The following is a 219,114-nucleotide window of genomic DNA, read 5'->3' as shown; positions in this document are numbered from 1 at the left end:
CCGCGGGCGCGCCGGCCGGGGGGGGGGGGGGGGGGGGGGGGGGGGGGGGGGGGGGGGGGGGGGGGGGGGGGGGGGGGGGGGGGGCCGGCCCCCCCCCCCCCCCGACGCGTATGCGGTGTGACCGCTGGACATGTGCGCCCCCGGCAGGACGCGAACCTGCGGCCAAGTGCTTAGAAGGCACTTATTCCAACGTTATCTCTACCGTTCTGACCTGGCATTTCATAACCCAGTGATGCATCGTCAGCCGTTTTGGGGGACGCATGTGGGGCGATCTTGCTCCCCGACTGGTGGTGGGATCGTGGAGGGAGAGTCCGTAGCGATTCGGGGACCCGTTTCCTTGACTGGATCCGCGGCGGGCCGCGCAGCGGGCAAAGACTGCAAGCATTCTTCGCCACGTTGTACTTCACGGGCTGCGCCCGGAAGAAGCGGTCGCGCTGCGTGTCTCGGACCTCGTTCTGCCTGCCTCGGAGGAAGGGCAGTGGGCCGACATCGTGGTCCACACTGCTGAGCCCGAGATCGGGCGCACGTGGACCGACAGGGGAACCCGGCACGATCAGCGACGTCTGAAAGCCGGAGCAGAGGGTGAAGCGCGCATAGCGCCGTGCTCTCCGAGCCTGTCCACCCTCTTGCGGGCGCGTATCCAGGAGGCGAGCCTGCTCCCCGACAATCGACTCGTTCCCGGGGAACGCGGCGGAGTTCTCGCGGTTCCGTCTACCGCCGTACGTGGGACCACGCCCGCAGGGCAACCCTGCCACCCCACGTGTACGCGTCACCGACAGGACAACGCGTGTACGACCTTCGGCACACCAGGCTGACGATGTGGCTGAACAACGGCATCCCGCCTGCTCAGGTGGCCGAGTGGGCCGGTACCAGCGTCGCCGTGCTGTTCGCCACGTACGCGCAGTGCATCAGTGGTCAAGAGCAGGATCTGCGGCAGCGACTCGACGAGATGCCGGATGCCTCGGCCACCCTGATCGCGTGATCGCCGGTGAGGATCACCGCTCCCGCCGGTAGGGGGCCGTGTACGGCTCCATGGACTGGCGGACCTCGTCCCGGACCGGGCCCATGAGGGGCCCGGGGGCGTAGTAACGGGCGCGGGCCTTGCCGTGGGGGACGAGCCAGCCGCGGGCCACGAGCTCCCGGATGTCGCGGATGGCCTGCTGGTCGCTGAGATCGGCGTCCTGCTGGTAAACGGTGCGGCGAACCTTTGCGTCCGAGAAGGCGGGCAGCAGGGCATAGACCACCCGCTCGTCCAAGCCGGCGGCCTCGACGCCTTCGACCAGACGGGTCCAGGCTCGCGACATGACGTCGAAGCGGCGCTGGGCCTGCTGGGCCTGGCGGTGGTGGGCTGTCAGGCAGAACCGGATCCAGGGGCGGGTATCCCGTTCGGGGCTCCAGTGCGGGCCGCCCACGTCCTCCAGGATCTGGTAGTAGGCGTAGGTGTTCTGCCCCCGGCCGAGCCATTCCTCGATGGAGGAGAACTCGGGGGGCATCAGAGCCTCGCGGGAGAACACCAGAGTGGACAGGGCGCGGGACATGCGTCCGTTGCCGTCCTTCCACGGGTGGATCTTGACGAGGTTGAGGTGCGCCATGGAAGCGCGGATATGGACGGGCGCGTCGAGATCGCCCTCGTTGAGCCAGTCGATGAACTCCGCCATCAGGGCGGGGACGTCTGCCTGGTCGGGTGCGGTGTAGGCGGGGACCAAGGGGTCGTCGGGGCTGGTGACGTAGACGGGTCCGTCGCGCCAGCGGCCGGGGCGTTTGTCGAGGTGGTGGCCCTGCAGCATGAAGTGCAGGCCGTTGAGCAGGCCGGCGTCGTAGCGGAAGTCGTCTCCGGCGTCGGCGAGGGCCTGGATGTAGGTCATGCCGCGCTGGTAGCCCTCCAGCTCGGCACGAGTCTTCTCCCCGGTCTCCAGAGGTTCCTCACCCGACATGAGGGCTTCCACGTCGTCGACCGTCGCCGCGTACCCCTCGATGGTGTTCGATCCGGCGATCGCGCGGGCGGTGAGGTTGCGGCGCAGCTGGCGGGTCCAGCGCGGGGTGGCCCGGAGCATGTGGCGCAGGGAGCGGCGCATGGTTTCGATCTCGTCGAGGGCGCGGCGGTCGTCGGCGTCCAGAGCGGGCGGTACGTACAGCATGACTCCATGACATGATAATTGTGTCACGGAGTCAACCTGGCGCTGATGTGAGTCTTTGCCCTGATCCGCAGCTCCGTCGCTGCTGTGGGCTTCTGGCTGTGGCGTGCAGCCTCCCCTTCTCTCGCGGCGCAGGTGGTGGATGCCTGGATGACGAAACATCCAGCGTCCAGGTGTCGGAATCTCGGGGGTCGCTCCAGACCTCCGGCACACCTGCCTGACGAACTGGCTCAACGCCGGCGTTCCGCCCGCGACCGTGGCCGAGTGGGCGGGCAACAGCGTCCCCGTCCTCCTCGCCACCTACGCCCGGTGCGTCGACGGACAGCTCGACGACCTGAAGCAGCGGATCGAGGGAGCGGGGGAACTTCCCGACCCGGCGGCGGGGGTCTGAAACTCCACCGCGTATTCACCGAGGCCACCCGCAGAAACGCGGGATGAGCCGGAACCAGCCGGATACGTCCGCTGCCCGCCAGTGGGCGTATCCGGCTCCGCCCCGTTCTCTGGAAACCTGCTCTGACCAGCAAAAAGGACCCTCCCGAAGGGGGGTCCCGATCTTGCGCCCCCGGCAGGACTCGAACCTGCGGCCAAGTGCTTAGAAGGCACCTGCTCTATCCACTGAGCTACGGGGGCCGGGTGGTGGCTGCGGCGGTCGGGAGCCTCGGGGCCCGGGCGGTCCGTGACCTTGCCGGGACAAGGATAGGGCTCCGATCGGCTCGACCTCGTTGCTTCACCTGCGTGGCACGATGTGGAGGTTCGGTGAAGCGAGACGATAATCGCAGGTGGGTGCGATTCGCGCACCGTTTTTGACGCTTCACGCCTCGGGTGTTGTGCACTCGTTATGCCTGCGCCCCACTCGTCCCCTCTGTCCGGACGAAGGAACCGGCGCGCAGAAGTGGCTATACGCTTCAAAAGGGCTCCAAAATTGGGCATTCTTCGCATGTGGTGACCTTGGACGTACGGCCTCAGCTCATCGACGCACTCTCCGCCCTGCGCGACCGTGTCGCTGCCGTGCGTCTCCCACTTCCGCTCCCAGGGGCCCCCCGCGCCAGGCAGACCCGGCTCGAGCTGCTCGCCCAGCTCGACGACTACCTGCTGCCCCGGCTGAAGGACCCCGAGGCGCCCCTGCTCGCCGTCATCGGCGGATCGACCGGCGCCGGCAAGTCGACGCTCGTCAACTCGCTGGTGGGCCGCAGGGTCAGCGAGGCCGGGGTGCTGCGCCCCACCACCCGTACGCCCGTCCTCGTCTGCCACCCGGACGACCAGCACTGGTTCGCGGGCGTACGGGTGCTGCCGCAGCTCACCCGGGTCTGGCTGTCACCCGAGGAGTACGCCGACCCCGGCCAGTGCGACGATCTCGACGGCCCCGACGGGAACGCCGCCGAGCAGGGCACCGCGCTGCGCATCGAGACCGCCACCGGCCTGCCGCGCGGGCTCGCCCTGCTGGACGCCCCCGACATCGACTCCCTCGTCGTGCGCAACCGCGTCCTGGCCGCCGAACTCATCTGCGCCGCCGACATCTGGGTCATGGTCACCACGGCTTTGCGGTACGCCGACGCCGTGCCCTGGCACCTGCTGCGCACCGCCAAGGAGTACAACGCCTCGCTCGTCACCGTCCTCGACCGCGTCCCGCACCAGGTGATCGCCGAGGTCTCCCGGCAGTACGGCGCCCTGCTCACCAAGGCCGGCCTCGGCGAGGTGCCCCGGTTCACCATCCCCGAACTCCCCGAATCGGCCGGCGGCGGCAGCGGACTGCTGCCCACCACCGCGGTCGCCCCGCTGCGCGCCTGGCTCACCCATCGCGCCCAGGACCCGGCGGCCCGTCAGCAGGCGGTCGGCCGGACCGCCGCGGGAGTCATCGATTCCCTGAACGTCCGGATGCCCGCGCTCGCCGGGGCCGTCGCCGCGCAGTACGCCGCCGCCGTACGGCTGACGGGTGTCGTCGAGGGCGCGTACCGGAAAGAGGGCGCCCGGGTCCGCCGCAGGCTGAAGAACGGCGCCGCGCTCGCCGGCGACGCCCGGACCCGCTGGCGCGGCTACCCCACGTACAGCACCTCCGAGGAAGTCCTCGACGCCCTCCTCGAGAGCCTGGCCGCGCTCCTGGAGTGCGCCGTCGCCGCCGCCGACGAGCAGATCCGCACCGTCTGGCGCCGCGACCCCGCCGCCGGGGCCTTCGCCTTCGAGGCGGCGGGCCGCGAGCAGGGCGGCTGGGGACCGGCCGAGGACATCCGGGGCCGGATCGCCATGACCGTACGCAGATGGCGCCGGATCCTGGAGGAACTGGCCGAGGAGGAGCTGCGCCTGATGGAGCGCAACACCGCCCCGGCCCCCGAGACCGTCGCGGCCCTGCTGGCCGCCGCCCTGCTCGGCGGCCGCCGGGCCCGTACCGCGGGCGAACAGCTCGCCGAACGCATCGGGGCGCAGGGTGCGCTGCGGCTGCGCGACAAGGGCGGCGCCCTGCTCACCACCCATCTCGACCATGTGCTGAACGGAGAGCGCGACCGGCGGCTCGCACCCCTGGACGCCCTCGACCTGGCCCCCGAACCGCAGGCCGAACTGATTGCCGCGCTGTCCCTACTGCAGAAGGAGAGGTGGCAGCGATGACTGCCGTCACTGACGAGAATCCGGGACAGGGCCGGGGCGGGGCCCGGGGGGCGTCCGGAGCCGATGCGGCCACAAGCCCCCCGGAGGCGTCCGGGTCCGGCGTCGGCTGGGACGACGGGCTGATCGCCCGTCGCGCGCAGGACGCCCGGAAGGAGGCCGAGCAGACCCCGGACGAGGTCCCTCCGGAGGACGACGGCCGGCCTCAGGTCGAGACGTACGTGGACTCCGACAACCCGCTCCGGCCGCGCCTGGACGCCCTGCGCGAGCTCGTCGGACTGTCCAGGGCCCGCCTGGAGCGGTCCGCCCTCGCCGAGGCGGGCCGGGTGCTGGACGAGGCGGCGGCCCGCCAGCGGCTCTCCTCCCGGCACACCGTCGTCGCCATCGCCGGCGCCAGCGGCAGCGGAAAGTCGACCCTCTTCAACGCGCTCGCCGGCGCCCAGCTCTCCGAGACCGGGCTGCGCAGGCCCACCACCTCGTCCGCCCTCGCCTGCTCCTGGACCGACGGCGCCGCCGGACTGCTCGACCGGCTGGCCGTGCCCGGCAGGCTCCGGCGCAGGCCGCAGCCGGGCGGCGAGGCGGCCGACGAGGCGCTCCAGGGCCTGGTCCTCGTCGACCTGCCGGACCACGACTCGGCGGCGAGGGGGCACCGCGACCAGGTGGACCGGGTACTGGCGCTGGTCGACGCGGTGATCTGGGTGGTGGACCCGGAGAAGTACGCGGACGCGGCCCTGCACGAGCGCTACCTGCGGCCCCTCGCCGGCCACGCCGAGATCACCTTCGTCGTGCTCAACCAGATCGACCGGCTGCCGGGCGAGGCCGCCGACCAGGTCCTCGACGACCTGCGCCGGCTGCTCGACGAGGACGGCATGGCCCTCGGCGAGCACGGCGAGCCCGGCGCCACCGTCCTGTCCCTGTCCGCCCTCACCGGCGAGGGCGTCGACGAGCTGCGCGAGCTGCTCGGCCGGTTCGTCCAGGACCGCACGGCGGCCACCCGGCGGCTGGCCGCCGACGTTGACGCGGCGGCGGCCGGACTGCGCCCGGTGTACGTCGCGGAGGGGCGGCCGGGGCTGGGAGAGCGGGCGCGCGAGGAGTTCGCCGACCGGCTCGCGGAGGCCGTGGGCGCGGCGGCCGCGGGGCAGGCGGCCGAGCGCGAGTGGCGCCGCAACGCCGGACGGGCGTGCGGCACGCCGTGGCTGCGGCTGTGGCGCTGGTACGAGTCCACCCGGCAGCCCGGCAGCCGGGACCGCTCCCCGCTCGCCGCCCCGCCCGAGGAACAGCTCACCTCACGTCAGCGCGTCGAGCAGGCCGTGCGCACGGTGGCGGACGACGCCGCCGCCGGGCTGCCCGGGCCCTGGGCGCAGGCGGTGCGCGAGGCGGCGGTGCACGGGGCGCAGGGCCTGCCCGACGCACTGGACGAACTGGCCGGGCGGGTGGCCGGTGGGCCGGACGGGGCGGTCCAGGACGCGAGCGGTGGGGTGACGGGTGCGCCGGATTCCGGCGGAGCGGCCGGTTCCCTGCCGGGCGGCCCGGGGAACCCGGCGGCCGGTGGCGCGGGTGAGGGCCGGGGCGGGCGGCCGGCCGGGAAGCCGCCGCGCCCCGCCTGGTGGCCGGCGGCCGTGCTGGGGCAGGTGGCGATGACGCTGCTGCAGATCTTCGGCGGCCTGTGGCTGGTCGGCCAGATCATCGGGGTGCTGGAGCCGGGGCTGCTGGCGCCCGCCCTGGTGATGGCGGCGGGCATCGTCGGCGGCCCGCTCGTGGAGTGGTCGTGCGCGGCGGCGGCCCGGGGGCCCGCGCGGCGGTACGGCCAGGAGGCCGAACGGCGGTTGCGCGAGGCGGCGGCGGCGTGCGGAAGGGCCAGGGTGCTCGACCCGGTCTCGGCCGAGCTGGCGCGCTACCGCGAAGTGCGCGAACGGTACGTGGCGGTGACGGAGTTCTCCACAACGGGCCGTTAGTCCACAGCCTCCAGCGGGATTTCCGCCTCCCCTCCAGCATGGGATCAGTGACCGCGCGCACGGTGCGGTCGCGGAGACCGGGCGAAGGGGAGGCGGAGTCATGAACGAGACCTTGGTGACGCTGGTGGGCAACGCGGCGACGGCGGTGGAGTTCCGGGAGACGGCGAGCGGGGGGATGGCCCGGTTCAGGTTCGCGGTGACGCCCCGGCGGTGGGACCGGGCGAAGGAGGCCTGGGCCGACGGACACACGAGCTTCTACACCGTGTGGGCCTGGCGCACGCTGGCCACGAATCTGACGGGGTCGGTCGCGGTGGGGGAGCCGCTGGTGGTGCACGGCAGGCTGAAGGTGCGCGAGGAGGAGCTGGCGGGTCAGCGGCGGACGTTCGTGGACATCGAGGCGGTGGCGGTGGGCCACGATCTGACGCGGGGTACGGCGGCGTTCCGCCGGGTGGTCAGGGGCGAGCCGGGCCTGACGTCCCGGTACGGTCCGGCGCCGCTCGCCGCGGGGGAGGATCCGTGGGCGGTGCGGGAGACGCCGGAGGGGCGGGGCGGGGACGAGGAGCCGGTGGGCGCCGGCGAACCGGCGGGCGGAGCGGGGCCCTCGGCGGACCGGCCGGTGGAGCGCCCGGCCGCACGGCGCCGGACGGTGCGTCAGAAGGGCGGCGCCGCGCCCCGGAAGACCGACTCCGGTCTGGTGACCGCGTGAGGACCGGCCGCGCCGGCGGCGGTGCCCGCTTCTGGAGGGCGAGTTGCCCGGGATAACAATTGCGATTCGGAATGGTTGTCGGACGGTATGACGGGGGACTGTGCATGGCTCCCTCCATAGGATTTCCCCGTACTCACAGGGCACTTGAGTAATCAGGCGGGACAATCCCCACACGCGTACCGGGCGCGAGGGTCTCGCCCGGAGGGGAAATCAGTGTTTTCTGCTTCTTCAGCGACCGTTTCGTCATCCACGGCGAGGGACCGCACCGGACGGCGCCGGCGCATGGCCCGGCTCACCGCCTCGGTGGTGGCGTCCGGCCTGGCCGTGGCCGGGGCCCTCGTCGGCGCGGGCGGTGCGGCGGCCGACGAGGCGCCCCCGCACCAGGGCGGTGCGACCGCCGTGCTGGACGGACTGAAGACCTATGACACCGCGCTCCTGGACGAGGGCGGCAAGAAGCGCGAGGTGCCCGCCGGCCTGTTCGAGATGAACGTCGACGGCGGCGGCACGCTCAAGACGTACTGCATCGACATCCACAACCCCACCCAGGACCGGGCGAAGTACCTGGAGACCCCCTGGAACCAGACCTCGCTCGGCGGCAACAAGGACGCCGGCAAGATCCTCTGGATCCTGCAGCACTCCTATCCGCAGGTCGACGGCCTGGCGCAGCTCGCGAAGGCGGCCGGTACCGGACCGCTCACCGAGAAGACGGCTGCGGCGGGCACCCAGGTCGCGATCTGGCGCTTCTCCGACCACGCCGCCGTGACCGCCGAGGACGAGCAGGCGGAGAAGCTCGCGGACTGGCTGGAGAAGTCCGCCGCCGTCGCCGCCGAGCCGAAGGCGTCCCTCGCGCTCGACCCGGTCGCGGTGTCCGGCCGCCCCGGCGAGCGTGTCGGCCCGGTCACCGTCCGCACCAACGCCGGCCAGGTCTCGGTGACCCCGCCGGCGGACCTGGCCAGCGGAGTGAGGATCACCGACAAGAAGGGCGCGCCCGTCACCACCGCGTCCGACGGCGACCAGCTCTACTTCGACGTGCCCGCCGACTCCGAGGAGGGCGCCGCCGCGCTGGCCGTCCAGGCCGCCACCTCCGTCCCGGTCGGCCGCGCCTTCGCCGGGGTCACCAAGAGCCAGACCCAGATCCTGGCCGGCTCCAGCGAGTCGACGGTCTCCGCGACCGCCACCGCGTCCTGGGCGAAGGAGGGCCCGATCCCGGCGGCCACCGCCGAGAAGAACTGCGACAAGGGCGGCGTCGACATCACCGTCGGCAACAAGGGCGACGAGGCGTTCACCTTCGAACTCGACGGCAAGGAGCACTCCGTCGGGGCCGGCAAGTCCGTGACCGTCACCGTGCCCGTCGCCGAGGACCAGGCGTACGACGTCACGGTCACCGGTCCCAACGGCTTCTCCAAGACGTTCAAGGGCGTTCTCGACTGCAAGACCACCGGCAGCGCCACCGGCGGTACGGAGACCCAGACCGGCGACGAGCCCACCACGACGACCGCCACGGCCGGCGGCAGCACGTCGGGCGGCGACAGCAACCTCGCCGAGACCGGCAGCTCCAGCGCCACCCCGGTGATCGCGGGCATCGCCATCGCCCTGGTCGTCGTCGGCGGCGGTGCCGTCGTCCTCCTGCGCCGCCGCAAGGGAGAGAGCACCGGCGCGTGACGAACGACGGGCGGCACGGCCACTGAGCACGGAACACGGCCCCGGTACGGCTTCGGCCGGCCGGGGCCGTGGCGTGTCCGCGGCGCCATCGGGTGACAGGGCTCGGCCAGGCGGGTGACAGCGGCCACCGCGGGCCGCTGCCGGGCGGGCCGGTGTTCCAGGATCGGTGCCGCCGCCGGATCAGGCGGAATGTGCGTCGCCCCGGCCCGCGCCGTGTGAACCGCGCGGCCGAGGCTGTCCGAGGAGTCCGATCCCATGCGTTCACGCGTCATCACCGCCATGGCCACCGCGGTCGCCGCCACCGCGGTACTCGCGCAACCCGCCCACGCCGCCCCGCTCGTCGACGGGGTCTACCGGTTCGCGGCCCTTCAGGACGGCAAGTGCCTGATCTATCCCAAGCCGGGCGGGAAGAGGGGCAACGTGTCGCTGGGCGACTGCACGGACAACGCGAACACCTCGGCGAACTGGCAGGTGCGTCAACGTCCCAACGGAACGATGGAGGTCTCCACCCAGGGTTCGGACCCCCGCACCTGCCTGAGCCTGACCACCGATTACCGGGTGGTGGCCAACGACTGCGGCGGCAGGTACGCCGAGTGGACCGTCTCCATCGGCTCCGCCGGACCCGGCAGCGTGGTGTGGGCCGACATCGAGCACACCCCCGGCGACGGCTCCGGCTCCTGGGGGAAGCTGGTGGACGAGCCCGGTGTCACCGGCCGGATCGTGGTGCGGCGGGCCCCCATCGAGCCGCACTACTGGACCCCGCAGCAAGTCGGCTAGGGCGGGCGGCGCACGGCCCGGCAACCGTTCCCGGGCCGTGCGTGGACGGCCCGGCAGCGGCCGGGTGCGACAGCCGGTGACAGGCCGGCCACCCGGCACGCGCGAGCCCAGGTCAGGGCCACCGACCGATACGGGTTTCCGTCAAGAGGTAGCCGTCAGGCAAGATGGGGTGTATCTGCCCACACATCGATTGCCGGACGGTTTCTCTTGGCTGAGTTCATCTACACCATGCGCAAGACGCGCAAGGCGCACGGCGACAAGGTGATCCTCGATGACGTCACCCTGAACTTCCTGCCCGGCGCGAAGATCGGTGTCGTGGGGCCCAACGGCGCCGGTAAGTCCACGGTGCTGAAGATCATGGCGGGCCTGGAGCAGCCGTCGAACGGTGACGCGTTCCTGTCGCCCGGGTTCAGCGTCGGCATCCTCATGCAGGAGCCGGAGCTCGACGAGAACAAGACGGTCCTGGAGAACGTCCAGGACGGCGCCGCCGAGATCATGGGCAAGCTCAAGCGCTTCAACGAGGTCGCCGAGCTGATGGCGACCGACTACTCGGACGCGCTCATGGACGAGATGGGCAAGCTCCAGGAGGACCTGGACCACGCCAACGCGTGGGACCTGGACGCCCAGCTGGAGCAGGCCATGGACGCCCTGGGCTGCCCGCCCGGCGACTGGCCCGTCGTCAACCTCTCCGGTGGCGAGAAGCGCCGCGTCGCGCTCTGCAAGCTCCTCATCGAGGCGCCCGACCTGCTGCTGCTCGACGAGCCCACCAACCACCTCGACGCCGAGTCGGTGAACTGGCTGGAGCAGCACCTCTCCAAGTACGCGGGCGCCGTGGTGGCCGTCACCCACGACCGCTACTTCCTGAACAACGTCGCCGAGTGGATCCTCGAACTGGACCGCGGCCGCGCGCTCCCGTACGAGGGCAACTACTCCACGTACCTCGACAAGAAGGCCGCCCGCCTCAAGGTCGAGGGCCGCAAGGACGAGAAGCGTCAGAAGCGGCTCAAGGAAGAGCTGGAGTGGGTCCGCTCCAACGCCAAGGGCCGGCAGACCAAGTCCAAGGCGCGTCTCGCCCGTTACGAGGAGATGGCGGCCGAGGCGGACAAGATGCGGAAGCTGGACTTCGAGGAGATCCAGATCCCGCCGGGGCCGCGGCTCGGTTCCATCGTCGTCGAGGTCGAGAACCTCTCGAAGGCCTTCGGCGACAAGGTCCTCATCGACGACCTGTCGTTCACGCTGCCCCGCAACGGCATCGTCGGCGTCATCGGTCCGAACGGCGCGGGCAAGACCACGCTGTTCAAGATGATCCAGGGCCTGGAGACGCCCGACAGCGGCTCCGTCAAGGTCGGCGACACGGTCAAGATCAGTTACGTCGACCAGTCCCGCGCCAACATCGACCCGAAGAAGACCCTCTGGGCCGTCGTCTCCGACGAGCTGGACTACATCAACGTCGGCCAGGTCGAGATGCCCTCGCGGGCGTACGTCTCCGCGTTCGGCTTCAAGGGCCCGGACCAGCAGAAGCCGGCCGGGGTCCTCTCCGGTGGTGAGCGCAACCGCCTCAACCTGGCGCTGACGCTCAAGGAGGGCGGCAACCTGCTGCTCCTCGACGAGCCCACCAACGACCTCGACGTCGAGACCCTGTCCTCGCTGGAGAACGCCCTCCTGGAGTTCCCGGGCGCGGCCGTGGTCATCTCCCACGACCGCTGGTTCCTGGACCGCGTCGCCACGCACATCCTGGCGTACGAGGGCAACTCCAAGTGGTACTGGTTCGAGGGCAACTTCGAGTCGTACGAGAAGAACAAGATCGACCGCCTCGGCCCGGACGCGGCCCGTCCGCACCGTGCCACGTACAAGAAGCTCACGCGAGGCTGATCGTCTTGGCTCGTCACATCTACAGCTGCCCGCTGCGCTGGTCGGACATGGACGCCTTCGGCCACGTCAACAACGTGGTGTTCCTCCGCTACCTGGAGGAGGCGCGCATCGACTTCATGTTCCGGCTGGCGCCGGGGGACGGCTCGCCGTCCTTCGCGGGCGGCTCCGTCGTGGCGCGGCACGAGATCGACTACGTGCGGCCCCTGGTCCACCGGCACCGGCCGGTGACCGTCGAGTCCTGGGTCACGAAGATAGGCGCCGCGTCGCTGACGATCGCCTACGAGATCAAGGACCCGGACCAGGTCTACGTACGCGCCTCGACCGTCGTCGTGCCGTACGACCTGGCGGAGGGACGCCCCCGGCGGATCTCCCCGGAGGAGAAGCTCTTCCTCCAGGAGTACCTCGCCGAGGAGCCCGCCGCGGTATGACCGTGTCCGTGCAGTCGCTGCGGTTCGCCGACGCGAGGGAGGCCGCCGATCTCGGGGCCTTCCTCGGGCGGCTGCTCCACTACGACCGTGCCGCCGCCGTACGCCTCCAGGCGGGCGGCGGCGCGCTCGCCGTGTTCGGCAGGCCGCCGTCCTTCGACGTGCTGGCGATCCGTACGGCGCGGCTGGCCGAGGCGCACGACTTCGATGTCACGGTGTCGGCCGGCGACCTCCTGGAGAGGCTGCCGGCCGAGGGCGTCGGCGCCGGTGCTCTGCCCGCGCCGGTGACCGGACCGCCCTGGGCCGGTGTCCTCCCGCCCCGCGGCGGCTGGCGCGAGCGGCCCGGGCTTCCCGGACCCGTCGCCCTGCGCGCCGCGCTGACCGCGGCCGTCACGGAGTTCCGGGCCCGCGACGAGGCCCTCCCCGAGGACCGGCGCACCCGCGCCGAGCGGGACCGTATCGGCCACGAGATCTGGTCGCGCACCGTCGAGGACACCGGGCTCCCCCTGCGCGCGGTGCACGCCGCGCAGTCCCTCGGCTTCCTGCGCGTCGACCCGGGCTTCCCGGTGGCCCTCCTGACGGCGGGCAGCTGGCTGCGCCTGCGCACCCCGTACGGCTCCATCGCCCTGCGCCGGGCGGGCGCGGCGGGCGGCCTGGGGAACCTCGCGGTCTCCGTCAACGGCTGAGGCCGCCCGGCCCCTCACCACCGCATCCGCACGTCCTTTGCCCAGCCCAGCAGGCGGTCCACCGCGATCTCCGTCAGGAATCCCCCCTGCTTCAGCCGGGGGAGGATTCACACACCAGTACTCCCACCGCTGCCCGGCCCCAGCCGCGCAGACGGGCGCGGTGCAGCGGCGTCCGCGACCAGCCGACCGCCGCCGGGTCGAGGCGGCCGTCGGGCAGGCACAGGTCGACCGGCTCGGTGATCTCGCGTGCGAACGTCGTCATGGCCGGATCCTCACGACCGGTCATGAGGATCCGGGGCGGCGGTCAGCCCTCCTTCGGACCGTCCGGCCAGACCCCGATGTGGTCCTGCTCCAGCTCCAGCATCACGCGGTGCTCCATGCCCAGCGCCTCCGTGTAGTCCGCGGGCAGTTGCAGCCGGCCCGCGCGGTCCAGCATCGCGTACTCGCGGGCCACCTGGGACTCCTGACCGGTCGCGGCGTCGACCTCCGTGCGGCGCAGCACCTCGAAGGACGTGCGGCCGTCACGGATCGCGACCGTACGGCTCACCTCGTCGGCGACCGCCTGGTCGTGGGTGACGATCACGATCGTCGTGCCCAGCTCCTCGTTGGCGCGGCGGAACGCGGCGAAGACCTGCTCGCCGGTGGCCGAGTCGAGTTCGCCGGTCGGTTCGTCGGCGAGCAGCACCGAGGGGGAGTTGGCGAGCGAGACCGCGATCGCCACCCGCTGCTGCTGGCCGCCCGACATCTGCTGCGGACGCCGGTCGCGGCAGTCCTCGACCTCCAGCATCTTCAGCAACGCCTCGGCGCGCGCCGCCCGTTCGCGGTTGCGGCCGCGGCCGCGCAGTTGCATCGGCAGGGTGATGTTCTGGATCGCCGTCAGGTACGGCAGGAGGTTGCGGGCGGTCTGCTGCCAGACGAAGCCGACGACGTCCCGGCGATAGCGGAGCCGTTCCTTCTGCCCCATGGACAGCAGGTCGCAGCCCGCCACCTTCGCCGCCCCGGCCGTGGGCTCGTCCAGGCCCGCCAGGATGTTCATCAGCGTCGACTTGCCGCTGCCGGACGCGCCGACCAGTGCCAGCAACTCGCCCTCGTTCACCAGCAGATCGAGGCCCTGGAGGGCCTGCACCTCCACGCCGTCCGTGGTGAAGACGCGCACCAGGCGGTCGCAGGCGATGAGCGCGTCGTGCCCGTAGGAGGGCCGGTCGCGCCGGGCGGTGGCCCGCTGTTCGAGCTCCGCCAGCGTGGAATCGGTCGACGGCGTCGTCATCGGGGGTCTCCTGCCCTGAGTTCGGTGATCGATCCGCGACGGCCGGTCCACCAGGCCTGCGCCCCGGCCACCGCGGTGGCGAGGACGAGCACGCCCAGCGCCGGCAGGACCAGGGACCACGGGTCGGTCCGCAGCGGGACGGTGTCCAGCGGGCCGGAGCCGGGACCGGTCGAGAGCGCGAGGCGCACCAGGTCGATGCCGGGTGCGAGCAGTGCGATGGTGGCCCGGCCGACGAGCAGCCCGCCCACGGCGGCGAGCAGCGCCTGCGGCATGGCCTCGAAGCCGAGGAGCCGCCCGCCCTGCCGGGAGGTGAGGCCCATGGTGCGCAGCCGGGCCAGCAGCGTCGTGCGCTCCGGCGCGGTCCGGAGCAGCGAGAGGAGGACGGCGAGCAGGGCGTACCCGGCGGCGGCCGCGATCGCCGCCAGGTAGATCCGCTCGGCGCCGTTCTGCAGGGGGGTGTCGACGTACGCGGCGCGCGCCTCGGAGCGCAGCTGTACGGAGAAGTGGTCGCCGGCCTTCGTGGCGGCCGCCCGCAGTGCCTCGGCGTCCAGGTGGTCGCCGGTGAGCAGCAGCGTGGTGGTCTGCGGGCGGGTGAGGGCGGAGGCGTCGACGATCATGAAGGCGGAGTCGGTGACGGCGGGGGTGCGGGTCACCGTGCCGGCCAGCCGCACCTTGAAGTTGCCGGCCGGCGACCGCAGACCGTGCGGCCGGTCACCGAGCCGCTGGGCGACCGACGGCGAGGCGAGCACGGGCAGCACCCGGTCCTCCGAGGCCGGCTCGCCCTGCGCGGGCCGGGCGCCGGGGGCCTTCAGCCGGTCGGCCGGAAAGGCGCCGAGGCCGACGGTACGGGCCAGTTCGGCGTACGCCTCCGGGTCGACGCCGATCAGCGTGGCGTTCTTGGCGTCCTCGACGCCGTCCGCCGCGGGCGGCAGCGCGATCCCGTACTCGATCCGGGCCCGCACCACCTCGCGTACGCCGTCCGCCTTTCCGGCCGCGCGGATCAGGCCGGCGGGCAGCGGTACGGTGCCGCCCCGGCCGCTGATCCGGGCGTCGGCGCCGGTGGCGAGCAGGGCCGCGTCGTCCCGGGCGTCCGCGACCCCGGCGAGCACCGAGCCGCCGAACGCCGCCGTCGTCAGCGCGACCAGCAGGGCGAGCAGCGGCAGGGTGCCGGCGGCGGACGAGCGGCCGGCCCGGGCCAGTGCCAGGAAGCCGACCGCGCCGCGCAGCCGGGACACGGAGCGCAGCGCGAGCCGCAGCGGCAGCGGGTAGAGCCGGATCAGGAGCACGGCGGCGATCAGGGCGACCAGTACGGGTGCGGCGCTGACCAGCAGGTCGGTGCCGCCCGCGCTGTCCGTCCCGCGTCGGCGCAGCGCGACGACGGAGCCCGCCGCGAGGACGAGCAGGGTCAGTTCGGCGACGGTGCGCCGCCGGGACGGGCGGGCGGTCGCGAGGTCGTCGCGGGCCCCGTGCGCCCGGTGTCCGCGGTGCGACAGGGCGGTGTGCAGCGGGAGCGCCGCGCAGACCAGCGCGACGACCGCCCCGGCGCCCGCCGCGGCCGGCCACAGCCGGGCCTCGCCCACCGTCAGGACCGCGAGCAGCAGCCCCAGCGCGCCGGCGGGCACGGCCGTCACCGCCGTCTCGGCGAGCAGTCGGCTGCCGATGCCGGCCAGGGAAGCGCCCCGGGCCCGCAGCAGCGCCAGTTCGGCGTGCCGGCGGCCCGCGATCAGACCGCCCGTCATCAGCAGGACGAGGGCGGCCACGGCCCCGATGCCGACGGCGGCGACGGTGACGACCGGTTCGATCGCCGTGCGCATCTCGTCGTACCCGGCCAGGATCTCGTCCAGGTCGGTGGTGACGGTGACCGTGTTTCCGGCCAGCTCGCGCATGGACAGCAGCCCGGGTCCGCCCTCCAGGGAGGCGATCGCCGTCCGCAGCCCGGGGACGTCACGGGCGCTCAGGCCCGAACTGTCCGGCGCCAGACGCCAGTAGACCTCGGGCTGCCCGGTGGTGGAGAGCAGGGCCGGGGCGGCGTCCGGCGGCAGCAGCAGCGCGGCCGTCCAGTAGTAGCGCGGGGTCTCCTTGTTGGGGATCGGCACCAGGGACGGGGTGCGCAGCAGCTGCTCGGCCGACCAGTAGGACGCCTCGGGCCGCTTCGGGGCGACGATGCCGGTGACGCGTACGGTCAGCGTGCCGCCGCCCTGGGTCGGGACGGCGACGGTCGCACCGGCCTCGATGCGCAGGGCCTTCGCGGTGGCCTCGGTGACGGCCGCCTCGACCTCGCGGGTCCGCATGGTCGCCTTGCCGCGGACCTTCGGCCAGGAGCCCGTGAGCAGGGTGGCGTGGTCGGGCAGCCCGGCCTGGGTGACGTAACTGAGCGAGGGGTCGAGACCGTACGGGCGGGGGAACCACCTCTCCGTCGCCGCGATCCCCTTCGAGGTCCGCACCCCGTACGCGGACTGGGCGGCGTCGGCCCGCACCGGGGCGGGCAGCGCGCCCAGGATATGGCGCTGGACGGAGCCCATCGCGGCCCCGCGCACCGCCTTCTCGCGGGCGGCGGCGGGGAGTTGGAGACCCGGCTGCGGGCCGCTCACCTCCAGGACGCCGCGCCTCGGTTCGACGACGTCGAGGTCGTGGCGCAGCCCCTGGCCCTCGTAGCGGTCGACGGACCGGGGGAAGGCGGCGGCCAGGAACGCCGTGGCCAGCACCAGCAGGGCGAACGCGAGGGACGCGCCGGGCGCGGTCCGCAGCCGGGTGCGCACCCAGGGGGCGCAGGCGGCCGCCGCGCGGGGGGTTCTCGAACGCGGGCTCATGTCAGTGGTCCCCCTGGTGGCGCAGCGATATCGCGGGGTCGGCGCGGCGCAGGGCCGGTCGTGTCGGGTGTCTCCCCTCGTCCGCGCGGAGCGCGGGCGAGGCGGTGGCCGGTGCGTGCGATCGGTGTGCGGGGGCCCGGGTCATGTGGCGGAGCCGCCTGTCCGGGTCCCAGGTGCGCCGAGCGTGCGTGCCGGTGGCCGGTGCGCGGAGGGGAGGCTTCCGACACGGCCGAGGGCCGCGACGATGAGCAGCGGCAGCGCGGCGACCCCGGCCAGCAGCAGGGCGACCTGGCCGGCCGGCAGCTGGACGAGGACCGGGGGCACCGGCTGGGCCGCCTGCCCGGTCAGCACGATCAGCGGCACGACGGCCCGGGTGAGCAGCGCCCCGAGCAGCCCGCCGACCAGCAGTGCGACGGCGATCAGGACGCCCTGCTCGGCAGCGGTCGTCCGGGCCAGCCGGCGGCGCGGCATGCCGAGCGCCCGCAGCAGGGCGAACTCGGCGGAACGTTCCCGCTGCGAGCCGACCGCCGCCACCGCGAAGCCGACCGCCGCCAGGGCCGCGGCGATCACCGCGACCGCGAGCAGCGCGGACTGCGGCCCGGCCCCCAGCGGGTCGCCGACCAGTTCGTCGGCGACCTCGTCGCGCACCAGCACCTGGGTCGGGTCGGCGTCCGGCAGGGCCCGCAGCGCGGCGGCGACCTCGGCGGTGCGGCCGGGCGCGGTACTCAGCCACCACTCGGTCACCGGGAGTCGGGCGCCCGGGCGTCCGGCGAAGACCTGGCCCAGGGATCTGAGGTCGAGCAGCAGCGCCCCGCCGTCCCCGGCCCGCCGGTACTCCGTGGTGGCCCCGGCGGAGCCGCCGGGTCCGGTCGTCGGCAGCCGGTGCACGGTCCGGGCGATCTTCACCCGGACCCGTTCCCCGGCCAGCGTGACGTCGAGGGACTGCCCGGTCCTCGCCCCGGTCGCCTTGAGATAGGCGTCCGTGGCGACCGCCCGGATGACGGCGGGGGCCTCGGGGCGCTCGGCGGTGATCCGCACGTTGAGGCTCGGTACGGAGTACGCCGCGTCCTCGGAGGTGACCGAGCCGGTGACGTAGTCGATGCCCAGCGGGGTGGCGGCCGACGCGGTCGGGAAGGCGGCGGCGCCCGGCCGGACCTCGCCGAGCGAGTCGGTGGAGACGGCGGCGCGCCAGTGGAAGCCGTCGGGCACCGGGACCGGCTGCTCGGCGCCGCTCCCGGTCACCGTGCGCAGCCGGGTCACGGCGAGGCGGTGCGATTCGCCGTGGCCGACGGGCTGCTCGTCGTCCAGTTCGAAGCCGGTCACGGCCAGCCCGCCGGCGGCGGCCACCTCGATCTCGAACGGTCGCGTCCTCCCGTCGGCCGGTACGGCACCGGCGGCCACCTGGTACGGGAGGCCGTAACGGTCCTCCAGCAGGACGGTGAGCCGCGGGCCCATGCCCGAGGGCGAGGTCCTGTGCGCGGCACCGGGCGCGGAGAGGGTCAGGTCGAACCGGAGCCGGGTGCTCTTCGCCGGCAGCGCGAGCCCGGGGCGCGCCGCCTTCTTCGGGGCGAGCGAGTCGAACAGCCGGGAGGCGGAACCGGCGCCGAGGTCGTCGCGCATCAGCATCCGCTCGTCGGCGTGCGCGGTGTCCAGCGCGAGGACGTCGGCGGTGCGCTCGCCGGAGAGGCCCACCGTCGTACGGAAGGCGGGCGCCGCCTCGCGTACGCCCGGCAGCCGCGCGTACGCACCCGCCTTCGCCGGGTCCGCGTCGACGCCGCCGGTCACGCGCAGCGAGGCACCGGACCGGAAATCGGCCTGGTCGCTCTGCGAGCGGTTCCACGACGCGCTCTGCCCGATCGCCAGCATGCCCATCGCCACCGAGAGGACCAGCAGCAGCACGGGCCCGGCACCTCGCAGCGGCCGGCGGCTGAACTGCCAGCCGGCCAGGGCGATGGCGAGCCCCCGCCCGCCCGCCGCCCGGCGCTCCGCGAGCCGGGCGGCCGGCGGCAGCAGGCGCAGCGTCAGCACGGTGCCGGCGAGCAGGCCCAGCGCGGGCGCGGCCACCAGGAGCGGGTCGATCCCGAGCCCGCCCGAGCGGTCGCCGCTGAGCGCGCCGCTCCCCGAGCCCGTCGTCTGCCGGTCCAGCTGCCAGTACGCCACCGCCGCGACCAGCAGCAGCGCGAGGTCGGCGCCCGCCCGCACCGGGCCGGGCAGCGCGGCCGGGCGGGTGGCGCGCCGGCCCCCGGCACTGGCGGCCAGGGCGGGCGCCACGACGGCGAGCGCGCAGGCCAGCGCGGTGACGGCGGCGATCAGCCACACCTGGCCGGTGACGCCGGTGTCCAGGCGGAGCCCGATCCGGGAGAGCTCGCTGCGGTCCGCCAGGAGCCGGGTCAGCGGACCGGAGAGCAGCGGCGCGACGACGGCGGCCGGCAGTGCGAGCAGCAGCGCCTCGACGGCCGCGAGCCAGGTGATCCGGGCCCGCGAACCGCCGCGGGCCCGCAGCAGTTCGGTCTCGCCCGCGCGTTCGCTGCTGAGCAGCCGGGCCACGAGGAGCAGGACGTATCCGGCGAGCAGGACCAGCTGCACGGCCACGATCGTCAGCGTCGAGCGGGAGACCAGCAGGGCGCGGTCGATCTGTTCGAGCACGACGGGCAGCGACGTCCGCGCGGTGGCCCCCTCCTCGAACCCGGGAGCGGCCAGCAGCTGCTTCGGTCCGTTCGCCGCCGCCTGGCGCAGGTCCGCCATCCGGTCCGTGGTGAGCGAGCGGAAGTCGGCGGACGCCAGCCAGGACACCTCGCCCGAGCTGGTCCGCCCGGAGCCGAGCACGGCGGGGTCGGCGAGCAGCGGACCGTACGTCGTGAAGACGACCTTGCGGACGCCGCGCCCGCCGAGCGCGTCCAGCTGCCAGTACGGGTCGGCCTGGTCGGCGGCCTTGTAGAGCCCGGTGACCACGACGTCGACCGGCTTGCCGCCCAGCCGGTCGGTGAGCTTCAGCCGGGCACCGGGCTCCAGCGACAGCGCCCCGGCGGCGGACACGGGCAGGGCCACCTCGACGGGGCCGTCGCCCCTTCCCGCCCCGGCGGCGGGCATACGGCCGGCGGTGAGGCGGACGCGGCTGCGGTCCAGGGAGGCGAAGTGCGTGAGGTCGGGGTCACCGCGCCGGGCGGCCGGGTCCTGGAGGCCGCGCGGCAGCGCGTACGGACCGGACGCCTCCAGCTTCCGCACGGTCACCGGCAGGCCGTCGAACGTGGCCCGGGCGGCCTTGCGCGCCTCCGCGTCGGCCGGCTCCCGCTCGTCCGGCTCCAGTTGCGCGGAGACCACCAGCGAGGCGGGGACGGCGGAGCGGTGGGTGAGCGTGTGGCGCAGCGCGGCGTCGCCGATGGAACCGGAGAAGGCGGTGAGCGCGGCCAGGACCGAGGTGGTCAGGAGCACGGCCAGTACGGCCGCGGCGAGGAGGAGCCGGTGCGCCCTCACCCGCAGAAAGACGAACCCCGTCACCTGGCCCCCTCGCCACCGTTCCCCGCACGCCCGCCCCCGGCGTTGCCTGGATGCTGTCAGACGGCCGGTCCTCGCGGAAACCGCGTCCGGGTACAACTTGATGCATTTGTGACCGGTATCCGGCCGTGAAGCACCGCATTCCGCCCGCTTGTCGACGGTCCGTGACCGATGGTCAGCCTTCGGTGTTCACCATCGAGGCGGCGGCGTAGGTGAGGTAGTCCCACAGTTGCCGCTCGTGCTCCGGGGCGAGGCCCAGCTCGTCCAGCGCCACGCGCATGTGGTGCAGCCAGGCGTCGTGCGCGGCGCGGTCCACCCGGAACGGCGCGTGCCGCATCCGCAGCCGCGGGTGCCCGCGCCGGTCGCTGTAGGTGCGCGGACCGCCCCAGTACTGCATGAGGAACAGCGCGAACCGTTCCTCGGCCGGCCCGAGGTCCTCCTCCGGGTACATCGGCCGCAGCAGCGGGTCGTCGGCGACGCCCTGGTAGAAGCGGTGGACCAGGCGCCGGAAGGTCTCCTCGCCGCCTACCTGCTCGTAGAAGGTCAGCTCCTGCACCGTGTCGCGCGGGTTCTCAGTCACCCGTCCATGGTCGCAGACGCGCCGGGCGCCGGGCCGGGCCCGGGGGGCTCGTTCCGGTGTCCCGCGTCGGCCGCTTCGCCGTTCACCGCACGGCGAAGCGGCCGGTGAAAGGCGCGAGGCCCTTCACCGGCCGCTCTGCCGTACGCGGTCATCAGTCCCGGCGGATCGTGATCGTCGTCCACGCCCCGACGTGCACCTGGTCGCCGTCCTGGAGCGGGACGGGGACGTAGGGCTGGATCGGCTCCTCGGAGCCGTTGACCGTGGTCCCGTTGGTGGAGTTCTGGTCGACCACGGCCCAGCTGCTGTCGGGCTGCTGCACCAGCACGGCGTGCTGGTGGGAGACGCCCGGGTCCTCCGGCGGCACCGACAGGTCGATGTCCGGGGACTCGCCCGTGCTGTGCCGGCGGCGGCCGATCGTGATCTGGGTGCCGGTGAGCGCGAGCTGCTGCTCCGGCGAGTACGCGGGCAGGTTGAGCCCGGTCGCCTCGGGGCCGCTGCGCTGCATCATCGCCAGGAAGTACTCACGGTCGGGCGCGATGAACGCCGTCCAGTTGTCGGACAGCGGAGGCCGGCCCGGTCCGGGGCCGTGCTGCTGGCCGGGGTCGTGCGCACCGGGCCCGTGCGGGCCGGGGTTGCCGTGCTGAGGGCCGGGGCCGCCCTGCGGTCCTGGTCCGTGCTGGCCCGGGAAGGGCGGCTGCTGCATCGGGGACTGCGGGCCCTGGGCCGGCGGCGGCGCGGGCTGCGAGGGCGGGGACAGCAGCCAGTCGTCGTCGTCGGAACGCGGCGGGGCCTGCGGGGGAGCCGTCTGCTGCTGGAAGGCGGGCGGCGCGCCCTGCTGCTGGAAGGGCGGGGGCGAGCCCTGCGGGCCGCCCTGCGGTCCCTGCTGGTACGGAGGCGGAGGCGGCGGCCCCTGCCGGCCCTGCGGCTCGGGCCGGCCCTGCTGGAACGGCGGCGGCGTGCTCTGCGGGCCCTGACCGAACGGCGGCTGCCCTTGGCCCTGCGGACCGGACTGGCCCTGGCCTTGACCGAACGGCGGCTGCGCCTGGCCCTGCGGACCGGACTGCCCCCGGTCCTGGCCGAACGGCGGCTGTCCCTGGCCCTGACCGAACGGCGGCTGCCCCTGGCCCTGACCGAACGGCGGCTGCCCCTGGCCCTGCGGACCGGACTGGCCCGGGCCCGCGGACAGGGGCTCGGCGGATCGGTTCACCTGCGAGGGGCGGGAGCCCTGGTAGTCGAAGGAGTCGCGCGACTGCGGCGGGGGCGGCTGCTGGGCCGGGAAGCCCGGCGGCCGGTTGCCGGCGGGGCCGGGGTCGCCGGGGAGACTGTGCCGCGGAGCCAGCGGGGTGTACGACGTCGCCGTGTTCGTGAGGAAGTTCCAGCGGCACTCCTCGCAGAACGGAGCCATCGCCTCACGCGGCGTACGGCACTGCGGGCACAGCTCGGCCTGGGCCGTCGCGTCCGGGTCGTGCGGCTGGGGGTATCCGTAACCGCGCGCGGGCGGCGGAGGAGGCGGCGGGGGAACCGCACCCGCAGGCGCGCCCGCCCCGGCCATGCGGTGGCCGCAGACCTCGCACCAGTCCTCGGAACCCGACTGGTGTCCGTTCGGGCAGGTCGGCATGTCGGCGCTTCCCCCTCTCCTTCTCCGGCCCGCAGGCCGCTGCTTGTCCTGCTCCGCCGCCCGGTGGACCTGAACCAGCGGGTGGCGGATCGTTACGATTGTCCGATTATTTCTTGACGCGAACCGTCTTCGTGGAGCGCGTTTCGAGAGTCATCTCGTCCGCTTCCGCGACCTTCGCCTTCAGTCGCACAGTACCCGTCGCCGCGTCGACGACGTCTACCACCTTCGAAAGCAGTTTCGCAGTGTCCTCGTTCCCGGACGCCGACGCCAACTGCACCGCACGGCCGAGTTTGGCCGTGGCGCCGTCGAAGTCTCCCGATTTGCGGGCATCCAGACCCTGCTGGATGACTTGTGCCAGTTCGGCCTGCCCCGTGTAGTGCGCGACCTGCGGATTGATCGAGGTCGACGCCACCATGTCGTCCGTCCACACCGCCCGCACCAGGCCCTGCGAGAGGGTCTGCGGCGCCCCGCCCGCCGGGTCGGGCAGGACCAGCGAGACCCGGGCCGCGAGCATCTCCTGCCCGATGCCGGCCTCCGGCACCCGGACGCAGACGTGGTAGTCGCGGGACTCGTCGCCCCAGGAACCGGTGGGGTAGTCCCCGGCGCGGGGGCCCGCCTCGGTGCGGCGGCCGGTCAGGTCGGCGACCGTAGGCGCGACCTGCTTCACGAACTTGATCTCCACGCCCACCGGGGTCCACAGCCGCAGCGCCACGTCCGCGACCTCCTTGCCCATGGCGTTCTCCATCATGTGCGTGAAGTCCGCGGCGAGCCCGGCCGGGTCGGCGACGATGTCGGCGGTACCGAGGAGTGCCGAGGCGATGGCTGTGACTTCTTTCACCTCCCAGTCGGTGCCGACCCCGCGGGCGTCACAGGTGAACCGGCCCGCACAGGCTTCCAGCGCGGCGCGCAGGTCCTCGGGCGACTCGTGCTCGTTGCGCCCGTCGGTGAGCAGGATGCCGTGCCGGATGTCCACGTCGGCGGCGCCGAGCAGCCGGTCCGCCAGCCGCAGCCAGGTCCCGATCGCCGTACCGCCGCCCGCGCTCAGCCTGCGCAGGGCCCCCTTGGCCTCGGCCCGGGTCCGCGCATCGGCGACCGCGAGCCGGCCGTTGCCCGGGTAGACCTCCCTGGCCACGTGCGTCCCGGCCACCACGGCGAACGAGGTGCCGTCGCGCAGGGTGTCCACGGCCGCCGCCGTCGCGTCGCGGGCGTTGCGCATCTTCGTCGGCGGGTAGTCCATCGAACCCGAGCAGTCCACCATGACCACCACGGCGGCGCCGGCGGCCCGCCCGGGCAGCGGTATGCCCCCGGTGGTGCCGCCCCCGGTCGAGGTCACCGTGATGATGCCGTTGACCTCGCGGCCGCCCTCGGGCAGGAATTCGTTCTGGTACACCTCGACGGAGAACTGCGGCACGTTCGACTTGGAGAAGTTGGCCATCTGATCGGCTCCTTGAGGCTCCATGGGTCAGATGAAGACAGAGGTACGGACAAGGCATCGAGGACGGGCAGGGGTGAACCGCCCGTTTCAGGCGGATCCTGCCCCTTGGGCCGGCACGGCGAACGGCAGCAGGGCCACTGTTACGTTGTCGTGGCCGCCGCCGTCGAGGGCGTGCCCGACGAGCACCTGCGCTCCGTGCAGCGGACGTGCGTACGCGTCCTCGGGCACCGCCGCGGCCATCTCCGCCGCGGACTCCGCGTAGTTCCACAGGCCGTCCGTGCAGACCACCACCAGGCCCGGCCGGTCCGGCTTGAACGAGGCGGTGTGCGGCTCCAGTTCGTAGGCGTCGGCGCCGAGCCAGCCCGTGATGGCGTGGGCCCGCTCGTCCGCGTACGCCTCCGCCTCGTTCATCAGGCCCGTCGCGACCATCTGCGCGGCCCACGAGTCGTCCTCGGTGAGCCGGGCCGGCGCGGTGGAGCGGTCCTCGGGCACCCAGTACACGCGGCTGTCGCCGACCCAGCCGACGACCAGTAGGCCGCTCGCCATGACCGCGCCGACCAGGGTGCACGCCGGGGCGTTCTGGCGGCGGCGCGACTCGCGCTCCTGGTCCTGACCGGTCTGCTGCGCCAACCGGTTGACCGACTCCGAGGCCGCCACGATCGCCTCGTGCATCGCCTGCTGCGGATGCGTGCCACGCTGCAGCGACTCCAGCAGGGACTCGTTGGCCGTGCTCGCCGCCGCCGCGGACGCCTCGTCCGGCCTGCTGGCCGACGACACCCCGTCGCAGACGATCGCGACGACGGCGGCCGAGCCGTCCGGCAGGGCGGTCGTCGACACCGCGAAGGAGTCCTCGTTGCGGTGGTGACGCAGACCCCGGTCGCTGACCGCGGCGACCGAACCGAGCTCCTGCTCCATGTGGTCGCGTTCGCGCGGCTGGGCGTGGCCGCAGTTCTCGCAGTAGCCGTCGCCGTCCACCCGGCCGGCCCGGCAGGCCACACAGACCTTGCCACCGGCCGCCGGGGCCGGAGCCGGGGCGGGCGCCGGCGACATACGCGGATCGGGCGCCGCCCCCGGGGAGGCGAGCTCGAAGTCCCCGGAGGCGCCCGGCCCGTCGTGGCGGACCCCGGGCGGGGGGTCCGCGACCGGTGCGGTGGCGGGCGGCGCGGTGCCCGGCGCCGCTCCCGGGGTGGTGATGGCGACCGTCGGGCGGTCGAGAGGCGGCTCGGGCACGGCCGACAGGTCGTACCCGCAGGCGCCGCAGAACAGGTCGCCCTGCTCCAGCGGCTCCTCGCAGCCGGGGCACCTCGGCAAGGCCGTCTCCTGGTGGTTCTGCGACATGTTCACACCCACGTTCTGGGGCGGAAGCGGTTGGCCCGCTCCACCAGTTCGATCCTCTCGGCCCCGGGCTCAGCGAGCCGGGCGAGCATCCGGTACGCACGCTCCAGGCCGAAACGCAGTCCGCGCTCGTCCAGCTCGCTGCCGAGCAGCGTCCCCGGGCCGCGCGCGCCGGCGTGCACGGCCGGCTCCCCGCCCGAGGGGCTACCGGAGAGTACCCAGTCGAGTGCCGTGCCCAGTACCTCGGCCGAAAGACGCTCCCGCCGGACCGCGTCGAGTCCGAGCCCCGCGAGCCCCGACACCTGGGCCGACGCGGCCGTCAGGTCCGCCAGCAGCGGTTCGTCCGGGGCGCGTTCACGCAGCCGGGCCCGGACGGCCGCGATCCGGGCGGCCGTGTAGTGGATCGACGCCTCCGGCACCGACTCCAGTGTCCGGACCGCCGCGTTCCGGTCACCGGCCGCGATCTGCACACGGGCCAGGCCGAACGCCGCGCTCACGAAGCTCGGATCGGTCATCCACACCAGCCGGTAGTACTCGGCGGCGTTGTCCAGCTGCCCCAGTACCTCCGCGCAGATGCCGAGGGCCAGCTTGGGCGCGGGCTCCCCGGGAAACGCGTCGTACACCGCGTCGAACGACAGCGCCGCGTTCTCCTTGTCACCGGTCACCAGGGCGGTGAGGCCCCGGTACCAGACGACGCGCCAGTCGTCCGCGTGCCGCCCCTCCAGCGCGGCCAGGGTCTTCGTGGCGGCGGTGAGGTCGCCCATCTCCAGGCAGGCGCGCAGCTCGCGCAGCCGGGTCTCCAGCGAGGCGGCCGGAACCGCCTGCAACGCGGCGATCAGCTCGGCGGGCGCCGACGCCATCACCCCGGCCAGGAAACCGGCGTTGGGGTCGCTCGCGTCGACCCGGGGCACGGGCAGCGCGAGCGCGGCCCCCCGCACGTCGAGCACGGCCGGCCGGGGTACCCGGGCGCCCGCGGGCACCTGCGGGGCGCCGGGGGAGGGGAGCGGGCTGCGGGGCGCCGGGACGCTCGCGGCGGGCGCGTACGGCAGGGGGCCCGGGCCGGTGCCCGCGCCGCCGGGCGTACGGACATGGGTGGCCGCGGCGGGCACCGGGGCGGCGCCCGTGGGCGAGGCGGGAGGCGGCCCGGCGGGCAGCGCCCCCGGCAGGCCCCCGGGCGGGGTCACGGCGGCGGGCGCGGACGGCGTCCGGGGGCCCGTCCCGCCCCGTCGGCGGCCGAAGCGCCCGCCGGACCCGGCGGCCCGGGCGCCCAGCCGCGACACCTCGCCCGCCCCGTCCGCGAACAGCTCCGTGTCGATGACCCGCAGCTCCGCGCCGAACAGCGTCGACAGGGCCGGGCGCGGGCGCCCCGTCTGCAGCGACACCACCTCCCGCAACACGCCCGTCAGCTGCTCGGCCATCTCGGCGGCCGAGGCGAACCGGCGAGCCGGGTCGGGGTCGGTGGCGCGCACCAGGAGCCGGTAGAACGACTCGTAGGTCCGGAACACCTCGATGTTGTCCGGGTCCGGCAGCGAGTCCACGAAGACGTTCGTGTACCCCTGGAAGTCGAAGGTGAGCACCGCGAGCGTGCGGGCCACCGTGTACAGGTCGGAGGCGACCGACGGGCCCAGATCCGCGACCTCGGGCGCCTGGTAGCCGACCGTGCCGTAGATCGCCGACTCCTCGTCGTCCATCCGGCGGACCGCGCCCATGTCGATCAGCTTCAGCTGGTCCTCGGTCTGGATCGCGTTGTCGACCTTGAAGTCGCAGTACAGCAGGTTGCGGCTGTGCAGATGGCCCAGCGCCTCCAGGGCCTCGATGCCGAAGGCGCACGCCTGCTCGACCGGCAGCGGGTCACGCTTCCCGGCCGCGGTACGGCGCTCGTTGGCGATCTCCTTGAGCGACTTGCCGCCCACGTACTCCATGACGATGTAGCCGTCGAGCGAACCGGTCCGCTGGTCCAGGTGCTCCACGAAGTTGTAGATGCGGACGATGTTGGAGTGCTCGATCTCGGCGAGGAACCGCCGTTCCGAGATCGCCGCCGCCATCGCGTCCTGGTCCCCCGTGTCGAGCAGGCCCTTGAGCACCACCCACCGGTCCGAGACCGCCTTGTCCACCGCGAGGTAGACCCAGCCGAGCCCGCCGTGCGCCAGACAGCCCGCGACCTCGTACTGCCCGTGGACGACGTCGCCCGCCCGGAGCTTGGGCACGAAGGAGTACGGGTGGCCGCACTTGGTGCAGAACCCCTCGGTGCGGCCCGGCCGGCCGCCCCGGGACCGGCCCACCGGTGCCCCGCAGTCCGACCGCGAGCAGAACCGCTTGCGCTCGGGCACCTCCGGGTTCTCCATCACGGCCGTACGCGGATCGGGCCGCGGCACGTCCGGCACCTGCACCAGGCCCGCGCCCAGCCGGTTGCGGCCCGACGCGTTGGACGACCTGGCGGAGGAGCGCACCGAGACCGAGTGCGCGCCGGTCCGGCCGGACAGCGACAGCGACCGCGAGAGCCGCCCCGACACCGAACGCCGCGAGGTCGACGAACGCGAGGACACCCGGGACGAGGACTGCGAGCCGCTGCGGGCCGAGGAACTGCTGGAGCCCCGCCCGCCGCCCGCGATGCCCGTGGGCGGCGAACTCACCAGGCCGTTCGGCGACACCACGGGCGCCAGACCGCAGGTGTCGCAGTACAGCTCACCGCCACCCATGTCCTCGTAACCGCCCTCGCACGCGGGGCGCTGGCACTGCGTACTCATGTCCGTTCCCCCTCTTCGCCCCGCCGCCTCGACGGCCCGTCACATCTGTTCATGATCCCGGCCCGTCCCACCCGTGCCCCCGCCGGTCCTGCGGGCCGGGTGCCCCGCCGCCGCCCAGCAGTTCCAGCGCCGCGTCCTGGTAGCGCTGCACCGCCTGCGCCGCCACCCGCAGATCGCACGGGGCGCTCCACAGCATCCGCCGCGCCGCGTCGTACCGCTCGATCAGGACCGGGTCCTCCGCCAGCCCGTGACGGGCCACCTTCGCCCTGTACGCGTCGAGCCGGCCGCGCAGCTCCGCCCGGACGGCCAGCGGGGCGGTGACCGCCGTCAGCTGCTCCCGGGCCCGCAGCAGCTCCTCCTCGGCCTCCCGCTCCAGGGTCTCCAGGAGCGGCGAGAGGCGGTGCCAGCGGGCGTGCCTGCGGTACTCGGACGCGGCGGCCAGCCGTTCCTGGAGCGCGGTCGGCGGGCCGTTGACCACGGGCACCTCCGACGCGGCGATCTTGGCCAGCACCTCACCGCGCGCCAGCCGGGCCTCGGCCAGGGTGCGGTCGGCCCGGGAGAGCACGTCGCGCAGGTGCACGAGCCGCTGCTCCGCGTCCTGCCGTACGGCGAGCACCGCCTCGACCTCGCGCCGCACCTCGTCCAGCGCCCGGGCCGCCCGGTCGTAGCGGGTCGTGTCGGGGCGCCCGCCGCCGGGCGCGGCACTGCCCGGCCCCGGCAGCCAGAACGCCAGCGGGTCCGAGATCACCTGCGCCCGCAGCGTGGCCAGCTCCTCGGTGATCGCCTCCAGGTCGTCGCCCGAGGGATGCTCACCGGGCCGGACGCCCACCGAGTGCGCCAGCGAGTGCGTGCGGCGCAGTTCGGCGGCGAGGAGGTCTATGCGGGCGGGCATCGCCGACCACACGGTGTCCGACGCGACGACCATGTCCAGGGCGCTCGCGTACAGCCCGTTCATCCGGGAGACCAGCTCCTCCAGCGTGAACCGCTCGGAGAGCCGGGCCGGGCCGGTGACCGACGGGTCGTGCCCGGCGGCGCCGTGCGCCACGGTGACCCCCTGGCCGCGCAGCAGCTCGGTCAGCGTCGCCAGGTCCTCGCGGTTGGGGTGGCGGCGCCGGGCCCGCACCCTGCGCGCTTCGTCCAGCACACCCGCGTACGCCTCGAAGTAGCTCCACAGCAGCGTGATGGACCGCTCGGTGACGGTCCACCGCTCCTTGGTGACGCCGGACAGCTCCGCGCCCTCCAGGAGCCGGCGGCCCGCGTGGTCCTGGAGGGCGAGGAGCGAGGTCTCGATCGCCTCGTGCTCCGCGCCGAGCCGGGCCAGCGCACGGTCGGCCTCGTCCCGGTCCATGACCGGACCGGGCGGCCGGGCCGCGTAGCTGGGGAAGGGGCCAGCGACGCCCATCGATCACCTCTCCGCTCTCCCTGCCGGGCCGGGGCCCCGCAGGATCAGTGCCGCCCGCAGGCCGGGCCGGCCCCGGGGGTCTAGTCCCTGTACTTCGGCGCCGGCGGCGCCTTGATCCCCGGCAGGCCGTCCTCCAGCCATGCGCGGTACGACCTCATCCAGAGGCTGTCCGCGCCGCCGGCCCGGTAGCCGACCAGCACCTTGTTGACCCGGGCCACAAGGTCGTCCGCGCCCTTCTTCGTGGCCACGCCGTAGTACTCGGTGGTGAACGGGGCGCCCTTGAGCTCCACGGCCGGGTCCTGCGCGGCCTGGCCGGCGGCCAGCGCGTTGTCCGTGACGACCGCGTCGACCTCGCCCAGCTGCAGCCGTACCAGGCAGTCCAGCTGGTTGGGGACGGTGAGCCGGTCCTCGTCGGCCGCCGTGCCGTCGTGCTCGTCCTCGAAGACCGAGCCGAACGACTCCTTCTCCAGAGCCTCGTAGGCCGTGGAGCCCTCGGCGGTGCAGATCCGCTTGCCGGCCAGCGTGGAGTTGAAACCGGTGATCGAGTGGTCCTCCTTCGCGGCGAGGACCTGCTGACCGGCCTGGAAGTAGGCCGTGGAGAACGAGACCTGCTTCAGGCGGGCGCAGTTGATCGTCATCGTCCGCACGACGACGTCGACCTTGTCGTTCTCCAGCGCGGCGATGCGCTGGTTGGTCGGGACGGCCCGGAAGACCACCTTGTCGCCGTCACCGAGTATGTCCTCGGCGATGGCCCGCACGAGGTCGATGTCGAAGCCTTCGAGGTCCCCGGACTCCGGGTTGCGGAAGCCCCACTGGAAGCTGTTCTGGTCCACGCCGGCGATGAGCTTGCCGCGCTCCTTGATCTTCCTGACCGCGTCGCCGTCCACCTCGCCCGGTCGCAGGCTGGCCTCCGGGTCCGTGCAGGCATCGGCCCGCGCCTGCACCGCGTGCGCCGCGCCCGGCCCCGTCCCCCGGGGGCCGAAGACGTCGTCGCCCCGGTGGGACAGCGGCAGCAGGGTCAGCGAGGCCGTCACCGCGCAGGCCGCGGCCATCGCCGTGACCCCGCCCCAGCCGCGCAGCCGGCGCGTCCGGCCGCGTCCCGTCCTCGGGTCCTTCGCTGTCATCGCTCCCCCTGTCACCGGAACTCCGAGAGCCTGCGGTTGACCCCGATGATCGCCGCGACCGCGCCGAGCGCGGCCAGCACCGCCGCGCCGACGGGCAGGCCGTCCAGGGCGTCGCGGCCGTCCCGCGCGGCCCGGGTGAAGTCGCTCTGCTCGTGCGCGAGGGCCTCGCGCAGCGCGTCGTCCACCTTCTTGAAGGACTCGCCCGTGGAGTTCTCCTGACCGATGATCTGCTCCAGGGCGGATTCGTAGTCACCGGCGTCGTCGGTCTTCCGGGCGGTCCTGTGACGGCCCTGCCACTCCGCGACCGCCTCGGAGGCCGCGGCGACCGGCTTGCCGCCCTCGGTGTCCCCGGTCTCGTCGGCGAGCTTCGCCGCCGCGGCCAGCTCCTCGCCGAGCGCCTTCATGCCCGCGGTGTAGTCCGTCTCGTACTTGTCGTCCTTGCCGTCCGCGGTGAGCACCGCGCCCCGGGCGACCACCGTGAGGTTCTCGTCGGCGCGCGCCTTCAGCGAGTCGATGCGCGCCCGGTGGAGCACGTCCATGGACCGCTGCCCGTGCGAATCGGCCGCCGCCAGGTCGGCCCTGGCCACCGTGTGTCCCACCGCCAGCCACAGCAGCAGCACCGTCGTCGCGGCCGTCGCGGCCACCAGGCCCTGGTTGAACACCCGGTTCGTCCGGCGGTAGTTGCGCCGCTGCGCCCACACGAGCACCACCAGCGCGACGACTCCGACGCCCAGCGAGAACAACGGCCGGGCCCGTGCGGAGCCGTGGTCCCGGCCGAGCCGGCCGGTCTCCGCCGTGTACAGCCGCTCGGCGGCGGGCAGCAGCTCGCCGGACATCTGCTGGTTCGCGTACCGGAGGTAGGCGCCGCCGAGCGGGAGTCCCTGCCGGTTGGCGGCGCGGGCCCGCTCGATCAGGCCCGCGTAGCGCGGAAGGCCCTTGTTGAGCGTGGTGATCTCACGGCCGGACGCCGTGGCCGCTTCCGTGTTCGCCGCGGCCGTCACCAGCAGCCGGGCCGCCTCCTCGATGTCCTTCACATACTGCTCGTGCACCGCGCGCGGCTCCTGCGGCCCGGCCAGGAAGCCGCTCGCCGCCGCCGCGTCCGCGTCGGCCAGTGAGCGGTAGATGCCCGCCGCGTCCACGCTGAGCGGCTGGCTGCGCTCCACCACGTCGTCGGCCGAGGCCGCCCGCCCGCTGATCTCGGCCGCCGTCACCGCCCCGAACGCGAGGACCAGCAGGGCCAGGACGGCCCCGATGATCTGGAGGCGGCCCGGTTCGGTGGTCGCCGCGGCACGCAGCCGCCCGGCCACGGCGGCGCGGGCGCTCGGCTGCGGCGGCACGGGTACGGCCGCCGGCGCAGGCGGCTGCTCCGGTGCGCGGTACGGCGCCGGGCGCACACTCGGCGGGTGTGTCACTTGACCTCCCCCTCGGTCACTGACGGCGGCCCGCCCCCCGGCCGATCGGGGGACTGGTACCCGGCCAGAAGTATGGCCGCAGGGACCGGCACACACATCCAGAACGTCTGGATCGGGCACCGGACCACGCGGTGGCCGACCGCGACCGGCCGCGGTCAACGGCATTCGATCAAGAACAGGCACCGTTGATCAAGGGCGAACGGCACGATCCCCCACCGGACCGTCCCCCCACCATCAACACGTCCGGGGCGCCCGATCGGTTCCCGTACGCGAAAGGCGCCCCGCGACCCGCAGGTCGCGGGACGCCCCTGACGCCCCGGCGGCAGGCCGGGTCCGCGGGGTCCTGCCGGCCCGTCAGGCCCGGCCCGGACACCGCCTCAGGCGTACTGCGCCCGCAGCCTGGCGTGCACGGCCGGCGCCGCGCCCGTGTGGTCCAGGCCCAGGAGCCCGGCGCCCAGCACCGGGGACTCCCGCACCACCCGCACCACGGCCTTCGGGGCCCGCGCCGCGAGGAGTCCGGCGATCCGCTCGTCCAACCGCGGGTGGCGCGCCGCCAGTACGCTGCCGCCCAGCAGCACCGGCGTCTCCTCGCCGAGCAGTCCGAGCCGGGCCAGCGCGACCGAGGCCAGCGCCACGACCTCCTCGGCCAGCCGGTCCACCAGGGCCCGCGCCACCGGGTCGCCCGCCGCGCTCGTCGCGAAGAGCACCGGGGCCAGCTCGTGCCGGCGCCCCGGCGCGATGCGGCCCAGGTGCAGCGCCTCGATCAGCGCGTACATCGAGTCGAGCCCGAAGTGCGCGGGGAGCGCCCGGGCCAGCTCGGTCGGCTCGCCCCGCCCGTCCTCGGCGCGCGCGGCGAACCACATCGCCTCCTCGGACAGGCCCGAACCGCCGCCCCAGTCACCGGATATCCGGCCGATCGCGGGGAAGCGCGCGGTGCGCCCGTCCGGGACCATGCCGACGCAGTTGATCCCCGCCCCGCACACCACGGCCACGCCGCGCGGCTCGTCGATCCCGGCCCGCAGGATCGCGAAGGTGTCGTTGCGGACCTCGACCGTACGGCCCCAGCCACGCGCGGCCAGCGCCGCGGTCAGCTGCTCCTCCTCGACCGGCAGATCCGCGTTGGCGAGGCAGGCGGACACATGGGCGACCTGCCCGGCGTCCGCACCGGCCTCGGCGAACGCCCGCTCCACCGCCGCGCCGAGCACGTCGACGGCCGGCTCCACACCGACCCGCGGCGGCTGGAACCCGCCGCCCCTGGCCGTGGCCAGCACCGTGCCGTCCGCACCGACGAGTGCCACATCGGTCTTGCTGTTCCCCGCGTCGATCGCGAGGACCGAACCGTTCACGCCCACGCGAGGTGCTCCCGGTTGTGCGCGATCAGCTTGTCGGTGAGCGCCTCGGCGTACTCGAACTGGCCGATCAGGGGGTGGGCGAGCAGCGCCTTGAACACCCGGTCCCGGCCGCCGCGCAGGGCGGCCTCCAGCGCCAGGTCCTCGTATGCCGTGACGTTGGCGATCAGCCCCGCGTACAGCGGGTCCAGGGCCGGCACCGCGAGCGGCGTCGCGCCCGAGCCGTCGACCTTCGCCTGCACCTCGATGACCGCGTCGTCCGGCAGGAACGGCAGCGTGCCGTTGTTGTACGTGTTGACCACCTGGTGCGCCGAACCGCCGCCGCCCAGCAGCGCCGCCGCCAGGTCCACGGCCGCCTCCGAGTAGAAGGCGCCGCCGCGCTTGGCGAGCAGCGCGGGCTTCTCGTCCAGCGCCGGATCGCCGTACATCGCCAGGAGCTCCTTCTCCATGGCGGCGACCTGGGCCGCCCGGGAGGGCTTGGTGCCGAGCTCGCGTACGACCTCGTCGTGCGCGTAGAAGTACCGCAGGTAGTACGAGGGGACGACGCCGAGCCGGTCCACGATCGCGCGCGGCATGTGCAGGTCGGCCGCGATGGCGTCGCCGTGCTCGGCGATCAGCCGCGGCAGCACGTCCTCCCCCCGGGGGCCGCCGAGGCGCACCCCGAGCTCCCAGCTCAGGTGGTTCAGCCCGACGTGGTCCAGGTGCACCTCGCCGGGGGCCACGTCGAGCAGCGCCGCGAACTTGCGCTGGAAGCCGATCGCCACGTTGCACAGGCCGACGGCCTTGTGGCCGGCCCGGAGGAGCGCCCGGGTGACGATGCCGACCGGGTTGGTGAAGTCGATGATCCAGGCGTCCGGGTTGGTGCGCCGGACCCGCTCGGCGATGTCCAGGACGACCGGGACGGTGCGCAGGGCCTTGGCGAGGCCGCCGGCCCCGGTGGTCTCCTGGCCGACGCAGCCGCACTCCAGCGGCCAGGTCTCGTCCTGGTCGCGGGCCGCCTGGCCGCCGACGCGCAGCTGGAGCAGGACGGCGTCGGCTCCGGCGACGCCCGCGTCGACGTCCGAGGTGGTGACGATGCGCCCCGGGTGGCCCTGCTTGGCGAAGATCCGCCGGGCGAGGCCGCCCACGAGGTCGAGCCGGTCGGCGGCCGGGTCGACGAGGACCAGCTCCTCGACCGGCAGCGTGTCACGCAGCCGGGCGAATCCGTCGATCAGTTCGGGGGTGTAGGTGGACCCGCCACCCACTACAGCGAGCTTCATGGTTCAGCCCTTTACTCCGGTCAGTGTGACGCCCTCGACAAAGGCCTTCTGTGCGAAGAAGAAGACGACGATCACAGGGGCCATGACCAGAACGGTCGCGGCCATGGTCAGGTTCCAGTCGGTGTGGTGCGCGCCCTTGAAGGACTCCAGTCCGTAACTCAGTGTCCACGCACCCGGGTTCTCGGAGGCGTAGATCTGCGGGCCGAAGTAGTCGTTCCAGGCGTAGAAGAACTGGAAGAGGGCGACGGCGGCGATCCCCGGCCTGGCCATCGGCACCACCACGCGCAGCAGGGCGCGCAGTTCGCCGCAGCCGTCGACCTTCGCCGCGTCGAGGTACTCGTCGGGGATGGTCAGCAGGAACTGCCGCAGCAGGAAGATGGAGAACGCGTCACCGAAGGCCATCGGGACGATCAGCGGCCACAGCGTCCCGGACAGGTCCAGCTGCTTGGCCCAGAACAGGTACATCGGGATGACCACGACCTGCGGCGGCAGCATCATCATCGAGATGACGAGCATCAGCGACAGACGCCGGCCGCGGAAGCGGAACTTGGCGAGCGCGTACGCCACGGGCAGCGAGGACACCACGGTGAGGACGGTGCCCAGACCCGCGTACAGCAGGGTGTTCTTCCACCAGGTCAGGAAGCCCGGGGTGGCGAACACCCTCTGGTAGTTGGCCCACTCGAAGGGGTGCGGCCACAGGTCCCGGGTGAGGGCCTGCTGGTCGCTCATCAGCGAGGTGAGCACGAGGAAGACGAACGGCAGCACGAAGAAGAGGGCGGCCGCCACGCCGAGCGCGTGGACGGCGATCCAGTGCAGCAGCGCCTTGCGGCGTGCGACGCGCCGGGCGGGGGAGACGGGCTCGCCCGCCGGGACCGCCGTCGCCGGGGTGTCGAGGACCTGCGCCATGTCACTCACCTGCCTGGATCAGTCCGCTGCGGCGCCGCATCAGCAGGGCGGTGAACGCCATGGCGAGGACGAAGAGTACGAGCGCGACCACACAGGCGGAGCCGTAGTCGAAGCGCTGGAAACCGAGGTTGTAGACCAGCTGCGGAAGCGTCAGTGTCGACTTGTCGGGATAGCCCGGTTCGAACTGCTGGCCCGAGCCGCCCATGACCCCGGAGGCGACCTTCCCCGCCACCAGGGGCTGGGTGTAGTACTGCATCGTCTGGATGATGCCGGTGACCACGGCGAACATGATGATCGGCGAGATGTTCGGCAGCGTGACGTAGCGGAACCGGTGGTACGCGCTCGCCCCGTCCAGCTCCGCCGCCTCGTACTGCTCCTTCGGTACGTCGAGCAGCGCGGCCATGAAGATCACCATCAGGTCGCCCACCCCCCACACCGCGAGCGCGGTCAGCGCGGGCTTGGACCAGGTGGCGTCGGTGAACCAGCCGGGCGTGCCCATGCCGAGGTCGCCGAGGACCGAGTCGACCGGCCCGGTCCCGGGGTTGAGCAGGAAGACGAAGCCCAGCGTGGCCGCGACCGGCGGGGCCAGGTAGGGCAGGTAGAACAGCGTCCGGAAGACCCCGGTCCCCGTCCTGATCCTGGTGATCAGCAGCCCGACACCGAGTCCGAACACCACCCGGCAGGCCACCATCACCACGACCAGCCACAGCGTGTTGCGCAGCGCCGGCCAGAACAGCGGGTAGTCGTGGAAGACGTACGACCAGTTCTTCAGCCCGCTGAACTCGGGGGCGGCGAAACCGTCGTAGCTGGTGAAGGAGAAGTAGAGCGTGGAGATCAGCGGGTAGGCGAAGAAGACGCAGAACCCGATCAGCCACGGCGACATGAAGGCCGCTGTCCGAAGCGCCGACCTGCGGCGCTTCGAACGGAGTGTGTACGTGCTCATCGCGCCGGCTCTACTTCGCCTGGGCGATCGCCGCGTCGATCTCCTCGGCGGTCTTCTCCAGGCCCGCCTCGATGTCCTTCTGCCCGCCCTTCTCGACGTCGTAGCCGAGGTTCTGCAGGGACACCAGGTACGCGCCGCCGTTCACCGAGGGCGGGGTGGTGGTGGACTTCGGGTTCGCCGCGATGTCCAGGAAGGTCTTGAAGCGCGGGTCGTACGTCAGCTTCGGCGACTTCAGTGCGGCCAGCGTGGAGGGCACGTTGTGGATGGCGTTGGCGAAGTTCACGACCGCGTCGGTGTCGGTCGTCATGAACTTGACCAGCTCCCAGGCGGCGTTCTGCTTGCCGGAGGTCGAGGCGATGCCCGCGATGGTCCCGGTCAGATAGCCCTTGCCGTAGGTGTCGGCCTCGTCGTCCGCGACGGGCATCGGGGCCACGCCGATCTCGAACCCCGGCTTGCTGTCCTCGGCCATGCCGAGCCGCCACTCGCCGTCCAGCTGCATGGCCACCTGGCCGGTGTGGAACGGGTGCTCGGCGCCCCACTCGTCACCGAAGCCGGTACGGAACCTCTCCAGCTTCGCGTAGCCGCCGAGCGAGTCGACCAGCTTCTTCTGGCGGGTGAGCATCGCGGCGAACGCCGGGTCCTTCGCGATGTTCGACCTGCCGTCCGCGTCGAAGTAGGTGGGGTTCCAGCCACCGAGGTAGTGCTCGGTCGTCGACTCGTAGCCGTGGTAGTTCGGCATGAAGCCCAGCTGCTCGTACGAGTCGCCCTTGGTCTTCGTCAGCTTCTTCGCGTCGGCCGCGAACTCCGACCACGTCTTCGGGGGGTTCGCGATCCCGGCCTTCTCGAAGGCGTCCTTGTTGTAGTACAGCCCGTACGCGTCGCCCAGCAGCGGGACCGTGCAGCGCACCCCGTCGAACTGGGTGTACTCGTTCATCGCCTTCGGGAAGGTGGCCTCCGGGTCGATGCCGTCCTTCTTCAGGAACGGGTTGAGATCGACGAACGCCTTCGAGGAGCAGAACTTGCCCACGTTGTTCGTGGTGAAGGAGGAGACCACGTCCGGGGCCTTGGACCCGCCGGCCCGCAGCGCCTGGTTGATCTTGTCGTCGGTCATGTTGCCGACGGCCTTCACATGGATGTTGGGGTGCGCCTTCTCGAACGCGGCGATCGTGGCCTCGATCGCCTTCACCTCGCCCGGCGCGCTCCAGCCGTGCCAGAAGGTGATGGCCGTCTCCTTGGACGCGTCATCGTGGGCCCCCGAGCCGCTCTGCCCGGTACAGGCGGAGGCGAACAGGGCTATCGCGGCGGTCGCGGCGAGTGCGACGGCCGGCTTCCGGCGGTTTTTGGACATGGTGAGGTCTCCCGGTGAAGGGGCGGGCGGGGAAGGACGGGACGTGTACGGGAAAGCGGTGGGGCGAGGATCAGCGCGAGGTGTCGAACACTTCGTCGCGGGTGGTGGCGAGCGCGCTCTCCAGCGCGCCGCGCAGAACGGGCCGGTGGGTGACGTCCCCGGCGAGCAGCCGGGGCCTGGCCGCGGCGAGCTCGGCCAGCTCGGCGGCGACCCGGCCGCGCAGCTGCTCCCCGCCGCGCGAGAACAGCTCGCCGGAGAGCACGACGAGCTCCGGGTCCAGGACCGCGACCAGGGAGGCGAGGCCGGTCGCGAGGCCGGTGGCGAACCGGTCGAGCAGCCGGCCGTACGGCCCGGCCCCGCCCTCCTCCTCCACCGCTTCGGCGGCCCGGCCGACCAGGGCGGCGGCGGTCTCGTGGTGGGGGCCGGAGCCGGGCGCCACCTCGTCGGCGATGCCGAGTTCCCGGGCCAGTCGCGCGAGCACCTGGGCGCCCGCCAGCTCCTGGAAACCGCCCGCGTTCGCCTTGGCGACCTGGCGGACCAGCGGCGCCCCCGGCACCGGCAGGAAGCCGACCTCGCCGGCGCCCCCGGTGAAGCCCCGGTGCAGCCTGCCGTTGATGACGAGTGCGGCGCCCAGGCCCTCCTCGTTCCACAGCAGGACGAAGTCGTCGTGGCCGCGGGCCGCGCCGCGCCGCTGCTCGGCCACGGCGACGAGGTTCACGTCGTTCTCGTACTCGACGGGCATCGGCAGCACGGCCGCCAGCTCGTCCAGCAGGGTGGGGGAGTGCCAGCCGGGCAGGTGCGAGGCGTAGCGCAGCCGGCCCGTGTTCGGGTCGAAGGCGCCCGGCGTGCCGATGACCACCCGGTGCACGTCGGCCCTGGCCAGCCCGGCGTCCGCGACCGCCCCGTCGAGCGCCCCGGTCACCTGCCGCACCACGCTGTCGGCGCGCCGGCCGGGCGTCCGCAGCTCGAACTCCCCGACCGTCTCGCCGGTCACATCGGCGACGGCCGCGACGATCCGGTGGGCGTTCACGTCGAGCCCGGCGACATGGGCGGCCGAGGCGTTGACGGCGTACAGCTGGGCGTTCGGCCCGGGGCGGCCGGCCGCGGTCCCGGTGGCCACGACGAGCCCGGCCGCTTCGAGGCGGGCCAGCAGCTGGGAGGCGGTGGGCTTGGACAGGCCGGTCAGCTTCCCGATCCGGGTCCGCGAGAGGGGGCCGTGCTCCAGGAGCAGATCGAGGGCGGCGCGGTCGTTCATGGCGCGCAGAACGCTGGGGGTGCCCGGCGTGGTTCCGGCCATGAGCACTGCACCCGCCTCTCTGTTAGGAAAGTTTCCTATCTGATGAGAGGAAGGTAGGGCCCGCACCGTCCGGACGTCAATGACCTGGCCGCCGGTGGCGGCCAAAGCGTTACCCGGCCGGAAACGACACCGGCCGGGGACCGCGCGGGTCCCCGGCCGGGAGGGCTACTTCGTGGTGCTCGGCGGCGGGATCGGGGTCGTCGCCAGGGACTGCGGGGAGGTCGCCGAGGCGTACGCCGAGGGGGCGGCCATACCGGCCGTGGGGTCGGCGGCCTCCGGGGCCTCCTCCGGCGCGCCCGCCACCATGCTGATGCCGGCCGCGTCCAGGGCCACCTTGATGCGCCAGCGCAGCTCGCGCTCCACGCCGAGCGCCTGGCCCGGCATGGTCTTCGCGCTCACCCGTACCGTCATCGAGTCCAGCAGCACCGTGTCCAGGCCCAGGACCTCCACCGGGCCCCACAGGCGCTCGGTCCAGGGGTCGTCCTTGGCCATCTCCTGGGCGGCCTCGGTGATCACCGCGCGGATCTTCTCCAGGTCCTCCGTGGGCCGCACCTGCACATCGACGCCGGCCGTGGACCAGCCCTGGCTGAGGTTGCCGATCCGCTTGACCTCGCCGTTGCGGACGTACCAGATCGCGCCGTTCTCACCGCGCAGCTTGGTGACGCGCAGACCGACCTCGATGACCTCGCCGGAGGCGACGCCCGCGTCGATCTGGTCGCCCACGCCGTACTGGTCCTCCAGGATCATGAAGACCCCGGACAGGAAGTCGGTGACCAGGTTGCGGGCGCCGAAGCCGAGCGCGACCCCGGCGACCCCGGCGGAGGCGAGCAGCGGGGCCAGATTGATCTGGAACGCGCCCAGGATCATCAGCGCCGCGGTGCCCAGGATCAGGAACGAGGCCACCGAGCGGAGCACCGAGCCGATCGCCTCCGAGCGCTGGCGGCGGCGCTCCGCGTTGACCAGGAGGCCGCCGAGAGCGGTCCCCTCGACCGCCTGGGCGCTGCGGTTCATCCGTTCTATGAGCTTGGTCAGGGCGCGGCGGACCGCGATGCGCAGGACCACCGCGATCGCGGCGATGAGGATGATCCGCAGACCGGTGTTCAGCCAGGTGGACCAGTTCTCCTCCACCCAGCCCGCGGCGTCGCCGGCCTGCTTCGCGGCTTCGTCCAGCGAGCCGCCGGGCTCCGGTGACGGGGCTGCGGCCAACAGGGCGGACAGGAGCACGGCTAAACCTCCAGGGGGCGAGCGCTGAGCGGAAGAGCGCTGAACAACCACACTAACGGGGCATCGCCCGTGCTCCGTTGCCGTGAACGGGGGGAGAGACACGGCTCACCCGGGGATACGGAACGGATAAGGACCCGGCACGCCCCGGACAGCCCCGGTCCCGGCCCGGCACCGGAAAAATTCCTTCCGGCCCGTTACCCGCACGTGGTGGCGCTACGACCAGGCGTGAGGGGAGACTGAGAGCGGAGATCGTCCCGGCGCGAGCCACGCGCCGCCGGCGTACAAGGAGGCATCCGTGCCGCATGTCCTGGTTCTCAACGCGTCGTACGAGCCGCTCGGCGTCGTACCGCTCCGCCGCGCGCTCGTCCTCGTCCTCGAGAACAAGGCCATATGCCTCGAGGAGTCCGGCGCCTTCATGCACAGTGCCACCCGGGCCGTCCCGGCCCCCAGTGTCGTCCGTCTCAAGCGCTTCGTGCGGGTTCCCTACCGGGGCCCCGTGCCGCTGACCCGGCGGGCCCTGTTCGCCAGGGACGGCGGGCGCTGCATGTACTGCGGGGCCGCCGCGACCAGCGTCGACCACGTCATCCCGCGCAGCCGGGGCGGGCAGCACGCCTGGGACAACGTGGTGGCGGCCTGCCGCCGCTGCAACCACGTCAAGGCCGACCGCCATCTGCCCGAACTCGGCTGGCGGCTGCACCAGCAGCCCGCCCCGCCGACCGGGCTCGCCTGGCGGATCATCGGCACGGGCCACCGCGACCCGCGCTGGCTGCCCTATCTGCAACCGTTCGGCGCGGACGACGCGATGGCCCGGATCGACGGCATCTCAGCCTGAGACCGGGCCCGCGTCGTCTCCGGGGCCGGTGCGCCGCGCCCCGGCTGCGGCCGGCCGCGCCCCGGCACGGGCCGGTCAGCCGTCCCCGGCCACCGCGTACGCCTTGACCGACCAGAGCGAGATGCCGTACTCGGTGGCCCGCTCGTCGCCCCGGACGCGGATGAACCGGGTGTCCTTCGCGTCCATCCGCACCGACTCGTGGCCGCCCGCGCCCTCGCGGACGGTCGCGGCGGTGCGCCAGGTGCGGCCGTCGGCGGACACCTGGACGCGGTAGCGGGAGGCGTACGCGTCCTGCCAGTCCAGCACCACCTTGCCCAGCCGGACCGGGGCGGGCAGTTCGGCCTGCCACCACGCCCCGTCCTCGGCCGGTGAGGACCAGCGGGTCCCCGGGTCGCCGTCGGACGCGGCGGACGCCGGGAAACCGTCGGTCTCGTCGCCCGACGAGGAGGCGGTGGCCCCGCGCAGCAGGTCGGGCCCGGCGGTGCGCGGGTAGGCCCGGACGGTCAGGGTGGTCTCCTCGTCACCGAAGGCGAACGGCACCTCGTACTCCCCGGCCGGGGTGTCCGCCGGCACGGTGATCTCCACCGGCACCTCGGTCCGCGTCCCGCGCGGCACGGTCGTACGCTTCGGCACCCGCACCTCGATGCCCTCGGGCGCCTTCGCGGTCAGCCTGCCGTGCACCTGGGCCGGGCGGCGTCCGGACAGCCGGGCCCGGACCTCCTGCGGCCCGCCGCCGATCACGGCGTCCGTCTCCCCGCGTGCCAGGTCCAGCCGGGCGGCGGGCTCGTCCCCGAACCACGGCACCAGGGAGCGCACGTCGGGGGCGGCCCCCGCCGCGACGGGCGCGCCGGCCAGCGGCGGGATGACCAAGGACGGTGCTCCGGCCACCACCGGGGTCGCGGCCGGCCAGCTGATCCGGACCGCGTCCGCTCGCACCCCCCGGCCCGCCGCCTGGGTCCAGCCGCTCGCCGACAACGGGCCGAGCGCGCGCCAGCCCTCGCCCGGCACATGGGCCTGGACCGTCGCGCCCGCCGCCGCCCCGGCGTCCGGCAGGGTCGTCGCGGTGACGGCCTCCAGCGGGCGGGCCCGGTCCAGCCGCACCGTATAGCTGCCCGGGGCCTCGGCCGCCTTGCCGCCCTGCCGGTCCGTGCCGGTCCAGGAGCGGGCCTCCTTGCGGGTCCGGTCGAGGAACGGGCCGAGCACGCCCTCGCCGACCGTCGCCCCGCCCGCCGCGATCTCCTCGCGGACCGGCTCCAGCGCCAGCGAGGCCCGCCACGCGGCGGCCCCGTCGCCGCGGGCCTGGGCACGCAGCAGATCGACGGCCAGCTCGCCCGCCCGGCCGTAGCGGGACAGCTGCGCGGTCCACGGCCGGACCTCGTCGCCGAGCCGGCCCCCGGCCACGCCCGCGAGCCGTGCCGGGGCCTCGCGCATGTCGCCGAACGCGGCCCGCAGCCGGTCCGCCGCCGTGTCGAGTGCCTCGGCGTCGGCGCCCGCGTACGCCTTCCAGAACGCGGCGATCAGCGGCCGCAGATACGCGGACTCGGTGCCCCCCAGCACGGAGCCCGCGCTGTTGCCCGCCAGCGCCCGCAGCGCGCCGCCGCTGCCACTGCCGCCGGAGCCCGCGAGGTCGTCGATGGCGGCCTCCCAGGACGCGCCGGGGTCGTAGCCCTTCGGGTTCCACGCGAAGTCGGCTGCCGTGAACAGCGGGATGCGGGAGGCGGCGGGCTGCTCCATCGCATTGGCCAGCAGCGCCGCCGAGTCGGCCGCGACCGCCGGGTCCCGGCCGGTGTACGGGCCGAGGAAGATCCGGTCCTGGGCGTAGTCGTTGACCGGGTAGTTGTCCATGGTCACCAGCGGATGCCCGAACGCGGCACGCGCCTGCGCCAGTTCGGCGCCGGTGATGGTCTTCGGCACGACCCCGACGCCCGTCCAGGCGACCTCGACGCCGTCCGTCAGCTCCCCGGCGAGCGCCGTGCGGTACTCCGTGGCGCCGTCCTGGTAGAACTCCGTCGGCATCACCGACAGCGGCCGCGCGCCCGGGTGGCGCTCCGCCAGGTGCCGGGCCACGCCGTTCACGAGGCGCGCCTGGGCGCGGGCGGCCGCCTCGGCGCCGCTGCCGAAGGTGTCCGCGTCGGCCGCGCAGTGCCACTCGCTGTAGCTCACGTCCTGGAACTGCAGCTGGAAGGCCCGCACCCCCAGCTCCCACATCTCGTCGATCTTCCGGTTCAGCGCCTTCGGATCGCGGTTCGACGACAGACACATGGACTGGCCCGGGGCCACCGCCCAGCCGAGCGTCACATGCGCGGCCGCGGCCCGCTCGGCCAGCGCGCGGAACTCGGCGCGCCGCCCCGCCGGGTACGGATCGCGCCAACGGGCCTGCCGGTACGGGTCGTCCCCCGCCGCGTAGAGATAGCGGTTCTGCTTGGTGCGCCCCAGGAAGTCGATCTGCGCGAGCCGGTCCTCCTGGCTCCACGGCTGCCCGTAGAAACCCTCGGTCAGCCCGCGCACCCCGGTGGACGGCCAGTCCCGGACCGTGACCCCGGCGACCTTCCCGCCCCGGACCAGCTGGCGCAGTGTCTGCACCGCGTGGAACAGCCCGTCCTCGCCGACGCCCTCCAGGGCCACGGCGTCCCGCTGCGCGACCCGGCCGGCCGCGAGCCGGTAGCCGCCCGCGGGGAGGTCCGCCCGGTCCGCCGCGCCCAGGGCGCGCAGCGCGTCCGCCGCCCCGTCGCCGCCCAGCCGGATCACGGGCCCGGCGCCCGGCAACGCCTCGTGGACCGTCCGCACCCCGGCGTCCCGCAGGACCGTGCGCAGCGCGTCCACGGCGTACGGATCGGCCTCCGCGTCCGCGACCAGGGTCACCTCGTCGCCCAGGGCGACCGCCGGGCCGGCCGCCTTCATGCTCTGCGGGCGCGGCCACACGGCGGGGGGAGCGCCGGCCGCCGGGCGGCCGGGCTCCGCTGCGGACGCGGCCGTGGGGTCCGGGGGAGCGGCGAGTGCGGGCGGGGCCCCGGCGGAGAGCAGCCCGCCGAGCACGGCCACGGCCACGGCCGTCGCCCGCGTCCTGCCACTGAGCCGCATCCCTGTATCTCCCCTCGATCCCACCGGTGGGCTCCGAGCCCACCACCTCGCGCGCGAGGGTGTCAATGTGTGAGGCGATCGGTACGGAAATGCCTGGTGTGACCGGTGTGATGAGCGGGATGCGTGGGGTGGGGCGATACGCGAAAGACAGCGCCGAATGGCCGAAAAAGGCGAACGTCTTGCGGGCAACCGGCCCTTCGGGAACGGAATGTGACCCCGAGCACGTTCAACTCGTTGTCAGCACGCCTACGTCTGCGGCAGTCTCCGCTGGGTAGGCCGTCTCTGTCCTGTTCTCCACGGCCAGGAGGCCCCCATGCCCGCCACCGCGCAGCTTCCGCTCTCCGCCCTCTCCAAACAGGCATCCGGTCCCGCCCCGCTGATCAGCGCGTCCCCCACCACCGTGCCCGGCCCGCTCACGAGCGAACCGCCGCTCGCCGACGCCATACCCCTGACCAGCGAGCCCCCGCTCGCCGAGGCCACCCCCCTGACCAGCGAGCCCCCGCTCGCCGTCCTCGCCCCGCTGACCAGCGAACCGGCCGCGTCCGGCAGCGCGTGGGGCCCGGAGTCCCCAGGAGTCTGAATGGGCTTGTCCCGGCTCGCCGCACTGCACGGCGTCGCCACCTCCTTCTCCCCGTCCACCGGCGTCACCGAGCCCGTCCCCGAGACCACGGTCGTCGCCGTGCTCGGCGCGCTCGGCGTCGACGCCACCACGCCCGAAGCGGTACGGGGCGCGCTCGCCGCCGCCGAGTCGGCGGCCCGCGCACGGCTGCTCCCGACCACCCTGGTGGTGTGGTCCGGCGAACCACTGCCGCCCGCGCTCACCGGGCTGCCGCCCGGCACGGAACTGACCATCCGGCTGGAGGAGGCCGACGAGACACCCCCGCTCCTGATGCGGGTGCCCTCCGCGGAGCCAGGCCCGGCGGGTCCGGGGGGCGCCGTGCCTCCGGCGGGCGCCGTGTCCCCGGCCGCCGCCGCGGCGGGCCCCGCCGCTCCCGCGCCCCGCCCGGACGGGGATGCGAATCCGGCCGACCCCGGCGCCCCGGCACCACCCGCCGCCTCCGACGGGGAGGCAACCGCCCTCGCCGCCTCCGGCACCCCGGACGCCCCCCTCTGGTGGGCCGAGCCGCCGCTCGGGGTGCACCGGCTGGCCGTCCGCGCGCCGGGAGGCGAGGAGCAGTCCTGCACACTCGTCGTCGCCCCGGACCGCGTCCCGCAGCCGCCCGGCCGCAGCCACGGCTTCCTCGTCCAGCTCTACTCCCTGCTCTCCGCCCGCTCCTGGGGCATGGGCGACCTCGGTGACCTCGCCGACCTCGCCTCCTGGTCCGGCCGCCGGCTGGGCACCGGCTTCGTCCAGATCAACCCGCTGCACGCGGCGGTGCCCGGCGACCCCACCGACCCCTCGCCCTACCGCCCGTCCTCCCGCCGCTTCCCCGACCCGGTGCACCTGCGCATCGAGTCCGTCCCGGAGTACGGCCACGTCCCCGACCCGGCCGCCCTGGACGCGCTGCGCCGCAAGGGCGCCGAGCTGAGCGGAGCCGTCCTGGACAAGGGCGCGCTCATCGACCGGGACGCCGTCTGGGCGCTCAAGCGGCAGGCCCTCGACCTGCTCATCGACGTCCCCCTCACCCCCGGCCGGCACGCCGCCTACTGCGACTTCCTCGCCGCCCAGGGCCGGGCCCTGGAGGACCACGCCCTGTGGTGCGCGCTGGCCGAGGTGCACGGCCCCGACTGGCACAGCTGGCCCGACGGACTGCGCGACCCCCGCTCCGACGCCACCGCCCGCGCCCGCGCCGAACTGCTGGACCGGGTCGACCACCACTGCCGGCTCGCCTGGCTGACCGACACCCAGCTCGCCGACGCCCAGCGCGCCGCCCTGGACGCCGGGATGGCCGTCGGCATCGTCCACGACCTCGCGGTCGGCGTGCACCCCGGCGGCGCCGACACCTGGGCCCAGCAGGACGCCTTCGCCCACGGCATGTCCGTCGGCGCGCCCCCGGACGCCTTCAACGCGCGCGGCCAGGACTGGGGCCTGCCGCCCTGGCGCCCCGACGCCCTCGCCGCCTCCGGCTACGCCCCCTACCGCGGACTTCTGCGCGGCCTCCTCGCCCACGCGGGCGCCCTGCGCATCGACCACGTGATGGGCCTGTTCCGGCTCTGGTGGGTGCCCGAGGGCCGCCCGCCCACCGAGGGCACCTACGTCGCACACGACGCGGAGGCGATGCTCGCCGTCCTGGTCCTGGAGGCGCACCGGGCCGGCACCGTCGTCATAGGGGAGGACCTGGGCACGGTCGAGCCCGGCGTCCGCGAGGCGCTGGCCCGGCGCGGCGTCCTCGGCACCTCGGTGCTCTGGTTCGAGCGGGACTGGGCGGGCACCGGCCGCCCCCTCGCCCCCGAGCAGTGGCGCGAGGACTGCCTGGCCACCGCCACCACCCACGACCTGCCCTCCACCGCGGCCCGGCTGACCGGCGACCACGTGACGCTGCGCCACCGGCTCGGCCTGCTCACCCGCCCGCTGGACGAGGAGCTCCGGGAGGACAGCGCCGACACGGCCGAGTGGCTGGCCCTGCTCACCCGGCTCGGGATGCTCCCCGAGGGCGGCGACGAGGAGGCGGCCGTCCAGGCCGTCCACCGCTTCCTGCTGCGCACCCCCGCCCGCATGGCAGGGGTGTGGCTGCCCGACACCATCGGCGACCGCCGCCCGCAGAACCTGCCGGGCACCTGGGACCAGTACCCCAACTGGCGGCTGCCCATCGCCGACGCGGAGGGCCGCCCCGTCACCCTGGAACAACTGGCCGCCTCGCCCCGGCTGCACCGCCTGATGGACGTCCTGCGCGCCGCCCGGGAGCATCCGGAGGCCACTACGGCATAGTCCGGCCCCGTACGGCACCCCCGGGCGCGCGGCCCGCGTAGGCGTTCGCTACGTTTGCACCGTGGACAAGAAGAACGCTATGCGCGCCGGCGCCGTCGCCGCCGGAACGACGCTGATGATGCTGCTCATGTCGTCCCCCGCGCTCGCGCTCACCCGCGACGACGGCGACGACCCGGGTTCCGGCCTGAGCGTGATCGACACGATCGGCCTGTTCGTCGTGGCGCCCATCGTCCTGTTCGCGGTCATCGCGGGCCTGGTCATGGTCCTCGACAAGTCCAAGAAGCAGGCCTGACCCACCTGCCGGGCGACCGGGGCCCCGCCCCGGTCCCGCCCCGCACAGCACGGGTGCGCCGCACGGTAGCCACTACCGCGCGGCGCACACGCATGTCCGGATCCGCGCCCGGAGGCAGCCCGCGGCCGACGGACAGGCAGCGGCCATGACCGAGTGGGACGTCAAGAAGCTCCGCGTCCTGCGCACCCTGCGCGACCGGGGCACGGTCACCGCGACCGCCGACGCCCTGCTGATGACCCCGTCCGCCGTCTCCCAGCAGCTGTCCAACCTGGCGAAACAGCTCGGCGTGCCCCTCCTGGAGGCCCAGGGCCGGCGGGTCCGCCTGACCGATGCCGCCCATCTCGTCCTGCGGCACGCCGAGGCGGTCTTCGCCCGACTGGAGCGCGCCGACGCCGAACTGACCGGCTATCTGCGCGGCGAGGCGGGCGAGGTCCGCGTCGCCGCGTTCGCCACCGCCGTGCCCGCCCTCGTCGTCCCCGCCGTGCAACGGCTGCGCTCCGCCGGCCGCCCCGGCCCCGACGTCCGGGTGCGGGAGGCGGAGGCCGCCCAGGCGTACGAACTGCTCGCCGCCGCCGAGGTGGACCTCGCCCTGTCGCTGGCCGCCCACGCCCCGACGGCCCGCGACCCCCGGTTCTCCGTGCTGCCGCTGCTCGCCGACCCGCTCGACGTGGCCCTGCCGGCCGGCCACCGGCTCGCACACGCGCCCGGGCTGCGGCTGGCCGACCTGTCCGCCGAGCCCTGGATCTTCGGCGGCTCGGAGCCCTGGTCCGAGATCACCGTCTCCGCCTGCCGGGCCGCGGGCTTCGTCCCCGAGCAGGCGCACAGCGCGTCCGGCTGGACCGCGATCCTCGCCCTGGTCGCCGCGGACCTGGGCATCGCCCTGGTCCCGCGCATGGCGTCGGCGGAACGGCACGGCCCGGGCGGCGTGGTGATGCGGGTCCTGGACGCGGACCGGCCCCGGCGCCATGTGGTCGCCGCCGTCCGGCGCGGGGCCGAGGACGCCCCGGCGGTGGCCCGGGTCCTCACGGCCCTGCGCGAGGCGGCGGGGCCGTACGGGGAGCCGCACGGGGAGAGCGCGACCGTTCAGTCCGGCTGAACGATTCGTGCGGAAACTTTCGATGGACCTGCCGGCTTCCGCCGTACGACAGTGCACGCATGACCACCGAACAGGACGAGAACCGGCACGACGACCCCCACGCCAACGACGCGGCCCCGTACGGCGGCGGCGACCCCTACGCCGACTACCGCACCGCCGACCTCCCCTTCACCGAGCTCGTCGACCTCGCCGACCGCCGCCTCGGCGCGGGCGTGATCGCCGCCAACGACGAGTTCTTCGCCCAGCGCGAGAACCTGCTCGTCCGGGAGCGCGCGGTCTTCGACCCCGAGCACTTCGGCCACAAGGGCAAGATCATGGACGGCTGGGAGACCCGCCGCCGGCGCGGCACGGACGCCGAGCACCCCTTCCCGGCCCCCGACGAGCACGACTGGGCGCTCATCCGCCTCGGCGCCCCCGGCGTCATCCGCGGCATCGTCGTCGACACCGCCCACTTCCGCGGCAACTACCCGCAGCGCGTCTCGGTCCAGGCCACCTGCGTCGAGGGCGCGCCCGGCCCGGAGGAACTGCTCGCCGACGACGTGAAGTGGGAGGAGATCGTCCCCCCGGCCCCCGTACGCGGCCACGCCGCCAACGGCTTCGAGATCACCGGAGGACGCCGCTACACGCACATCCGCCTCTGCCAGCACCCCGACGGCGGCATCGCCCGCCTCCGCGTGCACGGCGAGGTGATACCCGACCCGTGCTGGCTGGCGACGCTCTCCACGTTCGACCTGATCTCGGTCCTGAACGGCGGCAGCTACGAGGACGCCTCGGACCGCTTCTACTCCTCGCCGACCCAGATCATCCTGCCGGGCACCTCCCGCAAGATGGACGACGGCTGGGAGAACCGCCGCCGCCGGGTCCGCGACACCCACGACTGGGTCCGCTTCCGGCTGCCCGCCCAGGGCGCCGTCCGCGCGGTCGAGATCGACACCGCCTGCCTGAAGGGCAACGCGGCCGGCTGGATCGCCCTGCACGGCCGGGACGGCGAGAGCGGCGAGTGGTTCGAGATCATCCCGCGCACCCGGCTCCAGCCCGACACGCCGCACCGCTTCCCGCTGCCGGCCGAGGCCGTGGTCACCCACGTACGGCTGGACGCCTTCCCCGACGGCGGGGTCGCCCGGATGCGCCTGCACGGCTCCCTGACCGAGTCCGGCGCGGCCGACCTCGCGGCCCGCCACGAGGCGTCGGCTTCGTAAGTCCCGGCCGGCCTCGTACCTCCCCCGCTCCGCCCGGCGGACGGCTGCGCGTCAGCGCCTGTCCGCCGGGCGGTTTCCAGCGGGGCTACGCGGTCGCGGCCGCCGCGTCCGCCGTCCGGGCCCGCAGCGCGCGCTCCACGCCCGAGCGGGACTCCGAGATCAGCCGGCGCAGACCCGCGTTCGGTTCCGCCGAGGCCAGCCAGGCGTCCGTGGCGTCCAGGGTCTCCTGCGAGACCTGGAGCGCCGGGTACAGGCCGACGGCGACCTGCTGGGCCATCTCGTGGCTCCGCGAGTCCCAGACGTCCTTCACCGAGGCGAAGAACTTCTCCGTGTACGGGGCCAGCAGCTCACGCTGGTCCGTCTGCACGAAGCCGGCGATGACCGCCTCCTGGAGGGAGTTTGGCAGCTTGTCGGACTCGACGACCGACGCCCACGCCTCGGCCTTCGCCTCCTCGGTGGGCCGCGCCGCACGGGCGCAGGCCGCGTGGCGCTCGCCCGCCGCGGTGCGGTCCCGCGCGTACTCGGCGTCGATCTCCTCCTCGTCGACCATCCCGGTGGCCGCGAGCCGCTGGACGAGCGCCCAGCGCAGCTCGGTGTCGACGGTCAGGCCCTCGACCGCCTCGGTGCCGTCGAGCAGCGAGCGGAGCAGGTCCAGCTGCTGGGGGGTGCGGGCGGTGGCCGCGAAGGCGCGCGCCCAGGCCAGCTGGTGGTCGCTGCCCGGCTCCGCCGCGCGCAGGTGCGCGAGCGTCGCGTCGGTCCACTGCGTCAGACCCGCCTCGCGCCACTCCGGCGTCGCGTACAGGTCGATCGCCGTCTTGACCTGGCGGTGCAGCGACTGCACGACGCCGATGTCCGACTCCTTGCCGATCCCCGAGAGGACCAGCGCGAGGTAGTCACGGGTGGCGAGCTCACCGTCCCGGGTCATGTCCCAGGCCGACGCCCAGCACAGGGCGCGCGGCAGCGACTCGGTGAAGTCACCCAGGTGCTCGGTGACGACCCGCAGCGACTCCTCGTCGAGGCGGACCTTCGCGTACGACAGGTCGTCGTCGTTGAGCAGGATGACGGCGGGGCGCGCCTGGCCGGCGGGGAACGGCACGGTGGTGCGCTCGCCGTCGACGTCCAGCTCGATCCGGTCCGTACGCACCAGCTTCCCGGCCCCGTCGAGGTCGTAGCAGCCGATGGCGATGCGGTGCGGGCGCAGCGTCGGCTCGCCCTTGGCGCCGGCGGGCAGCGCGGGCGCTTCCTGGAGCACGGTGAACGACGTGACGTGGCCGTTCTCGTCGGTCTCGATCTCCGGGCGCAGGATGTTGATGCCGGCCGTCTCCAGCCACGCCTTCGACCAGGTCTTCAGGTCGCGGCCGGAGGTCTCCTCCAGCGCGCCCAGCAGGTCGGTCAGCCGCGTGTTGCCGAAGGCGTGCGCCTTGAAGTACGCCTGGACGCCCTTGAAGAACTCGTCCATGCCGACGTACGCCACCAACTGCTTCAGGACCGAGGCGCCCTTGGCGTACGTGATGCCGTCGAAGTTGACCAGGACGTCGTCCAGGTCGCGGATGTCGGCCATGATCGGGTGGGTCGAGGGCAGCTGGTCCTGCCGGTAGGCCCACGTCTTCATGGAGTTGGCGAACGTGGTCCACGAGTGCGGCCACCCCGAGCCCTCGGCGTACGCCAGGCAGGCGATCGAGGTGTACGTGGCGAACGACTCGTTCAGCCAGAGGTCGTTCCACCACTCCATCGTGACGAGGTCGCCGAACCACATGTGGGCCAGCTCGTGCAGGATGGTCTCGGCCCGCGTCTCGTACGCCGCGTCCGTCACCTTGGACCGGAAGACGTACTGGTCGCGGATGGTCACCGCGCCCGCGTTCTCCATCGCGCCCGCGTTGAACTCCGGGACGAAGAGCTGGTCGTACTTGGCGAACGGGTACGCGTAGTCGAACTTCTCCTGGAACCAGTCGAAGCCCAGCCGGGTCACGTCGAAGATCGCGTCCGCGTCCAGGTACTCGGCGAGCGAGGGCCGGCAGTAGATGCCCAGCGGGACGGTCCGGCCGTCCTTCTCGTAGCTGCTGTGCACCGAGTGGTACGGGCCGACGATCAGGGCGGTGATGTACGAGGAGATGCGCGGCGTCGGCTCGAACGACCAGACGTCGTCCTGGGGCTCCGGTGTCGGCGAGTTGGAGATCACGGTCCAGCCGGAGGGGGCCTTCACGGTGAACCGGAAGGTCGCCTTCAGGTCGGGCTGCTCGAAGCTCGCGAAGACGCGGCGCGCGTCCGGGACCTCGAACTGGGTGTACAGGTACGCCTGCTCGTCGACCGGGTCGACGAAGCGGTGCAGTCCCTCGCCGGTGTTGGTGTACGCGCAGTCGGCGACGACCTTCAGCTCGTTGGCGCCGGCCTGCAGGTGCGGCAGGGTGATGCGCGAGTCGCGGAACACCGCCGCGACGTCCAGCGGCCTGCCGTTCAGCTCGACCTCGTGCACCGCGGGGGCGACCAGGTCGATGAAGGTCTCCGCACCGGCTTCGGCGGAGTCGAAGCGCACGGTGGTGACGGACCGGTAGGTCCCGCCCTCCTGCGCCCCGGAGAGGTCGAGATCGATCTCGTACGCGTCCACGGTCAGCAGGCGCGCCCGCTCCTGTGCCTCTTCGCGGGTCAGATTCGTGCCAGGCACGCGGTCATCTCCTTGCTCTGTGATGTTTCCCGCCATCCTTCCACGGGACGGCCACACAGAGCGATGCCCGTTTTCGGCCCTGGGCGAAGGCGCTCCTCCAGCCCTTCCGGCGTTCGCCTCCTCCAGCCCCTTCCGGCGTTCGTCTCCTCCAGCCCCTTCCGGCGTTCGCCTCCTGCAGCCCCTCCGGCGTTTGAGGAGCGGGGTCCGGGGCAGAGCCCCGGTTTCGGGAAGGGGCGGGGAGGGGACGGCCCCGCGCAGCGGCACCGCCCCCCGGCGTCCTCCGGCCTCCGGCGCCCCCGGCGCCCCCGCGTCAGCCGGCGAGCTCCGCCGCCACCAGCTCCGCGATCTGGACCGCGTTCAGCGCCGCGCCCTTGCGCAGGTTGTCGTTGGAGACGAAGAGCGCGAGCCCGTGCTCCACGGTCTCGTCGTTGCGGATGCGCCCCACGAAGGACGCGTCCTTCCCCGCGGCCTGGAGCGGCGTGGGGATCTCGGACAGCTCGACGCCCGGCGCGTCCTTCAGCAGTTCGTACGCGCGCTCCACCCCGATCGGGCGGGCGAAGCGGGCGTTGACCTGGAGGGAGTGGCCGGAGAAGACCGGGACCCGGACGCAGGTGCCGGAGACCTTCAGCTCCGGGATCTCCAGGATCTTGCGGGACTCGTTGCGGAGCTTCTGCTCCTCGTCCGTCTCGAAGGACCCGTCGTCGACGACGGAGCCGGCCAGCGGCAGCACGTTGAAGGCGATGGGGCGCTTGTAGACACCGGGCTCCGGGAAGTCCACGGCCGAGCCGTCGTGTGTGAGCTTGTCCGCGTCGGCGACGACCTTGGACGCCTGGCCGTGCAGCTCGGCGACGCCGGCCAGGCCGGAGCCGGAGACCGCCTGGTACGTGGCGACGGTCAGCGCTTCGAGCCCCGCCTCCTCGTGCAGCGGGCGCAGCACGGGCATGGCGGCCATCGTGGTGCAGTTCGGGTTGGCGATGATGCCCTTGGGGCGGTTTGCGATCGCGTGCGGGTTGACCTCGGAGACGACCAGCGGAACCTGGGGGTCCTTGCGCCAGGCGGAGGAGTTGTCGATCACGACGGCGCCCTGCGAGGCGACCTTCTCGGCGAGCGCCTTCGACGTCGCGCCACCGGCCGAGAAGAGCACGATGTCCAGGCCCGTGTAGTCGGCCGTCGAGGCGTCCTCGACGGTGATCTCCCGGCCCTGCCACTCGATCGTGGAGCCCGCCGAGCGCGCGGAGGCGAACAGCCGCAGCTCGTCGGCCGGGAACTTCCGCTCGGCCAGGATGCTGCGCATGACTGTGCCGACCTGACCGGTGGCGCCGACGATTCCGACCTTCACGGGAACTCCCTCAGACGTACGAACGGGCACGGTTGCCGCTCCATGATGCGTATGTCCACGGCTTCCTTGTCCAATCCATTGTCCGGCCCGCGGGACGGCCCGCGAGCGGGGGCGCAGCGCAGCGGGGGCGGGCGCTCCGTGAGCGCCCGCCCCCTGTCGTACGGATCACACGTTCAGCGTGGTGTGACTACGGCGTGACCTTCTCGATCACGACGCTGCCGGTGCCCGCGGCGGTGCCGCGGGAGTTCACCAGCTGGACCTCGCCGAAGAACTGCCGGCCTGCGGGGGCGGCCCCGGCGACCGCGACCTCGGCACCGACCTTGGCCGACGCGCCGTTGGCCAGGTTCACGGCCTTCGACTCGTCGACGTTGATCGTGCCGAGCGACGGCGAGTAGTACACGTCGCGGTAGTCGTACTCGGTGGTGCCGGCGGGGACGTCGTAGCCCTCGATCTCGACCCTGTACGTGCCCGCGGACGGCTTCACCAGGCTGACGGCCTCCTCGGAGCCCGCCGTGGTGGAGGAGCCCACCTCGGCCGCGCCCTTGTAGACGTACAGGTCCAGGTCGGCGTTGGCGTCCGAGGTGCCGCCGATGGCGAAGTCCAGCTTCTCGACGCCCTCACCGATGGTGACCTCCTTGACGTACTTGCCGCCCGTAGAGATCGACGGACGCTCGACGGCGGCCGAGCCCAGCGAGCCGCCCTTGAGCCTGCCCGTCAGGTCACCCGCGTTGTTGGTGACCGTCCAGTCCACCGCGGCCGGGGTGCCGATCTTCGCCTCGGCGAGGGTCCGCACCGCCGGGTCGAAGGTGGCGCCGAGCAGCGAGACATCCAGCTTGTACGGGTTGTCGAGCAGCGGCGACGTACGCCGGGCCTCGACCTCGATCTCCCAGACACCGGCCTGCGGGTCGGCGTACGAGCGCACGTCGGGGCGGCAGGTGTTGGCCGGGTTCTCGTAGTTCGGGTAGCAGAACGGCGTCCCGCTGTCCTCCACCGCGACCCCGTACGGGTGGATGGAGATGAAGCGGGTCTGGCTGCCCGAGCGCAGGGCGCTCATGGCGACCTCGAGGGTCTTGGCGCCCTCCGGCACGGTCACGAAGTACGACGTGGTGCCGTTGCGCTGCACCGAGCCGGACGTCGTGTACGCGTACGCCGGCTTCACCAGGTCCTTGGCGACGACGACCGTCGTCAGGATCTGCTGGTCCACCCCGGAGGTCTTCGCGTCGTCGAGCTGCAGGATCGCGCTGTGCACGCCCGCGCTGCCCGGCTTCGCCTGGACCTTGACCGTCACCGGCTTGCCGAGCGGCAGCGAGACGGTGCTCGGGCCGGTCAGCCCGAAGGTGCCGTCGTTGTACTTCCAGGACAGCTTGTGCGCGACGTCCTTGTCCGCGCCCGTGGTGCGGGTGACCGTGACGTCGTAGGTCTTCTTCTGGCCGGTCTTGAGGCCGCCCTCGCGGTCGTACAGGCCGGTGCCGAAGCCCGGGGTCTTGAGCGCGAAGTCGATCGCGGTGTCGACCGGGGCCTTGACCGTGTACTCGTGCGCCGGGGCGCCCTGCTTCTCGATCTGCTTCCAGGCGCCGACGATGTTGATCAGACCGGCACCCTGGGCGTGCGCGGGCACGTCCTTGATCCGGGTGGCGGTGCTGGTCAGCGCGGTGCGCAGGTCGGCCGGGGGCAGCTCGATGTGCTTCTGCTTCGCGGCGGACAGCAGCAGCGCGGTCGCGCCGGCGGCCTGCGGGGAGGCCATCGACGTGCCCTGGAGCATGGAGTAGCCGGCCGGGAGGGAGTAGCCCGCCTCCTTGACCGGACTGCCGGGCAGCCAGGTCTGCGTCGAGTTGATCGCCGCGCCGGGAGCCGTCAGGGTCGGCGTGAAGCCGCCGTCCTCACGCGGGCCGCGCGAGGAGAACGGCATCATGTCGTACTTCTTGGTGACGGCCGAGCCGTAGTTCGCGGCCCAGGTCTCCTTGGAGATGGACGCGCCGACCGAGATGACGTGGTCGGCGAGGCCGGGGTCACCGATGGTGTTGACGCCGGGGCCGCTGTTGCCGGCCGAGATGACCAGCTGGACGCCGTAGACGTCGATGAGGCGCTTGTAGAGCTCGGCGCGGGCGTTGTTGCCGTCGTTGAGCGGCGGCAGGCCGCCGATCGACATGTTGACGACGTCGACGCCGCGGTTCACGACGAGGTCGATCATGCCCTCGGTGAGCGCGATGTTGGTGCAGCCGCCGGACCAGGTGCAGGCGCGCGAGGAGACGATCTTCGCGCCGGGCGCGGCACCGTTCATCCTGCCGCCGAACAGACCGTTCGCGGCGGTGATGCCCGCGACGTGGGTGCCGTGCTCGGACTCGATCACGCCGATGTTGACGTAGTCGGACGTGGCGCCCGCCGCGTTGTACACGACGTTCTTGCGGGTCTCCACGACGAACGGGATGCGCTCGACGACCTCGGTCCGCGGGTCGTCCGTGCCGAAGTAGGAGACCTGGTGGTTCTCCTTGTACGGCTTGAGGACCTCGTCGTCGGAGAAGTTCGCGTTGTTGTTCAGGTCCACCCGGGTGGTGCCGGCGACCGGGTCGTACAGGACGGCCCAGGAGTCGGTGGTGTCGCCGTCCCGGTTGAGGTCGCCCGCCATGTCGCCGCCCCTGGTGACGGCCTCCTTGAAGACGCTGATCCGGTACGACCCGGCCGGGGCCGCGTAGGAGCGGCCGCCGTAGGTGAACGCCGGTCCGGACACCGCGTCCGTCATCCGCAGCCAGGTGCCGTCGCCGTCGCTGACCGGGTCGGTGGCGGTCACCCAGTCGGTGATCTTGCGCTCGCCGGTGGTGGTCTTCTGCAGCGCCGGGTGACCGAGGTCGACCCCGGAGTCGAGGACGCCGATGGTCACGCCGCGGCCGTCGGCCTTGGGGTGCTGCTGGACGAAGTCGACCGCGCCCGTCTCGAAGGAGGGGTTGTACGGGTTCGTCGCCGGGGTGTTCTTCCCGGGCGCCGGGTAGGTCCCCGTCGACTTCACCGAGGTCCGGCCACCGGTCGCCCGGTCGGCCGACGGCGTCGGGTCGTCCAGCACGATCTCCTGCTTGAGATCGATGCCGTGGACGGACGACAGCTTCGAGGCCGCCTTGATGGTGGCCTCGGCGGCCGCGGTGGGCACGGTGGCCCGCACATAGCCGAGCTTGTCGTAGGCCTGCCCGAGCACGGAGCCCTTGACGGCGTCCAGTTGCTCGGTGACCTGCTCGGTCGCACCGGGAGCGGTGGCGACCATCATCGTGATGTTCTTCTCGCCCTTGGCCTTCGCCTTGGTGAGAACCTCGGCGTCGGCCGTGCCGAGCTTGTCCGCCGCGCCGCCGCCGGCGGCGGTCTTGACGGGGGCGGGGGCGGGGGCCGGGGCGTCGGTCGCGAAGACCGGAGCGGCGCCGGTGGCGGCCAGGGCGGCCACCAGTCCGGCGGCGGCCGCGACGCGGGCCACGCGTCTCGCGCCGGGTATGGGGCTGGGGGATTCGGAGGTCATCAGCATCCCTGTATGTGAAAGAGAGAGTCCGGAAATCGGTACCGGATGACCGCTCACCCTTTCGTAAATGACAGGGGTTTGTGGAGAGTTGTGAGGGGCTTGTTGAGGTCATGGCGTAATCCCGCCACCGGGGCCGATATGCCGGAGGGGGGCGAACAGCCCGATTCAGGTGCGAATCGGGCCGCGCCCGGGGAGCCGCCGGTGGGACGGCGGCGCCTCAGCGAGGCAGGATCATCACGTACGCCGCCGGCTCCCGGTCCGCCGCGGCCATCAGCGCCGTCCGGACCACCGTCGCCTGCTGCTCGCGCGCGTCGCGCAGCTTCTCCGGGGCGAGGTGGACGACGGTGACCCCGAGCCGTTCCAGATGCTCGCGCCGCGCGGCGTACGCGGACCACTCGGCCTCGTGCTCCTCTTGCCGCCGGCCCTCGGCGAGGGGGCTGTGCCGCGGGGCCCCGATGTCCAGCACCGCGGCGACCGCCTCGTCGGGCCAGTAGGCGTCCACGCCGCCCAGGTGCGGGCCGCCGGGCAGCCGCAGATCCACGTTCCACATCGGCTCCTCGAGCCCGTGAGCGCGCACCATGTCGTACAGCCGCTCCTCCGCCATGGCCCGGCCCTCGGACAGCAGGGTGTCGAGCGCGTGCGCCACCTGCGGCCGGCCGAGCGCCTTGACGCGGTTCAGCTCACCGACCACCACGGCCGGTTCGCAGTGGCCGCCGCGCACCGCCTCGGTGAGCAGTCGGCGCACGGTGAGCGCGTCACCGGGCCCGGCCACCGCGTCCGCCAGTGCCCGCGCCACCGGGGCCACCGGCAGTCCGTCCACCCGCTCCGGCCGCGGCGGTTCGGCGGTCCGCAGCAGCCGGGCGTACCCGGCCGACCGCAGCCGTCGCGCCCGGGGCACCAGCACGTCGATCCGCTCCACCGCGGTGGCGGGCGGCGCAGCGGCGAAGCCGTACAGCGAGAGCGCGGCGAGCCCGGTGAGCATCGCCTCGCCGTACGCCGGGTCGGCGGCCCGGGAGGGGACGGGCCCCCGGCCGGAGGCCGGCGGCCGGCCCGCGTACAACAGGGCGGACCGCAGCCGCTCCCGGCCGCTGAGCGCCCCCGGGTGCAGGACGAAGACGCCGGGCAGCGGCTGCTGCCACGGGCCCCCGGCCCCGCACCGCGCGGCGGCCTGCCCGGCGGACACGCCCATCGCCTTCAACTGGGCGGAGGAAAGCACGCGTTGACGCGCAGGGGTGGTGACGGAGGGAAAGGGCGGGAGCGGGGTGTTCTGAGCCATGCTCCGGTGTATCCCGCCGGCGGGCGGAATCCTGACCCTTGTTACAGGCCCGTCGACATATCCGGACAACGCCGTCCTGAAGTACGGGCGTTCGACATCCGAAAAGGCCGGGTCCGCCCCACCGCCCGTCCGTCAGGCGTTCGAGGACGGAACCCTTGCCCGGCAACGGAGTCACCGGGCAAGGGCCCCGACCAGGAGGCCCCGTTCACGCCACCGAATCCACCGCCTGCGCCCGAAGTCCCCGCGCCAGGTCGTCGCGGGCCTCCAGCACCAGCCTCCGCAGCGCCGGCGCCGCGTCCGCGTGGGACTCCAGCCACGCGTCGGCCGCCTCCAGGGTCGCCGGGTCGTCCTGGAGGGCCGGGAACAGCCCCCTGACCACGGCCATCCCGATCTGGATCGACCGCTCGGCCCAGACCCGCTCGATCGCCTCGAAGTACCGCTCGGCGTACGGCGCCAGCAGCTCCCGCTGCGAGGACTGCGCGAAGCCCGCGATCGTCGCCTCCACCAGGGCGTTGGACAGCGTGTCCGACTCCACGACGTCCGCCCACGCCCGGGCCTTGACCTCGGCGGACGGCCGGGAGGCCAGGCACCGTACGTGGTGCCGCTTGCCGGAGGCCGTGTCGTCCCGGGCCAGCTCGGCGTCCACCGCCGCCTCGTCGGCGGCGCTGTGCGCGACCAGCGGCGACAGGAACGCCCAGCGCAGCTCCTGGTCGACGTCGAGCCCGTCGATCCTGGCCGTGCCGTCGAGCAGCCCGGACAGCAGCTGGAAGTCGCTGTCCGACGCGGCGACCGACGCGAAGAACCGGGCCCAGGCGAGCTGGTGCTCACTGCCCGGCTCGGCGAGCCGCAGTTCGCCGAGGGCGCCCTCGGCCAGTGCGCGGCCGCCCTCCTCGCGCCACTCGGGGGCGGCGTAGTGCACCAGCGCGCCGCGCGTCCAGGTGTGCAGCATCTGGAGCACACCGATGTCCGTCTCGCGCCCGGCGAAGGCCAGGACCAGCGAGACGAAGTCGCGGGCGGGCATCAGCCCGTCCCGGGTGAGGTTCCACAGCGCCGACCAGCACAGGGCGCGGGCCAGCGGGTCCGTGATGTCGCCCAGGTGCGCCCGCAGGGTGGTGAGGGAGACCTCGTCGAAGCGGACCTTGCAGTACGTCAGGTCGTCGTCGTTGACGAGGATCAGCTCGGGCCGCTCGGCCCCGGCCAGCTCCCCGATCACCGTGCGCGGACCCGACACGTCCGCCTCGGCGCGCGCGTAACGCACCAGTTCCCCCTCGGGGGTGCGGCGGTACAGGCCGACGGCGATCCGGTGGGGCCGCAGCTCCGGGTGGGACTCGGCGGCCTCCTGGAGGACGGCCAGCTCGGTGATCCGGCCGGCCGCGTCGTACGTCGCCACCGGGGTCAGCGAGTTGACGCCCGCGGTCTGCAGCCAGGAGCGCGACCAGGCGGTCATGTCCCGGCCGGACGTCTCGGACAGCACCGACAGCAGGTCCCCGAGCCGGGTGTTGCCGTAGGCGTGCTTCTTGAAGTAGCGCCGGGCCCCCTCCAGGAACGCATCCCGTCCCACGTACGCCACCAGCTGCTTCAGCACGGAGGCGCCCTTGGCGTACGTGATGCCGTCGAAGTTCAGCTTGGCGTCCTCCAGGTCACGGATGTCGGCCGTGACCGGGTGGGTGGAGGGCAGCTGGTCGGCGCGGTACGCCCAGGACTTGCGGTTGTTGGCGAAGGTGATCCAGCCGTCCTCGAAGCGGGTCGCGCCCACCATCGCGAAGACGCCCATGAAGTCCGCGAAGGACTCCTTCAGCCACAGGTCGTCCCACCACTGCATGGTGACGAGGTCCCCGAACCACATGTGCGCCATCTCGTGCAGGATGACGTTGGCCCGGCTCTCGTACGCCGCCTGCGTCACCTTGCCGCGGAAGATGTACTCCTCGCGGAACGTGACGCAGCCCGGGTTCTCCATCGCGCCGAGGTTGTACTCCGGCACGAACGCCTGGTCGTACTTCCCGAACGGGTACGGGTAGTCGAAGTTGTCGTGGAAGAAGTCCAGGCCCTGCTTGGTGATGAGGAAGACGTCGTCGGCGTCGAAGTGCTTGGCGAGCCCCTTGCGGCACATGGCGCCGAGCGGGATCTCCAGCGTCGTGCCGTCCTCGAAGGTCCGGCTGTAGGAGTCGGTGACGTAGTGGTACGGGCCGGCGACGACCGCCGTGATGTACGTGGAGATCGGCTGGGTCTCCGCGAACCGCCACACCCCGCCCTCGCGGGACTCCTCCGCGCCGTTGCTCCAGACCGTCCACTCCGCGGGCGCCGTGACCCGGAAGCGGTAGGGGGCCTTGAGGTCGGGCTGCTCGAAGTTGGCGAAGACGCGGCGCGCGTCCGCCGGCTCGTACTGGGTGTAGAGGTAGACCTCGCCGTCCTCCGGGTCGACGAACCGGTGCATGCCCTCGCCGGTCCGGCTGTACGCGCACCGCGCGTCGACCACCAGGACGTGTTCGCCCTCCGGCAGGTCCGTCAGCGCGATCCGCGCCCCGTCGAATACGACGGCCGGGTCCAGCTCGGTGCCGTCCAGCGTCACCGCGTCGACGGACGGGGCGATGAGGTCCGCGAAGGTCGACGCGCCGCCGCGCGCCGTGCGGAAGCGGATCGTCGTCAGCGAGCGGAAGGTCAGCGGACCGTCCGTCAGGTCGTCCCGGCCGGGCTCGCCGATCGCGGAACGCACGTCGAGTTCGACGTCGTAACCGTCGACGGTCAGCAGCTCGGCCCGCTCGCGGGCCTCGTCTCGGGACAGGTTCTGGCCGGGCACGGCACACTCCTTTGTGTCACGTTCGAATAGTTTGATCCTCCCATGCCGTCTTCCTGACCCGCGTGCGGGAATGGCCGGAGCGTCGTCCGGTGTTCTCGCGCACAGACTTACCCACCGACGCGATCCGTCCGTTCGAGGAGAGACATGTCTGACAACAGCACGGCGACCGGCAGGACCCCCGTCGACTTCTGGTTCGACCCGGTCTGCCCCTGGGCCTGGATGACCTCCCGCTGGATGCTGGAGGTGGAGAAGGTCCGCGACGTCGAGGTCCGCTGGCACGTGATGAGCCTGGCCGTGCTCAACGAGGACCGGCTCGACGACCTGCCCGACGAGTACCGCGACCTGCTGGAGAACAAGGCGTGGGGCCCGGTGCGGGTGGTCGTCGCCGCCCAGCAGCTCCACGGCGACGAGGTCGTCGGCCCCCTCTACACCGCGCTCGGCACCCGCTTCCACAACCGGGGCGAGGGCGTCACCCGCGAGGCGGTCGAGGCCGCGCTGAAGGACGTCGGCCTGCCCGTCGAACTCGCCGATCACGCCGGCTCCGACGCCTACGACACCGAGCTGCGCGCCTCCCACAAGGAGGGCATCGACAAGGTGGGCCAGGAGGTCGGCACCCCGGTCATCGCCGTCCCCGGCGCCGACGGCGAGCAGATCGCCTTCTTCGGACCGGTCGTCACCCCCGCCCCCAAGGGCGAGGAGGCCGCGAAGCTCTGGGACGGCACCCTGATGGTCGCCTCGATCCCCGGCTTCTACGAGATCAAGCGCACCCGCACCCAGGGACCGATCTTCGACTGAGCGGATGTTCCGGGCCCGGGGGCCGGCCGGGCCGGACCCCGCCGCGGGCTGTGACGCCGCTGTGACGTGATATGTGATCCGGAGCACAGCCCGGCCCGGGTGGTCTTTGATCTTCTGGGCGGATGCGCCCCGTCACCGCCCTCGCCCTGTGTGCCGCCCTCGCGAGCACCGCGCTGCTCACCGGATGCGGGGAGGAGACGGCCGGCGCCCCGGCCTCGCCCGGGGCCACCTGCGCCTCCGCCGCACCGCTCACCGACCCCGCCGGGCGGACCTGGGACGACGTCCGGGTGATCAGCGGCAAGTGCGGGCCCTCCGGCGCCCCGTCCACCGGGTTCGAGGTCACCAACACCGAGAAGGAAGCGCTCACCTTCACCGTCACCTTCAGCCTGGTGAACGGCTTCGGTGAGGCCATGGACAGCATCACGCGCACCGTCGAGGCGGTGAAGCCCGGCCAGACCGTGCGGCGCCCCCTCGACGCGGCGGACGGGCCGGGCTCGGCCCGCTCGTACCGGGCCCGGATCACCAAGGTGCGGGCCGTCCCGGCGGACGGGGCGCCCGCCGAGGACGGTGCCTGCCCGTCCTCCGGGGTGCGCATCACCAACGACCGGGGCGACGCGGCGATGGGGCTGCGGGTCGTGGGCATCCACCTGGTCAACTGCTCCGCCGCCGACTACCGCCTCGACGGTTACCCCGCGCTCCGGCTCCTCGACGAGGACCGGGACCCGGTGAGCGGGGTGAAGATCCTGCACGGCACCACCGCGATCTCCACCGGGATCGGCGGCGACGCGGCACCTCGCCCCGTCACGCTGCGCCCGGGCGAGAGCGCGTACGCCAACCTCGCCTGGCGCAACACCACCACCGAGGGCGACCCGGTGAACGCCCCGTACGTCGAGGTCACCGCGAAGCCCGGGGCCGGGCCCGTGACGGTCACCCCGGAACTCGACCTCGGCACCACGGGCCGGCTCGGCGTCGGCCCGTGGACGAAGACCCCGGCGGGGCAGGGTGCGGCCCCGGAGTAGAGCTCGCTCGGCCGGCACCCGGCACCGCGGCCCGTGTCCAGGCGGGGCTACGGGTGTTCAGCCGCCCACCGGGCTGTGGACGGCGACCGGGTCGCCGACCCGCACCCCGCCCTCGCGGACCACCGCGTTCTTCGCGCCGAAGCTCAGCTTGCCGCCGAACTCCGGCTCCCTGCGGTACGTGGCCAGCGTGCGTACCGGCTCCGGGCCGGCGCGGCGGCCGGTGCGCTGGTCGACGAGCGGCACGTCGCACCGCAAAGCCCGTACCGAGTAGGCGAGTTCGGCGGTTCCCAGGGTCATCCGGGCCACCCGGTCCTCGAAGTGCGGCTCGTCGTCACCGGTCAGCACGATGTTGGGCCGGAAGCGGTCCATGGGCACGGGCGCGGCGTCGCCCCGGGCCGCGATGCGGGTGTTGAGACCGGCCAGCGAGGCCGTCGAGGCGACCAGGACCGCGTGCGCGTCCGCGAAGTTGAGCTTGCCGGGGGTCTCGCCCCAGCCGTCGCGGTCGAAGCCCGGGACCACCCGGACCAGCCGGGACGGGGCGCCCAGCGCATCGGAGAACCACTCCGCGGCCTCGTCCCCCTGGTCGACGGCCGGCCCGAGGCCCCGGCCGAACATGCTGACCTCGCGGCGCGGCCCGTCCAGGGTCACCTCCAGGCGCAGCGGTCCGGCGCCCTCGGCGGACAGGGCGAGGACCGCCCCGGAGTCCAGGACCCGGGCCCCGACCGCCGCCATCGCGGGGTGGGTGCGCTGGCTGCGGAACGCGCCGTCGGACGCGTCGACCACCATGAACGTCCGGTCGTGTTCGAGGCCGGTGGTGGTGACCCGCGCGGAGTCCACCGCGGCCCCGGCGCAGCCCTTGACCGGGTAGTACACCAGCTCGTGGACGGTGATCGTCATGAAGTGCTCCTCATGACGGACATCATGGCAGCGGGGGAGACGTCAGGGAGGCCCCCGCCCGTCACGTCCGGGCGGGGGCCTCCCCCTCATCCGCCTGCCTGGTGAAGGGTGAGAAGACGATCACGAGGCAGGACGTTCGGGGCGCCCGGTCCGGGCGCCCGCTCAGGGGGCGAGCAGCAGGACGTCCGCGCGCTCCTTGGCGGCGGCGTAGCGCCTGGCCACGTCCTGCCAGTTGACGACGGCCCACATGGCGTCGATGAAGTCCACCTTCTGGTTCTTGTACTGGAGGTAGAAGGCGTGCTCCCAGGCGTCGAAGACCAGGATCGGGGTCGAGCCCTGGCCCACGTTGCCCTGGTGGTCGTAGACCTGCTCGACGATCAGCCCGCCGCTGAGCGGCTCGTACGCGAGGACGCCCCAGCCGGAACCCTGCGTGGTGGCCGCGGCCTTCGTCAGCTGGGACTTGAAACCGGCGAAGGAGCCGAAGGACTCGGTGATCGCGTCCGCGAGCTCCCCCACCCCGTCCGCCGCGAGGGGCTCGCCGCCGCCGTCGCCGGTCATGTTGTGCCAGTAGATCGAGTGCAGGATGTGGCCGGAGAGGTGGAAGGCCAGGTTCTTCTGGAGGCCGTTGACCGCTCCCCAGGCCTCCTTGTCGCGGGCCTCCTCCAGCTGCTCCAGGGTGTCGTTCGCGCCCTTCACGTAAGCGGCGTGGTGCTTGTCGTGGTGGAGCTCGATGATCTGCGGATTGATGACCGGTTCGAGCGCGGCGTAGTCGTACGGGAGTTCCGGGAGCGTGTACGTGGCCATTGGTTTCGAACCCTCCAACTGCTGGCAAGTTGTTATTGCAACCTCTATGCAAGAGCAGGCTAACAGCAGGAACGCCGAACACCGGGTCCGTCCTTCGACGTAGGACCCGGTGTTTCGTACGGCTTCGGTGGGTTCCGGCTCAGGCCAGCCGGTTCGGGGCCCCGCTCAGGCCCGTCGGCTCAGGCCCGTCGGCTCAGGCCCCCGGCGATCCGGTCCCGGCGCGCCGCCGCTGGCGTACCGCGCCGACGGCGGCCAGGACCACCGTCAGCGCGCCCGACGCCAGGAGCTGGTCGCGGGTGCCGGGCTGGCGGAGCATCAGGACGAAGATGCCGGCCATGGCGAGCAGCGCCACCACCGTCAGGCCCGGGAACAGCCACATCCGCACCACCAGCCGCTCGGGCGCCTCGCGTTCGAGGCGGGCGCGCAGGATGAGCTGGGAGACGGCGATGAAGATCCAGACGACCAGGATCACCGCACCGGTCATGTTGAGCAGCCAGGGGAAGACGTCGTCGGGGCGCCAGTAGCTCAGCAGCACGCACAGGAAACCGAAGCCGGACGAGACCAGGACCGCGGTGCGCGGCACTCCGGCGGAGACCCGGCCCAGCCGCCGCGGGCCCTGGCCGCGCGCCACCAGCGAGCAGGCCATGCGCGACGCGCCGTAGATGTTGGCGTTCATCGCGGAGAGGAGGGCGACCAGGATGACCACGTTCATGATCTGCGCCGCCCCGCCGATGCCGAGGTGGTCCAGCGCCGCGTAGAACGGCCCCACCTCGACGACCTCCGGGTCGCTCCACGGAACCAGCGTGACGACGACCGCCATCGAGCCCACGTAGAACAGCGCGATCCGCCACATCGCCGTCCGCACGGCCCGCGCGACGCCCCGCACCGGGTCCTCGGACTCCGCGGCGGCGATGGTGACGGTCTCCAGACCGCCGTACGCGAAGACGGAGGCGAGCAGCCCGATGACCAGACCGTCCGAGCCGTTCGGCAGGAAACCGCCCGCACCGCTGAGGTTGGCGGTGCCCGGCGCGTCCGTGCCCGGCAGCACCCCGAGGACCGCCAGGACGCCCAACACCAGGAACAGCGTGATCGCGGTGACCTTGAGCGCGGCGAACCAGAACTCGAACTCGCCGAACTTCGTCACCGACGCCAGGTTCGTCCCCAGGAAGACCACCATGAACAGCGCCACCCAGGCCCATTCCGGGGTGCCCGGCAGCCAGCCCGTGACGATCTGGGCCGCGCCGATCCCCTCCAGGCCCACGGCCACGCAGAGCAGCACCCAGAACGCCCAGCCCGCCGTGAACCCGGCCCACGGGCCGATCGCCCGCTCGGCGTGCACGGAGAACGATCCGGACGCCGGGTTGGCCGCCGACATCTCGCCGAGCATCCGCATCACGAGCATGACCAGCAGCCCCGAGACCGCGTACGCGATGACGATCGAGGGGCCCGCTGCGGCGATGCCGGCGCCGGAGCCGACGAAGAGCCCGGCGCCGATGACCCCGCCCAGCGCGATCATCGAGAGATGGCGCTGCTTGAGCCCGTGCGTCAGGGGCGGTTCGGGGCCGGTGTCCGGCGCGGTGGCCGGGGAGCCGGTGGGGGAGGGCGCGGAGGTCCGGGACATGGACGAGCTCTGTTCGGTAGGCGAGACGGGCGGTTCCTCCCAGTCTGACCATGTGCCCCGGCCGCCGGGAACCACCGTCCGCCACACGGTCACCGGGCCCACACCGGACGCCCACGCGGCGGCGTGCGGTGGGCCGTCGTCACGTACCGCGCTTTTAGAGGGAGTTCACAGTCCCGCTCCCGCGCCCCTTCCCCGCAGGCCCCGAATGAATCCCTTTCTTCCTCCGTGACAAGCATCACGCCCCACGACGATTGCGCGGCCTTCCTTGTGCGAATCCCACCAACGCCCCAACCGCCGCTTTGTGGGCCGCTGATGGTGATCGAGCGCGGCCCGGTCGGCTAACGTCACGATCAGTCCGTCCCGTCTGCCCCCACCCTCACCCCCGCGGAGTCCCCGATGAGCACTGCTGCCGCCCCCGCCCGCACCGGAGCGGTCCTCGCCGACCTGCTGCCCGCCGCCCGGCACCGCTACGCCGTGGACACCGCCCTGGTGCTCGGCGGCGCCGCGCTCACCGGCATAGCCGCCCAGATCGCCGTGCCGGTCCCCGGCTCCCCGGTCCCCGTCACCGGCCAGACCTTCGCCGCCCTCCTCGTGGGCACCGCGCTCGGAGCCCGCCGCGGCTTCCTCGCCCTGGCCGTGTACGCCCTCGTCGGCATGGCGGGCATGCCGTGGTTCTCGGCCGGCACCTCCGGCGCGGGCGGCGCCTCCTTCGGCTACGTCCTCGGCATGCTGCTGGCCGCCACCGTCGTCGGCGGCCTGGCCCGGCGCGGCGGCGACCGCTCGGTGCTGCGCACCGCCGGGACGATGGTCCTCGGCTCGGCGATCATCTACGCGGTCGGCGTGCCGTACCTGGCGCTGTCCACCGGCATGTCGGCGAGCGCCGCGATCGCCGCGGGCCTGACGCCGTTCCTGCTCGGCGACGCGCTCAAGGCGGCGCTGGCCATGGGCGCGCTGCCCGCCTCCTGGAAGCTCGCCGGCCGCCGGGGCTGACACCGCAAGGACCTCCGCAGAGGCTCGCCGGGCCGCAGCACGCGGACCGGCGGGCCTCTCGGCCGTCCGGGGCCGTACCGCCCCACGCGCCTTCGCCCCCCGGCGCGGCTCGTGCCACACTCCTCCCATGCGCGTGTACCTCGGATCCGACCATGCCGGTTACGAACTCAAGAACCACCTCGTCGAGTGGCTCAAGGCACAGGGCCACGAAGTCGTCGACTGCGGCCCCCACATCTACGACGCCCAGGACGACTACCCGCCGTTCTGCCTCCGGGCCGCCGAGAAGACGGCAGCCGACCCGGACAGCCTCGGCATCGTGATCGGCGGCTCCGGCAACGGCGAGCAGATCGCCGCCAACAAGGTCAAGGGCGTCCGCGCCGCACTCGCCTGGAGCGAGCAGACCGCCGCGCTCGGCCGCGAGCACAACAACGCCAACGTGATCTCCATCGGCGGCCGGATGCACACGGTCGAGGAGTCCACCAAGTTCGTCGAGATCTTCCTCGCCACCCCGTACTCCGGCGAGGAGCGGCACACCCGCCGCATCGACATGCTCACGGCGTACGAGAACACCGGCGAGCTCCCCCCGGTCCCCGCCCACCACCCGCAGCAGGGCTGACCGCCCCCTGTCCTGAACCGTGCCGCCGGTGTCCCCGGCGGCACAGCCATGTCACCGAGGAGAACCGCCGCCGTGCCCGAGGGACACACCATCCACCGCCTCGCGGACGACCACCGCGAGCGCTTCGCCGGCCGGCCGGTACGGGTGAGCAGTCCGCAGGGCAGGTTCACCGAGAGCGCCGCCCTGCTCGACGGCCGGGTGCTGGACGGGGCCGACGCCCACGGCAAGCACCTCTTCCTCGGCTTCGAGGACACCGGCTGGGTCCACGTCCACCTCGGCCTGTTCGGCAGGCTCGGCTTCGGTACGGTCCCGGCCCCGCCGCCCACCGACACCGTCCGGCTGCGCCTGCTGAACGACGCCCACCACGCGGACCTGCGCGGCCCCACCACCTGCGCCCTGATCACCGACGCCGAGAAACGCGCGATACACGACCGGCTCGGCCCCGACCCGCTGCGCGACGGCGAGGACGGCGAACGGGCCTGGCAGCGGATCTCCCGCAGCCGGATCACCGTCGCCGCCCTCCTGATGGACCAGAAGGTCGTCGCGGGCGTCGGCAACGTCTACCGTGCCGAGGTGCTGTTCCGGCAGGGCATCGACCCCTACCGGGCGGGCAAGGACCTCACCCGCCGCGAGTGGGACGCGATCTGGGCGGACCTGCGCGAGCTGATGCGCGAGGGCGTACGGAACAACCGGATCGACACCGTCCGCCCCGAGCACCTGCCCGAGGCGATGGGCCGCCCGCCGCGCGTCGACGACCACGGCGGCGAGGTCTACGTCTACCGGCGGGCCCGCCGGGCCTGCCACGTCTGCGGCACCGGGATCCGCACCGCCGACCTCGCCGCCCGCAACCTCTTCTGGTGCCCCGGCTGCCAGTCCGCCTAGCCGGCCCTCCCCGTCAGTACGGCACCGGGCGGGCCGATTTCGAACGCATGGTCATGGGGTCCCCCTGCGCCGGAGGCCGCCGGGTGGATAAGGTCCCCGCAATGGCCCGACGCGCAGGAGCAGAGACGTACCCGGCCCGATTGCGGAAATCGGCGCACCGGGTCCGCAGCACGCTGCGCCGGTCCGGGGTCGACTACTTCCGCGGCGACGGCTCCGACTGGATCGCCCTGGCCGGCCTGATGCTCCTCGTCCCGGCCATCACCTGCGGCACCTTGATCGACCCGGTCTGGTGCGCCCCCACCATGCTCGTCCTGCCGATCGTCGCGGGCGGCCTGCTGCTGCGCCCCGCCAGCCTCCTCGGCCTCTACGCGGCGGCCGCCGCCGCCCTCATCGTCGAGTCCGTCTGGCTCGGCCCCTACGAGGACGGCCCGGCCAGGGTCACCCCCGGCACCGTGCTCACCGTCGCCGCCTGCGGGTTCTTCGGGCTGATCCTCGCCCAGTTCCGCGCCCGGGTCGGGGTGCCCTGGCGGCGCGGCGGCACCATGCTCTTCGACCTGCGCGAACGCATCCGGGTCCAGAGCGCGCTGCCCCGCCTCCCGCAGGGCTGGCACCGGGAGATGGCGCTGCGCCCGGCCGGCGGGCAGTCCTTCTCCGGGGACTTCGTCGTCGCGGCCCGCACCCACGGGGGCCGCACGCTGGAGGCCGTCCTGACCGACGTCTCCGGCAAGGGCATGGACGCCGGCTCCCGCGCCCTGCTGCTCTCCGGCGCCTTCGGCGGGCTCCTCGGCTCGCTGCCGCCGCACGGCTTCCTGCCCGCCGCCAACGGCTATCTGCTGCGCCAGGACTGGGACGAGGGCTTCGCGACCTCGATCCACCTGGTCCTCGACCTCGAAACGGGCGACTACGAAATCCTGTCGGCGGGCCATCCGCCCGCCCTCCAGCTCCACGCCGGCAGCGGCCAGTGGGAGGAGAAGGCGGCGGAGGGTCCGCTGCTCGGGGTGTACGACGGCGCCGAGTTCGACGCGGTGAAGGGCCATCTCGCCCCCGGCGACGTGCTGATGCTGTTCACCGACGGGCTGGTGGAGGCGTCGGACCGGGACATCGCGGAGGGCATCGACCGGCTGACCGGCGAGGCCGACCGCTATGTCAGCACCGGCTTCGAGGGCGCGGCCTGGCACCTGATCGAAGCCTGCGCCAAGGACGTCAACGACGACCGGGCCCTCCTGCTCCTGTCACGGAAGTCCTGACCGGCCCCGGCCGGATCGCGGACCGCCGGCACCGGAGAGGGCACCAGTGCCGCGGCACTAGAGTCCTTGCCGTGACCGCATCACGTGCCCAGCTGACCCTGCCCGAGGTCGAGGCCCTCGCCCGCGAGGCCCACGCCGCCCAGCGGGACAAGGCCGGCCGCCCCTACACGGAACACCTCGCGGCCGTCGCCGAGGGCGTACGGAGCAGAGGCGGCAGCGACGAGCAGATCGCCGCGGCCTGGCTGCACGACGCCGTGGAGGACGACGCGCTGTCGGCCGAGTGGCTGGCCGGGGCCGCGCTGCCGCAGGAGGTCAAGGACATGGTGCTCGCGGTCACCAAACGGGCGGGCGAGGAGCCGGAGGCGTACGCCCGGCGCATCCTGGCCACCCCCGGCGCCCTGCTGGTCAAGGAGGCGGACCTCGCGCACAACGCCGACCCGGCCCGCCTCGCGGTGCTGGAGCCGGCCACCCGTACCCGGCTGACCGCGAAGTATGCGCGAGTACGTGAGCTGTTGGGCCTCACCGCACCGGACGCGCCCTCGGAGCGTCAGGATTGAGCCAACACCGCCCCGTACGACGAAGCCCGGCCGCCGTGGGCCGGGCTTCGTCGTACGGGGCGGCCGGGGGCTTCAGGGCCTGGCGGCGTCCCGGCGGAACGCCCAGTCCATGTCCGGTTCGGTCACGCAGCGCAGCACCCGCCGCACCGGCGGCGTGCACAGCAGGGTGACGGCGGTGGAGGCGACCACGGTCACGAGTACCAGACCGGTCGGCGAGACCAGCCACGCGTGGTCGTCGAAGACGCCCGCGTAGTCGGCGCCCTTCACCAGGAAGCCGTGCAGCAGATAGCCGCAGATCGTGCCGGCGCCCAACGCCGTGAACCACATGTGGCGGCGGGGGACCAGGGCCAGGAAGCCGGCGGTCAGCAGCGTCGCGCAGCCGAACATCGCGAGGGTCATCACCGCGCCCGACCACCACGGCGCCCCCATGTCCTGGGCGCTGGAGTCCCGCAGGAACCAGCCCAGCTGCATCCGGGGCGCCGCCCAGTACGCGAAGACCAGTGCCCCGGCGAACAGCGGCAGCGCGAGCAGCCGTGCCTCGCGGCGGCGGACCAGCGCGAAGTGCTCGGGCTTCAGCTGGAGTCCGAGCACGAAGAAGGGGAGGAACTGCAGGACGCGCGGCAGGTCGAGGTCGTCGCCGATGCTGGGGGCGAGCGAGGCCAGGACGGCGATCACGAGGGAAACGGCCAGCGGATGCCGGAGGTTGCGCCACAGCGGCGTGGTGAGCCGCCAGATGAAGAGGGCGGCCAGGAACCAGGTCAGGTACCAGGGCTCCAGCAGGCTGACGGCCGCGTCCGGCTGGTGGTTCGCGTACCGCCGGAACAGCGAGTACGCCGTCTCGAACACCACGTAGGGCACGGCGACACCGGTGATCAGCCGCTTCACCTTCGCGGGGCTCAGGTCGAACGACCGGGAGAAATAACCCGAGATGAGGATGAAGGCGGGCATGTGGAACGTGTACGTCACCATGTACAGCGCGCGGGCGGCCCGGCTCCCGTCCATGACCGGGACCCACGAGTGCGCCACCGCGACGAGCACGATGGCGAGGTACTTGGCGTTGTCGAAGTAGGCGTCACGCTTCTTGGCCGAACTGCCCTGGGCAGGCTGGTTCGCCACCGGCTCGGGGGCCTCCCGGACCGCCGTCGGCGCAGGGCGTCCGGGCTCCGACTCCCCCGTCGCCGGGGGGAGCGTGACCCTCTGCATTGTGTTCGGAGCGTGGAACATCTCAGGCACCCTAGACGTCTCGATTGCCATTCGTAAAACCGTCGTCGAATAGCGCGTCTTCCCTGCATATCAAATGCCAAACCAAGAGAATGTGCCCGGTATGACTGGTTTCATGCGCACTAAATGGGGCAAACCATCAGGCAGTTGACCGAAGTGAATTACCTCGCCTTCAGCGCCCGATTCACCTGTGAATAAACTGTGTGGATGCGGAAACGATCACCGTTGCATATCGCCGCGAAGTGCGGTTTCGCGAGAACGGGCGGCCCGGGGGCGACGGCCGGGGCAGGCGTGCGTGGCCGGACCGTCCGGTTCCGTTCCTCTCCGGCGCACAGGGGGCGCAAGGGGCGCAAGATGGCGTGATATCGACAGGTCGATACGTCACCCGGCAGCGGCCCGGGGGAAGTTGGTGGCACGATGGAAGCGACGGAGGGTGCACGGCCGCACATCTCCGGGCCGGCAAGGCGGACCGACCGAAGGTGTGAGCAGTCGTGGCCATTTCGCTGTCTGTGGTGCTTCTGTTGGGGATCGTCCTGGTGGTCATGATCCGAAGCGGTTCCATCAAGACCGGACCCGCGATAGTCGCGGCGCTCTTCGGTTTCTTCCTGGCGCCGACGGGCATGGGGCCGTCGATCAACAAGTTCATGAACTCGATCATCGAGTCGGTCAGTCAGATCAGCTTCTGAGCCGCCGCACGTCCTGCGGACGGCCCGCGGGCCATCGGCCCGGACGACGCGTAAGGGCCCGGTCCAGTGGACCGGGCCCTTCGCGATGGAGCGGGCGACGGGAATCGAACCCGCGTAGCTAGTTTGGAAGACTAGGGCTCTACCATTGAGCTACGCCCGCACACAGGGCACCGCAGGCCATGAGGACCGCGGCACGACATGCATCGTAGCGGGTCACGGGCACTGCCCGCACACCCCGTCGGAGGCCGCGCGGTGTCGCGGGCGAGGGTGCGCGCGCCGCAGCGCCCCGCGGGCGCGCGCAAAGCGGCCGACGCGGGGCCTTGCTGCATGTACCCTACGTGTCGCACCGACGGGGTGTGGCGCAGCTTGGTAGCGCGTCCGCTTTGGGAGCGGAAGGTCGTCGGTTCGAATCCGGCCACCCCGACCATCGGCAAGATCGCGTTGCGGGAGTTCTCCCCCTTGCCGTTACTATGCAAAATGCGTGCCCGTGTGTCTGATGTACCGGGCTCGGTCCGCGAAGCCGCCTCCGGGCGGCCGAGCAGAACCCCAAGAAGTCAGCCACCAAGGAGACCGAACCGTGAAGAGCGCCGTGGAGACCCTGAACCCGACCCGGGTTCGGCTCAGCATCGAGGTGCCCTTCGAGGAGCTCAAGGACAGCCTCGACGCGGCGTACAAGAAGATCAACCAGCAGGTCACGGTGAAGGGGTTCCGCAAGGGCAAGATCCCCAGCCGGGTCATCGACCAGCGGTTCGGCCGTGGTGCTGTGCTGGAGGAGGCCGTCAACGACGCGCTCCCGAAGTTCTACACCGAGGCCGTCAACGAGGGTGAGCTCAACGTCCTCGGCCAGCCCGAGGTCGACATCACGGAGCTGAAGGACGGCGAGCTGCTGGCCTTCACCGCCGAGGTCGACGTGCGTCCCGAGATCGAGATCCCGGACTACTCCGGCATCGAGGTCACCGTCGACGCCATCGAGGTCACCGACGAGGACGTGGAGAAGGCCGTCGAGCAGCTGCGCGGCCGCTTCGCCTCCACCAACCCGGTCGAGCGCGCCGCCGCCGAGGGCGACGTCGTCACGATCGACCTGGAGGCCAAGGTCGACGGCGAGGTCCTGGAGGACGGCGTGGCCGAGGGTGTCTCGTACACCATCGGTTCCGGCGAGCTCCTCGAAGGCATCGACGAGGCCGTGACCGGCCTGGAGGCCGGTGGCGAGGCCACCTTCACCTCCCAGCTGAAGGGCGGCTCCGCCGAGGGCAAGGACGCCGAGGTCACCGTCAAGGTCACCGCCGTCGCCGCCCGTGAGCTCCCCGAGCTGGACGACGACTTCGCCCAGATGGCCAGCGAGTTCGACACGCTGGAGGAGCTGAAGGCCGACAGCCGCAAGCGCCTGGAGACCACCAAGCAGTACGACCAGGCCACCCAGGCCCAGGAGCGCGTCCTGGAGGAGCTGCTCAAGCTCGCCGAGGTCCCGATCCCGGAGAAGCTGCTCGCGGACGAGGTCCAGACCCGCAAGCACAACCTGGAGCACCACCAGCTCGGTCAGATGGGGCTCACCCTCGACAAGTACCTGGAGATCCAGGGCAAGACCCTCGAGGAGTTCGAGGCCGAGACCTCCGAGCAGGCCGTCAAGGGCATCAAGACCCAGTTCATCCTGGACGAGCTCGTCAACAAGGAGAAGCTCAACGTCAACCAGGAGGAGCTCACCGAGCACCTCATGCGGCGTGCGGCTTCCTCCGGCATGAGCCCGGACCAGTTCGCCCAGGCCGTCGTCGAGGGCGGCCAGGTGCCGATGCTCGTCGGCGAGGTCGCCCGCGGCAAGGCGCTCGCCGTGGTCGTCGAGGCCGCCAAGGTCGTCGACACCAACGGTGAGGTCGTCGAGCTGGAGGACGACGAGGAGGAGACCACGGAGGCCGCCGCCGAGGAGACCACCGAGGCCGCCGCCGACGCCGAGGAGAAGAACGAGGCCTGAGCCTCGCGCTGACCCCGTACGACGGGCTCCGGACGCCACCGCGTCCGGAGCCCGTCGTCGTACCGGCGGACGTTTCGCCGCAACCCGCGTGCCGGCTGCGGAGCTTGCGCTCCCAGCGAACAGTCGCGGAAGCGGGATGGCGTTGTTCCACCTGCGCGTTAGGGTCCATGAAGAGGAAGGGTCGGGTAGTCCCGGCCCACCCGGTACGAAGACGCTGAGACGGCCGGAGCCGTCAGAGACGAGCAGGTGGATACGTGACGAATCTGATGCCCTACGCCGCCGGAGAGCCGTCCCTCGGTGGAGGCCTCGGTGACCAGGTCTACAGCCGACTGCTCGGCGAGCGCATCATCTTCCTCGGTCAGCAGGTCGACGATGACATCGCCAACAAGATCACCGCGCAGCTGCTCCTCCTTGCCGCCGAGCCGGACAAGGACATCTACCTCTACATCAACAGCCCCGGCGGTTCGGTGACGGCCGGCATGGCGGTCTACGACACCATGCAGTACATCCCGAACGACGTGGTCACCATCGGTATGGGCATGGCGGCCTCGATGGGTCAGTTCCTGCTCACCGGCGGCACCGCCGGCAAGCGCTTCGCGCTCCCGAACACCGACATCCTCATGCACCAGGGCTCGGCCGGCATCGGCGGTACGGCCTCGGACATCAAGATCCAGGCCCAGTACCTGCTCCGCACCAAGCAGCGCATGGCGGAGATCACCGCCCGCCACTCCGGCCAGACCGTGGAGACGATCATCCGCGACGGCGACCGCGACCGCTGGTACACCGCGGAGGAGGCCAAGGACTACGGCCTCATCGACGAGATCATCTCGATCGCATCGGGCGTTCCGGGCGGCGGCGGCACCGGCGCCTGATCCGGCCCCCCGGACAGCGTCGCACCGCCCCGCGCATCTCTCGTACGCCGAGACACCCAGCCACAGAACGCCACCAGGATGGTGAACACCCACATGAACAACTTCCCCGGCGCCTCCGCGAGCGGCCTCTACACCGGCCCGCAGGTGGACAACCGCTACATCGTCCCGCGCTTCGTGGAGCGCACCTCGCAGGGCGTGCGCGAGTACGACCCGTACGCGAAGCTCTTCGAGGAGCGCGTGATCTTCCTCGGCGTGCAGATCGACGACGCGTCCGCCAACGACGTCATGGCGCAGCTGCTGTGCCTGGAGTCGATGGACCCGGACCGGGACATCTCCATCTACATCAACAGCCCCGGCGGCTCGTTCACCGCGCTCACCGCGATCTACGACACGATGCAGTTCGTGAAGCCGGACATCCAGACGGTCTGCATGGGCCAGGCGGCCTCCGCCGCCGCGGTGCTGCTCGCCGCGGGTACTCCCGGCAAGCGCATGGCGCTGCCGAACGCCCGCGTCCTGATCCACCAGCCGTCCTCGCAGACCGGCCGCGAGCAGCTCTCCGACCTGGAGATCGCGGCCAACGAGATCCTGCGCATGCGGACCCAGCTGGAGGAGCTGCTGGCCAAGCACTCCACCACGCCGATCGAGAAGATCCGCGACGACATCGAGCGCGACAAGATCCTGACCGCCGAGGACTCCCTCGCCTACGGTCTCGTCGACCAGATCGTGTCGACCCGCAAGAGCGCGGCCGGCGCGCTCGCCTGACCTGCGCCCGAACCCCTTGGCACGGCGGCGACACCCGGCTCCGGCCGTGTGAACCGTGCCAAGGGGGGCCCGAATGGGGGGCCGGGCAAGGTACCGTCGGATAGAGGCACAGGAGCCGCTGAACCAGGCGTCTCCCAGGCGAAGGGGAAGCACCTCGTGGCACGCATCGGTGATGGCGGCGACCTGCTCAAGTGCTCGTTCTGCGGAAAGAGCCAGAAGCAGGTGAAGAAGCTCATCGCGGGTCCCGGTGTGTACATCTGCGACGAGTGCATCGATCTCTGCAACGAGATCATCGAGGAGGAGCTCGCCGAGACGAGCGAGGTCCGCTGGGAAGAGCTTCCCAAGCCCCGCGAGATCTACGAGTTCCTCGAGGGATACGTCGTCGGGCAGGAGCCCGCGAAGAAGGCCCTCTCGGTCGCTGTGTACAACCACTACAAGCGGGTCCAGGCCGGCGAGAACGGCGGCGGGGCGGGCCGCGACGACGCGATCGAGCTCGCCAAGTCCAACATCCTGCTGCTGGGCCCCACGGGCTCCGGCAAGACGCTCCTCGCGCAGACGCTGGCCCGCATGCTCAACGTCCCGTTCGCCATCGCCGACGCGACGGCGCTGACGGAGGCCGGCTACGTCGGCGAGGACGTCGAGAACATCCTGCTGAAGCTGATCCAGGCCGCCGACTACGACGTCAAGAAGGCCGAGACCGGGATCATCTACATCGACGAGATCGACAAGGTCGCCCGCAAGAGCGAGAACCCGTCGATCACCCGTGACGTCTCCGGCGAGGGCGTCCAGCAGGCCCTGCTGAAGATCCTCGAGGGCACCACCGCCTCCGTGCCGCCGCAGGGCGGCCGCAAGCACCCGCACCAGGAGTTCATCCAGATCGACACGACGAACGTCCTGTTCATCGTGGGCGGCGCCTTCTCCGGCCTGGAGAAGATCATCGAGTCCCGGGCCGGCGCCAAGGGCATCGGCTTCGGCGCCACGATCCGCTCCAAGCGGGAGATCCAGGCCAGCGACCAGTTCCAGGAGGTCATGCCGGAGGACCTGGTGAAGTTCGGGATGATCCCCGAGTTCATCGGCCGCCTCCCCGTCCTGACCTCGGTCCACAACCTGGACCGCGAGGCCCTGCTCCAGATCCTCATCGAGCCGCGCAACGCCCTGGTCAAGCAGTACCAGCGGCTGTTCGAACTCGACGGCGTGGAGCTGGACTTCGAGCGCGAGGCGCTGGAGGCCATCGCCGACCAGGCGATCCTGCGCCAGACCGGCGCGCGCGGCCTGCGCGCGATCATGGAGGAGGTCCTCCAGTCGGTGATGTACGAGGTCCCGTCCCGCAAGGACGTCGCCCGCGTCGTGATCACCGCCGACGTGGTCCGCAACAACGTCAACCCCACGCTGGTCCCGCGCGAGCGCACGATCGGCAAGGGCGACGAGGGCCGCCACGAGAAGTCCGCGTAGCGCGCCGCGATAGCCGCACGTACGCGAAGGGGCGCCCCGCCAGTTCTTCTGGCGGGGCGCCCCTTCGCGTACGCGTGGTCAGATCTTGGTGCTGGAGCCGCAGAACTCGAGCACGACTGCGGGCGGGTTCACGCCAGCCTTGCGAAGAGAAGCAGTGTTTCGAGTCAATGAGCGCTCGGAATGTTGATCATTCGATCATGCTTTTGATTCACTCAGGGGCAATGTTCGTTACTCAGAGAGACGGAAAGTGCTGACATGAGCCTTCTTGGTGTGCGGAGAGCGGTAGTAGCGATCGCTGTGATCGCGGCAGGCGTCACCCTCCCGGTTGTGACCGCGGGAACCGCGAGTGCAAGCCCGCAGCGATGTGAGATATCCATGCACAACAACGGGTACATCGTGGGAGCGAAGGTGAAGGCGGCTTGCTCGTACGCGAGTGCCTCGTGGAGCCCGGCGGGTGTCCTTCGCCGGGCGCAGTGTCAGCAAAAGATGCTGGACATCGGAAGTGTAAAGAGTGACGACGCCTACGACGCTTGCTTCTCGTACTAGGCGCCTGCCCCGGTCCTGTGGCCGGAAGCCCTCGCGCTGGACGTACTTGGGCTTCCGGCCGGTGCGGCCCGAGTAAGGTCATCGCGTCGCGATGGAGTGAACCTTGTCTGCCGCAGCGCTAGATCTTGGTGCGGGAAGTGTTGTAGAGCTTGGCGGCGAGCGCCGCTACCTCGTCCTGCGACATGGACTTGTTGGTCATGGCCGCGCCGACATCGAAGCCGACGACCGCGCCGACCGTGCTGTAGTCGGCCCAAATGCAGACGGGCATGATCATTTCCTTGGGGCCTTTCGCCACGGTGCCGTCGGCATCGTCGTTGGCCACCTTGAAGTCCTGGCACTTCATCAACGCACCCTTGAAACCGGGCGGCGTCACGCTCTTCGGCTCGCCAACGAGAGAGGGCTTATTCTTCCCGCTCTCGCCCTCGGCCATCCCCTTCTTCGCCTGAGCGAACATGGCGTCGAGGGCCTTAGCGGGGTCGGTCACATCGCCCCAGTTGCCGTAGACCATGAGCATCTTGGTCGTCAGCGGGTTCTTCTCGAGGTCGCCGCTCGCGTACTGGGCCTCCGCCTTGTGGGCGTCCTTGATCCCTGCGGCCTCGGCCTCGGACTTTTCCTTGCTCGTCATCTCATCCGAGGACGACTTCGTGGTGTCCTTTTTGTAGTCGTCCACAGAATCGGCGAGCGTCAGCTTGTACCCCTTGGTGGAGTCCGCGACATCGCTGTTGCCGCCGCCCGAGGTCAGGAAATAGACCCCGCCGCCGATGACCGCCAAGGCCACGATGACCGCGCCCACGATCAGGCCCGTCTTCTTCTTCTGCGGGGCCGGCGGCGGGAAGCCCGGCTGCTGGCCGTAGGCCGGCTGGCCGCCGTACGGCGGGGTGGGCGGCTGCTGCCCGTACGGGCCCGGCTGCTGCGCCTGCGGGTAGCCGTAACCCGGCTGGGGCTGCTGCTGGGGCGGGACGCCCTGGGGGGCCTGCTGCGGGTAGCCGTAGCCGGGCTGGCCCTGCGGCGGCTGACCGCCGTACGGGCCCGGCTGCTGGCCGTAGGGTCCGGGCTGGCCCTGCGGCTGCTGGCCACCGTACGGACCCGGCTGGTTGTAGCTCATCTGCGGTGTCCCCTGTTCGTGATGCTTACGCGTTGCGAACATCCTGACGGAAGGCTCGCGCGCGCGGACCACCGGGAGGCACACCGTTACGGAACAAACCGGTTTCGGGGCACTCCTGTGACGGCTCTAAACTGTCCGCGTGACCGAGAACCCAGCGCAGCAGCCAGCCAGCAACCCCGAACTGCCGACCCAGTACACGCCGGCCGAGGTAGAGGGGAAGCTGTACGAGCGCTGGGTAGAACGCGGGTACTTCGAGGCGGACGCCAAGAGCGACAAGCCGCCGTTCACCATCGTCATCCCGCCGCCCAACGTCACCGGAGCCCTTCACCTGGGGCATGCCTTCCAGGTCACGCTCATGGACGCCCTCACGCGCCGCAAGCGCATGCAGGGCTACGAGACGCTGTGGCTCCCCGGCATGGACCACGCCGGCATCGCCACCCAGAACAAGGTCGAGCAGCAGCTCGCCGAAGAGGGCAAGTCCCGGCACGACATCGGCCGTGAGGCCTTCGTGGCCAAGACCTGGCAGTGGAAGGAGGAGTACGGCGGCCGGATCCTCGGCCAGCTGCGACGCCTCGGAGCCGGTCTGGACTGGTCGCGCGAGCGCTTCACCATGGACGAGGGCCTGTCCGAGGCCGTCCAGACGATCTTCAAGAACCTCTACGACGACGGACTGATCTACCGCGCCGAGCGCATCATCAACTGGTGCCCGCGCTGTCTGACCGCGATCTCCGACATCGAGGTCGACTACCAGGACGACGACGGCGAGCTGGTCTCGCTGAAGTACGGCGAGGGCGACGAGACCCTCGTCGTCGCCACCACCCGCGTCGAGACGATGCTGGGTGACACCGCTGTCGCCGTCCACCCCGACGACGAGCGCTACGCCCACCTCATCGGCAAGCGGATCAAGCTGCCGCTGACCGACCGGACCATCCCGGTCGTCGCCGACGCCCACGTCGACCCGGAGTTCGGCACCGGCGCGGTCAAGGTGACGCCGGCCCACGACCCGAACGACTTCGCCATCGGGCAGCGTCACGGGCTCGAGATGCTCACGATCATGGACGAGCGGGCCATCATCACCGTGCCCGGCCCGTTCCAGGGACTCGACCGCTTCGAGGCCCGGTCCGCCATCGTCGAGGCCCTGCGCGACCAGGGACGCGTCGTCGCCGAGAAGCGCCCGTACACGCACGCCGTCGGCCACTGCTCGCGCTGCAAGACGACCGTCGAGCCGCGGCTCTCCCTGCAGTGGTGGGTCAAGGTCGAGACGCTCGCCGAGGCCGCCGGCGACGCGGTCCGCGACGGCCGGGTCGTGCTCCACCCCAAGGAGATGGAGAAGCGGTACTTCGACTGGGTCGACAACCTCAACGACTGGTGTATCTCGCGCCAGTTGTGGTGGGGCCACCGCATTCCGGTCTGGTACGGCCCCGAGGGCCAGGTCGTCTGCGTCGGCCCCGGTGAGGAGCCCCCGACCGGTGAGGGCTGGACCCAGGACGAGGACGTCCTCGACACCTGGTTCTCCTCCGGCCTGTGGCCCTTCTCCACGCTGGGCTGGCCCGAGGAGACCCCGGACCTGGCGAAGTTCTACTCGACCGACGTCCTGCTCACCGGCCACGACATCATCTTCTTCTGGGTCGTCCGGATGATGATGTTCGGCCTGTACGCCATGGACGGGGAGGTCCCGTTCAAGACGGTCGCGCTGACCGGCCTCGTGCGCGACGAGTTCGGCAAGAAGATGTCGAAGTCCAACCCCAACGCCGTCGACCCGATCGACTGGATGGACGCGTACGGCTCCGACGCCGTCCGCTTCACGCTGGCCAACGGCGCCAACCCGGGCGCGGACGTCCCGATCGGCGAGGACTGGGTCAAGGCGTCCCGCAACTTCGCCAACAAGATCTGGAACGCGACCCGCTTCGCGCTCATGAACGGCGCCACCGTCCAGGGCGAACTGCCGTCCGCCGAGGAGATGTCGGCGGCCGACCGGTGGATCCTCTCGCGGCTCAACAAGGTCGTCGCCCAGGCCGACGCGTACTACGACGACTACCAGTTCGCCAAGCTGGCCGACGTCCTCTACCACTTTGCGTGGGACGAGGTCTTCGACTGGTACGTCGAACTGTCGAAGACGACGTTCTTCGCGGGCGGCGACGGGGCCAGGGTCTCCGCGCGGGTCCTCGGCGAGGTCCTCGACAAGCTGCTGCGCCTCCTGCACCCGGTCGTCCCCTTCGTCACCGAGACCCTGTGGACCGCGCTCACCGGCCGCGAGTCGATCGTCATCGCCGACTGGCCGAAGGACTCGGGCTTCCGCGACGACGACGCCGAGCGGGAGATCGAGCTCGTCCAGCAGGTCGTCACCGAGGTCCGCCGCTTCCGTTCCGACCAGGGCCTCCAGCCCGGCCAGAAGGTCCCGGCCGAGCTGACCCTGACCGGCACCCCGCTCGCCCCGCACGAGTCGGCCATGCGGCAGCTGCTGAGGCTCCAGCCGGCCGGCGACGGCTTCCACGCCACCGCCTCGCTGCCCGTCGCCGGGGCGACCGTCGCGCTGGACCTCTCCGGCACGATCGACGTGGCGGCCGAGCGCAAGCGCCTCACGAAGGACCTGGAGGCGGCCCGCAAGGAGAAGGGCCAGGCCGAGGGCAAGCTCGGCAACGAGGCGTTCCTCGCCAAGGCCCCGGACAACGTGGTCGACAAGATCCGCGGCCGGCTCGCGAAGGCCGAGGCCGACATCGAGCGCATCACCGGCCAGCTGGCGAACCTGCCGCAGGCCTGAGCCGCCCCGGAGCCCCCGCACCCCTCACCCGGGGAGCGCGGGGGCTCCGGCGTGTCCGCGCCACGGGCGGCTGCGCGCGATGCCCGCGGCCATCCGTAGACTGGGGCCCGTGAGTGAGCCCCGCCCCGACCGGCCCGACGCGTCCGACCCCGACGACACCTTCGCGGAGATCGTCGACGAAGCGACCCAGCGCGACCCCGACCTGGCGGTGATCGAGGCCGGCAGCCGCACGCTGCGCGCCGCCTCGGGGCCGCCCCGCGCCGAAGAGGTCCCCGCCCGCCCCGCCGACCCCGAGGTGGACAAGGCGCTGCGCGCGGTGGAGCAGGAGCTCGCCGGCCGCTGGGGCGAGACCAAGCTGGAGCCGTCCGTCACGCGCATCGCCGCCCTGATGGACGTGCTCGGTGAGCCGCAGCGCGCGTACCCCTCGATCCACATCACCGGCACCAACGGCAAGACGAGCACCGCCCGCATGATCGAGGCCCTGCTCGGCGCCTTCGACCTGCGCACCGGCCGCTACACCTCGCCGCACGTCCAGTCGATCACCGAGCGGATCAGCCTGGACGGCGCCCCGGTCGACGCGGAGCGGTTCATCTCCACGTACGAGGACGTCAAGCCGTACGTCGAGATGGTCGACGCCCAGCAGCCCTACCGGCTGTCCTTCTTCGAGGTGCTCACGGGCATGGCGTACGCGGCCTTCGCCGACGCGCCGGTCGACGTCGCCGTCGTCGAGGTCGGCATGGGCGGCACCTGGGACGCGACCAACGTCATCGACGCGTCGGTCGCCGTCGTCACCCCGATCTCGCTGGACCACACCGACCGCCTGGGCTCCACGCCGGGCGAGATCGCGACGGAGAAGTCCGGGATCATCAAGCGGGGCGCCACGGTCATCCTCGCCCAGCAGCCCGTCGACGCCGCCCAGGTCATGCTGAAGAAGGCCGTCGAGGCCGACGCCACCGTGGCCCGCGAGGGCATGGAGTTCGGCGTGGTCTCCCGGGAGATCGCCGTCGGCGGCCAGCTGCTGACCCTGCGCGGCCTCGGCGGCGAGTACGACAACATCTTCCTCCCGCTGTACGGCGCCCACCAGGCGCACAACGCGGTGGTGGCGCTCTGCGCGGTCGAGGCGTTCTTCGGCGTCGGCGCCGAGCAGCCCGGCGCACTGGACGCGGACATCGTGCGCACGGCGTTCGCCTCGGTGATCTCGCCGGGCCGCCTCGAAGTCGTCCGCTCCAGCCCGACCGTCGTCCTGGACGCCGCGCACAACCCGGCCGGCGCCCGCGCCACCGCCGAGGGCCTGTCCGAGGCGTTCGGCTTCTCCCGGCTGATCGGAGTGGTCGGCACCAGCGGTGACAAGGACGTGCGCGGGCTCCTGGAAGCCTTCGAGCCGATCTTCGCCGAGGTCGTCGTCACGCAGAACTCCACCGAGCGCGCGATGGACGCCGACGCCCTCGCGGCCGTCGCCGTCGAGGTCTTCGGCCACGACCGGGTGCAGGTCGAACCCCGGCTCGACGACGCGCTGGAGGCGGCGATCACGCTCGCCGAGGAAGAGGACGAGTACGCGGGCGCCGGAGTCCTGGTGACCGGTTCCGTGATCACGGTCGGCGAGGCCCGGCTGCTTCTGGGAAGGCGCTGACCATGCGCATGCTCTGTGCGTCCACGCTGATCGGCGAGTTCTTCGTGATCGGGTTCGCCGGACTCGTCGCGATGAAGTCGGACGACCTGACGACCGCCGCGGTCTGGACGGTGTGCGGCATCGGGATGCTCCTCTCCGTGCTGCTCTGCGGCATGATCACCCGGCCCGGCGGCGTCCAGCTCGGCTGGGCGCTCCAGGTCGCACTGGTCGCGAGCGGCTTCGTGATCCCGGTGATGTTCGTCCTGGGCGTGGCCTTCGGCGCGCTGTGGTGGGCCTCGGTGCACTACGGCCGCCGGATCGACGAGGTGAAGGCCCGCTGGGCGGCCCAGGCCGAGGCGGAATCGCCCGCCGGCGGCTGACCCGCCCACCACGGCAAGCCCGGCAGCGGGCCCGTCACCGGCCCCCTGTAATCTCGCCTCACCGCACCCGTATGCCTGCAAGGAGCCGCACATGACCCAGCGCACCCTCGTTCTTCTCAAGCCCGACGCCGTCCGTCGCGGTCTGGTCGGCGAGATCGTCGGCCGCATCGAGCGCAAGGCCGGCTGGAAGATCACGGCGCTGGAACTGCGTACCCTGGACCGCGCCACGCTGGAGCAGCACTACGCCGAGCACGTCGGCCGCCCCTTCTACGAGCCGCTGGTCGAGTTCATGCAGTCGGGCCCGGTCGTCGCCCTGGTGGCCGAGGGCGAGCGGATCATCGAGGGCGTCCGCGCCCTGGCCGGCCCCACCGACCCGATCGCCGCCGCGCCCGGCTCGATCCGCGGTGACTTCGGCACGATCACCCGGGAGAACCTCATCCACGCCTCGGACTCCGAGGAGTCCGCGGAGCGGGAAATGAAGCTGTTCTTCCCCGGACTTTCCTGAACGGCACTCAGCCGAACAGCGCTCATGACCTGGGGCGACCGAATTAATTCGGTCGCCCTTCGGCATAGGGTGTCCGATCGCGGGAACGCATCCCCCCGACGTAACGTCACCATGAGTGGAACGGCCACCCGTTCTGCCCAGCGAGGCGGCGTACCCTCGCGCTGTGTCGGTACATCCGGCACTACGATGGAACCTTCCACGCCCGCAGCGCCCATCTCGCCTACCAAAACAAGCCATCATCGCTTTCACTTTGGAAGGCCCGACGCATCCTCATGGGGAACAAGGGGAACTCAATGTCGTTCATCGGCCGTGACATGGCTATCGACCTCGGGACTGCCAACACGCTGGTGTACGTCAGGGGGCGCGGCATCGTTCTGAACGAGCCGTCCGTCGTGGCCATCAACACCAACACCGGCGGAATTCTGGCGGTCGGCGCCGAGGCCAAGAAGATGATCGGCCGTACGCCCGGCAACATCGTCGCCGTACGGCCCCTGAAGGACGGCGTGATCGCCGACTTCGAGATCACGGAGCGGATGCTCCGCTACTTCATCCTGAAGATCCACAAGCGCCGCTACCTGGCCCGCCCCCGGGTCGTGGTCTGCGTGCCCTCCGGCATCACCGGGGTCGAGCGACGCGCCGTGATCGAGGCGTCGACGCAGGCCGGCGCCCGCCAGGTGCACATCATCGAGGAGCCCATGGCGGCGGCCATCGGCTCCGGCCTCCCGGTCCACGAGGCCACCGGCAACATGGTCGTCGACATCGGCGGCGGCACCACCGAGGTCGCCGTGATCTCGCTCGGCGGCATCGTCACCGCCCAGTCCATCCGGGTGGCCGGCGACGAGCTGGACAACGCGATCATCCAGCACGTCAAGAAGGAGTACTCGCTCCTCCTCGGGGAACGCACCGCCGAACAGATCAAGATCACCATCGGCTCGGCGTACGCCCTGGAGAAGGACGAGCACACCGAGATCCGCGGCCGCGACCTCGTCTCGGGCCTGCCCAAGACCGTGGTCATCTCGGCCGGCGAGGTCCGCAAGGCCATCGAGGAGCCGGTCAACGCGATCGTCGACGCGGTCAAGACGACGCTCGACAAGTGCCCGCCGGAGCTGTCCGGCGACGTGATGGACCGCGGCATCGTCCTCACCGGCGGCGGCGCGCTGCTGCGCGGCCTGGACGAGCGGCTCCGCAACGAGACGGGCATGCCGATCCACATCGCCGAGGACCCGCTGGACTCGGTGGCGCTCGGCTCCGGCAAGTGCGTCGAGGAGTTCGAGGCGCTCCAGCAGGTTCTGGACGCCCAGCCCCGGCGGTAGTAACCCCCACGGCCCTCCGCGCGGACGCTGCCGCTCCGCGCGGAGGACCGCTGACATACAGGCACGATCATTCCTACGAGGAAGGCACGGCCGCCGCACTGTGAGGGACACACGAGAGAGCCGGCTGCTCCTGGTGCTGCTGATCGCCATCGCTTTCGCACTGATCACGGTGGACATCCGCGGCGGTGAGGCATCACCGGTGGACGGCGCCCGGCAGGCCGCCGCCACGGTCTTCGGACCCGTGGAGAACGGCGTGGCGTCGGCGGTCGACCCGGTGGGCAACGCCATAGGGGCGGTACGCGCCTCCGGCACCCGCCACGACAAGATCGCCGCGCTGGAGAAGCAGAACGCCGAGCTGAAGGCGAAGCTCGGCAGCGACGACCGCAACCGCAGCCGCGTCCGCCAGCTGGACGAGATGCTGAAGAAGTCGGCCACCGGCCAGTACGGCATCAAGGCCGCGGAGGTCATCGCCATAGGAGCGGCCCAGGGCTTCTCCTGGACGGTCACCATCGACGCGGGCACCAAGGACGGCGTCAAGCGCGACATGACCGTCCTCAACGGGGACGGGCTCGTCGGCCGCGTCACCACCGTCGGCCCGGAGACCGCCACGGTGCTCCTCGCCAACGACCCCGACTTCACCGTCGGCACCCGGATGGAGTCCACCGACGAACTCGGCTTCGCGACCGGACAGGGCTCCCGGCCGCTGGCGGTGCAGTTCCTGAACGGCAAGGCCAAGGTCAGGAAGGGCGACCGGCTCGTCACGTTCGGCTCCAGCAAGGACAAGCCGTTCGTGCCCGGCGTCCCGGTCGGCGAGGTCGTCCGCGTCGACCCGTCGGGCGGCGACCTCACCCGTACCGTCTACGTCCGCCCGTACGTCGGCTTCACCAAGCTCGACATCGTCGGCATCGTCGTCCAGGCCCCGCGCGAGGACCCCCGCGACATGGTCCTGCCGAAGAAGCCGAAGGCGCCCGCCAAGCCGAAGCCCACCCCGACCGTCACCGTCACCATCTCGCCCAACGGCGACATCGTCGACACCGAGGGCAACGTGGTCGGCAACATCCACGAGAGCCCCAGCCCCAGCCCCAGCGGGAACGCCACTCCGAACGCCGACAACGCGGTCAACGAACAGAGGTAGAGCTGATCCCCATGCACGTCAACCGGACCCTGCTCTCCATCGTTCTGGTCGTCTTCGCCCTCGTCGTCCAGGTCTCCGTCCTGGCCCGGCTCCAGCTCCCCGGCGCCGTGCCCGACCTGCTGCTCATGGTCGTCCTCGGCCTGGCCTTCGTGTACGGCCACGTCGCCGGCGCCCTCATCGGCTTCGGCGCGGGCCTCCTCGCCGACCTGGCGCCCCCGGCCGACCACGCCGCCGGGCGCTACGCCCTGGTCCTGTGCGTCATCGGCTACCTCGCGGGCCTCGCGCGGCCGGAGAACGGCCAGCTCAAGTCCGCCTTCCTGCCGATGGCCGTGGTCGTCGCGGCGGCGATCGGGTCGACCCTGCTGTACGCGGGCGTCGGCGCGCTCGTCGGCGACACGGCGGCCCGTCACGTGGGCCTCGGCAGCCTGCTGTTCACCGCCGCCGTCTACGACCTGCTCCTGGCGCCGTTCACCGTGCCGCTGATCATGGCCCTCGCCAGACGCACCGTGAACGACCCCGTCGCCGAGTCCTCGTCGGGCCGCGGCGACGTGGCGACCGGCTGGCTGGCGGCGGGCACCGGGCTGCGGATCGGCAGCCAGCGCGGCGGACTGCGCATGAAGGCGGCCCGCAACCGGGCGGCACGCGCCGGACGGATCAAGGGAGTCAAGCGACTGTGAGGCTGCATTCCGCCGGGCCCCGCCCCCGGACCACGACCGGGGGCGCCCCGTGAGCAACATCCCCGAGACGGGCCGGACCCAGCGCGTCCAGATCCGGCTCATCGTCATCCAGGTCCTCGTCTTCTCCCTGCTGCTCACTCTCGGCGGCCGCCTCTGGTACCTCCAGATCCGCAACGGCCAGGAGTACTCCGACGAGGCGAAGAACAACCACGTCCAGCAGGTCGTCCAGCCCGCCGCCCGCGGCTCCATCCTCGACGCGCGCGGCGTGCCCCTCGCCGACAACGAGACCCGCCTCGTCGTCTCCGCCAGCCGCACCGAGCTGATGAAGATGGACGACGACGGCAAGGCCGTGCTGACCCGGCTCGCCGACGTACTCGACATGAAGCCGAAGGACGTTTTCGACAAGGTCCGGCTCTGCGACGCCAAGACCCCGCAGCCCTGCTGGAACGGCTCGCCCTACCAGCCCATCCCGGTCACCGACGAGGCCACCACCCAGCAGGCCCTGACGATCCGCGAGCGCGCCGAGGACTTCCCGGGCGTCACCGCGGAGCCCACCGCAGTCCGCCGCTACCCGGCGCCCGGCAAGGCCAACACCGCCCAGGTCCTCGGCTACCTCTCGCCCGTCACCGACGAGGAGATCACCAAGGCCCAGGACACCGACTCGCCCTACCTGCGCTCCGACATGGTCGGCCGCTCCGGCCTGGAGCGCACGTACGACAAGGAACTGCGCGGCAAGGCGGGCGTCACCCGCTACGAGGTCGACAACCTCGGCCGGGTCATCGGCCAGGCCAAGAACGACGAGGCGGAGGCCGGCTCCAGCGTCGTCACCTCCATCGACGCCCGGGTCCAGGCCGTCGCCGAGTACGAACTCAACGACGCCATGAAGAAGGCCCGCCTGGAGTTCGACCACAACACCGGGGAGAACTACAAGGCCGACTCCGGCGCGGTCGTCGTCATGGAGGCCAAGACCGGCCGGGTCGTCGCCATGGCCTCCCTGCCCAACTACGACCCCAACGCCTGGGTCGGCGGCATCTCCGCCAAGGACTACGCCAAGCTCACCGGAAAGAAGTCCAACTTCCCGCTGCTGAACCGGGCCATCCAGGGCCAGGCCGCCCCCGGCTCCATCTTCAAGGTCATCTCCTCGACCGCCGCGGTCAACGCCGGATACCCCTTCGACGGCCACTACCCCTGCCCCAGCTCGTACTCCATCGGCGGGCAGACCTTCAAGAACTTCGAGTCCCAGGGCTACGGCGACATCACCATCGGCCGCGCCCTGGAGGTCTCCTGCGACACCGTGTACTACGGCATCGCGCACAAGGAGTGGGCGAAGGACGGCGGCAACAACCCGAAGAAGCACCCCAAGGACTGGTTCTACAAGACCGCCCACCAGTTCGGCCTCGGCAAGGAGACCGGCATCGACCTCCCCAACGAGGTCAGCGGCCGCGTCCCGGACCGCCAGTGGAAGAAGGACTTCGCCGAGGCCAACCACGACGCCTGGTGCAAGCAGGGCAAGAAGGGCGGCACGTACGTCGAGCAGATCGCCTACGAGAACTGCCTCGAAGGCGACAAGATGCGCGCCGGTGACTCCGTCAACTACTCCATCGGCCAGGGCGACACGCTCGTCACCCCGATCCAGATGGCCACCATCTACGCGGCCATCTCCAACGGCGGCACCCTCTACGACCCCACCGTCGGCAAGGCGATCGTCAGCGGCGACGGCAAGACCGTCCAGGAGATCGAGCCCAGCTCGCACGGCAAGCTGCCCTTCGACAAGAAGACGCGCAGCCAGATAGACGAAGCCCTCGCGGGTGTCGCGACCCGCGGTTCGGCCGCCTGGCGATTCGGCGGCTGGCCGCAGGACAAGATCCCGATGCACGCCAAGACGGGTACCGCCGAGGTCTACGGCAAGCAGACGACCTCCTGGTTTGCCACGTACACCAAGGACTACTCGATCGTCATGACGATCTCCCAGGGCGGTACGGGTTCCGGCGCCTCCGGGCCCGCCGTCCGCAACATCTACAACGCGCTGTACGGGCTCGACGCCACCGGTAAGCAGGACCTCAAGAAGGCCCTCCTGCCCACGCCCCAGAAGGGCCTGCCGAAGGTCCAGACGGACGGCACCATCGACGCCCCGAAGATCAAGCCCTACGACCCCGCCTCGCAGAAGCCGCCCACCGAGCAGACGCTCGCCGCGGTACTGGGGAGGCGCGACTGATGGCCGGATTCTCCGTCCAGCGCTACGCCCCCGACCGGTCCGTCTGGGGCCGGCTCACAGCACGCGACTCCGTGGTCCGCCGGCTCGACTGGCCGCTCCTCGGGTCGGCGCTCGCGCTCTCCTTCATCGGCTCGCTGCTGGTCTGGTCGGCGACCCGGGGACGCGACTCGCTGACCCACGGCGACCCGTACTACTTCCTCATCCGGCACGCCCTCAACACCGGCATCGGCATGGCGCTGATGATCGGCACGATCTGGCTCGGCCACCGCACGCTGCGCGGCGCGGTACCGGTCCTGTACGCCCTGTCCGTGGTCCTGGTGCTGGTGGTCCTCACCCCGCTGGGCGCCACCGTCAACGGCGCCCACGCCTGGATCCTGCTGCCCGGCGGGTTCTCCCTCCAGCCCTCCGAGTTCACCAAGATCACCATCATCCTGGGCATGGCGATGCTCCTCGCCGCCCGCGTCGACGCGGGCGACCAGGTCCACCCCGACCACCGCACCGTGGCCAAGGCCCTCGCCCTGGCGGCGCTCCCCATGGTGATCGTCATGGGGATGCCGGACCTCGGCTCCGTGATGGTCATGGTCGTCATCGTGCTCGGTGTGCTGCTCGCCTCCGGCGCGTCCAACCGCTGGGTCTTCGGACTCCTCGGCACGGGCGTGGCCGGGGCGCTCGCCATCTGGCAGCTCGGCCTGCTCGACGACTACCAGATCGCCCGCTTCGCCGCCTTCGCCAACCCGGCGCTCGACCCGGCCGGCGTCGGCTACAACACCAACCAGGCGCGCATCGCGATCGGCTCCGGCGGCCTGCACGGCACCGGCCTCTTCCAGGGCACCCAGACCACCGGCCAGTTCGTCCCCGAGCAGCAGACCGACTTCGTCTTCACGGTCGCCGGCGAGGAACTGGGCTTCCTCGGCGCCGGTCTCATCCTCGTCCTGCTCGGCGTCGTCCTGTGGCGCGCCTGCCGCATCGCCCGGGAGACCACCGAGCTGTACGGCACGGTCGTCGCCGCCGGGATCATCGCCTGGTTCGCCTTCCAGTCCTTCGAGAACATCGGCATGACGCTCGGCATCATGCCCGTCGCCGGACTCCCGCTGCCGTTCGTCTCCTACGGCGGCTCCTCGATGTTCGCCGTCTGGGTGGCCATCGGGCTGCTCCAGTCGATCCGGGTGCAACGACCGATAACGGCCTGAGCGGTCCACCGGCGGCGCGTTAGATTCGTTACATGGCGGACTCCAAGCGCGAGATCGAGCGGAAGTACGAAGCCACCGGCACCACCCGGCTGCCCGACCTGGGCCGGGTGGCCGGGGTCGCGGCCGTCGAGCACGAGGGCCTCATGGAACTCGACGCCGTCTACTACGACACCGAGGACCTGCGGCTCGCCGCCGGCGACGTCACCCTCCGCCGCCGCACCGGCGGCTCGGACGCCGGCTGGCACCTGAAACTCCCCGTCGCCCCGGGCGTCCGCGACGAGATCCGCGCCCCGCTCTCCGACACCGTGCCGGCCCGCCTCACCGCCCTGATCCGCTCCCGCGCCCTGGACGCCCCCGTCGTCCCCGTGGTCCGGCTGCGCTCCGCCCGCGACGTCCATGTGCTCACCGCCGCCGACGGCACCCCCCTGGCCGAACTCAGCGTCGACGAGGTCCGCGCACAGCGGCTGCACGGCGGCGACCGCACCGCGGCCTGGACCGAGATCGAGGTCGAGCTCGCCGACGACGGCGACCCCGCCTTCCTCGACACCGTCGACCACGCGCTGGACGAGGCCGGCATCCGGCCCTCCACCGCCCACTCCAAGCTGGCCCGCGCCCTGGAGGAGACGGCGGACGCCTCGGACACGCCCGACGAGGCGCCGCCCGCGGGGACCGCGCCCGCCGGCACCGCGCCCGCCGGCACCGCGCGACGCGACGCCGAGACCGCCCCGCGCACCGCGGGCGACCACGTCCTCGACTACGTACGCCGCCAGGCCGAGGCGATCACCGCACTCGACCCCGCCGTGCGCCGGGGGCTGCCCGACTCCGTGCACCAGACGCGCGTCGCCACCCGCCGGCTGCGCAGCGCCCTGCGCACGTACCGCCGCGTCCTGGACCCCGACGCCACCCGCCCGCTCCGCGCCGAGCTGAAGTGGCTCGCCGGGGAGCTGGGCGTCGACCGCGACCAGGAGGTCCTGGACGCCCGGCTGCGCGCCCGGCTCGACGAGCTGCCCCGCCCCCTGGTCATCGGCCCGGTCCGGGCGAGGCTACGGCTCTGGTCGGCCGCGGGCCGCGGCGGCTCGCGCCGGCGCACGACCGCCGTCCTGGACTCCGCGCGCTATCTCGGCGTGCTGCGGGCCCTGGACGCGCTGCTCGCCGCTCCGCCGCTGCTGCCCGGGGCCGCAGCCCCGCCCGGCGAGGAGTTGGCCCGTGCGGTCCGCAAGGACCACAAGCGCCTCGCCGGACGGATCGCGCACGCCCTGGACCTGCCGCCAGGCCCGGACCGCGACGCCGCCCTGCACGACGCCCGCAAGGCCGCCAAGCGGGCCAGGTACGCCGCGGAGGCAGCCCGCCCCGCCCTCGGGAAGCCCGCCAGGAAGGCGGCCAAGCGGCTCAAGGCCGTACAGAGCCTCCTCGGCGACCACCAGGACGGCGTGGTCGCCCGCCAGACCCTGCGCGCGCTCGCCGTACAGGCGCACGCGGCGGGGGAGCCGTCGTTCACCTGGGGACTGGTGTTCGGGCGGGAGGAGGCGGCCGCCGCCGCGACCCGGCGCGAGCTGCCCCGGGTGTGGCACCGGGCGCACCGGGCCCGCATCCGGCGGTCGTCCGGGAGCTGAGCGGGCGCACCGCGGCGGGCGCCGGGAAGCTGAGCAGCGAGGTACGCTGGATGGTCACCCCTGCCGGCTCTCGAAAGTTCGCGATGTCTGTCGATTCGGTCTTCCCACAGCTCGAAGCTCTGCTCCCGCATGTGCAGAAGCCCATCCAGTACGTCGGCGGTGAGCTGAACTCCACCGTCAAGCCGTGGGACGAGTGCGACGTCCGCTGGGCGCTGATGTACCCGGACGCGTACGAGGTCGGGCTGCCCAACCAGGGCGTCATGATCCTGTACGAGGTGCTCAACGAGCGCCAGGGCGTCCTCGCCGAGCGCACCTACAGCGTCTGGCCGGACCTCGAAGCGCTGATGCGCGAGCACGAGGTGCCGCAGTTCACCGTGGACAGCCACCGCCCGGTCAAGGCGTTCGACGTCTTCGGGCTCAGCTTCTCCACCGAGCTGGGCTACACCAACATGCTCACCGCCCTGGACCTGGCCGGCATCCCGCTGGCCGCGAAGGACCGGGACATCGACGACCCGATCGTGCTCGCGGGCGGCCACGCCGCGTTCAACCCGGAGCCGATCGCGGAGTTCATCGACTGCGCGGTCATCGGCGACGGCGAGCAGGCGGTCCTGGAGATCACCGAGATCATCCGCGCCTGGAAGGCCGAGGGCCGCCCCGGCGGCCGCGAGGAGGTGCTGTTCCGCCTCGCGAGGACGGGCGGCGTCTACGTCCCCGGCTTCTACGACGTGGAGTACCTCCCGGACGGCCGCATCGGCCGTGTCGTACCGAACAGGTCCGGCGTGCCGTGGCGGGTGTCCAAGCACACCGTCATGGACCTGGACGAGTGGCCCTACCCCAAGCAGCCCCTCGTTCCGCTCGCCGAGACCGTCCACGAGCGGATGTCCGTGGAGATCTTCCGCGGCTGCACCCGCGGCTGCCGTTTCTGCCAGGCCGGCATGATCACGCGCCCCGTGCGGGAGCGAAGCATCACCGGCATCGGCGAGATGGTGGAGAAGGGCCTCAAGGCGACCGGCTTCGAGGAGGTCGGCCTGCTCTCGCTGTCCTCCGCCGACCACACCGAGATCGGTGAGATCGCCAAGGGCCTCGCGGACCGCTACACCGACGACAAGATCGGCCTCTCGCTCCCGTCCACCCGCGTCGACGCGTTCAACGTGGACCTGGCCAACGAGCTGACCCGCAACGGGCGCCGCTCCGGCCTCACCTTCGCCCCCGAGGGCGGCTCCGAGCGCATGCGCAAGGTCATCAACAAGATGGTCTCGGAGGAGGACCTGATCCGCACGGTCGCCACCGCGTACGGCAACGGCTGGCGTCAGGTGAAGCTGTACTTCATGTGCGGACTGCCCACCGAGACCGACGAGGACGTCCTCCAGATCGGCGACATGGCGGTCAACGTGATCGCCAAGGGCCGCGAGGTCTCCGGGCAGAACGACATCCGCTGCACGGTCTCCATCGGCGGCTTCGTGCCCAAGCCGCACACGCCGTTCCAGTGGGCGCCGCAGCTCAGCGCCGAGGAGACGGACGCCCGTCTCGCCAAGCTCCGGGACAAGATCCGCGGCGACAAGAAGTACGGCCGCTCGATCGGCTTCCGCTACCACGACGGCAAGCCCGGCATCGTCGAGGGCCTGCTCTCGCGCGGCGACCGCCGGGTCGGCTCCGTCATCCGCGCGGTGTACGAGGCCGGCGGCCGGTTCGACGGCTGGCGCGAGTACTTCAGCTACGACCTGTGGATGAAGAGCGCCGAGGCGACCCTGCCGGAGTTCGGTGTGGACGTCGACTGGTACACCACCCGCGAGCGGACCTACGAGGAGGTCCTGCCCTGGGACCACCTGGACTCCGGCCTCGACAAGGACTGGCTCTGGGAGGACTGGCAGGACTCGCTCGACGAGACCGAGGTCGAGGACTGCCGCTGGACGCCGTGCTTCGATTGCGGGGTGTGCCCGCAGATGGACACCAGTATCCAGATCGGCCCGACCGGCAAGAAGCTGCTGCCGCTGACGGTCAAGAAGTAGCCGCGTACGGCCGCGGCGCGGCAGTCACCGGTCCGCCGGAGGCGCGGGGCCGGGGGTGTCGTCCTGCAGGCGAGTGAAGGTGATCGATGAGAGGCGTCGGGCCCACGTGGCCCGGCGCCTCTCACTCGTTGTGCGCGGCGGTTCCCGCCCGGGTGCCTGGCCTTTCCCGGCCGGTACCCACTTTTTTGTGGGTACTTGTCGGCGCCTCGGCGTGCGGCGAAGCTGATGGCGTGCGGTCGGCGCGGCGCCGGAGCGGGCGGAGTCCGGAAGGAGGGCGGTTCAGAGAGCCCGTTGGTCCTGTGCCGCGGCGAGTCTGTCGAGCCGGCTGTGGCCCCAGTTCTCCAGCGGAGCCAGAGCCTCGGACAGTTCGCGGCCGAACCGGGTCAGCGAGTAGACGGTCTTCAGGGGCAGCACGTCGTGCACCTCGCGGTGCACCAGCCCGTCGGTCTCCATCTCACGGAGGGCGTGGGTCAGCACCTTCTCGCTGAGGCCGGGAAGGCGCCGGCGTAGTTCGCCCGGGCGGTGCGGACCGGATTCCAGAGCCCAGAGCAGGGCGGTCTTCCACTTGCCATCGATCACCGCGATCGCGGCGGTCACTCCACACACGTTCACGTCCGTGGCACGGCTGCGCGTCATCGACGCCCCTTTCATTCGTATATGGCACAGAAAGAGAGCTGAGGCATGTCCTCGTACACCCAAGAGTCTGCCGTGACCGTGCTGGGGCTGGGCCCCATGGGCCGGGCGCTGGCGGGAGCCTTCCTGGACGCGGGGCTCCGGACGACCGTCTGGAACCGTACGCCGGGCAGGGACCGCGCCCTGGTGGAGCGCGGGGCGGTGGGAGCGGCGTCCGTCGCCGAGGCCGTCTCGGCGAGCGAGCTGACCGTGGTGTGCGTCGTGGACTACGACGCGTCGGACGCCGTCCTGCGCCACCCCGACGCGACCGCTGCCCTGAAGGGGCGGACCGTGCTGAACCTGACGGCGGACGTCCCCGACCGGGCACGGGACAGCGCGGCGTGGGCGGGCGAACACGGCATCACCTACCTGGACGGCGCGATCATGACCCCCACCGTCACCATCGGAACACCCGCCGCGGTGTTCCTGTACAGCGGCCCCGAGGAGGCGTACCGGAAGCACCGGTCCTCGCTGGCGGCCCTCGGTGGTACACAGACCCACCTGGGGGAGGAGATCGGCCGGGCGGCCGCCCACGACGTCGCCCTGCTCGACATCTTCTGGACGGCGATGGCGGGCTACGCCCACGCCCTGGCCGTGGCGCGGGCCGAGGGGGTCACCGCGCGGGAGCTGGCACCGTTCGCCAAGGGGATCGCCGAGATCCTTCCGCAGATCTTCGAAGCGGGCGCGGAGGACATGGCCACCGGGACCTTCTCCGGGGAGGGCAACGCGATCACGTCGGCGGTGTCCTCCATGGCCCACATCGTGCACGCCTCGGAGCGGCACGGCATCGACGCCGGCGTGATGCGTGCCGCGGAGGGGCAGGCCCGCCGCGTCATCGGACTCGGCCATGGTGCCGACGGGTTCATGAGGGTCGCCGACATGCTGGCACGCCAGGCACGTCCGGGCGGCGCCGGACAGAGCGCGGAGTAGGCCGGGCCGGCGCGCCGCTCCTTCCCGGGGCGCCGCGGTGGGCGCACCCCCGGCGTGTGACAGCTCGGTGACGAACGCCCGGCCGGGAAACCTCCCGGCCGGGCGTTGGCGTCATCGGGTGCATGGAACAGGGAAAGCACCGGGCGCCGGCGGAGTACGGCGCCCACCAGGCGCCCGCGCACTACCAGGGCGGTGACGGCTGCCTCACCACACTCGTCCGGATCCCCGTCCGGATCGTGGTGCTCCTCGTCGTCCTGCCGGTACGGATGGCGTGGGACGCCCTCGTCGTCACCGTCCGGGCCGCCGAACGGGTGCTGTTCCGGCCGCTCGGACGCGCCCTGGCCCGGCTGTTCGACGTGCTGGTGGTGATCCCGGCGCGGTGGCTGTGGCGGTACGTCTGCGTCCCGCTCGGGCAGGCGCTGGTGTGGCTGGCCCGGGCGGTGTTCGTCCGGCCGTGGGTGGCGCTGTGGCGCCACGTCGTGGTGCCCGTGGTGCGGTACGGGATCGTGGCGCCGCTCCAATGGGTGTACGCGCGTCTGCTCACCCCGTTCGGACACGCGCTGCGGTGGTTGTACCGGAAGGCGCTGGTCCCGGCCGCGCGGTGGCTGGGCGCCGCCCTGAAGTGGCTGCTCGGCGTGGTGTTCGTGCTGCCGGTCGTGTTCCTGTGGCGGTACGTCCTGGTGCCCGTCGGGCTCGCCGTGGCGTGGCTGGTCCGGTACCTCGTCGTGATCCCGCTCGTCTGGACGTACCGGCGGGTACTCACCCCGCTGGGCCACGGCATCGCCTGGGTGCTCGACCAGCTGATCCGGGGCGTCGAGGCCGTCTTCCGGGGGATCGGCGTCGCGCTGCGGTGGCTGGTCGTCGTGCTTCTGGTCACGCCCGTCGTCTGGGTGTACCGGCGTGTCCTGGCCCCGGTGGGCCGGGAGATCGCCGCCGCGCTCGGCGTCGCCTGGCGGGTCGCCGGGTATCTCTCCCGGGCGGCCGGCCGGGCCCTCGCCCGGCTCGCCCGCACCCTGATCGCCTCGCCCGCGCGGTGGGCGTACCGCACGGTGTGCGTCCCGGTCGGGCACGTCCTGCGCGATGCCCTCCTGGCCCCGGTCGGGCGGGCCCTGCGAGCGGTGGGCCGTACGACCCGGCAGACGCTGCGTTCGGCCCGTGAAACGGTCCGCCGTGCCAGGCGCGACGCCTGGCGCGCGCTGGCCGGCGGGCCCCCCGAACCCGAGCCCGGGGAACTCGGAAGCCCCCTTGCGCGTACTCTGGGTAGTGCAACGACTGTGCCCAGCGCGGCGCCCGGACCAGAGATCTCCCCGCTCCCGGAGAAATCCGCACAGCAGGGGTGAGCCGGTCCGGGTCCCCGGGCAACCCGCATTTCGAGGGCGGCGCGCCACCGCGCCCGCCCCGCACCGAGGAGAAGAACCACTGGGCAAGCGACAGCCCGAAGGCCCGCCGCCCGCACCGGCGGTGCAGCGCATCCGACTGCGCTACACCAAGCGCGGCCGCCTCCGGTTCACCAGCCACCGCGACTTCCAGCGTGCCTTCGAGCGGGCGCTGCGCCGTTCCCAGGTCCCCATGGCCTACTCGGCGGGCTTCACCCCCCACCCCAAGGTGTCGTACGCCAACGCAGCCCCCACCGGTACGGGCAGCGAGGCCGAGTTCCTGGAGATCGCCCTCACCGAAGCCCGTGACCCGGGCGTCCTGCGTGAGCTGCTCAACGACTCGATGCCGGACGGCCTGGACATCACGGACGCCGTCGAGGCCCGCACCCCGGGTCTCGCCGACCGGCTGACCGCCTCCGTCTGGGAGATCCGCCTGGACGGGGTGGCCCCGGAGGACGCGGAGAAGGCCGTGTCCGCCTTCAACGCGGCCGAGACCGTCGAGGTCGAGCGCCGTACGAAGAACGGCATGCGGGCCTTCGACGCCCGTTCCGCCGTGGTCGACCTCCGGACCGTCGATCTTCCGCCCGATAGGTCCGCCGACAGGGCCTGTGCGATACTGCGGCTGGTTGTTCGGCACGTGACACCTGCCGTACGGCCTGACGACGTCCTGTCCGGTCTCCGCGTTGTGGCCGACCTGGCGCCGCCGGTCCCCGCAGCGGTGACCAGGCTGGCGCAGGGGCTCTTCGACGAGGAGTCCGGCACGGTGACCGACCCGCTCGCGCCCGACCGCGAGGCAGCCCCGGCCGCATCAACCAAGGCCACCGGGACCGCCGTCGCGACGGCGCCGGAAGGTCCGGGTTCCGCGTAAGGCGGTCGTTGTAGCGCAGCCCTCGCGCTCGGGAGCCACCTGGGCCGGGCCGCGCGCTGACCCATAAGACTTTCGCCAGGCCGTCCGCACACCGCGGACGGAACCGGCGAGCCAGACATTCAGCTCCCGTGCGGCGCCCGCGCCCCGGACGGCGGTGCCGCGACCACCATGCGGACCGAGCCGGACCGGAACCAGGTGCGGCGCCCGGGAGCGCGACGGGAGAAACGCCCGCATGCCCCAGCCGAACGAATCCGGCACCGCCGGGAACGCAGAAGACAACAACACCCCCGGGGACAAGCTGCCGCCGCGCCGCAGGCGCCGCGCCGCCTCCCGCCCCGCCGGCCCGCCGTCGACAGGCGCTCAGGCCGCTGCCGACGCGCCGGCCATACCGGCTGTCGACGCCGGAGAGCCCGGTGCGAGCGCCGAGCAGGCCGCCGACACCGCGGCCCCGGCCCGCCCCCGCCGCCGCGCGGTCCGTAAGGCCACGGCCCCGGCAGGCGCCCCGCAGGCCGTCGAACCGGTCGAGATCGTGGAGCCCGCCCCGGCCGCCGAGCCGGTCACCGAGGAGCCCGTGGCCGAGGCGCCGCGGGCCCGCCGCCGTGCGGTCCGCAAGGCCACGTCCCCGGCCGGTGCGCCGAAGGCCGCCGAGGCGGCCGGGACCGAGGAGGAGGCCCCCGTGACGGAGAGCCCCGAGCCCGTCGCCGAGGCGCCGCGCGCCCGCCGCCGTGCGGTCCGCAAGGCCACGTCCCCCGCCGGTGCGCCCAAGGCCGCCGAGCCGGTCGAGATCGTCGAGGAGGCCCCCGTGGTGGAGAGCGCCGAGCAGGCCGCCGAGTCCGCGGCCCCGGCCCGCCCCCGTCGTCGCGCGGTCCGCAAGGCCACGGCCCCGGCCGGTGCGCCGAAGGCCGCCGAGCCGGTGGAGATCGCGGCGGAGGCCGCGCAGACCCCCGAGCCCGCCGTTGCCGAGGCCGTCGAGGCCCCGCGCGGCCGCACCCGTCGCAGGGCCTCCGCCCCGGCCGGTGCCCCGCAGGCCGCCTCCGTGGAGCCCGTCGACGAGATCGCCGACGAAGCGGAAGAGGCCGAGGAGACCGACGAGGTCACCGTGACGACGGAGGCCGCCGAACCGGCCGAGGTCGTCGAGGCGCCGCGTGGCCGCCGTCGCGCGACCCGCAGGGCGTCGTCTCCGGCCGGTGCGCCGAAGGCCGCCGAGGAGCAGCCCGCCGAGGTCCAGACCGGCGAGAGCCTGCCCGAGGCCGCCGTGGAGGAGCTGGCCGCCGAGCCCGTCGAGGTCGAGGAGGCCGCCCCGCGCGGCCGTCAGCGCCGCCGGGTCACCGCCGCCGCGGGCCGCCCCGAGTTCACCGCCAAGACTGAGGAGCCCGCGCGCCGCAGCCGCAGGGCCACCCGCCCGGCAGTCGCCGTCTTCCAGGCGCCGGTCTTCGCCGAGCCGATGTTCCAGACCCCGGAGACCGCGGCGGCCGCCGCCGCGGCCGCCTCGCACGAGGAGGAGCCCGAGGAGGAGATCGCCGCGGTCCAGGAGCCGGCCGCGCCCGCCGAGACCGCGTCGCAGGGCGGTTCGCGCCGCCGTCGCCGCCGTCGCGGTGAGGCCGCCGAGGCCGACACCACCGAGACCGTGACCGCCGCCCCGGCGCAGGAGCAGACCGAGGACGAGCAGGAGCCGGAGGACGCGGCCGACGCCGAGCAGGACGGCGAGGACACCGACGAGTACGGCGACCGTCCGTCGCGTCGCCGTCGCCGGGGCGGCCGTCGCCGTCGCCGGGGCGAGGCCGCCGATGACGAGGCCGCCGAGCCGCAGCACGCGGACGAGGCCGCCGAGGACGAGCGCGAGGCCGTGCAGGAGCCCGAGGACGAGGGCGACGAGGAGCACGACGAGCACGACGCCGCCTCCGGCACGAGCAGCAGCCGCCGTCGCCGTCGCCGCCGTCGTCGCAGCGGTGACTCCGTGCCCGAGGCCGAGAGCGGCTCGGACGACCCGGAGCGTACGGTCGTCAAGGTCCGCGAGCCCCGCAAGAAGGAGGAGCGGGAGCCCGGCACCGGTTTCGACGAGGTCCAGTCCATCAAGGGCTCGACCCGCATGGAGGCCAAGAAGCAGCGCCGCCGCGAGGGACGCGAGCAGGGCCGCCGCCGGGTGCCGATCATCACCGAGGCGGAGTTCCTGGCGCGCCGCGAGGCCGTCGAGCGCGTCATGGTCGTCCGCCAGAGCGGTGAGCGCACCCAGATCGGCGTCCTCGAGGACAACGTGCTCGTCGAGCACTACGTCAACAAGGAGCAGGCCACCAGCTACGTCGGCAACGTCTACCTGGGCAAGGTCCAGAACGTGCTGCCGTCCATGGAGGCCGCGTTCGTCGACATCGGCAAGGGCCGCAACGCCGTCCTGTACGCCGGTGAGGTCAACTTCGAGGCGCTCGGCATGGCCCACGGGCCGCGCCGTATCGAGACCGCGCTGAAGTCCGGCCAGTCCGTCCTGGTCCAGGTCACCAAGGACCCGATCGGCCACAAGGGCGCCCGCCTGACCAGCCAGGTCTCGCTGCCCGGCCGCTACCTGGTCTACGTGCCCGAGGGCTCGATGACGGGGATCAGCCGCAAGCTGCCCGACACCGAGCGCGCCCGGCTCAAGGCCATCCTCAGGAAGATCGTCCCCGAGGACGCGGGCGTCATCGTGCGTACCGCCGCCGAGGGTGCGAGCGAGGACGAGCTGCGCCGTGACGTCGAGCGGCTGCAGCAGCAGTGGGAGGACATCCAGAAGAAGTCGAAGAGCACCGGCAGCTCCAGCGCGCCGACGCTCCTGTACGGCGAGCCGGACATGACCGTCCGGGTCGTCCGCGACATCTTCAACGAGGACTTCTCCAAGGTCATCGTCAGCGGCGACGAGGCGTGGGAGACCATTCACGGATACGTCTCGCACGTGGCGCCGGACCTGACGGACCGGCTGTCGCGGTGGACCTCCGAGGTCGACATCTTCGCGACGTACCGGATCGACGAGCAGCTCATGAAGGCGCTGGACCGCAAGGTCTACCTGCCGAGCGGCGGCTCGCTGGTGATCGACAAGACCGAGGCGATGGTCGTCGTCGACGTCAACACCGGCAAGTTCACCGGCCAGGGCGGCAACCTGGAAGAGACCGTCACCAAGAACAACCTGGAGGCGGCCGAGGAGATCGTGCGCCAGCTGCGGCTGCGCGACCTCGGCGGCATCGTGGTCGTCGACTTCATCGACATGGTGCTGGAGTCCAACCGGGACCTGGTGCTGCGGCGTCTGCTGGAGTGCCTGGGCCGTGACCGTACGAAGCACCAGGTTGCCGAGGTCACTTCGCTGGGCCTGGTCCAGATGACCCGTAAGCGGGTGGGCCAGGGGCTGCTGGAGTCCTTCTCCGAGACCTGCGTCCATTGCAACGGCCGCGGTGTGATCGTCCACATGGAGCAGCCCACCTCGGTGGGCGGCGGTGGCGGTGGCAAGCGCTCCAAGAAGCGCCGCGGCGGTGCCGGCCAGGACCACGACCACGGCCACGAGCACGTCGCCGAGGTGGAGCCGGAGACCGAGACCGAGGCCGAGGTGGCCGCGGAGGTCGCCGCGCCGGTGGCCCTGCCCGAGCCGGAGTTCGTCCCGGACGAGGAGCTGTACAGCAGCGCGGCCGAGGCCGAGGCGGCCGCCGCGCGCGGCCGTGGCCGCCGCCGGGCCACCCGTAAGGCGTCGGCCCCGGCCGGCGCGCCGAAGTCCGCCCCCGCCCCGGTGGAGGAGGCCGTGGCCGAGCCGGTCGCGGAGCCGGAGCCCGTGGTGGCCCCGGAGCCGGCGGCCGAGGCGCCTCAGGGCCGCACGCGCCGCCGGGCGACCCGCAAGGCGACCGCCCCGGCGGGGTCGCCGGCCCCGGCCGACGCGGTCGTGTCCACGCCGGCCGCGGCGGAGCCGGCCGAGCTCGCGCCGGCCGTGGTCGAGGAGCCGGTCCCCGGCCCCGACCCGGTCGCCGCCGAGGACCCGGTCGTCGAGGCGTCGCACGCCGAGGCCCCGGCCGAGGAGCCGGCCGCGCCGCCGCGTGTCCGGCGCCGTGCCACCCGCAAGGCCAGCGCGCCCGCCGGTTCGCCCGCGGGGGCCGAGGAGGCCGCGGTGGTCGTGGTGGAGGCTCCGGTGGCGGAGGCCGAGCCCGAGGCGGCTCCGGCCAAGAAGGCGGCCCGCAAGACCGCCAAGAAGGCCACGGCCAAGAAGGCGGCCGTCAAGAAGACCGCGGCCAAGAAGACGGCCGCGAAGAAGACGACGGCCAAGAAGGCGGCGGCGAAGAAGACGGTGGCGGCGGAGCAGACCGCCTCGCCCGTCGCGGCCACGGCCGACGAGGCCTGACCCGCCTCGCGCCGTGACGACGCGGTCCGGCCGGCCCCGCCCCGGGGCCGGCGGGCCGCGTCGCGGCGCCGGGCCGCTCCCGCCCCCGACACGAAAGCCCCCCATGCGCAAGATCCAGAAGGCCGTCATACCGGCCGCCGGGCTCGGTACCCGGTTCCTGCCGGCGACGAAGGCGACTCCCAAGGAGATGCTGCCGGTCGTCGACAAGCCGGCGATCCAGTACGTCGTGGAGGAGGCCGCCGCCGCGGGGCTGAGCGATGTGCTGATGATCACGGGGCGCAACAAGCGGGCGCTGGAGGACCACTTCGACCGGAACTACGAGCTGGAGTCGGCGCTGACCCGTAAGGGCGACGCGGAGCGGCTGGTCCGGGTCCAGGAGTCGAGCGACCTCGCGACCATGCACTACGTCCGCCAGGGCGATCCGCGCGGCCTCGGCCACGCCGTCCTGTGCGCGGAGCCCCATGTGGGGGACGAGCCGTTCGCGGTGCTGCTCGGCGACGACCTGATCGACCCGCGCGACCCGCTGCTGACCCGGATGACCGGGATCCGGGAGCGCGAGGGCGGCAGCGTCGTCGCGCTGATGGAGGTGGCGCCCGAACAGAGCCACCTCTACGGGTGCGCGGCGGTGGAGCCCACCGCGGACGGCGACGTCGTCCGGGTGACCGGCCTGGTCGAGAAGCCGGAGCCGGGCGACGCCCCCAGCAATCTGGCGGTCATCGGCCGATACGTCCTCGACCCCGCCGTCTTCGACGTGCTGCGCGAGACCGAGCCGGGCCGGGGCGGTGAGATCCAGCTGACCGACGCGCTGCAGCAGCTGGCCGCCGACGAGAAGCTCGGCGGTCCGGTGCACGGCGTGGTCTTCCGGGGCCGCCGTTACGACACCGGTGACCGCGGCGACTATCTGCGGGCCATCGTCCGTCTCGCCTGCGAGCGGGAGGACCTGGGCCCGGACTTCCGCACCTGGCTGCGCGGCTACGTAGCGGCCGAACTCTGACCCCGCCGCGGGCCGCCCGCCATCCCGGACACCCGCACCACCACTCCGTACCAAGGACCAAGGAGAACCCCATGATCGGCATGATTCTGGCGGCCGGCGCCGGCCGCCGTCTGCGCCCCTACACCGACACGCTTCCCAAGGCCCTGGTGCCCGTCGGCCCCGAGGGCGACGAGGAGAGCCTGACCGTCGTCGACCTGACGCTCGGCAACTTCGCCGAGGTCGGCCTGACCGAGGTCGCGATCATCGTGGGCTACCGCAAGGAGGCCCTGTACGAGCGCAAGGCGGCGCTGGAGGCCAAGTACGGCGTCAGCATCACGCTGATCGACAACGACAAGGCCGAGGAGTGGAACAACGCCTACTCCCTGTGGTGCGGCCGGGACGCCCTCAAGGACGGGGTCATCCTCGCCAACGGCGACACCGTGCACCCGGTCTCCGTCGAGAAGACGCTGCTGGCCGCGCGCGGCGACGGCAAGAAGATCATCCTCGCCCTCGACACGGTGAAGAAGCTCGCCGACGAGGAGATGAAGGTCGTCGTCGACCCGGCCGAGGGCGTCCGGCGGATCACCAAGCTGATGGACCCGGCCGAGGCCACCGGCGAGTACATCGGCGTCACGCTCATCGAGGGCGAGGCGGCCGGCGAGCTGGCCGACGCGCTCAAGGCGACGTTCGAGCGCGACCCGGACCTCTACTACGAGGACGGCTACCAGGAGCTCGTCAACCGCGGCTTCAAGGTCGACGTGGAGCCGATCGGCGACGTCAAGTGGGTCGAGATCGACAACCACGAGGACCTGGCCAAGGGCAGGAAGATCGCGTGCCAGTACTGACCCGGCTGATACCCGCGCCGGTCGTCGTCGACATCCGGGCCGGGGCTCTCGCGGATCTGGCGGGTGTCCTCGCCGATCAGCGGATCTCCGGCTCGGGCAAGCTGGCGGTCGCGATCAGCGGGGGTTCCGGCCGGGCGCTGCGGGAACGGCTCTCGGACAGCCTGCCGGGCGCCTCCTGGTTCGAGGTGGGCGGCGGCACGCTGAACGACGCGGTCAAGCTCGCCGAGGCCATGAAGTCGGAGCGGTACGACGCCGTGGTGGGCCTCGGCGGCGGCAAGATCATCGACTGCGCCAAGTTCGCCGCGGCGCGCGTCGGGCTGCCCCTGGTCGCCGTGGCGACGAACCTGTCCCACGACGGGCTGTGCTCCCCGGTGGCGACGCTGGACAACGACGCGGGCCGCGGCTCGTACGGCGTGCCGAACCCGATCGCCGTGGTCATCGACCTCGACGTCATCCGCGAGGCCCCCGCCCGCTTCGTGCGGTCCGGCATCGGGGACGCGCTCTCCAACATCTCCGCCGTCGCGGACTGGGAGCTGGCCCACCGGGTCAACGGCGAGGACATCGACGGTCTGGCCGCCGCGATGGCCCGGCAGGCCGGTGAGGCCGTGCTGCGCCACCCCGGCGGCCTGGACGACGACGCGTTCCTCCAGGTGCTGGCCGAGGGCCTGGTGCTCACCGGGATCTCGATGTCGGTGGCCGGCGACAGCCGCCCGGCCTCCGGCGCCTGCCACGAGATCAACCACGCGTTCGACCTGCTCTTCCCGCAGCGGGCCGCCAGCCACGGCGAGCAGTGCGGGCTGGGCGCGGCGTTCGCCATGCATCTGCGCGGCGCCGTCCAGGAGTCCGTCCGGATGACCGAGGTGCTGCGGCGCCACGGGCTGCCGGTGACCGCCGAGGACATGGGCTTCGACGTGGACGAGTTCGTACGGGTGGTCGCGTTCGCGCCGGGGACCCGGCCGGGCCGGTACACGATCCTGGAGCACCTGAACCTGTCCGAGGACGGGATCAGGGACGCGTACGCCGAGTACGTCAGGAGCGCCGCGGCCTGAGGGGAACCGGGCCCGGTTTGACCGGCTGTGCGGGGCCCCGTAGCCTTGACCGTCGGCGTTTGTTCGCCACACCTCTGAGCACCGACCTCCCGCTCGCACGGGAGAGGCCGCTCGTCCACTCCGGATCGTCATGGGTCTCCGGGCCCGTGTGAGCGGCTGGCATCAGAGGTTTCCGCTTCGAGTGAGAGTGAGATCCGCGTGTACGCCATCGTGCGCAGCGGTGGTCGCCAGCACAAGGTTGCTGTCGGCGACATCGTTGAGGTTGACAAGATTTCCACCGCCAAGGTTGGCGACACGGTAGAGCTCTCTACCCTGCTCGTTGTCGACGGCGACGCCGTGACCAGCGACCCGTGGGTGCTGGACGGCATCAAGGTCCAGGCCGAGGTCGTGGACCACCACAAGGGCGCGAAGATCGACATCCTTCGCTACAAGAACAAGACCGGCTACCGCCGTCGCCAGGGTCACCGTCAGCAGTACACGGCGATCAAGGTCACCGGTATTCCCGCGGCTGCGAAGTAAGGGACTGAGAACACATGGCACACAAGAAGGGCGCATCGTCCACCCGGAACGGGCGCGATTCCAATGCTCAGCGGCTCGGCGTGAAGCGCTTCGGCGGTCAGGCCGTCAACGCCGGTGAGATCCTGGTCCGCCAGCGCGGCACCCACTTCCACCCGGGCACGGGCGTCGGCCGTGGCGGCGACGACACGCTGTTCGCCCTCGCCGCCGGTGCGGTCGAGTTCGGCACGCACCGTGGCCGCAAGGTCGTGAACATCGTTCCGATCGCCGGCTGAATTCCCGGCGCTCGTCGAGCGGTATGACGTGGAGGCGGACCTCACTTCCTGTTAGGGAAGTGGGTCCGCCTTTCGCGTGTTGTCCCCAGAGGGGCTGCCCGGTGTGATCCGCCGGACGGCTCCACGGGGACGAGCGAGATTTTTCCGCAGGTATGCAACTGGAGGTTCCACCCATGACCACCTTCGTGGACCGCGTCGAACTGCATGTCGCCGCGGGTAACGGAGGCCACGGCTGTGCCTCCGTTCACCGTGAGAAGTTCAAGCCGCTCGGCGGCCCGGACGGCGGCAACGGCGGCCGCGGCGGCGATGTGACCCTGGTCGTCGACCAGTCCGTCACCACGCTCCTCGACTACCACCACCACCCCCACCGCAAGGCCACCAACGGCCAGCCCGGCGCCGGCGACAACCGCACCGGCAAGGAGGGCCAGGACCTGGTCCTGCCCGTCCCGGACGGCACCGTCGTCCTCGACCGCCAGGGCAACGTGCTCGCCGACCTCGTCGGCCAGGGCACCGCCTTCGTCGCCGGTCAGGGCGGCCGCGGCGGCCTCGGCAACGCGGCGCTGGCCTCCGCCCGCCGCAAGGCCCCCGGCTTCGCGCTGCTGGGCGAGCCCGGCGAGGCGCGGGACATCGTCCTGGAGCTGAAGACCGTCGCGGACGTGGCCCTGGTGGGCTACCCGAGCGCCGGCAAGTCCTCGCTGATCTCGGTCCTGTCGGCCGCCAAGCCGAAGATCGCGGACTACCCGTTCACCACCCTCGTCCCGAACCTGGGCGTGGTCACCGCGGGCAGCACCGTCTACACCATCGCCGACGTGCCCGGCCTGATCCCGGGCGCCAGCCAGGGCAAGGGTCTCGGCCTGGAGTTCCTGCGCCACGTCGAGCGCTGCTCGGTGCTCGTCCACGTACTGGACACGGCGACGCTGGAGTCCGACCGCGACCCGGTCTCCGACCTCGACATGATCGAGGAGGAGCTGAAGCTGTACGGGGGGCTCGAGGACCGGCCCCGCATCGTCGTCCTCAACAAGATCGACGTTCCGGACGGCCGGGACCTCGCGGAGATGATCCGCCCCGATCTGGAGGCGCGCGGCTACCGCGTCTTCGAGGCGTCCGCCGTCGCCAGGACCGGGCTCAAGGAGCTGTCGTTCGCCCTGGCCGGCATCATCGCCGAGGCGCGCGCCGCCAAGCCGGTGGAGGAGGCCACCCGCATCGTCATCCGGCCCAAGGCCGTGGACGACACCGGGTTCACCGTCACCCTGGAGGAGGACGGCATCTACCGGGTGCGCGGCGAGAAGCCGGAGCGCTGGGTGCGCCAGACCGACTTCAACAACGACGAGGCCGTCGGCTACCTCGCGGACCGGCTGAACCGGCTGGGCGTCGAGGACGAGCTGCGCAAGGCCGGGGCCCGGGCGGGTGACGGCGTGGCGATCGGCGCCGAGGACAACGCGGTCGTCTTCGACTGGGAGCCGACCGTGTCGGCCGGTGCGGAGATGCTCGGCCGCCGCGGCGAGGACCACCGCCTGGAGGCGCCGCGTCCGGCCACCCAGCGCCGCCGCGACCGCGAGGCCGAGCGCGACGAGGCCGTCAAGGAGTACCAGGAGTTCGACCCGTTCGCGTAGGCGGGTGATGCTTCCGAAACGACCGCGGTCCCGGCCCCCTTTCCGTGAGGGGGCCGGGACCGCGGTCGTTTCCGGGGCCCGTCAGGCCCGGGCCGTCGCCTCGGCCGGGGAGGGGACCCGGGGGCGCTCGGCGAGCGGGACGACCGGCAGCAGGGACTCCTCGCCCAGGAAAACCTTGCGCACCACGCGCTCGGCGGCCCGTCCGTCGTCGTAGTCGCAGTACCGCTCCCGGAACGCCGTGCGCAGGGCCGCCGCCCTGTCGTCGCGCCACTCGTCCGAGCCCAGGATCGCGGTCAGCCGCTCCTGGGTCGTCGCGACGGCGCCCGGCGGCTCGGCCATGAGATCGAAGTAGGTGCCGCGCACCACCCGGTAGGTGTCCCAGTCGTCCGCGTGGATGACGATCGGCCGGTCCAGGTTGGCGTAGTCGAACATCGCCGAGGAGTAGTCGGTGATCAGGGCGTCGGCCGCGAGATAGAGCTGCTCGACGTTCCCGTGACCGGAGACGTCGATGATCCGGCCGCCGGCCTGGAGCTCGGCGAGCCGGCCGGTGGGCTTGTAGAAGTAGTGCCCGCGCACGAGCAGGGTCACGTCCGGGCCCAGGTCCTCGGCCAGCTTCGGCAGGTCGAGCCGGGGCGTGAAGGACTTCTCGTACTCGCGGTGGGTCGGCATGTAGAGGAAGGCGGTCGTGCCGTCGGCCAGGCCCAGGTCGTGCCGTGCCTTCACGACGTCCGCCGCGGTGGCGCCGACCAGCACGTCGTTGCGCGGGTAGCCGGTCTCCAGCGTGGTGTACCGGCAGGGATAGACCCGCTCCCAGACGGTGGTGGAGAACCGGTTGGCGGACAGGCTGTAGTCCCAGCGGTCGCACCGGCGCAGTAGCTTCTCCATGTCCATGCTGGTGGACGCGGGGTACTGCGCCTGGTCGAGCCCCATCGTCTTCAGCGGGGTGCCGTGGTGGGTCTGGAGGTGGATCTGCCCCTCGCGCTTGACGATGGTGTCGCCGAAGTTCACGTTGTTGGTGAGGTACTTGGCGCGGGCCATGACCGCCCAGTACTCGCGGGAGCCGACGATCACCTTCTCGACGCCCGCGGGTACCCGGTCGCGGTGCTCGGCGCGTACGGCCCAGACCCGGCGCACCTGCGGCGCGAGGCGGCCCAGCTCGGCCTCGATCGCCGCCGGGTTGCAGGAGTAGCCCCGCCCCCAGTAGGCGGAGAACACCGCGAGGTTCTCGTCCAGCGGCATCCGCAGCTGGGACCGGTAGAACATGCCCAGGGCGGCCCGCTTGGCCCGGCCGATGCGGGCCTGCCCGCCCAGCCGGGCGCGGTGGCGGACGTTGTTGGCGCGGGTCAGGCCGAAGAACGCGGAGTACGAGTCGACCCCGAGCAGCGCGTACTTGTAACCCCGGCCGCCCGGCGGCCGCTCGAAGCCCTCCGGAAGGCGCGCGCGGTAGTCCTTGGCCGCCCGGTGGAAGAACTCGGCGCGCGCGTTGCGCGGCAGCCGGCCCGGCTTCTCCAGCACGGTCAGGAAGTGGTCGACCATTTTCCGGAAGAGCGCCGGACGCCACGAATCCAGCTCGGGCCGCTCGTCCAGGAAGGCGAACACCCGATCGTACTGGTCGAAGACGTCGAAATGCTTCCGGCTGACCGTCCGGAGGATGTTGCCGCCCTCACGCCGCTGCCGGTACAGCACACAGGAACGGTCGAGCACCGCGATGCGCTCCGCTGCGATGAGCGAGCTGTACGTCCACGGCGCGTCCTCGTAGTAGCCGGGCGGGAACCGGAAACCGTGCCGGGTGACAAAGTCGCGCCGGTACGCCTTGTTCCACACGATCTGCAGCAGGTCCAGCAGCTGCGGCCGCTCCGCGAGCGAGAAGACGGCCGGGCCGTCCTCGGTCATCAGGTCGGAGCGCTTGTTGCGCAGCAGCCGCCCGTCCCAGTACGTCCGGGTGTAGTCGTAGATCAGGACGTCGGGGTCGTCCGTCGCGTCCAGCCGCGCCGCGATGGCCGCCAGCGAGCCCGGTGCCAGGGTGTCGTCGCTGTCCAGGAAGAGGACGTAGTCACCGGTCGCCAGGTCCAGACCGGCGTTGCGCGCGCGGCCCAGGCCCACGTTCTCCGTGAGGTGCAGCACACGCAGCCGGTCGTCGCGTGCCGCGTACGCGTCGAGGACCGCGCCGGAGCCGTCCGGGGAACAGTCGTCGACGCCGATGATTTCGAAGTCGGTGAAGTCCTGCCCGAGTACGGAGTCCAGACACTCCCCGATGTACCCCTGCACGTTGTACGCAGGCACGATGAGTGTCAGTCGAGGCATCGTCCACCAGTTCCAGAGGGCTGTTACGAGGGGCGCGGTCGGACCGTGCAACAGTGGTCGGCGTCCGGCACCCGGACAGCGTAATTGATCGCCCCGGGCGCGACCGGAGGGTGCCTCGGGGCGTCCACGTAGGGTGGAGCGCTGACGGGTACAGCATCTGACAGGAGACGCACGACATGACCTGGATGGTTACGGGCGGGGCGGGATACATCGGTGCGCACGTGGTGCGCGCCATGCTCGCGGGCGGTCAGCAGGTGGTCGTGTTCGACGACCTGTCGACCGGCAGCGCCGACAAGGTCCCGGCGGGGGTTCCGCTGGTGACCGGCAGCGTTCTCGACCGCCAGGCCCTCGACGCCGCGATCCGCGAGCACGGGGTGACCGGTGTGGTGCACATCGCAGGCAAGAAGCAGGTCGGCGAGTCCGTCGACCGCCCCCTGTACTACTACAAGGAGAACGTCACCGGCCTGGAGGTCCTGCTGGAGAGCATGGTCGCGGCGGACGTCGACCGGCTGGTGTTCTCCTCCTCCGCCGCGGTCTACGGCATGCCCGACGTCGACCTCGTCACCGAGGCGACGCCGTGCGCGCCGATGAGCCCGTACGGGGAGACCAAGCTCGTCGGCGAGTGGCTGATCCACGCCGCGGCCAGGGCCCACGGACTGCGCTGCGCGTCGCTGCGGTACTTCAACGTGGCGGGCGCGGCAGCGCCGGAGCTGGCCGACTCCGGTGTGTTCAACCTGATCCCGATGGTCTTCGAGCGCTTGGAGGCGGGCGAGTCCCCGCGCATCTTCGGCGACGACTACGCGACGCCGGACGGCACCTGCATCCGCGACTACATCCACGTCGAGGACATCGCCTCCGCCCACCTCGCGGCCGCCCGCCGGCTGGAGGGGGCCGAGGCCGGCACGGACCTCACGCTGAACATCGGCCGCGGCGAGGGCAGCTCGGTGCGCGAGATGGTCGAGCGCATCCTCAAGGTCACGGGCAACGAGGACACCGCCGCCGAGGTCACCGCCCGCCGCCCCGGCGACCCGGCCCGCGTGGTCGCCGCCGCCGACCGCATCCGCGAGGAGCTGGACTGGTCGGCGCGGTACGGCGTGGACGAGATGATCGAGTCCGCCTGGCAGGGCTGGCGCCTGCGCCACCCGTAGGGCGGAGCCCGTACGGAAGCCCCGTAAGGCGGAGCCCGTAAAGAAGCGGAGCCCGTAAAGAAGGGGCCCGGCACCGTTCCCGTCGAGCGGTGCCGGGCCCCTTCGCGCGTCCTCGGGCCTCCAGGCCCCTGGTCTCGGGGACGGCGCTGCGCCGGGCCGGCATTCGTTCGGCGTCGTCCGCGCCGGGGCGGGGGCGGCCGGCTCCGCGGCGAGCCGGGCGGGGGCGGGGTGGCGCGGGGGTCCCCGCCACCGTGGGGAATGCGGCGGGTCCGGCGATGAGAGGGGAGTACAAGCTTCGTGAGAAACGAGCGCCCGCCTGTACCCCTTTGCCATGTCCATGAATTCACCCGCTCGGCGTAAGGAAATGTGCGAGAGCGCCCCGGATGTGCGGGCAAGGGGTGGGGCGTGCCGTTTCACCACGGAAGTGAGGGCGATTCTCAGTAAGGTCGGCCGGAGGTCACAGCTACGTCAGGACCGCCATCTCATCGGCCATTTCGCATCGTGGGGGCAGAAACTGTGAAGGCTCTCGTACTTTCCGGTGGGGCGGGCACCCGGCTTCGTCCCATTACCCATACCTCGGCCAAACAGCTGGTGCCGGTGGCGAACAAACCGGTGCTGTTCTACGGCCTGGAGGCCATCGCGGAAGCCGGTATCACCGAGGTCGGCATCATCGTGGGCGACACCGAGGAGGAGATCCGCGCGGCGGTCGGCGACGGTTCGCGCTTCGGCATCGACGTCACCTACATCCCGCAGTCCGAACCCCTCGGCCTCGCCCACGCGGTCCTGATCGCCCAGCGTTTCCTGGGGAACGACGACTTCGTGATGTACCTGGGCGACAACTTCATCGTCGGCGGGATCGCGGGCCTGGTCGAGGAGTTCCGCGCTGACCGGCCCGACGCGCAGATCCTGCTGACCCGGGTGCCCGACCCGACCTCGTTCGGCGTCGCGGAGCTGGACGGGGACGGCAGGGTGGTGGCCCTGGAGGAGAAACCGGAGCACCCCAAGAGCGATCTCGCCCTGGTCGGCGTCTACCTCTTCACCCCGGCCGTCCACGAGGCCGTCCGCTCGATCCGGCCCTCCTGGCGCGGCGAGCTGGAGATCACCCACGCCATCCAATGGCTGATCGACCAGGAACGCGACGTGCGCTCCACCATCATCCGGGGCTACTGGAAGGACACCGGCAACGTCACGGACATGCTGGAGGTCAACCGGACCGTGCTGGAGGGCGTCGAGCCGTGCACCGAGGGCGCCTACGTGGACGGCGAGAGCGAGATCATCGGCCGGGTCCTGATCGAACCGGGTGCCCGGGTCACCCGCAGCCGGATCGTCGGGCCCGTCATCATCGGGACCGGTTCGGTGATCAGCGACGCCTATGTCGGCCCGTTCACCTCGGTCTCCCAGAACTGCCGCATCGAGGACAGCGAGATCGAGTACTCCATCGTGCTGCGGGGCGCGTCCATCGACGGGGTGCGGCGCGTGGAGGCGTCGCTGATCGGCCATGACGTCGAGGTGACGCCCGCGCCCCGCAGCCCCTCCGCCCACCGTCTCGTCCTCGGCGACCACAGCAAGGTGCAGATCTCCTCATGACCGCTACGCGCATCCTCGTCACCGGCGGCGCCGGCTTCATCGGCTCCCACTACGTCCGTACGCTGCTCGGCCCGGACGGCCCGGGGAACGTCGCCGTCACCGTGCTCGACGCCCTGACCTACGCGGGCAACCCGGCCAACCTGGACGAGGTCCGGGGCCGGCCCGGCTTCTCCTTCGTGCACGGCGACATCTGTGACACGGACCTGGTGGGGCGGCTCATGGCCGGGCACGACCAGGTGGTGCACTTCGCCGCCGAGTCCCACGTCGACCGCTCCATCGACGGCGGCGCCGCCTTCGTGCGCACGAACGTCGTGGGCACCCACACCCTGGTCCACGCCGCGCACGAGGCGGGCGTCCGCACCTTCGTCCACGTCTCCACCGACGAGGTCTACGGCTCCATCGACGAGGGCTCCTGGACCGAGCACGAACCCCTCGCACCCACCTCCCCGTACTCGGCCTCCAAGGCGTCGAGCGACCTCATCGCACTGGCGTACCACCGCACCCACGGCCTCGACGTGCGCGTCACCCGCTGTTCGAACAACTACGGCCACCACCACTTCCCCGAGAAGGTCATCCCGCTCTTCGTCACCAACCTCCTGGAGGGCCGGCCGGTCCCGCTCTACGGCGACGGCGCCCACGTACGCGACTGGCTGCACATCGACGACCACGTCCAGGGCATCGAACTCGTCCGCACCAAGGGCCGCCCCGGTGAGGTCTACAACATCGGCGGCGGCACCGAACTCTCCAACAAGGAGCTGACCCGGCTGCTCCTGGAGGCGTGCGACGCCGACTGGGACACCGATGTGGTCCACGTGGAGGACCGCAAGGGCCACGACCGGCGCTACTCCGTCGACTGCACCAAGATCCGCCGGGAGCTGGGCTACGCGCCCCGCAAGGACTTCCGGACCGGCCTCGCCGAGACCGTGCGCTGGTACCGGGAGAACCGGTCCTGGTGGGAGCCGCTCAAGGAGAGGGCCACCCTGTGAACCGGCGCTGGCTGGTCACCGGGGCCGGCGGCATGCTCGGCCGGGACCTGACGACCGCCCTCGCCCGCGAGGGCGTCACCGTCGTCGCGGCGGACCGCGCGGCCCTGGACATCGCCGACCCGGCCCGCGTCCGCGCCGCCTTCGCCGCCTACCGGCCCGCCGTCGTCGTCAACTGCGCCGCCTGGACCGCCGTCGACGACGCGGAGAGCCAGGAGGAGGCCGCGCTCCGGGTCAACGGCACCGGCCCCGCCGTCCTCGCCGACGCCTGCCGCGCGCACGGCGGCGTCCTGCTGCACGTCTCCACCGACTACGTGTTCGCGGGCGACGCGGACCGGCCGTACCCGGAGGACGCCCCGACCGCCCCGCGCAGCGCCTACGGACGTACCAAGCTGGCCGGCGAGCGCGCGGTTCTGGAGACCCTGCCCGAGACGGGCCATGTCGTCCGCACCGCCTGGCTCTACGGCGCGGGCGGCGCCAACTTCGTCCGTACGATGATCAAACTGGAAGCCGTCAAGGACACCCTCGACGTGGTGGACGACCAGCGCGGACAGCCCACCTGGACCGCCGACCTGGCCGGCCTGCTGGTCCGCCTCGGCCGCGCCGCGCTCGACGGCACCGCACCGGCGGGCGTCTACCACGGCACCAGCGGCGGCGAGACGAGCTGGTACGGCCTGGCCCGGGAGGTCTTCCGGCTGCTGGGCGCCGACCCGGACCGCGTGCATCCGACCACCAGCGCCGCCTTCGCCCGCCCCGCCCCCCGGCCCGCCTACAGCGTTCTCGCGCACGACCGCTTCACGGCCGCCGGGATCGCCCCCGTCCGCGACTGGCGTCCGGCGCTGCACGCGGCCTTCCCCGGCCTGCTCGCCGCCGAACGCCCGCTCAGCGGCCGGCCGGACTGAACGACGGCTCGCCGGCCCTGACCCCCGGCACCGCCGGGCCGCCCGCGCGCAGTCGCGCGTAGTACGCCTCGCACGCGGCGTACGAGGGCAGCAGTCCCTGTTCCTCGGCCTCGGTGAGCGTCGGGGCCGAGGCATCCTTCGGGGACAGCAGCGGGGCGATGTCCGCGGGCCACTCGATGCCCAGCGCGGGGTCGAGCGGGTCGACGCCGTGCTCGCGCTTCGGCGCGTAGCCCTCGGAGCAGAGGTACAGGACGCACGCGTCGTCCGTCAGCGCCATGAAGGCGTGGCCGAGGCCCTCCGCGAGGTAGACCGCCCGGTGGCCGGCGTCGTCGAGCCGGACCGCCTCCCACCGCTTGTAGGTGGGCGAGCCGGTCCGTACGTCCACGATCACGTCGAGCACCGCGCCCCGCACGCACTTCACGTACTTGGCCTGGCCCGGCGGCACGTCCGCGAAGTGGATCCCACGCAGCGTGCCCCGGCGGGAACTGGAGAAGTTGGCCTGCGCGACCCCCAGCGCGTGCCCGGCCGCCGCTTCCAGGTCCGCGGCCCGGAACCACTCGTGGAAGCTGCCGCGGCCGTCCGGGACGACCTCGGGCTCGTGCACCCAGGCCCCGGGAACGGAGAGCCGGCGCATGCGATCACATCCTCTTCGCGGTTCGCGGGGGCCTCCTGCCGGCCCCGCCACCTCTGCCCAACGAGTACGGGGACCGAACAGACACGGAACGGGACAGACATGAGCGAAAAGGGTTCCGCGGTGCGGAACGCGAAGGCGCCGGATTCCGCTCTCGCGTAGATTGCGGGGTCCAGCGAGCGAACTTGGGGGACCGGGTGTCAGGGGCAAGGCAGGGCGTCACGGAAGCCCGCAGGATCGTGGTCAAGGTCGGTTCCTCCTCCCTCACCACCGCGGCCGGCGGTCTCGACGCCGACCGGGTCGACGCGCTCGTCGACGTACTCGCCAAGGTCCGCGACGGCGGCGAACGCGAGGTCGTCCTCGTCTCCAGCGGCGCCATCGCGGCCGGGCTCGCCCCGCTCGGACTGCACCGCAGGCCCAGGGACCTGGCCCGGCAGCAGGCCGCCGCCAGCGTCGGCCAGGGACTGCTCGTCGCCCGCTACACCGCATCCTTCGCCCGCTACGGCGTCCGCGTCGGCCAGGTCCTGCTCACCAGCAACGACACCAGCCGCCGCGCCCACTACCGCAACGCCTACCGCACCCTGGACCAGCTCCTGGACATGGGCGCGCTGCCGGTCGTCAACGAGAACGACACCGTCGCCACCGACGAGATCCGGTTCGGCGACAACGACCGGCTCGCCGCCCTCGTCGCCCACCTGGTCCGCGCCGACCTGCTGGTTCTCCTGTCGGACGTGGACGGGCTCTACGACGGCGACCCGAGCATCCCCGGTACCACCCGCATCGCCGAGGTCACCGGACCCGCAGACCTCGCCGGGGTCAGCATCGGCAGCGCCGGCAAGGCGGGCGTCGGCACCGGCGGCATGGTCACCAAGGTCGAGGCCGCCCGGATCGCCACCGCCGCCGGCATCCCCGTCGTCCTGACCTCCGCGAGCCACGCCGCCGACGCCCTCGCGGGCCGCGACACCGGCACCTACTTCCACCGCACCGGCCGCCGCTCCGCCGACCGGCTGCTCTGGCTCGCCCACGCCTCGACCCCGCGCGGCTCGCTGACCCTGGACGACGGCGCGGTCCAGGCGGTCGTGGAGCGCCACAGCTCCCTGCTGCCCGCCGGGATCGCTGCGGTCGAGGGCGAGTTCAGCGCGGGGGACCCGGTGGAGCTGCGCGATCTGAAGGGCCGGCCGGTGGCCCGCGGGCTCGTCAACTTCGACGCCAAGGAGATGCCGCAGCTCCTGGGCCGCTCCACCCGGGACCTCGCCCGGGATCTCGGCCCCGCCTACGAGCGCGAGGTCGTACACAGGGACGATCTCGTCGTCCTGCACGGCTGACCCACCCCTGAAACGGCTGAAAGTCCAGCCATCGGACAGAGACCTTCACGAAAACCGCCCCACACCGGGCCGCGGACTGGTCCACTTTGTAGCAGGGAAACTGCGGGGTACAGCAAAGCAACACATCACAGGGAGGCCGCCGGTGAGACGAGCGCGCCCGGGGGCGCCGCCCCGAGGAACGGGTGGCCGCACCCTTACCAGTGTCGGAGCGGGGACCGGTTTCGACGGGAGCGGGCCCGTGGACCGGAGGGACGAGCGCACCCCCCGGCCGGAGCCGAGACCGGCCGGCCAGGAGCACGCCCCGTCGAAGCTGTGGCACATCACCCTCTGCGTCTCCGGGACCGAGTTCCCCCTGAAGGAGGTCAGACGCGGGCTCGAACAGCTCGCGCACGACCACCCGTTCCTGCTGACCAGCCGTTACGCCAACGACCACGCGGAGATCCGCTACTGGGAGGAGGCCCGCGACCTGCACGACGCGGCGGCGGTGGCCCTGCGGCTGTGGGGCGAGCACCGCTCCAGCGCCGGCCTGCCGCCCTGGTCGATCGTCGGCCTCGAAGTCATCGACCGCGAGACCTACCACCAGCGGGTCGCCGAGGGATACGGCCCGCCCCCGGCCGCCCCCGTCGGCGTCCACCCGTACTGACCCGGCCGCCGCCGGTGAAACGGCTGTCTCGCATCACGGGATGCGTGCGGAATGCCCGCAGTGTGCGCACTACTCTGCGGGCATGACCACGCTCTCGCCGTACGACAACATGTCTCCCGTGGCCCAGGCCGCCTACCGGGCCCGCTCCGCGGCCGCCGACATCGCGCCACTTCCGCGCGCGGCGAAGGACGACGCGCTCCTGGCGATCGCCGACGCGCTGGAAGTGCGGACGAGCGACATCCTCGCGGCCAACGCCGAGGACGTGGTGCGCGCCCGCGAGGCGGGGACCAGCGAATCCGTCGTCGACCGGCTGACCCTCACCCCCGAGCGCATCCGTGCCATCGCCGCCGACGTACGGGACGTCGCCGCCCTCCCCGACCCGGTCGGCGAGGTCGTGCGCGGTTCGACCCTCCCCAACGGGATCGACCTGCGCCAGGTCCGGGTGCCGCTCGGAGTGGTCGGGATCATCTACGAGGCCCGGCCCAACGTGACGGTGGACGCCGCGGCCCTCTGCCTGAAGTCGGGCAACGCCGTCCTGCTGCGCGGCTCGTCCTCCGCCTTCGCCTCGAACACCGCCCTGGTGCGGGTGCTGCGCGACGCGGTGGGCGGCTCCGGGCTGCCGGCCGACGCGGTGCAACTGGTGCCGGGCGAGAGCCGCGACTCGGTGCGGGATCTCATGCGCGCCCGGGGCCTCGTCGACGTGCTCATCCCGCGCGGAGGCGCCTCGCTGATCCGCACGGTGGTCGAGGAGTCCACGGTCCCGGTGATCGAGACCGGCACCGGCAACTGCCATGTGTACGTCGACGCGCAGACCGACCTGGACATGGCCGTGGAGATCCTGGTCAACTCCAAGGCCCAGCGCCCCAGCGTCTGCAACGCCGCCGAGACCCTCCTCGTCCACCAGGACATCGCCGACGCCTTCCTGCCGCGCGCCCTGGACGCCCTGGCCGAGGCCGGCGTGACCGTGCACGGCGACGAACGGGTGCTGGAGTACGCCGAGGGCTCCAAGGCCACGGTGGTGGCGGCGACGACCGAGGACTGGGAGACCGAATACCTCTCGTACGACATCGCGGTGGCCGTCGTGGAGTCGCTGGACGCGGCCGTGGCGCACATCCGGCTCTGGTCCTCCGGCCACACCGAGGCGATCGTGACCACCTCGCAGGCCGCGGCCCGCCGCTTCACCCAGTTGGTGGATTCCACGACGGTGGCCGTCAACGCCTCGACCCGGTTCACCGACGGAGGCCAGTTCGGTTTCGGCGCCGAGATCGGCATCTCCACGCAGAAGCTGCACGCCAGGGGCCCCATGGGTCTGCCGGAACTCACGTCGACCAAGTACATCGTCACCGGCGACGGCCATGTGCGGTGACTTTCGTGAGGGGCGAATCCGCCGTCTCCCTGCCCAAAGCGGTCCGCCGGGGCTAGTCTGAAACCGTGCCGGACGACGTGGGGGGCAGGCCGTATCCGAACGGCTGGGAGCCCGACGACGACCGCGGGGGCGCGGACGAGGACTTCGCCTCCGTGGTATTCGACGAGGACTTCGTACAGGCCGCCGCGTTCCACGAACCGACCGCCGTCGAGCGGCTGCTGGCGGCGGCCGAGGCACGTGCCGAGGCCGACGGCCGGCACGCCGGAGCCCGTGGCGGCCTCTTCGACGACGAGGGCTACGGACCGGGCGGCTACGGCGGACCGGACGGCTACGACGACCCGCTGGACGCGGACGACGACTTCTACGACTACGGCCCGTACGGGCGCCACGGCGGCTCCCTGCGCCCGTACCGGGGGGCGGCCCGCTGGCACCGGCCGGTCGCCTGGCTGCTGGCCGTCCTGATGGGGGTCGGCATGGTCGCCCTGGCCTTCAGCGCCGTCTACCGCAACAGCTCGGGCGACCGGCAGGACCAGGTCCCGCCGCCGGCCACCAGTGGCGTGGACAGCGCGCCGGGCCCCGGTCCCGGCTCCGCCCCGCCCGACGCGGACGACCATTCCCGCCCGATGGTCTCCGCCGTCCCACGCACCCCCTGACCCCTGGCGCCGGCATGTCGGCGGGCCCCGCCGCCGTCCGGGTGCCCGGCGCAACTCCCCGGTGGTTTCCCGGCGTCACCGCGTTTACCGTCATCGTGATCGACCCACCCTGAATGTATGACCCCTCCTCCGCTCGAAGAGGGGACTTCTCACGGAGTCGGGAGAAGTCATGGCACACCGCGGAGACCCACCCGATGGCCCGGCGGAGAACGGTGCGAGCGGCCAGGACGACGAGTACGGCTCACTCGTCTTCGACGAGTCCTTCGTGCGGGCCGCCCGGCTGCAGGAATTCTCCGCCCAGGAACGCATGGGGGACCACGCCCGTGCCGTCCGCAGCCTGCCCGGACGGGCCGTCCGCAGTGGCTCCCGGATCGCCCTCGCTCTGATGATCCTGATAGCCCTGGCCTTCGGCACGGCCGTCTTCATGGGTCTGAGCCACCCCTACGAGACCCCGGCCGCGGCCCGGAAGCCCGAACCGCTGCGGATGACCCTCGTCCCCCTCGCCCCGCGCGGCACGGTGCCCGCGGGCACGCCCGCCACCCTCTTCGCGAGCAGCCCCGCCGCCCACCACCCGAAGGGCAAGGAGGGCATCAGCCCCCCGGCCGCCCGGCACACCGCCGACTTCTCGGAGAGCCAGGTGAGCGCCGCCCTGGCCACCGTCAAGGACTACCTGGCGGCCTCCTCGCTCGACCCCGACGTGCTCAGCGGGAACGCCGTGCGCCCCGTGGAGTCGCTGCTCGACCCGGACCAGATGCAGCAGTTCGACCGCAGCGTCAACGAGCCCTACGACGACGGGCAGCATGCCGCGACCGGCTGGCTCGTCCGCTTCGACCCGGCCCGGGTCACCCCGGACCCCGAGATCCGGGTCCGGGGCACCCTGCGCTACGCCCAGACCGGCACCGACGCCCTGGAGGTCGTGTCGGACCACACCTTCACGTACGCGCTGCGCCCCGCAGTCTCCGGTCCCCAGCCCAAGGGCGGCGCCTCGCTGTTCACCGTGCGGCGGGAGATGCGCTTCCGGTTCGACCGGGAGGACCTGCGGCTGCACCGCCTGGAGGTGCAGACCAGCTACCTGCAGGCGGGACCGCAGTCCTGCCCGGCCGACACCTCGGGTGCCCTGCGGCCGCTGCTCGCCGGCGAGCGGGCGGTCCCGCGCGGACCGGCGGGCACCGACCCGTACGCCACGGGCCGGCCCGGCGCCGCGCTCTGCGGGACGCTGGAGGTCAGCTCCCTTCCGTCCCGGACTCCCGCGAGTCCTCAGGGCCCTCCGTCCCCGACGGCCGCGCGGAGCCGCCCGTAGCACCGCCCTTGGCGCCGCCGCTCCCGCCGGTGAACTTGTCCCGCAGCTTCCCGCCCAGGTCACCGGCGCCACCTGCTATGTCACCGACCAGCTTCATCAGCGGGTCCTTGCTGTTGCGCACCGAATCGGCGTAATGCGAGGCGGACTCCTTGAACGAGTCCGTCACCGAGGTGTCCTTGTCCTCGTCACGCCGCGGGTAGTGGCCGTCCATGATCCGCTGGTAGTCACGGGTCTCCGACCACTTCTTCAGTTCGGCCGCGCGGACCGTGGTGAAGGGGTGCGAGCGGGGGAGTACGTTGAGGATCTTGAGCACCGAGTCGCGCAGGTCCCCGGCCTTCTCGTACTCGTCGGCCTGGGCGAGGAAGGCGTCCACGTTCATCTCGTGGAGGTGGTTGCCGCCGGCGATCTTCATCAGGCCGCGCATCGACGCCTGTATGTCCTGGCCGACCAGCAGCCCGGCCCGGTCCGCCGACAGTTCCGACTTGCGGAACCACTCGCGCAGCGCCGTCACGATCGCCATGATCGCGACGTTGCCCAGCGGGATCCAGGCGACCTTGAGCGCCAGGTTGGTGAGGAAGAGCAGGATCGTGCGGTACACCGCGTGACCGGACAGGGCGTGTCCGGCCTCGTGGCCGATGACCGCCCGCATCTCCTCCTCGTCGAGCAGCTCCACCAGACCCGTGGTCACCACGATGATCGGCTCGTCGAGCCCGATGCACATGGCGTTGGGCCGGGGGTCCTGGTTGACGTACATCGGCGGGACCTTCTCCAGGTCCAGGACGTAACAGGCGTCGCGCAGCATGTCGTTGAGGTGTGCGAACTGGGCGTCGCTCACCCGGACGGAGTCCGACAGGAAGAGCAGTCGCAGGCTGCGCTCGGGCAGCAGCCCGCTCAGCGCCTTGAAGACGGTGTCGAAGCCGCTCAGCTTGCGCAGCGCGACCAGTGCGGAGCGGTCGGCGGGGTGTTCGTAGGCCCGGGAGGAGATCCCAGGGAAACGCTTGCGCTGCCTGCTCGGCACACCGCCGCGGCTCTCGTGGCTGTCGGTCATGAATGGGCCCCCTGTGTTCGTACGAGACGTCGCTCGCCCCCTGACACCACCCAGCCTAGGGGCTGGGGCTACGGTGTGCGGGGGGCTGTGGATAACTGAGGAGACGCCCGCCATGCCGCACACCGTTGCTCTGTTCGCCGCCGCATCCGGGGACCAGGGACCGGGCAGCACGATCCGCATCGTGCTGGTCGCCTCCCTTCTGGGAGCCGCTCTGCTGGCCTGGTTCCTGCTGCGCGGGTACCGCAACGACGACGACAACGACTGAGTCGGCGTGAGCGTGCCCGGGACGCCCGCATACGATGTCCGCGACGTCTTCCCCCGACTCCCGATCGATAGGTCCTGCCGAAGATGAGCCTCACGAGCACCGCACACCAGCTGGTCACCGTCGCCGCCGAGGGCGAGCACGGCGGTAATCACGAAAGCCTGAGCCCCTACCTCACCGGTGGCGGTGCCTTTGTCGTGCTTCTCCTCCTTGTGTGGATCACCACGCGCTTCAACCGCGACCGCTGAGGCCGAGGCGTACAGCTGTGCCAGTAGGCTCTGCACGCATGGGAGAGCAGGAAGTGCCTACCGGCCGCGGAAAACGCCGACTCGGCGTGATGGGCGGGACGTTTGACCCGATCCATCATGGACACCTGGTGGCGGCCAGTGAAGTGGCCGCCCAGTTCCACCTCGACGAGGTGATCTTCGTACCGACCGGGCAGCCGTGGCAGAAGAGCCACAAGCACGTCTCCCCGGCGGAGGACCGTTATCTGATGACGGTCATCGCGACAGCGTCCAACCCTCAGTTCTCGGTCAGCCGCAGCGACATCGACCGCAAGGGTCCCACGTACACGATCGACACCCTGCGGGACCTGCGCGAGCTCCACGGCGACGCGGACCTGTTCTTCATCACCGGCGCCGACGCCCTCGCCCAGATCCTCACCTGGCGCGACGCCGAGGAACTGTTCTCGCTGTCCCACTTCATCGGTGTGACCCGGCCCGGCCATCTGCTCACGGACGACGGGCTGCCGAAGGGGGGCGTCTCCCTGGTGGAGGTCCCCGCTCTCGCGATCTCCTCGACGGACTGCCGTGCGCGGGTGGCCCAGGGGGAGCCGGTCTGGTACCTCGTGCCGGACGGTGTGGTCCGCTACATCGACAAGCGCCAGCTGTACCGCGGCGAGTGAGCCACGGAAAGGGGCACCGGTGAACGACCGACAGAACCCGTACGACCCGTACTACCAGCAGCCGCAGATCATCGGCTACGACGAGTACGGGCAGCCGGTGTACCAGCAGCCGGGGCCGCAGCAGTACGACCCGTACGCGCAGCAGCAGCAACAGCAGCCGTACGGGGGCCTGCAGGAGCCGCAGGACGGTGGACAGGGGTACGGCTACGACCCGTACGCCCAGCAGCATCCCCCCGCGCCGCCGCAGGGTTACGACCCCTACGCGGACCGGTCCCACCAGGCCCCGCAGCAGGACTACGGCTACGACCCGTACGGCTACGGGACCGGGCAGCAGTCCGCCGCGGTCGACACGGCCCAGCAGTGGGGCATCCCGCAGCAGGCTCCGGCGCCCGCCCCGCCCCCGGCGCCCGCCCCGCCCCCGGCGCCCGCCCCGCCCCCGGCGCCTCCGCGGGAGCCCGAGCCGCAGCCGGTGCCGGAGCCCGCCGTGCCCGGGCAGCGCCGCGGCGGCGAGGACTACCGCACCGAGCAGTTCGCCTTCATCGAGGAGCCCGACGAGGACTCCGAGGACGTCATCGACTGGCTCAAGTTCACCGAGAGCCGCAGTGAGCGCCGTGAGGAGGCGCGCCGCCGGGGCCGCAACCGGATCGTCGCGCTGATCGTCGTCGCGGCCCTGGCCGTGCTCGGCGGCGTCGGCTACCTGTGGTCGGCGGGCAAGATCCCCGGCCTGTCCGGCGGGGAGAAGGAGAACACCGCGACGACCGGTCCGCAGCGCCGGGACGTCATCGTGGTGCACCTCCACAACACCAAGGGCGGCGGCACGTCCACAGCCCTGCTCGTCGACAACGTCACCACCAAGCAGGGGACCACGGTCCTGCTCCCCAACTCCCTCGCCGTCTCCGACGAGGACGGGACCACCACGACCCTCGGCAAGTCGGTCGACGACGACGGCACGTCCGGGACCCGGGACTCCCTGGACACCCTGCTCGGCACCGACATCAGCGGGACCTGGCGGCTCGACACCCCGTATCTGGAGAACCTCGTCGACCTCGTCGGCAACATCGAGGTCGACACCGACACCGCGGTGCCGGGCGCCAAGAAGGGCTCCGGCGAGCTGGTGAAGAAGGGCGAGGCGCAGACGCTCAGCGGCCAGATGGCCGTGGCGTACGCCACGTACCGCGGGCCCGGCGAGGCCGAGGCCAAGCAGTTGATGCGGTTCGGACAGGTCATGCGCGGGGTGCTGCGGAAGATCTCCGACGACCCGAAGGCCGCCACGGTCACCGTCCAGACGCTGGCCCAGATCCTCGACCCGTCGCTGCCGGAGAAGGACCTCGGGGCCTCGCTCGCCAAGCTCGCCGAGCACGCCAAGATCGGCGACTACAGGACGGCGCTGCTGCCGGTCCAGGACGACGGCACCCTCACCGACGCGGCCACCGAGAGCGTGGTCGAGGACATCCTCGGCGGCACGGTCAAGGCGCCGTCCGCGGACGGGGTGATCCGGGTCGGGATCAAGAACGCCACCGGCGACACCGGCGGCACCGAGTCCGCCCGGGGCAAGCTGGTCAACGGCGGTTTCGCCTTCGTCAACAGCGGGAAGGCCGACGCGGCCGCCTCCTCGCAGGTGGTCTACGCCGAGGCGGCCGACAAGGAGAAGGCGACCCAGGTCGCCAAGACCCTCGGACTGCCGACGAGCACGGTGAAGAAGGGCAGGCCCGCCGGGAACGCGGACGTGTCCGTCCTCCTCGGCCAGGACTACAGGACCGAGTAGCCCCCGGCCGGCGGTCGCGGGAGGTCCGGGGCGGTGCGGCCCGGACCTCCGGAGCGCGGTCTCCCGGCCGGGTCGCGGGTGTTCGGCCGGCGGCACCGGCCCGTGTCTCCGAAGCCAGGCTCCGGTCGGTCCGCGGCAGTCGGCGGGCGGCCCCGGCCCGGGCTTCCGGCCGGCCGTCGGCGGTCCCCGGAATATGACTGCGTGGGCCGACGGTTCCCCGTGAGACCCTAGGGGTCTATCCGACCGACGACGAAAGCCTGCTTGTGACCGCCACTGACCGCTCCATCGAGCTCATCAACGCCGCCGCCCAGGCGGCTGCCGACCGGCTCGCGCACGACATCATCGCCTACGACGTCAGCGACGTGCTGTCGATCACCGACGCCTTCCTGCTGGCCTCGGCCCCCAACGACCGCCAGGTCAAGTCGATCGTCGACGAGATCGAGGAGCGGCTCCAGAAGGACCTCGGCGCCAAGCCGGTCCGCCGCGAGGGCGACCGCGACGCCCGCTGGATCCTCCTCGACTACGTCGACATCGTCATCCACGTCCAGCACAGCGAGGAGCGCGTCTTCTACGCGCTGGAGCGCCTGTGGAAGGACTGCCCCGAGATCGCCCTGCCCGAGGACGCCGTGAAGACCCGCGGCAAGGCCGCCGAGCACGCGCAGCTCAACGGCGGCACGGAAGGTGAGCAGAACTGAACGGCAGCAGGAGCGGCAGGGGCCGCAGGATCGTCCTCTGGCGGCACGGCCAGACGGCCTGGAATCTGGAGCGGCGCTTCCAGGGTTCCACGGACATCGAGCTGACCGGGGCCGGCGTCGCGCAGGCCCGCCGGGCCGCCCGGCTGCTCGCCTCGCTGAAGCCGGACGCCATCGTCGCCTCCGACCTGCGGCGGGCCGCGGCCACGGCCGCCGAGCTCGCCGCGGTCACCGGCCTCGACGTGGTGCATGACGCGGGCCTGCGCGAGACCTACGCGGGTGCCTGGCAGGGCCTGACCCACGAGGAGATCGTGGAGCGGTACGGCGAGCAGTACGCCGCCTGGAAGCGCGGCGAGCCCGTGCGGCGCGGTGGCGGCGAGCTGGAGACCGAGGTCGCCGACCGGGCCGCGCCGGTGGTTCTCGGGCACGCCGGGAAGCTGCCCGACGACGGCACGCTGGTCGTCGTCAGTCACGGTGGCACCATCCGGACCACCATCGGCCGACTGCTGGGCCTGGAGGCGCACCACTGGGAAGGGCTCGGCGGGCTGACCAACTGCTGCTGGTCCGTGCTGGGCGAGGGCGCCCGTGGCTGGCGCCTGCTGGAACACAACGCCGGCACCCTGCCGGAACCGGTGCTCGGCGACGACGCCTGACCCGGTCACCGCAGGCCGCCTCCGGGCGGCAGGGGCCGGATTTCACTTTCCGGCTGGTCACAGGCTAAAGTTCTTCTTGTTCGCAGCGCGGAAGCGCAGGGAAACACAGCGGACAGCGGGGCTATAGCTCAGTTGGTAGAGCGCTTGCATGGCATGCAAGAGGTCAGGAGTTCAATTCTCCTTAGCTCCACAATCGGAAATCCCGTCCCCGGCAGGGGGCGGGATTTCCGCATGCACGGTCAAGGACAGGCATCAGGGCCCCGGCGATGCGTCCGCAGGATCGCGAGCAGCTGCCTGCTCTCCTCGTCGGCCGGCGTGTACGTGACGATCCGGCACTCCGGCAGTCCGTTGACGGTCAGTGACACCGAGGTCATCCGTATCTCGCCGGAGACCGCCCGGTGCCGGAAGGCCTTCACGCGCGGTCCCGGAGGAAGGACGTCCCCGCTGCGCCACAGCTGCGCGAAGTAGGGGCTGGCCTCCGACAGCGCCGCGATGAACGTCTCCCATATCGGCTCTCCCACATGGCGTCCGTAGCCGCTGCGCAGGGTCGCCGCCATCAGGGGCAGCTCCTGGGTGCGGTGGACGACCGGGCAGTCCTCCTCCGAGGCCGTGAACAGCGACCACAGGGCATTGCGGACCCGGGTCCCCTTCATGACGGGGACGCGGAAGAGGTCGAGGTAGGCGGGATTGGTCGCCAGCACGTCGTAACGCGCGTTGTAGACGACCGCGGGGAGGGGGTCGAGCGCGTCGATGATGCCCTGGATCTCCTCGCCGACCTCGAAGATGTCGGACTCCCGGTCCGGCAGGAAGGCGACCCCGGCCAGCTCGTAGAGGTGCTCTCGCTCGGGCGGGTCCAGCCGAAGCGTCCGCGCCACGGCGTCCAGGACCTGCGAGGAGGCGTTGATCGGACGGCCCTGCTCCAGCCAGGTGTACCAGGTGACACCGACACCGGAGAGCTGGGCGACCTCCTCGCGGCGCAGCCCCGGGGTGCGGCGTCGTAAGCCCGGGGCCATGCCCACGTCGGCCGGGGTCACCCGGGCCCGGCGGCTGCGCAGGAATGCGGCGAGCTCGGACCTCCTGCCGGGCGCGGGTCCGTTCCGCCGTGTGTGCTGTTGTGCCGTCACCGTCGTCACGCCCCCATCGTCGGTGCTGCGCCCGGGTGTTGCCAGGTGCTGCCAGTACCAGCATCAGCGGGCTCTCGTTACCCGTATGCGTCCGGCACCAGCCTGGAGCCCATGACAGCCGCATCCGATACGGCAGCCTCACGCTCCGTAACCAGTAAAGCTCCCGCCACTGACAAGGCATCCGCACGGCTGCTCGCCGTGGTGCTCACGGCCCAGTTCATGGCCATGCTCGACCTCTTCATCGTGAACGTCGCAGCCCCGACGATCCGTACCGAACTCGACGTGTCCGGTGCCGGATTGCAGCTGGTGGTGGCCGGATACACCATCTCGTACGCCGTCCTCCTCGTCGCCGGCGCCCGGCTCGGAGGAGTGTTCGGGCACGGCCGCGCGCATCTGGCCGGACTCGCGGTCTTCACCGCGGCCTCGCTGGCCTGCGGACTGGCGGCGGACTCGGGGCAGCTGATCGCGTTCCGGGTGGTCCAGGGGGCGGGCGCGGCGGTGATGATCCCGCAGGTGCTCAGCCTGATCCAGCAGCACTTCACCGGGGCGGCGCGGGTCCGCGCGATCGGTGCCTACAGCGCCGTGCTGGCCACGGGGGCCGCCGCGGGACAGGTCGTGGGCGGGGTGCTGGTGAGCGTCGACCTGTTCGGGGCGGGCTGGCGGCCGGTCTTCCTGGTCAACGTGCCGATCGGGCTCGTTCTGCTGGTGCTCGGCGCCCGCGTGCTGCCGGGCGAACCTCGCACCGGGCAGACCCGGTGCGAGGCGCGGGCGCGCGGGTTCGACCCGGTGGGCCTGGTCCTGCTCGCCGCGGGCGTCACCCTGCTGACCGTTCCGCTGGTGCTCGGCCAGGAGCTGGGCTGGCCGGACTGGACGTGGATCTGCCTGCTCGCCTGCGTCGTGGTGCTCACCGGCTTCGTGGCGTACGAGACGAGGCTCGCCGCGCGCGGGGGTGCGCCGCTGATCGCGCCCCGCGTGCTCCGGTCGCCCGGGATGGCCGTGGCGTCGGTGCGCATCCTGCTGGTGATGGCGACCAACGCGGGCTTCCTCTTCACGCTGACCCTGCACCTTCAGGGCGGTCTCGGGTACTCGGCGCTGCGCGCGGGGCTGATGTGCGCGCCGACCGCGGTGGCCTTCGGTGCGGCCGGGCTGACGTGGCGCCGCTGGCCCGCCCGGCTGCAGCGGAGTCTGGTCCCCGGCGGCTTCGTGGCGATGGCCGTCGGCGAGGTCGTGGTCGGGCTGGTGCTGCGGGGCGGCGAGGGCGGGGGGCTCGTGCTGTACGCGGGTTTCGTGCTCATGGGCGCGGGTATGGCTCTCGCTTTCAGCCCCAACCTCGCGGGGGCCCTGGCGAACGTACGGCCCGGGGACGCCGCCGACGCCAGTGGTGTCCTGGTGACCGTGACCCAGCTCGGCCAGGTCATCGGCGTCGCGACCATCGGCACCCTCTACCTCAACCGCCTCGGTGCGCCGGGGCCGCAGGGGTCGGGTCACGCGCTGTTGGTCTGCGAGCTGGTCCTGGCCGCGGCAGCGTGCGCGGGGGCCGCGGCGGGGCTCGTACGACGTCGGCGGCAGGCGGGAACTCCGGCGGGCTGACCCCCTTGCGGGGCCATGGCAGAATCGGACCGCCGGAGGGGGCGACGGACCGAACGGGAGGGTGTGCGCGATGCCTGGGAGCCGCCACGAGGTCCCGAAGCCGCCTCTCGTCCGCCGGAGCCGGAGCTGATCCATGGGTGCACACAGGCGGAAATGCGACTGGTGCGGCAGCGGTACGCCCATCGTCAGGGACATGGACCCGGTCAACGCGGACTACCAGTACTGGTGCGAGGAATGCGCGCGGGCGCTGATCATAAAAGGCGACCCCATCGAGACCTACCGGGAGCTGGAGGGGGAGCCGATCTACGGCCGGCTCCTGGAGGAGCACTGCACGCTCAAGCGCTTCTACTCCTTCGCGACGGCCTGACCGCTTCCCCTCCCGAGGCGGGCGAAAACCGGGCGGACCGGAATCGATTTGGTGGACGGGCGGGGTGACCGGTACTGTTCTCGATGTCGCCAGGGAAACCGGGCGGCGCGACGAGGGGCTATAGCTCAGTTGGTAGAGCGCTTGCATGGCATGCAAGAGGTCAGGAGTTCAATTCTCCTTAGCTCCACAGTGAAGAAGGAACGGCGGGCCATCCGGATCGGATGGCCCGCCGTTCTGTGTGTGCGGGCCGCTCCCGGGCCACTGCCCGGAGGCGGACCGGCCCTGTGCGGTACCCTGACGCCATGCGTGCCGTAGGCCTTCTGCTTAGCGAGCCGCGCTGATCAGTCCCGACCGGTGAGAATGCCTGGTCGGCATCAGCGCGGCGTCCCCTCCTGTGCGAGGGGATTTTTCGTTTCCGTGGACGTGTGTCCGTACGACGTGGGCGCCGGCAGATGACGATCGATGGAGCTTTGAGGATCATGAGCGAGACGAATTCCGCAGCCGACGTTGCTGCGCCGCACCGCTATACGGCAGCGATGGCCGCCGACATCGAGGCACGCTGGCAGGACTTCTGGGATGCCGAGGGCACCTACGAGGCGCCCAACCCGGCCGGTGACCTGGCGGGCGACCCGGAGCTGGCCGCCAAGCCCAAGAAGTTCATCATGGACATGTTCCCCTACCCCTCGGGTGCGGGACTGCACGTCGGCCACCCGCTGGGCTACATCGCCACCGACGTCTTCGCCCGCCACCAGCGGATGACCGGGCACAACGTCCTGCACACCCTGGGCTTCGACGCCTTCGGCCTGCCTGCGGAGCAGTACGCCGTACAGACCGGCACCCACCCGCGGATCTCCACCGAGGCCAACATCCAGAACATGACGGCGCAGCTGCGCCGGCTGGGCCTGGGCCACGACAAGCGCCGCTCGTTCGCCACGATCGAGTCCGAGTACTACAAGTGGACCCAGTGGATCTTCCTGCAGATCTTCAACTCCTGGTACGACACCGAGGCGGACCGGGCCCGGCCGATCGACGAGCTGGTCGCCCAGTTCGAGAGCGGTGAGCGCGCCACGCCCGACGGCCGTGACTGGAGCGCGCTGAGCGCCGCCGAGCGCGCCGACGTCCTGGGCGAGTACCGGCTGGCCTACGCGTCCGACGCGCCGGTCAACTGGTCGCCCGGTCTGGGCACGGTCCTGGCCAACGAGGAGGTCACCGCCGACGGCCGCTCCGAGCGCGGCAACTTCCCCGTCTTCAAGGCCAAGCTGCGCCAGTGGAACATGCGCATCACGGCCTACGCCGACCGGCTGCTGAACGACCTGGACGGGCTGGACTGGCCCGAGGCCATCAAGCTGCAGCAGCGCAACTGGATCGGCCGCTCCGAGGGCGCGCGTGTCGACTTCCCGGTCGACGGCGCGGGCAGCGTCACCGTCTTCACCACCCGGCAGGACACCCTGTTCGGCGCCACCTACATGGTGCTGGCGCCGGAGCACGAGCTGGTCGAGCGGATCATCCCCGCCGCCTGGCCCGAGGGCACCCACCCGGTCTGGACGGGCGGCCACGCCTCCCCGGCCGAGGCGGTCACCGCGTACCGCAAGCAGGCCGCCTCCAAGTCCGACGTCGAGCGGCAGGCCGAGGCCAAGGACAAGACGGGCGTCTTCACCGGCGCGTACGCCACCAACCCCGTCAGCGGCGAGAAGATCCCCGTCTTCATCGCCGACTACGTCCTGATGGGCTACGGCACCGGCGCGATCATGGCCGTACCGGCCCACGACGCCCGCGACTTCGCCTTCGCGCGCGCCTTCGAGCTGCCGGTGCGCTGTGTCGTCGAGCCGTCGGACGACCGCGGCACGGATGCCTCGACGTGGGAGGACGCCTTCGCCTCGTACGACGCGAAGCTGGTCAACTCCGCCAATGACGAGATCTCGCTGAACGGTCTGGGTGTCGCCGACGCCAAGGCCCGCATCACCGAGTGGCTGAAGGAGCACGGCGTCGGCGAGGGCACCGTCAACTTCCGGCTGCGCGACTGGCTGTTCAGCCGCCAGCGCTACTGGGGCGAGCCCTTCCCGATCGTGTACGACGAGGAGGGCATCGCCCACCCGCTGCCCGAGTCGATGCTGCCGCTGGAGCTGCCCGAGGTCGACGACTACTCGCCGCGCACCTTCGACCCGGACGACGCCGACACCCAGCCCGAGACCCCGCTGTCGCGCAACGCCGAGTGGGTCAACGTCACGCTGGACCTGGGCGACGGGCCGAAGAAGTACCGCCGCGAGACCAACACCATGCCCAACTGGGCCGGCTCCTGCTGGTACGAGCTGCGCTACCTGGACCCGAACAACTCCGAGAAGCTGGTCGACCCGGCGATCGAGGAGTACTGGATGGGCCCGCGCGAGGGGCAGCCGACCGGGGGTGTCGACCTGTACGTGGGCGGCGCCGAGCACGCCGTCCTGCACCTGCTGTACGCCCGCTTCTGGTCCAAGGTGCTGCACGACCTGGGCCACGTCTCCTCCGCGGAGCCGTTCCACAAGCTGTACAACCAGGGCATGATCCAGGCGTTCGTCTACCGGGACAGCCGCGGCATCGCGGTCCCGGCCACCGAGGTCGAGGAGCGCGACGGGGCGTACTACTACCAGGGCGAGAAGGTCTCCCGCGTCCTGGGCAAGATGGGTAAATCCCTGAAGAACGCCGTCACGCCCGACGAGATCTGCACCGAGTTCGGCGCGGACACGCTGCGCCTGTACGAGATGGCGATGGGTCCCCTGGACGTGTCGCGGCCCTGGGACACGCGCGCGGTCGTCGGCCAGTACCGGCTGCTGCAGCGGCTGTGGCGCAACATCGTCGACGAGGAGACCGGCGAGGTCACCGTCGTCGACTCCGAGCCCGGCGAGGACACGCTGCGCGCGCTGCACAAGGCGATCGACGGTGTCGGCGGCGACATGGCCGGCATGCGGTTCAACACGGCGATCGCCAAGGTCACCGAACTGAACAACCACCTGACCAAGGCGGGCGGCCCGCTGCCCCGCCCGGTCGCCGAGGCCCTGGTGCTGCTGATCGCGCCGCTGGCCCCGCACATCGCCGAGGAGCTGTGGCACCGACTGGGCCACACGGAGTCGGTCGTGCACCAGGACTTCCCGGTGGCCGACCCGGCGTACGTCGTGGACGAGACCGTGACCTGCGTGGTGCAGGTCAAGGGCAAGGTCAAGGCGCGCCTGGAGATCTCCCCGTCGATCACGGACGCGGAGCTGGAGGCCCTGGCCCTGGCCGACCCGGCCGTCGTCGCCGCGCTGGACGGGGCGGGCATCCGCAAGGTGATCGTCCGCGCACCGAAGCTGGTGAACATCGTTCCCGCGTAGCCGTGGCTGCGCCGGGGAAGGCCCGTGAGGGCTTTCCCCTTATGTGAGGGCTTTCCCTTACGGGCAGGTTAGGGGTTCCGCCGGAACCCCTAACCTGCCTCTTCCGTTTACGGTGGAGAAGACCGGTGAACGGGTGCCGGAGACCGTCACACCATCCGAGGGGCGCTCATGGAAGCCGTGATCCTGATCCTGGGGCTGCTCGTCGTCGCCCTCATGGCCCTGGGCGTCTACGCCACCGTCAAGGTCGTCGGAGCGGCCAGGCGCGGCGTGGACCGCACGATCACGCAGGCGCGCCGCACCGTCGAGGACACCACCCTGCGGGCGAAGAGCTACGGGCAGCTGGGCGTCGGTGCAGAGCTGGCCCAGCTGCGCCTCTCGCTGCGTACATCGATGCGGGCCACACAGGACGCGCTGCGGGCTGGCGCGGCCGAGGACGCGTCGCTCTCCGAGTCCCTGGGCCTGTTCGACCGGCTGAGCGCGCACGGACATGAGCTGGACGCGGAGCTGAAAGCGCTGGAGCGCGAGCCCGACAAGGCGACGGTGACCGCGCGGCTTCCCGGCCTGAAGGAGCGCACCGCGCAGATCACCCGGTCTGCCGATTCGCTGCGCTGGGCCGCCCGGGACCGGGCCCGCAAGTTCGCCGACGACGAGTTGTCGGCGCTGAACGCGCAGATCGACGTGGAGTCCGGGGCACTGCGGCACTGGACCACGGTCGAGGAGGAGCCGACGACGGGGCAGGACCAGGACCAGGGGCGGGGGCAGGGCCCGGAGCCGGCGGGGGAATGGGGCGGGGCATCGGACGCGCCGGAAGCCATCACCGCCCGGGACCCCCGGCAGGGCACCACCTACCCGTGGCAGAAGACGGCCCGGCCCGAGACCGAGACCTCCAACTGAGCGGCGTCACCGGGTGCGTCGGCTGCGACGCGGCCGGCGGCCGGCCGGGACGCGCCGGGGAACGCTGCGACCACCGGTGACCGAGGGCGGCAGGATGCGAGGTGAAGCGATCGCGACTGATCACTCGGGCGGGGTCGGACTGCCGACTCCCCGGCCCTGCGGGTAACCTCCCGCTCATGTCCCGCCATGTCGCGATCGTCACCGATTCAACGGCCTACCTGCCGCCCGACACGATGCGGCGGCACGGCATCACCGCGGTGCCGCTGACCGTGGTCCTGGGGGACCAGGCCCTGGAGGAGGGCACCGAGATCTCGGCCCGTTCCCTGGCCCTGGCCCTCCAGAAACGCCGTTCCGTGACGACATCCCGGCCCAGCCCCGAGGTCTTCGCCGCCGCTTACCGGGCCGTCGCGGAGACCGGCGCGAGCGGCATCGTCTCCCTTCACCTGTCCGCGGAGTTCTCCGGTACCTACGACGCGGCGGTGCTCGCGGCGAAGGACGCTCCGGTGCCGGTGCGGGTGGTGGACACGGGGATGGTCGCGATGGCCCTCGGTTTCTGCGCCCTGTCGGCCGCGGAGGCCGCCGAGGCGGGCGGCGGCCTGGACGAGGCGGTGGCGGCGGCCGAGAAGCGTGCGGCGGGCACCTCCGCGTACTTCTACGTCGACACCCTGGACTACCTGCGCCGAGGCGGCCGGATCGGCGCCGCGCAGGCCCTGCTCGGTTCGGCCCTCGCGGTCAAACCCCTGCTCCAGCTGGACGGCGGCCGGATCGAGCTGTTGGAGAAGGTCCGGACGGCCTCGAAGGCCATCGCCCGGCTGGAGGAGATCGTCGTCGAGCGCGCGGGCAGCGGGGGTGTGGACATCGCGGTGCACCACTTGGCGGCCCCCGAGCGGGCGGACCGGCTGGCCGAGCGGTTGCGGGAGCGCGTGCCCGGTCTGGTGGACCTGCACGTCAGTGAGGTGGGCGCGGTGATCGGCGCGCACACCGGCCCGGGGCTGCTGGGCGCGGTGGTCTCGCCGCGCTGAGGTGGCTCGGTCACTCCTCGGAGTGGGGGAGTTATCCACATCAGGTTGCTTATCCACTGAAATCGCGTGCGCTCAGCGGGTTTTGGCATGAGTGTCTAGCGTCCTGAGGCATGGCTTCCCGATCACATCGTGCAACCAGCGGGCCCGGACGTGCCCCGGCTTCCGACGGCCGCCTCCGGCGTGCGGCGGGCTCCGGACCGGGCCGCCGCCGACGGGAGACGGGCCGCGCCGAGGCGGCCGCGGCGGCGCGCAGCAGGGCCGACGCGCTCATGGCGGGCGGGCACGGGGGGCGCGTCGCACGGTGGGGGACGGGTATGGCCTCGGCCCCACCTTCGGACTCGATGGTTCCGCCTTCCGCTTCGGTTCCTGTCCCGGCTTCTGGAGTATCGCGAGCCGCGGGCAGCGATGCGGAGGTGCCCGAGGCCGCGGATACGGCGATGGCCGGAGCTGCTCCGGCGTCGGCTGCGGCTTCCGTGGGGCGGTGGACGGCGGCCGTGTTCGCGGTGCGGGAGCGGCTGCCGATGTGGGTGCAGCTCAGATGCGGCCTGGAGCCGAAGACCCTTGCCGCGCTCGCCGTGGTCCTGGTCGCCGCCGCCGTGTTCGCCGGGATGCATTTCTGGTCCGCCCGGCCCCAGGCCGTACGGGCTCCGGACATGGTCGGTGAGGCGGTACACGCTCCTGGGCCGGAAGCGGACCCGGACGCGGAGGACGCCGGCAGGCCCGAACCGTCTCCCGGCCCTGTGCCCGGCACCGGGCCCGGTGGACAGATCGTGGTGGACGTCAGCGGGAAGGTGCGGAGCCCGGGGCTGCGCCGGCTGCCCTCAGGATCACGGGTGGACGACGCGTTGACAGCGGCGGGCGGGGCGCGGCCCGGGACGGACCTGGCGGGTCTCAACCGGGCCCGGGTGCTCATGGACGGCGAGCAGATCGTGGTGGGCGGCCCGTCGGCCCCGGACCCGGCCGCGGGCGGCCCCGCGGCTGCCGGGGGCGGCGGACCGGTGAGCCTGAACACCGCGACGGCGGACCAGTTGGAGGGGCTGCCGGGCGTCGGCCCCGTCCTCGCCCAGCACATCGTCGAGTACCGCACCCAGCACGGCGGATTCCGGTCCGTCGACGAACTCCGCGAGGTCAACGGGATCGGTGACCGCCGGTTCGCCGATCTGCGCCCCTTGGTGCAGCCGTGAGCGCGCCGGACATCCACGCGGCGTCGGGCAGGCGGCTGGGCCTCTCCGACCCCCGCCAGGAGGGCCCGGCCGATCTTCGACTGCTCGCCCCGGCGGTGGCGGCCTGGGCCGGCGCGGGGCTCGCTGTCGGCACTCCCGGTCAGTGGGTGGTGATGGGGGTGGTGTTCTGCCTGGGGACGGGGATGATCCTCCTGGCGGTGCCGGGCCTGCGGCGGCCCCGCACGGCGGACCGTGGCCGGATCGGGCCCCGTGCGAAGGGAGTCGGGCGGCCTGGGCCCGGTTCCGCGGACCGTGGCCGGATCGGCTCCTGTACGGCAGTCGGGCGGGGCGTCGTCGGGGGAGGGGTAGGCGAGGGGAACACGGCCGGGGCGGCCGGCGAGACCAGCGAGGGGGATGCGGCCGACGTGGTCTGTGCGAGCGGGGCGGGCGGTGCCGCCAGGCCGGCCCGTGTCCGGCGGAGGCTGCACGCCACGGCTGCCGCGACGGTGCTGCTCTGCGCGGCGGCCGGGGCGGCGTCCGCCGGGCTGCACAGCGCTGATGTGCGCCGGGGCCCGGTCCCCGGGCTGGCCCGGCAGTTCGCGCGCGTCGAGGCGGAGATCACCCTCACCTCCGATGCCCGGCGTACGTTCCCCCGAGTGCGCGGCGACCACAGCACGCCCGCCTCCCTCCTGCTGGACGCGGAGGTCACACTCCTGACGCGGCCCGGCGGTACGGCGGTGCGGCTGCGGACGCCGGTGCTGGTCATCGTCCGGCCGAGCGGCGCGACGGCTGCCTGGCAGCGGCTGCTGCCCTCCACCCGCCTGCGGATCGGCGGTCGGCTGGCGCCCCCGTTGCACAAGGGCGAGCGGGTCGCCGCAGTGCTGCGGCCCGAGGGCAAGGCCCCGCCCCGTGTGACCGGCCCGCCCAGCCTCCTCCAGCGCACGGCGGGGAGGCTGCGCGCCGGACTGCGCGAGGCCACCGACGGACTGGGCCCCGACGCGCGGGCGTTGCTGCCCGGCCTGGTCGTCGGCGACACCGCACGGGTCACCCCGGAACTGCACGAGGCCTTCCGGACGACCGACCTCACGCATCTGACGGCGGTGTCGGGTGCCAACCTCGCGATTCTGCTCGTCCTGCTCATCGGACCTCCCGGCAGAGCACTGCGCGCGGAACGTGGAGGACTGGCGCCCAGGCTCGGGATCTCGCTGCGGATGACCGCACTGCTCGGCGGCGGGCTCACGCTCGCCTTCGTCCTGGTCTGCCGACCCGAACCGAGTGTGCTGCGGGCCGCCGCGTGCGGGCTGATCACGCTGCTCGCCATCGGCACCGGGCGGCGCCGGACGCTGATCCCCGCGCTGTGCGCCGCCGTGCTGCTGCTGGTGCTGTACGACCCGTGGCTGGCACGCAGTTACGGCTTCGTCCTGTCGGTGCTGGCCACTGGCGCCCTGCTGACCCTCGCCCCGCGCTGGAGCGAGGCGCTGCGCCGGCGCCGGGTGCCGCCGCGCCTGGCAGAAGCGCTGGCCGCCGCGGCCGCCGCACAGGCGGTGTGCTCGCCCGTCGTGGTGCTGCTCGCCTCCCGGGTGAGTCTGGTGGCGATCCCGTGCAACCTGCTGGCCGAATTCGCCGTGGCGCCGGCCACGGTTCTCGGGTTCGCGGCGCTGGCCCTGGCGCCGGCGGCGATGCCGGTGGCCGTCCTGCTGGCCCGGGTCGCGGGGTGGCCGGCCGGGTGGATCGCCTCGGTGGCCAGGACCGGGGCGGCGTTACCCGGAGCGGAGGTCGACTGGCCCGACGGTCTGTCAGGGGCGGCGCTGCTGGCCCTCCTGCCCCTGGTCCTGGTGCCGGTCGCCCGGTGGACGGGGCGCCGCCCCTGGGTCTGCTCGGCCGCCGCGCTGCTGCTGGTGCTCGCCGTGTTACGGCCGGCGCCGCTGACGCGGGTACTGACCGGCTGGCCGCCGCCCGGCTGGGCGTTCGCGATGTGTGACGTCGGACAGGGCGATGCCCTGGTGCTCGCGGCGGGGCGGGGCTCGGCTGTGGTCGTCGACGCCGGCCCCGACCCCCGGCTCGCCGACCGGTGCCTGCGTGAACTGGGCGTCAGCCGCATCCCGTTGCTGCTGCTCACCCATTTCCACGCCGACCACGTGCGGGGCCTGCCCGGGATGCTGCGCGGGAGAACGGTGGGCGCGATCCAGACGACGAGCCTGGACGAACCGCCGGAGCAGGCCGCGTTCGTACGGAGGACGGCGGCCCGGGCCCGGATCCCCGTGATGCGGGCGGCCCCCGGTGAACGGCGCCGGATCGGCACGCTCGACTGGCAGGTGCTGTGGCCGCCGGGCGCGGCGGGCACGGGTGCGGCGGCCGGTCCCGTCCCGCAGGACCCGAACGATGCCAGCGTCACCCTGTTCGTGCGGGCCGGCGGGCTGACCCTGCTGCTGCCGGGTGATCTGGAACCGCCCGCCCAGCAGGCGTTGTTGCGCAGTCATCCGGAGCTGCCCCGGGTGGACGTGCTCAAGGTCGCCCACCACGGCTCCGCGCACCAGGACAGCGCCCTGCTGCGGGCCGTCCGGCCCAGGTTCGCGCTCGTGAGCGTGGGGAGGGACAACCCGTACGGGCATCCGGCGCCCCGGACAGTCGAGGCGCTCACGAGGGAGGGGACGGTGGTCCTGCGCACGGACAGGGACGGGGCGATCGCGGTGAGGGGCACGGGGAGCGGGCTGCGGGCGGTGGGGCGGTCATGAGGGGGTACGCGGCCGGGCGGCCGGGCCCGTCGGCCGGGCACCGTCGGGCGGGCCCGTCGGCCGGGCACCGTCGGGCGGGCCCGTCGGCCGGGCCCCGGTGAGCGGAGCCGCAAGCCGGACCCCGGTGGGCGGAGCCGTCGCCCGCGCGCCGGACTCCGGCGGCCCGGGACTCAGGCCGGCCAGTGGCTGTCGGCCATCAGGTCGCGGCCGGACTGCTCGTTGAACTCCCGCCAGGCCCTGATCGCGTACGGCGTGAAGCGGAGGTACACCCAGGCGGAGCGCCCCCGCGGATCCCAGGAGAACTTTGCGGCGAAGGCGTTGCCCGACGCCGTCGGGAGGTCCGTGCCCTCCACCACCTCGGCCGTCGCCTCGATCATGACCACATCGCGGGGGTGGCCGAGCGTGCGGTGGGCCCGGCCGTCCGGTGCCAGGTTGACCGCCGTCGGGTTGGTCCGCCGGGTGGCCATCAGCAAGGTCTCCCCGTCCCACACGAACCACAGCGGTACGAGGGCCGGCGTCCCGTCGGCGGAGGCCGTCGACACCCATGCGTCCGTGTCCCGCTCCAGGCGGTGGAGCGCGTCCTGCTCGCGCTGTTCACGGCTGCGGGCCGGTTCTGGGCGGGCCATGACGCGGCACCGGCCCGCGCCGACGGGCCGTTCCACCGTCGTCGGACCCAGGGTTCTGTGCGGCGGATCCTCGCGGGCCCGCGAGGCCCGGCACGCACTCTCGCCGCACGCCGGCATCACCCGAATACGGTCCAGTACGGGAGTGATCCGGGCGCAGGCCGAAAGCACACGCCAGACGCGCCCCCACCCTCACGGGCCGGTCCTAGGACCAGTGGCGCATGGCGCGGCGCGGAGGCGTCGGCACAGACTGGCCCCATGGACCCGCAGCTGCCGCAGACCGTCGACGCCTATCTGGAACGCATCGGGGCGGACAGGCCCGCCCGCCCCGATGCCTCGGCACTGCGCGAACTGCAGTTGCGTCACCTCGTCGCCGTGCCCTTCGAGAACCTCTCGATCCACCTCGGCGAGGACATCGTGCTGGAGGACGAAGCGCTCCTGGACAAGATCGTGGCCCGCCGGCGCGGTGGTTTCTGCTACGAACTCAACGGCGCCTTCGCCGTACTGCTGCGGGCGCTCGGTTTCCGCGTCGCCCTGCTCCAGGCCCGGGTCCACGGCGACGGGGGACGGCTCGGCATCCCGTACGACCACCTGGCGCTGCGCGTCGAGACGGACGACGGGACCGGGCCGTGGCTCGCCGATGTCGGCTTCGGCGACCACGCCAGGCGACCGCTCGCCCTCGACGACCGCACCGACCAGGAGGACCCGGGCGGCACCTTCCGGATCGTGCCGGTCCCGGCCGGGGCCGGCGAGGACTTCGGGGACCTCGATGTGTTGTGCGACGGCAGGCCCCGGCTCCGCCTGGAGCGGCGGCCCCGGGTGCCGGCCGACTTCCGGGCGGGTGCCTGGTACCACCGGACCTCGCCCGACTCCCACTTCACCCGGGCCCCGGTCTGCTCGCGCTGCACGGACGACGGCCGGATCACGCTCACCGGCCGTAAGCTCCTCACGACCGTGGGCACCGAGCGGCACGAGACCTCGCTCGGGAGTGACGAGGAGGTGCTCGCCGCCTATCGCGAGCATTTCGGAGTGCGCCTGGACCGGCTCCCCAGCAATTCGGACCTTCGGTAACACCTGGGCCCAAGCCCCGGCGAGCCGCTCTGTTTGCCTCGAACACCCCAAGGGTGATCGAATGCATGCTCGTCGGCGGGTCGAGGCTCCGACAACGACGTCTGCCAGCCGGCCCGAGGTGAGAACACGCCCGGGAGTGTGTGAAGATGTTCGGCCGTTTGTTCGGAAACAAAGGTGCGACGGGCGCCGCTCGTGGCAACGCTCTCGCCGGACTGGTCGTACCGGACTCGGCGGGTGTCCTCAGCTGCCGGGTGCTCGACCCCGTCAACGAGCCCGTGCCGCTGGCGGAGTTCGTGCTGACGGACCGCGCGGGCCGCAAGGTGGTCGGGGGCGAGACCGACCCGTACGGCAGTGTCCTCGCCACGGTTCCGGCGGGGGAGTACCGGCTGGCCGTCACGGCGGAGGGGTTCACGCCCTTCCACGGCTCGGTCACGGTCACCGAGGGTGGTCGCGCGAGCCTCGGTGATGTGACCCTCCAGCTCTCCGCGCCGCCGCAGCTGCCCGAGCCGGGCGACTGGGAGATCGAGCCGATGCACTCGCAGATCGGCTTCACCGCTCGGCACATCGGGATGGCCCGCATCCACGGCCGGTTCAACACCTTCGCGGGGGCCGTCCGGATCGCCGACCGCATGGAGGACTCGGCCATGCACGTGATCATCGACGCCGCGTCGATCGACACGAACGTCCAGATGCGCGACGACCACCTGCGCTCCAGCGACTTCCTGGACGTCGGGCGCTACCCGACGCTGGAGTTCTACAGCGACCGCTTCGTGCACCGGGGCGGGACCCGCTGGGGCGTGAGCGGTGCGCTCACGCTGCACGGGGTGAGCCGCACGGTGAACCTCGACACCCAGTACCTCGGGATCGGCAACGGGCTGGAGGGCGAGACCCGGGCCGCCTGCCGCGCCACCACGCAGCTGCACCGCGAGGACTTCACCCTCACCTGGCAGACGATGCTGGCCCGCGGCATCGCGGTCGTCGGTCCGAGCATCTCCATCGACATGGACGTACAGATCGTCCCGAAGGGCTGACCTGCCTCCCGCAGGACCGCTCCGGCGTCCCGCGCGACTGATCCCCGGGGCGCCGCTTTACGGCGCCTCCAGCCACCCCTCGTACTCCGCGGCGAAGGCGTCGAGCGACGGGGGGTCGAGGCGGCGGTCCGGGTCCTCCACGACCACCAGCCACTGCGCGTCCTCGGCGTCGTCCTCGCCGGCCAGCGCGTCGCGTACGAGCTGTGGTTCGTCGGTGACGCCGAAGCGGTCGGCGAGCTCCGCCGCCGCCTCCTCGGCGGCATCGCGGTCGGGCAGCACCAGCACGTGTCTCTCATCGCTCACCCGCTCATTCTCGGTTACGGGGGAGGGTGCGGCGGACCCGGCCGCGGGGCGGTGGTCCGGCGGCGACCGGGCTGTCAGTGGCCCGTGGGATGCTGGACGGCGATGGCCACCAGAAGGAATTCCACCGACGACCCGCTCGCACCGCTCACGCTCGCCGTGGGACAGGAGGACCTGCTCCTCGACCGAGCCGTGCAGCAGGTGGTGGCGGCCGCCCGCGCCGCCGACGCCGATACGGACGTCCGGGACCTCACCCACGACCAGCTCCAGCCCGGCACACTCGCCGAGCTGACCAGCCCCTCGCTCTTCGCCGAGCGCAAGGTCGTGATCGTGCGCAACGCGCAGGACCTCACCGCGGACACCGTCAAGGACGTCAAGAAGTATCTGGACGACCCCGTCGAGGAGATCACGCTCGTCCTGCTGCACGCGGGCGGCGCCAAGGGCAAGGGGCTGCTCGACGCGGCCCGCAAGGCGGGGGCCCGTGAGGTCGCGTGCCCGAAGACGACGAAGCCGGCCGAGCGGTTGTCCTTCGTCCGGGGCGAGTTCCGCGCGCTCGGGCGCTCCGCGACACCCGAGGCGTGTCAGGCACTGGTCGATGCCATCGGAAGCGACCTGCGGGAGCTGGCGAGCGCGGTGTCGCAGCTCGTCGCGGACATCGAGGGCACGATCGACGAGGCGGTCGTCGGGCGCTACTACACGGGGCGGGCGGAGGCATCGAGCTTCACGGTCGCCGACCGGGCGGTCGAGGGGCGGGCGGCGGAGGCCCTGGAGGCCCTGCGCTGGTCGCTGTCCACGGGCGTGGCGCCCGTCCTGATCACCAGCGCGCTGGCGCAGGGTGTACGGGCGATCGGCAAGCTGTCCTCGGCGCGTGGGGGGCGCCCGGCGGACCTCGCGCGTGAGCTGGGGATGCCGCCCTGGAAGATCGACCGGGTGCGGCAGCAGATGCGGGGGTGGACGCCGGACGGGGTCGCGGTGGCACTGCGGGCGGTCGCGGAGGCGGACGCGGGGGTGAAGGGGGGCGGGGACGACCCCGAGTACGCCCTGGAGAAGGCGGTGGTCGCGGTGGCGGGCGCGGCGAGGCAGGGGCGAGGCCCGCGGTAGGGACGGGAGCGCGAGGGTGGGCGTCCTCAAGCGTGGGACAGGCTCGAACCCGCCGGGCAGGACGTCCTCAAGCGCCGGACGGGCTCGAACCCGCCGGGCAGGACGTCCTCAAGCGCCGGACGGGCTCGAACCCGCCGGGCAGGACGTCCTCAAGCGCCGGACGGGCTTGAGGACGGCTGGGCGGGCTGGGGACCTGCGGGGGTTCCGGGTGGTCCTCGATGTCCGGACGGCCCGGATACGGCCAGGTAACGCCGAAGGCCCCGCTCTCCCTGGGGAAGGGACGGCGGGGCCTCGGGTACAGATGGGTGCGTCGCACCCGCGTGGCGAACGCAGGTTCGGTGTGCGACGCGGGGGCCGGTCAGGGGCAGGGTAGAGGGCCCGCAGGGTCCGTTCCGGCGGTGATCAGATCGCTCAGGCCTGGAGGGTGGCAGCCTTGGCGGCCAGCGCCGACTTCTTGTTGGCGGCGGCGTTCTTGTGGATGACACCCTTCGAGACAGCCTTGTCGAGCTGACGGGAGGCGGCGCGAACGGCCACGGTGGCCTTCTCGACGTCACCCGCGGCGACGGCCTCGCGGGCCTTGCGGATCGCGGTCTTGAGCGACGACTTGACGGCCTTGTTGCGCAGGCGCGCCTTCTCGTTCGTCTTGTTCCGCTTGATCTGGGACTTGATGTTCGCCACGAAAGAGCCTTTTCAGGTTCGTTGGATCTTCGATGTGTGTCCGTGCGGCCCGAGGGTCACGGGGCACAGCTGTCCACGGTAGCAGGAGCGGTCCGAGCGGCCCAAACCGGTCGTCGCCCCGCGGGCGTGGGACGATGGAAGCTACGTACAGATCCGACCCGACCCGAACCGACCCGAGACACGGCGTCCGGCGTCTCAAGAATCAGGACCCTGCGTGCCCGCGACTCCTCTCCACGTGCCCGAGCCGAGCCGTACCGACCCGGCGCTGATCCGCAACTTCTGCATCATCGCGCACATCGACCATGGCAAGTCGACCCTTGCCGACCGGATGCTCCAGCTCACCGGGGTGGTCGACCAGCGGCAGATGCGCGCTCAGTACCTCGACCGGATGGACATCGAGCGTGAGCGCGGCATCACCATCAAGTCCCAGGCGGTCCGGCTGCCCTGGGCGCCGACCACCGGTGAGGGCCAGGGCAGCACCCATGTCCTCAACATGATCGACACGCCGGGACACGTCGACTTCACCTACGAGGTCTCCCGGTCGCTCGCCGCCTGCGAGGGCACGATCCTGCTGGTCGACGCCGCGCAGGGCATCGAGGCCCAGACCCTGGCCAACCTCTACCTGGCGATGGAGAACGACCTCACCATCGTCCCGGTGCTCAACAAGATCGACCTGCCGGCCGCGCAGCCCGAGAAGTTCTCCGAGGAGCTGGCCAACCTCATCGGCTGCCAGCCGGAGGACGTGCTCAAGGTCTCCGCGAAGACCGGCATGGGAGTGGACGCGCTGCTCGACCGCGTCGTCCGGGACGTTCCGGCGCCCGTGGGCAACGCCGACGCCCCCGCCCGCGCGATGATCTTCGACTCGGTCTACGACTCGTACCGCGGTGTCGTCACGTACGTCCGTGTCGTCGACGGCTCGCTCAACAAGCGCGAGCGCATCCGGATGATGTCGACCGGAGCCACCCACGAGCTGCTGGAGATCGGTGTCTCCTCGCCGGAGATGACGCCGTCCGACGGGATCGGCGTCGGCGAGGTCGGCTACATCATCACCGGTGTGAAGGACGTCCGGCAGTCCAAGGTCGGTGACACGATCACCTCTTTGAGCAACGGGGCGACCGAGGCGCTGGGCGGCTACAAGGACCCCAAGCCGATGGTGTTCTCCGGGCTCTACCCGCTGGACGGCTCGGACTACCCGGACCTGCGCGAGGCCCTGGACAAGCTCCAGCTCAACGACGCCGCCCTGGTGTACGAGCCGGAGACCTCCGCGGCGCTCGGCTTCGGTTTCCGCGTCGGCTTCCTCGGCCTGCTCCACCTGGACGTGGTCCGCGAGCGGCTGGAGCGCGAGTTCGGCCTCGACCTCATCGCCACCGCGCCCAACGTGGTCTACCGGGTCGAGATGGAGGACGGCACCGAGCACACCGTCACCAACCCGAGTGAATTCCCCGAGGGCAAGATCGACAAGGTGCACGAGCCGGTCGTCCGGGCCACGGTCCTGGCGCCCAGCGAGTTCATCGGCGCGATCATGGAGCTGTGCCAGCAGCGCCGCGGCACCCTCCTCGGCATGGACTACCTCTCCGAGGACCGGGTCGAGATCCGCTACACCCTGCCGCTCGCCGAGATCGTCTTCGACTTCTTCGACCAGTTGAAGTCCAAGACCCGTGGCTACGCCTCCCTCGACTACGAGCCCACCGGCGAGCAGTCGGCCCAGCTCGTCAAGGTCGACATCCTGCTGCACGGCGACAAGGTCGACGCGTTCTCCGCGGTCACGCACAAGGACAAGGCGTACGCGTACGGTGTACGCCTCGTCGCCAAGCTGCAGAAGCTCATCCCCCGCCAGAACTTCGAGGTGCCGATCCAGGCGGCCATCGGCTCCCGGGTCATCGCCCGTGAGACCGTCCGCGCCATCCGCAAGGACGTCCTCGCCAAGTGCTACGGCGGCGACATCTCCCGTAAGCGCAAGCTGCTGGAGAAGCAGAAGGAGGGCAAGAAGCGGATGAAGATGGTCGGCAACGTGGAGGTGCCGCAGGACGCGTTCATCTCCGTGCTGTCGACCGACGAGTCCGCCGGAGAAGGCAAGGCCAAGAAGTAGTCCTGGCAGGCAGGCCCGGCGGCCCCCGTATCGCAGCGCGCTGCGACACGGGGGCCGTTCGTTATCAAGCGGGATCCGATTGCCTCTTACGCGGGGCGCGCGGGCGCTCTACCCTGAGCACGACTTCTTGGTTACTCGTCAGTTAAGCAAGCGGGATCGCAGCACGCAGGATCACATCAACCAGCAGCCGGTCGTGAAGTACCGCCGCAGGCCCGGAGGATGTCGTGAGCGACACACAGACCATGATCGATAACCGCCCGCCCTCCGTGGCGACCCTCTTCATCGACCGGGTGGCGGCCACTCCGGACGGGGAGGCCTACCGCTACCCCGTCCCCGCGGCCGGAGGCGAGGGACCGGACGAGTGGAAGTCGCTCAGCTGGGCGCAGGCCGCCGAGCGGGTGTACGCCGTGGCCGCCGGGCTGATCGCGCTCGGCGTGCGGCCGGAGGAACGCGTCGCGCTCGCCTCGTCCACCCGGGTCGAGTGGATCCTCGTCGACCTCGGGGTCATGTGCGCGGGCGCCGCGACCACCACGGTCTACCCCTCCACCAACGCCGAGGAGTCGGCGTTCATCCTCTCCGACTCCGAGAGCCGGGTCCTGATCGCCGAGGACGCGGCCCAGCTGGCCAAGGCCCGCGAGCGGCGCGCCGAGCTCCCGGACCTCGCCCATGTCGTGGTCATCGACGCCGAGGGCGCGGGCCCGGCCGAGGGCGACCCCGAGGGCTGGGTGCTCACCCTGGCCGAGCTGGAGGCCCTGGGCGCCGAGCACCTCGCGAAGAACCCGGAGGCGGTCCGCGAGCGCGTCGACGCCATCACCTCCGAGCAGCTGGCGACCCTCATCTACACCTCGGGCACCACCGGCCGCCCCAAGGGTGTACGGCTGCCGCACGACAACTGGTCGTACATGGCCAAGGCCACCGTCTCCACCGGCCTGATCACCAAGGACGACGTCCAGTACCTCTGGCTGCCGCTCGCCCACGTCTTCGGCAAGGTCCTCACCTCCGGGCAGATCGAGGTCGGCCACGTCACCGCCGTCGACGGCCGCGTCGACAAGATCATCGAGAACCTGCCGGTCGTCCAGCCGACCTACATGGCCGCCGTCCCGCGCATCTTCGAGAAGGTCTACAACGGGGTCGCGGCCAAGGCGCGCGCGGGCGGCGGGGCCAAGTACAAGATCTTCCAGTGGGCGGCCGGCGTCGCCCGCGAGTACGCCCGCGTCTCGCAGGACAACTTCCGGCGCACCGGCAAGGCGTCCGTACCCTTCGCGCTCGGCGCCAGGCACAAGGTCGCCGACACCCTGGTCTTCGCCAAGATCCGTGAGGCCTTCGGCGGTCGGCTCCGCGCCTGCGTCTCCGGGTCCGCCGCGCTCGCTCCCGACATCGGGCTCTTCTTCTCCGGCGCCGGCATCCACATCCTGGAGGGCTACGGCCTCACCGAGTCGAGCGCCGCGTCCTTCGTCAACCCCGGCGAGTGCTACCGCACCGGCACGGTCGGCAAACCGCTGCCCGGCACCGAGGTGCGCATCGCCGACGACGGCGAGATCCTGCTGCGCGGCCCCGGCATCATGCAGGGCTACCAGGGCCTGCCGGACAAGACCGCCGAGGTGCTGGAGGCCGACGGCTGGTTCCACACCGGCGACATCGGCGAACTCTCCGTGGACGGCTACCTCCGGATCACCGACCGCAAGAAGGACCTGATCAAGACCTCCGGCGGCAAGTACATCGCGCCCGCCGAGGTCGAGGGCCAGTTCAAGGCGGTGTGTCCGTTCGTCTCCAACATCCTGGTGCACGGCGCGGACCGTAACTTCTGCACCGCGCTGATCGCCCTCGACGAACCCACCATCCTCGGCTGGGCGGCCGAGAACGGCATGGAGGGCAGGTCCTACGCGGACGTCGTGGCCTCCCCGAAGACCGTCGAACTGATCGACGGCTACGTCAAGCGGCTCAACGAGGGCCTCCAGCGCTGGCAGACCATCAAGAAGTTCCGGCTGCTCCCGCGTGACCTCGACATCGAACACGGCGAGGTCACGCCCAGCCTCAAGCTGAAGCGGCCCGTGGTCGAGCGCGCCTACAAGGACCTGATCGAGGAGATGTACGCAGGCTCCCGCGAGGCGTGACCGGCACCCCGCCGGCGCCCGCGGCATCCTCGTACGCCCCTCCGAAGGCCCCCGCGCGCTCCGGCGCGGGGGCCGGCGCGTTTTTCTCGCGACGTCTTCACCCATCACTTCGGTAACTCGGCGCGTGCGGGGAGGACCGATCTGTCACTCTGTCCGTGTCGTCAGCGGCGCACAACGGAGAAACAGGCAGAGCGAGAACAGGTCAGGAGCCGCCCTGTGGGGTCCATTCCCTTGCAGCGGGACATCGTGCAGCGTCCCGGAACCACAGCCGCCACGGGCACGCAGCCGGTCGCCCGGACCAGCCTGCCCGGCAACCTCCTCGCGCCCTCCGCGGCCCGGCGGTTCGTCACCGCCGCGCTCGACGAGTGGACCGGGCTCGGCCTGCCCGCGGCGGTGGGCTTCAGCGAGCGGTTGTCCGAGGACGCGGCGATGATCGTCAGCGAGCTGGTGACCAACGCCGTCGTCCACGCGGGCACCGCGGTCGAACTGCTCTTCCGGCTGGAGGAGGCCACCGAGGACGAGGCGTCCGCACTGGTCCTGGAGGTCTCCGACCACCACCCCGCCCGCACGGTCCGCGGCGACCACGGCCACAGTGCCGAGGGCGTGGGCGATCCCGCCGACTACGGTCGCGGTCTGGACATCGTCGCCGCCCTCGCCGAACGGTGGGGCATCACCTACCGCACGGGTACGAAGACCGTCTGGGCCAGACTGCCCGTGGACGACTGGAATCCGTTCCCCGAGGGGCGCGGCGAGACCGGGCTCGCCCGAGGACTGCGCGCCGCCGAACTGCTCGCCCCCACCGCCCGGCGCACCGCCCGCGAGGACGGCGACTGGGCCGGCCGCGGCGCGCTCTCCTTCCTCGCCGAGGCGTCCGACCTGCTGGCCGGGCAGCTCGACGAGGACATCGTGGCGGCCCTCGCCGGACAGTTACTCGTCCCCCGGCTCGCCGACTGGTGCGCGATCTGGCTGGAGCCCGAGAGCGGCGGCCCCGCGGCCGTCCCCCGCCTCGCCAAGGTCTGGCACGTGGACGAGGAGCAGATCCCGGCGCTGCGCGCCCTGCTGGAGGGCGACCCGCTCCGGCTCCCGGAGCGCGTCGGCACCGGTGCCGTCTCCATGCCGTGGCCCGGCGGTACCGAGGACGGCGAGCCGCCCGACGAGGAGGAGGGCGTCGCGTTCGCCTACCGGATCACCTCGGGCGGCCGCACCCTCGGAGCCGTGCTCCTGGGCCGCGAGTCGACCGTCCGCCTCCCCGACGAGCTCACGGCCCTCATCGAGGACTTCGTGCGCCGGGTCGGCCTCGCCGTCGGCGCCGCCCGCGCCTACACCCGGCAGGCCACCATCAGCCGCATCCTGCAGCGGGGGCTGCTGCCCAGCAAGGTCGCCCGGATACCGGGCGTCGCCAGCTCCCTCGTCTACGAGCCGAGCGACGACGGCGTCGTCGGCGGCGACTTCTACGACATCTTCCCGTGCCCCGGCGGCCGCTGGTGCTTCGTGCTCGGCGACGTCCAGGGCAGCGGCCCCGAGGCCGCCGTCGTCACCGGCCTCGCGCGCCCCTGGTTGCGGCTGCTGGCCCGCGAGGGCTTCCAGGCCGACGAGGTCCTGGTCCGGCTCAACCGGCTGCTCCTGGACGACGCGATGGAGGCCGCCGAGGCCGCCGCGCTCATGGTCGCCGCCGCCGGCGGCCAGCACTCCGCGGACAACGGCGGGCAGTCCCGCTTCCTGTCCCTGCTGTACGGGGAACTGGTGCCGCTGCCCGGCGGCGGTGCCCGCTGCACCCTGGCCAGCGCCGGCCACCCGCTGCCGCTGCTGCTGCGCCCCGACGGCACCGTGCGGCCCGCCGCCGAGCCTCAGCTGCTGCTCGGCCTCATGGACGACGCCGTCTACGAGACCCAGAGCTTCGACCTGGCCCCCGGCGACAGCCTGCTCTGCGTGACGGACGGGGTCACGGAGCGGCGCTCGGGCGGGCAGATGTTCGACGACGGCGACGGGCTCGCGCAGGCGCTGTCCGGCTGCGCGGGGCTGAGCGCCGAGGGGATCGCGGAGCGCATCAAGCACGCCGTGCACGACTTCGCCGAGCGCCCGCCGGACGACGACCTGGCGCTGCTGGTGCTCCAGGCCGAGTAGGCCCGGGCGGGGAGGAGAAGGGCGTGGCGTCCGGTTGCCGGGCGGCGCGCGACAATGGACGGTATGCCTTCCGTACTGCCCGATGGTGAACCCGTGCCCGACGACGGGGCGCTGCCCCGCCACGCCCTGGAAGGCGCAGCCGGCCGCCCGCTCGGCTTCTACCTGCACGTGCCGTACTGCGCGGCCCGCTGCGGCTACTGCGACTTCAACACCTACACCGCGACCGAGCTGCGCGGCTCCGGCGGTGCGCTGGCCTCCCGGGACAACTACGCCTCCCACCTGATCGGTGAGATCCGCCAGGCCCGCAAGGTCCTCGGCGACGACCCCCGCCCGGTGCGCACGGTCTTCGTCGGCGGCGGCACACCGACCCTGCTGGCCGCCGCCGACCTGGTCCGGATGCTGGCGGCCATCCGCGAGGAGTTCGGGCTCGCGGACGACGCCGAGATCACCACCGAGGCCAACCCCGAGTCCGTCGGCCCCGCCTACCTGGCCGAGCTGCGCGAGGGCGGCTTCAACCGGATCTCCTTCGGCATGCAGAGCGCCCGGCAGCACGTCCTGAAGATCCTCGACCGCACCCACACCCCGGGCAGGCCCGAGGCGTGCGTCGCCGAGGCGCGGGCGGCCGGTTTCGAGCACATCAACCTCGACCTGATCTACGGCACCCCCGGCGAGTCCGACGACGACTGGCGCGCCTCGCTGGACGCGGCGATCGGCGCCGGACCCGACCACGTCTCCGCGTACGCGCTGATCGTCGAGGAGGGCACCGGGCTCGCCCGGCGGATCAAGCGCGGCGAGATCCCGATGACCGACGACGACGCGCACGCCGACCGGTATCTCATCGCGGACGAGGCGATGGCCGCCGCCGGCTACTCCTGGTACGAGGTGTCGAACTGGGCCCGCACGCCCGAGGGCCGCTGCCTGCACAACGAGCTGTACTGGCGCGGGGCCGACTGGTGGGGCGCCGGGCCCGGGGCGCACAGCCACGTCGGGGGCGTGCGCTGGTGGAACGTGAAGCACCCGGGGGCGTACGCGCAGGCGCTCGCCGAGGGGCGGTCACCGGGCGCCGGACGCGAGATCCTGTCCGCCGAGGACCGCCGCGTCGAGCGCATCCTGCTGGAGCTGCGGCTCGTCGACGGCTGCCCGCTCTCGCTGCTGGCCCCCGCGGGGCTCGCGGCGGCCCGTCGCGCGGTGGACGACGGCCTCCTGGAACCGGCGCCGTTCGACGACGGGCGGGCCGTGCTGACCCTGCGCGGCCGCCTGCTGGCCGACGCGGTGGTGCGCGATCTGGTGGACTGAGCGGAGGCTCACCCTGGCGCGCACCGGGCGTACGAATCCGACGACGTCCGGCGCCGGACCCCTCCGCGGATCCGCCGCACCGGCTTGCCGGGGGTGACGGGGAGGCCCGCCGGACCTCAGTCCGGAAGGGTGACGAAATCGATCAACTCCTCGACCCGGCCCAGGAGCTCGGGCTGAAGGTCCCGGTAGGAGCGGACCGAGGACAGGATCCGCTGCCAGGCCGCGCCGGTGTTCTCCGGCCAGCCCAGCGCCCGGCACACGCCCGTCTTCCAGTCCTGCCCGCGCGGCACCACCGGCCAGCCGGCGATGCCCACCGAGGCGGGCTTCACGGCCTCCCACACGTCGATGTACGGATGGCCGACCACCAGGACGTCGCCGTCCGAGACCTGGGCCGCGATCCGGGACTCCTTGGAGCCGGGCACCAGATGGTCGACCAGTACCCCCAGACGGGCGCCCGGCGCGGGCGCGAACTCGCGCACGATCGCCGGCAGGTCGTCGATGCCCTCCAGGTACTCGACGACCACGCCCTCGACGCGCAGGTCGTCGCCCCAGACCCGCTCGACCAGCTCCGCGTCGTGCCGCCCCTCCACATAGATCCGCCCGGCCCGCGCCACCCGCGCCCGCGCCCCGGGCACCGCCACCGAACCGGAGGCCGTACGCGCGGGCCGCACAGGTCCGCCGGCCGACGGGCGCACCAGCGTGACGACCCGGCCCTCCAGCAGGAAGCCGCGCGGCGCCATCGGGAAGACCCGGTGCTTGCCGAACCGGTCCTCCAGGGTCACCGTCGGCCCCTCGGCGGTCTTCTCGCACCGGATCACCGCACCGCAGAAACCGGTGACCGCCTCCTCCACGACCAGATCGGGCTCGGCCGGCACCTCGGGGGCGGGGGCGGACTTCTTCCACGGCGGGGTCAGATCGGGCTGGTAGCTGCGCATCGCACGACGATAAGCGGGGAAGACCCGCGACACGCCGAACCGGGTGGCCCCCCGGCCGTTCCGCCTTCCCCCGCTACGACACTCCGAACCGCCCGGCCAATGCCTGCCGCTGGGCCCGGACGAACGCCGCGTCCACCACCGCCCCGTGCCCCGGCACGTACAGCGCGTCCTCGCCGCCCAGCTCCAGCAGCCGGTCCAGCGCCGCCGGCCAGCGTGCGGGGTGGGCGTCCGGGCCGGCCTGCGGTTCGCCGGACTCCTCGACCAGGTCGCCGCAGAACACCAGCGCGGGGGAGCCCGGGACCAGCACCGCGAGGTCGTGGCCGCTGTGCGCCGCGCCCACGTTCACCAGCAGCACCTCCCGGCCGCCCAGGTCCAGCGTCCACTCCCCGTACACCTCCTCGCGCGGAGCCACCAGCACATCGGCGGACTCGGCGGCGTCCGGGCCGGGCAGGCCCTGGGCCACCGCGTCGGCGTACACCTCGTCAGCCCCCCGCCGCAGCAGCTCCGCCGTACCCGCGGCGCCGTACACCCGGGCCCCGGCGAAGGCGGCCGTGCCCAGCACGTGATCGAAATGGGGGTGACTGAGTGCGATGTGCGTCACCCTCCGGCCGAGCAGCGCCTGCGCCTGCGTGCGCAGCTCGACCCCCTCGCGCAGTGACGCCCCGGTGTCGCAGAGCAGCACCCCGTCCGTCCCGGCCACCAGCAACGCCGTCGCGTCCCAGCCAGGAAGGCGCCGGCGGCCCACCCCGTGACCGAGCCGCTCCCACCCGAAGTCTTCCCAAGAGGCATCCATGGGACGACGCTATCGGCAGCGACCTGCGCGGTCGCTCGGCCGGGATGGCCGGTCGCCCTTGCTAGGAAGCCACCCCGTCGCCGTACACTGGCCGGGGATCGCTGGCACTCGTACGCACCGAGTGCCAGGAGGAATCCCGGGAACGGCCCGAGAACCACCGAGATGGACAGCTGGAGGTGTGCGCGCGATGCTCAGCGAACGCAGACTCGAAGTGCTGCGCGCCATCGTCCAGGACTACGTCGGGACCGAGGAGCCCGTCGGCTCCAAGGCGCTCACGGAGCGGCACAAGCTGGGGGTCTCCCCGGCGACCGTCCGCAACGACATGGCGGTGCTGGAGGAGGAGGGCTTCATCGCCCAGCCCCATACCAGCGCGGGCCGCATCCCGACGGACAAGGGCTACCGGCTCTTCGTCGACAAGCTCGCGGGCGTCAAGCCCCTCTCGTCGCCGGAGCGCCGCGCCATCCAGAACTTCCTCGACGGCGCGGTCGACCTCGACGACGTCGTGGGCCGGACCGTACGGCTGCTCGCGCAGCTGACCCGGCAGGTCGCCGTCGTGCAGTACCCCTCGCTGACCCGTTCGACGGTGCGGCACGTGGAACTGCTGTCCCTGGCTCCGGCGCGGCTGATGCTCGTGCTGATCACGGACACCGGCCGGGTCGAACAGCGGCTGGTCGACTGCCCGGCGCCGTTCGGCGAGACCTCGCTCGCGGATCTGCGGGCCCGGCTCAACAGCCGGGTGGTGGGACGCCGTTTCGCGGACGTCCCGCAGCTGGTGCAGGACCTGCCGGAATCCTTCGAGAGCGAGGACCGGGGAACCGTGTCCACCGTCCTCTCGATCCTGCTCGAAACCCTCGTCGAGGAGACGGAGGAGCGGCTGATCATCGGCGGCACCTCCAACCTCACCCGCTTCGGACACGACTTCCCGGTGATGATCCGGCCGGTGCTCGAGGCACTGGAGGAACAGGTCGTGCTGCTGAAGCTGCTCGGCGAGGCCAAGGACTCGGGCATGACCGTACGCATCGGGCACGAGAACGCCCACGAGGGGCTCAACTCCACGTCCGTCGTCGCGGTCGGCTACGGTTCGGGCGACGAAGCAGTCGCCAAACTCGGCGTGGTCGGACCGACCCGCATGGACTACCCCGGAACGATGGGAGCGGTACGCGCAGTGGCACGTTACGTCGGACAGATCCTGGCGGAGTCGTAAGTGGCCACGGACTACTACGCCGTACTCGGCGTGCGCCGCGACGCTTCCCAGGACGAGATCAAGAAGGCGTTCCGGAGGCTCGCCCGCGAGCTGCACCCGGACGTGAACCCCGATCCGAAGACCCAGGAGCGGTTCAAGGAGATCAACGCCGCCTACGAGGTGCTGTCGGACGCCCAGAAGAAGCAGGTCTACGACCTCGGCGGCGATCCGCTCTCCCAGTCCGGGGGCGGCGGCGCGGGCGGCTTCGGCCAGGGCGGCTTCGGCAACTTCTCCGACATCATGGACGCGTTCTTCGGCACCTCGTCGCAGCGCGGACCCCGTTCGCGCACCCGGCGCGGCCAGGACGCCATGATCCGGCTGGAGATCGACCTCGCCGAGGCGGCCTTCGGTACCACCAAGGACATCCAGGTCGACACGGCCGTCGTCTGCACGACGTGCAGCGGCGAGGGGGCGGCCCCCGGTACCTCCGCGCAGACCTGTGACATGTGCCGCGGCCGCGGTGAGGTCTCCCAGGTCACCCGGTCCTTCCTGGGCCAGGTCATGACCTCGCGCCCCTGCCCGCAGTGCCAGGGCTTCGGCACGGTCGTGCCGACCCCCTGCCCGGAGTGCGCCGGCGACGGCCGCATCCGCTCGCGGCGCACGCTGACCGTGAAGATCCCCGCCGGTGTCGACAACGGCACCCGCATCCAGCTCGCGGGTGAAGGCGAGGTCGGCCCCGGCGGCGGCCCCGCCGGTGACCTCTACGTCGAGATCCACGAGCTGCCGCACGCGGTGTTCCAGCGCCGCGGCGACGATCTGCACTGCACGGTCACCATCCCCATGACGGCGGCGGCCCTCGGCACCAAGGTGCCGCTGGAGACGCTGGACGGCCTGGAGGAGGTCGACATCCGGCCGGGCACCCAGTCCGGCCAGTCCGTCCCGCTGCACGGGCGCGGCATCACCCACCTGAGGGGCGGGGGACGCGGCGACCTCATCGTGCACGTCGAGGTGACCACCCCGGTGAAGCTGGACCCCGAGCAGGAACGCCTCCTGCGCGAACTGGCCGAGCTGCGCGGCGAGGAGCGGCCCACCGGCCAGTTCCAGCCTGGCCAGCAGGGCCTGTTCTCCCGCCTGAAGGACGCCTTCAACGGCCGCTGACGGCACACGTCCACGCGGTACGGACCCGGCCGCCGGGTCCGTACCGCGCCCGGACGGAACGCTGCCGCGGGGCGGGCATCACGGGACAGGAAGGACATGACACGATGCGGTCATGTCCTCCGCACTGACCGATCTCTGCCGGTATCCGATCGTGCAGGCCCCCATGGCCGGTGGTCCTTCCTGCCCGCAGCTCGCCGCGGCGGTCTCCGAGGCCGGCGGGCTCGGCTTCCTGGCCGCCGGCTACAAGACGGCGGACGGCATGCGCGACGAGATCGAGCAGGTGCGCGGCCTGACCGGGCAGCCCTTCGGCGTCAACCTCTTCATGCCGCAGCAGAGCCACGCCGATCCCGCGGCCCTGGAGGTCTACCGCGGCCGGCTCGCGGACGAGGCCGCCCGGTACGAGACGGCTCCCGGTGACACCGACGTCCCCGGTGACGACGGCTACGAGGACAAGCTCGCCGTCCTCCTCGACGCCCCGGTCCCGGTCGTCTCCTTCACTTTCGGCTGCCCCTCGCGCGACACCCTCGACGCGTTCGCCGCGGCCGGTACGTGCACCGTCGTCACGGTCACCTCGCCGGAGGAGGCCCAGGCCGCCCAGTGGGCCGGGGCCGACGCCGTCTGCGCCCAGGGCACCGAGGCGGGCGGCCACCGCTCCACCTTCCAGGACGACCCGGTGACCGAGGACGGCGGGACCGGGCTGCTGAGCCTGGTGACCCAGGTCCGCGAGACCGTGCAGATACCGGTCGTCGCCGCCGGGGGTCTGATGCGCGGCTCCCAGATCGCCGCCGTGCTCGCTGCGGGCGCCGACGCCGCCCAGCTCGGCACCGCCTTCCTGGCCTGCCCGGAGTCCGGCGCCCACGTGCTGCACAAACAGGCCCTGACCAACCCGCTGTTCGTCCGGACCACCCTGACCAGGGCGTTCTCCGGGCGCCCGGCGCGCGGCCTGGTCAACCGCTTCGTGCGCGAGCACGGAGCGGACGCCCCCGCCGCCTACCCGCAGGTCCACCACATGACCTCCGTGCTGCGCAGGGCGGCTGCCCGGGCCGGGGACGCGCAGGGCATGGCGCTGTGGGCCGGGCAGGGCCACCGGCTGGCCCGCGAACTGCCCGCCGGCCGGCTGGTCCGGCTGCTCGCCGAGGAACTGGACGCCGCACGGACGGCCGTGAGCACGAGGAGTACGCGTTGACACCCTCCCTCAGCTGAAGCAGGGGGATCCCCGGCTCACGTCGCCTGTGGATCAGCGATCCGACAGGTCTTCCACTTCTTCCCCGGTCTGAAGGCCGGGGCATCCTCGGAGGTACACAGTGACGGCACCCGTCTTCGTCGTCGAACAGCTGCCGGACGCGCCGGAGTTCGTCCTGGACGGGCCCGAGGGGCGGCACGCCGTCTCCGTGAAGCGCCTGCGCGCCGGCGAGGAGGTCGTCCTGACCGACGGCCGCGGCCGGTGGGCGCAGGGCGTCGTGCGGGCCGCCGAGGGCAAGGACCGGCTGGTGGTGGGCGATCTGGACCCGGTCCACGAGGAGCCCGTCCCCGCCGTCCGGATCACCGTCGTCCAGGCCCTGCCCAAGGGGGACCGGGGCGAGGTCGCCGTGGAGACGATGACCGAGACCGGCGTCGACGGGATCGTGCCGTGGCAGGCGGCGCGCTGCATCACCCAGTGGAAGGGCGACCGCGGCCTCAAGTCCCTGGCGAAGTGGCGCGGTACGGCCCGGGAGGCGGGCAAGCAGTCCCGCCGGGTGCTCTTCCCGGACGTGGCCGGCCTGGCCACCACCAAGCAGGTCGCGGCGCTGCTGGCCGCGGCGGACTTCGCGGCCGTCCTGCACGAGGACCGCGCCTGCGACAGCGAGCCCCTGGCCACCGTCGCCCTGCCCGAGGCGGGCGAGATCGTGCTGGTCGTCGGCCCGGAGGGCGGTGTCTCCCCGGACGAGCTGACCGCGTTCGCCGCCGCCGGGGCCCGCACCTGCCGGCTCGGCCCGTCGGTCCTGCGCACCTCGACGGCCGGCACCGCGGCGACGGCGCTGCTGCTGGGACGTACGGGACGCTGGTCGTAACCCGTCCCCGATGGGGTGGTTGTGCCCGGAATCGGTCTACCGCGCCGCCAAGTGGGGTGGGAAGCTTCCCGTATGGGGACATCAAGGGCATGGGGCCGTCGTACGGTCCGTCGCTTTCCGGCCGCACTCTGCCTCGCCGCGGCGGCCGTCACCGGGCTCAGCGCCTGTGAACCGGCCGACGGCATCGGGGCGTTGAACACCGCCTCCGTCGCCGTGACCACCGACCGGACCGCCACCCGCGCGCTGGAGCACGAAGGCGTCCAGGTGCGCTGGCTGACCTGCACGGCCTCACTCGGCGGGGAAGGCGCGAAAGCGTCACCCGCCCGCTCCGGAGCGTCCACCGCCCCCGCTCGCCGCGTCGCCGACGTCGACTGCGACGGCATGACGAAGGACGGCCGGGAGATCACGCTCGGCGGCCGGGTGACGCAGGCGGTCGAAGGGCGGTGCGTACGCGGTGACATGACCGCGAAGACCGGCGGGCGCGCCGTCTTCCGGGCCACCCTGCTCGGCGACTGCAGCGCCCCGGCCACGACGGCGCCGCCCCCCGGGCCCCCGGGCCGGCACGACGGTCCGACGGCCACCGTGACGGTCACGGTCACCGCCTACCCCGGCAAGTAGGTGAGCGGCAGGGGCCGTTGACGGGCACCCCGGCCCGCATGTCCCGGAGGCATACCCGCGCCACCGGTGCCGCCGTGGGACGTACTCCGGCCAACCCCGTCGCCCTGGGCACGTCCGCGGCCTAGGGTGATCGTGTGACACAGCCTTCCTACCTCCGGTATCCCCATGTCCAGGGTGACTTGATCGCCTTCACCGCCGAGGACGACGTCTGGCTCGCCCCGCTCGACGGCGGCCGGGCGTGGCGGGTCAGCGCAGACAACCGTCCCGTCACCCAGCCACGCATATCTCCCGACGGCACCCTCGTCGCCTGGACGTCCACCCGTGACGGGGCGCCCGAGGTGCACATCGCCCCCGCCGACGGCGGGCCCTCGCGGCGGCTCACCCACTGGGGAGCCGCCCGCACCGCCGTGCACGGCTGGACCCCCGAAGGGGACGTACTGGTCACCAGCACCCAGGGCCAGGTCTCCCTGCGACGCAGCTGGGCACGGGCCGTCCCGGTCGACGGCGGTCCCGCGCGGACCCTCCCGTACGGCCCCGTCGGCTCCCTCGCGTACGGGCCCGGCGGACGGGTCCTGCTGCTCTCGGCCACCATGGGCCGCGAGGCCGCCACCTGGAAGCGCTACCGGGGCGGCACGGCCGGCAAGCTCTGGATCGCGGCCGAGGACGACCCGCTGGAGTTCGTCCGGGTCCACGAGGAGCTCGACGGCAACCTCGAGTGCCCGATGTGGGTGGGGGAGCGCATCGCGTTCCTCTCCGACCACGAGGGCGTCGGCGCCCTCTACTCCTCGCTGCCCGACGGTGCCGACCTGCGCCGGCACACCCCCGTCGACGGCTTCTACGCCCGTCACGCCACCACCGACGGGACCAGGGTCGTCTACGCCTCCGCCGGCGAACTCCGGCTCCTGGACAGCCTGGAGAGCGAGGAGCCCCGCCACGTCGAGATCCGGCTCGGTGGCCAGCGCGCCGACCTCCAGCCCTATCCGCTGCACGCCGACAGCCACCTGACCAGCGCGTCGCCCGACCGCACCGGCCGGGGCAGCGCCGTCTGCTCGCGGGGCGCGGTCCACTGGGTCACCCACCGCGAGGGCCCGGCCCGCGTGCTCGCCGCCGAACCCGGCGTACGGGCCAGGCTGCCGCGCACCTTCCAGGCCGACGGCGACCAGCACGTCGTCTGGGTCACCGACGCCGAGGGCGACGACGCGCTGGAGATCGCCCCCGCCACCGGCACCGCCCCCGGCGCCGTGCCCCGCCGCCTGGCGGCCGGCCGGATCGGCCGTGTCCTCGACCTCGCCCCGGCCCCCGACGGCAGCCGGTTCGCGGTCGCCGCGCACGACGGCCGCGTACTGATCGTCGAGCGGGAGAGCGGCGAGATCCACGAGGTGGACCGCAGCGAGAACGGCGACGCCTCCGGCCTCGCCTGGTCGCCCGACTCCGCCTGGCTCGCCTGGTCGCACCCCGGCCCCGAGCCGCTCAGCCAGCTCAAGCTGGCCCACATCGCCGATCTGTCGGTCTCCGAGGCCACCCCGCTGCGGTTCCGGGACTTCGCGCCCGCCTTCACCGCCGACGGAAAGCACCTGGCCTTCCTCTCCGAGCGCGCCTTCGACCCCATTTACGACGCGCACGTCTTCGACATGGCGTTCGTCGGCTCCTGCCGGCCGCACCTGCTGACGCTCGCGGCGACCACCCCTTCCCCGTTCGGCCCGCAGCTGCACGGCCGGCCCGCGGAGAAGGAGAAGGGCGGCGACGGCGAGGACAACCCCACCGCCCTCCCCATCACCCGCATCGACCTGGACGGCCTCGCCGACCGGATCGTGCCCCTTCCCGTCGAGGCCGCCGTCTACTCCTCGCTCCGTGCCGCGCGGGACGGGCTGCTCTGGCTGCGCCACCCGCTCACCGGAGTGCTCGGCACCAGCGGGGCCGGCCCGGACGCGCGCCGCCCGGAGACCGTCCTGGAGCGGTACGACCTGGAGAAGCTGCGCTGCGAGGAGCTGTCCTCGGACGTCAGCCGTTTCGCGGTCAGCGGGGACGGGAAGCGGCTGGCGATCGTCAGCCACGGCAAGCTGTCCGTCGTCCCCTCCGACAGCCGGGTGCCCGCGGGCGACGACGACCACGACGACGCCGTGACCGTCGACCTCTCCCGCATCCGCCGCACCCTCGACCCGGCCGCCGAGTGGCGTCAGATGTACGACGAGACCGGCCGCCTCATGCGGGACAACTTCTGGCGCCCCGACATGGGCGGCGTCGACTGGGACGGGGTCCTGGACCGCTACCGGCCGGTGCTGGAGCGCGTCGCGACCCACGACGACCTCATGGACCTGCTCTGGGAGGTCCAGGGCGAGCTGGGCACCTCGCACGCCTACGTGACCCCGCCCGGCGGGTGGCGCGACGAGGCGGCCCGGCAGGGGCTGCTCGGGGCGGACCTCTCCCGTGCGGAGGACGGCAGCTGGCGCATCGACCGGGTGCTGCCCTCCGAGACCTCGGACCCGGCCGCCCGCTCGCCGCTCGCCGCGCCGGGCGTCGCCGTCCGGGCCGGGGACGCGATCCTGGCCGTCGACGGCCACCCCGTCGACCCGCTCACCGGGCCCGCGCCGCTGCTCACTGGCTCGGCCGGCAAGCCCGTCGAGCTGACCGTCGCCCCGGCCGACGGCGGCGATCCGCGCCATGTCGTCGTCGTACCCGTCGCCGACGAGGAGGCCCTGCGCTACCACGCGTGGGTCGCCGACCGGCGGGCGTACGTGCACGAGCGGTCCGGCGGGCGCCTCGGCTACCTCCACGTCCCCGACATGGTCGGCGCCGGCTGGGCCCAGATCCACCGCGACCTGCGCACCGAGATCGCGCGCGAGGGCCTGGTCGTGGACGTCCGGGAGAACCGGGGCGGCCACACCTCGCAGCTCGTCGTGGAGAAGCTGGCCCGCCGCATCGTCGGCTGGGACCTGCCGCGCGGCATGCGGCCCTACAGCTATCCGGGCGACGCCCCGCGCGGGCCGATAGTGGCCGTCGCGAACGAGTTCTCCGGCTCGGACGGCGACATCGTGAACGCGGCGATCAAGGCGCTGAAGATCGGCCCCGTGGTCGGCGTGCGCACCTGGGGCGGAGTGGTCGGCATCGACAGCCGCTACCGGCTGGTCGACGGCACGCTGGTCACCCAGCCGAAGTACGCGTTCTGGCTGGAGGGGTACGGGTGGGGCGTCGAGAACCACGGCGTCGACCCGGATGTGGAGGTCGTGATGACGCCGCGGGACCACGCCGAGGGGCGTGACCCGCAGCTGGACGAGGCGGTGCGGGTGGCGCTGGACGCGCTGGAGCGGGTGCCGGCGAAGGTGGCGCCGGAGTTGCCGGGGCAGTGAGGTGAGGGGGCGGGGGCGGGGCGCCTGCGGCGTGCCTGTTCCCGCCCCGCCCCTTACCGAAACCGGGGCCCTGCCCCCGGGCCCTGCTCCTTGAGCGGCGGAGGGCGGCGCCCCCGAAAAGGCGTCGGCCGCCGGGCCCGCCCGGATAGGCTGACCGGCAGCGAATCGTCACCGAGACCCAAGGAGCGCGCGAGCAAATGGCCGGAGAACCGCAACCCGACTGCCTGTTCTGCAAGATCGTCTCGGGCGAGATCCCGGCCACCATCGTCCGCGAGACCGACACCACCGTCGCCTTCCGCGACATCAATCCCCAGGCCCCCACCCACGTACTCGTCATCCCGCGCCTGCACCACCCCGACGCCGCCTCGCTCGGCGCCGCCGAACCGCAGGTGCTCGCCGACGTGCTGTGCGAAGCGGGCAACGTCGCCGCCGACGAGAAGATCGACCGGACCGGGTACCGGATCGTGTTCAACACCGGGGCAGGAGCCGGCCAGACCGTCTTCCACGCGCACGCGCACGTGCTGGGCGGCCGGGGCCTGGAATGGCCGCCCGGATAATGTCCGCACGTGAACTCGTCGTGCTCGGGACCGCCAGCCAGGTCCCGACGCGGCACCGCAACCACAACGGCTATCTGCTGCGCTGGGACGGCGAGGGCATCCTCTTCGACCCCGGTGAGGGCACCCAGCGCCAGATGCTGCGGGCCGGTGTCGCCGCGCACGACATCAACCGGATCTGCGTCACGCACTTCCACGGCGACCACTCGCTGGGCCTGGCCGGGGTGATCCAGCGGATCAACCTCGACCAGGTCCCGCACCCGGTGACCGCCCACTACCCGGCGAGCGGGCAGCGCTTCTTCGACCGGCTGCGGTACGCCACCGCCTACCGTGAGTCCGTGGAGCTGACCGAGGCCCCGGTCACCGCCGACGGGCCGCTGGCCGCCACCGCCGCGTACACCCTCGCCAGCCACCGGCTCTCGCACCCCGTCGAGTCCTACGGCTACCGGCTCACCGAGCCCGACGGGCGCCGCATGCTGCCCGCGAAGCTCGCCGAGCACGGCATCGAGGGGCCGGACGTGGGGCGCCTCCAGCGCGAGGGCGCCCTCGGCGGTGTCACGCTCGCCGACGTCTCCGAGCACAGGCGCGGACAGCGGTTCGCGTTCATCATGGACACCAGGCTCTGCGACGGCGTGCACGCCCTCGCCGAGGGGTGCGACCTGCTGGTCATCGAGTCGACCTTTCTCGACGAGGACCGGAAGCTGGCCGCGGACCACGGCCACCTGACCGCGGCCCAGGCGGCCCGGGTCGCCCGGGAGGCGGGCGTGCGGCATCTCGTCCTCACGCACTTCTCCCAGCGCTACCCGGAGCCCGAGGCCTTCGAGGCCGAGGCCAGGGCGGCCGGCTACGAGGGCGAGCTGACCGTCGCCCAGGACCTGATGCGCGTACCGGTCCCGAGCCGGCACCCGTAGCACCACCCACGGCACCACCTGCGTGAGAGAGAAACACCGTGCACCTCCCCAAAGCGGAACTCCACCTCCACATCGAGGGGACCCTCGAACCGGAACTGGCCTTCGCGCTCGCCGCGCGCAACGGCGTGACCCTGCCGTACGCGGACAGCGAGGCCCTGCGCACCGCGTACCTCTTCGAGGACCTGCAGAGCTTCCTGGACCTGTACTACGCGCTGATGACGGTGCTGCGGACCGAGGACGACTTCACCGAACTCGCCGACGCCTACCTCACCCGCGCCGCCGCCCAGGGCGTGCGGCACGCCGAGATCTTCTTCGACCCGCAGGCCCACACCGCGCGCGGCGTGCCCATCGGCACCGTCGTCGAGGGGCTCGGCCGGGCGCTGGAGCGCAGCGAGGAGGAGCACGGCATCTCCACCCAGCTGATCATGTGCTTCCTGCGGGACCAGTCCGCCGAATCGGCGCTGGAGACCCTGGAGGCGGCCCGGCCGCACCTGCACCGCATCAGCGCCGTCGGTCTGGACTCCGCCGAGGTCGGCCACCCGCCGGTGAAGTTCCGCGAGGTGTACGAACGGGCCGGGGCCCTCGGGCTGCGCAAGGTCGCCCACGCGGGGGAGGAGGGGCCGCCCTCCTACATCCGCGAGGCGCTCGACGTGCTGGGCGTGGAACGGATCGACCACGGACTGCGCTGCATGGAGGACCCCGACCTGGTGAAGCGGCTGGTCGCGGAGCGCGTACCGCTCACCCTGTGCCCGCTGTCCAACGTACGGTTGCGCGCGGTCGACACCCTGGAGCAGCACCCGCTGCCGGCGATGCTGGACGCCGGGCTGCTCTGCACGGTCAACTCCGACGACCCCGCCTACTTCGGCGGGTACGTCGGCGACACCTTCCACGCCGTCCACGAGGCCCTCGGCCTGGACCGCGAGCAGCTGCGCACGCTGGCCCGCAACTCCTTCCGGGCGGCCTTCCTCGACCACGACGAGGAGCGCAGGGCGCGCTACCTGTCCGAGGTCGAGGCGTACGCGTTCGACTGACCGCCCTCCGGACCGGCCGTGCGGAACGCGTTCCTGCCGAGGCGCCTGCGGCGCAGGGCCGGGATGCTGATCTCCGTGACGGCCTGCTCGGGCGCGCCCACCTTGGGCACGGCGCCGGGCACCGCGCCCGTGGTGACCGCCAGCAGGGCCGCCGGCGCACCGCCCCGGCGGCGTACCGAACCGGGCACCAGCGGACGGCCGCCGGTGTGCAGGGCGACGGCTGTCACCGGGAGCGCGACCAGCAGGGTCGCCACGCCCAGGATCAGGCCCATTCCCGGGTAGCCGGCCTCCTCCGACAGCACGCTGCCGAGCACCGGGCCGCAGGCCACGCCGACGGACGAGGCGGAACCCGCGAGGACCGCCCAGCGGCCGCGTACGTCGAGGGATGCGGCCAGGCCGATCAGATACGACAGGACCACCGGGTAGACGGTGTTCCACAGGATCTCGCCGGACGCGAAGGAGCCGAGGCTCCCGGCGGACGAGCTGAGCACGATGCTTCCCGCGATGACCGCGGTGCCCACGCCGATCGGGACAGCCCGGCCGAGCTTGGAGCCGAGCATCCCGGCGCCCATCACGCCGAGCAGCCCGGCGCCGAGCGCGGCGGCGAACACGGCGCCGATGGTCACCTCGGACAGCCCGACCTGCTCCACACCGATCCGGCTGCTGACGCCCCACAGCGCGTTCTGCGCCATCGACCAGACGAGCATGCCGCCCGCGAGCACCAGGCCGGAGCGCCGGTGCGGCAGCCGGCCCGCCGCGGGGACGGCCGCCGCACCGGCCGCAGCCGAGCCGCCGAGCCGGGAGGTGGCCGGCCAGACCAGCAGCGCGACCAGGGCGATCGAGGCGAACGGCAGCCGGTGGCCGCCGCCCAGGTGCGGGATCGTCAGGTACAGGGCGCCCGCGGTCGCCGAGACGCTCAGCAGACCCAGGGACGAGGTGCGGTGCGGGTCGCGCTGGGCGGCGATGCCCGCCGCCGCGACGGCGGTCGCCGTACCGGAACCGAAGCCGCCGACCACCGCGCCGGCGACCACCAGCGGTACGGACCCGGCCAGCGTCGCGCAGCCGTACCCCACCACGCACAGGACCAGTCCCACGCGTGCCGGTCTGCGCGGCCCGTACGTTTCCACGCGCCCGGCCAGGGAGAAGCCGGCGGAGGCCGAACTCAGCAGCAGCGCGCTGCCGACCAGCCCGGCCTGGGCCGTGCTGAGGCCGAGGTAGACGGAGAGCCGTCCCACGATGGTGGGGAGGAGATAGGCGGCGAGGTAACCGGCGGTGAACACGGCGACCAGGGGCCACGCGGCGCGAGGGCGCGAGGACATGGGCGTTCCTGAAGACATGCCAGAGGAGGCGGAAGGCAGGGAGGGGTGAGGCGAAGGGGTGGTGCGAAGAGGGCGATGCCCGAAGGGTGATGCGAAGAAGGGTGGTGCCGGGATACGAGGAGATCGGCGCTTCCGCCGGGTACGTCCCAACGGTGCTCGCGGGCCAATTTGTATCAAGCGCCCCCGGCCCACCGAAAGCCGGGCTACTGTGATCCGGATCACTTTTGAGTTTAGGTGGTTCGCGGGTGGGTATCTGCGGATGTTTATGCAGGTCAGTGCCAGTGAACACACGCGCGGCGCGCACCCGTCCCATGCGACCGGGAATCGGGCACACTGGCCGCAACCGCCACGACCGGGGAGTGCAAGGTGAGCGCTGAGATCCCAGACATCGACCCGCTGGACGGGCTGCGCGCTCCGCAGGACCCCGACTGCGACGTCTTCCTCACCGGCACGGTCTTCCTCGACATCATCTTCACCGGCCTGGACAGCGCCCCTGTACGCGGCACCGAGTCCTGGGCCCGCGGCATGGGTTCCAGCCCCGGCGGCGTCGCCAACATGGCCACCGCGCTGGCCCGCCTCGGCCTGCGTACCTCCCTGGCCGCCGCGTTCGGTGACGACCACTACGGCGAGTACTGCTGGGACGCGCTCGCGCAGGGCGAAGGCATCGACCTGTCCAGGTCGCACACCGTGCGCGGCTGGCATTCCCCGGTGACCGTCTCGATGGCCTACGAGGGCGAGCGGACGATGGTCTCGCACGGCCACGAGGCCCCTGCGCTCCCCGCCACCGCCTCGCCCGAGGTCCCCGCCTTCCCCCGCTGCCCGCCCAGGGCCCGGGCCGCCGTCACCTCGCTCGTCCCCGGCCGCACCGAGCCCTGGGTCGCCGAGGCCGCCCGCCGGGGGGCCCTGATCTTCGGGGACGTCGGCTGGGACGAGACCGGGCGCTGGGACCTGGACGCCCTGAGCGGGCTGGAGCACTGCCACGCCTTCCTGCCCAATGCCGAGGAGGCGATGCGCTACACCCGTACCGACTGCCCCCGGGCCGCCGCGCACGCCCTCGCCGCACGGGTACCGCTGGCCGTCGTCACCCTCGGTTCCGAGGGCGCCTACGCGGTCGACGCGGCCACCTCCACCGCCGCCGAGGTCCCGGCCATCGAAGTCGAGGCCCTTGACCCCACCGGGGCGGGCGACGTCTTCGTGGCCGGCTTCGTCACCGGCACCCTGGCCGGCTGGCCCCTCGCCGACCGCCTCGCCTTCGCCGGGCTGACCGCCGCCCTCTCGGTCCAGGAGTTCGGCGGCTCCCTCTCGGCCCCCGGCTGGGCGGAGATCGCCGCCTGGTGGCAGCGGGTGCGCACCTGCACCGGCCAGGATCCGGCCGCGCTCCGGCGCTACGCCTTCCTCGACGACCTGCTGCCGGCCGCCGCCCGCCCCTGGCCGCTGCGCCGGGCCGTTCCCACGCTCGGCTTCCGCCCGTGACCTCCCGCCGGCCACCGCCCGGCAAAACCCCTGGTGTTGTCGGCGCAGAGTCGTAGGCTTGGGTCAGAAGAGGTTTTCGAGCAGCGAGAACCCTGCAACGGGAGGTATGCGCAGGCCCGAGGGCCGGCCCATGACTCAGTCACCCACACAGCCGCAGGCGCGTGCCCACATCAGCATCCCGGCCGCTCACCCGATGGTGATGCTCCTGGGAGCGGGCGACTCGCTGCTGCGCGTGATCGAAGCGGCGTTCCCGGCGGCCGACATCCACGTCCGGGGCAATGACATAAGCGCGACGGGCAACACGGCGGACATCGCCCTGATCCAGCGCCTGTTCGACGAGATGGTGCTGGTGCTCCGCACCGGGCAGCCGATGACGGAGGACGCTGTGGAACGGTCGATCGCGATGCTCAAGGCCAGTGACAACGGCCAGGCCGACGGTACCGAGACCCCGGCCGAGGTGCTCACCCAGAACATCCTCTCCAGCCGGGGCCGCACCATCCGCCCCAAGACGCTCAACCAGAAGCGGTACGTCGACGCCATCGACAAGCACACGATCGTCTTCGGCATCGGCCCCGCCGGTACGGGCAAGACCTACCTCGCCATGGCCAAGGCGGTCCAGGCCCTGCAGTCCAAGCAGGTCAGCCGGATCATCCTGACCCGCCCGGCCGTCGAGGCGGGCGAGCGCCTCGGCTTCCTCCCCGGCACGCTCTTCGACAAGATCGACCCGTACCTGCGCCCGCTCTACGACGCCCTGCATGACATGCTCGACCCGGACTCGATCCCGCGCCTGATGGCAGCGGGCACGATCGAGGTCGCGCCGCTGGCGTACATGCGCGGACGCGCGCAGCCGACCTTCACGAATGTCCTGACTCCGGACGGCTGGCGTCCCATCGGCACTCTGGAGGTGGGCGACCTCGTCATCGGATCGAACGGCGAGCCGACCCCCGTCCTCGGCATCTACCCCCAGGGCGAGAAGGACATCTATCGCGTCAGTGCCCAGGACGGCTCCTGGACCCTGTGCTGCGGTGAGCACCTGTGGACGGTCCGTACCGCGTCGGACAAGCGCCGGGACAAGCCGTGGCGAGTCCTGGAGACCAAGGAGATGATCGGCAACCTTCGCGCGGCGCATGCGCGCCGCTACGAACTGCCGATGCTCACCGCACCGGTCAGCTTTCCCGAGCGCGAGGTTCCGATGGAGCCGTACGCGTTGGGGCTGCTGTTGGGCGACGGTTGCCTGACCGGGTCAACGACCCCGTCGTTCGCCACCGAGGATCCTGAACTGGCCGAGGCCCTGGAAAGCTCGCTGCCAGGCGTTTCGGTACGCCACAAGGGCGGGCCGGACTATGTCCTGAACCGAGCGAAGGCTCCGGGCGACGTGGTGACGCTGGAGAACCCGGTCACTCGCGCGCTGCGTGAACTGGACCTGGTGGGCACGCGTTCCCACTCCAAGTTCGTTCCGGACGCGTACCTTTTCAACTCCGCCGACGTCCGTCTCGCCGTCCTTCAAGGACTGCTCGACGCGGACGGGGGCCCGGTCACCCAGGCGGACCGCACGTGCCGTGTCCAGTACACGACGGCTTCGATCATGCTGCGTGACGACGTCATCGCACTGGTGCAGTCGCTGGGGGGAGTCGCGTACACACGCCGACGGGCTGCCGAAGGGCGTGCGCCGGGACTCGCGCGGGGGCGCGAGGTCCATCACCGTTACGACGCCCACGTGGTCGATATTCGTCTTCCGGACGGCATCGAGCCCTTCCGCCTCGCCCGCAAGGCCGAGAAGTACCGGGCCGCCGGTGGCGGCGGACGGCCGATGCGTTTCATCGACAGTATCGAACCGGCGGGTCGCGAGGAAGCCGTGTGTATCCAGGTCGCAGCCGAGGACTCGCTGTACGTCACCCAGGACTACCTGCTGACGCACAACACCCTCAACGACGCCTTCATCATCCTGGACGAGGCGCAGAACACCAGCGCCGAGCAGATGAAGATGTTCCTGACCCGGCTCGGGTTCGACTCCAAGATCGTCGTCACCGGTGACACCACCCAGGTCGACCTGCCGACGGGGACCAGGAGCGGTCTGCGCCAGGTGCAGGAGATCCTGGACGGTATCGACGACGTGCACTTCTCCCGGCTCACCTCCCAGGATGTCGTCCGGCACAAGCTGGTCGGCCGTATCGTCGACGCGTACGAGAAGTACGACAACAGCAAGGGCGAGCAGGACGGCGGCGGTCCCCGGGGCCGCGGCCGCCACAACGGGAAGCAGTAGCAGCGCACCATGTCGATCGACGTCAACAACGAGTCCGGAACCGAGGTCGACGAGCAGGCGATCCTCGACATCGCCCGCTACGCTCTCGCGCGCATGCGGATCCACCCCCTCTCCGAACTCTCGGTGATCGTGGTGGACGGCGCCGCCATGGAGCAGCTGCACATCCAGTGGATGGACCTGCCGGGCCCGACCGATGTCATGTCCTTCCCGATGGACGAGCTGCGTCCGCCGGCCAAGGACGACGAGGAACCCCCGCAGGGACTCCTCGGCGACATCGTGCTCTGCCCCGAGGTCGCCAAGAAGCAGGGCGAGGAAGCCGAGACGCAGCACTCCATGGACGAGGAGCTCCAGCTCCTCACCGTCCACGGAGTGCTGCACCTGCTGGGCTACGACCACGAGGAGCCGGACGAGAAGGCCGAGATGTTCGGTCTCCAGGCGGCCATCGTGGACGGCTGGCGCGGTGAACGCGGGCTGACCGGCCCGTCCCCCGCCCCGACCGTCTCGTGAGCCTGCCCCTGGTCTTCGGCGTCGTCCTGCTGGTCGTCCTCGGCTGGCTCGCGGCCTGCGCCGAGGCCGGGATCGCCCGCACGTCGAGCTTCCGGGCCGCCGAAGCGGTCCGCTCGGGCCGGCGCGGCAGCGGCAAGCTGGAACAGGTCGCGGCCGATCCGACGCGCTATCTCAACGTCGCCCTGCTGGTACGGGTCGCCTGCGAGATGGCCGCCGGGGTGCTCGTCACCTACGCGTGCCTGAAGGAGTTCCCGGAGACCTGGGAGGCGCTGGCCGTCGCCATCGGCGTGATGGTCCTCGTCTCCTACGTGGCGATCGGCGTCTCGCCGCGCACCATCGGCCGCCAGCACCCGCTGAACACGGCCACCGCCTCGGCGTACGTGCTGCTGCCGCTGGCCCGGATCATGGGGCCCGTCCCGCAGCTGCTGATTCTCATCGGCAACGCGCTGACCCCCGGCAAGGGGTTCCGCAAGGGCCCCTTCGCCAGCGAGGCCGAGCTGCGGGCCATGGTGGACCTCGCCGAGCAGGAGTCGCTGATCGAGGACGAGGAACGCCGCATGGTGCACTCCGTCTTCGAGCTCGGTGACACGCTCGTGCGCGAGGTGATGGTCCCGCGCACGGACCTCGTCTGCATCGAGCGCTACAAGACGATCCGTCAGGCGCTCACCCTCGCCCTCCGCTCCGGTTTCTCGCGGATTCCGGTCACCGGCGAGAACGAGGACGACATCGTCGGGATCGTCTATCTGAAGGACCTGGTCCGCAAGACGCACATCAACCGGGAGTCGGAGGCCGATCCGGTCTCCACGGCGATGCGCCCGGCGGCGTTCGTGCCCGACACGAAGAACGCCGGCGACCTGCTGCGCGAGATGCAGCAGGAACGCAGCCACGTCGCCGTCGTCATCGACGAGTACGGCGGCACGGCGGGCATCGTCACCATCGAGGACATCCTGGAGGAGATCGTCGGCGAGATCACCGACGAGTACGACCGCGAGCTCCCACCCGTCCAGGAGCTGGAGGACGGCTGCTTCCGGGTGACCGCCCGGCTCGACATCGGCGACCTCGGCGAGCTGTTCGGCCTCGACGAGTACGACGACGAGGACGTGGAGACGGTCGGCGGACTCCTCGCGAAGGCGCTGGGCCGGGTCCCGATCGCCGGCGCGTCCTCGGAGGTCGAACTGCCCGACAAGCGGCGGCTGCGGCTGACCGCGGAGTCCCCGGCGGGCCGGCGGAACAAGATCGTCACGGTGCTGGTGGAGCCGGTGGCTCCCGAGGAGGAGGAGACGCCGGAATGACACCGCAACAACTGAGGGCGTTCTGCCTGGGCTTCAACGCGAGCGTGGAGGAGTTCCCGTTCGGACCGGAGGCGTCCGTCTTCAAGGTGCTCGGCAAGATGTTCGCGCTGAGCGCGCTGGACGCCCGGCCGCTGACGGTGAACCTCAAGTGCGACCCCGACGAGGCGGTGCGGCTGCGCGAGGAGTACGAGGCGGTGGTGCCCGGCTGGCACATGAACAAGCGGCACTGGAACACCGTCACCGTCTCCGGGCTGCCCGACGCGAAGCTGCGCGAGCTGATCGAGGACAGCTACGACCTGGTGGTGGCCGGCCTCCCGAAGGCGGAGCGGCTGCGGCTGGACCGGCCCTGAGGGGCATGGGTGCGGGCTCCCGCCTGCCCGGGCCCGCGCCGGCCTTCGTATGCTCGGCACATGACTGAGAGCACCGACCTCGGCGCCGAGGACCGCAAGATCGTCACCCTGGCGCGCAGCGCCCGCGCCCGCAACGGTGTGCCGGAGGGCGCGGCCGTCCGGGACGAGACCGGCCGCACGTATGTGGCGGGGACCGTGGAGCTGGACTCGCTGAAGCTCAGCGCGCTGCGGACGGCCGTGGCGATGGCGGTGGCCAGCGGGGCCAAGTCCCTGGAGGCCGCCGCGATCGTCTCCGAGGCCGACACCCCCTCGGACGAGGACCGGGCCGCCGTACGGGACCTGGGCGGGGCCGGCACGCCGGTGCTGCTCGCCGGGCCGGACGGCCGGCTGCGGCTCAGCGTCACGGCCGGCTGACCTTCGCACGTACGGGCCCCCGCGCCTGCCGCACCCGCGGCGCCGCGCCCGTGCGCGGGCCCCGGCGTGGGGGCGTCGTGGGGCCGCCCGGAGGGGGGCCGGAGGCCGTGGGGGGCGCCTCGGTGCCCCGCGGCCCCCGGGATCGGGGACAATGGGCGCCATGAGCGTTCGACCTAACCCTGAAGCCGCTGCGCGGCAGGCCGAGAGCACCGCCCCCCACCGGGCCGGTTTCGCCTGCTTCGTGGGACGTCCCAACGCGGGCAAGTCCACCCTGACGAACGCTCTGGTCGGGCGGAAGGTGGCCATCACCTCCAACCGGCCGCAGACGACGCGGCACACCGTGCGCGGCATCGTGCACCGGCCGGACGCCCAGCTGATCCTGGTCGACACCCCCGGGCTCCACAAGCCGCGCACCCTCCTGGGCGAGCGGCTCAACGACGTGGTGCGCACCACCTGGGCCGAGGTCGACGTCATCGGCTTCTGCCTGCCCGCCGACCAGAAGCTCGGCCCGGGCGACAAGTACATCGTCAAGGAACTCGCGGGCATCAAGAAGACGCCCAAGATCGCGATCATCACCAAGACCGACCTGGTCGACTCCAAGCAGCTCGCCGAACAGCTGCTGGCCGTCTCCCGGCTCGGCGAGGAGCTCGGCTTCGAGTGGGCGGAGATCATCCCGGTCTCGGCCGTCAAGGACCAGCAGGTCGACCTGCTGGCCGACCTGATCGCCCCTCTCCTCCCGGAGGGCCCGCCGCTCTACCCCGAGGGCGACCTCACCGACGAGCCGGAGATGGTCATGGTCGCGGAGCTGATCCGCGAGGCCGCGCTCGAAGGCGTACGCGACGAGCTGCCGCACTCGATCGCGGTCGTCGTCGAGGAGATGCTGCCGCGCGAGGACCGGCCGGCGGACAAGCCCCTGCTGGACATCCATGCCAACGTCTACATCGAGCGCCCCAGTCAGAAGGGCATCATCATCGGCCCGAAGGGCAAGCGGCTGAAGGACGTCGGTACGAAGTCCCGCAAGCACATCGAGGCCCTGCTCGGCACGCCCGTCTTCCTCGACCTGCACGTCAAGGTCGCCAAGGACTGGCAACGCGACCCGAAGCAGCTGCGCAAGCTGGGGTTCTGAGCGGCGCCACGAGGCGGCGGCCGGGGACCGGCGCGGCTGCGCGAAGCCGCTGAGGCACTCTGGGGCCCTCTGACGCCGCCGGGTGCGAGGCGCCGCGGGGCGCACCGGGGTGCGCCCCGGTGCCGCTGCGCGGACTGGGGTTCCGAACGGCCGCTTCAGGCGTTCCGGCCGCTTCCGGCGCTTCGGCGCGGGCCCCGTCTCACACGCCCTCCTTCAGGACGCGTGAGACCAGGGTGCGCTGGGCGTCGGTCAGGCGGGGGTCCGCGCAGTGCACGGTGCGGCCGTCGACCGTTATCCGGTAGCTGAAGCCGTCCGGCACGCCTCCGGGCGCGGCGGCCTGGCCGTCGGCGAGGGCCGAGCCCGCCAGGGCCTCCCACTCCTGGGCGTCGGCCCGTCCGGAGGTGTCGATCTCGCGGTGGCGCGCGATACCGGCGAAGCCGCCGGTCCTGCTCACCTGAATCCGCATGCGGTGTCCTTCCACGGCGGACGGGCCGGTCGCTGGGTGCCCGAACGGTCGGGGCGCCCAGTCGGCCGGGGCGCCCAGTCGGCCGGGATGCCTAGTCGGTCGGGACGCCCACCTCCGACCAGGCCTTGAGGACGGCCTCGACCTCGTCGCCCTCTCCGAAGCGGCTGCGCGCCGCCGCCACGGTCAGCCGGGCGAAGTCCGCGAAGTCCGCGTCCACCGCCAGTTCACCACCTGTGAGCACATCGAACCAGAGCTGGCCCGCCCGTTCCCAGGAACTGCCGCCGAGTGCGGTCGCCAGGAGGTAGAACGCGCGGTTGGGGATGCCGGAGTTGAGGTGCACCCCGCCGTTGTCGTCGCTGGTGTGGATGTAGTCGTCCATGGAGGCCGGCTGCGGGTCCTTGCCGAGCACGTCGTCGTCGTACGCCGTGCCGGGCGCCTTCATCGAGCGCAGCGCCACGCCCTGGACGCGGGGCGCGAGCAGCCCTTCGCCGATCAGCCAGTCGGCCTGCTCGGCGGTCTGACCGAGCGAGTACTGCTTCACGAGGGAGCCGATGACGTCCGAGACCGATTCGTTGAGCGCGCCGGACTGGCCGTAGTAGCTCAGGTTGGCCGTGTACTGCGTGAGCCCGTGGGCCAGTTCGTGGGCGATCACGTCGATGGCGACGGTGAAGTCGAGGAAGATCTCGCCGTCCCCGTCGCCGAAGACCATCTGTTCGCCGTCGAAGAAGGCGTTGTTGTACTTCTCGTCGTAGTGGACGGAACCGATCAGCGGCAGCCCCCGGCCGTCGATGGAACGCCGGCCGTAGGCGGTGAGCAGCAGGTCGAAGGTGGCGCCGAGACCCGCGTACGCGCGGTTGACGCTGGCGTCGGACGTGGGCTCCTCACCCTCGGCGCGGACCTTGGTGCCCGGCAGGTCCGTGCCGTGGCGGCAGTCGTAGAGCGTGCGGTCGGGCTTGGCGGACCGGTCGTCGTCCGGCTCCGGGGAGACAGTGGGCCGAGGAACGGCGGTCATCCGGCGGCGGGTGCGCTGCGCCGCGTCGGACTCCAGGGTGCGGCGTGCCGGGTCCGCGAGGGCGGGGTCGTCGGACTGGGACAGCTTGTCGAGGACGTGGGGCGGGACGATGGTGCAGAAGACGGGGTGGAACCCCTGCGGTGAACGAGGCTGCATACCCACGACTGTGGCACTGAGTGAGGGCAATGTCACTGCTTGCAACCGCGGTTGATGAAATGGAGTGATTGGTCACTGCTGGGTGTTTAGGCCGTCCGATACCGGTAACCGAGGTCTTCGGTCCCGCATACTGATACAGCACCCACGTCTCGGGCGCCCCTCGGCTAGTCTCGACGCATCATGCGTTTCGGGCTGCTTCTTCTTAGCTGCCGCGGCGAGGGCCTGTAGTCGTAGGCCGACCCCCTCCCCGCGGAGTCTGGTGTTGCAGTGACACAGTCGGCCGTCCCGTAGAAGGACCCCGAGGAGCCCTACGCCATGACCGAAGTGACCCCCGCCTCGCACGCCGTCGGCCGCCCCACGCCGATCACCAACGCCACGGCGCTGCAGAAGCCGTCCGGGATGCCGGTCCACAAGTACGGCCGCTACGAGGCCGTCGACATCCCCGACCGCACCTGGCCCGAGAAGCGGATCACCAAGGCCCCCCGCTGGCTCTCCACCGACCTGCGCGACGGCAACCAGGCCCTGATCGACCCGATGTCGCCGGCCCGCAAGCGCGAGATGTTCGACCTGCTCGTACGCATGGGATACAAGGAGATCGAGGTCGGCTTCCCGTCCTCCGGCGAGACCGACTTCGCCTTCGTGCGCTCCATCATCGAAGAGGGCGCGATCCCCGAGGACGTGACGATCTCCGTCCTGACGCAGGCCCGCGAGGAACTGATCGAGCGCACCGTCGAGTCGCTGCGCGGCGCGCACCGCGCCACCGTCCACCTGTACAACGCGACCGCCCCCACCTTCCGCCGCGTGGTCTTCCGCGGCTCCCGGGAAGAGGTCAAGCAGATCGCGGTGGACGGCACCCGGCTGGTCATGGAGTACGCCGAGAAGATCCTGGGCGACGAGACGATCTTCGGCTACCAGTACAGCCCCGAGATCTTCACCGACACCGAGCTGGACTTCGCCCTGGAGGTCTGCGAGGCGGTCTGTGACGTCTGGCAGCCCGAGGAGGGCCGCGAGATCATCCTCAACCTGCCCGCCACCGTGGAGCGTTCGACGCCGTCCACGCACGCGGACCGGTTCGAGTGGATGTCGCGCAACCTGTCGCGCCGCGAGTTCGTCTGCCTGTCCGTCCACCCGCACAACGACCGCGGCACCGCCGTGGCCGCCGCCGAACTGGCCCTGATGGCCGGGGCGGACCGGGTCGAGGGCTGCCTGTTCGGCCAGGGCGAGCGCACCGGCAACGTCGACCTGGTCACGCTGGGCATGAACCTGTTCTCGCAGGGCGTCGACCCGCAGATCGACTTCTCGCAGATCGACGAGATCCGCCGCACCAGCGAGTACTGCAACCAGATGGAGGTCCACCCGCGCCACCCCTACGCGGGCGACCTGGTCTACACCGCCTTCTCCGGCTCCCACCAGGACGCCATCAAGAAGGGCTTCGACGCCATGGAGGCCGACGCGGCCGCCCGGGGCAAGACGGTCGACGACATCGAGTGGGCGGTGCCGTACCTGCCGATCGACCCGAAGGACGTCGGCCGTTCCTACGAGGCGGTCATCCGGGTCAACTCCCAGTCCGGCAAGGGCGGAATCGCGTACGTCCTGAAGAACGACCACAAGCTGGACCTGCCGCGCCGGATGCAGATCGAGTTCTCCCGGATCATTCAGGCCAAGACCGACGCCGAGGGCGGCGAGGTCACGCCGACGCAGATCTGGACCACCTTCCAGGACGAGTACCTGCCCAACCCGGACAACGCCTGGGGGCGCGTACAGATCCGCTCCGGCCAGACCACCACCGGTTCCGACGGCCAGGACACGATCACCGTCGAGGCGACCGTGGACGGCACGGACACCGTGCTGACCGGAACCGGCAACGGTCCGATCTCCGCCTTCTTCGAAGCGCTGCAGGCCATCGGCATCGACGCCCGGCTGCTGGACTACACCGAGCACACCATGAGCGAGGGCGCGAGCGCGCAGGCCGCCTCGTACATCGAGTGCGCCATCGACGGAAAGGTGCTGTGGGGCATCGGCATCGACGCCAACACCACCCGCGCCTCGCTGAAGGCGGTCGTCTCGGCCGTCAACCGCGCCACCCGCTGACCCGGCGCCCGAAGGGGCCCGAAGTCGCACGGCCGCGAACCCCGCCCACCCGCCTCCGGGGGGCGGGGTTCGGCCATTCTCCGGCCGGTTGTGACAGGCGGGGTGCTGACGGCGCAACGGGAATGTGGTTAACATCACGTCGACACGGCAGTGTTGCCGGAGTGTTACGGAGGTGTGCGACGTGCGGTCAGCCCTGGGACAACGCGCCATGAAGCTGCGTATCTGCGGCATCCGCACGCTGTGGGACACCGTCGGCGACGGGGAGTTCTTCTGCCCCGGCTGCGGTGGCGACCGCAACTACCGCCGCCTCACCGGCCGCCGCCGCTTCGCCGTGCTGGGCGTACCGCTGCTGCGGCGCGGCACCACGGGCCCGGTCGTCGAATGCGCCGCCTGCCACCAGCACTTCGACTGCGAGGCGCTCGACCACCCCACCACCACCCGGTTCTCCGCGATGCTCAGGGACGCCGTGCACACCGTGGCCCTCGGCGTCCTCGCGGCCGGCGGCAGCACCTCCCGTACGGTCCTGGAGACCGCGGTCGAGACGGTGCGCGGCGCCGGTTTCGACGACTGCACGCCCGAACAGCTCGCTACCGTCGTCGAGGTCCTGTCCGCCGACATCGGCCACGGCTCCGCTTTCGACCCCGCGGCCGAGGCGTGCGGCGCGGCCCTCGCGATCGAACTCCACGAGGCACTGGAACCGCTCGCCCCGCACCTCGCCCCCGCCGGACGTGAATCGATTCTGCTCCAGGGCGCCCGGATCGCCCTCGCCGACGGCGCCTACAGCCCGGCCGAGCGAGAGGTGCTGACCACGGTCGGCGGTGCGCTGCGGCTGCGCGCCGAGGACACCGCCCGGCTGCTCGACGCCGCGGCGCGTACGCCCTCCTGATCCCGCACCTGCGGCCGCCCGTCGCTCCCGCGGAACAACGGGCCGACCGCGCCCTCCCGGGCAGTAGCCGGGAAACAGGCCCCTGGCACGACGAACTGTCCCGCCCCCACGGGTGCCCGGCCACCCGTACGGAAGAAGGCCTCCCCGGAGAGCCGGCTCTCCGGGGGCGGGCCCCGGGTGTCGGTGGCGTACCGGACAATGGACGCATGAGCTTGTTCCGGGACGACGGCGTGGTGCTGCGCACGCAGAAGCTGGGCGAGGCCGACCGGATCATCACGATACTGACCCGGGGCCACGGCCGGGTGCGGGCCGTCGCGCGCGGTGTGCGCCGTACCAAGTCCAAATTCGGGGCCCGGCTGGAGCCGTTCTCCCACGTGGACGTGCAGTTCTTCGCGCGCGGCAGCGAGCTGGTCGGGCGTGGGCTGCCGCTGTGCACCCAGAGCGAGACGATCGCCCCGTACGGTGGCGGGATCGTCACCGACTACGGGCGCTACACCGCCGGCACCGCGATGCTGGAGACCGCCGAGCGCTTCACCGACCACGAGGGGGAACCCGCGGTCCAGCAGTACCTGCTGCTGGTGGGCGGACTGCGCACGCTGGCCCGGGGTGAGCACGAGCCGCACCTGATCCTGGACGCCTTCCTGCTGCGCTCCCTCGCGGTCAACGGCTACGCCCCCAGCTTCGACGACTGCGCCCGCTGCGGACTGCCCGGACCGAACCGTTTCTTCTCCGTGGCGGCGGGCGGCGTCGTATGCGCCGACTGCCGGGTGCCCGGCAGCGTCGTACCCTCGGCGGAGGCCGTCGCCCTGCTGAGTGCCCTGCTCACCGGCGACTGGGAGACGGCGGACGCGTGCGAGGCGCGTCATGTCAGGGAGGGGAGCGGACTGGTGTCCGCCTATCTGCACTGGCATCTGGAGCGCGGGCTGCGTTCACTGCGGTACGTGGAAAAGTGACACAGGGAGACTGAGAAGCTCATGGCAGTACGCGGGATGCTCGGCGGCCGTAGCCGGCGCGACTACAAGACCCCGGAGCCGCACCCGTCCGGTGCCGTCCCCCCGAAGATCCCCGGTGAGCTGGTGCCCAAGCACGTCGCCGTGGTGATGGACGGGAACGGCCGCTGGGCCAAGGAGCGGGGCCTGCCGCGCACCGAGGGGCACAAGGTCGGCGAGGGCGTCGTCATGGACGTGCTCAAGGGGTGCATCGAGATGGGCGTCAAGAACCTCTCGCTGTACGCCTTCTCGACGGAGAACTGGAAGCGGTCCCCGGAGGAGGTGAAGTTCCTGATGAACTTCAACCGGGACGTCATCCGCCGCCGCCGTGACGAGATGGACGAGCTGGGCATCCGCATCCGCTGGGTGGGCCGCATGCCCAAGCTGTGGAAATCCGTCGTCCAGGAGCTCCAGGTCGCCCAGGAGCAGACCAAGGACAACGACAGGATGACGCTGTACTTCTGCGTCAACTACGGTGGTCGGGCCGAGATCGCGGACGCCGCGCAGCGCATCGCGCAGGACGTCGCCGCCGGACGGCTCGATCCGTCGAAGGTCAACGAGAAGACGTTCGCGAAGTACATCTACTACCCGGACATGCCGGACGTCGACCTGTTCGTGCGCCCCAGTGGCGAGCAGCGCACCTCGAACTACCTGATCTGGCAGAGCGCGTACGCCGAGATGGTCTTCCAGGACGTGCTGTGGCCGGACTTCGACCGCCGGGACCTGTGGCGGGCCTGCCTGGAGTTCGCCCAGCGCGACCGGCGGTTCGGCGGCGCCGAGAAGACGGAACCGACGGCCTGAGCCCGATCCCCTGCCGGTACGATCACGCCTCTTCGGACTTCGGGAGGGGCCATGAGCGAGCAGGGGACCGTGCACAGAGCGGTCGAGCTGAGATACCGGCCGGTGCTGCGGGACTACTCGGTGGCGCTGCGCGCCCGCGACCGGGTCAGCCCGGCGGGCCGGCGGCAGCGGTTTCTGGGGGTGGCCACGACGGGCTGTGCCGTCGTGGCCACGTCACTGTCGCTGGCGCAGGGCACCGACGTGCCGGTGCCGCCGCTGGTGGCGCTGCTGCTTTGCGGCCCTGTGCTGCTCCTGAGGCCGTGGCTGATGGCCCGCCAACTGTTCCGGCTCGTGGCGCGGCAGGGCGAGTTCCGGGTGCGGGTCGACGAGTCCGGTGTCGGCGTCGACACGGAAAGCTCCAGTACGGTCGTCAGGTGGCCGGCGCAGCCGAGGTACCTGGAGACAGCAGATCTCTTCGTGATGCTCAGCGACGACAAGAACGCCACCGCTCTGACCGTGATAGCCAAGCGCGGCGCCCAGGACCGGGCCGACGTGGACCATCTGCGCGAGATCTTCGACCGGCACCTGACCAAGGTCTGACCGCCGGAGCCGGCGGCCGGGGAGAGGGCTCCGGGCTCGTCCCCGGTCTCAGCCCTGAGCGCTCGCGCACTCCGCGCAGGTGCCGAAGACCTCGACTGTGTGCGCCACGTTGACGAAGCCGTGCTGGGTGGCGATGGTCTCCGCCCACTGCTCGACCGCGGGGCCCTCGACCTCGACCGCCTTGCCGCACACGCGGCAGACCAGATGGTGGTGGTGCTCGCCGGTCGAGCAGCGCCGGTAGACGGACTCGCCCTCCGTGGTGCGCAGGACGTCCACCTCGCCGGCGTCGGCGAGGGACTGCAGGGTGCGGTAGACGGTCGTCAGGCCGACCGAGTCCCCGCGGTGCTTGAGGACGTCGTGCAGCTCCTGGGCGCTGCGGAACTCGTCCACTTCGTCGAGCGCCGCCGCCACGGCTGCCCGCTGCCGGGTCGACCGGCCGCGTACCGGAGCCGCGTTCGTTCCACTGATCGGCGCCGTCGCCACAGGAGCCTCCTCGTGTCGCCCGTACATCTGTCGGGCCATTGTGCCAGCCCGCCCCGTGCGGAGGGCGTGTTGTCGGCGGCTGCCTGATCGGCCCCGACGGCACACCGCTCCAGGGGTCAGACGCGGACGTCGTCCGGTGCCGGGCGGGCCGCCGGTACTTCCAGGGTGCACCGCTCCGCCGCGGTCTCACCGCGTCGGGCGCGGCGGCGGGCCAGGGGGGCGGCGAGCAGGGTCAGGGCGACGAAGACCCCGATGGCCAGCAGCACGATCGTCGCGCCGGGCGGGACGTCCTGGTAGTACGAGGTGATGGTGCCGGACAGGGTGACGCCGACGCCGATGACGACGGAGAGCACGAACGTCACCTTGAAGGACCGGGTGATCTGCTGCGCTGCGGCGACCGGGACCACCATCAGGGCGCTGACCAGCAGCAGGCCGACGACCCGCATCGCGACCGTGACGGTCACCGCGGCGGTGACCGCGACCAGCAGGTTCAGCAGGCGCACCGGCAGACCGGTCACCCGGGCGAACTCCTCGTCCTGGCTGACGGCGAACAGCTGCCGCCGCAGCCCCACCGTCACCAGCAGCACGAACGCGGCGAGCAGCGAGATCGCGGTGACGTCCTCGGAGGAGACCGTGGACAGCGAGCCGAAGAGGTACGAGGTGAGGTTGGCGTTCGAGCCGGTGTCGGAGAGGTTGATCAGCAGCACGCCCCCCGCCATGCCTCCGTAGAAGAGCATGGCCAGCGCGATGTCGCCGCGGGTGCGGCCGTACCAGCGGATCAGCTCCATGACGACCGCGCCCGCGACGGCGACGGCGGTGGCCATCCAGACCGGGCTGGCGGAGAGCAGGAAGCCGAGGCCGACGCCGGTCATCGCGATGTGGCCGATGCCATCGCCCATCAGGGCCTGCCGGCGCTGGACCAGGTAGATGCCGACGGCGGGCGCGATGACGCCGACCAGCACGGCGGCGAGCAGGGCCCGCTGCATGAAGGGAGGGTTGAGGAATTCCATGGTCAGCTCAGCAGTCCCGTCCGGACGGGCTCGGAAGCCGCGTGGGGGTGTACGTGGTCGTGGCCGGGCAGGGCGTGCTGCCCGACGGCCTCGGGGGGCGGCCCGTCGTGCAGGACGCAGCCGTCGCGGAGCACGACCGCCCGGTCGATCAGGGGCTCCAGCGGCCCCAGCTCGTGCAGGACGAGGAGCACGGTGGCGCCGCCGGCGACCTGCTCGCGCAGGGTGGCGGCGAGGATCTCCTGGCTGGCCAGGTCGACGCCCGCCATCGGCTCGTCCATGATCAGGAGTTCGGGTTCGGCGGCGAGCGCGCGGGCGATCAGCACGCGCTGGTGCTGGCCGCCGGAGAGGGCGTCCACCGAGTCCTTGGCACGGTCGGCGAGGCCCACGAGCTCGATGGCGCGGTCGACGGCGGCGCGGTCGGCCTTGCGGGGGAGGCCCAGCCGGGTGCGGGAGAGCCGCCCGGCGGAGACGACCTCCCGGATCGTGGCGGGTACACCGCCGGCCGCCGTGGTGCGCTGCGGCACGTAGCCGACCCGGGCCCACTCGCGGAAGCGCCGCAGCGGGGTGCCGAAGAGGTCGACGGAGCCGCCGGTCAGCGGGACCTGACCGATGACGGAGCGGACGGCGGTGGACTTGCCGGAGCCGTTGGCGCCGAGCAGGGCGACGACCTCGCCGCGGTGCACGGTCAGGTCGACGCCGCGCAGCACGGGGCGTGCCCCGAGCGTGGCGGTGGCGTCGCGGAGGACGATCACGGGTTCGCGGGCGGGGTTCTGGGGCTCGGGCATGAGCGCCTCCGATGCTGCGCGGTTCGGGCCGATGGGGGCGGTGCGGTCGTCGCTCACTTCGCGCCGAGTGCCGTGCGCAGGGCGGCGAGGTTGGACTTCATGACCTCGATGTAGTCATCGCCCTTGGAGGCGCCGGTGATTCCCTCCAGCGGGTCCAGGACGTCGGTGCGCAGCCCGGTGTCCCGGGCGACGGTCTTCGCCGTCCTGTCGCTGGCGAGCGCCTCGAAGAAGACGGTGGTGACCTTCTCCTTCTCCGCGATGGAGTGCAGGGCGCTGATGCGGGCGGGGCTGGGCTCGGCCTCGGGGTCGATGCCGGCGATGCCCTCCTGGGTGAGGCCGTAGCGCTCGGCCAGGTAGCCGAAGGCGGAGTGCGTGGTGATGAACGTGCGGGTGGTGGCGTCCTTCAGCCCGGTCCGGTACGCGGTGTCGAGCGCGCCCAGTTCCTTGACCAGGGCTGCGGTGTTCTTGCGGTAGTCCGCGGCGTGGTCCGGGTCGGTCTTCTCCAGGGCCTCGCCGACGCCCTTGGCGACCTCGGTGTACTTCACCGGGTCCAGCCAGATGTGCGGGTCGGCGCCGGCCTCCTCGCCCTCGTGCTCGTGGGCGTGCTCGTCGTGGCCGTGCTCTTCGCCGCCGACCTCCGTGCCGTGGTCCTCCAGCGTGGTCAGCGTCGTGGCGTCGAGGGCGTTCGTGGACTCCGAGAGCTTGATCGCCTCGTCGACGGCGGGCTGGATGCCCTTGAGGTAGAGGATCAGGCCGGCGTCGCTGAGGCCGCCGATCTGCCGGTAGCTGAGCTCCAGGTCGTGGGGCTCCTGGTTGGGCTTGGTGAGGGTGGTGACCGAGACGTGGTCGCCGCCTATGCGCTCGGCCAGGAACTGCATCGGATAGAACGACGCCACCACGTCCAGCCGGTCGCCGCTCCTGCTGTCGGAGGTGCCGGACGCCGAGCAGGCGGTGAGGCCGAGGGCGACCGCACCGATGACGGCGGCGGTGGGTATGAGGCGGCGTACGTTCATGACAGTCATTTTCAATGAAAGTGGAAACGATTGTCAACAAGTCGGGTCCGGCGGCGGGCGCGGTGGGGCCGGGCGGGCGACGAGCGAGGGGGTGGAGGGCGCGGGACCGATACCGATTTGATCGAAGGGGCGTGGCCGCCGGTAATCTGGGCCATTCGCCCGCCCGTCTCTCGACCACCACCCCCCACCGAGGCGCCTCGGGCCCCCTTGTCCAGTTCCGTCGTCGTAATGAAGAGAGCACCGTGGCCGCCGACAAGATCGATACCATCGTCAGCCTGAGCAAGCGCCGTGGCTTCGTCTACCCCTGCAGTGAGATCTACGGTGGTCAGAAGGCCGCCTGGGACTACGGGCCGCTGGGCGTCGAGCTCAAGGAGAACCTCAAGCGCCAGTGGTGGCGCTACATGGTCACCTCCCGCGAGGACGTGGTCGGTCTCGACTCGTCGGTCATCCTGGCCCCCGACGTGTGGGTGGCCTCCGGCCACGTCGCCACGTTCTCCGACCCGCTGACCGAGTGCACCTCCTGCCACAAGCGCTACCGCGCGGACCACCTGGAGGAGGCTTACGAGGAGAAGCACGGCAAGGCGCCGGCCAACGGCCTGGCCGACCTCAACTGCCCGAACTGCGGCAACAAGGGCACCTTCACCGAGCCCAAGCAGTTCTCCGGCCTGCTCTCCACGCACCTCGGTCCGACCCAGGACTCCGGCTCGGTCGCCTACCTGCGCCCCGAGACCGCCCAGGGCATCTTCACCAACTTCGCCCAGGTGCAGACCACCTCGCGCAAGAAGCCTCCGTTCGGCATCGCGCAGATGGGCAAGTCCTTCCGCAACGAGATCACTCCGGGCAACTTCATCTTCCGCACGCGCGAGTTCGAGCAGATGGAGATGGAGTTCTTCGTCAAGCCGGGCGAGGACGAGCAGTGGCAGGAGTACTGGATGGAGCAGCGCTGGAACTGGTACACCGGCCTCGGCATGCGCGAGGAGAACATGCGGTGGTACGAGCACCCGCAGGAGAAGCTCTCCCACTACTCCAAGCGCACCGCTGACATCGAGTACCGCTTCCGCTTCGGCGGCAGCGAGTGGGGCGAGCTGGAGGGCGTCGCCAACCGCACCGACTACGACCTCACGGCCCACTCCAAGGCGTCGGGCACGGACCTGTCCTTCTTCGACCAGGAGAAGAGCGAGCGCTACACCCCGTACGTCATCGAGCCCGCAGCCGGTGTCGGCCGCGCGATGCTGGCCTTCCTCCTCGACTCCTACAACGAGGACGAGGCGCCGAATGCCAAGGGCGTCATGGAGAAGCGCGCCGTGATGCGCCTCGACCCGCGCCTGGCACCGGTGAAGGTCGCGGTCCTCCCGCTGTCCCGCAACCCGCAGCTCTCGCCGAAGGCCAAGGGCCTCGCCACCGACCTGCGGCAGAACTGGAACATCGAGTTCGACGACGCGGGCGCCATCGGCCGCCGCTACCGCCGCCAGGACGAGATCGGCACGCCGTTCTGCGTCACCGTCGACTTCGACACCCTCGACGACAACGCGGTCACCGTCCGCGAGCGCGACACGATGAAGCAGGAGCGCGTCTCCCTGGACCAGATCCAGGGCTACCTGGCCTCCCGGCTGCTCGGCTGCTGACGGCCGCACCCGCTGAACGAAGCCCCCGCTTCCGCGCCCGCCGCGGAACCGGGGGCTTCGTCTGTCTTCCCTCCGGGCCGGGTCCGGGGTCGGCGCCGAGGGCCGAGCGGGTCGCGCAGGCGGGCATGCCCGTTGAACGCTCAGGCGCTCAGGCCGCGCAGCAGCAGGTCCGATACGGCACCGAACTCCGCCCGGATCGCGGGTTTCTGCCACTGGTCCGCGTACGCCGGGTCGTGGAAGCGGGCCGTCGCGTCGAACACTGCCTGGGCCGCCGCCCCCGGGTCGTCGACCGAGAACCGCCCCTCCGCGACCCCCTCCGCGATGATCTCCCGCAACTGGCCGACCAGATGCGCGATGTGCTCCTCCACCACCGTGCTGCCGCCCATCAGCACCCGGTACGTGGCGAACAGCTCGGGGTCGTCGCCCGCCTTGTGCCGCTTGGCCTCGAACAGCGCCTCCAGCCACTGCCGCAGCTTGTCCGGGGCGGGCCGGGCGGACTGCTCCAGGATCTCCGTGAGCGCCAGCTCCGTACGGGTCAGCCAGCGGCCGGTCACCGCTTCGCGCAGCGCGGCCTTGGTCCGGAAGTGGCGGTAGACGCTGCCGTGGCTGACGCCCAGCGCCCTCGCCACGTCGACCACGGTGGCCTTGGCGGGTCCGTAACGGCGCAGGACCTCCTCGGTGGCTTCGAGGATGCGCTCGGGGGTCAGCGGGTCGGAGGGCGGCGTCATGGCGGGTGTGCTGCCTTTCGAGGGCTACGGGCTGGGCGGGGGTCGCAGGCGCGGGCCCGCACCTCGCTGACCGTACCCGGAGGTCAGCGCTCACTGTCCAGGTGGGCCATCTGGCCGGCCGGGTAGCGGGCGCCGGCGGCGGCCCCCGCCGGGACTGCCTCCTCGATCGCGGCGAGCGCCACCGCGTCCAGCCGCACGTCCAGGGCGCCGAGGGCCTCGGCCAGCCGGTCGCGTCGGCGGGCACCGACCAGGGGCACGATGTCCGTGCCCCTGGCCAGGACCCAGGCGATGGCGATCTGGGCCACCGTCACGCCCTTCTGCTCGGCGATCTTGCGCAGCGCCTCGACCAGGTCCAGGTTGTGCTGGAGGTTCTCCGCCTGGAAGCGGGGGCTCATGGCCCGGAAGTCGCCCGGGGCCAGCTGGCGGTCCCGAGTGAAGTGGCCGCTGATCAGCCCGCGCGACAGCACCCCGTACGCCGTGACGCCGATGCCCAGCTCGCGGCAGGCGGGCAGGATCTCCGCCTCGATGGACCGCGACAGCAGCGAGTACTCGATCTGGAGGTCCGAGACGGGGGCCACGGCTGCCGCTCGCCGGATCGTGTCGGCGCCCACCTCGGAGAGGCCGATGTGGCGGACATGCCCGGCCTCGACCAGTTCGGCGATGGCGCCGACGGTCTCCTCGATCGGGACGTCGGGGTCGGCCCGGGCGATCCGGTAGACGTCGATGTGGTCGGTGCCGAGGCGCTGGAGGGAGTACGCCGCGAAGTTCTTGACGGCCGCCGGGCGGCCGTCGTATCCCGTGAAGCCGCCCTCGACGGTCCGCAGTGCGCCGAACTTGACGCTGGTCAGGGCCTGTTCGCGGGCGGCCGGCGGGGCCGTGCGCAGCGCCTCGTTGATCAGCAGTTCGTTGTGTCCCATGCCGTAGAAGTCGCCGGTGTCCAGCAGGGTGACACCGGCGTCGAGCGCCGCGTGGATGGTGGCGATCGACTCGGCGCGGTCGCTCTCGCCGTACAGCGCGGACATGCCCATGCAGCCGAGGCCGATCGCGGAGACCTTCGGGCCGGTGGAGCCGAGCGCGCGGGTGGGAAGGGCGGTCATCGGTGACTCCTGAGTCGTCGGAAAGCGGAAACGCGAGCAGAGGCGGGATGCCGAAGAGCTCCCGCGCCGTACATCAACCATGGCATATGTGATGACAGATTTCAGTATCTGTCATTCCATGTTCCCTCGGACGGGGGAATCGCGTCCGCCGACGGAAAACCGGGTGAGGACGGAGGCCGGTATGGGTACCGTCTTCCGTATGTATGCGTTCTTCCAGATCTACGAGTGAGCACGCGGCGGGTCCGGTCACCCGCCGCCCACGGATCGATCCAAGGTCGCGACAGACCTCACTGAGACCAGTAATCGGGAGAACCCCATGGCCAAGAGCCGTAACAACCTTCTCGGCGTCGGCGGACAGCGCAAGAAGCTGTCCCGCGCCGAGGCGCAGGGCGCCGGTCCGGCGCGCGAGGCCGACCGCAGGTCGGCCGCCGACCAGAAGCAGGAGCTGCTCCGCAAGATGCGGGAGCGGGCCGCGGGGTCCGCGCAGCCGGACAGCGCGGACCCGGAGGCGCAGACCACCCAGGGCGAGGCCCCGGAGCCGGAGGCCCCCGCCCAGAGCTGACGGACGCCTCGCGCAACCCCGGGGCAGGCGTTCCCGCGCCGCCCCACGGGCCGGGCGCTCGCGGCCCGTGCCGACGGACACCCCGTGCCGACGGACGGACACCCCGTGCCGACGGACACCCCGTGCCCCGGGCCAGGCGCTCGCGCCCCCGCGCCTACGGGCGTCTCGCGCCCCGGGCACCCAGCGGCGCAACGTCCGGCCCGGCGGGCGGACCGCACGGTCCGCCCGCCGGGCCGCTGCGTCTCCGCGTCTCCGGTCTCCGCGTCTCCGACGCGCCCGGGCCGCCCCGCCCCGAAGCCACCGGCCCCGGAGACCCCGTGCCCCGGAGACCTCCGTGCCGCCGAGACCCACCAGCGGCCGGAGCGGCTTCAGGAACTGGTACGCGCCGCGGAGGACTGAGCGGTGGGCGCGCCGGCCGGGCCCCCGGCCACCGGCTCCGCCAGCCGTTCCGCCGTCCGGTGGGCCGTGGCCCTCGCCCAGCGGCCACTGCTCAGCGCCCCGATCAGCAGGACGCAGAGCCCGCAGCCCGTCACGATCCACCAGCCCGGCCTGCTCGCCGCCACGAAGCCGTCCGCCGCACCGGCGGAGCCCGCGCCGTTCATGCCCGCCGCGAGGACCGCGCCGATCACGGCGACGCCGAGGGTCTGCCCGATCTGGCGGCTGGTGGAGGCGACGGCCGCCGCCACGCCCGCCTGGGAGCGCGGCATACCGGAGACGGCGGTGTTGGTGATGGGCGCGTTCACCGAGCCGAAGCCCAGACCGAACAGCACATACGCGGCGAACATCGAGGCCGTCCCGGTCTCCGCGTCGAACGCCGCCAGCATCAGCCCGCTCACCGCCATCGCGCCACCCGCGATCAGCAGCGGTGTGCGCGGCCCCCGACTGGCCACCAGCCGCCCGGACACCGGCGAGAGCACGCAGACCACGGCCGCCATCGGCAGTGTGCAGAGACCGGCGTCCAGGGCGCTCATCCCCCGGACGTCCTGGAGGTAGAGGGTGTTGAGGAAGAGGAAGCCGCCGAGCGCGGCGAAGGCGCTGACCGCGATGACGGTCGCGCCGCTGAACGGAACGCTGCGGAAGAACCGCAGGTCGATCAGTGGATCGGCGCGCCGGGGTTCGTACACCAGCAGGCACGCCAGGGCCGCCGTCGCGAGCCCGGCGAACAGCAGGATCTCCCCGGACGTCCACCCCTTCTGCGGGGCCTCGATGATCGCGTACGTCAGCGAGCCCAGCAGTGTGATCACCAGGAGCTGGCCCACCGGGTCCGGGCGGCGGGCCCGGTGGGCGCGCGACTCGGGGACGTAACGCCAGGTCAGCAGTAGGGCGGCGATACCGATCGGCAGGTTGACCCAGAAGATCGACCGCCAGCCGACCGAGTCGACCAGGGCGCCGCCGACCACCGGGCCCGCCGCCATCGAGAGGCCGACGACCCCGCCCCACACCCCGATCGCACGGGCGCGCTCGCGGGGCTCGGTGAAGGTGTTGGTGATGATCGACATCGCGACCGGGTTGAGCATGGAGCCGCCCACGGCCTGCACCATCCGGAAGGCGATGAGGGCCTCCAGGTCCGACGCCAGCGAGCAGAGCGCCGAACCCAGGGTGAACAGGACGAGACCGGCCATGAAGACCTTGCGCCGGCCGATCCGGTCGGCGGTGGAACCCGCGAGCATCAGCAGGGATGCGAGGACGAGCGTGTACGCGTCGATCGTCCACTGCATCCCCGCGACGCTCGCGTCCAGTTCTCCGCGCATGGCGGGCAGGGCGACATTCAGGGCGGTGGTGTCAAGGCTGACGATCAGCAGGCTCATGCAGCAGATCGCGAGCACCAGCATCCGCCGCCGGGGGTTCAGCTCGGGCATCCATCGATAGTACGGCTAACTAACTACCGCCGCTGCCAGGACGGCGGCCGTCTCCCGGATCAGCAGATGGTCGCCTGCCGCCTTCGGATCGCCCGGCTTCGTCGTCAGCACCGCCAGGACCACCGGCGCACCCTCCGGCGTCCACGCCACGCCCACGTCGTTGCACGAGCCGTACGAGCCGCCGCCCGTCTTGTCGGCGACCGTCCACTCCGGCGGCAGACCGGCCCGGAAGCGCGTACCGCTCGTCCGGCAGTTCAGCAGCCAGTGGGTCAGCCGCTCGCGGTCCCGGGGCTCCAGCACGTCCCCCAGGACCAGCCGTGCGTAGTCGCGGGCGATCGCCGACGGGCTCGTGGTGTCCGTGACCCGGCCCGGCTCGGCGGAGTTCAGCACGGGTTCCCAGCGGTCCAGCCGGGTCACGCGGTCGCCCAGGGAGCGGGCGAAGCGGGTGACCGCACCCGGGCCGCCCAGCTCACGCAGCAGCAGATTCCCCGCAGTGTTGTCGCTGTCGCCGATGGCGGCATCGCAGAGGCGGGCGACGCTCAGCCCGCTCGCGAGGTGCTCCGGGGTGTCGGTGACCGGCGAATCGGACACGCAGTCCGCCTCCGTGTAGTGGATCACCTTCTCCAGGACCTCGCCGTCCCGGTCCAGATCCCGCAGGACGGCCGCCGCGGCGAGCGTCTTGAAGGTCGACAGCATCGGGAAGCGCTCGTCGGCCCGGTGCCGCACCGCGGCCCCGGTGACCACGTTGTACGCGAACGCGCCGACGCGGGCGTCATGCGCCCGCTCCAGCTCGCGCAGCCGGGCCGTCGTGGAGCCGGCCGCCGCGCGGGCGGACCCCGCGCCGAAGAGCAGCGCCCCCGCGGCGCCCGCACCGCCGAGCGCGAGCAGTCTGCGACGGCTGGGGGTGTGGGGGGTTAAGGGGGCCGGGGGCGTTGTCATGAGCTTCGTCTCCTTCGTTCACCGGCTGCTCGTCGGAACCCCCACGCTACGGCCGGGGTCCGACACCGTCCCCTTCTTCCGCCGGCCCGGCGGGCCGCGCCCGCCTCGGGAGCAGTCGCCCGGGTACGGGACAATGGGGCCATGACCACGCTCGCCCCCTCGCCCCCGCTGCTCCGCATCGGCCCGCACACCGTGCAGCCGCCGGTGGTCCTCGCGCCCATGGCCGGCATCACCAACGCCCCCTTCCGCACACTGTGCCGGGAGTTCTCGGGCGGCAAGGGGCTGTTCGTCAGCGAGATGATCACGACGAGGGCCCTGGTCGAGCGCAACGAGAAGACCATGCAGCTCATCCACTTCGACGCGAGCGAGACCCCGCGCTCCATCCAGCTCTACGGAGTGGACCCCGACACGGTCGGCAAGGCGGTCAGCATGATCGTCGACGAGAACCTCGCCGACCACATCGACCTCAACTTCGGCTGCCCGGTCCCCAAGGTCACCCGCAAGGGCGGCGGCTCGGCCCTCCCGTACAAGCGGCCGCTGCTGCGCGCGATCCTGCACGAGGCCGTCTCCCGGGCCGGCGACCTGCCCGTCACCATCAAGATGCGCAAGGGCATCGACGACGACCACCTCACCTACCTCGACGCGGGCCGGATCGCCGTGGAGGAGGGTGTCACGGCGGTCGCCCTGCACGGCCGGACCACCGCGCAGCACTACGGCGGCACCGCCGACTGGGATGCCATCGCCCGCCTCAAGGAGCACGTCCCGGAGATCCCGGTGCTCGGCAACGGCGACATCTGGTGCGCGGACGACGCCCTGCGCATGATGCGCGAGACCGGCTGCGACGGCGTGGTCGTGGGGCGCGGCTGCCTGGGCCGGCCCTGGCTCTTCGGTGACCTGGTCAGCGCGTTCGAGGGGACGGGGACGAGGCAGGAGCCCACGCTGCGCACCGTCGCCGATGTGATGCTGCGCCACGCGACGCTGCTGGGGGAGTGGATCGGCGACGAGTCCCGTGGCGTGATCGACTTCCGCAAGCACGTGGCCTGGTACCTCAAGGGCTTCGCGGTCGGCTCCGAGATGCGCAAGAAGCTGGCGATCACCTCCTCGCTGGAGGAGTTGGGTTCCCAGCTCCAGGAGCTGGACCTGGACCAGTCGTGGCCGGACGGCGCGGACGGACCGCGCGGACGCACCTCCGGCAACAACCGGGTGGTCCTCCCGGACGGCTGGCTGAAGGACCCGTACGACTGCGCGGGCGTGAGCGCCGACGCGGAGCTGGACACCTCCGGGGGCTGAGAAAGCCGCAGAGGGAGGGGGCACTCCGTGCCCTTTCCCGCGTCCTGCTCATTTGAGCGCTCGGCGGGGCGCGATTCGGGCTCTGAAGCCCTGAATCGGCGTCCTGCATGCGGGTGAGGCCGCTTTCCGTTGCGATAGGTGAACAAGTGGCGACTCGGTGTCACTTATCGAGTGTCCGGATGGTGACATCTGAGCGGCCCTCGTGGAGTGATTCTCGCCACTCTGAGGGCTTCTATGCTCATGTGAGCGTGAAATTCGGGGCTGCATTTCTCAAATGGCGGCACTGGGTGCCAGGTGGTTGCACTTTGATCGATCGACGCTTCAGTCACTTTCAGCCACCGGACCGCGGGTTCCGCCGAGCTCTGCGTCATCCTGCGTACGAGTCCTGAACGCATCGTTCCGCGCGCCCGTCGCGCGGCCGGCTTTCGATCTGCTGGCGGACGGGTGGTTACGGCCCTACGACGCGCAAGCGGACGTACCCACGCACCTTCGATCTGGGTATGTTCCTCGCCGTCAGGGCAGCCACCGCGTCCTCGAGGAGTCGAGACCCGTGTCGGAAAACAATGATGTGCAGAAGTTCGTCTACGACTTCACCGAGGGCAACAAGGATCTGAAGGACCTGCTCGGCGGGAAGGGGGCCAACCTCGCCGAGATGACCAACCTCGGGCTCCCCGTCCCTCCCGGCTTCACCATCACCACCGAGGCGTGCAAGGTCTACCTCGAAAGCGGTGAGGAGCCGGCCGCGCTCCGCAACGAGGTGAGTGCGCACCTCGACGCCCTGGAGAAGCGGATGGGCAAGAAGCTCGGCCAGGCCGACGACCCGTTGCTGGTCTCCGTACGCTCCGGCGCCAAGTTCTCGATGCCCGGGATGATGGACACCGTCCTCAACATCGGGCTCTCCGACGCCTCCGTGGTGGGCCTCGCCGCCCAGGCCGGTGACGAGCGGTTCGCGTGGGACTCCTACCGCCGGCTCATCCAGATGTTCGGCAAGACCGTCCTTGGGGTGGACGGCGACCTCTTCGAGGAGGCGCTGGAGGAGGCGAAGGAGGCCAAGGGCGTCACGGTCGACGTGGACCTCGACGCGGCCGACCTGAAGAAGCTGGTCAAGCAGTTCAAGAAGATCGTCACACGCGACGCGGGCCGCGACTTCCCGCAGGACGCGCGCGAACAGATGGACCTGGCCATAAAGGCGGTCTTCGACTCGTGGAACACCGACCGGGCCAAGCTCTACCGCCGTCAGGAGCGCATCCCCGGCGACCTCGGCACCGCCGTCAACGTCTGCTCGATGGTCTTCGGCAACCTCGGCCCCGACTCCGGTACGGGCGTCGCCTTCACCCGTGACCCGGCCGGCGGCCACCAGGGCGTCTACGGCGACTACCTGCAGAACGCGCAGGGCGAGGACGTCGTCGCGGGCATCCGCAACACCGTGCCGCTCGCCGATCTGGAGGCGATCGACAAGCGGTCGTACGACCAGCTGCTGAAGATCATGGAGACGCTGGAGACCCACTACAAGGACCTCTGCGACATCGAGTTCACCATCGAGCGCGGTCATCTGTGGATGCTCCAGACCCGGGTCGGCAAGCGTACCGCCGGCGCCGCCTTCCGCATCGCCACCCAGCTGGTGGACCAGGGGCTGATCGACGAGGCCGAGGCCCTTCAGCGGGTCAACGGAGCCCAGCTCGCACAGCTGATGTTCCCGCGTTTCGACGACACCGCGAAGACCCGGCGGCTCGGCCGGGGCATCGCCGCGTCGCCGGGCGCGGCGGTCGGCAAGGCGGTCTTCGACTCGTACACCGCCGTCAAGTGGTCCCGGTCCGGCGAGAAGGTCATTCTGATCCGCCGCGAGACCAACCCGGACGACCTGGACGGCATGATCGCCGCCGAGGGCATCCTGACCTCGCGCGGCGGCAAGACCTCGCACGCCGCCGTCGTCGCCCGGGGCATGGGCAAGACCTGTGTCTGCGGCGCCGAGGAGATCGAGGTCGACACCAAGCGCCGGCGGCTGACGGCCGGCGGCATCGTCGTGGAGGAGGGCGAAATCGTCTCCGTCGACGGCTCCACCGGCAAGGTGTACCTCGGCGAGGTCCCCGTGGTGCCGTCGCCGGTCGTCGAGTACTTCGAGGGCCGGATGCACGCGGGCGCCGACGACGCCGACGAGCTGGTCGCCGCCGTGCACCGGATCATGGCGTACGCGGACCGGATGCGCCGGCTGCGGGTGCGGGCCAACGCGGACAACGCGGAGGACGCCCTGCGGGCCCGCCGCTTCGGGGCCCAGGGCATCGGGCTGTGCCGCACCGAGCACATGTTCCTCGGCGAGCGCCGCGAGATGGTCGAGAAGCTGATCCTCGCCGACACCGACAAGGAGCGCGAGACGGCCCTGGAGCAGCTGCTTCCGCTTCAGCGGGCGGACTTCATCGAGCTGTTCGAGGCGATGGACGGGCTGCCGGTCACCGTACGGCTGCTGGACCCGCCCCTGCACGAGTTCCTGCCCGACATCACCGAGCTGTCGGTACGGGTGGCGCTCGCCGAGGCCCGCAAGGACGCCAACGAGAACGACCTGCGGCTCCTGCAGGCGGTGCACAAGCTGCACGAGCAGAACCCGATGCTCGGGCTGCGCGGCGTCCGGCTCGGCCTGGTCATCCCCGGCCTGTTCGCCATGCAGGTGCGGGCCATCGCCGAGGCGGCCGCCGCCCGCAAGAACGCCAAGGGCGATCCGCGCCCCGAGATCATGATCCCGCTCGTCGGCACGGTCCAGGAACTGGAGATCGTCCGCGAGGAGGCGGACCGGGTCATCGCCGAGGTGCAGGCGGCCACCGGCACCGACCTCAAGCTGAAGATCGGCACGATGATCGAGCTGCCGCGCGCCGCGCTGACCGCGGGGCAGATCGCGGAGGCGGCGGAGTTCTTCTCCTTCGGCACCAACGATCTGACCCAGACGGTCTGGGGTTTCTCCCGCGACGACGTGGAGGCCTCGTTCTTCACCGCGTACCTGGAGAAGGGGATCTTCGGGGTGTCGCCGTTCGAGACGATCGACAAGGACGGAGTCGGTTCGCTGGTCGAGGACGCCGTCGCGGCCGGCCGGGCCACCCGCCCGGACCTCAAGCTCGGCATCTGCGGGGAGCACGGCGGTGACCCCGAGTCGGTGCACTTCTTCCACGAGGCCGGTCTCGACTACGTCTCCTGCTCGCCGTTCCGCATTCCGGTGGCGCGCCTGGAGGCGGGCCGGGCGGCGGCCGGTTCGCGGGGCAGCGACAGCCGCTGAGCGGCGCATCCACCGATTTCGCGCGCCGCCGGTCCCTCACCCTCACCGAACCGGCCACGCGCGGAATTCCGGAGGCGGCGGCACCCTGTGCGGGGGTGCCGCCGCCTTGTCGCGCCGGCCGCACCACCGCGTGTGTTGTCATGTCCCGGGAGATTTGGCGAGCGGTGCCCATTGCTTCGTTTAATGCGCAAAGAAATCGAGCTGAACGGACCGGGGTGCGGCCCGTGGATCCCCATCCACGGGCCGCACCCGGCTTACCCCCATCGGGTGCGGAGCCGCACCGGTGCCAACCGCCGCCGAACGAGCGAAACCCCCCACGGCCTTCACTCGCTCTTCCGGTGACTCCGGAATCGCACCCGACGACGTACAGCCTTTCGTCCGGTGGCGGGTCGGGGCGAGGCGTTTCACCTCTGGCCGAAACCCCGTGGTGACGTGCTGTTACGATTCGCATACTCTTGCGAGGGGGTAATTGCAGGTGCAAGGGGTGGGAGTTCGGTGCTGCGTATCCATGTCTCCGGATGGGACCTTTCCCGGGTGCGGATGGCCGCAGGGCCGGACGCGCTGTGGGAGACCATTCTCAGCTTTCACCGGCTGAGGGACCGGAGGGCTTCCGCGGTCTTCGGGAAATGGCGCGCGGAAACCCGTCCGAGGCTGAGCGGTGAAGTGCGTCTGCTGTCCGCGGTGGTTCCGCGGCGCGGCTATTTCCCCGACTTCCTGACGCCTTCTCAGGAAAGCGCCGAACCGCTCGGCCTCGACGCCGGAACCGAAGCCGTGCGCGCCACCCCGCCCGAGCGCCTGCGCGCCGAGATCGGCCTGCTCGACGACCCCGGCCCGCCCGGCGCCCGGCGCACGGCCCGGCGCGCCCGTCTGGAGCCGCTGCGCGAGGGCGGCGCCGAGCCCCTGGGCCGGCTCGTCGGCGCCTTACGGGACTACCACCGCGCCGCCGTCGAGCCGTACTGGCCGCACATCCAGTCCGCCGTCGAGGCCGACCGCGTGATCCGGGGCCGCGCCCTCCTGGACGGCGGCACCGACGAACTGCTCGCCTCGCTCCCGCCGGTCATCCGGTGGCGGGCACCCGTCCTGGAGGCGGACTACCCCGTCGACCGGGACCTCCACCTGGACGGGCGCGGACTGCTCCTCCAGCCCTCGTTCTTCTGCCGGGGCACCCCGGTCGTCCTGCGCGACCCCCTGCTCCCGCCCGTCCTGGTCTACCCGGTCACCCACCCGGCCGCCCCCGCCTTCGCCGAACCGGGCCCCTGGCTCGGCCGGCTCCTCGGACAGACCCGCTCCACGGTCCTGCGGGCCATCGGCGACGGCTGCACCACCAGCGAACTGGCCCGCCGCGCCGGGGTCTCCCTCGCCTCGGCCAGCCAGCACGCCTGCGTCCTGCGCGAGGCGGGCCTCGTCCACACCCTGCGGCACGGCGGCTCCGTCCTGCACACCCTGACCCCGCTGGGCGGTTCGCTGCTGCGGGGCGGGGCGCCGCTGGCGGTTTCCTGAGCCGGGCGGGTTTTCCGGCCGGGCCCGCGCGGAAAGGATCTGCGGCCGCACCGATGAGTTCCGGGCGGCCCCGGCGTCCACCTGTGGAGAGGCGTTCGACGGACGCACCCGGAACCACGCACCCAGAGAGCGAGAAGGCCATGCCTCAGATGATCTTCGTGAACCTGCCGGTCAAGGACCTGGAGACGTCCAAGAGCTTCTACGGCAAGCTGGGCTACTCCTTCAACCCGCAGTTCAGCGACGAGCGCACCGCCTGCCTCGTCATCAGCGACACCATCTTCGCGATGCTCCTCCAGGAGGAGCGCTTCAAGGACTTCACCAAGAAGGAGATCGCGGACGCCGCCACGTCCACCGAGGTGATCCTCGCGCTCAGCGCCGACAGCCGCGAGAAGGTGGACGAGCTGGCCGACGCGGCTCTCGCGAGCGGCGGATCGCCGGCCAACGAGCCGCAGGAATTCGGCTTCATGTACGGCCGGTCCTTCCAGGACCCGGACCACCACATGTGGGAGGTCATCTGGATGGACCCGTCCGCGGCCGAGAACCAGGGCTGATCCCTCAGGAGAGCCCCGCGAACGTCACCCCGGTCAGCTGCTCCGAGGCCACCCACAGGCGCTCGCCCGCCACATCGCTGCGCGTCCAGCTCGCCCGCCGGGAGGGGCCGGGCGCGCCGCGCATGCCCAGCAGCCGCGGCCCGGTGAACGAGTCGGGGCGCACCCCCGGCGCGGTGGCCGCGTACAGCGTGGGCAGGGCACCGGCCGAAGCGGGCTGGGCGACGATGCGGTTGCCGAGCTCGATCAGCCGCTCCGCGGCCCTGCGGTGCTCCATCCGGGCCGCCGCCGTCTGGAGGTTGGTCGAGGCGTAGCCGGGGTGCGCGGCGGCGGCGACCAGACCGCTGCCGGCCGCCGCGGCCCGCCGGGCCAGCTCGTGGACGAAGAGCAGATTGGCGGTCTTCGAGCGGCCGTAGGCGATCCAGCGATGGTACTTCCGCTCGCTGTTGAGGTCGCCCATGTCGATGTCGGCCAGCGCGTGCAGCCCGCTGGAGACGGTCACCACCCGGGCGCCCCCGGCCGCCAGCAGCTTCGGCAGCAGCAGCCCGGTGAGCGCGAAGTGCCCGAGGTGGTTGACGCCGAACTGGGTCTCGAAGCCGTCGGCGGTCCGCCCGTACGGCAGGGCCATCACACCCGCGTTGTTGATCAGCAGGTCGAGCCGGTCCGCCCGGAAGTCCGCGGCGAACCGGCGTACGGAGGACAGATCGGCCAGGTCCAGGGCGGCGAACTCCACGTCCGCGCCGCGCACGGCGTGACGGATGCGGGCCGCCGCCTCCTCGCCGCGCCGTTCGTCGCGGCAGGCGAGCAGCACCCTGGCCCCGCAGCGGGCCAGTTCGCGGGCGGTGATCAACCCGATTCCGCTGTTGGCTCCCGTCACCACGGCCGTGCGGCCGCTCTGGTCGGGTGTGTCGCGCGCGCTCCAGCCCTGGGTCATGGATCCAAGCGTACGACCGGTGGCCGGAACGGCCGGAAGCACCCGTCCGTGGGTTCTCCCGGCCGTCGGCGGGCGAGCGGAGGCGGTCAGTCCGCGCGGACCTCGAAGACCGGTACGGAGACCTCGTCGTCGTCCAGGCAGGCGCCCGTCGCCAGGTCGAAGCGCTGCTTGAGCAGGGGCGACGCGACGAAGGGCTGCCCGCCCTCCGAGCCCACCAGGCCGCGCGAGAGGACATAGGCCCCGGTGAACGGGTCGCGGTTGTCGATGGCGTACGTCCGCCCCGCCCGGTCCAGGAACAGCGCGACCTGCCGGCCGTCCGGGAGGAGAGCGGCGACCCCGCGGCCCGGGGTCAGCAGCGAGCGGTCGCACACGGTGAGCCAGCCGTCCCCGGCGGCGAGCCGGATGCTGCGGGTGTCCTGCGCGGTCTCCATCGTCTGCGTGGTCATCAGGAGGCGGTCCCTTCAAGAGTGCGGATGGCGAGAACCGGCCCCGCGAGGATGTCCAGGTCGGGCTTGACCTGGTCGCGTTCCGGGACGAACTTCACCGACGGGTCGGGCGCGTCGGGGGCGTTGACGAAGGTGACGAACCGGCGCAGCCGCTCCGGGTCGTTGATGGTCTCGGCCCACTCGTCGCGGTAGCCGCGCACATGGTCGGCCATCAGCCGCTCCAGCTCGTCGCAGAGCCCCAGCCTGTCGTGCACGACGACGTCCCGGACGTGCTCCAGGCCGCCCTCGATGCGTTCCAGCCAGGCCGAGGTGCGCTCCAGCCGGTCCGCGGTGCGGATGTAGAACATCAGGAACCGGTCGATCAGCCTGACCAGTTCGGCGTCCGACAGGTCCTGGGCTAGCAGGTCGGCGTGGCGCGGGGTCGCGCCGCCGTTGCCGCCCACGTAGAGGTTCCAGCCACCGGCCGTGGCGATGATCCCGAAGTCCTTGCCCCGGGCCTCCGCGCACTCCCGGGCACAGCCCGAGACGGCCGACTTCAGCTTGTGCGGGGCGCGCAGACCCCGGTAGCGCAGCTCCAGGTCGATCGCCATCTTCACCGAGTCCTGCACGCCGTAGCGGCACCAGGTCTGCCCCACACAGGACTTGACCGTCCGCAGCGACTTGCCGTACGCGTGGCCGGACTCGAAGCCCGCGTCGACGAGCCGGGTCCAGATCAGCGGCAGCTGGTCGACGCGGGCGCCGAACAGGTCGATGCGCTGACCGCCGGTGATCTTGGTGTAGAGCCCGAAGTCGCGGGCCACCTCGCCGATCACGATCAGCTTCTCCGGGGTGATCTCGCCGCCGGGTATGCGCGGCACGATCGAGTACGAGCCGTTGCGCTGGAGGTTGGCCAGGAAGTGGTCGTTGGTGTCCTGGAGGGCCGCCTGCTCACCGTCCAGGACGTAGCCGCTCGCGCCCACCGTCGGGGCCAGCGAGGCGATGACCGAGCCGACCGTCGGCTTGCAGATCTCGCAGCCGTCGCCGCCGCGCGCCGCCTCCCGCCCGTGCGAGTCGAGAAGGTCCGCGTACGAGGTGATGCGCAGGGTGCGGACGATCTCGTACAGCTCGCTGCGGGTGTACGCGAAGCAGCCGCACAGGCCCGCGTCCTGGCTCTGCGGGAGCAGCTGGCCGATCACCTTGACGCAACTGCCGCAGCCGGTGCCCGCCTTGGTGCACCTCTTCACCTCGGGCAGGGTGCCGTGCTCGCAGATCGCACCCTTGGTGACGTTGTGGCAGGAGCAGATCACCGCCTCGTCGGGCAGCGCGGAGGGGCCCAGCGCGACCGGGCCGCCCGCCCCCGCCGGCAGCACCAGCTGCTCCGGGGCGACCGGCAGCACACTGCCGGTCATCGGGCGCAGCGTGCCGTACTGGTCGGCGTCACCCACCAGCACCCCGCCCAGCAGGGTGCCGTCCGCCGCCATCACCAGCTTCTTGTAGACACCGGAGCGGGCATCCGAATACACGACGTCGAGGCAGCCCTCGGCGGTGCCGTGCGCGTCGCCGAAGGAGGCCACGTCCACGCCGAGCAGCTTCAGCTTGGTCGACAGGTCGGCGCCGGTGAACGCGGCCTCCTTGCCGGTGATCACCTCGGCGGCCGTCAGCGCCATCTCGTAACCGGGCGCCACCAGCCCGTACACCCGGCCGTCCGAGGCGAGCGCGCACTCGCCGATGGCGAAGACCGCCGGGTCGGAGGTCCGGCACTCCTCGTCCACGACGATCCCGCCGCGCGGCCCGACCGCGAGACCGCAGTCCCGGGCCAGCTGGTCGCGGGGGCGCACCCCGGCCGAGAACACCACCAGGTCCGTGGCCAGCGCGGAGCCGTCGGAGAGCGCCATCCCGGTCACCGCGCCGCCCTCGTCCGCGATCACCTCCTGCGTGCCGACCCCGGTGTGGACGGTCAGGCCCATGTCCTCGATGGTGCGCAGCAGCGCCGCGCCCCCGCCCTCGTCCACCTGGACGGGCATCAGCCGGGGCGCGAACTCCACCACGTGCGTGTCCAGGCCGAGGCCCTTCAGCGCGCCCGCCGCCTCCAGGCCGAGCAGCCCGCCGCCGACCACCGCACCGGTCGTCGCCGTCCTCGCGTACTCCTCGATGGCGAGCAGGTCCTCGATCGTCCGGTAGACGAAGCAGCCGGTGCTGTCCTTGCCGGGGACCGGCGGCACGAACGGGTAGGACCCGGTCGCCAGCACCAGCGTGTCGTACGCGAAGACCTCCCCGGACCGCGCGGTGACCGTCCGGGCCGTGCGGTCCACGGCCACCGCCGGGTCCCCGAGCCGCAGTTCGAAGCCGTGCCGCTCCATGAAGCCGTGCTCGGCCAGCGACAGGTCCTCCGGGGTCTTCCCCGCGAAGTACGACGTCAGCTGGACCCGGTCGTAGGCGGCGCGGGGCTCCTCGCACAGGACGACGACCCGGGCGGTGCCGGCGGCGCCGGTCAGCCCGCGCTCGGCCAGGGCCTCCAGGAAACGCTGGCCGACCATCCCGTGCCCGACGACCACGAGGGTGGGTATGGCGGCAGGGGTGGAGGTGGGGGCGGTCGGGGGAATGGACACCGGCATCTCGGGGCCTCCGTCGTCGGTGAGCTGATTCGGCAGGGCCACAGGCGCCGGGCCTGTGTGCTCATGACGGGAAGCGTGTCCCGGCGGTGTTACCCGGCCGGTTCCCCGCTGTTTCCCGGGAGGAACCTTGCGCTCAGCACCCGCCGCGAGGGCCTGTGAGGCTGCCGGCCGGGCCCGGAGGAGGGCCCGTGAGCTGCGAAAACCTCAGAGCCGGCGCAACTTCCCGTGGGAGCACCGGGGCGGTTGGACTGTGCACGTATCCGCTCCATAGGGTCGGGCCATGCCAGACATAACCCTCACCACCCTCGTCGTGCTGTGCCTCGCCGCGGCGGCGGCCGGGTGGATCGACGCGGTGGTCGGTGGCGGCGGGCTGCTCCTGCTCCCCGCGCTGCTGCTCGGGCTGCCGCACCTGCCGGCCGCACAGATCCTCGGCACCAACAAGGCCGTCGCCATCGTCGGCACCTCGGGCGCCGCCGTCACCTACGCGCGCAAGGCGCCGGTGAAGGTCGCCACCGCGGTCCGGATCGGGCTCGCGGCCCTGGCCGGATCGATGACCGGCGCGTTCTTCGCCGCCGGGATCAGCAGCGATGTGCTGCGCCCGGTGATCATGGTGGTCCTCCTCGCGGTCGCCGCGTTCGTGATGCTGCGGCCCCAGTTCGGCCGGGCGGCCGGGGACGGCGTCCCTCCCCAGGTCACCCGGGCCCGTGCGGTCACCGCGATCGTCCTGGTGGGCGGCGGCATCGGCCTGTACGACGGGCTGTTCGGGCCGGGCACGGGCACCTTCCTGGTGCTGGCCCTGACCGCCGTGCTCCACCTCGACCTGGTGACCGCCTCCGCGACCGCCAAGATCGTCAACGTCTGCACCAACGCGGGGGCGCTGGCGATGTTCGCCCACCAGGGCAACGTGCTGTGGCAGCTGGCGGCGCTGATGGCGGTGTTCAACCTGGCGGGCGGTCTGCTGGGCGCGCGGATGGCGCTGCGCAGGGGCAGCGAGTTCGTACGCGGGGTGCTGCTGATGGTCGTGTTCTCGCTGGTCGCGAAGCTGGCGTTCGACCAGTGGCAGAGTTAGGACCTGTCCGGCGGGGCCTCAGCGCACGCTCATGAGGTGGGCGTACGCCACCACGTTCCCCTGGTAGCCCGTCTCCCGGGAGTATCCGCCGCCGCAGGTGATCAGCCGCAGCGACGCGTGATCCGACGCGCCGTAGACCCGCTGGTCGGGGAAGTCCTCGTTCTCGTACACCTCGATCGCGTCGAGCGTGAAGACGGCGGTGCGGCCGTCCTGCCGGTCCACCTCGACGGTGCTGCCCTTCTTCAGCGAGCCCAGGTCGTAGAAGACGGACGGGCCCTCGGCGTTGTCGACATGGCCGGCGACGATCGCGGTGCCCCTGGCGCCCGGCGGCGTGCCGTCCTTGTACCAGCCGACGATGTCGGTGTCCCCGGCGGGCGGCACCTCCAGGCTGCCCTCGGCCCCGAGCCCGAGCCGCATCATCGGCGCGTCCACCCCGATGACCGGAATCCGGATGCGGACGGGCGCGGAGGGGCGCAGCGGCTCGGCGACCGGTGAGCCGGGCGGCAGGTCCGGGCCGGCGGCGAATGCCTGGGCGACGGCCGGTCCGGGCGGGGTGATCCGGGTGCCCGCGCCGTTCTGGATCAGCCAGACACCGGCCAGCGCCACGACGACGAGCAGCCAGCCCTTGGCCTTCTGGGACACGGTCGTCCTCCGGGTGCGGAAGGGGAAGCGGTCCCGTCCCGGTGGCGCGGGGCCACCGGGACGGACACCGGGCGGTACGGAGGGGTGGATGCCTCCGTCAGCCGGCGTCCTGCGTGCCGCTCGCCCGGCGACGCAGGAGCCAGGCTCCGCCGACGGCGGCAGCGGCGAGGGCGCCGGCTCCCGCCGCGATCTGGGTGGTGTCCGGGCCGACGCTGCCGCCGACTCCGGTCTTCACAGGCCCCGAGGGGGCGGTGGGGGTGGCCGAGGGGCGGTGGCCCGAGGGGGTCTCCCGCCCGCCGGACCCCGTCTCGTCCCGCCCGGGGGTGCTCTCGTGGCCGGAGGGGGCGGGGCGCTCGGTGGGCGTGGTGCGGCCCGCCTCCGCCGGCGCGTCCGGTACGAGGGCGGAACCGGCGGCCTCGGCGTCCAGGCCGTCGAGACCGGCCAGGTCCTCCGTGTCGTCCTGGCTGCCCAGGCCGTCCAGGTCGGAGAAGTCGTACGCGGGGGAGTCGGCGGCCCCCGTGGGGGCCTCGGCCGGGTCCTCGGCGGGGTCCGCGGCGGCGCCGGTGCCGGCCTCGTCGTGCGCGGAGGCGGCCGCGCCGCCGGCGTCGTCCCCGGCAGCCCGGCCGGCGGCCTTCACCTCGATCTCGCCGGTGGCCTTCTTGCCGTTCGCGCAGTCCACGCCGATGCTGTACGGCCCGGGCTCGACGCCGCCGGGCACCCGGAAGGAGCCGGCCAGGGCCTTTTCGAGGGGAGCGGGCGCCAGCGGGAACTCCGGGGCGTCCAGCGCGCTCGCGTCGCCGGTGGCGCTGCTGTCGCTGCCGCAGGCGGTGGTGTCCACGGTGACCGTGGCGCCCGGGGCGGCGCTCGCGGGGGTGATCCGCAGGGACGCCGCCTCCTCCCCGTACGCGGACGGGGCGGCGGCACTGAGGCCGAGCGCTGCGGCGGCGAGGGCCGCGGCAGCGGTGCCGGTCACGAGTCGGGCAGGACGGCGCATGGGGTTTCCTCCGAGCCGGGCGCTGGCGGGTTGTCCTGATCCCGAGCCAACAGCCGTACGGCCCCCCATGCCTGCTGACGCCGAGTCAGTTCTCACCCGCACGGCTCGGCGCGGCCTCCTTGCCAAGCGGCATCGCCGCAGGTCACAGCGGTGACGGCGGGCGGACTGCGTAGTTCGTGGCGGGTCGGTGCCGTTCGGGTGACGCGCCCGGCGGGAGGTGTGGTGCACATCACATGCGTGAGGCGGCGCTGAGCGGGAACACGCATCACAACCCCCCACGGGACGGTGCGCACAGCCGCCCCCGGCCGCCGCCCCCTCCGGACCTTCCCCCCCTGGGTCCGGAGGGGGCGGACTGCGTCAGGGATGCCGCGGCGCGGTGGCCGACCACTCGACGGCCGGCGGCCGGACCCGGGCGCAGCGCGGCCGCCCCTCGGCGTCCGAGAGCGGAAGCCGCGCGGTGAGGTGCCCGGAGTGCACGGCCGCCGCCAGGACGGCCGGGTCGATGTCGGCGAACACCAGCTTGGCCCGCCGGAACATCGAGAACAGGCCGTTGTCGTCGACCGTGCCCCAGGACAGGTACACGAAGCGCCCGCCGAGCCGGTTCTGCACGTACGGCCCCTGGACTGTGACCCCCTCCGCGTCCGCGGCCGCCGTGCAGTCCAGGGTCCAGCGGGCGCCCGCCGCGTCGCCCGGGTGCAGTCCGAGGAGTTCGTCGGGACGGTCCTTGCGCTGGACGCCCACGTGGACGTTCGTGAAGCCGGTGAAGCCGGGCCCGGGCGGGCAGACGCGGCCGGGCAGCCGGACGCCCTCGATGTGGATCAGCAGGGGCGAGGTGTGCGGGCCTTGACCGGGTGTCTCCATGGGTCCATGATCCCGCCCGTCCCGGACCGGCTCGCCCGGCGCCGCCGGCCGTCGAACTCGGCGTAGGGAAGGCCCGCCGCTGCTGGAGTCGCCGTACGGCCACGGTATGCGCAGGCCGTTGACCGGGGAGGGGGCGCCCGGCCATGGGGCGGCGGCCGCTCCAGCCGCACTTGACCTCAACCGTGGTTGATGTACGAACGTCTGCGCCATGGACCTCATCACTGCGGAATCCACCGCCACCGTCATGTCCGAAACCGCCCCCCTCAAGGTGGCCGTCATCCTCGCCAGCAACCGCGAGGGCCGGTTCGCCCCCGTCATCGCCGACTGGTTCCTCGCCCACGCCGACGCCCATCCCGCGATCGGGACCGAGGTGATCGACGTCGCCGCCCTCGACCTGCCCACCGCCCTCGCCCGCCACCTGGAACCCGGAGCCCGCGAGCTGCTGGCCGACGTCTCGGCCCGGCTGGCCGGGGCGGACGCCTTCGTCGTCGTCACCCCCGAGTACAACCACTCCTACCCGGCGCCGCTGAAGAACCTCATCGACTGGCACTACGCCGAGTGGCAGGCCAAACCCGTGGCGTTCGTCTCCTACGGCGGGGTCTCCGGCGGGCTGCGGGCGGTCGAGCACCTGCGGCAGGTCTTCGCCGAACTGCACGCCGTCTCGATCCGCGACACCGTCTCCTTCCACAACGCCGGCGCCCGGTTCGACGACGAGGGCAGGCACCACGACCCCGCCGGGCCGGCCGCCGCGGTGAAGACGCTGCTCGACCAGCTCGTCTGGTGGGGCCGCGCGCTGCGGGACGCGAAGAGGGCTCATCCGTACGGCGGGTGATGGCGCGGCGGGCCCCGGGAGCCCACAATCGGGGAACAGGCCGCCGACCGCTGCGAGGAGAGGGCGACGTGACGACGACACCGGCATGGCTGACCGTACTGACCACGACGGACAGCGAGGAGAAGGCCGGGGAGCTGGCGCGGGGAGTGGTCGAGGCGCGGCTCGCCGCCTGCGTGCAGATCTCCGCGCCCGTCACCTCGGTCTACCGCTGGCAGAACGCCATCGAGGCCGCCGAGGAGTGGCAGCTGCTGATCAAGACGACGGCCGAGCGGTACGACGAGCTGGAGGCGCACCTCCAGGAGGCGCACGACTACGACACCCCGGAGATCATCGCCCTGCCGGTCCTCCGGGGCAGCGCCCGCTACCTGAACTGGGTCTCGGCCGAGACGGCCCCGGTCACCTCGGTCTGAGGCCCGGCCGGCGGGAGGCCGCCGCCAGCGCGTCGTCGACGCCCCGCTCCCGGGGCCCCAGGAAGTGCGGGTCCGGCTCGAACAGGGCGTCGAACGCCGCCTTCCCCGCCGCGAGCACCTCCCGCGTCCCGCCGTAGTACCAGGTGATGTCGTGTGCGTCCTCGACCCCGACCCCGTACGCGTCGATCCCCGCCGCCCGGCACAGCGCGATGGCCCGGCGGATGTGGAAGCCCTGGCTCACCAGTACCGCCCGGTCGACGCCGAAGATCTTCTTCGCCCGCACGCACGAGTCCCAGGTGTCGAAGCCCGCGAAGTCGCTGACGATCCGGTCGTCCGGCACCCCCTTCCCGACCAGGAACGTCCGCATCGCGTCCGGCTCGTCGTACTCCTCGCGGCTGTTGTCCCCGGTGACCAGGACGACCTCCACCTTCCCGTCCCCGTAGAGCGTGGCGGCCGTCCGCAGCCGGTTCGCGAGGTACGGGGACGGCTTCCCGTCCCACAGCCCGGCCCCGAACACCACCGCGACCTGCCGCGCGGGCACCTCCTCGGCCGTACTGATCCGGGCCTCGGACACCGCGTGCAGCCAGGTCGCCGGCGCGAGAGCCAGCACGCACGCGGCCATCAGCCCCTGCACGGCCCTCCGCCGCCCCCGCCGGGTGCGCGGCACCCGGGGCCGCAGCCTTGCGACGGCCCTCCGCAGCCGGGCACCGCCCGTCCGGTCGCCCCCTGGTGTCCGCCGCATCCGTCCCCTCATGTGCCCGCCCTCACTCGTCCGCCCCCGGCGCCGGGGGCGCACCGCCCCCTGCCCCACTGGACGAGCGGACGGCCGAAAGGGTTCTCCGCCCGGCCGGGGCGGTCCGCGTACCATCGGGCGATGTCGCTCCCACGGTTGATCGCCTCCGATCTCGACGGCACCCTGCTGCGCGGTGACGGCTCGCTGTCGCCCCGCACCCTGCGCGCCCTGCGCACGGCCGAGGAGGCCGGCACGGAGATCGTCATCGTGACCGCCCGGCCGCCCCGCTTCGTGGACCGGCTGGCCGAGGCCGCCGGGCTCGTGGGCACGGCGGTGTGCAGCAACGGCGCCCTCGTCTACGACGTCGCCACCCGTACCGTCGTCTCCTCCAGCGCCCTGTCCCTCGCCGTCGCCCGGCAGGTCGCCACCGCGCTCGCCGCCGCCGTCCCCGGCATCGGCTTCGCGCTGGAGACCGGCAACCAGGTGTTCTACGAACCGGCCTACCGGCTGCGCCTGTCCGAGGACGCGGGCGCCGAACTGCCCGTGGCCTCCCTCGCCGACCTGTGGCTCACCGATGCCCCCGTCACCAAGCTGCTCGCCTGGTCGGAGCGGCTCGACGCGGACACCCTGCTGGCCGCCGCCCGGCAGGGAGCCGGCGACACGGTCCAGCTGACCCACTCGGGCGGCCGCGGACTGCTGGAGATCAGCGCGCCCGGCGTCACCAAGGCCGGCGCGCTCGCGGCGCTGTGCGCGGACCGGGGCATCGACGCGGCGGACGTCATCGCGTTCGGGGACATGCCCAACGACCTCACCGTCCTCGCCTGGGCCGGTACGGGCTACGCCATGGCCAACGCCCACCCGGCGGTGCTGGCCGCCGTGCCGACGCACGCCCGGAGCAACGAGGAGGACGGGGTGGCCCAGGTGATCGAGCACCTGTTCGCCGTGCGGGAGCGGGCGTGACGGGCACCCGCGCCCCGGAACACCGCCCCGGTGCCCGACGGCCGCAGCCCTTCCCCCGTGAGGCAGTGGAAAACGCCCGTGACCGGCGTGCAACGACCCGGCAACGTGCGTCCGTCACCATCACCTCATGCACCGCATCCGGCACCTCACCCGCCCGGCGTCCGCCGCCCCCGCCCTGGTCGCCGTCGCGCACGGCAGCCGGGACCTCCGTGCCCCGCACGCCGTGGCCGCCCTCCTGGAACGGGTGCGCGAGCTGCGGCCGGGGCTCGAGGTCCGCCTCGGACACATAGAGCTCAACGCCCCCCTCCTGCCGGAGACCCTGCACGCCCTCGGCGACGGCGAGGCCGTCCTCGTACCGCTGCTGCTCGGGCGCGGGCACCACGTCAAGCACGACATCCCCGCCTCCGTCGCAGCCGCCCCCGCCCTGCGGGCCCGCGTCGCGGCGCCCCTCGGGCCGCACCCCCTGCTGGTGGAGGCGCTGCACGACCGGCTCACCGAGGCCGGCTGGCACCCCTCGGACCAGGGGAACCGGGACAGCGCCGTGGTGCTGGCCGCCGCCGGTTCACGGGACCCCGAATCGGCGGCCGACACCCGGCGTACCGCACGGTTCCTCGGGGAACGGCTCGGCGGCGTGCCCGTCGTGCCCGCGTACACCTCCGCCGCCTCGCCCACCGTCCCCGCCGCCGTGCGCGCGCTCGCCGCCCGGGGCCACCACCGGATCGCCGTCGCCTCGTACTTCACCGCGCCCGGGCGCTTCGCCTCGGCGGCCGCCGCCCACGCGCCCTGGATCGCCGCCGCCCCGCTCGGCGCCCACCCCGCGATGGCCCGGCTGATCCTGCACCGCTACGACCAGGCGCTCGCGGCCGGCCCCCTCGCGTACGACATACCCACGCACACACGTTTTCCGGCCTCCGCCTGACCCGTCCTGCCGGTGCGGCGGATTAGGGTCGGTCCCATGAACGGCACGGACGGCACACAGCACCCCGGTACGGCGCCCTACGGCCCGGCCGACACCGAGCGCTGGGACCCCGAGCCGGACAAACGCCCCGGCCGCACCGCCTTCCAGCGCGACCGCGCCCGCGTGCTGCACTCCGCGGCCCTGCGCAGGCTCGCCGGGAAGACCCAGGTCGTCACGCCGGGCACCCGCGGCCAGGCATGGGACGCCAGCCCGCGCACCCGGCTCACCCACTCCCTGGAGTGCGCCCAGGTCGGCCGCGAGCTCGGCGCCGCCCTCGGCTGCGACCCCGACCTGGTGGAGGCGGCCTGCCTCTCGCACGACATGGGGCATCCGCCTTTCGGCCACAACGGCGAGCAGGCGCTCAACGACTTCGCGTCCGACTGCGGCGGCTTCGAGGGCAACGCCCAGTCGCTCCGGCTGCTCACCCGCCTCGAACCCAAGCGCTTCGTCCCCGACACCCGCACCGGCGGCCTGGCCAGCGTCGGACTCAACCTCACCCGCGCCGCCCTGGACGCCGCCACCAAGTACCCCTGGCCCCGGGGCGCCCACCCCACGGACCCCGGCTCGCCCAAATTCGGGGTGTACGAGGACGACCTGCCGGTCTTTGAATGGTTCCGCGAGGGCGCGCCGCGCCACCGCAAGTGCTTCGAGGCCCAGGTCATGGACTGGTCCGACGACGTGGCGTACTCCGTCCACGACTTCGAGGACGGGCTGCACGCGGGGCACATCGACCCCGACCGCCTGGAGGCGGGGCCGGAGCGCCGGGAGATCTGGGACGTCGCCGTCGGCCGGTACGTCCCGGCCGGCACCGACCCGCAGGAACTGGCCGAGGCGCTGGACCGGCTCATCGCCCAGGAGTGGTGGCCGCACGGCTACGACGGTTCGGCCGTCGCCCAGGCCCGGCTGAAGGACGCCACCAGCCAGCTGATCGGCCGGTTCTGCCTCGTCGCCGAGACCGCCACCCGCCAGACGTACGGCACCGGACCCCTCAGCCGGTACGGCGCCGAGCTCGTCGTCCCCCGCGCCACCCGCAACGAGTGCGCGGTACTCAAGGCGATCGCCGACCGCTACGTCATGCAGCGCGCCGAACAGGAGGAGATCCGCGCCGGCCAGCGGATCGTCATCGCCGAACTGGCCGCCGCGCTGACCGCCCGGGCCCCCGAAGGGCTCGAACCACACCTGCGCGCGCTGTACGAGTCGGCCCCCGACGACCGCGCCCGCAAACGGGTCCTCGTCGACCAGATCGCCGCCCTCACCGACGCCTCCGCCCGTGCCCTGCACCGCTCGCTCACCGCCGCCGGGACCGGCCGCCACCGGGAGTGACCTGAACGGGCCGCACCCCCTTCCCCCACTACGCTGCGTGCGGGACGCTCGCAGTTGGCGCCGCGCAGCAAGCACCGAGGAGGCATCACGTGGTCGACGCACATCGGACGTTCGTCATCGTCGGCGGAGGGCTGGCCGGGGCGAAGGCAGCCCAGACGCTCCGGGCGGAAGGGTTCAGCGGCCGGGTCATCCTGATCGGCGACGAGCGCGACCATCCGTACGAACGCCCGCCGCTGTCCAAGGGCTACCTGACCGGTAAGGAGGAGCGCGACAGCGTCTTCGTCCACGAGACCGCCTGGTACGCGGGCGCCGAGATCGAGCTCCACCTCGGCCAGTCCGTCACCGCGCTGAACCGCGAGGCGCGCACCGTGGAGACGGGCGACGGCACCGTCGTCCACTACGACAAGCTGCTGCTGGCCACCGGCGCCGAACCGCGCCGCCTCGACGTGCCCGGCACCGAATTGGCCGGCGTCCACCACCTGCGCCGCCTCGCCCACGCCGACCGGCTGCGCAACGTCCTCGCCGCACTCGGCCGTGACAACGGCCACCTGGTCATCGCCGGAGCCGGCTGGATCGGCCTGGAGGTCGCCGCGGCGGCCCGCGGCTACGGCGCCGAGGTCACCGTCGTCGAACCGGAGGCCACCCCGCTGCTGCGGGTCATCGGCCCCGAACTCGGCCAGATCTTCACCGAACTCCACAGCGACCACGGCGTCCGCTTCCACTTCGGCGGCCGGCTCACCGAGATCGTCGGCCAGGACGGCATGGTCCTCGCGGTGCGTACCGACGACGGCGAGGAGCACCCCGCCCACGACGTCCTCGCCGCGATCGGCGCCGCCCCCCGCACCGCGCTCGCCGAGGCGGCCGGTCTGGAGATCGCCCCGCGCGAGCAGGGCGGCGGCATCGCCGTCGACGCCTCGCTGCGCACCAGCGACCCGCACATCTACGCCGCCGGCGACGTGGCGTGCGCCGCCCACCCGCTGCTCGGGACCCGGCTGCGGGTCGAGCACTGGGCCAACGCGCTGAACGGCGGCCCGGCGGCGGCCCGCGCCATGCTCGGCCAGGACGTCGGCTACGACCGGGTGCCCTACTTCTTCTCCGACCAGTACGACCTCGGCCTGGAGTACTCCGGCTGGGCCCCGCCCGGCGCTTACGACCAGGTGGTCATCCGGGGCGACGCGGGCAAGCGCCGGTTCATCGCGTTCTGGCTGAAGGACCGCACCGTCCTCGCCGGGATGAACGTCAACGTGTGGGACGTCACGGAGCACGTGCAGAAACTGATCAGGGCAGGCCGGCCCGTCGACCCGGACGCTCTGGCCGACCCCTCGGTGCCCCTGGAAACCCTGGTCTGAGCGGCCCCGGGCCGGTGCCCGCGCCCCCGCGCCGGCCCGGGACCGCTCACCGGATCACACCCCGCCCCGGCCGTGCCTGTCCCACCCCACCCGTAGACTTCGATCCGTGGCAGGCAGGATCAATGACGACGATGTGAAGGCGGTACGGGACGCGGTCCCGATCGACGCCGTCGTTTCCGAGTACCTCCAGCTGCGCAACGCGGGCGGGGGCAACCTCAAGGGTCTGTGCCCCTTCCACGACGAGAAGTCCCCCTCCTTCCAGGTCAGTCCGAGCAAGGGCCTCTTCCACTGCTTCGGCTGCCAGGAGGGCGGCGACACGATCGCCTTCGTGCAGAAGATCGACCACCTGACCTTCGCGGAGGTCGTCGAGCGGCTCGCCGCCAAGGCCGGCATCACCCTGCGCTACGAGGAGGGCGGTTACAACCCCTCCCACCAGCGCGGCGAACGGATCAGGCTGGTCGAGGCGCACAAGGCGGCCGCCCAGTTCTACGTGGACCAGCTGAACGGCCCCGAGGCCGAGATCGGCCGCAAGTTCCTCGCCGACCGGGGCTTCGACCAGGCCGCCGCCGCCCACTTCGGCGTCGGCTACAGCCCGGCCGGCTGGGACCACCTCACCCGCTTCCTGCGCGGCAAGGGCTTCAGCGACCGGGAGCTGATCACCTCCGGTCTCTCCCAGGACGGCAGGCGCGGCCCCATCGACCGCTTCCGGGGCCGCCTGATGTGGCCGATCCGCGACACCGCCGGGGACGTCGTCGGCTTCGGTGCCCGCAAGCTCCGCGACGACGACAACGGCCCGAAGTACCTCAACACCCCCGAGACGCCGATCTACAAGAAGTCCCAGGTGCTGTACGGCATCGACCTGGCCAAGAAGGACATCGCCAAGTCCAGCCGGGCCGTCGTCGTCGAGGGCTACACCGACGTGATGGCCTGCCATCTCGCCGGGGTCACCACCGCCATCGCCACCTGCGGCACCGCCTTCGGCGGCGACCACATCAAGATCCTGCGCCGCCTCCTCATGGACAACGGCAGCGCCCGCGTGATCTTCACCTTCGACGGTGATGCGGCCGGCCAGAAGGCCGCTCTGCGCGCCTTCGAGGACGACCAGAAGTTCGCCGCCGAGACCTACATCGCCATCGCCCCGGACAACATGGACCCGTGCGACCTGCGGCTGGTCAAGGGCGACGACGCCGTCCGCGACCTGGTCGAACCCCGCACCCCGCTCTTCGAGTTCGCGCTGCGCCAGATCGTCGGCCGCTACGACCTGGAGACCCCGGCCGGCCGCGCCGCCGCGCTCGACGAGGCCGCCCCCGTCGTCGCCAAGATCAAGACGGGCAGCATCCAGCGCGAGGTGGCCGTGCAGCTGGCCGGCTTCGTCGGCATCCTCGACCAGGAGTACGTCGTCCACCGGGTCAACCAGCTCGCCCAGTGGGCCCGGGGCCGGGGCGGCGACCGCCGCGGACCCGCCTCCACCGCCCGTAACGGCGCCCGCCACCCGCAGCAGGTCCAGGCCGCACCCGCCCCCTCGGGCCCCGCGCTCAACCTCCGCAGCCCCGCCCACCGCACCGAGCGGGAACTGCTCAAGCTCGCCCTCCAGCGGCCCGAGCTGGTCTCGCCCGCCTTCGACGCCTACGGGACCGACGAGTTCACCGCACCGCCCTACGCCGCCGTGCGCGAGTGCATCGCGGAGGCGGGCGGCGCCGAACAGGGTCTCGCCGACAGCCGCGAGTACCTGGTCCGGGTCCTCGACGCCACACCCAACGAGTCCGTCCGCAAGCTGATCACCGAGCTGGCGGTCGAGGTCTTCCACGGCAAGTCCATCGACGAGGCCTACGCCGGCGAGCACCTGGTCAAGGTCCGCCTGCGCGCCGTCGACCGCCGGATCAACGACGTCCAGAGCAGCCTGGCCCGCCTCGGCAGCAACGTGGCCCCCGACCACCTGGCCGCCGCGCAGAACGAGGTCTGGGTCCTCCAGCAGTACGCCCAGACCCTGCGCAACCACGGTGCCGCCGCGCTCTGACGCCGCCGCCCCATAACCAACCCGTCACGCGACGACCCCAGAAAGTCACCGCACGCCCCTCGTGGCGGCTGTGTGTCGTACCCCACACTGGATGGCGGTGCCCTGAGTCATCGGAGCGCGGCCCCACCCCACGGTGGCCCCATCCCCGCGGTCCGGCAGCGATCACCTGGAGGTCGCCCCCGTGCAGACCCGGACCGTCACCGAAACCGAGCGTGTCCCGGCCATACCCGTGCAAGCCCGGGCCGCGCGCCACCCCGAAGCCGGCGGACACCCTCCGGAAACGGTGCCCGAGGCCCTCGTGATGGAGGAGGCCGTGGAACCGGAGGAGCCGGAGGAGCACGGGAAACCGGAGACCGGGCCCTCCTCGGACCTGTTCCGCCAGTATCTGCGCGAGATCGGCCGCATCCCGCTGCTCACCGCCGCCGAAGAGGTGGAGCTCGCCCGGTGCGTCGAGGCCGGCCTGTTCGCCGAGGAGCGCCTCGCCCGCACCCCGGACCCCGACACCCGCCTCGCCGTCGACCTGGACCGCCTCGTCGTCATGGGCCGGACGGCCAAGCGCCGCCTCATCGAGGCCAACCTGCGCCTCGTGGTCTCCGTGGCCAAACGCTACGTGGGGCGCGGCCTGACCATGCTCGACCTCGTCCAGGAGGGGAACCTCGGACTGATCCGGGCCGTCGAGAAGTTCGACTACACCCGCGGCTACAAGTTCTCGACGTACGCGACCTGGTGGATCCGCCAGGCCATGTCCCGCGCCCTCGCCGACCAGGCCCGGACCATACGGGTCCCGGTCCACGTCGTCGAGCTGATCAACCGCGTCGTCCGGGTCCAGCGCCGCATGCTCCAGGAACGCGGCTACGAACCCACGCCCGAGGAGGTCGCCGCCCACCTCGACCTGACGCCCGAACGGGTCGGCGAGATCCTGCGCCTCGCCCAGGAACCCATCTCGCTGCACGCCCCGGTCGGCGAGGAGGAGGACGTCTCGTTCGGCGACCTCATCGAGGACGGCGACGCCGCGTCCCCCGTGGAGTCCGCGGCCTTCCTGCTGCTGCGCCAGCACCTGGAGGCGGTGCTCTCCACCCTGGGCGAGCGCGAACGCAAGGTGGTCCAGCTGCGCTACGGGCTGGTCGACGGGCGGCCCCGCACCCTGGAGGAGATCGGCCGCCTCTTCGGCGTGACGCGCGAACGCATCCGCCAGATCGAGTCCAAGACCCTCAGCAGACTGCGCGACCACACCTCCGCCGACCAGCTCCGCGGCTACCTCGACTGACGCGCACGCGCGTACACCGGGGCAGCCGCGGAACCCTGGCCGGACTCAGTCGACCTCGGCGACCGCCTGGGCGAACTGCGCCGCGTACAGCCGGGCGTAGGCGCCCTTCGCGTCCAGCAGTTCGTCGTGCGTGCCCTGCTCGACGATCGAGCCGTCCTCCATGACCAGGATGACGTCGGCGTCCCGGATGGTGGAGAGCCGGTGCGCGATCACGAAACTCGTACGGCCCTGCGCGAGCCCCGCCATCGCCTTCTGGATCAGCACCTCGGTACGGGTGTCGACGGAGCTGGTCGCCTCGTCGAGCACCAGTATCACCGGGTCGGACAGGAACGCCCGCGCGATCGTGATCAGCTGCTTCTCGCCCGCGCTGACCCCGGAGCCCTCGTCGTCGATCACCGTGTCGTAACCGTCCGGCAGGGTCCGGACGAAGCGGTCGGCGTGGGCCGCCTTCGCCGCCTTCTCGATCCGCTCCCGGCTGATGTCGCCGGCCGCCCCGTAGGCGATGTTCTCCGCGATGGTCCCGCCGAACAGCCAGGTGTCCTGGAGGACCATGCCGATGCCCGACCGCAGGTCGGCCCGCGACATCTTCGCGATGTCCACGCCGTCCAGCGTGATCCGGCCGCCCGTCACCTCGTAGAACCGCATCAGCAGGTTGACCAGCGTCGTCTTGCCGGCGCCGGTCGGGCCGACGATCGCGACCGTGTGGCCCGGTTCGACGGTCAGCGACAGGTCCTCGATGAGCGGCTTCTCCGGGTCGTAGCGGAACGACACGTGCTCCAGCGCGACGCTGCCGCGCAGGACGCCGGGGCGCTCGCCCTCGCCCTTCGCCGGGTCGGGCTCCTGCTCCTCGGCGTCCAGCAGCTCGAAGATCCGCTCCGCCGACGCCACGCCCGACTGCACCAGATTCGCCATCGAGGCGACCTGGGTCAGCGGCATCGAGAACTGCCGCGAGTACTGGATGAACGCCTGCACATCACCGATCGACAGGGCGCCGGAGGCGACCCGGAGCCCGCCGACCACGGCGATCAGCACGTAGTTCAGGTTCGACACGAACATCATCAGCGGCTGCATGATCCCGCTGTTGAACTGCGCCTTGAACCCGGCCTCGTACAGCGCGTCGTTCTGCTCGGCGAAGTCCCGCGCGGACTCCTCCTGCCGGCCGAAGACCTTCACCAGGGTGTGCCCGGTGTACATCTCCTCGATGTGGGCGTTGAGCTTGCCCGTCACCTTCCACTGCTCCACGAACTGCGGCTGCGAACGCTTGCCGACCTTCGTCGCCACGACCACCGACAGCGGCACGGTCACCAGCGCGACCAGCGCCAGCAGTGGCGAGATCCAGAACATCATCACCAGCACGCCGACGATCGTCAGCAGGGAGTTGATGAGCTGGCCCATCGTCTGCTGCATCGTCTGCGAGATGTTGTCGATGTCGTTCGTCGCCCGGCTCAGCACCTCGCCGCGCTTGGCACGGTCGAAGTACGAGAGCGGCAGCCGCGACAGCTTCGTCTGGATGTCCTCGCGCAGCTGGAACACGACCCGGTTGATCACCCGGATCGACAGCCGCGTCGACACCAGCATCAGCAGCCCGGCGCCGACGTAGACCGCCAGCGCCATCAGCAGGACGTCGCCGACCGCGCCGAAGTCGATGCCCTGCCCCGGGGTGAAGTCCACCGAGGCCAGCATGTCGGCCAGCCCGCTGTTGCTCCTGCGCAGGCCCTCGACGGCCTGCTCCTTGGTCGTCCCGGCGTCCATGCTCCGGCCGACGACCCCGGCGAAGACCAGGTCGGTCGCCCTGCCGAGGATCTTCGGGCCGACCACGGAGAGCCCGACACTGAGCGCGACCGCGACCAGCATCACGTACAGGGTGTTCTTCTCGGCGGCGAAGCGCTTCAGCAGCCGCTTCGAGGACCCCTTGAAGTCCATGGACCGCTCGGTCGGCGCCCCGCCCGCCATCATGCGTCCGCCAGGCCCGGCCATTACGCGGCCTCCGCTTCCGTCAGCTGGGAGAGCACGATCTCCCGGTACGTGTCATTGCCGTCCATCAGCTCGCGATGGGTGCCGGTCCCGACGACCCGTCCCTCGTCCAGCACGATGATCCGGTCGGCGTCCCGGATCGTGGAGACCCGCTGGGCCACGATCACCACGGTCGCCTCCGCGGTCTCCCGCCCGAGCGCCGCCCGCAGCGCCGCGTCCGTCGCGTAGTCCAGCGCCGAGAACGAGTCGTCGAAGAGGTAGATCTCCGGCCGCTGCACCAGCGTCCGCGCGATCGACAGCCGCTGGCGCTGACCGCCGGAGACATTGGTGCCGCCCTGCGCGATCGGCGCGTCGAGCCCGTCCTCCAGGGCCTCCACGAACTCCTTCGCCTGGGCGACCTCCAGCGCGTGCCACAGCTCCTCGTCGGTCGCGTCCGGATTCCCGTACCGCAGGTTCGTCGCGACCGTCCCCGAGAACAGGTACGGCTTCTGCGGGACCAGGCTCACGGTCTTCGCCAGCAGCGCCGGGTCCAGCGTCCGCACGTCCGTCCCGTCGACCAGCACCTGGCCGTCCGTCACGTCGAACAGCCGGGGCACGAGCCCGAGCAGCGTCGACTTCCCGCTGCCCGTCGACCCGATGATCGCGGTCGTCTCGCCCGGCCGCGCCACCAGGTCCACCGACCGCAGCACCGGCTCCTCGGCGCCCGGGTAGCGGAAGTCCGCGCCGCGCACCTCCAGATGCCCGTGGGCCCGGAGCTCCCGTACCGGCGAGACGGGCGGGACGACGCTGGACTCGGTCTCCAGGACCTCCTGGATGCGCTCGGCGCACACCTCGGCGCGCGGCACCATCATGAACATGAAGGTCGCCATCATCACCGACATGACGATCTGCATCAGATAGGCCAGGAACGCGGTCAGCGCGCCGATCTCCATCCCGCCGCTGTCGATGCGGTGCGCGCCGAACCAGACGACGACGATCGACGACACGTTCACGACGGTCATCACCGTCGGGAACATGAGTGCCATCAGCCGGCCCGTCGACAGCGCCACGTCCGTCAGTTCGGTGTTGGCGCCCCGGAAACGCCGCTCCTCGTACTCGTCGCGCACGAACGCCCGGATGACGCGGTTGCCGGTGATCTGCTCGCGCAGCACCCGGTTCACCGTGTCCAGCCGCTTCTGCATCTGCCGGAACAGCGGGCGCATCCTGCGCACGATCAGGCTGACCGAGATCCCCAGGACCGGCACCACGCCGAGCAGCACCGCCGAGAGCGGCACGTCCTGGCCCAGCGCCATGACGATGCCGCCGACGCACATGATCGGCGCCGACACCATCAGCGTGAACGTCATCAGGACCAGCATCTGTACCTGCTGGACGTCATTGGTCGTACGGGTGATCAGCGAAGGGGCGCCGAACCGCCCGACCTCGCGCGCGGAGAAGGACTGCACCCGGTCGAAGACCGACGCCCGCACGTCCCGCCCGAGCGCGGACGCGGTACGGGCGCCGATGTAGACGGCCCCGACGTTGCAGACCACCTGGGCGATGCTGACGACGATCATCACGCCGCCGTACTGGAGGATGTAGCCCGTGTCCCCCTCGACGACACCGTTGTCGATGATGTCGGCGTTGAGGGTCGGGAGGTAGAGGGTGGCGCAGGTCTGCAACAGCTGGAAGACGACCAGCAGCGCGAGTGGTTTCTTGTACGGACCGAGATAGGCCCGCAGGAGTTTTATGAGCACGCGTGTCTCTCGGAGTCGGCGTAGGTCGGGGGAGCCGACCCATCTTCCGGCACCGCTCGCCGGGACCGCGAACGTTTTTATTCAAGTCCAGGTCAAAAAACGGACCCGGTCCATAATTTCGCGGCCCCTCCGTACTCAGCGTGTCGAGTCGAACGCCCCTGGGTGAATCTGGTCCCGCGTCGCGATGTACTGCTGGCGCACGGCCTGCCCCACGGGAAGTTCCTCGCCGGGCTCCAGCACCTGCGCCGCCGCGCCCTGCCAGGCCGGGGGAGTACGCCCGTCGAGCGCCCCCTGCGAGACCCCGAGCGCCCAGGCGGCCTGCCGGGCCGCGCCCAGCGCCGCGTACTGAGCGGGCTGCGGCACGACCACCTGCGTCCCCAGCAGCGCCGGCGCCAGCTGCTGCACGGCCGGCAGCTCGGCCGCCGCGCCCAGCAGGAAGACCCGCCGCACCTCCACGCCCCGGCCGCGCAGCACGTCGAGCGCGTCCGCCAGCGAGCAGAGCATCCCCTCGAACGCGGCCCGCGCCAGGTGCTCCGGCTTCATCGACTCCCGCCGCAGCCCGCACAGGGTCCCGGCGGTGTGCGGCAGCCGCGGGGTGCGCTCACCCTCCAGATACGGCAGGAGTACGAGCCCCGAGGAGCCGGCCGTCGACTTCAGGGCCAGCGCGGACAGCGCGTCGAGCCCCTCCACGTCCAGCATCTCGGCGGTGCCGCGCAGAGCGCGTACGGCGTTCGACGTGTGCACCACCGGCAGGTGCATGCCCGTCGCGTCGGCGAACGAGGTGATCATCCCGGTCGGATCGGCCAGCGCCTCGTGGTGCACCGCCATCACGGAACCCGAAGCCCCCAGCGACACGACCGCGTCCCCGACGCCGACCCCCAGACCGAAGGCCGCCGCCATGGTCTCGCCGGTCCCGGCGGAGATCAGCAGCCCCTCCGGCGTCATCCCGGCCGCCTCGGAAGGACCCAGCACCTCCGGCAGCGCCGCCTGGTGCCCGAGCGCCAGCTCCACGAGATCCGGCCGGTAGGACTCGCTCCCCGCCGACCAGTACCCGGTCCCGGACGCGGCACCCCGGTCGGTGGTCCGCCGGCCCGGCCGCCCGAGCAGCTGCCACACCAGCCAGTCGTGCGGCTGGAGCGCCGCCGCCACCCGCTGCGCCTGCTCCGGCTCGGTCCGCGCCAGCCAGCGCAGCTTGGCCACCGGCTGCGCGGCCTGCGGCACCGCCCCGACCGCCTCGGCCCAGGCCTGCCGCCCGCCGAGCCCGTCGATCAGATCGGCCGCCGCGGCCTGCGCCCGCTTGTCGTTGCCGAGCAGGGCCGGCCGTACGAGGTTGCCCTGGTGGTCCAGCAGTACGAGCCCGTGCTGCTGCGCGGACACGCCGATCGCCTGCACCCCTTCGAGGAGCCCGCCGGCGGCGGCCTCACCGAGGGAGAGCAGCCACGCCTGCGGGTCGACCTCGGTGGCCTTCGCCTCGACGGGATGCGGGGCGTACCCCTCGCGCAGTACGGCGCCCGTGTCCGTATCGCAGACCACGATGTGTGTGAACGCGGAAGAACTGTCCAAGCCGGCGACTATGCCCATACGCAGATTCTGCCGCACCCCCGGAGGTTTCCCGTACCGGCGGCGCGGCAGAAGCGGCGGCGGGGCCGGCTAGGTGTTGGTGGTCCCCCAGTCGTCCTCGACGCCGGGCCTGGTCCCGCGCCCCCGCATGGACCGCACCCGGTCCGTCACGGACGACGGCACCTTGTCGCCGACCTTCTCGCCCACCACGTGGTACGCCTTCCCGGCGAACTCCCGGCCGTTCTGGGCCGCGGTCTCGCAGGTGTTGCGCACGGCCGGGTTCTGGGCGAACTGGCGTGCGGACTTCTTCAGCTGCTCGTAACGCTCGCGCCCGGCCCGCGTGCCGAGCACGTAACCGAGGGCCACTCCGGCGATGAACGTGAGCCGGTACCGCATGG

At 72.2% G+C, this 219,114-nt stretch carries 175 protein-coding genes, 6 tRNA genes and 2 pseudogenes; 117 read left to right on the top strand and 66 right to left on the bottom strand.

The features are described 5' to 3' along the window. Positions 1 to 135: 135 nt before the first annotated feature. Positions 136 to 216: transfer RNA gene (locus ABZ564_RS02660), tRNA-Arg, on the bottom strand. A 571-nt stretch (positions 217 to 787) separates the two neighbouring features. Here ABZ564_RS02660 and ABZ564_RS02655 point away from each other — a divergent pair. Further along, positions 788 to 982: a hypothetical protein gene (locus tag ABZ564_RS02655; RefSeq protein ID WP_360848274.1), complete on the top strand. Its 195-nt coding sequence runs from the start codon at positions 788 to 790 to the stop codon at positions 980 to 982. A 13-nt stretch (positions 983 to 995) separates the two neighbouring features. On the opposite strand, the gene ABZ564_RS02650 is transcribed toward ABZ564_RS02655, so the two are convergent. After that, positions 996 to 2,138: a Fic family protein gene (locus ABZ564_RS02650; RefSeq protein WP_360848271.1), complete on the bottom strand. Its 1,143-nt coding sequence runs from the start codon at positions 2,136 to 2,138 to the stop codon at positions 996 to 998. Between the two features lie 196 nt (positions 2,139 to 2,334). Between ABZ564_RS02650 and ABZ564_RS02645 the strand changes: the two are divergent. Then, positions 2,335 to 2,526, top strand: a pseudogene (locus ABZ564_RS02645) (site-specific integrase); the annotation flags it as partial. Between the two features lie 166 nt (positions 2,527 to 2,692). Here ABZ564_RS02645 and ABZ564_RS02640 read toward each other — a convergent pair. Further along, a tRNA-Arg gene (locus tag ABZ564_RS02640) sits at positions 2,693 to 2,765 on the bottom strand. 318 nt (positions 2,766 to 3,083) lie between these two features. On the opposite strand from ABZ564_RS02640, the gene ABZ564_RS02635 reads away from it, so the two are divergent. The 8 genes from ABZ564_RS02635 (at position 3,084) to ABZ564_RS02600 (ending at position 12,816) form a co-directional block, all read left to right on the top strand. Continuing rightward, on the top strand, positions 3,084 to 4,736 hold the full coding sequence (locus tag ABZ564_RS02635; protein WP_360848304.1) for a dynamin family protein: 1,653 nt from the start codon (positions 3,084 to 3,086) through the stop codon (positions 4,734 to 4,736). Then, positions 4,733 to 6,688 carry a GTPase gene (locus ABZ564_RS02630; RefSeq protein ID WP_360848268.1) on the top strand — a complete coding sequence of 652 codons (1,956 nt, stop codon included), beginning with the start codon at positions 4,733 to 4,735 and terminating at the stop codon, positions 6,686 to 6,688. The genes ABZ564_RS02635 and ABZ564_RS02630 overlap by 4 nt, the downstream gene beginning before the upstream one ends. 100 nt (positions 6,689 to 6,788) lie before the next feature. Further along, positions 6,789 to 7,394: a single-stranded DNA-binding protein gene (locus ABZ564_RS02625; RefSeq protein ID WP_360848265.1), complete on the top strand. Its 606-nt coding sequence runs from the start codon at positions 6,789 to 6,791 to the stop codon at positions 7,392 to 7,394. 213 nt (positions 7,395 to 7,607) lie between these two features. Beyond that, positions 7,608 to 9,056 (top strand): LAETG motif-containing sortase-dependent surface protein, encoded by a 1,449-nt coding sequence (locus tag ABZ564_RS02620; protein ID WP_360848262.1) that lies wholly within the window; start codon positions 7,608 to 7,610, stop codon positions 9,054 to 9,056. A 255-nt stretch (positions 9,057 to 9,311) separates the two neighbouring features. After that, positions 9,312 to 9,833: a hypothetical protein gene (locus ABZ564_RS02615; protein ID WP_360848258.1), complete on the top strand. Its 522-nt coding sequence runs from the start codon at positions 9,312 to 9,314 to the stop codon at positions 9,831 to 9,833. A 207-nt stretch (positions 9,834 to 10,040) separates the two neighbouring features. After that, a complete protein-coding gene (gene ettA / locus ABZ564_RS02610) occupies positions 10,041 to 11,705 on the top strand; it encodes an energy-dependent translational throttle protein EttA (protein WP_360848255.1) in 1,665 nt (554 codons plus the stop codon). Positions 11,706 to 11,710: 5 nt separating this feature from the next. Then, positions 11,711 to 12,133, top strand: a complete 423-nt coding sequence (locus ABZ564_RS02605; protein ID WP_360848252.1) for a thioesterase family protein — start codon at positions 11,711 to 11,713, stop codon at positions 12,131 to 12,133. Then, positions 12,130 to 12,816 carry a hypothetical protein gene (locus ABZ564_RS02600; protein ID WP_360848249.1) on the top strand — a complete coding sequence of 229 codons (687 nt, stop codon included), beginning with the start codon at positions 12,130 to 12,132 and terminating at the stop codon, positions 12,814 to 12,816. Before ABZ564_RS02605 ends, ABZ564_RS02600 begins: the two co-directional genes overlap by 4 nt. A gap of 108 nt (positions 12,817 to 12,924) precedes the next feature. Here ABZ564_RS02600 and ABZ564_RS02595 read toward each other — a convergent pair. The 19 genes and pseudogenes from ABZ564_RS02595 to ABZ564_RS02505 form a co-directional block, all read right to left on the bottom strand. Further along, a pseudogene (locus tag ABZ564_RS02595) lies at positions 12,925 to 13,078 on the bottom strand (DUF2804 domain-containing protein); the annotation flags it as partial. Between the two features lie 42 nt (positions 13,079 to 13,120). Continuing rightward, positions 13,121 to 14,083, bottom strand: a complete 963-nt coding sequence (locus ABZ564_RS02590) for an ABC transporter ATP-binding protein (RefSeq protein ID WP_360848246.1) — start codon at positions 14,081 to 14,083, stop codon at positions 13,121 to 13,123. Then, positions 14,080 to 16,893, bottom strand: coding sequence for an FtsX-like permease family protein (locus ABZ564_RS02585; RefSeq protein WP_360848243.1), 2,814 nt, complete (start codon positions 16,891 to 16,893; stop codon positions 14,080 to 14,082). Before ABZ564_RS02585 ends, ABZ564_RS02590 begins: the two co-directional genes overlap by 4 nt. Before the next feature lie 141 nt (positions 16,894 to 17,034). Next, on the bottom strand, positions 17,035 to 20,391 hold the full coding sequence (locus ABZ564_RS02580; RefSeq protein WP_360848240.1) for an FtsX-like permease family protein: 3,357 nt from the start codon (positions 20,389 to 20,391) through the stop codon (positions 17,035 to 17,037). Between the two features lie 172 nt (positions 20,392 to 20,563). Beyond that, complete coding sequence (locus ABZ564_RS02575; RefSeq protein WP_360848237.1) at positions 20,564 to 20,968, bottom strand: globin; 405 nt, start codon at positions 20,966 to 20,968, stop codon at positions 20,564 to 20,566. 151 nt (positions 20,969 to 21,119) lie between these two features. Then, complete coding sequence (locus ABZ564_RS02570; RefSeq protein ID WP_360848234.1) at positions 21,120 to 22,586, bottom strand: FHA domain-containing protein; 1,467 nt, start codon at positions 22,584 to 22,586, stop codon at positions 21,120 to 21,122. A gap of 106 nt (positions 22,587 to 22,692) precedes the next feature. After that, entirely contained in the window at positions 22,693 to 24,021 is a 1,329-nt protein-coding gene (locus tag ABZ564_RS02565; RefSeq protein ID WP_360848231.1) for a VWA domain-containing protein, read from the bottom strand. An 87-nt stretch (positions 24,022 to 24,108) separates the two neighbouring features. After that, positions 24,109 to 25,365: a PP2C family serine/threonine-protein phosphatase gene (locus tag ABZ564_RS02560; RefSeq protein ID WP_360848229.1), complete on the bottom strand. Its 1,257-nt coding sequence runs from the start codon at positions 25,363 to 25,365 to the stop codon at positions 24,109 to 24,111. After that, positions 25,362 to 28,103 (bottom strand): tetratricopeptide repeat protein, encoded by a 2,742-nt coding sequence (locus ABZ564_RS02555; RefSeq protein WP_360848226.1) that lies wholly within the window; start codon positions 28,101 to 28,103, stop codon positions 25,362 to 25,364. The genes ABZ564_RS02560 and ABZ564_RS02555 overlap by 4 nt, the downstream gene beginning before the upstream one ends. A 49-nt stretch (positions 28,104 to 28,152) precedes the next feature. Next, positions 28,153 to 29,505, bottom strand: coding sequence for a hypothetical protein (locus tag ABZ564_RS02550; RefSeq protein ID WP_360848223.1), 1,353 nt, complete (start codon positions 29,503 to 29,505; stop codon positions 28,153 to 28,155). A gap of 80 nt (positions 29,506 to 29,585) precedes the next feature. Continuing rightward, entirely contained in the window at positions 29,586 to 30,629 is a 1,044-nt protein-coding gene (locus tag ABZ564_RS02545) for a glutamate ABC transporter substrate-binding protein (RefSeq protein ID WP_360848220.1), read from the bottom strand. Between the two features lie 11 nt (positions 30,630 to 30,640). After that, positions 30,641 to 31,966 carry a hypothetical protein gene (locus ABZ564_RS02540; protein WP_360848301.1) on the bottom strand — a complete coding sequence of 442 codons (1,326 nt, stop codon included), beginning with the start codon at positions 31,964 to 31,966 and terminating at the stop codon, positions 30,641 to 30,643. Between the two features lie 452 nt (positions 31,967 to 32,418). After that, positions 32,419 to 33,393, bottom strand: coding sequence for a BadF/BadG/BcrA/BcrD ATPase family protein (locus ABZ564_RS02535; protein ID WP_360848217.1), 975 nt, complete (start codon positions 33,391 to 33,393; stop codon positions 32,419 to 32,421). Beyond that, positions 33,384 to 34,649, bottom strand: coding sequence for a 6-phospho-beta-glucosidase (locus tag ABZ564_RS02530; RefSeq protein ID WP_360848214.1), 1,266 nt, complete (start codon positions 34,647 to 34,649; stop codon positions 33,384 to 33,386). Before ABZ564_RS02530 ends, ABZ564_RS02535 begins: the two co-directional genes overlap by 10 nt. A gap of 3 nt (positions 34,650 to 34,652) precedes the next feature. Beyond that, on the bottom strand, positions 34,653 to 35,555 hold the full coding sequence (locus ABZ564_RS02525) for a carbohydrate ABC transporter permease (protein WP_360848211.1): 903 nt from the start codon (positions 35,553 to 35,555) through the stop codon (positions 34,653 to 34,655). A gap of 1 nt (position 35,556) precedes the next feature. Further along, positions 35,557 to 36,498, bottom strand: a complete 942-nt coding sequence (locus ABZ564_RS02520) for a sugar ABC transporter permease (RefSeq protein WP_360848208.1) — start codon at positions 36,496 to 36,498, stop codon at positions 35,557 to 35,559. Positions 36,499 to 36,508: 10 nt separating this feature from the next. Beyond that, positions 36,509 to 37,846 (bottom strand): ABC transporter substrate-binding protein, encoded by a 1,338-nt coding sequence (locus tag ABZ564_RS02515; protein WP_360848205.1) that lies wholly within the window; start codon positions 37,844 to 37,846, stop codon positions 36,509 to 36,511. A 70-nt stretch (positions 37,847 to 37,916) separates the two neighbouring features. Next, positions 37,917 to 39,143, bottom strand: coding sequence for an ROK family transcriptional regulator (locus tag ABZ564_RS02510; RefSeq protein WP_360848202.1), 1,227 nt, complete (start codon positions 39,141 to 39,143; stop codon positions 37,917 to 37,919). A gap of 165 nt (positions 39,144 to 39,308) precedes the next feature. Further along, positions 39,309 to 40,367 (bottom strand): mechanosensitive ion channel family protein, encoded by a 1,059-nt coding sequence (locus ABZ564_RS02505; protein ID WP_360848199.1) that lies wholly within the window; start codon positions 40,365 to 40,367, stop codon positions 39,309 to 39,311. Between the two features lie 295 nt (positions 40,368 to 40,662). Here ABZ564_RS02505 and ABZ564_RS02500 point away from each other — a divergent pair, with 295 nt between their 5' ends. Continuing rightward, positions 40,663 to 41,199 carry an HNH endonuclease gene (locus ABZ564_RS02500; RefSeq protein ID WP_018552807.1) on the top strand — a complete coding sequence of 179 codons (537 nt, stop codon included), beginning with the start codon at positions 40,663 to 40,665 and terminating at the stop codon, positions 41,197 to 41,199. Between the two features lie 75 nt (positions 41,200 to 41,274). Here ABZ564_RS02500 and ABZ564_RS02495 read toward each other — a convergent pair whose 3' ends face one another. Beyond that, on the bottom strand, positions 41,275 to 44,280 hold the full coding sequence (locus ABZ564_RS02495) for a beta-N-acetylglucosaminidase domain-containing protein (RefSeq protein WP_360848196.1): 3,006 nt from the start codon (positions 44,278 to 44,280) through the stop codon (positions 41,275 to 41,277). 313 nt (positions 44,281 to 44,593) lie between these two features. Here ABZ564_RS02495 and ABZ564_RS02490 point away from each other — a divergent pair, with 313 nt between their 5' ends. The 5 genes from ABZ564_RS02490 (at position 44,594) to alc (ending at position 49,736) form a co-directional block, all read left to right on the top strand. Further along, on the top strand, positions 44,594 to 44,860 hold the full coding sequence (locus ABZ564_RS02490) for a hypothetical protein (protein WP_360848193.1): 267 nt from the start codon (positions 44,594 to 44,596) through the stop codon (positions 44,858 to 44,860). Further along, entirely contained in the window at positions 44,861 to 47,149 is a 2,289-nt protein-coding gene (gene malQ, locus ABZ564_RS02485) for a 4-alpha-glucanotransferase (protein ID WP_360848190.1), read from the top strand. A 61-nt stretch (positions 47,150 to 47,210) separates the two neighbouring features. Then, complete coding sequence (locus ABZ564_RS02480; protein ID WP_360848187.1) at positions 47,211 to 47,441, top strand: hypothetical protein; 231 nt, start codon at positions 47,211 to 47,213, stop codon at positions 47,439 to 47,441. Positions 47,442 to 47,586: 145 nt separating this feature from the next. Further along, positions 47,587 to 48,537: a LysR substrate-binding domain-containing protein gene (locus tag ABZ564_RS02475; RefSeq protein ID WP_360848184.1), complete on the top strand. Its 951-nt coding sequence runs from the start codon at positions 47,587 to 47,589 to the stop codon at positions 48,535 to 48,537. 59 nt (positions 48,538 to 48,596) lie between these two features. Beyond that, positions 48,597 to 49,736, top strand: coding sequence for an allantoicase (gene alc, locus ABZ564_RS02470; RefSeq protein ID WP_360848181.1), 1,140 nt, complete (start codon positions 48,597 to 48,599; stop codon positions 49,734 to 49,736). Positions 49,737 to 49,821: 85 nt separating this feature from the next. Here the strand turns inward: alc and pepN (ABZ564_RS02465) are convergent, their stop codons facing one another. From pepN (ABZ564_RS02465) to pepN (ABZ564_RS02445), 5 genes are all read right to left on the bottom strand, one after another. Then, on the bottom strand, positions 49,822 to 52,398 hold the full coding sequence (gene pepN / locus ABZ564_RS02465; protein WP_360848178.1) for an aminopeptidase N: 2,577 nt from the start codon (positions 52,396 to 52,398) through the stop codon (positions 49,822 to 49,824). A gap of 310 nt (positions 52,399 to 52,708) precedes the next feature. Further along, a complete protein-coding gene (locus ABZ564_RS02460; RefSeq protein WP_360848175.1) occupies positions 52,709 to 53,737 on the bottom strand; it encodes an aspartate-semialdehyde dehydrogenase in 1,029 nt (342 codons plus the stop codon). A 187-nt stretch (positions 53,738 to 53,924) separates the two neighbouring features. Further along, positions 53,925 to 57,242 carry a S8 family serine peptidase gene (locus ABZ564_RS02455; RefSeq protein WP_360848172.1) on the bottom strand — a complete coding sequence of 1,106 codons (3,318 nt, stop codon included), beginning with the start codon at positions 57,240 to 57,242 and terminating at the stop codon, positions 53,925 to 53,927. 211 nt (positions 57,243 to 57,453) lie between these two features. Further along, positions 57,454 to 58,512: a hypothetical protein gene (locus ABZ564_RS02450; RefSeq protein ID WP_360848169.1), complete on the bottom strand. Its 1,059-nt coding sequence runs from the start codon at positions 58,510 to 58,512 to the stop codon at positions 57,454 to 57,456. Between the two features lie 205 nt (positions 58,513 to 58,717). After that, positions 58,718 to 61,309, bottom strand: a complete 2,592-nt coding sequence (gene pepN, locus ABZ564_RS02445; RefSeq protein WP_360848166.1) for an aminopeptidase N — start codon at positions 61,307 to 61,309, stop codon at positions 58,718 to 58,720. 144 nt (positions 61,310 to 61,453) lie between these two features. Here pepN (ABZ564_RS02445) and ABZ564_RS02440 point away from each other — a divergent pair, with 144 nt between their 5' ends. Further along, positions 61,454 to 62,104, top strand: coding sequence for a DsbA family protein (locus ABZ564_RS02440; RefSeq protein WP_360848163.1), 651 nt, complete (start codon positions 61,454 to 61,456; stop codon positions 62,102 to 62,104). Positions 62,105 to 62,226: 122 nt separating this feature from the next. Then, positions 62,227 to 63,123, top strand: coding sequence for a DUF4232 domain-containing protein (locus ABZ564_RS02435; protein ID WP_360848160.1), 897 nt, complete (start codon positions 62,227 to 62,229; stop codon positions 63,121 to 63,123). Between the two features lie 57 nt (positions 63,124 to 63,180). Here ABZ564_RS02435 and ABZ564_RS02430 read toward each other — a convergent pair whose 3' ends face one another. The 3 genes from ABZ564_RS02430 to ABZ564_RS02420 form a co-directional block, all read right to left on the bottom strand. Continuing rightward, positions 63,181 to 64,020 (bottom strand): MOSC N-terminal beta barrel domain-containing protein, encoded by an 840-nt coding sequence (locus ABZ564_RS02430; RefSeq protein ID WP_360848157.1) that lies wholly within the window; start codon positions 64,018 to 64,020, stop codon positions 63,181 to 63,183. A gap of 162 nt (positions 64,021 to 64,182) precedes the next feature. Further along, on the bottom strand, positions 64,183 to 64,824 hold the full coding sequence (locus ABZ564_RS02425; RefSeq protein WP_360848154.1) for a superoxide dismutase: 642 nt from the start codon (positions 64,822 to 64,824) through the stop codon (positions 64,183 to 64,185). A 193-nt stretch (positions 64,825 to 65,017) separates the two neighbouring features. Beyond that, positions 65,018 to 66,445: an amino acid permease gene (locus ABZ564_RS02420; RefSeq protein ID WP_360848151.1), complete on the bottom strand. Its 1,428-nt coding sequence runs from the start codon at positions 66,443 to 66,445 to the stop codon at positions 65,018 to 65,020. Positions 66,446 to 66,841: 396 nt separating this feature from the next. Between ABZ564_RS02420 and ABZ564_RS02415 the strand changes: the two genes are divergently transcribed. The 5 genes from ABZ564_RS02415 to ABZ564_RS02395 all read left to right on the top strand — a co-directional run bounded on the left by ABZ564_RS02415 (position 66,842) and on the right by ABZ564_RS02395 (position 70,737). After that, positions 66,842 to 67,435: a biotin transporter BioY gene (locus ABZ564_RS02415; protein ID WP_360848148.1), complete on the top strand. Its 594-nt coding sequence runs from the start codon at positions 66,842 to 66,844 to the stop codon at positions 67,433 to 67,435. Between the two features lie 127 nt (positions 67,436 to 67,562). Beyond that, positions 67,563 to 68,051 (top strand): ribose-5-phosphate isomerase, encoded by a 489-nt coding sequence (locus ABZ564_RS02410; protein ID WP_360848145.1) that lies wholly within the window; start codon positions 67,563 to 67,565, stop codon positions 68,049 to 68,051. 72 nt (positions 68,052 to 68,123) lie between these two features. Beyond that, positions 68,124 to 68,933, top strand: a complete 810-nt coding sequence (locus ABZ564_RS02405) for a DNA-formamidopyrimidine glycosylase family protein (protein ID WP_360848142.1) — start codon at positions 68,124 to 68,126, stop codon at positions 68,931 to 68,933. Positions 68,934 to 69,034: 101 nt separating this feature from the next. Beyond that, the gene (locus tag ABZ564_RS02400) at positions 69,035 to 70,180 is read left to right on the top strand and encodes a PP2C family protein-serine/threonine phosphatase (RefSeq protein WP_360848139.1); all 1,146 of its coding nucleotides are present in this window, start codon (positions 69,035 to 69,037) and stop codon (positions 70,178 to 70,180) included. Between the two features lie 71 nt (positions 70,181 to 70,251). Continuing rightward, on the top strand, positions 70,252 to 70,737 hold the full coding sequence (locus tag ABZ564_RS02395; RefSeq protein WP_360848136.1) for an HD domain-containing protein: 486 nt from the start codon (positions 70,252 to 70,254) through the stop codon (positions 70,735 to 70,737). A 72-nt stretch (positions 70,738 to 70,809) separates the two neighbouring features. Here ABZ564_RS02395 and ABZ564_RS02390 read toward each other — a convergent pair whose 3' ends face one another. Further along, the gene (locus ABZ564_RS02390; protein WP_360848133.1) at positions 70,810 to 71,961 is read right to left on the bottom strand and encodes an acyltransferase family protein; all 1,152 of its coding nucleotides are present in this window, start codon (positions 71,959 to 71,961) and stop codon (positions 70,810 to 70,812) included. A gap of 488 nt (positions 71,962 to 72,449) precedes the next feature. On the opposite strand from ABZ564_RS02390, the gene ABZ564_RS02385 reads away from it, so the two are divergent. Continuing rightward, a complete protein-coding gene (locus ABZ564_RS02385) occupies positions 72,450 to 72,644 on the top strand; it encodes a hypothetical protein (protein ID WP_360848130.1) in 195 nt (64 codons plus the stop codon). Between the two features lie 86 nt (positions 72,645 to 72,730). Here the strand turns inward: ABZ564_RS02385 and ABZ564_RS02380 are convergent. Next, positions 72,731 to 72,804, bottom strand: a tRNA-Gly gene (locus tag ABZ564_RS02380). Positions 72,805 to 72,994: 190 nt separating this feature from the next. On the opposite strand from ABZ564_RS02380, the gene ABZ564_RS02375 reads away from it, so the two are divergent. The 5 genes from ABZ564_RS02375 to clpX all read left to right on the top strand — a co-directional run bounded on the left by ABZ564_RS02375 (position 72,995) and on the right by clpX (position 77,696). Continuing rightward, positions 72,995 to 73,071 (top strand) — tRNA-Pro (locus ABZ564_RS02375). A 150-nt stretch (positions 73,072 to 73,221) separates the two neighbouring features. Beyond that, positions 73,222 to 74,610, top strand: a complete 1,389-nt coding sequence (gene tig / locus ABZ564_RS02370; RefSeq protein ID WP_360848127.1) for a trigger factor — start codon at positions 73,222 to 73,224, stop codon at positions 74,608 to 74,610. 266 nt (positions 74,611 to 74,876) lie between these two features. Then, on the top strand, positions 74,877 to 75,482 hold the full coding sequence (locus ABZ564_RS02365) for an ATP-dependent Clp protease proteolytic subunit (protein ID WP_266540745.1): 606 nt from the start codon (positions 74,877 to 74,879) through the stop codon (positions 75,480 to 75,482). Positions 75,483 to 75,560: 78 nt separating this feature from the next. Beyond that, entirely contained in the window at positions 75,561 to 76,244 is a 684-nt protein-coding gene (locus ABZ564_RS02360) for an ATP-dependent Clp protease proteolytic subunit (protein WP_018518168.1), read from the top strand. A gap of 156 nt (positions 76,245 to 76,400) precedes the next feature. Then, positions 76,401 to 77,696: an ATP-dependent Clp protease ATP-binding subunit ClpX gene (gene clpX / locus ABZ564_RS02355; protein ID WP_360848124.1), complete on the top strand. Its 1,296-nt coding sequence runs from the start codon at positions 76,401 to 76,403 to the stop codon at positions 77,694 to 77,696. Positions 77,697 to 78,360: 664 nt separating this feature from the next. Here clpX and ABZ564_RS02350 read toward each other — a convergent pair. Further along, positions 78,361 to 79,347, bottom strand: coding sequence for a hypothetical protein (locus tag ABZ564_RS02350; RefSeq protein ID WP_360848121.1), 987 nt, complete (start codon positions 79,345 to 79,347; stop codon positions 78,361 to 78,363). Between the two features lie 139 nt (positions 79,348 to 79,486). Between ABZ564_RS02350 and ABZ564_RS02345 the strand changes: the two genes are divergently transcribed. From ABZ564_RS02345 to ABZ564_RS02295, 11 genes are all read left to right on the top strand, one after another. Continuing rightward, complete coding sequence (locus tag ABZ564_RS02345; protein WP_360848118.1) at positions 79,487 to 82,108, top strand: valine--tRNA ligase; 2,622 nt, start codon at positions 79,487 to 79,489, stop codon at positions 82,106 to 82,108. A 109-nt stretch (positions 82,109 to 82,217) separates the two neighbouring features. Further along, positions 82,218 to 83,738, top strand: coding sequence for a folylpolyglutamate synthase/dihydrofolate synthase family protein (locus ABZ564_RS02340; protein ID WP_360848115.1), 1,521 nt, complete (start codon positions 82,218 to 82,220; stop codon positions 83,736 to 83,738). A gap of 2 nt (positions 83,739 to 83,740) precedes the next feature. Continuing rightward, a complete protein-coding gene (locus ABZ564_RS02335; RefSeq protein WP_360848112.1) occupies positions 83,741 to 84,097 on the top strand; it encodes a DUF4233 domain-containing protein in 357 nt (118 codons plus the stop codon). Between the two features lie 91 nt (positions 84,098 to 84,188). Continuing rightward, entirely contained in the window at positions 84,189 to 84,602 is a 414-nt protein-coding gene (gene ndk / locus ABZ564_RS02330) for a nucleoside-diphosphate kinase (RefSeq protein ID WP_018518173.1), read from the top strand. A gap of 293 nt (positions 84,603 to 84,895) precedes the next feature. Continuing rightward, a complete protein-coding gene (locus tag ABZ564_RS02325; RefSeq protein ID WP_360848108.1) occupies positions 84,896 to 85,915 on the top strand; it encodes a rod shape-determining protein in 1,020 nt (339 codons plus the stop codon). Between the two features lie 100 nt (positions 85,916 to 86,015). Beyond that, positions 86,016 to 87,050 carry a rod shape-determining protein MreC gene (mreC, locus tag ABZ564_RS02320; RefSeq protein WP_360848105.1) on the top strand — a complete coding sequence of 345 codons (1,035 nt, stop codon included), beginning with the start codon at positions 86,016 to 86,018 and terminating at the stop codon, positions 87,048 to 87,050. Between the two features lie 11 nt (positions 87,051 to 87,061). Continuing rightward, positions 87,062 to 87,727 carry a rod shape-determining protein MreD gene (mreD, locus tag ABZ564_RS02315; RefSeq protein ID WP_360848102.1) on the top strand — a complete coding sequence of 222 codons (666 nt, stop codon included), beginning with the start codon at positions 87,062 to 87,064 and terminating at the stop codon, positions 87,725 to 87,727. 49 nt (positions 87,728 to 87,776) lie between these two features. Further along, complete coding sequence (gene mrdA, locus ABZ564_RS02310) at positions 87,777 to 89,942, top strand: penicillin-binding protein 2 (RefSeq protein ID WP_360848099.1); 2,166 nt, start codon at positions 87,777 to 87,779, stop codon at positions 89,940 to 89,942. Beyond that, on the top strand, positions 89,942 to 91,132 hold the full coding sequence (rodA, locus tag ABZ564_RS02305; protein ID WP_360848096.1) for a rod shape-determining protein RodA: 1,191 nt from the start codon (positions 89,942 to 89,944) through the stop codon (positions 91,130 to 91,132). The genes mrdA and rodA overlap by 1 nt, the downstream gene beginning before the upstream one ends. Before the next feature lie 32 nt (positions 91,133 to 91,164). Further along, positions 91,165 to 92,745, top strand: a complete 1,581-nt coding sequence (locus ABZ564_RS02300) for a CYTH and CHAD domain-containing protein (RefSeq protein WP_360848093.1) — start codon at positions 91,165 to 91,167, stop codon at positions 92,743 to 92,745. 83 nt (positions 92,746 to 92,828) lie between these two features. Continuing rightward, positions 92,829 to 94,754, top strand: a complete 1,926-nt coding sequence (locus tag ABZ564_RS02295) for a TIGR03960 family B12-binding radical SAM protein (protein WP_360848090.1) — start codon at positions 92,829 to 92,831, stop codon at positions 94,752 to 94,754. Positions 94,755 to 95,033: 279 nt separating this feature from the next. Here the strand turns inward: ABZ564_RS02295 and ABZ564_RS02290 are convergent, their stop codons facing one another. Beyond that, positions 95,034 to 95,390: a helix-turn-helix domain-containing protein gene (locus tag ABZ564_RS02290; protein ID WP_360848087.1), complete on the bottom strand. Its 357-nt coding sequence runs from the start codon at positions 95,388 to 95,390 to the stop codon at positions 95,034 to 95,036. 45 nt (positions 95,391 to 95,435) lie between these two features. On the opposite strand from ABZ564_RS02290, the gene ABZ564_RS02285 reads away from it, so the two are divergent. The 10 genes from ABZ564_RS02285 to obgE all read left to right on the top strand — a co-directional run bounded on the left by ABZ564_RS02285 (position 95,436) and on the right by obgE (position 108,216). Further along, on the top strand, positions 95,436 to 96,356 hold the full coding sequence (locus ABZ564_RS02285) for an NAD(P)-binding domain-containing protein (RefSeq protein WP_360848084.1): 921 nt from the start codon (positions 95,436 to 95,438) through the stop codon (positions 96,354 to 96,356). 122 nt (positions 96,357 to 96,478) lie between these two features. Then, positions 96,479 to 97,696 carry a hypothetical protein gene (locus ABZ564_RS02280; protein WP_360848081.1) on the top strand — a complete coding sequence of 406 codons (1,218 nt, stop codon included), beginning with the start codon at positions 96,479 to 96,481 and terminating at the stop codon, positions 97,694 to 97,696. Between the two features lie 121 nt (positions 97,697 to 97,817). Next, on the top strand, positions 97,818 to 98,600 hold the full coding sequence (locus ABZ564_RS02275) for a TIGR03936 family radical SAM-associated protein (protein WP_360848078.1): 783 nt from the start codon (positions 97,818 to 97,820) through the stop codon (positions 98,598 to 98,600). A gap of 232 nt (positions 98,601 to 98,832) precedes the next feature. Next, positions 98,833 to 102,945, top strand: a complete 4,113-nt coding sequence (locus ABZ564_RS02270; protein WP_360848075.1) for an Rne/Rng family ribonuclease — start codon at positions 98,833 to 98,835, stop codon at positions 102,943 to 102,945. 103 nt (positions 102,946 to 103,048) lie between these two features. Beyond that, positions 103,049 to 103,939, top strand: a complete 891-nt coding sequence (gene galU / locus ABZ564_RS02265; protein WP_360848072.1) for a UTP--glucose-1-phosphate uridylyltransferase GalU — start codon at positions 103,049 to 103,051, stop codon at positions 103,937 to 103,939. A 71-nt stretch (positions 103,940 to 104,010) separates the two neighbouring features. Next, entirely contained in the window at positions 104,011 to 104,763 is a 753-nt protein-coding gene (locus tag ABZ564_RS02260) for a phosphocholine cytidylyltransferase family protein (protein WP_360848069.1), read from the top strand. Continuing rightward, positions 104,751 to 105,812, top strand: a complete 1,062-nt coding sequence (locus ABZ564_RS02255) for an iron-containing alcohol dehydrogenase family protein (RefSeq protein ID WP_360848066.1) — start codon at positions 104,751 to 104,753, stop codon at positions 105,810 to 105,812. The genes ABZ564_RS02260 and ABZ564_RS02255 overlap by 13 nt, the downstream gene beginning before the upstream one ends. A 198-nt stretch (positions 105,813 to 106,010) precedes the next feature. Next, the gene (gene rplU, locus ABZ564_RS02250; protein ID WP_014045903.1) at positions 106,011 to 106,331 is read left to right on the top strand and encodes a 50S ribosomal protein L21; all 321 of its coding nucleotides are present in this window, start codon (positions 106,011 to 106,013) and stop codon (positions 106,329 to 106,331) included. A gap of 14 nt (positions 106,332 to 106,345) precedes the next feature. Further along, the gene (rpmA, locus tag ABZ564_RS02245) at positions 106,346 to 106,603 is read left to right on the top strand and encodes a 50S ribosomal protein L27 (RefSeq protein ID WP_018103204.1); all 258 of its coding nucleotides are present in this window, start codon (positions 106,346 to 106,348) and stop codon (positions 106,601 to 106,603) included. 173 nt (positions 106,604 to 106,776) lie between these two features. Beyond that, complete coding sequence (obgE, locus tag ABZ564_RS02240; RefSeq protein WP_360848062.1) at positions 106,777 to 108,216, top strand: GTPase ObgE; 1,440 nt, start codon at positions 106,777 to 106,779, stop codon at positions 108,214 to 108,216. Between the two features lie 81 nt (positions 108,217 to 108,297). Here the strand turns inward: obgE and ABZ564_RS02235 are convergent, their stop codons facing one another. Beyond that, the gene (locus ABZ564_RS02235; protein WP_360848059.1) at positions 108,298 to 110,520 is read right to left on the bottom strand and encodes a CDP-glycerol glycerophosphotransferase family protein; all 2,223 of its coding nucleotides are present in this window, start codon (positions 110,518 to 110,520) and stop codon (positions 108,298 to 108,300) included. A 176-nt stretch (positions 110,521 to 110,696) separates the two neighbouring features. Between ABZ564_RS02235 and galE the strand changes: the two genes are divergently transcribed. From galE to rfbD, 4 genes are all read left to right on the top strand, one after another. Further along, positions 110,697 to 111,668, top strand: a complete 972-nt coding sequence (gene galE / locus ABZ564_RS02230) for a UDP-glucose 4-epimerase GalE (RefSeq protein WP_360848056.1) — start codon at positions 110,697 to 110,699, stop codon at positions 111,666 to 111,668. A 516-nt stretch (positions 111,669 to 112,184) separates the two neighbouring features. After that, the gene (locus ABZ564_RS02225; RefSeq protein WP_360848053.1) at positions 112,185 to 113,255 is read left to right on the top strand and encodes a glucose-1-phosphate thymidylyltransferase; all 1,071 of its coding nucleotides are present in this window, start codon (positions 112,185 to 112,187) and stop codon (positions 113,253 to 113,255) included. After that, on the top strand, positions 113,252 to 114,241 hold the full coding sequence (gene rfbB / locus ABZ564_RS02220; RefSeq protein WP_360848050.1) for a dTDP-glucose 4,6-dehydratase: 990 nt from the start codon (positions 113,252 to 113,254) through the stop codon (positions 114,239 to 114,241). Before ABZ564_RS02225 ends, rfbB begins: the two co-directional genes overlap by 4 nt. A 32-nt stretch (positions 114,242 to 114,273) precedes the next feature. Further along, complete coding sequence (gene rfbD, locus ABZ564_RS02215) at positions 114,274 to 115,140, top strand: dTDP-4-dehydrorhamnose reductase (protein ID WP_360848298.1); 867 nt, start codon at positions 114,274 to 114,276, stop codon at positions 115,138 to 115,140. On the opposite strand, the gene rfbC is transcribed toward rfbD, so the two are convergent. Next, positions 115,121 to 115,774 carry a dTDP-4-dehydrorhamnose 3,5-epimerase gene (gene rfbC, locus ABZ564_RS02210; RefSeq protein WP_360848047.1) on the bottom strand — a complete coding sequence of 218 codons (654 nt, stop codon included), beginning with the start codon at positions 115,772 to 115,774 and terminating at the stop codon, positions 115,121 to 115,123. The two genes, rfbD and rfbC, sit on opposite strands and share 20 nt — an antisense overlap. A 236-nt stretch (positions 115,775 to 116,010) precedes the next feature. Between rfbC and proB the strand changes: the two genes are divergently transcribed. From proB to ABZ564_RS02185, 5 genes are all read left to right on the top strand, one after another. Beyond that, positions 116,011 to 117,096, top strand: a complete 1,086-nt coding sequence (gene proB / locus ABZ564_RS02205; protein ID WP_360848295.1) for a glutamate 5-kinase — start codon at positions 116,011 to 116,013, stop codon at positions 117,094 to 117,096. A 142-nt stretch (positions 117,097 to 117,238) separates the two neighbouring features. After that, on the top strand, positions 117,239 to 117,739 hold the full coding sequence (locus ABZ564_RS02200; protein WP_360848044.1) for a hypothetical protein: 501 nt from the start codon (positions 117,239 to 117,241) through the stop codon (positions 117,737 to 117,739). An 82-nt stretch (positions 117,740 to 117,821) separates the two neighbouring features. Further along, complete coding sequence (locus ABZ564_RS02195; protein WP_360848041.1) at positions 117,822 to 119,105, top strand: glutamate-5-semialdehyde dehydrogenase; 1,284 nt, start codon at positions 117,822 to 117,824, stop codon at positions 119,103 to 119,105. Between the two features lie 65 nt (positions 119,106 to 119,170). Next, complete coding sequence (locus tag ABZ564_RS02190) at positions 119,171 to 119,758, top strand: hypothetical protein (RefSeq protein ID WP_360848038.1); 588 nt, start codon at positions 119,171 to 119,173, stop codon at positions 119,756 to 119,758. 169 nt (positions 119,759 to 119,927) lie between these two features. Next, a complete protein-coding gene (locus ABZ564_RS02185) occupies positions 119,928 to 121,058 on the top strand; it encodes a hypothetical protein (RefSeq protein WP_360848035.1) in 1,131 nt (376 codons plus the stop codon). On the opposite strand, the gene ABZ564_RS02180 is transcribed toward ABZ564_RS02185, so the two are convergent. Continuing rightward, positions 120,982 to 122,106 (bottom strand): M48 family metallopeptidase, encoded by a 1,125-nt coding sequence (locus ABZ564_RS02180; RefSeq protein ID WP_360848032.1) that lies wholly within the window; start codon positions 122,104 to 122,106, stop codon positions 120,982 to 120,984. The two genes, ABZ564_RS02185 and ABZ564_RS02180, sit on opposite strands and share 77 nt — an antisense overlap. Positions 122,107 to 122,218: 112 nt before the next feature. On the opposite strand from ABZ564_RS02180, the gene ABZ564_RS02175 reads away from it, so the two are divergent. From ABZ564_RS02175 to ABZ564_RS02145, 7 genes are all read left to right on the top strand, one after another. Then, a complete protein-coding gene (locus ABZ564_RS02175) occupies positions 122,219 to 122,371 on the top strand; it encodes a hypothetical protein (protein WP_360848029.1) in 153 nt (50 codons plus the stop codon). Positions 122,372 to 122,454: 83 nt separating this feature from the next. Beyond that, positions 122,455 to 122,616: a hypothetical protein gene (locus ABZ564_RS02170; protein WP_360848026.1), complete on the top strand. Its 162-nt coding sequence runs from the start codon at positions 122,455 to 122,457 to the stop codon at positions 122,614 to 122,616. Positions 122,617 to 122,654: 38 nt separating this feature from the next. After that, positions 122,655 to 123,272, top strand: a complete 618-nt coding sequence (gene nadD, locus ABZ564_RS02165; RefSeq protein WP_360848023.1) for a nicotinate-nucleotide adenylyltransferase — start codon at positions 122,655 to 122,657, stop codon at positions 123,270 to 123,272. 19 nt (positions 123,273 to 123,291) lie between these two features. Beyond that, the gene (locus ABZ564_RS02160; RefSeq protein ID WP_360848020.1) at positions 123,292 to 125,037 is read left to right on the top strand and encodes a LytR C-terminal domain-containing protein; all 1,746 of its coding nucleotides are present in this window, start codon (positions 123,292 to 123,294) and stop codon (positions 125,035 to 125,037) included. A gap of 263 nt (positions 125,038 to 125,300) precedes the next feature. Then, on the top strand, positions 125,301 to 125,732 hold the full coding sequence (gene rsfS, locus ABZ564_RS02155) for a ribosome silencing factor (RefSeq protein WP_360848017.1): 432 nt from the start codon (positions 125,301 to 125,303) through the stop codon (positions 125,730 to 125,732). Further along, on the top strand, positions 125,729 to 126,382 hold the full coding sequence (locus ABZ564_RS02150; RefSeq protein WP_360848292.1) for a histidine phosphatase family protein: 654 nt from the start codon (positions 125,729 to 125,731) through the stop codon (positions 126,380 to 126,382). Before rsfS ends, ABZ564_RS02150 begins: the two co-directional genes overlap by 4 nt. 117 nt (positions 126,383 to 126,499) lie before the next feature. Further along, positions 126,500 to 126,572, top strand: a tRNA-Ala gene (locus ABZ564_RS02145). Between the two features lie 49 nt (positions 126,573 to 126,621). On the opposite strand, the gene ABZ564_RS02140 is transcribed toward ABZ564_RS02145, so the two are convergent. Beyond that, positions 126,622 to 127,515: a helix-turn-helix transcriptional regulator gene (locus tag ABZ564_RS02140; protein WP_360848014.1), complete on the bottom strand. Its 894-nt coding sequence runs from the start codon at positions 127,513 to 127,515 to the stop codon at positions 126,622 to 126,624. A 189-nt stretch (positions 127,516 to 127,704) separates the two neighbouring features. Between ABZ564_RS02140 and ABZ564_RS02135 the strand changes: the two genes are divergently transcribed. The 8 genes from ABZ564_RS02135 to ABZ564_RS02100 all read left to right on the top strand — a co-directional run bounded on the left by ABZ564_RS02135 (position 127,705) and on the right by ABZ564_RS02100 (position 138,624). Beyond that, a complete protein-coding gene (locus ABZ564_RS02135; protein WP_360848289.1) occupies positions 127,705 to 129,096 on the top strand; it encodes an MFS transporter in 1,392 nt (463 codons plus the stop codon). Positions 129,097 to 129,229: 133 nt separating this feature from the next. Beyond that, a complete protein-coding gene (locus ABZ564_RS02130) occupies positions 129,230 to 129,463 on the top strand; it encodes a hypothetical protein (protein WP_018103228.1) in 234 nt (77 codons plus the stop codon). Between the two features lie 114 nt (positions 129,464 to 129,577). Then, a tRNA-Ala gene (locus tag ABZ564_RS02125) sits at positions 129,578 to 129,650 on the top strand. 292 nt (positions 129,651 to 129,942) lie between these two features. Continuing rightward, complete coding sequence (leuS, locus tag ABZ564_RS02120) at positions 129,943 to 132,810, top strand: leucine--tRNA ligase (protein WP_360848011.1); 2,868 nt, start codon at positions 129,943 to 129,945, stop codon at positions 132,808 to 132,810. Between the two features lie 168 nt (positions 132,811 to 132,978). Further along, positions 132,979 to 133,704, top strand: coding sequence for a hypothetical protein (locus ABZ564_RS02115; RefSeq protein ID WP_360848008.1), 726 nt, complete (start codon positions 132,979 to 132,981; stop codon positions 133,702 to 133,704). A gap of 176 nt (positions 133,705 to 133,880) precedes the next feature. Further along, positions 133,881 to 134,726, top strand: a complete 846-nt coding sequence (locus ABZ564_RS02110; protein WP_360848005.1) for a DegV family protein — start codon at positions 133,881 to 133,883, stop codon at positions 134,724 to 134,726. 437 nt (positions 134,727 to 135,163) lie between these two features. Then, positions 135,164 to 135,910 carry a ComEA family DNA-binding protein gene (locus ABZ564_RS02105; protein WP_360848002.1) on the top strand — a complete coding sequence of 249 codons (747 nt, stop codon included), beginning with the start codon at positions 135,164 to 135,166 and terminating at the stop codon, positions 135,908 to 135,910. Beyond that, complete coding sequence (locus ABZ564_RS02100) at positions 135,907 to 138,624, top strand: ComEC/Rec2 family competence protein (RefSeq protein WP_360847999.1); 2,718 nt, start codon at positions 135,907 to 135,909, stop codon at positions 138,622 to 138,624. Before ABZ564_RS02105 ends, ABZ564_RS02100 begins: the two co-directional genes overlap by 4 nt. Positions 138,625 to 138,794: 170 nt before the next feature. On the opposite strand, the gene ABZ564_RS02095 is transcribed toward ABZ564_RS02100, so the two are convergent. Further along, complete coding sequence (locus ABZ564_RS02095; RefSeq protein WP_360847996.1) at positions 138,795 to 139,250, bottom strand: pyridoxamine 5'-phosphate oxidase family protein; 456 nt, start codon at positions 139,248 to 139,250, stop codon at positions 138,795 to 138,797. A 255-nt stretch (positions 139,251 to 139,505) separates the two neighbouring features. Between ABZ564_RS02095 and ABZ564_RS02090 the strand changes: the two genes are divergently transcribed. Next, the gene (locus tag ABZ564_RS02090; RefSeq protein ID WP_360847993.1) at positions 139,506 to 140,318 is read left to right on the top strand and encodes an arylamine N-acetyltransferase; all 813 of its coding nucleotides are present in this window, start codon (positions 139,506 to 139,508) and stop codon (positions 140,316 to 140,318) included. A gap of 146 nt (positions 140,319 to 140,464) precedes the next feature. Beyond that, positions 140,465 to 141,349, top strand: coding sequence for a YceI family protein (locus ABZ564_RS02085; protein ID WP_360847990.1), 885 nt, complete (start codon positions 140,465 to 140,467; stop codon positions 141,347 to 141,349). Between the two features lie 57 nt (positions 141,350 to 141,406). Here ABZ564_RS02085 and ABZ564_RS02080 read toward each other — a convergent pair whose 3' ends face one another. Then, positions 141,407 to 141,652: a hypothetical protein gene (locus ABZ564_RS02080; protein WP_360847987.1), complete on the bottom strand. Its 246-nt coding sequence runs from the start codon at positions 141,650 to 141,652 to the stop codon at positions 141,407 to 141,409. Positions 141,653 to 141,754: 102 nt separating this feature from the next. Between ABZ564_RS02080 and holA the strand changes: the two genes are divergently transcribed. After that, positions 141,755 to 142,750 (top strand): DNA polymerase III subunit delta, encoded by a 996-nt coding sequence (gene holA, locus ABZ564_RS02075; RefSeq protein ID WP_360847984.1) that lies wholly within the window; start codon positions 141,755 to 141,757, stop codon positions 142,748 to 142,750. Between the two features lie 411 nt (positions 142,751 to 143,161). Here the strand turns inward: holA and rpsT are convergent, their stop codons facing one another. After that, positions 143,162 to 143,428: a 30S ribosomal protein S20 gene (gene rpsT / locus ABZ564_RS02070; RefSeq protein ID WP_360847981.1), complete on the bottom strand. Its 267-nt coding sequence runs from the start codon at positions 143,426 to 143,428 to the stop codon at positions 143,162 to 143,164. Positions 143,429 to 143,642: 214 nt separating this feature from the next. On the opposite strand from rpsT, the gene lepA reads away from it, so the two are divergent. The 4 genes from lepA (at position 143,643) to hemW (ending at position 151,051) form a co-directional block, all read left to right on the top strand. Next, complete coding sequence (lepA, locus tag ABZ564_RS02065) at positions 143,643 to 145,517, top strand: translation elongation factor 4 (RefSeq protein ID WP_360847978.1); 1,875 nt, start codon at positions 143,643 to 143,645, stop codon at positions 145,515 to 145,517. 224 nt (positions 145,518 to 145,741) lie between these two features. Next, on the top strand, positions 145,742 to 147,631 hold the full coding sequence (locus ABZ564_RS02060; RefSeq protein WP_360847975.1) for a long-chain fatty acid--CoA ligase: 1,890 nt from the start codon (positions 145,742 to 145,744) through the stop codon (positions 147,629 to 147,631). A 231-nt stretch (positions 147,632 to 147,862) separates the two neighbouring features. Then, the gene (locus ABZ564_RS02055; RefSeq protein ID WP_360848286.1) at positions 147,863 to 149,755 is read left to right on the top strand and encodes an ATP-binding SpoIIE family protein phosphatase; all 1,893 of its coding nucleotides are present in this window, start codon (positions 147,863 to 147,865) and stop codon (positions 149,753 to 149,755) included. A gap of 54 nt (positions 149,756 to 149,809) precedes the next feature. Next, the gene (hemW, locus tag ABZ564_RS02050) at positions 149,810 to 151,051 is read left to right on the top strand and encodes a radical SAM family heme chaperone HemW (protein WP_360847972.1); all 1,242 of its coding nucleotides are present in this window, start codon (positions 149,810 to 149,812) and stop codon (positions 151,049 to 151,051) included. 116 nt (positions 151,052 to 151,167) lie between these two features. Here hemW and ABZ564_RS02045 read toward each other — a convergent pair whose 3' ends face one another. Beyond that, positions 151,168 to 151,986 carry a DUF3097 domain-containing protein gene (locus tag ABZ564_RS02045; protein ID WP_360847969.1) on the bottom strand — a complete coding sequence of 273 codons (819 nt, stop codon included), beginning with the start codon at positions 151,984 to 151,986 and terminating at the stop codon, positions 151,168 to 151,170. A 73-nt stretch (positions 151,987 to 152,059) separates the two neighbouring features. Further along, the gene (locus ABZ564_RS02040; protein ID WP_360847966.1) at positions 152,060 to 152,779 is read right to left on the bottom strand and encodes an MBL fold metallo-hydrolase; all 720 of its coding nucleotides are present in this window, start codon (positions 152,777 to 152,779) and stop codon (positions 152,060 to 152,062) included. A gap of 187 nt (positions 152,780 to 152,966) precedes the next feature. Here ABZ564_RS02040 and hrcA point away from each other — a divergent pair, with 187 nt between their 5' ends. The 9 genes from hrcA to ABZ564_RS01995 all read left to right on the top strand — a co-directional run bounded on the left by hrcA (position 152,967) and on the right by ABZ564_RS01995 (position 163,632). After that, complete coding sequence (gene hrcA / locus ABZ564_RS02035) at positions 152,967 to 153,983, top strand: heat-inducible transcriptional repressor HrcA (RefSeq protein WP_360847964.1); 1,017 nt, start codon at positions 152,967 to 152,969, stop codon at positions 153,981 to 153,983. Continuing rightward, positions 153,984 to 155,120 (top strand): molecular chaperone DnaJ, encoded by a 1,137-nt coding sequence (dnaJ, locus tag ABZ564_RS02030; RefSeq protein ID WP_360847961.1) that lies wholly within the window; start codon positions 153,984 to 153,986, stop codon positions 155,118 to 155,120. Between the two features lie 112 nt (positions 155,121 to 155,232). After that, entirely contained in the window at positions 155,233 to 156,306 is a 1,074-nt protein-coding gene (locus tag ABZ564_RS02025; protein WP_360847957.1) for a nitronate monooxygenase, read from the top strand. A gap of 118 nt (positions 156,307 to 156,424) precedes the next feature. Beyond that, positions 156,425 to 157,171 carry a 16S rRNA (uracil(1498)-N(3))-methyltransferase gene (locus ABZ564_RS02020; RefSeq protein WP_360847954.1) on the top strand — a complete coding sequence of 249 codons (747 nt, stop codon included), beginning with the start codon at positions 156,425 to 156,427 and terminating at the stop codon, positions 157,169 to 157,171. A gap of 72 nt (positions 157,172 to 157,243) precedes the next feature. Next, complete coding sequence (locus ABZ564_RS02015; protein ID WP_360847951.1) at positions 157,244 to 157,789, top strand: hypothetical protein; 546 nt, start codon at positions 157,244 to 157,246, stop codon at positions 157,787 to 157,789. A gap of 134 nt (positions 157,790 to 157,923) precedes the next feature. Then, positions 157,924 to 161,136 (top strand): PDZ domain-containing protein, encoded by a 3,213-nt coding sequence (locus ABZ564_RS02010; protein ID WP_360847948.1) that lies wholly within the window; start codon positions 157,924 to 157,926, stop codon positions 161,134 to 161,136. Positions 161,137 to 161,333: 197 nt separating this feature from the next. Then, entirely contained in the window at positions 161,334 to 161,693 is a 360-nt protein-coding gene (locus ABZ564_RS02005) for a histidine triad nucleotide-binding protein (RefSeq protein WP_360847945.1), read from the top strand. Continuing rightward, positions 161,693 to 162,601 (top strand): ribonuclease Z, encoded by a 909-nt coding sequence (locus tag ABZ564_RS02000; protein WP_360847942.1) that lies wholly within the window; start codon positions 161,693 to 161,695, stop codon positions 162,599 to 162,601. The genes ABZ564_RS02005 and ABZ564_RS02000 overlap by 1 nt, the downstream gene beginning before the upstream one ends. A 38-nt stretch (positions 162,602 to 162,639) precedes the next feature. Beyond that, positions 162,640 to 163,632, top strand: coding sequence for an adenosine deaminase (locus ABZ564_RS01995; protein ID WP_360847939.1), 993 nt, complete (start codon positions 162,640 to 162,642; stop codon positions 163,630 to 163,632). Here ABZ564_RS01995 and ABZ564_RS01990 read toward each other — a convergent pair. Next, positions 163,596 to 164,951, bottom strand: coding sequence for an MFS transporter (locus ABZ564_RS01990; RefSeq protein WP_360847936.1), 1,356 nt, complete (start codon positions 164,949 to 164,951; stop codon positions 163,596 to 163,598). The two genes, ABZ564_RS01995 and ABZ564_RS01990, sit on opposite strands and share 37 nt — an antisense overlap. Before the next feature lie 366 nt (positions 164,952 to 165,317). On the opposite strand from ABZ564_RS01990, the gene ABZ564_RS01985 reads away from it, so the two are divergent. The 7 genes from ABZ564_RS01985 (at position 165,318) to era (ending at position 172,376) form a co-directional block, all read left to right on the top strand. Then, positions 165,318 to 166,424, top strand: a complete 1,107-nt coding sequence (locus ABZ564_RS01985; protein ID WP_360847933.1) for a PfkB family carbohydrate kinase — start codon at positions 165,318 to 165,320, stop codon at positions 166,422 to 166,424. A gap of 130 nt (positions 166,425 to 166,554) precedes the next feature. Further along, positions 166,555 to 168,687, top strand: a complete 2,133-nt coding sequence (locus ABZ564_RS01980; protein ID WP_360847930.1) for a PhoH family protein — start codon at positions 166,555 to 166,557, stop codon at positions 168,685 to 168,687. Positions 168,688 to 168,696: 9 nt separating this feature from the next. Beyond that, positions 168,697 to 169,194 (top strand): rRNA maturation RNase YbeY, encoded by a 498-nt coding sequence (ybeY, locus tag ABZ564_RS01975; RefSeq protein ID WP_093708894.1) that lies wholly within the window; start codon positions 168,697 to 168,699, stop codon positions 169,192 to 169,194. Then, the gene (locus tag ABZ564_RS01970) at positions 169,191 to 170,486 is read left to right on the top strand and encodes a hemolysin family protein (RefSeq protein ID WP_360847927.1); all 1,296 of its coding nucleotides are present in this window, start codon (positions 169,191 to 169,193) and stop codon (positions 170,484 to 170,486) included. The genes ybeY and ABZ564_RS01970 overlap by 4 nt, the downstream gene beginning before the upstream one ends. Then, entirely contained in the window at positions 170,483 to 170,836 is a 354-nt protein-coding gene (locus ABZ564_RS01965; RefSeq protein ID WP_093708896.1) for an MmcQ/YjbR family DNA-binding protein, read from the top strand. Before ABZ564_RS01970 ends, ABZ564_RS01965 begins: the two co-directional genes overlap by 4 nt. A gap of 60 nt (positions 170,837 to 170,896) precedes the next feature. Next, a complete protein-coding gene (locus tag ABZ564_RS01960; RefSeq protein WP_360847923.1) occupies positions 170,897 to 171,250 on the top strand; it encodes a cytidine deaminase in 354 nt (117 codons plus the stop codon). 151 nt (positions 171,251 to 171,401) lie between these two features. Beyond that, a complete protein-coding gene (era, locus tag ABZ564_RS01955; RefSeq protein WP_360847920.1) occupies positions 171,402 to 172,376 on the top strand; it encodes a GTPase Era in 975 nt (324 codons plus the stop codon). 199 nt (positions 172,377 to 172,575) lie between these two features. Here era and ABZ564_RS01950 read toward each other — a convergent pair whose 3' ends face one another. Together ABZ564_RS01950 and ABZ564_RS01945 are read right to left on the bottom strand one after the other, a co-directional pair. Further along, positions 172,576 to 172,842 carry a protealysin inhibitor emfourin gene (locus ABZ564_RS01950; RefSeq protein WP_360847917.1) on the bottom strand — a complete coding sequence of 89 codons (267 nt, stop codon included), beginning with the start codon at positions 172,840 to 172,842 and terminating at the stop codon, positions 172,576 to 172,578. Between the two features lie 91 nt (positions 172,843 to 172,933). Continuing rightward, a complete protein-coding gene (locus ABZ564_RS01945; RefSeq protein WP_360847914.1) occupies positions 172,934 to 174,010 on the bottom strand; it encodes a M4 family metallopeptidase in 1,077 nt (358 codons plus the stop codon). Between the two features lie 315 nt (positions 174,011 to 174,325). Between ABZ564_RS01945 and leuA the strand changes: the two genes are divergently transcribed. The 5 genes from leuA (at position 174,326) to ABZ564_RS01920 (ending at position 179,356) form a co-directional block, all read left to right on the top strand. Beyond that, the gene (leuA, locus tag ABZ564_RS01940) at positions 174,326 to 176,101 is read left to right on the top strand and encodes a 2-isopropylmalate synthase (protein ID WP_360847911.1); all 1,776 of its coding nucleotides are present in this window, start codon (positions 174,326 to 174,328) and stop codon (positions 176,099 to 176,101) included. A 208-nt stretch (positions 176,102 to 176,309) separates the two neighbouring features. Beyond that, entirely contained in the window at positions 176,310 to 176,987 is a 678-nt protein-coding gene (locus ABZ564_RS01935; RefSeq protein WP_360847908.1) for a TerB family tellurite resistance protein, read from the top strand. 206 nt (positions 176,988 to 177,193) lie between these two features. After that, entirely contained in the window at positions 177,194 to 177,940 is a 747-nt protein-coding gene (recO, locus tag ABZ564_RS01930) for a DNA repair protein RecO (RefSeq protein WP_360847905.1), read from the top strand. A 21-nt stretch (positions 177,941 to 177,961) separates the two neighbouring features. Beyond that, positions 177,962 to 178,777, top strand: coding sequence for an isoprenyl transferase (locus ABZ564_RS01925; protein WP_360847902.1), 816 nt, complete (start codon positions 177,962 to 177,964; stop codon positions 178,775 to 178,777). Positions 178,778 to 178,828: 51 nt separating this feature from the next. Then, entirely contained in the window at positions 178,829 to 179,356 is a 528-nt protein-coding gene (locus tag ABZ564_RS01920) for a hypothetical protein (protein WP_360847899.1), read from the top strand. Positions 179,357 to 179,404: 48 nt separating this feature from the next. Here ABZ564_RS01920 and ABZ564_RS01915 read toward each other — a convergent pair whose 3' ends face one another. From ABZ564_RS01915 to ABZ564_RS01900, 4 genes are all read right to left on the bottom strand, one after another. After that, a complete protein-coding gene (locus ABZ564_RS01915; RefSeq protein ID WP_360847896.1) occupies positions 179,405 to 179,839 on the bottom strand; it encodes a transcriptional repressor in 435 nt (144 codons plus the stop codon). A gap of 116 nt (positions 179,840 to 179,955) precedes the next feature. Beyond that, entirely contained in the window at positions 179,956 to 180,849 is an 894-nt protein-coding gene (locus tag ABZ564_RS01910; protein WP_360847893.1) for a metal ABC transporter permease, read from the bottom strand. Positions 180,850 to 180,851: 2 nt separating this feature from the next. Then, a complete protein-coding gene (locus ABZ564_RS01905; protein WP_360847890.1) occupies positions 180,852 to 181,634 on the bottom strand; it encodes a metal ABC transporter ATP-binding protein in 783 nt (260 codons plus the stop codon). Positions 181,635 to 181,687: 53 nt separating this feature from the next. Beyond that, positions 181,688 to 182,647: a metal ABC transporter substrate-binding protein gene (locus tag ABZ564_RS01900; protein ID WP_360847888.1), complete on the bottom strand. Its 960-nt coding sequence runs from the start codon at positions 182,645 to 182,647 to the stop codon at positions 181,688 to 181,690. Positions 182,648 to 182,889: 242 nt separating this feature from the next. Here ABZ564_RS01900 and ABZ564_RS01895 point away from each other — a divergent pair, with 242 nt between their 5' ends. Continuing rightward, positions 182,890 to 184,272 carry a glycine--tRNA ligase gene (locus ABZ564_RS01895; protein ID WP_360847885.1) on the top strand — a complete coding sequence of 461 codons (1,383 nt, stop codon included), beginning with the start codon at positions 182,890 to 182,892 and terminating at the stop codon, positions 184,270 to 184,272. A 140-nt stretch (positions 184,273 to 184,412) separates the two neighbouring features. Here ABZ564_RS01895 and ABZ564_RS01890 read toward each other — a convergent pair whose 3' ends face one another. Both ABZ564_RS01890 and ABZ564_RS01885 read right to left on the bottom strand, forming a co-directional pair. Next, positions 184,413 to 185,000, bottom strand: a complete 588-nt coding sequence (locus ABZ564_RS01890; RefSeq protein ID WP_360847882.1) for a TetR family transcriptional regulator — start codon at positions 184,998 to 185,000, stop codon at positions 184,413 to 184,415. 83 nt (positions 185,001 to 185,083) lie between these two features. Then, entirely contained in the window at positions 185,084 to 186,097 is a 1,014-nt protein-coding gene (locus ABZ564_RS01885) for an aldo/keto reductase (RefSeq protein WP_360847879.1), read from the bottom strand. A 316-nt stretch (positions 186,098 to 186,413) separates the two neighbouring features. Between ABZ564_RS01885 and ABZ564_RS01880 the strand changes: the two genes are divergently transcribed. Beyond that, positions 186,414 to 186,659: a DUF6243 family protein gene (locus ABZ564_RS01880; RefSeq protein ID WP_360847876.1), complete on the top strand. Its 246-nt coding sequence runs from the start codon at positions 186,414 to 186,416 to the stop codon at positions 186,657 to 186,659. A 368-nt stretch (positions 186,660 to 187,027) separates the two neighbouring features. Here ABZ564_RS01880 and ABZ564_RS01875 read toward each other — a convergent pair whose 3' ends face one another. Together ABZ564_RS01875 and bla are read right to left on the bottom strand one after the other, a co-directional pair. Then, positions 187,028 to 188,518, bottom strand: coding sequence for an MFS transporter (locus ABZ564_RS01875; RefSeq protein WP_360847873.1), 1,491 nt, complete (start codon positions 188,516 to 188,518; stop codon positions 187,028 to 187,030). A 15-nt stretch (positions 188,519 to 188,533) separates the two neighbouring features. Continuing rightward, positions 188,534 to 189,457, bottom strand: a complete 924-nt coding sequence (gene bla / locus ABZ564_RS01870) for a class A beta-lactamase (RefSeq protein ID WP_360847870.1) — start codon at positions 189,455 to 189,457, stop codon at positions 188,534 to 188,536. Between the two features lie 141 nt (positions 189,458 to 189,598). Here bla and dusB point away from each other — a divergent pair, with 141 nt between their 5' ends. The 4 genes from dusB (at position 189,599) to ABZ564_RS01850 (ending at position 196,060) form a co-directional block, all read left to right on the top strand. After that, the gene (gene dusB, locus ABZ564_RS01865) at positions 189,599 to 190,747 is read left to right on the top strand and encodes a tRNA dihydrouridine synthase DusB (protein ID WP_360847867.1); all 1,149 of its coding nucleotides are present in this window, start codon (positions 189,599 to 189,601) and stop codon (positions 190,745 to 190,747) included. Between the two features lie 550 nt (positions 190,748 to 191,297). Next, entirely contained in the window at positions 191,298 to 194,009 is a 2,712-nt protein-coding gene (gene ppdK / locus ABZ564_RS01860; RefSeq protein ID WP_360847864.1) for a pyruvate, phosphate dikinase, read from the top strand. A gap of 495 nt (positions 194,010 to 194,504) precedes the next feature. Then, on the top strand, positions 194,505 to 195,509 hold the full coding sequence (locus ABZ564_RS01855) for a helix-turn-helix domain-containing protein (RefSeq protein ID WP_360847861.1): 1,005 nt from the start codon (positions 194,505 to 194,507) through the stop codon (positions 195,507 to 195,509). A 140-nt stretch (positions 195,510 to 195,649) separates the two neighbouring features. Then, positions 195,650 to 196,060, top strand: a complete 411-nt coding sequence (locus tag ABZ564_RS01850; protein ID WP_360847858.1) for a VOC family protein — start codon at positions 195,650 to 195,652, stop codon at positions 196,058 to 196,060. 4 nt (positions 196,061 to 196,064) lie between these two features. Here ABZ564_RS01850 and ABZ564_RS01845 read toward each other — a convergent pair whose 3' ends face one another. The 3 genes from ABZ564_RS01845 to nirB all read right to left on the bottom strand — a co-directional run bounded on the left by ABZ564_RS01845 (position 196,065) and on the right by nirB (position 200,031). Continuing rightward, positions 196,065 to 196,991 carry an oxidoreductase gene (locus tag ABZ564_RS01845; protein ID WP_360847855.1) on the bottom strand — a complete coding sequence of 309 codons (927 nt, stop codon included), beginning with the start codon at positions 196,989 to 196,991 and terminating at the stop codon, positions 196,065 to 196,067. An 86-nt stretch (positions 196,992 to 197,077) separates the two neighbouring features. Next, positions 197,078 to 197,437 carry a nitrite reductase small subunit NirD gene (gene nirD, locus ABZ564_RS01840; protein ID WP_360847852.1) on the bottom strand — a complete coding sequence of 120 codons (360 nt, stop codon included), beginning with the start codon at positions 197,435 to 197,437 and terminating at the stop codon, positions 197,078 to 197,080. Continuing rightward, on the bottom strand, positions 197,437 to 200,031 hold the full coding sequence (nirB, locus tag ABZ564_RS01835; RefSeq protein ID WP_360847849.1) for a nitrite reductase large subunit NirB: 2,595 nt from the start codon (positions 200,029 to 200,031) through the stop codon (positions 197,437 to 197,439). The genes nirD and nirB overlap by 1 nt, the downstream gene beginning before the upstream one ends. Positions 200,032 to 200,311: 280 nt before the next feature. On the opposite strand from nirB, the gene ABZ564_RS01830 reads away from it, so the two are divergent. Next, the gene (locus tag ABZ564_RS01830) at positions 200,312 to 201,100 is read left to right on the top strand and encodes a TSUP family transporter (RefSeq protein WP_360847846.1); all 789 of its coding nucleotides are present in this window, start codon (positions 200,312 to 200,314) and stop codon (positions 201,098 to 201,100) included. An 18-nt stretch (positions 201,101 to 201,118) separates the two neighbouring features. Here ABZ564_RS01830 and ABZ564_RS01825 read toward each other — a convergent pair whose 3' ends face one another. The 3 genes from ABZ564_RS01825 to ABZ564_RS01815 all read right to left on the bottom strand — a co-directional run bounded on the left by ABZ564_RS01825 (position 201,119) and on the right by ABZ564_RS01815 (position 203,597). Further along, entirely contained in the window at positions 201,119 to 201,742 is a 624-nt protein-coding gene (locus ABZ564_RS01825) for a class F sortase (protein ID WP_360847843.1), read from the bottom strand. A gap of 97 nt (positions 201,743 to 201,839) precedes the next feature. Beyond that, complete coding sequence (locus tag ABZ564_RS01820; RefSeq protein WP_360847840.1) at positions 201,840 to 202,736, bottom strand: hypothetical protein; 897 nt, start codon at positions 202,734 to 202,736, stop codon at positions 201,840 to 201,842. 357 nt (positions 202,737 to 203,093) lie between these two features. Further along, complete coding sequence (locus ABZ564_RS01815; protein ID WP_360847836.1) at positions 203,094 to 203,597, bottom strand: DUF5990 family protein; 504 nt, start codon at positions 203,595 to 203,597, stop codon at positions 203,094 to 203,096. A gap of 208 nt (positions 203,598 to 203,805) precedes the next feature. Between ABZ564_RS01815 and ABZ564_RS01810 the strand changes: the two genes are divergently transcribed. Together ABZ564_RS01810 and cutA are read left to right on the top strand one after the other, a co-directional pair. Then, positions 203,806 to 204,429, top strand: coding sequence for an NAD(P)H-dependent oxidoreductase (locus tag ABZ564_RS01810; protein ID WP_360847833.1), 624 nt, complete (start codon positions 203,806 to 203,808; stop codon positions 204,427 to 204,429). 68 nt (positions 204,430 to 204,497) lie between these two features. Further along, on the top strand, positions 204,498 to 204,839 hold the full coding sequence (gene cutA / locus ABZ564_RS01805) for a divalent-cation tolerance protein CutA (RefSeq protein ID WP_360847830.1): 342 nt from the start codon (positions 204,498 to 204,500) through the stop codon (positions 204,837 to 204,839). On the opposite strand, the gene ABZ564_RS01800 is transcribed toward cutA, so the two are convergent. Beyond that, positions 204,826 to 205,581, bottom strand: a complete 756-nt coding sequence (locus ABZ564_RS01800) for an ElyC/SanA/YdcF family protein (protein ID WP_360847827.1) — start codon at positions 205,579 to 205,581, stop codon at positions 204,826 to 204,828. The two genes, cutA and ABZ564_RS01800, sit on opposite strands and share 14 nt — an antisense overlap. 147 nt (positions 205,582 to 205,728) lie before the next feature. Between ABZ564_RS01800 and ABZ564_RS01795 the strand changes: the two genes are divergently transcribed. The 6 genes from ABZ564_RS01795 to ABZ564_RS01770 all read left to right on the top strand — a co-directional run bounded on the left by ABZ564_RS01795 (position 205,729) and on the right by ABZ564_RS01770 (position 213,446). Further along, the gene (locus ABZ564_RS01795) at positions 205,729 to 206,532 is read left to right on the top strand and encodes a Cof-type HAD-IIB family hydrolase (protein WP_360848283.1); all 804 of its coding nucleotides are present in this window, start codon (positions 205,729 to 205,731) and stop codon (positions 206,530 to 206,532) included. 127 nt (positions 206,533 to 206,659) lie between these two features. Beyond that, entirely contained in the window at positions 206,660 to 207,451 is a 792-nt protein-coding gene (locus ABZ564_RS01790; RefSeq protein WP_360847824.1) for a sirohydrochlorin chelatase, read from the top strand. A gap of 36 nt (positions 207,452 to 207,487) precedes the next feature. Further along, positions 207,488 to 208,813 carry a deoxyguanosinetriphosphate triphosphohydrolase gene (locus tag ABZ564_RS01785; RefSeq protein WP_360847821.1) on the top strand — a complete coding sequence of 442 codons (1,326 nt, stop codon included), beginning with the start codon at positions 207,488 to 207,490 and terminating at the stop codon, positions 208,811 to 208,813. 89 nt (positions 208,814 to 208,902) lie between these two features. Then, complete coding sequence (locus ABZ564_RS01780) at positions 208,903 to 210,162, top strand: FAD-dependent oxidoreductase (protein ID WP_360847818.1); 1,260 nt, start codon at positions 208,903 to 208,905, stop codon at positions 210,160 to 210,162. Between the two features lie 106 nt (positions 210,163 to 210,268). After that, positions 210,269 to 212,179: a DNA primase gene (gene dnaG / locus ABZ564_RS01775; protein ID WP_360847815.1), complete on the top strand. Its 1,911-nt coding sequence runs from the start codon at positions 210,269 to 210,271 to the stop codon at positions 212,177 to 212,179. Between the two features lie 181 nt (positions 212,180 to 212,360). Beyond that, complete coding sequence (locus tag ABZ564_RS01770) at positions 212,361 to 213,446, top strand: RNA polymerase sigma factor (protein WP_360847812.1); 1,086 nt, start codon at positions 212,361 to 212,363, stop codon at positions 213,444 to 213,446. A 45-nt stretch (positions 213,447 to 213,491) separates the two neighbouring features. Here the strand turns inward: ABZ564_RS01770 and ABZ564_RS01765 are convergent, their stop codons facing one another. From ABZ564_RS01765 to ABZ564_RS01750, 4 genes are all read right to left on the bottom strand, one after another. Beyond that, positions 213,492 to 215,423, bottom strand: coding sequence for an ABC transporter ATP-binding protein (locus tag ABZ564_RS01765; protein ID WP_360847809.1), 1,932 nt, complete (start codon positions 215,421 to 215,423; stop codon positions 213,492 to 213,494). Then, entirely contained in the window at positions 215,423 to 217,156 is a 1,734-nt protein-coding gene (locus ABZ564_RS01760) for an ABC transporter ATP-binding protein (protein WP_360847806.1), read from the bottom strand. The genes ABZ564_RS01765 and ABZ564_RS01760 overlap by 1 nt, the downstream gene beginning before the upstream one ends. A 135-nt stretch (positions 217,157 to 217,291) precedes the next feature. Continuing rightward, positions 217,292 to 218,737, bottom strand: coding sequence for an FGGY family carbohydrate kinase (locus ABZ564_RS01755; RefSeq protein WP_360847803.1), 1,446 nt, complete (start codon positions 218,735 to 218,737; stop codon positions 217,292 to 217,294). A 69-nt stretch (positions 218,738 to 218,806) separates the two neighbouring features. Next, positions 218,807 to 219,112, bottom strand: a complete 306-nt coding sequence (locus tag ABZ564_RS01750; protein WP_360848280.1) for a YtxH domain-containing protein — start codon at positions 219,110 to 219,112, stop codon at positions 218,807 to 218,809. Positions 219,113 to 219,114: the final 2 nt, after the last annotated feature.

The sequence above is a fragment of the Streptomyces sp. NPDC019224 genome, assembly GCF_040632605.1.
Lineage (GTDB): Bacteria > Actinomycetota > Actinomycetes > Streptomycetales > Streptomycetaceae > Streptomyces.
The sequence above is the reverse complement of the archived record's forward strand: the minus strand, read 5'-3'. Positions and strand labels throughout refer to the sequence as shown.

Excerpts from the sequence above, each read along its gene's own strand:
- ABZ564_RS02650 (WP_360848271.1), bottom strand. The coding sequence starts at position 2,138 with ATGCTGTACGTACCGCCCGCTCTGGACGCCGACGACCGCCGCGCCCTC.
- ABZ564_RS02630 (WP_360848268.1), top strand. The coding sequence starts at position 4,733 with ATGACTGCCGTCACTGACGAGAATCCGGGACAGGGCCGGGGCGGGGCC.
- ABZ564_RS02625 (WP_360848265.1), top strand. The coding sequence starts at position 6,789 with ATGAACGAGACCTTGGTGACGCTGGTGGGCAACGCGGCGACGGCGGTG.
- ABZ564_RS02615 (WP_360848258.1), top strand. The coding sequence starts at position 9,312 with ATGCGTTCACGCGTCATCACCGCCATGGCCACCGCGGTCGCCGCCACC.
- ABZ564_RS02600 (WP_360848249.1), top strand. The coding sequence starts at position 12,130 with ATGACCGTGTCCGTGCAGTCGCTGCGGTTCGCCGACGCGAGGGAGGCC.
- ABZ564_RS02590 (WP_360848246.1), bottom strand. The coding sequence starts at position 14,083 with ATGACGACGCCGTCGACCGATTCCACGCTGGCGGAGCTCGAACAGCGG.
- ABZ564_RS02585 (WP_360848243.1), bottom strand. The coding sequence starts at position 16,893 with ATGAGCCCGCGTTCGAGAACCCCCCGCGCGGCGGCCGCCTGCGCCCCC.
- ABZ564_RS02570 (WP_360848234.1), bottom strand. The coding sequence starts at position 22,586 with ATGCCGACCTGCCCGAACGGACACCAGTCGGGTTCCGAGGACTGGTGC.
- ABZ564_RS02565 (WP_360848231.1), bottom strand. The coding sequence starts at position 24,021 with ATGGCCAACTTCTCCAAGTCGAACGTGCCGCAGTTCTCCGTCGAGGTG.
- ABZ564_RS02555 (WP_360848226.1), bottom strand. The coding sequence starts at position 28,103 with ATGAGTACGCAGTGCCAGCGCCCCGCGTGCGAGGGCGGTTACGAGGAC.
- ABZ564_RS02550 (WP_360848223.1), bottom strand. The coding sequence starts at position 29,505 with ATGGGCGTCGCTGGCCCCTTCCCCAGCTACGCGGCCCGGCCGCCCGGT.
- ABZ564_RS02545 (WP_360848220.1), bottom strand. The coding sequence starts at position 30,629 with ATGACAGCGAAGGACCCGAGGACGGGACGCGGCCGGACGCGCCGGCTG.
- ABZ564_RS02530 (WP_360848214.1), bottom strand. The coding sequence starts at position 34,649 with ATGAAGCTCGCTGTAGTGGGTGGCGGGTCCACCTACACCCCCGAACTG.
- ABZ564_RS02525 (WP_360848211.1), bottom strand. The coding sequence starts at position 35,555 with ATGGCGCAGGTCCTCGACACCCCGGCGACGGCGGTCCCGGCGGGCGAG.
- ABZ564_RS02520 (WP_360848208.1), bottom strand. The coding sequence starts at position 36,498 with ATGAGCACGTACACACTCCGTTCGAAGCGCCGCAGGTCGGCGCTTCGG.
- ABZ564_RS02515 (WP_360848205.1), bottom strand. The coding sequence starts at position 37,846 with ATGTCCAAAAACCGCCGGAAGCCGGCCGTCGCACTCGCCGCGACCGCC.
- ABZ564_RS02510 (WP_360848202.1), bottom strand. The coding sequence starts at position 39,143 with ATGGCCGGAACCACGCCGGGCACCCCCAGCGTTCTGCGCGCCATGAAC.
- ABZ564_RS02495 (WP_360848196.1), bottom strand. The coding sequence starts at position 44,280 with ATGCGGCTCAGTGGCAGGACGCGGGCGACGGCCGTGGCCGTGGCCGTG.
- ABZ564_RS02490 (WP_360848193.1), top strand. The coding sequence starts at position 44,594 with ATGCCCGCCACCGCGCAGCTTCCGCTCTCCGCCCTCTCCAAACAGGCA.
- malQ (WP_360848190.1), top strand. The coding sequence starts at position 44,861 with ATGGGCTTGTCCCGGCTCGCCGCACTGCACGGCGTCGCCACCTCCTTC.
- ABZ564_RS02475 (WP_360848184.1), top strand. The coding sequence starts at position 47,587 with ATGACCGAGTGGGACGTCAAGAAGCTCCGCGTCCTGCGCACCCTGCGC.
- alc (WP_360848181.1), top strand. The coding sequence starts at position 48,597 with ATGACCACCGAACAGGACGAGAACCGGCACGACGACCCCCACGCCAAC.
- ABZ564_RS02455 (WP_360848172.1), bottom strand. The coding sequence starts at position 57,242 with ATGCTGATGACCTCCGAATCCCCCAGCCCCATACCCGGCGCGAGACGC.
- ABZ564_RS02450 (WP_360848169.1), bottom strand. The coding sequence starts at position 58,512 with ATGGCTCAGAACACCCCGCTCCCGCCCTTTCCCTCCGTCACCACCCCT.
- ABZ564_RS02440 (WP_360848163.1), top strand. The coding sequence starts at position 61,454 with ATGTCTGACAACAGCACGGCGACCGGCAGGACCCCCGTCGACTTCTGG.
- ABZ564_RS02435 (WP_360848160.1), top strand. The coding sequence starts at position 62,227 with ATGCGCCCCGTCACCGCCCTCGCCCTGTGTGCCGCCCTCGCGAGCACC.
- ABZ564_RS02430 (WP_360848157.1), bottom strand. The coding sequence starts at position 64,020 with ATGACGATCACCGTCCACGAGCTGGTGTACTACCCGGTCAAGGGCTGC.
- ABZ564_RS02425 (WP_360848154.1), bottom strand. The coding sequence starts at position 64,824 with ATGGCCACGTACACGCTCCCGGAACTCCCGTACGACTACGCCGCGCTC.
- ABZ564_RS02420 (WP_360848151.1), bottom strand. The coding sequence starts at position 66,445 with ATGTCCCGGACCTCCGCGCCCTCCCCCACCGGCTCCCCGGCCACCGCG.
- ABZ564_RS02415 (WP_360848148.1), top strand. The coding sequence starts at position 66,842 with ATGAGCACTGCTGCCGCCCCCGCCCGCACCGGAGCGGTCCTCGCCGAC.
- ABZ564_RS02410 (WP_360848145.1), top strand. The coding sequence starts at position 67,563 with ATGCGCGTGTACCTCGGATCCGACCATGCCGGTTACGAACTCAAGAAC.
- ABZ564_RS02400 (WP_360848139.1), top strand. The coding sequence starts at position 69,035 with ATGGCCCGACGCGCAGGAGCAGAGACGTACCCGGCCCGATTGCGGAAA.
- ABZ564_RS02390 (WP_360848133.1), bottom strand. The coding sequence starts at position 71,961 with ATGTTCCACGCTCCGAACACAATGCAGAGGGTCACGCTCCCCCCGGCG.
- ABZ564_RS02365 (WP_266540745.1), top strand. The coding sequence starts at position 74,877 with ATGCCCTACGCCGCCGGAGAGCCGTCCCTCGGTGGAGGCCTCGGTGAC.
- ABZ564_RS02360 (WP_018518168.1), top strand. The coding sequence starts at position 75,561 with ATGGTGAACACCCACATGAACAACTTCCCCGGCGCCTCCGCGAGCGGC.
- ABZ564_RS02350 (WP_360848121.1), bottom strand. The coding sequence starts at position 79,347 with ATGAGCTACAACCAGCCGGGTCCGTACGGTGGCCAGCAGCCGCAGGGC.
- ABZ564_RS02335 (WP_360848112.1), top strand. The coding sequence starts at position 83,741 with ATGCGCATGCTCTGTGCGTCCACGCTGATCGGCGAGTTCTTCGTGATC.
- ndk (WP_018518173.1), top strand. The coding sequence starts at position 84,189 with ATGACCCAGCGCACCCTCGTTCTTCTCAAGCCCGACGCCGTCCGTCGC.
- ABZ564_RS02325 (WP_360848108.1), top strand. The coding sequence starts at position 84,896 with ATGTCGTTCATCGGCCGTGACATGGCTATCGACCTCGGGACTGCCAAC.
- mreD (WP_360848102.1), top strand. The coding sequence starts at position 87,062 with ATGCACGTCAACCGGACCCTGCTCTCCATCGTTCTGGTCGTCTTCGCC.
- rodA (WP_360848096.1), top strand. The coding sequence starts at position 89,942 with ATGGCCGGATTCTCCGTCCAGCGCTACGCCCCCGACCGGTCCGTCTGG.
- ABZ564_RS02300 (WP_360848093.1), top strand. The coding sequence starts at position 91,165 with ATGGCGGACTCCAAGCGCGAGATCGAGCGGAAGTACGAAGCCACCGGC.
- ABZ564_RS02295 (WP_360848090.1), top strand. The coding sequence starts at position 92,829 with ATGTCTGTCGATTCGGTCTTCCCACAGCTCGAAGCTCTGCTCCCGCAT.
- ABZ564_RS02290 (WP_360848087.1), bottom strand. The coding sequence starts at position 95,390 with ATGACGCGCAGCCGTGCCACGGACGTGAACGTGTGTGGAGTGACCGCC.
- ABZ564_RS02285 (WP_360848084.1), top strand. The coding sequence starts at position 95,436 with ATGTCCTCGTACACCCAAGAGTCTGCCGTGACCGTGCTGGGGCTGGGC.
- ABZ564_RS02280 (WP_360848081.1), top strand. The coding sequence starts at position 96,479 with ATGGAACAGGGAAAGCACCGGGCGCCGGCGGAGTACGGCGCCCACCAG.
- ABZ564_RS02270 (WP_360848075.1), top strand. The coding sequence starts at position 98,833 with ATGCCCCAGCCGAACGAATCCGGCACCGCCGGGAACGCAGAAGACAAC.
- galU (WP_360848072.1), top strand. The coding sequence starts at position 103,049 with ATGCGCAAGATCCAGAAGGCCGTCATACCGGCCGCCGGGCTCGGTACC.
- ABZ564_RS02260 (WP_360848069.1), top strand. The coding sequence starts at position 104,011 with ATGATCGGCATGATTCTGGCGGCCGGCGCCGGCCGCCGTCTGCGCCCC.
- rpmA (WP_018103204.1), top strand. The coding sequence starts at position 106,346 with ATGGCACACAAGAAGGGCGCATCGTCCACCCGGAACGGGCGCGATTCC.
- obgE (WP_360848062.1), top strand. The coding sequence starts at position 106,777 with ATGACCACCTTCGTGGACCGCGTCGAACTGCATGTCGCCGCGGGTAAC.
- ABZ564_RS02235 (WP_360848059.1), bottom strand. The coding sequence starts at position 110,520 with ATGCCTCGACTGACACTCATCGTGCCTGCGTACAACGTGCAGGGGTAC.
- galE (WP_360848056.1), top strand. The coding sequence starts at position 110,697 with ATGACCTGGATGGTTACGGGCGGGGCGGGATACATCGGTGCGCACGTG.
- rfbB (WP_360848050.1), top strand. The coding sequence starts at position 113,252 with ATGACCGCTACGCGCATCCTCGTCACCGGCGGCGCCGGCTTCATCGGC.
- rfbD (WP_360848298.1), top strand. The coding sequence starts at position 114,274 with ATGCTCGGCCGGGACCTGACGACCGCCCTCGCCCGCGAGGGCGTCACC.
- rfbC (WP_360848047.1), bottom strand. The coding sequence starts at position 115,774 with ATGCGCCGGCTCTCCGTTCCCGGGGCCTGGGTGCACGAGCCCGAGGTC.
- ABZ564_RS02195 (WP_360848041.1), top strand. The coding sequence starts at position 117,822 with ATGACCACGCTCTCGCCGTACGACAACATGTCTCCCGTGGCCCAGGCC.
- ABZ564_RS02185 (WP_360848035.1), top strand. The coding sequence starts at position 119,928 with ATGGCACACCGCGGAGACCCACCCGATGGCCCGGCGGAGAACGGTGCG.
- ABZ564_RS02180 (WP_360848032.1), bottom strand. The coding sequence starts at position 122,106 with ATGACCGACAGCCACGAGAGCCGCGGCGGTGTGCCGAGCAGGCAGCGC.
- ABZ564_RS02175 (WP_360848029.1), top strand. The coding sequence starts at position 122,219 with ATGCCGCACACCGTTGCTCTGTTCGCCGCCGCATCCGGGGACCAGGGA.
- ABZ564_RS02170 (WP_360848026.1), top strand. The coding sequence starts at position 122,455 with ATGAGCCTCACGAGCACCGCACACCAGCTGGTCACCGTCGCCGCCGAG.
- nadD (WP_360848023.1), top strand. The coding sequence starts at position 122,655 with ATGGGAGAGCAGGAAGTGCCTACCGGCCGCGGAAAACGCCGACTCGGC.
- ABZ564_RS02130 (WP_018103228.1), top strand. The coding sequence starts at position 129,230 with ATGGGTGCACACAGGCGGAAATGCGACTGGTGCGGCAGCGGTACGCCC.
- leuS (WP_360848011.1), top strand. The coding sequence starts at position 129,943 with ATGAGCGAGACGAATTCCGCAGCCGACGTTGCTGCGCCGCACCGCTAT.
- ABZ564_RS02115 (WP_360848008.1), top strand. The coding sequence starts at position 132,979 with ATGGAAGCCGTGATCCTGATCCTGGGGCTGCTCGTCGTCGCCCTCATG.
- ABZ564_RS02110 (WP_360848005.1), top strand. The coding sequence starts at position 133,881 with ATGTCCCGCCATGTCGCGATCGTCACCGATTCAACGGCCTACCTGCCG.
- ABZ564_RS02105 (WP_360848002.1), top strand. The coding sequence starts at position 135,164 with ATGGCCGGAGCTGCTCCGGCGTCGGCTGCGGCTTCCGTGGGGCGGTGG.
- ABZ564_RS02095 (WP_360847996.1), bottom strand. The coding sequence starts at position 139,250 with ATGGCCCGCCCAGAACCGGCCCGCAGCCGTGAACAGCGCGAGCAGGAC.
- ABZ564_RS02090 (WP_360847993.1), top strand. The coding sequence starts at position 139,506 with ATGGACCCGCAGCTGCCGCAGACCGTCGACGCCTATCTGGAACGCATC.
- ABZ564_RS02085 (WP_360847990.1), top strand. The coding sequence starts at position 140,465 with ATGTTCGGCCGTTTGTTCGGAAACAAAGGTGCGACGGGCGCCGCTCGT.
- holA (WP_360847984.1), top strand. The coding sequence starts at position 141,755 with ATGGCCACCAGAAGGAATTCCACCGACGACCCGCTCGCACCGCTCACG.
- hemW (WP_360847972.1), top strand. The coding sequence starts at position 149,810 with ATGGACGGTATGCCTTCCGTACTGCCCGATGGTGAACCCGTGCCCGAC.
- ABZ564_RS02045 (WP_360847969.1), bottom strand. The coding sequence starts at position 151,986 with ATGCGCAGCTACCAGCCCGATCTGACCCCGCCGTGGAAGAAGTCCGCC.
- ABZ564_RS02040 (WP_360847966.1), bottom strand. The coding sequence starts at position 152,779 with ATGGATGCCTCTTGGGAAGACTTCGGGTGGGAGCGGCTCGGTCACGGG.
- hrcA (WP_360847964.1), top strand. The coding sequence starts at position 152,967 with ATGCTCAGCGAACGCAGACTCGAAGTGCTGCGCGCCATCGTCCAGGAC.
- ABZ564_RS02025 (WP_360847957.1), top strand. The coding sequence starts at position 155,233 with ATGTCCTCCGCACTGACCGATCTCTGCCGGTATCCGATCGTGCAGGCC.
- ABZ564_RS02015 (WP_360847951.1), top strand. The coding sequence starts at position 157,244 with ATGGGGACATCAAGGGCATGGGGCCGTCGTACGGTCCGTCGCTTTCCG.
- ABZ564_RS02005 (WP_360847945.1), top strand. The coding sequence starts at position 161,334 with ATGGCCGGAGAACCGCAACCCGACTGCCTGTTCTGCAAGATCGTCTCG.
- ABZ564_RS02000 (WP_360847942.1), top strand. The coding sequence starts at position 161,693 with ATGTCCGCACGTGAACTCGTCGTGCTCGGGACCGCCAGCCAGGTCCCG.
- ABZ564_RS01990 (WP_360847936.1), bottom strand. The coding sequence starts at position 164,951 with ATGTCCTCGCGCCCTCGCGCCGCGTGGCCCCTGGTCGCCGTGTTCACC.
- ABZ564_RS01980 (WP_360847930.1), top strand. The coding sequence starts at position 166,555 with ATGACTCAGTCACCCACACAGCCGCAGGCGCGTGCCCACATCAGCATC.
- ybeY (WP_093708894.1), top strand. The coding sequence starts at position 168,697 with ATGTCGATCGACGTCAACAACGAGTCCGGAACCGAGGTCGACGAGCAG.
- ABZ564_RS01965 (WP_093708896.1), top strand. The coding sequence starts at position 170,483 with ATGACACCGCAACAACTGAGGGCGTTCTGCCTGGGCTTCAACGCGAGC.
- ABZ564_RS01960 (WP_360847923.1), top strand. The coding sequence starts at position 170,897 with ATGACTGAGAGCACCGACCTCGGCGCCGAGGACCGCAAGATCGTCACC.
- era (WP_360847920.1), top strand. The coding sequence starts at position 171,402 with ATGGGCGCCATGAGCGTTCGACCTAACCCTGAAGCCGCTGCGCGGCAG.
- ABZ564_RS01950 (WP_360847917.1), bottom strand. The coding sequence starts at position 172,842 with ATGCGGATTCAGGTGAGCAGGACCGGCGGCTTCGCCGGTATCGCGCGC.
- ABZ564_RS01945 (WP_360847914.1), bottom strand. The coding sequence starts at position 174,010 with ATGCAGCCTCGTTCACCGCAGGGGTTCCACCCCGTCTTCTGCACCATC.
- leuA (WP_360847911.1), top strand. The coding sequence starts at position 174,326 with ATGACCGAAGTGACCCCCGCCTCGCACGCCGTCGGCCGCCCCACGCCG.
- ABZ564_RS01935 (WP_360847908.1), top strand. The coding sequence starts at position 176,310 with ATGAAGCTGCGTATCTGCGGCATCCGCACGCTGTGGGACACCGTCGGC.
- recO (WP_360847905.1), top strand. The coding sequence starts at position 177,194 with ATGAGCTTGTTCCGGGACGACGGCGTGGTGCTGCGCACGCAGAAGCTG.
- ABZ564_RS01925 (WP_360847902.1), top strand. The coding sequence starts at position 177,962 with ATGGCAGTACGCGGGATGCTCGGCGGCCGTAGCCGGCGCGACTACAAG.
- ABZ564_RS01920 (WP_360847899.1), top strand. The coding sequence starts at position 178,829 with ATGAGCGAGCAGGGGACCGTGCACAGAGCGGTCGAGCTGAGATACCGG.
- ABZ564_RS01910 (WP_360847893.1), bottom strand. The coding sequence starts at position 180,849 with ATGGAATTCCTCAACCCTCCCTTCATGCAGCGGGCCCTGCTCGCCGCC.
- ABZ564_RS01905 (WP_360847890.1), bottom strand. The coding sequence starts at position 181,634 with ATGCCCGAGCCCCAGAACCCCGCCCGCGAACCCGTGATCGTCCTCCGC.
- ABZ564_RS01900 (WP_360847888.1), bottom strand. The coding sequence starts at position 182,647 with ATGAACGTACGCCGCCTCATACCCACCGCCGCCGTCATCGGTGCGGTC.
- ABZ564_RS01890 (WP_360847882.1), bottom strand. The coding sequence starts at position 185,000 with ATGACGCCGCCCTCCGACCCGCTGACCCCCGAGCGCATCCTCGAAGCC.
- ABZ564_RS01885 (WP_360847879.1), bottom strand. The coding sequence starts at position 186,097 with ATGACCGCCCTTCCCACCCGCGCGCTCGGCTCCACCGGCCCGAAGGTC.
- ABZ564_RS01880 (WP_360847876.1), top strand. The coding sequence starts at position 186,414 with ATGGCCAAGAGCCGTAACAACCTTCTCGGCGTCGGCGGACAGCGCAAG.
- ABZ564_RS01875 (WP_360847873.1), bottom strand. The coding sequence starts at position 188,518 with ATGCCCGAGCTGAACCCCCGGCGGCGGATGCTGGTGCTCGCGATCTGC.
- bla (WP_360847870.1), bottom strand. The coding sequence starts at position 189,457 with ATGACAACGCCCCCGGCCCCCTTAACCCCCCACACCCCCAGCCGTCGC.
- dusB (WP_360847867.1), top strand. The coding sequence starts at position 189,599 with ATGACCACGCTCGCCCCCTCGCCCCCGCTGCTCCGCATCGGCCCGCAC.
- ABZ564_RS01850 (WP_360847858.1), top strand. The coding sequence starts at position 195,650 with ATGCCTCAGATGATCTTCGTGAACCTGCCGGTCAAGGACCTGGAGACG.
- ABZ564_RS01845 (WP_360847855.1), bottom strand. The coding sequence starts at position 196,991 with ATGACCCAGGGCTGGAGCGCGCGCGACACACCCGACCAGAGCGGCCGC.
- nirD (WP_360847852.1), bottom strand. The coding sequence starts at position 197,437 with ATGACCACGCAGACGATGGAGACCGCGCAGGACACCCGCAGCATCCGG.
- nirB (WP_360847849.1), bottom strand. The coding sequence starts at position 200,031 with ATGCCGGTGTCCATTCCCCCGACCGCCCCCACCTCCACCCCTGCCGCC.
- ABZ564_RS01830 (WP_360847846.1), top strand. The coding sequence starts at position 200,312 with ATGCCAGACATAACCCTCACCACCCTCGTCGTGCTGTGCCTCGCCGCG.
- ABZ564_RS01820 (WP_360847840.1), bottom strand. The coding sequence starts at position 202,736 with ATGCGCCGTCCTGCCCGACTCGTGACCGGCACCGCTGCCGCGGCCCTC.
- ABZ564_RS01815 (WP_360847836.1), bottom strand. The coding sequence starts at position 203,597 with ATGGAGACACCCGGTCAAGGCCCGCACACCTCGCCCCTGCTGATCCAC.
- ABZ564_RS01810 (WP_360847833.1), top strand. The coding sequence starts at position 203,806 with ATGGACCTCATCACTGCGGAATCCACCGCCACCGTCATGTCCGAAACC.
- ABZ564_RS01800 (WP_360847827.1), bottom strand. The coding sequence starts at position 205,581 with ATGCGGCGGACACCAGGGGGCGACCGGACGGGCGGTGCCCGGCTGCGG.
- ABZ564_RS01790 (WP_360847824.1), top strand. The coding sequence starts at position 206,660 with ATGCACCGCATCCGGCACCTCACCCGCCCGGCGTCCGCCGCCCCCGCC.
- ABZ564_RS01785 (WP_360847821.1), top strand. The coding sequence starts at position 207,488 with ATGAACGGCACGGACGGCACACAGCACCCCGGTACGGCGCCCTACGGC.
- ABZ564_RS01765 (WP_360847809.1), bottom strand. The coding sequence starts at position 215,423 with ATGGCCGGGCCTGGCGGACGCATGATGGCGGGCGGGGCGCCGACCGAG.
- ABZ564_RS01755 (WP_360847803.1), bottom strand. The coding sequence starts at position 218,737 with ATGGGCATAGTCGCCGGCTTGGACAGTTCTTCCGCGTTCACACACATC.
- ABZ564_RS01750 (WP_360848280.1), bottom strand. The coding sequence starts at position 219,112 with ATGCGGTACCGGCTCACGTTCATCGCCGGAGTGGCCCTCGGTTACGTG.